The 230,686-nt window shown below is 54.1% G+C and carries 192 protein-coding genes, 5 tRNA genes and 1 pseudogene (2 of these 198 cut by a window edge); 103 read left to right on the top strand and 95 right to left on the bottom strand.

Translation table 11 applies throughout. The features are described 5' to 3' along the window. Positions 1 to 4 carry the 5' end (the start) of a peptidylprolyl isomerase gene (locus GN112_RS11410; protein ID WP_269434971.1) on the bottom strand. Its footprint begins 1,877 nt before the window's first position, so only the first 4 of its 1,881 coding nucleotides appear in the window; its start codon is at positions 2 to 4; its stop codon lies off the left edge, out of view. 325 nt (positions 5 to 329) lie between these two features. Here GN112_RS11410 and GN112_RS11405 point away from each other — a divergent pair. The 5 genes from GN112_RS11405 to GN112_RS11385 all read left to right on the top strand — a co-directional run bounded on the left by GN112_RS11405 (position 330) and on the right by GN112_RS11385 (position 5,289). Next, positions 330 to 405, top strand: a tRNA-Ala gene (locus GN112_RS11405). 127 nt (positions 406 to 532) lie between these two features. Then, a complete protein-coding gene (locus GN112_RS11400) occupies positions 533 to 1,852 on the top strand; it encodes a tetratricopeptide repeat protein (RefSeq protein WP_155310331.1) in 1,320 nt (439 codons plus the stop codon). A gap of 160 nt (positions 1,853 to 2,012) precedes the next feature. Beyond that, positions 2,013 to 3,224 (top strand): hypothetical protein, encoded by a 1,212-nt coding sequence (locus GN112_RS11395; protein ID WP_155310330.1) that lies wholly within the window; start codon positions 2,013 to 2,015, stop codon positions 3,222 to 3,224. Between the two features lie 95 nt (positions 3,225 to 3,319). Then, a complete protein-coding gene (locus GN112_RS11390; RefSeq protein ID WP_162458885.1) occupies positions 3,320 to 4,588 on the top strand; it encodes a CsgG/HfaB family protein in 1,269 nt (422 codons plus the stop codon). Then, positions 4,585 to 5,289: a CsgG/HfaB family protein gene (locus GN112_RS11385; RefSeq protein WP_155310328.1), complete on the top strand. Its 705-nt coding sequence runs from the start codon at positions 4,585 to 4,587 to the stop codon at positions 5,287 to 5,289. The genes GN112_RS11390 and GN112_RS11385 overlap by 4 nt, the downstream gene beginning before the upstream one ends. Positions 5,290 to 5,516: 227 nt before the next feature. On the opposite strand, the gene GN112_RS11380 is transcribed toward GN112_RS11385, so the two are convergent. After that, positions 5,517 to 5,744 carry a hypothetical protein gene (locus GN112_RS11380; RefSeq protein ID WP_155310327.1) on the bottom strand — a complete coding sequence of 76 codons (228 nt, stop codon included), beginning with the start codon at positions 5,742 to 5,744 and terminating at the stop codon, positions 5,517 to 5,519. A 198-nt stretch (positions 5,745 to 5,942) separates the two neighbouring features. Here GN112_RS11380 and GN112_RS11375 point away from each other — a divergent pair, with 198 nt between their 5' ends. The 4 genes from GN112_RS11375 to GN112_RS11360 are packed head-to-tail and all read left to right on the top strand — an operon-like array spanning position 5,943 to position 10,861. Beyond that, entirely contained in the window at positions 5,943 to 6,731 is a 789-nt protein-coding gene (locus GN112_RS11375; protein ID WP_155310326.1) for a FadR/GntR family transcriptional regulator, read from the top strand. A gap of 11 nt (positions 6,732 to 6,742) precedes the next feature. Then, complete coding sequence (betA, locus tag GN112_RS11370; protein ID WP_155310325.1) at positions 6,743 to 8,401, top strand: choline dehydrogenase; 1,659 nt, start codon at positions 6,743 to 6,745, stop codon at positions 8,399 to 8,401. Further along, positions 8,398 to 9,873 carry a betaine-aldehyde dehydrogenase gene (betB, locus tag GN112_RS11365; protein WP_155310324.1) on the top strand — a complete coding sequence of 492 codons (1,476 nt, stop codon included), beginning with the start codon at positions 8,398 to 8,400 and terminating at the stop codon, positions 9,871 to 9,873. Before betA ends, betB begins: the two co-directional genes overlap by 4 nt. Positions 9,874 to 9,904: 31 nt before the next feature. Continuing rightward, positions 9,905 to 10,861 (top strand): ABC transporter substrate-binding protein, encoded by a 957-nt coding sequence (locus tag GN112_RS11360; RefSeq protein ID WP_155310323.1) that lies wholly within the window; start codon positions 9,905 to 9,907, stop codon positions 10,859 to 10,861. 15 nt (positions 10,862 to 10,876) lie between these two features. Here GN112_RS11360 and GN112_RS11355 read toward each other — a convergent pair whose 3' ends face one another. The 3 genes from GN112_RS11355 to GN112_RS11345 all read right to left on the bottom strand — a co-directional run bounded on the left by GN112_RS11355 (position 10,877) and on the right by GN112_RS11345 (position 14,772). Beyond that, positions 10,877 to 11,653 (bottom strand): enoyl-CoA hydratase, encoded by a 777-nt coding sequence (locus GN112_RS11355; protein ID WP_155310322.1) that lies wholly within the window; start codon positions 11,651 to 11,653, stop codon positions 10,877 to 10,879. Positions 11,654 to 11,723: 70 nt separating this feature from the next. After that, positions 11,724 to 14,192, bottom strand: a complete 2,469-nt coding sequence (locus GN112_RS11350; RefSeq protein ID WP_155310321.1) for a response regulator — start codon at positions 14,190 to 14,192, stop codon at positions 11,724 to 11,726. Between the two features lie 4 nt (positions 14,193 to 14,196). Further along, entirely contained in the window at positions 14,197 to 14,772 is a 576-nt protein-coding gene (locus tag GN112_RS11345) for a response regulator (protein WP_155310320.1), read from the bottom strand. Positions 14,773 to 14,835: 63 nt separating this feature from the next. On the opposite strand from GN112_RS11345, the gene GN112_RS11340 reads away from it, so the two are divergent. After that, the gene (locus GN112_RS11340) at positions 14,836 to 16,272 is read left to right on the top strand and encodes an IS4 family transposase (protein WP_197743311.1); all 1,437 of its coding nucleotides are present in this window, start codon (positions 14,836 to 14,838) and stop codon (positions 16,270 to 16,272) included. 28 nt (positions 16,273 to 16,300) lie between these two features. On the opposite strand, the pseudogene GN112_RS35230 reads toward GN112_RS11340, so the two are convergent. The 4 genes and pseudogenes from GN112_RS35230 to GN112_RS11320 all read right to left on the bottom strand — a co-directional run. Beyond that, positions 16,301 to 16,453: pseudogene (locus GN112_RS35230) on the bottom strand (response regulator); the annotation flags it as partial. Then, positions 16,450 to 18,516, bottom strand: a complete 2,067-nt coding sequence (locus GN112_RS11330) for a HAMP domain-containing sensor histidine kinase (RefSeq protein ID WP_155310318.1) — start codon at positions 18,514 to 18,516, stop codon at positions 16,450 to 16,452. The pseudogene GN112_RS35230 and the gene GN112_RS11330, both read right to left, overlap by 4 nt. Before the next feature lie 9 nt (positions 18,517 to 18,525). Further along, positions 18,526 to 19,506, bottom strand: a complete 981-nt coding sequence (locus GN112_RS11325) for an ABC transporter substrate-binding protein (RefSeq protein ID WP_162458884.1) — start codon at positions 19,504 to 19,506, stop codon at positions 18,526 to 18,528. Between the two features lie 220 nt (positions 19,507 to 19,726). After that, complete coding sequence (locus GN112_RS11320) at positions 19,727 to 20,089, bottom strand: uroporphyrinogen decarboxylase family protein (protein ID WP_155310316.1); 363 nt, start codon at positions 20,087 to 20,089, stop codon at positions 19,727 to 19,729. 351 nt (positions 20,090 to 20,440) lie between these two features. Between GN112_RS11320 and GN112_RS11315 the strand changes: the two genes are divergently transcribed. The 3 genes from GN112_RS11315 (at position 20,441) to GN112_RS11305 (ending at position 22,530) form a co-directional block, all read left to right on the top strand. Then, positions 20,441 to 21,148: a LuxR C-terminal-related transcriptional regulator gene (locus GN112_RS11315; RefSeq protein WP_155310315.1), complete on the top strand. Its 708-nt coding sequence runs from the start codon at positions 20,441 to 20,443 to the stop codon at positions 21,146 to 21,148. A gap of 328 nt (positions 21,149 to 21,476) precedes the next feature. Continuing rightward, positions 21,477 to 21,878: a PilZ domain-containing protein gene (locus GN112_RS11310; RefSeq protein WP_155310314.1), complete on the top strand. Its 402-nt coding sequence runs from the start codon at positions 21,477 to 21,479 to the stop codon at positions 21,876 to 21,878. A 67-nt stretch (positions 21,879 to 21,945) separates the two neighbouring features. Next, positions 21,946 to 22,530: a VPLPA-CTERM sorting domain-containing protein gene (locus tag GN112_RS11305; RefSeq protein ID WP_162458883.1), complete on the top strand. Its 585-nt coding sequence runs from the start codon at positions 21,946 to 21,948 to the stop codon at positions 22,528 to 22,530. 209 nt (positions 22,531 to 22,739) lie between these two features. On the opposite strand, the gene GN112_RS11300 is transcribed toward GN112_RS11305, so the two are convergent. Together GN112_RS11300 and GN112_RS11295 are read right to left on the bottom strand one after the other, a co-directional pair. After that, complete coding sequence (locus tag GN112_RS11300; RefSeq protein ID WP_155310312.1) at positions 22,740 to 23,039, bottom strand: response regulator transcription factor; 300 nt, start codon at positions 23,037 to 23,039, stop codon at positions 22,740 to 22,742. A 15-nt stretch (positions 23,040 to 23,054) separates the two neighbouring features. Continuing rightward, the gene (locus tag GN112_RS11295; protein WP_155310311.1) at positions 23,055 to 23,357 is read right to left on the bottom strand and encodes a hypothetical protein; all 303 of its coding nucleotides are present in this window, start codon (positions 23,355 to 23,357) and stop codon (positions 23,055 to 23,057) included. Between the two features lie 307 nt (positions 23,358 to 23,664). Between GN112_RS11295 and GN112_RS11290 the strand changes: the two genes are divergently transcribed. Next, a complete protein-coding gene (locus GN112_RS11290) occupies positions 23,665 to 24,618 on the top strand; it encodes a sensor histidine kinase (RefSeq protein WP_155310310.1) in 954 nt (317 codons plus the stop codon). Further along, positions 24,596 to 24,883: a response regulator transcription factor gene (locus GN112_RS11285; RefSeq protein WP_162458882.1), complete on the top strand. Its 288-nt coding sequence runs from the start codon at positions 24,596 to 24,598 to the stop codon at positions 24,881 to 24,883. The genes GN112_RS11290 and GN112_RS11285 overlap by 23 nt, the downstream gene beginning before the upstream one ends. A gap of 110 nt (positions 24,884 to 24,993) precedes the next feature. Here the strand turns inward: GN112_RS11285 and GN112_RS11280 are convergent, their stop codons facing one another. The 3 genes from GN112_RS11280 to GN112_RS11270 all read right to left on the bottom strand — a co-directional run bounded on the left by GN112_RS11280 (position 24,994) and on the right by GN112_RS11270 (position 27,147). Beyond that, entirely contained in the window at positions 24,994 to 25,230 is a 237-nt protein-coding gene (locus tag GN112_RS11280) for a hypothetical protein (protein WP_155310308.1), read from the bottom strand. A gap of 65 nt (positions 25,231 to 25,295) precedes the next feature. Then, on the bottom strand, positions 25,296 to 25,631 hold the full coding sequence (locus tag GN112_RS11275) for a hypothetical protein (RefSeq protein ID WP_155310307.1): 336 nt from the start codon (positions 25,629 to 25,631) through the stop codon (positions 25,296 to 25,298). A gap of 241 nt (positions 25,632 to 25,872) precedes the next feature. Next, a complete protein-coding gene (locus tag GN112_RS11270) occupies positions 25,873 to 27,147 on the bottom strand; it encodes a glycerophosphodiester phosphodiesterase family protein (RefSeq protein WP_155310306.1) in 1,275 nt (424 codons plus the stop codon). A 1,071-nt stretch (positions 27,148 to 28,218) separates the two neighbouring features. On the opposite strand from GN112_RS11270, the gene GN112_RS11265 reads away from it, so the two are divergent. Further along, entirely contained in the window at positions 28,219 to 30,351 is a 2,133-nt protein-coding gene (locus GN112_RS11265; protein ID WP_155310305.1) for a TonB-dependent receptor, FCYXU motif-type, read from the top strand. 222 nt (positions 30,352 to 30,573) lie between these two features. On the opposite strand, the gene GN112_RS11260 is transcribed toward GN112_RS11265, so the two are convergent. The 13 genes from GN112_RS11260 to GN112_RS11200 all read right to left on the bottom strand — a co-directional run bounded on the left by GN112_RS11260 (position 30,574) and on the right by GN112_RS11200 (position 45,069). Beyond that, positions 30,574 to 31,317 (bottom strand): ABC transporter ATP-binding protein, encoded by a 744-nt coding sequence (locus tag GN112_RS11260; RefSeq protein WP_197743310.1) that lies wholly within the window; start codon positions 31,315 to 31,317, stop codon positions 30,574 to 30,576. Positions 31,318 to 31,361: 44 nt separating this feature from the next. Then, entirely contained in the window at positions 31,362 to 32,426 is a 1,065-nt protein-coding gene (locus tag GN112_RS11255) for a FecCD family ABC transporter permease (protein WP_155310304.1), read from the bottom strand. Next, the gene (locus tag GN112_RS11250) at positions 32,402 to 33,502 is read right to left on the bottom strand and encodes an ABC transporter substrate-binding protein (RefSeq protein ID WP_162458881.1); all 1,101 of its coding nucleotides are present in this window, start codon (positions 33,500 to 33,502) and stop codon (positions 32,402 to 32,404) included. The genes GN112_RS11255 and GN112_RS11250 overlap by 25 nt, the downstream gene beginning before the upstream one ends. A gap of 23 nt (positions 33,503 to 33,525) precedes the next feature. Continuing rightward, positions 33,526 to 33,696 (bottom strand): hypothetical protein, encoded by a 171-nt coding sequence (locus tag GN112_RS11245; RefSeq protein WP_176603539.1) that lies wholly within the window; start codon positions 33,694 to 33,696, stop codon positions 33,526 to 33,528. A 189-nt stretch (positions 33,697 to 33,885) separates the two neighbouring features. Next, the gene (locus GN112_RS11240) at positions 33,886 to 36,054 is read right to left on the bottom strand and encodes a TonB-dependent receptor, FCYXU motif-type (RefSeq protein WP_162458880.1); all 2,169 of its coding nucleotides are present in this window, start codon (positions 36,052 to 36,054) and stop codon (positions 33,886 to 33,888) included. Between the two features lie 233 nt (positions 36,055 to 36,287). Then, positions 36,288 to 37,271: a helix-turn-helix domain-containing protein gene (locus GN112_RS11235; protein ID WP_162458879.1), complete on the bottom strand. Its 984-nt coding sequence runs from the start codon at positions 37,269 to 37,271 to the stop codon at positions 36,288 to 36,290. Between the two features lie 210 nt (positions 37,272 to 37,481). Next, the gene (locus GN112_RS11230) at positions 37,482 to 37,685 is read right to left on the bottom strand and encodes a hypothetical protein (RefSeq protein WP_155310300.1); all 204 of its coding nucleotides are present in this window, start codon (positions 37,683 to 37,685) and stop codon (positions 37,482 to 37,484) included. Next, a complete protein-coding gene (locus tag GN112_RS11225; protein WP_155310299.1) occupies positions 37,654 to 38,316 on the bottom strand; it encodes a class I SAM-dependent methyltransferase in 663 nt (220 codons plus the stop codon). The genes GN112_RS11230 and GN112_RS11225 overlap by 32 nt, the downstream gene beginning before the upstream one ends. Positions 38,317 to 38,332: 16 nt before the next feature. Next, complete coding sequence (gene tsaA / locus GN112_RS11220; RefSeq protein ID WP_197743309.1) at positions 38,333 to 39,610, bottom strand: tRNA (N6-threonylcarbamoyladenosine(37)-N6)-methyltransferase TrmO; 1,278 nt, start codon at positions 39,608 to 39,610, stop codon at positions 38,333 to 38,335. A 130-nt stretch (positions 39,611 to 39,740) separates the two neighbouring features. Next, positions 39,741 to 41,024 carry a hypothetical protein gene (locus tag GN112_RS11215; RefSeq protein ID WP_155310298.1) on the bottom strand — a complete coding sequence of 428 codons (1,284 nt, stop codon included), beginning with the start codon at positions 41,022 to 41,024 and terminating at the stop codon, positions 39,741 to 39,743. Continuing rightward, positions 41,021 to 41,848: an outer membrane lipoprotein-sorting protein gene (locus GN112_RS11210; RefSeq protein WP_155310297.1), complete on the bottom strand. Its 828-nt coding sequence runs from the start codon at positions 41,846 to 41,848 to the stop codon at positions 41,021 to 41,023. The genes GN112_RS11215 and GN112_RS11210 overlap by 4 nt, the downstream gene beginning before the upstream one ends. 20 nt (positions 41,849 to 41,868) lie before the next feature. Continuing rightward, positions 41,869 to 44,538 carry an efflux RND transporter permease subunit gene (locus GN112_RS11205; protein ID WP_155310296.1) on the bottom strand — a complete coding sequence of 890 codons (2,670 nt, stop codon included), beginning with the start codon at positions 44,536 to 44,538 and terminating at the stop codon, positions 41,869 to 41,871. Between the two features lie 54 nt (positions 44,539 to 44,592). Further along, the gene (locus GN112_RS11200) at positions 44,593 to 45,069 is read right to left on the bottom strand and encodes a MarR family winged helix-turn-helix transcriptional regulator (RefSeq protein WP_155310295.1); all 477 of its coding nucleotides are present in this window, start codon (positions 45,067 to 45,069) and stop codon (positions 44,593 to 44,595) included. 419 nt (positions 45,070 to 45,488) lie between these two features. Between GN112_RS11200 and GN112_RS11195 the strand changes: the two genes are divergently transcribed. After that, entirely contained in the window at positions 45,489 to 46,811 is a 1,323-nt protein-coding gene (locus tag GN112_RS11195; RefSeq protein ID WP_155310294.1) for a radical SAM protein, read from the top strand. A 388-nt stretch (positions 46,812 to 47,199) separates the two neighbouring features. Further along, positions 47,200 to 49,641, top strand: coding sequence for a glycosyltransferase (locus GN112_RS11190; protein ID WP_155310293.1), 2,442 nt, complete (start codon positions 47,200 to 47,202; stop codon positions 49,639 to 49,641). 7 nt (positions 49,642 to 49,648) lie between these two features. Here the strand turns inward: GN112_RS11190 and GN112_RS11185 are convergent, their stop codons facing one another. Beyond that, positions 49,649 to 50,452, bottom strand: coding sequence for an endonuclease/exonuclease/phosphatase family protein (locus GN112_RS11185; RefSeq protein ID WP_155310292.1), 804 nt, complete (start codon positions 50,450 to 50,452; stop codon positions 49,649 to 49,651). Between the two features lie 33 nt (positions 50,453 to 50,485). Then, positions 50,486 to 51,427 (bottom strand): AEC family transporter, encoded by a 942-nt coding sequence (locus tag GN112_RS11180; protein ID WP_155310291.1) that lies wholly within the window; start codon positions 51,425 to 51,427, stop codon positions 50,486 to 50,488. Between the two features lie 72 nt (positions 51,428 to 51,499). Between GN112_RS11180 and GN112_RS11175 the strand changes: the two genes are divergently transcribed. The 8 genes from GN112_RS11175 to GN112_RS11140 all read left to right on the top strand — a co-directional run bounded on the left by GN112_RS11175 (position 51,500) and on the right by GN112_RS11140 (position 63,413). Further along, positions 51,500 to 53,032, top strand: a complete 1,533-nt coding sequence (locus GN112_RS11175) for an SDR family oxidoreductase (RefSeq protein ID WP_155310290.1) — start codon at positions 51,500 to 51,502, stop codon at positions 53,030 to 53,032. A 354-nt stretch (positions 53,033 to 53,386) separates the two neighbouring features. Next, the gene (locus GN112_RS11170; protein ID WP_162458878.1) at positions 53,387 to 54,421 is read left to right on the top strand and encodes an ABC transporter substrate-binding protein; all 1,035 of its coding nucleotides are present in this window, start codon (positions 53,387 to 53,389) and stop codon (positions 54,419 to 54,421) included. A gap of 2 nt (positions 54,422 to 54,423) precedes the next feature. Continuing rightward, a complete protein-coding gene (locus tag GN112_RS11165) occupies positions 54,424 to 56,901 on the top strand; it encodes a hybrid sensor histidine kinase/response regulator (RefSeq protein WP_155310288.1) in 2,478 nt (825 codons plus the stop codon). Between the two features lie 466 nt (positions 56,902 to 57,367). Continuing rightward, a complete protein-coding gene (locus GN112_RS11160) occupies positions 57,368 to 58,414 on the top strand; it encodes a radical SAM protein (protein ID WP_155310287.1) in 1,047 nt (348 codons plus the stop codon). 96 nt (positions 58,415 to 58,510) lie between these two features. Continuing rightward, a complete protein-coding gene (locus GN112_RS11155) occupies positions 58,511 to 60,436 on the top strand; it encodes a GAF domain-containing sensor histidine kinase (protein WP_155310286.1) in 1,926 nt (641 codons plus the stop codon). Between the two features lie 110 nt (positions 60,437 to 60,546). After that, positions 60,547 to 61,401, top strand: coding sequence for a sensor histidine kinase (locus tag GN112_RS11150; protein ID WP_162458877.1), 855 nt, complete (start codon positions 60,547 to 60,549; stop codon positions 61,399 to 61,401). Positions 61,402 to 61,522: 121 nt separating this feature from the next. After that, complete coding sequence (locus tag GN112_RS11145; protein WP_155310284.1) at positions 61,523 to 62,080, top strand: response regulator; 558 nt, start codon at positions 61,523 to 61,525, stop codon at positions 62,078 to 62,080. A 1,015-nt stretch (positions 62,081 to 63,095) separates the two neighbouring features. Continuing rightward, positions 63,096 to 63,413: a hypothetical protein gene (locus GN112_RS11140; protein WP_155310283.1), complete on the top strand. Its 318-nt coding sequence runs from the start codon at positions 63,096 to 63,098 to the stop codon at positions 63,411 to 63,413. 131 nt (positions 63,414 to 63,544) lie between these two features. Here the strand turns inward: GN112_RS11140 and trmB are convergent, their stop codons facing one another. Next, entirely contained in the window at positions 63,545 to 64,219 is a 675-nt protein-coding gene (gene trmB, locus GN112_RS11135) for a tRNA (guanosine(46)-N7)-methyltransferase TrmB (RefSeq protein ID WP_155310282.1), read from the bottom strand. Between the two features lie 127 nt (positions 64,220 to 64,346). On the opposite strand from trmB, the gene GN112_RS11130 reads away from it, so the two are divergent. The 3 genes from GN112_RS11130 (at position 64,347) to GN112_RS11120 (ending at position 68,050) form a co-directional block, all read left to right on the top strand. Then, positions 64,347 to 64,946, top strand: a complete 600-nt coding sequence (locus GN112_RS11130; protein WP_155310281.1) for an NUDIX hydrolase — start codon at positions 64,347 to 64,349, stop codon at positions 64,944 to 64,946. A gap of 526 nt (positions 64,947 to 65,472) precedes the next feature. Then, positions 65,473 to 67,542, top strand: coding sequence for a molybdopterin-containing oxidoreductase family protein (locus GN112_RS11125; protein WP_155310280.1), 2,070 nt, complete (start codon positions 65,473 to 65,475; stop codon positions 67,540 to 67,542). Positions 67,543 to 67,642: 100 nt separating this feature from the next. Beyond that, positions 67,643 to 68,050, top strand: a complete 408-nt coding sequence (locus GN112_RS11120; RefSeq protein ID WP_155310279.1) for an AbrB/MazE/SpoVT family DNA-binding domain-containing protein — start codon at positions 67,643 to 67,645, stop codon at positions 68,048 to 68,050. Between the two features lie 215 nt (positions 68,051 to 68,265). Here the strand turns inward: GN112_RS11120 and GN112_RS11115 are convergent, their stop codons facing one another. From GN112_RS11115 to phnD, 8 genes are all read right to left on the bottom strand, one after another. After that, positions 68,266 to 70,314 carry a methyl-accepting chemotaxis protein gene (locus tag GN112_RS11115; RefSeq protein WP_155310278.1) on the bottom strand — a complete coding sequence of 683 codons (2,049 nt, stop codon included), beginning with the start codon at positions 70,312 to 70,314 and terminating at the stop codon, positions 68,266 to 68,268. Positions 70,315 to 70,916: 602 nt separating this feature from the next. Beyond that, positions 70,917 to 72,371 carry a sigma-54-dependent transcriptional regulator gene (locus tag GN112_RS11110; protein WP_231716992.1) on the bottom strand — a complete coding sequence of 485 codons (1,455 nt, stop codon included), beginning with the start codon at positions 72,369 to 72,371 and terminating at the stop codon, positions 70,917 to 70,919. After that, positions 72,349 to 75,582 carry a PAS domain S-box protein gene (locus tag GN112_RS11105; RefSeq protein ID WP_155310277.1) on the bottom strand — a complete coding sequence of 1,078 codons (3,234 nt, stop codon included), beginning with the start codon at positions 75,580 to 75,582 and terminating at the stop codon, positions 72,349 to 72,351. Before GN112_RS11105 ends, GN112_RS11110 begins: the two co-directional genes overlap by 23 nt. 42 nt (positions 75,583 to 75,624) lie before the next feature. Continuing rightward, positions 75,625 to 77,214, bottom strand: coding sequence for a methyl-accepting chemotaxis protein (locus tag GN112_RS11100; RefSeq protein WP_155310276.1), 1,590 nt, complete (start codon positions 77,212 to 77,214; stop codon positions 75,625 to 75,627). 54 nt (positions 77,215 to 77,268) lie between these two features. Further along, entirely contained in the window at positions 77,269 to 77,652 is a 384-nt protein-coding gene (locus tag GN112_RS11095) for a hypothetical protein (RefSeq protein ID WP_155310275.1), read from the bottom strand. A gap of 257 nt (positions 77,653 to 77,909) precedes the next feature. Further along, a complete protein-coding gene (locus GN112_RS11090) occupies positions 77,910 to 79,307 on the bottom strand; it encodes a sigma-54-dependent transcriptional regulator (protein WP_155310274.1) in 1,398 nt (465 codons plus the stop codon). 16 nt (positions 79,308 to 79,323) lie between these two features. After that, positions 79,324 to 81,405 (bottom strand): PAS domain-containing sensor histidine kinase, encoded by a 2,082-nt coding sequence (locus GN112_RS11085; RefSeq protein ID WP_162458876.1) that lies wholly within the window; start codon positions 81,403 to 81,405, stop codon positions 79,324 to 79,326. 149 nt (positions 81,406 to 81,554) lie between these two features. Beyond that, the gene (phnD, locus tag GN112_RS11080; RefSeq protein WP_269434970.1) at positions 81,555 to 82,304 is read right to left on the bottom strand and encodes a phosphate/phosphite/phosphonate ABC transporter substrate-binding protein; all 750 of its coding nucleotides are present in this window, start codon (positions 82,302 to 82,304) and stop codon (positions 81,555 to 81,557) included. Between the two features lie 184 nt (positions 82,305 to 82,488). On the opposite strand from phnD, the gene GN112_RS11075 reads away from it, so the two are divergent. Then, the gene (locus GN112_RS11075) at positions 82,489 to 83,754 is read left to right on the top strand and encodes an IS4 family transposase (protein ID WP_155309288.1); all 1,266 of its coding nucleotides are present in this window, start codon (positions 82,489 to 82,491) and stop codon (positions 83,752 to 83,754) included. A gap of 347 nt (positions 83,755 to 84,101) precedes the next feature. On the opposite strand, the gene GN112_RS11070 is transcribed toward GN112_RS11075, so the two are convergent. Then, positions 84,102 to 86,915: an Hsp70 family protein gene (locus GN112_RS11070; RefSeq protein WP_155310271.1), complete on the bottom strand. Its 2,814-nt coding sequence runs from the start codon at positions 86,913 to 86,915 to the stop codon at positions 84,102 to 84,104. Positions 86,916 to 86,951: 36 nt separating this feature from the next. Next, positions 86,952 to 88,769: an Hsp70 family protein gene (locus GN112_RS11065; protein WP_155310270.1), complete on the bottom strand. Its 1,818-nt coding sequence runs from the start codon at positions 88,767 to 88,769 to the stop codon at positions 86,952 to 86,954. 457 nt (positions 88,770 to 89,226) lie between these two features. Here GN112_RS11065 and GN112_RS11060 point away from each other — a divergent pair, with 457 nt between their 5' ends. Both GN112_RS11060 and GN112_RS11055 read left to right on the top strand, forming a co-directional pair. Further along, positions 89,227 to 90,468: a CinA family nicotinamide mononucleotide deamidase-related protein gene (locus GN112_RS11060; protein WP_155310269.1), complete on the top strand. Its 1,242-nt coding sequence runs from the start codon at positions 89,227 to 89,229 to the stop codon at positions 90,466 to 90,468. Beyond that, the gene (locus tag GN112_RS11055; protein ID WP_155310268.1) at positions 90,465 to 91,907 is read left to right on the top strand and encodes a mannose-1-phosphate guanylyltransferase/mannose-6-phosphate isomerase; all 1,443 of its coding nucleotides are present in this window, start codon (positions 90,465 to 90,467) and stop codon (positions 91,905 to 91,907) included. The genes GN112_RS11060 and GN112_RS11055 overlap by 4 nt, the downstream gene beginning before the upstream one ends. Before the next feature lie 307 nt (positions 91,908 to 92,214). Here the strand turns inward: GN112_RS11055 and GN112_RS11050 are convergent, their stop codons facing one another. Next, positions 92,215 to 93,177 carry a nucleotide-binding protein gene (locus GN112_RS11050; protein ID WP_155310267.1) on the bottom strand — a complete coding sequence of 321 codons (963 nt, stop codon included), beginning with the start codon at positions 93,175 to 93,177 and terminating at the stop codon, positions 92,215 to 92,217. Positions 93,178 to 93,557: 380 nt separating this feature from the next. On the opposite strand from GN112_RS11050, the gene GN112_RS11045 reads away from it, so the two are divergent. After that, the gene (locus GN112_RS11045) at positions 93,558 to 93,782 is read left to right on the top strand and encodes a hypothetical protein (protein WP_155310266.1); all 225 of its coding nucleotides are present in this window, start codon (positions 93,558 to 93,560) and stop codon (positions 93,780 to 93,782) included. Between the two features lie 45 nt (positions 93,783 to 93,827). On the opposite strand, the gene GN112_RS11040 is transcribed toward GN112_RS11045, so the two are convergent. Beyond that, positions 93,828 to 95,213 (bottom strand): FAD-dependent oxidoreductase, encoded by a 1,386-nt coding sequence (locus GN112_RS11040; protein ID WP_155310265.1) that lies wholly within the window; start codon positions 95,211 to 95,213, stop codon positions 93,828 to 93,830. A 259-nt stretch (positions 95,214 to 95,472) separates the two neighbouring features. Between GN112_RS11040 and GN112_RS11035 the strand changes: the two genes are divergently transcribed. Next, positions 95,473 to 96,843, top strand: coding sequence for a sigma-54 interaction domain-containing protein (locus tag GN112_RS11035; RefSeq protein ID WP_155310264.1), 1,371 nt, complete (start codon positions 95,473 to 95,475; stop codon positions 96,841 to 96,843). A 154-nt stretch (positions 96,844 to 96,997) separates the two neighbouring features. Here GN112_RS11035 and GN112_RS11030 read toward each other — a convergent pair whose 3' ends face one another. After that, positions 96,998 to 98,557, bottom strand: coding sequence for a sigma-54 interaction domain-containing protein (locus tag GN112_RS11030; RefSeq protein WP_155310263.1), 1,560 nt, complete (start codon positions 98,555 to 98,557; stop codon positions 96,998 to 97,000). A gap of 332 nt (positions 98,558 to 98,889) precedes the next feature. On the opposite strand from GN112_RS11030, the gene GN112_RS11025 reads away from it, so the two are divergent. Next, complete coding sequence (locus GN112_RS11025; protein WP_155310262.1) at positions 98,890 to 99,678, top strand: hypothetical protein; 789 nt, start codon at positions 98,890 to 98,892, stop codon at positions 99,676 to 99,678. 83 nt (positions 99,679 to 99,761) lie between these two features. On the opposite strand, the gene dtd is transcribed toward GN112_RS11025, so the two are convergent. The 8 genes from dtd to GN112_RS10985 form a co-directional block, all read right to left on the bottom strand. Beyond that, on the bottom strand, positions 99,762 to 100,202 hold the full coding sequence (dtd, locus tag GN112_RS11020) for a D-aminoacyl-tRNA deacylase (protein ID WP_155310261.1): 441 nt from the start codon (positions 100,200 to 100,202) through the stop codon (positions 99,762 to 99,764). Between the two features lie 12 nt (positions 100,203 to 100,214). Next, a complete protein-coding gene (locus GN112_RS11015) occupies positions 100,215 to 102,506 on the bottom strand; it encodes a Tex family protein (RefSeq protein WP_331457521.1) in 2,292 nt (763 codons plus the stop codon). A gap of 56 nt (positions 102,507 to 102,562) precedes the next feature. Further along, a complete protein-coding gene (gene topA / locus GN112_RS11010; protein WP_155310260.1) occupies positions 102,563 to 104,854 on the bottom strand; it encodes a type I DNA topoisomerase in 2,292 nt (763 codons plus the stop codon). Continuing rightward, positions 104,847 to 106,010, bottom strand: coding sequence for a DNA-processing protein DprA (gene dprA, locus GN112_RS11005; RefSeq protein WP_155310259.1), 1,164 nt, complete (start codon positions 106,008 to 106,010; stop codon positions 104,847 to 104,849). Before dprA ends, topA begins: the two co-directional genes overlap by 8 nt. Continuing rightward, positions 106,011 to 107,045, bottom strand: coding sequence for a protein translocase subunit SecF (gene secF, locus GN112_RS11000; protein WP_155310258.1), 1,035 nt, complete (start codon positions 107,043 to 107,045; stop codon positions 106,011 to 106,013). 55 nt (positions 107,046 to 107,100) lie between these two features. After that, a complete protein-coding gene (gene secD / locus GN112_RS10995) occupies positions 107,101 to 108,651 on the bottom strand; it encodes a protein translocase subunit SecD (RefSeq protein WP_331457520.1) in 1,551 nt (516 codons plus the stop codon). A gap of 174 nt (positions 108,652 to 108,825) precedes the next feature. Continuing rightward, positions 108,826 to 109,188, bottom strand: coding sequence for a preprotein translocase subunit YajC (gene yajC / locus GN112_RS10990; protein ID WP_155310256.1), 363 nt, complete (start codon positions 109,186 to 109,188; stop codon positions 108,826 to 108,828). A 149-nt stretch (positions 109,189 to 109,337) separates the two neighbouring features. Further along, on the bottom strand, positions 109,338 to 110,837 hold the full coding sequence (locus GN112_RS10985; RefSeq protein WP_155310255.1) for an Rne/Rng family ribonuclease: 1,500 nt from the start codon (positions 110,835 to 110,837) through the stop codon (positions 109,338 to 109,340). 344 nt (positions 110,838 to 111,181) lie between these two features. Between GN112_RS10985 and leuS the strand changes: the two genes are divergently transcribed. Both leuS and lptE read left to right on the top strand, forming a co-directional pair. Continuing rightward, positions 111,182 to 113,779, top strand: coding sequence for a leucine--tRNA ligase (leuS, locus tag GN112_RS10980; RefSeq protein WP_155310254.1), 2,598 nt, complete (start codon positions 111,182 to 111,184; stop codon positions 113,777 to 113,779). Positions 113,780 to 113,795: 16 nt separating this feature from the next. After that, a complete protein-coding gene (gene lptE, locus GN112_RS10975) occupies positions 113,796 to 114,311 on the top strand; it encodes an LPS assembly lipoprotein LptE (RefSeq protein ID WP_162458875.1) in 516 nt (171 codons plus the stop codon). Between the two features lie 83 nt (positions 114,312 to 114,394). Here the strand turns inward: lptE and rpsT are convergent, their stop codons facing one another. Further along, on the bottom strand, positions 114,395 to 114,658 hold the full coding sequence (gene rpsT, locus GN112_RS10970; protein WP_155310252.1) for a 30S ribosomal protein S20: 264 nt from the start codon (positions 114,656 to 114,658) through the stop codon (positions 114,395 to 114,397). 109 nt (positions 114,659 to 114,767) lie between these two features. Here rpsT and murJ point away from each other — a divergent pair, with 109 nt between their 5' ends. From murJ to GN112_RS10855, 23 genes are all read left to right on the top strand, one after another. Continuing rightward, entirely contained in the window at positions 114,768 to 116,375 is a 1,608-nt protein-coding gene (gene murJ, locus GN112_RS10965) for a murein biosynthesis integral membrane protein MurJ (RefSeq protein ID WP_155310251.1), read from the top strand. Beyond that, on the top strand, positions 116,372 to 116,671 hold the full coding sequence (locus GN112_RS10960; protein ID WP_162458874.1) for a septum formation initiator family protein: 300 nt from the start codon (positions 116,372 to 116,374) through the stop codon (positions 116,669 to 116,671). The genes murJ and GN112_RS10960 overlap by 4 nt, the downstream gene beginning before the upstream one ends. Before the next feature lies 1 nt (position 116,672). Then, positions 116,673 to 116,999 carry a tetratricopeptide repeat protein gene (locus GN112_RS10955; RefSeq protein WP_155310249.1) on the top strand — a complete coding sequence of 109 codons (327 nt, stop codon included), beginning with the start codon at positions 116,673 to 116,675 and terminating at the stop codon, positions 116,997 to 116,999. Then, positions 116,989 to 118,239, top strand: coding sequence for a bifunctional phosphopantothenoylcysteine decarboxylase/phosphopantothenate--cysteine ligase CoaBC (coaBC, locus tag GN112_RS10950; RefSeq protein ID WP_155310248.1), 1,251 nt, complete (start codon positions 116,989 to 116,991; stop codon positions 118,237 to 118,239). The genes GN112_RS10955 and coaBC overlap by 11 nt, the downstream gene beginning before the upstream one ends. Before the next feature lie 4 nt (positions 118,240 to 118,243). Further along, positions 118,244 to 119,026: a uracil-DNA glycosylase gene (locus tag GN112_RS10945; RefSeq protein WP_155310247.1), complete on the top strand. Its 783-nt coding sequence runs from the start codon at positions 118,244 to 118,246 to the stop codon at positions 119,024 to 119,026. Positions 119,027 to 119,071: 45 nt separating this feature from the next. Continuing rightward, positions 119,072 to 120,367, top strand: coding sequence for an NfeD family protein (locus tag GN112_RS10940; protein ID WP_155310246.1), 1,296 nt, complete (start codon positions 119,072 to 119,074; stop codon positions 120,365 to 120,367). Between the two features lie 10 nt (positions 120,368 to 120,377). Beyond that, positions 120,378 to 121,130, top strand: a complete 753-nt coding sequence (locus GN112_RS10935; RefSeq protein WP_155310245.1) for a slipin family protein — start codon at positions 120,378 to 120,380, stop codon at positions 121,128 to 121,130. A gap of 144 nt (positions 121,131 to 121,274) precedes the next feature. Beyond that, positions 121,275 to 121,847, top strand: coding sequence for a 5' nucleotidase, NT5C type (locus GN112_RS10930; protein WP_231714142.1), 573 nt, complete (start codon positions 121,275 to 121,277; stop codon positions 121,845 to 121,847). Then, the gene (locus tag GN112_RS10925) at positions 121,844 to 122,773 is read left to right on the top strand and encodes a tyrosine recombinase XerC (RefSeq protein ID WP_155310243.1); all 930 of its coding nucleotides are present in this window, start codon (positions 121,844 to 121,846) and stop codon (positions 122,771 to 122,773) included. The genes GN112_RS10930 and GN112_RS10925 overlap by 4 nt, the downstream gene beginning before the upstream one ends. Before the next feature lie 32 nt (positions 122,774 to 122,805). After that, entirely contained in the window at positions 122,806 to 123,375 is a 570-nt protein-coding gene (gene hslV, locus GN112_RS10920) for an ATP-dependent protease subunit HslV (protein WP_155310242.1), read from the top strand. Next, positions 123,368 to 124,735: an ATP-dependent protease ATPase subunit HslU gene (gene hslU / locus GN112_RS10915; RefSeq protein WP_155310241.1), complete on the top strand. Its 1,368-nt coding sequence runs from the start codon at positions 123,368 to 123,370 to the stop codon at positions 124,733 to 124,735. Before hslV ends, hslU begins: the two co-directional genes overlap by 8 nt. A 109-nt stretch (positions 124,736 to 124,844) precedes the next feature. Next, a complete protein-coding gene (argB, locus tag GN112_RS10910; RefSeq protein WP_155310240.1) occupies positions 124,845 to 125,741 on the top strand; it encodes an acetylglutamate kinase in 897 nt (298 codons plus the stop codon). Positions 125,742 to 125,826: 85 nt separating this feature from the next. Further along, complete coding sequence (locus GN112_RS10905; protein ID WP_155310239.1) at positions 125,827 to 127,011, top strand: acetylornithine transaminase; 1,185 nt, start codon at positions 125,827 to 125,829, stop codon at positions 127,009 to 127,011. A gap of 26 nt (positions 127,012 to 127,037) precedes the next feature. Further along, the gene (locus GN112_RS10900; RefSeq protein ID WP_155310238.1) at positions 127,038 to 128,246 is read left to right on the top strand and encodes an argininosuccinate synthase; all 1,209 of its coding nucleotides are present in this window, start codon (positions 127,038 to 127,040) and stop codon (positions 128,244 to 128,246) included. A gap of 8 nt (positions 128,247 to 128,254) precedes the next feature. Further along, a complete protein-coding gene (gene argH, locus GN112_RS10895) occupies positions 128,255 to 129,646 on the top strand; it encodes an argininosuccinate lyase (RefSeq protein WP_155310237.1) in 1,392 nt (463 codons plus the stop codon). A 3-nt stretch (positions 129,647 to 129,649) separates the two neighbouring features. After that, positions 129,650 to 130,159 (top strand): LPS translocon maturation chaperone LptM, encoded by a 510-nt coding sequence (gene lptM / locus GN112_RS10890; protein ID WP_155310236.1) that lies wholly within the window; start codon positions 129,650 to 129,652, stop codon positions 130,157 to 130,159. Between the two features lie 2 nt (positions 130,160 to 130,161). After that, a complete protein-coding gene (dapF, locus tag GN112_RS10885) occupies positions 130,162 to 130,989 on the top strand; it encodes a diaminopimelate epimerase (protein ID WP_155310235.1) in 828 nt (275 codons plus the stop codon). Continuing rightward, positions 130,977 to 131,519 carry a 2-amino-4-hydroxy-6-hydroxymethyldihydropteridine diphosphokinase gene (gene folK / locus GN112_RS10880; protein ID WP_155310234.1) on the top strand — a complete coding sequence of 181 codons (543 nt, stop codon included), beginning with the start codon at positions 130,977 to 130,979 and terminating at the stop codon, positions 131,517 to 131,519. The genes dapF and folK overlap by 13 nt, the downstream gene beginning before the upstream one ends. Next, the gene (locus GN112_RS10875) at positions 131,516 to 131,776 is read left to right on the top strand and encodes a YHS domain-containing protein (RefSeq protein WP_155310233.1); all 261 of its coding nucleotides are present in this window, start codon (positions 131,516 to 131,518) and stop codon (positions 131,774 to 131,776) included. The genes folK and GN112_RS10875 overlap by 4 nt, the downstream gene beginning before the upstream one ends. A 116-nt stretch (positions 131,777 to 131,892) precedes the next feature. Further along, positions 131,893 to 132,537 carry a fructose-6-phosphate aldolase gene (fsa, locus tag GN112_RS10870; protein WP_155310232.1) on the top strand — a complete coding sequence of 215 codons (645 nt, stop codon included), beginning with the start codon at positions 131,893 to 131,895 and terminating at the stop codon, positions 132,535 to 132,537. A 65-nt stretch (positions 132,538 to 132,602) separates the two neighbouring features. Further along, positions 132,603 to 133,166, top strand: coding sequence for a CDP-diacylglycerol--glycerol-3-phosphate 3-phosphatidyltransferase (pgsA, locus tag GN112_RS10865; RefSeq protein ID WP_155310231.1), 564 nt, complete (start codon positions 132,603 to 132,605; stop codon positions 133,164 to 133,166). Positions 133,167 to 133,220: 54 nt separating this feature from the next. Beyond that, positions 133,221 to 133,295 (top strand) — tRNA-Gly (locus GN112_RS10860). 10 nt (positions 133,296 to 133,305) lie between these two features. After that, positions 133,306 to 133,380: transfer RNA gene (locus GN112_RS10855), tRNA-Cys, on the top strand. A 767-nt stretch (positions 133,381 to 134,147) separates the two neighbouring features. On the opposite strand, the gene GN112_RS10850 is transcribed toward GN112_RS10855, so the two are convergent. Next, a complete protein-coding gene (locus GN112_RS10850) occupies positions 134,148 to 135,266 on the bottom strand; it encodes an IS110 family RNA-guided transposase (RefSeq protein ID WP_155309156.1) in 1,119 nt (372 codons plus the stop codon). 2,142 nt (positions 135,267 to 137,408) lie between these two features. On the opposite strand from GN112_RS10850, the gene GN112_RS10845 reads away from it, so the two are divergent. From GN112_RS10845 to GN112_RS10835, 3 genes are all read left to right on the top strand, one after another. Further along, positions 137,409 to 137,993, top strand: coding sequence for a PIN domain-containing protein (locus GN112_RS10845; RefSeq protein ID WP_155310230.1), 585 nt, complete (start codon positions 137,409 to 137,411; stop codon positions 137,991 to 137,993). 248 nt (positions 137,994 to 138,241) lie between these two features. Continuing rightward, the gene (locus tag GN112_RS10840) at positions 138,242 to 140,236 is read left to right on the top strand and encodes a hypothetical protein (RefSeq protein ID WP_155310229.1); all 1,995 of its coding nucleotides are present in this window, start codon (positions 138,242 to 138,244) and stop codon (positions 140,234 to 140,236) included. Between the two features lie 259 nt (positions 140,237 to 140,495). Further along, on the top strand, positions 140,496 to 141,473 hold the full coding sequence (locus GN112_RS10835; RefSeq protein ID WP_155310228.1) for a hypothetical protein: 978 nt from the start codon (positions 140,496 to 140,498) through the stop codon (positions 141,471 to 141,473). A 965-nt stretch (positions 141,474 to 142,438) separates the two neighbouring features. Here GN112_RS10835 and GN112_RS10830 read toward each other — a convergent pair. Further along, entirely contained in the window at positions 142,439 to 142,828 is a 390-nt protein-coding gene (locus GN112_RS10830) for a type II toxin-antitoxin system VapC family toxin (RefSeq protein WP_155310227.1), read from the bottom strand. Continuing rightward, positions 142,825 to 143,046: a type II toxin-antitoxin system Phd/YefM family antitoxin gene (locus GN112_RS10825; protein ID WP_155310226.1), complete on the bottom strand. Its 222-nt coding sequence runs from the start codon at positions 143,044 to 143,046 to the stop codon at positions 142,825 to 142,827. Before GN112_RS10825 ends, GN112_RS10830 begins: the two co-directional genes overlap by 4 nt. A 726-nt stretch (positions 143,047 to 143,772) precedes the next feature. On the opposite strand from GN112_RS10825, the gene GN112_RS10820 reads away from it, so the two are divergent. Then, positions 143,773 to 144,429: a hypothetical protein gene (locus tag GN112_RS10820; protein WP_155310225.1), complete on the top strand. Its 657-nt coding sequence runs from the start codon at positions 143,773 to 143,775 to the stop codon at positions 144,427 to 144,429. 440 nt (positions 144,430 to 144,869) lie between these two features. Here the strand turns inward: GN112_RS10820 and GN112_RS10815 are convergent, their stop codons facing one another. The 6 genes from GN112_RS10815 to GN112_RS10790 form a co-directional block, all read right to left on the bottom strand. After that, the gene (locus tag GN112_RS10815; protein WP_162458873.1) at positions 144,870 to 148,919 is read right to left on the bottom strand and encodes a DEAD/DEAH box helicase; all 4,050 of its coding nucleotides are present in this window, start codon (positions 148,917 to 148,919) and stop codon (positions 144,870 to 144,872) included. Positions 148,920 to 150,143: 1,224 nt separating this feature from the next. After that, a complete protein-coding gene (locus tag GN112_RS10810; protein WP_155310223.1) occupies positions 150,144 to 150,770 on the bottom strand; it encodes a transposase in 627 nt (208 codons plus the stop codon). A gap of 141 nt (positions 150,771 to 150,911) precedes the next feature. Beyond that, entirely contained in the window at positions 150,912 to 153,074 is a 2,163-nt protein-coding gene (locus GN112_RS10805) for an IS701 family transposase (RefSeq protein WP_155309980.1), read from the bottom strand. A 13-nt stretch (positions 153,075 to 153,087) separates the two neighbouring features. Then, positions 153,088 to 153,477 carry an IS110 family transposase gene (locus GN112_RS10800; protein ID WP_155310222.1) on the bottom strand — a complete coding sequence of 130 codons (390 nt, stop codon included), beginning with the start codon at positions 153,475 to 153,477 and terminating at the stop codon, positions 153,088 to 153,090. A gap of 824 nt (positions 153,478 to 154,301) precedes the next feature. Beyond that, positions 154,302 to 154,691, bottom strand: a complete 390-nt coding sequence (locus GN112_RS10795; protein WP_155310221.1) for a type II toxin-antitoxin system VapC family toxin — start codon at positions 154,689 to 154,691, stop codon at positions 154,302 to 154,304. Then, positions 154,688 to 154,909: a type II toxin-antitoxin system Phd/YefM family antitoxin gene (locus GN112_RS10790; protein ID WP_155310220.1), complete on the bottom strand. Its 222-nt coding sequence runs from the start codon at positions 154,907 to 154,909 to the stop codon at positions 154,688 to 154,690. The genes GN112_RS10795 and GN112_RS10790 overlap by 4 nt, the downstream gene beginning before the upstream one ends. Before the next feature lie 252 nt (positions 154,910 to 155,161). Between GN112_RS10790 and GN112_RS10785 the strand changes: the two genes are divergently transcribed. The 3 genes from GN112_RS10785 to GN112_RS10775 all read left to right on the top strand — a co-directional run bounded on the left by GN112_RS10785 (position 155,162) and on the right by GN112_RS10775 (position 158,011). Beyond that, positions 155,162 to 156,031, top strand: a complete 870-nt coding sequence (locus GN112_RS10785; RefSeq protein WP_162458872.1) for a Druantia anti-phage system protein DruA — start codon at positions 155,162 to 155,164, stop codon at positions 156,029 to 156,031. 3 nt (positions 156,032 to 156,034) lie between these two features. After that, positions 156,035 to 157,561, top strand: coding sequence for a transposase family protein (locus GN112_RS10780; protein ID WP_155310218.1), 1,527 nt, complete (start codon positions 156,035 to 156,037; stop codon positions 157,559 to 157,561). Positions 157,562 to 157,774: 213 nt separating this feature from the next. Continuing rightward, on the top strand, positions 157,775 to 158,011 hold the full coding sequence (locus GN112_RS10775; RefSeq protein WP_197743307.1) for a hypothetical protein: 237 nt from the start codon (positions 157,775 to 157,777) through the stop codon (positions 158,009 to 158,011). A gap of 6 nt (positions 158,012 to 158,017) precedes the next feature. On the opposite strand, the gene GN112_RS10770 is transcribed toward GN112_RS10775, so the two are convergent. From GN112_RS10770 to GN112_RS10755, 4 genes are all read right to left on the bottom strand, one after another. After that, entirely contained in the window at positions 158,018 to 158,320 is a 303-nt protein-coding gene (locus GN112_RS10770) for a metallophosphoesterase family protein (protein WP_155310217.1), read from the bottom strand. Between the two features lie 12 nt (positions 158,321 to 158,332). Next, positions 158,333 to 158,767 (bottom strand): metallophosphoesterase, encoded by a 435-nt coding sequence (locus tag GN112_RS10765; protein ID WP_155310216.1) that lies wholly within the window; start codon positions 158,765 to 158,767, stop codon positions 158,333 to 158,335. A gap of 85 nt (positions 158,768 to 158,852) precedes the next feature. Beyond that, a complete protein-coding gene (locus tag GN112_RS10760) occupies positions 158,853 to 159,125 on the bottom strand; it encodes a type II toxin-antitoxin system RelE family toxin (RefSeq protein WP_155310215.1) in 273 nt (90 codons plus the stop codon). Continuing rightward, the gene (locus tag GN112_RS10755; RefSeq protein ID WP_162458871.1) at positions 159,125 to 159,364 is read right to left on the bottom strand and encodes a type II toxin-antitoxin system Phd/YefM family antitoxin; all 240 of its coding nucleotides are present in this window, start codon (positions 159,362 to 159,364) and stop codon (positions 159,125 to 159,127) included. Before GN112_RS10755 ends, GN112_RS10760 begins: the two co-directional genes overlap by 1 nt. Before the next feature lie 266 nt (positions 159,365 to 159,630). Here GN112_RS10755 and GN112_RS10750 point away from each other — a divergent pair, with 266 nt between their 5' ends. Further along, entirely contained in the window at positions 159,631 to 159,831 is a 201-nt protein-coding gene (locus GN112_RS10750; protein ID WP_331457518.1) for a helix-turn-helix domain-containing protein, read from the top strand. A 297-nt stretch (positions 159,832 to 160,128) separates the two neighbouring features. On the opposite strand, the gene GN112_RS10745 is transcribed toward GN112_RS10750, so the two are convergent. Further along, entirely contained in the window at positions 160,129 to 163,437 is a 3,309-nt protein-coding gene (locus GN112_RS10745) for a DEAD/DEAH box helicase (RefSeq protein WP_155310212.1), read from the bottom strand. 107 nt (positions 163,438 to 163,544) lie between these two features. Here GN112_RS10745 and GN112_RS10740 point away from each other — a divergent pair, with 107 nt between their 5' ends. The 3 genes from GN112_RS10740 to GN112_RS10730 all read left to right on the top strand — a co-directional run bounded on the left by GN112_RS10740 (position 163,545) and on the right by GN112_RS10730 (position 167,427). After that, on the top strand, positions 163,545 to 164,810 hold the full coding sequence (locus GN112_RS10740; protein WP_155309288.1) for an IS4 family transposase: 1,266 nt from the start codon (positions 163,545 to 163,547) through the stop codon (positions 164,808 to 164,810). 452 nt (positions 164,811 to 165,262) lie between these two features. Continuing rightward, positions 165,263 to 166,132 (top strand): hypothetical protein, encoded by an 870-nt coding sequence (locus GN112_RS10735; RefSeq protein WP_155310211.1) that lies wholly within the window; start codon positions 165,263 to 165,265, stop codon positions 166,130 to 166,132. Then, on the top strand, positions 166,090 to 167,427 hold the full coding sequence (locus GN112_RS10730) for a DDE-type integrase/transposase/recombinase (protein ID WP_162458870.1): 1,338 nt from the start codon (positions 166,090 to 166,092) through the stop codon (positions 167,425 to 167,427). The genes GN112_RS10735 and GN112_RS10730 overlap by 43 nt, the downstream gene beginning before the upstream one ends. Here the strand turns inward: GN112_RS10730 and GN112_RS34305 are convergent. Next, positions 167,379 to 168,593: a hypothetical protein gene (locus GN112_RS34305; protein WP_231716959.1), complete on the bottom strand. Its 1,215-nt coding sequence runs from the start codon at positions 168,591 to 168,593 to the stop codon at positions 167,379 to 167,381. The genes GN112_RS10730 and GN112_RS34305 overlap by 49 nt on opposite strands. A gap of 59 nt (positions 168,594 to 168,652) precedes the next feature. After that, positions 168,653 to 168,877: a hypothetical protein gene (locus tag GN112_RS10720; RefSeq protein ID WP_155309687.1), complete on the bottom strand. Its 225-nt coding sequence runs from the start codon at positions 168,875 to 168,877 to the stop codon at positions 168,653 to 168,655. Between the two features lie 184 nt (positions 168,878 to 169,061). Between GN112_RS10720 and GN112_RS10715 the strand changes: the two genes are divergently transcribed. The 3 genes from GN112_RS10715 to GN112_RS10705 are packed head-to-tail and all read left to right on the top strand — an operon-like array spanning position 169,062 to position 170,567. Next, a complete protein-coding gene (locus GN112_RS10715; protein WP_155310209.1) occupies positions 169,062 to 169,364 on the top strand; it encodes a hypothetical protein in 303 nt (100 codons plus the stop codon). Then, positions 169,361 to 170,095: an ATP-binding protein gene (locus GN112_RS10710; protein ID WP_155310208.1), complete on the top strand. Its 735-nt coding sequence runs from the start codon at positions 169,361 to 169,363 to the stop codon at positions 170,093 to 170,095. Before GN112_RS10715 ends, GN112_RS10710 begins: the two co-directional genes overlap by 4 nt. A gap of 13 nt (positions 170,096 to 170,108) precedes the next feature. After that, entirely contained in the window at positions 170,109 to 170,567 is a 459-nt protein-coding gene (locus tag GN112_RS10705) for a hypothetical protein (protein ID WP_155310207.1), read from the top strand. 200 nt (positions 170,568 to 170,767) lie between these two features. Here GN112_RS10705 and GN112_RS10700 read toward each other — a convergent pair whose 3' ends face one another. Beyond that, positions 170,768 to 171,727: a hypothetical protein gene (locus tag GN112_RS10700; RefSeq protein WP_155310206.1), complete on the bottom strand. Its 960-nt coding sequence runs from the start codon at positions 171,725 to 171,727 to the stop codon at positions 170,768 to 170,770. A 381-nt stretch (positions 171,728 to 172,108) separates the two neighbouring features. On the opposite strand from GN112_RS10700, the gene GN112_RS10695 reads away from it, so the two are divergent. The 4 genes from GN112_RS10695 (at position 172,109) to GN112_RS10680 (ending at position 174,255) form a co-directional block, all read left to right on the top strand. After that, positions 172,109 to 172,414: a hypothetical protein gene (locus GN112_RS10695; RefSeq protein ID WP_197743306.1), complete on the top strand. Its 306-nt coding sequence runs from the start codon at positions 172,109 to 172,111 to the stop codon at positions 172,412 to 172,414. 203 nt (positions 172,415 to 172,617) lie between these two features. After that, the gene (locus GN112_RS10690) at positions 172,618 to 173,145 is read left to right on the top strand and encodes a hypothetical protein (RefSeq protein ID WP_155310205.1); all 528 of its coding nucleotides are present in this window, start codon (positions 172,618 to 172,620) and stop codon (positions 173,143 to 173,145) included. Beyond that, positions 173,132 to 173,839 carry a hypothetical protein gene (locus GN112_RS10685; RefSeq protein WP_155310204.1) on the top strand — a complete coding sequence of 236 codons (708 nt, stop codon included), beginning with the start codon at positions 173,132 to 173,134 and terminating at the stop codon, positions 173,837 to 173,839. The genes GN112_RS10690 and GN112_RS10685 overlap by 14 nt, the downstream gene beginning before the upstream one ends. A 104-nt stretch (positions 173,840 to 173,943) precedes the next feature. Next, positions 173,944 to 174,255: a helix-turn-helix domain-containing protein gene (locus GN112_RS10680; protein WP_155310203.1), complete on the top strand. Its 312-nt coding sequence runs from the start codon at positions 173,944 to 173,946 to the stop codon at positions 174,253 to 174,255. Positions 174,256 to 174,317: 62 nt separating this feature from the next. Here GN112_RS10680 and GN112_RS10675 read toward each other — a convergent pair whose 3' ends face one another. Beyond that, entirely contained in the window at positions 174,318 to 175,067 is a 750-nt protein-coding gene (locus GN112_RS10675; protein WP_155310202.1) for a metallophosphoesterase, read from the bottom strand. 676 nt (positions 175,068 to 175,743) lie between these two features. Between GN112_RS10675 and GN112_RS10670 the strand changes: the two genes are divergently transcribed. From GN112_RS10670 to gltX, 4 genes are all read left to right on the top strand, one after another. Further along, positions 175,744 to 176,697 carry a hypothetical protein gene (locus GN112_RS10670; RefSeq protein WP_155310201.1) on the top strand — a complete coding sequence of 318 codons (954 nt, stop codon included), beginning with the start codon at positions 175,744 to 175,746 and terminating at the stop codon, positions 176,695 to 176,697. Next, positions 176,658 to 177,947, top strand: coding sequence for a metallophosphoesterase family protein (locus tag GN112_RS10665; protein WP_197743305.1), 1,290 nt, complete (start codon positions 176,658 to 176,660; stop codon positions 177,945 to 177,947). Before GN112_RS10670 ends, GN112_RS10665 begins: the two co-directional genes overlap by 40 nt. Then, on the top strand, positions 177,944 to 181,468 hold the full coding sequence (locus GN112_RS10660; RefSeq protein ID WP_155310200.1) for a YhaN family protein: 3,525 nt from the start codon (positions 177,944 to 177,946) through the stop codon (positions 181,466 to 181,468). The genes GN112_RS10665 and GN112_RS10660 overlap by 4 nt, the downstream gene beginning before the upstream one ends. Before the next feature lie 307 nt (positions 181,469 to 181,775). Further along, entirely contained in the window at positions 181,776 to 183,254 is a 1,479-nt protein-coding gene (gltX, locus tag GN112_RS10655) for a glutamate--tRNA ligase (protein WP_155310199.1), read from the top strand. A 15-nt stretch (positions 183,255 to 183,269) separates the two neighbouring features. Here the strand turns inward: gltX and GN112_RS10650 are convergent, their stop codons facing one another. From GN112_RS10650 to GN112_RS10640, 3 genes are all read right to left on the bottom strand, one after another. Then, a complete protein-coding gene (locus GN112_RS10650; protein ID WP_155310198.1) occupies positions 183,270 to 185,462 on the bottom strand; it encodes a CHASE2 domain-containing protein in 2,193 nt (730 codons plus the stop codon). 136 nt (positions 185,463 to 185,598) lie between these two features. Next, a complete protein-coding gene (locus GN112_RS10645) occupies positions 185,599 to 186,261 on the bottom strand; it encodes an SHOCT domain-containing protein (RefSeq protein ID WP_155310197.1) in 663 nt (220 codons plus the stop codon). Between the two features lie 31 nt (positions 186,262 to 186,292). Further along, positions 186,293 to 186,775 carry an adenosine-specific kinase gene (locus GN112_RS10640; protein WP_155310196.1) on the bottom strand — a complete coding sequence of 161 codons (483 nt, stop codon included), beginning with the start codon at positions 186,773 to 186,775 and terminating at the stop codon, positions 186,293 to 186,295. Positions 186,776 to 187,429: 654 nt separating this feature from the next. Between GN112_RS10640 and GN112_RS10635 the strand changes: the two genes are divergently transcribed. Beyond that, positions 187,430 to 187,903 carry a hypothetical protein gene (locus GN112_RS10635; RefSeq protein WP_155310195.1) on the top strand — a complete coding sequence of 158 codons (474 nt, stop codon included), beginning with the start codon at positions 187,430 to 187,432 and terminating at the stop codon, positions 187,901 to 187,903. Positions 187,904 to 188,197: 294 nt separating this feature from the next. Here GN112_RS10635 and hisA read toward each other — a convergent pair whose 3' ends face one another. After that, a complete protein-coding gene (gene hisA / locus GN112_RS10630) occupies positions 188,198 to 188,986 on the bottom strand; it encodes a phosphoribosylformimino-5-aminoimidazole carboxamide ribotide isomerase (protein ID WP_155310194.1) in 789 nt (262 codons plus the stop codon). 25 nt (positions 188,987 to 189,011) lie between these two features. Next, a complete protein-coding gene (locus GN112_RS10625; protein ID WP_155310193.1) occupies positions 189,012 to 191,162 on the bottom strand; it encodes a putative bifunctional diguanylate cyclase/phosphodiesterase in 2,151 nt (716 codons plus the stop codon). Positions 191,163 to 191,388: 226 nt separating this feature from the next. Between GN112_RS10625 and rsmG the strand changes: the two genes are divergently transcribed. The 3 genes from rsmG to pepF all read left to right on the top strand — a co-directional run bounded on the left by rsmG (position 191,389) and on the right by pepF (position 195,161). After that, positions 191,389 to 192,117, top strand: coding sequence for a 16S rRNA (guanine(527)-N(7))-methyltransferase RsmG (rsmG, locus tag GN112_RS10620; RefSeq protein ID WP_155310192.1), 729 nt, complete (start codon positions 191,389 to 191,391; stop codon positions 192,115 to 192,117). 35 nt (positions 192,118 to 192,152) lie between these two features. After that, a complete protein-coding gene (locus GN112_RS10615) occupies positions 192,153 to 193,247 on the top strand; it encodes an ADP-ribosylglycohydrolase family protein (protein WP_231716990.1) in 1,095 nt (364 codons plus the stop codon). An 84-nt stretch (positions 193,248 to 193,331) separates the two neighbouring features. Then, entirely contained in the window at positions 193,332 to 195,161 is a 1,830-nt protein-coding gene (gene pepF / locus GN112_RS10610) for an oligoendopeptidase F (protein WP_155310191.1), read from the top strand. A 328-nt stretch (positions 195,162 to 195,489) separates the two neighbouring features. Here the strand turns inward: pepF and GN112_RS10605 are convergent, their stop codons facing one another. From GN112_RS10605 to GN112_RS10580, 6 genes are all read right to left on the bottom strand, one after another. Further along, positions 195,490 to 195,870: a hypothetical protein gene (locus GN112_RS10605; protein WP_155310190.1), complete on the bottom strand. Its 381-nt coding sequence runs from the start codon at positions 195,868 to 195,870 to the stop codon at positions 195,490 to 195,492. Positions 195,871 to 195,874: 4 nt separating this feature from the next. Then, positions 195,875 to 196,177, bottom strand: a complete 303-nt coding sequence (locus tag GN112_RS10600; RefSeq protein ID WP_155310189.1) for a TRL domain-containing protein — start codon at positions 196,175 to 196,177, stop codon at positions 195,875 to 195,877. A 12-nt stretch (positions 196,178 to 196,189) separates the two neighbouring features. Beyond that, positions 196,190 to 197,842, bottom strand: coding sequence for a phosphoglucomutase (alpha-D-glucose-1,6-bisphosphate-dependent) (gene pgm / locus GN112_RS10595; protein ID WP_155310188.1), 1,653 nt, complete (start codon positions 197,840 to 197,842; stop codon positions 196,190 to 196,192). Positions 197,843 to 197,958: 116 nt separating this feature from the next. Continuing rightward, a complete protein-coding gene (locus GN112_RS10590) occupies positions 197,959 to 198,615 on the bottom strand; it encodes a TPM domain-containing protein (RefSeq protein WP_155310187.1) in 657 nt (218 codons plus the stop codon). A gap of 81 nt (positions 198,616 to 198,696) precedes the next feature. Beyond that, on the bottom strand, positions 198,697 to 199,617 hold the full coding sequence (locus GN112_RS10585) for a TPM domain-containing protein (RefSeq protein ID WP_231716989.1): 921 nt from the start codon (positions 199,615 to 199,617) through the stop codon (positions 198,697 to 198,699). Between the two features lies 1 nt (position 199,618). Further along, positions 199,619 to 200,209 carry a LemA family protein gene (locus GN112_RS10580; RefSeq protein ID WP_155310186.1) on the bottom strand — a complete coding sequence of 197 codons (591 nt, stop codon included), beginning with the start codon at positions 200,207 to 200,209 and terminating at the stop codon, positions 199,619 to 199,621. Between the two features lie 278 nt (positions 200,210 to 200,487). On the opposite strand from GN112_RS10580, the gene GN112_RS10575 reads away from it, so the two are divergent. From GN112_RS10575 to GN112_RS10555, 5 genes are all read left to right on the top strand, one after another. After that, a complete protein-coding gene (locus GN112_RS10575) occupies positions 200,488 to 201,468 on the top strand; it encodes a CoA transferase subunit A (protein WP_231716988.1) in 981 nt (326 codons plus the stop codon). 14 nt (positions 201,469 to 201,482) lie between these two features. Continuing rightward, positions 201,483 to 202,244, top strand: a complete 762-nt coding sequence (locus GN112_RS10570) for a CoA-transferase subunit beta (RefSeq protein ID WP_155310185.1) — start codon at positions 201,483 to 201,485, stop codon at positions 202,242 to 202,244. Between the two features lie 294 nt (positions 202,245 to 202,538). Continuing rightward, on the top strand, positions 202,539 to 205,214 hold the full coding sequence (locus tag GN112_RS10565) for a molybdopterin-dependent oxidoreductase (RefSeq protein ID WP_155310184.1): 2,676 nt from the start codon (positions 202,539 to 202,541) through the stop codon (positions 205,212 to 205,214). Between the two features lie 9 nt (positions 205,215 to 205,223). Beyond that, complete coding sequence (locus tag GN112_RS10560; protein WP_155310183.1) at positions 205,224 to 205,580, top strand: TusE/DsrC/DsvC family sulfur relay protein; 357 nt, start codon at positions 205,224 to 205,226, stop codon at positions 205,578 to 205,580. A gap of 124 nt (positions 205,581 to 205,704) precedes the next feature. After that, a complete protein-coding gene (locus tag GN112_RS10555; protein ID WP_155310182.1) occupies positions 205,705 to 206,847 on the top strand; it encodes an aminotransferase class V-fold PLP-dependent enzyme in 1,143 nt (380 codons plus the stop codon). 11 nt (positions 206,848 to 206,858) lie between these two features. On the opposite strand, the gene GN112_RS10550 is transcribed toward GN112_RS10555, so the two are convergent. Continuing rightward, positions 206,859 to 207,314 (bottom strand): DUF3795 domain-containing protein, encoded by a 456-nt coding sequence (locus GN112_RS10550; protein ID WP_155310181.1) that lies wholly within the window; start codon positions 207,312 to 207,314, stop codon positions 206,859 to 206,861. 177 nt (positions 207,315 to 207,491) lie between these two features. On the opposite strand from GN112_RS10550, the gene GN112_RS10545 reads away from it, so the two are divergent. The 3 genes from GN112_RS10545 to GN112_RS10535 all read left to right on the top strand — a co-directional run bounded on the left by GN112_RS10545 (position 207,492) and on the right by GN112_RS10535 (position 212,022). Continuing rightward, the gene (locus GN112_RS10545; protein WP_231716987.1) at positions 207,492 to 208,502 is read left to right on the top strand and encodes a GlxA family transcriptional regulator; all 1,011 of its coding nucleotides are present in this window, start codon (positions 207,492 to 207,494) and stop codon (positions 208,500 to 208,502) included. A 185-nt stretch (positions 208,503 to 208,687) separates the two neighbouring features. After that, a complete protein-coding gene (locus tag GN112_RS10540; RefSeq protein WP_155310180.1) occupies positions 208,688 to 210,121 on the top strand; it encodes a hypothetical protein in 1,434 nt (477 codons plus the stop codon). Positions 210,122 to 210,207: 86 nt separating this feature from the next. Next, positions 210,208 to 212,022 (top strand): GspE/PulE family protein, encoded by a 1,815-nt coding sequence (locus GN112_RS10535; RefSeq protein WP_231716986.1) that lies wholly within the window; start codon positions 210,208 to 210,210, stop codon positions 212,020 to 212,022. A gap of 84 nt (positions 212,023 to 212,106) precedes the next feature. Here GN112_RS10535 and GN112_RS10530 read toward each other — a convergent pair whose 3' ends face one another. The 5 genes from GN112_RS10530 to GN112_RS10510 form a co-directional block, all read right to left on the bottom strand. After that, entirely contained in the window at positions 212,107 to 213,123 is a 1,017-nt protein-coding gene (locus tag GN112_RS10530; protein ID WP_162458869.1) for a LysM peptidoglycan-binding domain-containing protein, read from the bottom strand. Positions 213,124 to 213,418: 295 nt separating this feature from the next. Further along, a complete protein-coding gene (gene groL / locus GN112_RS10525) occupies positions 213,419 to 215,080 on the bottom strand; it encodes a chaperonin GroEL (RefSeq protein WP_155310178.1) in 1,662 nt (553 codons plus the stop codon). A 42-nt stretch (positions 215,081 to 215,122) separates the two neighbouring features. Further along, entirely contained in the window at positions 215,123 to 215,410 is a 288-nt protein-coding gene (gene groES / locus GN112_RS10520) for a co-chaperone GroES (protein ID WP_155310177.1), read from the bottom strand. Between the two features lie 291 nt (positions 215,411 to 215,701). Next, a complete protein-coding gene (locus GN112_RS10515; protein ID WP_155310176.1) occupies positions 215,702 to 215,983 on the bottom strand; it encodes an FmdB family zinc ribbon protein in 282 nt (93 codons plus the stop codon). 111 nt (positions 215,984 to 216,094) lie between these two features. Continuing rightward, positions 216,095 to 216,646: a hypothetical protein gene (locus GN112_RS10510; RefSeq protein WP_176603538.1), complete on the bottom strand. Its 552-nt coding sequence runs from the start codon at positions 216,644 to 216,646 to the stop codon at positions 216,095 to 216,097. A 222-nt stretch (positions 216,647 to 216,868) separates the two neighbouring features. On the opposite strand from GN112_RS10510, the gene GN112_RS10505 reads away from it, so the two are divergent. Then, positions 216,869 to 216,967 (top strand): 30S ribosomal protein bS22, encoded by a 99-nt coding sequence (locus tag GN112_RS10505; RefSeq protein ID WP_073474648.1) that lies wholly within the window; start codon positions 216,869 to 216,871, stop codon positions 216,965 to 216,967. A gap of 89 nt (positions 216,968 to 217,056) precedes the next feature. On the opposite strand, the gene hflC is transcribed toward GN112_RS10505, so the two are convergent. Together hflC and hflK are read right to left on the bottom strand one after the other, a co-directional pair. After that, entirely contained in the window at positions 217,057 to 218,025 is a 969-nt protein-coding gene (gene hflC, locus GN112_RS10500; protein WP_155310175.1) for a protease modulator HflC, read from the bottom strand. Next, complete coding sequence (gene hflK / locus GN112_RS10495) at positions 218,022 to 219,053, bottom strand: FtsH protease activity modulator HflK (RefSeq protein ID WP_155310174.1); 1,032 nt, start codon at positions 219,051 to 219,053, stop codon at positions 218,022 to 218,024. Before hflK ends, hflC begins: the two co-directional genes overlap by 4 nt. 424 nt (positions 219,054 to 219,477) lie before the next feature. On the opposite strand from hflK, the gene GN112_RS10490 reads away from it, so the two are divergent. Both GN112_RS10490 and GN112_RS10485 read left to right on the top strand, forming a co-directional pair. Beyond that, the gene (locus tag GN112_RS10490) at positions 219,478 to 219,795 is read left to right on the top strand and encodes a DciA family protein (protein ID WP_155310173.1); all 318 of its coding nucleotides are present in this window, start codon (positions 219,478 to 219,480) and stop codon (positions 219,793 to 219,795) included. 13 nt (positions 219,796 to 219,808) lie between these two features. After that, a complete protein-coding gene (locus GN112_RS10485) occupies positions 219,809 to 220,531 on the top strand; it encodes a tRNA1(Val) (adenine(37)-N6)-methyltransferase (protein WP_155310172.1) in 723 nt (240 codons plus the stop codon). A 17-nt stretch (positions 220,532 to 220,548) separates the two neighbouring features. On the opposite strand, the gene GN112_RS10480 is transcribed toward GN112_RS10485, so the two are convergent. Beyond that, on the bottom strand, positions 220,549 to 221,877 hold the full coding sequence (locus GN112_RS10480) for a DUF1015 domain-containing protein (protein WP_155310171.1): 1,329 nt from the start codon (positions 221,875 to 221,877) through the stop codon (positions 220,549 to 220,551). Positions 221,878 to 222,103: 226 nt separating this feature from the next. Here GN112_RS10480 and GN112_RS10475 point away from each other — a divergent pair. The 6 genes from GN112_RS10475 (at position 222,104) to GN112_RS10450 (ending at position 225,769) form a co-directional block, all read left to right on the top strand. Further along, a tRNA-Ser gene (locus GN112_RS10475) sits at positions 222,104 to 222,193 on the top strand. 294 nt (positions 222,194 to 222,487) lie between these two features. Next, positions 222,488 to 222,581, top strand: a tRNA-Ser gene (locus tag GN112_RS10470). A 156-nt stretch (positions 222,582 to 222,737) separates the two neighbouring features. Beyond that, positions 222,738 to 224,432: a DNA polymerase III subunit gamma/tau gene (gene dnaX, locus GN112_RS10465; protein WP_155310170.1), complete on the top strand. Its 1,695-nt coding sequence runs from the start codon at positions 222,738 to 222,740 to the stop codon at positions 224,430 to 224,432. A 12-nt stretch (positions 224,433 to 224,444) separates the two neighbouring features. After that, positions 224,445 to 224,756, top strand: coding sequence for a YbaB/EbfC family nucleoid-associated protein (locus GN112_RS10460; protein WP_155310169.1), 312 nt, complete (start codon positions 224,445 to 224,447; stop codon positions 224,754 to 224,756). A gap of 19 nt (positions 224,757 to 224,775) precedes the next feature. Next, complete coding sequence (gene recR / locus GN112_RS10455; RefSeq protein WP_155310168.1) at positions 224,776 to 225,375, top strand: recombination mediator RecR; 600 nt, start codon at positions 224,776 to 224,778, stop codon at positions 225,373 to 225,375. After that, positions 225,365 to 225,769 (top strand): YkgJ family cysteine cluster protein, encoded by a 405-nt coding sequence (locus tag GN112_RS10450; RefSeq protein WP_155310167.1) that lies wholly within the window; start codon positions 225,365 to 225,367, stop codon positions 225,767 to 225,769. The genes recR and GN112_RS10450 overlap by 11 nt, the downstream gene beginning before the upstream one ends. Before the next feature lie 61 nt (positions 225,770 to 225,830). On the opposite strand, the gene GN112_RS10445 is transcribed toward GN112_RS10450, so the two are convergent. The 5 genes from GN112_RS10445 to GN112_RS10425 all read right to left on the bottom strand — a co-directional run. Continuing rightward, positions 225,831 to 226,106: a hypothetical protein gene (locus GN112_RS10445; RefSeq protein ID WP_155310166.1), complete on the bottom strand. Its 276-nt coding sequence runs from the start codon at positions 226,104 to 226,106 to the stop codon at positions 225,831 to 225,833. Positions 226,107 to 226,126: 20 nt separating this feature from the next. Further along, complete coding sequence (locus tag GN112_RS10440) at positions 226,127 to 226,954, bottom strand: universal stress protein (RefSeq protein WP_155310165.1); 828 nt, start codon at positions 226,952 to 226,954, stop codon at positions 226,127 to 226,129. Positions 226,955 to 227,018: 64 nt separating this feature from the next. Next, the gene (locus GN112_RS10435) at positions 227,019 to 228,731 is read right to left on the bottom strand and encodes a chloride channel protein (RefSeq protein ID WP_155310164.1); all 1,713 of its coding nucleotides are present in this window, start codon (positions 228,729 to 228,731) and stop codon (positions 227,019 to 227,021) included. 148 nt (positions 228,732 to 228,879) lie between these two features. Beyond that, complete coding sequence (locus tag GN112_RS10430) at positions 228,880 to 229,560, bottom strand: PTS sugar transporter subunit IIA (RefSeq protein WP_155310163.1); 681 nt, start codon at positions 229,558 to 229,560, stop codon at positions 228,880 to 228,882. Between the two features lie 70 nt (positions 229,561 to 229,630). After that, a protein-coding gene (locus GN112_RS10425) for a mechanosensitive ion channel family protein (RefSeq protein ID WP_155310162.1) crosses the window boundary here: on the bottom strand, positions 229,631 to 230,686 show its 3' portion. Its footprint extends 69 nt past the window's final position; only the last 1,056 of its 1,125 coding nucleotides appear in the window; its start codon lies beyond the right edge, outside the window; the stop codon is at positions 229,631 to 229,633.

Raw genomic sequence — 230,686 nt, 5'->3', positions numbered from 1 at the left:
GCATTACATTGAGCATTAACGACCTCTTCTTTTAATTTCACCACCGGATGCAGGCCAGCATCCGGTGGTGTTGATTGTTTTGGTTTCAGAAATAGGCATCGCCAAACGTGTCAGCCTCCCGCCGTTCATCTTGAAGGCGGGTTTGAGCATCGTCCGGAATTGCCAGAATATCTCGTCAATTCAAACAATTGACAATAATTGCTGACGCGCCTTTTGTCAACCTGTTTCAGCGATACAGGCAGGGTCCCGTAAAAAACGGTTCGGACAGCTAAACTGAAAAATTGCGTTGACAGGCAAGAACGATTTTGTTAGGTTGCGTTTTCGATTTCGGGGCTGTAGCTCAGCTGGGAGAGCGCATGACTGGCAGTCATGAGGCCAGGGGTTCGAGCCCCCTCAGCTCCACCAAAAATTTGTAAAAATGAAAAAGGGTTGGCCGCTTCAGTGGTCGACCCTTTTTCTATTGCGGAATTGCTGGGTTTGGATTTAGGATCTCGTATCTCTCACTAAAAACAATAGCCACCCATCGACGCACATGAAAAACGAATGCGAACACCTTCTCAAACAAGCGGCATTGGCCCACCAGGAAGGCCGGCTGACCGATGCGGAAAAAGCCTATCTGGAAATATTGAACGAAAGGCCGGATTCGGGGTTGGTGCTGAACGCACTGGGAACGGTTTTTTTGGATCGGTCCCAACCGGATAAGGCAAAAAAGGTTTTTGAAAAAGCAGCCAACTTAAAGCCGCCTTCTCTATCGGCATGCTATAATCTCGGTCGGATCAAGCAGATGGAGGGAGACGATAAGGGGGCCATCAACATTTACAGGGCCATCGTTGAGCAGCAGCCCAAATTTGGTTTGGCATGGAACAATATGGGGGTGGCTTACCGGGAAACCGGAGATGTGGAGGAAGCCATTTCCTGTTTTCGAAGGGCGGTGGCATTTGCTTCTGACATGGCGGAGGCTTGGAACAACCTGGGGGTGGCACAAGATGAGTTGCATATGATTGAAAACGCCTCCCGGTCATACCAAAAGGCGATTGAGATACAGCCCGATTATGCGTCCGCCCACTTCAATCTCGGGGTTTCTTTACAAAAACTTGGGCAACTCAAAGCAGCCGAGAACCACTACAACACCGTGCTGGAGATCAGGCCGGACGATGAGGCGGCCAAATTTATGCTCCAGAGTCTGGGGACATCGACTCCCCCCGATGCTGCCCCGGCGCAGCATGTACGCCGGATTTTTGATCAGTGTGCCGGAACGTTTGAAACGATTCTGGTAAACGATCTGGAATACAAGACCCCTGAACTTCTGTTTCATCTGGTGAGCCCACATCTGAAGCAGGATCTGACGGTTCTGGATCTTGGCTGCGGTACCGGTTTGGGATCACAATTCTACCGGCCATATGCAAGATTCCTTGTCGGTGTCGATGTGTCGTCCAAAATGCTCCAAAAGGCTTCGGAGAAAAATATCTACGACGGGCTCATCGTCTTTGACATCCTTCAGGATTGGACGTTTTCTCAACCATTCGATCTCATTTACAGCTCTGACGTATTTGTCTATTTCGGAAATCTGGATCCGGTCATCCGATCGGTATCATCCCACCTCGTTCACGGAGGGATGATTGCCTTTTCGGTGGAAGAATTGGCAGACAACAGCACAGGGTATCAGCTGTTTCCCAGCGGACGCTACGCCCATTCCCACCGGTATGTCAGGGACTGCCTGAAACATCACGGATTGATCCCCGTTGAGGAGACCGACGCCGTTATCCGGAAGCAGTCCGGGGATGAGGTCAAAGGGTTATTGCTTGTGGCAGAAAAGGGGCCGAAATCGCCTAAAAAGGCATTTCGTGTGTAAAAAGCGATGCGCCCACGCAGATCGGGCTTGAACATTGCCCATGGATAATTTAGCCTGAATATTGTAGAATTAATTGTTACATCTTTCCCTGCAATGTAATATAGTGGTGTTTATACCCATACTACAAATACTACAAAAAGGATCGGCACAGGAGGCTTCCATGAAAAAAACATGTACCCGTCTTGTCGTCTGTTCGCTGTTAACACTTTTGGTTTTACCGAGCATTGGTTTTGCCGGGGATGATTTTTTCGATGTGCTCTCCTGGGCCATAGAAGGTTCGGGAGCCGATAAAAGCATCGACGCGGGATTATACGGCGCCCTGGCAACCCTGGCGTGGAATGACGAAAACCAGAACGGTGATATGGATGGAGACGAGACGTTGACCGATATAATCCGCATTTACGACCGGGACGGCAACCTCGTGATTGAATCAAACATGGAACTCGTCCAGAACAGGGACGACATCGAAGAGTGGGCCCTGGAAAATTTCGATCTCATCCTCAGCGCCATTTTTCCGGGCGGGCTCAATATGAGTACCGGGGACACTGCGGACAGCATCATGCTCGGGATATCCTTTGGAGACAAGCTCTCCAAAGCCAGTCCGGCCAGAAAAGAATCCGCCGAGGCTGCCAGCATCAACAATGAATTCAAAGGGGTCCTGGAATATGTAAGCCTGTCCGTAAATGATGAAGATGGCGATGCCACCTCGATTTTACTCGGCTACAGCCACGAATATGACGGTGGGGCAGAACTGGGCATCCTTTTGCCGTACCGATATACCACCATGGACGATGCCATCGACTCCGAATCCCACTTTGCCGGGCTGAGTATTTCGGGCAAGTACCCGATTAAAAAATGGGACAGCATGGTCTGGGATGCCGGTGTTGAGGTCTTTGGTTCAGCCTACTACCTCACCTCGGATGCCATCGAGCACGCCGGAAACCTTCAATACGGTGCCGGTGCCTTTTCGACATTTACGAAAACATTCAGTTTCGCCACCGTCAGTGTGGGGGTGGATTACCGGATCTCGGAAATAGAGGTTCGCGAAAGCTGGATCGATACGGACAATCAATTTGTCGAAAAGTTCATCGATTACCTAAACGATTTGGATTCGATCAAAACCCTGACCTACGGTTGCAACATCGGCGTGCCGCTGTTCGCTGATGCCGCCGCGGTCAATCTTGAGATCATCCGTTCGGATTTCAGCAGCGACGATATTCCCGACGACCGGGATTCGCAAACCACGGCAGGGCTTTCCTTTTCCTATTATCCGTCGGATACATTCGAACTCAACGTGGGGGTAAGAGAGACTTACGAAATTGAAGATATTGACCTGGTCAGTGTTTATATCGGATCCGTGTACCGATTCTAGATAGGGCATTGGAACGGATGCAAAGCGCACCACACACAAAAAAGAACACGGATCCCATTTTATCCGGTTTCAGGCTCGCCTGGACGATCGCAATCATGATCGCGCTTTTTCTCAACCCGACCGATCTTGAGGCGGCGCCGTCTTCAACGGCCATGCAAAGCGATGCGGGAAACGATGTCGATCAACGAATCGCCATCTATCCGTTTGTCACCGACAGCGCTGAAAAACTGCCCCATTCCGATTTTCTCCCCGAATGGATCAGCCAGAGCCTGGCCGAGTACCTTTCCGAAGCAAAGACCATCCAGATCCTGGAACGCCGGAAACTCGATGCCCTGCTGAGCGAGTTGCGTCTCGGCACCAGCGATCTGGTGCATGAGGACACCCGGCTCCGCTTAGGACGCCTTTTGGGGGTTGACTACTTTGTTTTCGGCAGTTACGTGCCGGTCGGCGACCAACTCCTCATTTCCGCCCACCTGGTCAGCACGGCCAGCGGCGTGGTGGTGAAGGCCGCCGACGGCCAGGGGGCATTTCTGAAGGTCAAAGCGATCGTCCAGCGCCTGTCCGCCAAGCTTCTCGACGGCCTGGGGCATCGCGTGCAGGCGGAAACGCTGCGCCAGGCCGGATCGATGCCGGGGCCTGAAATCAGAACGCTTTACGATAAGGGGCTTGAGCAGGAACATCGCGGCCAGACAGAGGCCGCGCTGGACTATTATCGGCAAATTCTCGCTATAGAGCCGGACCAGCCGTGGGCCCGAGAAGCCGTCCAGCGTCTGGCCGCAACGGGTGAAAGGGCCGGAACCGGATACAGCCACTGCCCAGGCGGAAAAAGGCGGAGCTTCATCGTTTTGGCTATTGAGAACGAGGTCGACGATGCCGCGTGGAAGAACCGGCTCATTGCCGTGGGATTGATCAACCTGATCCATGAAGAGCTGTTCGCCACCGGCTGTTATCTGCCGGTCGACACGGACGACGAGACCCGGCAGCTGATTCAGGACCTGGTCATTGACAGATGGTCCGATGAGAAACGGTCGACGTCGCCTGCCATGCAGCCGCCATCCGTCGCCCCCCGGACCGATACACAAGTTCGCTTGGTCGTCAAATCTTTCGGCAAGAGCCGTTCCAAGCTCATGCTTGGCCTGTTTTCCAAAGGCAAGGTGACCGTGACGGTCGGCGTCGAGCTGTCGGTGAGACAAAATGACGGCACCACGATCAGCGCCGAAGGTTCGGGAAAAGGCGTGACCCGCTCGAAAAGCGTCGGCTTTACCATCCGCGATGACAAGGTGCACTTTGACGAATCGTCGGTCGGCATCGCTGTCCATGAAGCGATTAAGGCGGCGGTAGGCAATCTGATGGAGCAATCGTGAAAAGAGAGTCAACGGCCCGCGTTGGTGACCAATCCCCGATCCAGTGGCTATTCATCCTTGCAACGATCGCCGTCACACTGGGATGCGCATCCACCACCGTCGACCAGCGCCCCGTGTTAACTGATGACAGCGGAAATGCCCGTGCCGTTTACTCAGCGGATACAAAACCGGTGACGGCCGTTCTTCCCCTGGTGCTGGGCCTGGGGCCCGAAGCGGTGAAGCAATATCCCCAACTGGTCGAAAAATCCGTGGGCATGGGGGTCTATCAGCTGGTCCTGAGTGCCGTCACCGAATCCAATCGGTTCAGCGTGGTCGAAGTCCGTCCGGAGAATATCGATGCCATTCTCCAGGAACGCTGGCTTCAGCAATCCGGGCTCATGTCCGACGGGCAAGCTGCCGTGGAGGCCCGGCAACGGGGGGCCGCTCAGGTGATCTATGGCCGGATTTATGACTATGCGGAAACGGTATCGGAAAAAATTGTCGGTCTCCAGGCCCGGCACACCAAAAAAATGGTGGTTGGGATCCAGCTCATCTGCACCGATGCCTCCTCTTTTCGTCAGATCGGCATCGGCACCGCCGTCGGCTATGGCGACAGCATCCTTGGGGCAACCCGCTCGGCCGTGCTTCTGGCTAGGGAGAAGATGCTCAGACGACTGTTTGTCGCCGACCCTGCCGATCGCCAGCCCTCCGGATCCGACTGAGTCCGCTTGCCTGTTTGTCTCGGATTCTTCCTCCCAGAATTGATTTTGAATCGATTCTGAATCGATTCTGAAACTCCCCAACTATTTTTAATTACACATTCGCATGTCTACGTTCCATTTCTTTTCGATAGCGATCCCGATAGCGATTTCGATCATAGTAACGATCCGTGCGTGATCGCAAACCCATCGCCCCGATTCAATCAATGCCAAATGTAAGGCGATTTCTGTCAAAGAATATACCCGCCTGCTTGTCTTTTCATCCGTCTTCTGCGTTGGGCGTTTCCACACATAGCCCCACTATGCGTAAAAAAGCCCGCCTTGAATACGAATGAAAAATCCTTCGCATCCAAGTATATTCTTATCCGCCAATCGCCTAAAAATCCAAATGTCAATTGAAGGATCGGATCGGTTATAAATGGATAGCATGCCACCATTTGGCATTTTTCATTGGACATTTGATATCCTTAACCAGTCGCTACCGGATAAAAAACGCAACAAAAAATTAAATGCGGTTACCCAGTTTCCCACCTCTGATCGCCTTGACAACCGATCAATGGCATGGCAATAATGGTCGTACCATTAAGGCTTAACTTTACCTATTTTAGGTAAAACTTCTTATAAGTTTGGTTGATATTTATTAAAAGGTACTACCAATGGCTAAGGAAATATTTCCCCGAAGCCCTTTCATGCCCGTGCAGAGCGGTCGGGCCAGCGAGGACATCGCCCTGAACCTGGAGGCCGCCATCTTGGACGGCCGCCTCAAACCCGGCGGGCGCCTGCCCAGCGAGCGGGACATGCAGGTCCAGTTTGGGACCGGTCGGGGGGTGGTGCGCGAGGCGATCAAAATATTGAAGCAGAAGGGCCTGCTCGAGGTGCGTAAGGGCGTTAAGGGAGGGGCCTATGTGCGCCAGCTGGAGATGGCCAATGTTTCCGAGTCTCTGGCCCTTTTTCTCAAACAGCACCCGGTGGAACCGGAAAAATTGATCGAATTTCGCGAGAGCATGGACCGGACCATCACCGTCCTGGCCATTTCCCGCGGCACCCGGGACGAAAAAGAAGCCCTGCTGGCGGCGGTGCTGCGGTTCGAGGCGCTGATGCGTAAGCCGGACCCCGATCTGACCGCGGCCAGCGAACTGGACCGCGAACTGAACCTCATGCTGGCGCGCATGGCCCGAAGCCCTCTGTTCGAATGGGTCATGCACGCCCTGCAGATGGGATTCAGTTCCCACGACTATGCCCTGTACGAAAATCCGGCGTACCGGGAACAGGCGGCCGCCAACTGGCGTGATACGGCTCGCGCCATTGCCGAGCAGGAACCCATGCGCGCCCTTTCCTGCATCGGTCAACACTATGGAATGCTGAGAACGTGCGTGGCAGAACAAAACAAGCCCGTGCCGGCAGTGCCGTTCCCTTCAGGCACAGATGCCGGCAACAGCCCTTAAAGGAGATTACCATGAAACCCTACGATTTTATTATCGTTGGCGGCGGTTCGGCCGGATCCGTTCTGGCCAACCGCCTGAGCACCAACCCCAAACACCGTGTCCTGGTCCTGGAAGCCGGCCGGCCGGATCATCGCCTGGATTTCCGAATCCACATGCCGGCGGCCCTGACCTACCCGCTGGCCGGCAAAACATACAACTGGTGGTACGAATCGGATCCCGAACCGTTCATGCAGGGCCGCAGGATCTATCAGCCGCGGGGCAAGGTTCTGGGCGGATCCAGCTGTATCAACGGCATGATTTACATTCGCGGTAACGCCCAGGACTATGAGAAGTGGGCCCGGGAGGAGGGTCTCGAAAACTGGTCTTACGCCCATTGCCTGCCCTACTTCAAGCGCTTCGAGTGCCGCATGGTCGGTGCCGATGCCTACCAGGGGGCGGCAGGACCGCTCTACCTGACCACGCCCGAGTGCGAAAATCCCCTTTTCGACGCGTTTTTCATGGCTGTCCGGCAGGCCGGCTATCCGCTCACCAGGGACGTCAACGGATTCCAGCAGGAGGGATTCGGCCGGTTCGACCGCACCACCTACCGTGGCCGCCGCTGGAACGCGGCCAGGGCCTATGTGCATCCGGTGAAACGCCGCGGCAACCTGACCGTCAAATGCCATACCCTGGTCAGCCGCATTCTGTTCGAGGGTAAGCGTGCCGTGGGGGTTGAATACAGGAAGGGCAAAAAGGTGCACCGCGTCTACGGGGCCGAGATCGTCTGCTGTGGCGGAGCCATCAACTCGCCGCAGTTGTTGCAGCTTTCCGGGGTGGGCAAGGCCGAGGATCTGTCGGCACTGGGGATCAACGTGATCCAGGATCTGCCCGGGGTGGGCCGGAACCTGCAGGATCATCTCGAACTGTACGTGCAGTATGCCTGCAAGAAACCGGTGAGCATGTATCCCGCGCTGAAGTGGTACAATCAGCCGTGGATAGGAGCAAAGTGGCTGTTCGGCCGCACCGGTGAGGCGGCCACCAACCATTTCGAGGCCGGCGGATTCATCCGCGGCAACGACCAGGTGGCCTATCCCAACATCCAGTTTCACTTTCTGCCTATTGCCATCCGTTACGACGGATCGTCACCCCGCCAGGGTCACGGCTACCAGGTGCATATCGGCCCCATGAACACCGATGTGCGCGGGCGGGTGAAGATCACCTCTGCCGATCCGACGGCCTATCCCAGCATCCGTTTCAACTACCTCTCCACGGAGCAGGAGCGCCGCGAGTGGGTGGAAGCCATCCGCCGTGCCCGGGAGATCATGACCCAGCCGGCCTTTGACGAATTCCGCGGGGCGGAACTGGCGCCGGGCGAGGGGGTCGAGAGCGATGACGAGATCCTCGATTTCGTGGCCCGCGAGGGCGAGTCGGCCTACCATCCCAGCTGCACCTGCGCCATGGGCACCCACGCCGAGGCCGTGACCGATCCCCAGCTGCGCGTCCAGGGTGTGGAAAACCTCAGGGTGGTAGACGCCTCGATCATGCCTTATGTAACCAACGGCAATATCTACTCTCCGGTGATGATGATCGCCGAAAAGGCGGCCGACCTGATTTTGGGCAACACGCCCCTGGCACCGGAGCCCCTGCCTTACTACCGCCATGAGCAGGTCGGGGAGGAGGCTGCCGCATGATCCGCAAACCGATGTACATCGACGGCAGTTGGCAACCGGCCCGGTCGGGGGCGCAACGGGAAATCATCAACCCCTTTGACGGCTCGATCATTGCCCAGGTGGCCGAGGGGGCACGCGAGGACGCCATCGACGCCATTGCGGCTGCCCGGCGCGCCTTTGACAGCGGCCCGTGGCCCGGCACACCGGCAGTGGAACGGGCCCGGCTGCTTTTTCGGCTGGCCGACCTGGTGGACCGCGAAAAAGAGGACCTGGCCCGCCTGGAGAGCCTGGATACGGGCAAGACCGTGATCGAAAGCCGCTGGGACATGGACGACATCGCCGGGATTTTCCGCTATTTCGCCGGCCTGGCTGACAAGGACGGCGGCGAGGTGATCGCCTCGCCCCACCCGGATACCAGCAGCCGGCTGGTCCGCGAGCCCGTGGGGGTGTGCGGCCAGATTTCGCCCTGGAACTACCCGTTGTTGCAGGCCTCCTGGAAGATGGCGCCGGCCCTGGCCGCCGGCTGCACGATCGTGATCAAGCCCAGCGAGATTACGCCCCTGACCACGATCCGGATCACTGAGTTGGCCGAGGAAGCGGGTTTTCCTCCCGGGGTGGTCAACACGGTGCTGGGACCGGGCGCCGAGGTGGGTGCCGAACTGTCCGAGAACCATGCTGTGGACCTGATCTCCTTTACCGGCGGTATCGCCACGGGCAAGACCATCATGCGCGCCGCTGCCGGCAACGTCAAAAAGGTGGCCCTGGAGCTGGGCGGCAAGAATCCCAACATCGTCTTTGACGATGCCGACCTGGATCTGGCCGTGGACCATGCCCTCAACGGGGTGTTTTTCCATGCCGGCCAGATCTGCTCGGCCGGCGCACGGGTGATGGTCCAGGCGGGCATTCACGACCGCTTCGTAAAGGCCCTTACCGCGCGCATGCAGCGCATTGTGCTGGGCAGCGGATTTGCCGACGGCGTTCAGATGGGTCCGCTCATTTCGGCGGAGCATCTGGCCAAAGTGGCCGGCTATGTGACCATCGCCCGGGAGGAGGGGGCCCGCCTGGTTCTCGGCGGTGACCGACCCGATGACCCGGCGCTGCAAAACGGTTTCTTTTACCTGCCGACCCTGTTTACCGGTTGCACCAACGACATGCGTATCGTTCAGGAGGAGGTCTTCGGACCGGTGATCAGCGTGGAGCGCTTCGACAGCGAGGAAGAAGCCGTGGCCCGTGCTAACAGCACCGTTTACGGGCTCTCGGCGGGGTTCTGGACCCGCGATCCGGATCGTATGGCCCGTGTTTCCCGGGCGCTGCGCTTCGGAACGGTCTGGATCAACGACTTCAATGTCTACTTCGTCCAGGCCCCCTGGGGGGGCTACCGCCAGTCCGGCCTGGGCCGGGAGCTGGGACGCATGGGCCTTGACGAATACACCGAGGTCAAGCACATTTACCAGAACCATGCCCCGCAGCCGCTGGGCTGGTTTGGAAAATAACGACGATCAACCCCAACCAAAAGGAGATATAATGTTAAACGACCATTTCAAGCGAATCCTTTTCACCCTTACCCTGGCCATCGTATTGCCGATGTTCGCCACCGCTGCCCCTGCCGCCGGGAAAATCCGCATCGCCAGTGTCGCCTGGACCGGCGTGACGGTCAAAAGCGAGCTGGCGGCATCCGTCCTGGAGAGTCTCGGTTACACGGCCGAAAACACGGTTTACTCCGTTCCCTTTGTCTACGCGGCCCTTTCCAGCGATGCGGCGGATCTCTTTTTCGGCAACTGGATGCCCTCCATGGCCACGGTGGCCGACAAATTCTTCAAAAAAGGGTCGGTGGTCAAATATGTGGCCAACATGCCCGGCGCCAAGTACACCCTGGCCGTGCCCACCTATTGTGCCGAGGAAGGACTGAAGGATTTTGCGGACATCGTCAAATTCGGCGACAAGCTCGACTGGAAGATTCACGGCATCGAAGCGGGCAACGACGGTAACCTGATCATCCGTGACATGATCGAGAAGAATATGTTCGGACTGGGCAGATTCAAAATCCTGCCTTCCAGCGAGGTGGCCATGCTGGCCGAGGTGCAGTCGCGGGTCAAACAGAAACGCTGTATTGTCTTTCTGGGCTGGTCGCCCCACAGCATGAACGAGCGCATCGACATGACTTACCTGACCGGCAGCACCGATGCGACCTTCGGCCCCAACGACGGCACGGCCACGGTCTGGACCAACATCCGCAAAGGCTTCGATCAGGAACAGCCCAATGTGGCCGTGCTGGTCAGGAACATGACCTTTCCCATCGCTATGATGAACCAGATCATGACCAACATGTATGCGAACAAAGGCCTCAAACCGCGTGAAGCCGGGCTTACATGGCTCAAGGCCCATCCGGATACCTATAAAAGCTGGCTGACGGGCGTTACCACGGCTGATGGAAAGGATTCGGTAACGGCGTTTGAGGCCTATCTGGAAAACATTAAATAAGCTTTTCCTCGGCGGTTACCGGTTTTTCCACTCCGGCGTCCGTTTTTCCAGAAACGCCTTGATGCCGGTTTGGGCGTCTTCGGCCATGTTGTTCATCACGATGGTGTGTTTGGCATAGTGCAGGGCCTGGGCATCGGTCATGTCGGCCTGGGCATAGAGCCCCTGCTTGCCGATAGAAAGGGCGAAGCCGCTGGCCCCGGCGATCTGGCGGGCCAGGTCGCGGGTGGTCGCTTCCAGCTCTGCCAGCGGTACGACGCGATTGACCAGGCCGAGAGCCTTGGCCTCGGCCGCCGGAAACTCACGGCCAGTGACGAGCATTTCCATGGCGGCCTTGCGGCCGATGGCGCGCGTGATGGCCACCATGGGTGTGGTGCAGAAAAGGCCGATCCGGACGCCGGGGGTGGAGAACCGCGCGCCTTCCTCGGCAACGATCAGGTCGCACCAGGCGGCCAGCTGACAGCCGGCGGCCGTGGCGATGCCCTGCACCTGGGCGATGACCACCTGGGGAATGTCGTGAATGCGTATCATCATGCGGGTGCATTGGTCAAAGATGGATTTGTATGCCTTGACACCGGCATCGACCATTTCTGCCAGGTAGTGACCGGCGCAAAAGTGGTTTCCCGCCGCCCTGATGATCAGGACCTTCAGGGTGTCATCCTCTGCTACCTGGTCAAGCAGTTGCAGGATTTCCTTGATCATCTGTTTGGAAAGCGCGTTGATTTTGCCGGCGTTGTTCAGGGTCAGGGTTCCGACGGCTGCTTCGCGGTCGAAGGTGATTTCGGAGTAATCCATGGCAGATTCCTTATCAGAATGACGGTTGCCAGAAAGCAGGCGGGCAACAGGATGCTGAGAATTTTTTCGGTCATCGAACGATTCCCTGATCGTTGATGGTTCTGTGGACGGCCTTCAGCAGGGTGGCCACCTCATAGGGCTTGTCCACAAATCCGCAGGCCCCGGCCGCCATCGCCTTCTCTCTGGCGTCATCGGTGGCATAGCCGCTGGCGATCAGCACCGTCACGCCCGTATTCATTCCGACGAGCTTTTCGAGGCACCGCTGGCCCCCCATCCCCGGCATAAACATGTCGAGAACCACAAGCGATATCTGCGGCATCATTCTTTCGTAAAGGGCCAACGCGGTTTCACCGTCCGCCGCCGTGACGACCTTGTATCCGTATCGGCTCAGCATCTGTTCACCAAGGTCGCGGATAGCCGGCTCGTCATCGACGAGCAGAATCGTCTCGTGACCGCAAAAGGAAATCGTTGCCGGCCCGTCTCCCGGTTCTTCTCCGACGATACCTTCGATGGCCGGGAGATAGATGTTGAATGTCGTCCCGGAATCCACCTTGCTGTCGCAGGTGATGTGTCCGCAATGGTTCTTGACGATGCCGTAGACCATTGCCAGCCCCAAGCCGGTGCCCTTTCCGCTTCCTTTGGTGGTGTAAAACGGCTCGAACATGTGATCGGCGATTTCCCTGTCCATTCCGTGGCCGGTGTCGGAGACGGAAAACATCACGTAAGCGCCCGGATGGGCATCGAGATGGGTTCGGCAAAATGCCTCCGACAAGACGACATTGTCGGTCCGGATCGTGATCTTGCCACCATCGTTCATGGAATCCCTGGCGTTGATGGCAAGGTTCACCAGAACTTGCTCCATCTGTGTCGGGTCCGCGTTGACGATGTTCAGGGCATCGCATAACGCCAGTTCGATATCGATCATCTTGGGTATGGTCCGATCGAGCAGTTTTCTCACTTGAACGATTTCATGGTTGAGATCCACGGGTCGCAGCCGGCTCTCCACCTTACGGCTGTACGTCAGCAGCTGCCGGGTCAACTCCGCTGCCCGCATGCCCGCTTTTTCGATCCCTTTCAGGCTGGCAAATGCGGGGTCCTCCTTTTTGATGTTGAACAGCAGTACCTGGGTATAGCCGAGGATGGCTTGGAGCAGATTATTGAAATCATGGGCAATACCTCCGGCAAGGGTGCCGATCGCCTCCATTTTTTGGGCCTGCTGCAGTTGTGACTGAAGCTGTATCCGCTTTGTGATGTCGACAAAGCTCTCAACAATGTGCTTCCTGCCACCGAGCATGACACGGTTTGCGGTTCTCAGGATCGGGACTTCCCCGCCACCCGTCTTTCGTACGATCCGCTCGGTGGAAACGCTGTCCAAACCAGGTTCGGGGATGGCGGATGCGGCCTTTGGGTCAGGCCGGACATATGCCTCGTGCGCGGCCCCCACAAGCTCCTCTTTGGAAACGCCGATCATGTTCAGGGCGGCCGAGTTGGCATCGGTGATCCGGTGGGTTGCCTCATCGATGACCAGGATCCCGGTATTTACCGAATCCATGATCGCATTCAACCGCTCCTTGCTCTCGTGGAGCGCTTCGAGCGCCTTGGCGGCGCGCAAGGTTTCACTGCTGTACGAGGCCAGAATCGAACCCAGTTCTTTATCCTGCAGGGTAAACGGCGGGGGCACTTTATTATGCAGGGAGATGATGCCGACGATTTCACCCTTTTCCTCCGTAAGTGGAAAAACCAGCAGGGATCCGTCCCGGTATCCCTGCCAGCTGCTCCCGGTCACGTCTTGCTCTTCGCGGATATCACTGACCACCACCGGCTTTCCGCTTCGTATGGCCTTCTCGAAAACGGAACCCGCTCGAAGGGGAAAAGCAATGCTGGATGGTGTATGATCCGGGTCCAGGGAGTGTACGAGCACCAGTCCATCCTCATCGCGAAGAAACAGGCTCCCGCCGTCGGCGGCCATGTTTTGGGCAAACTCCTTCAGCAGCAGCGGACCGATTTCCTCCATGCAGCTGCAGGCCGCAAACCCCTGGGTGGCCGCCACAATCTGCCGGAGCCGGTTGTTGATCTTCTCCAGTTCCCGGTTCTGGTTCCGAAGGGCTTGCTCGACGGCGGTTTTCTCGTTTTCCAATTGTATTTTCTCGAAAGCGCGGTTCAGGGTGGCAAACAGTTCGTCGGGTGCCAGGGGTTTTTTCAGATAATCGTAGGCCCCCTCCTGCAGGGCCCGAATGGCCGTGTCCGTGTCCGCATAAGCCGTCATCATCACACAAACGACGGTCGGTCGGATGCGTTTGAGCTTGGCAATCAGGTTGATGCCGTTGGCGCGCCCCAAACGAATGTCCAAAAGGACCACCTGGGCATCGAAATACCTGATGGTGTCGCAGGCCTCCTCTTGGGAGTGCGCCTTGGCCACGATGTAATCCCGGGTTTCGAGGATGTCCTCGAGACTGAGTACAAAGTCCTTTTCATCGTCCACGATCAGGAGCTTGCGTGTTTGCTCCTGCCCGCTGCGGGCGCTGTTGTCGGCATTCATGATATCATCCCTTTTTCCGCATCGCCAGGTGTTCGACCGCTTTCAGCAGTTCCGCAGGATCGAATGGTTTTCTCAACACGCCGCTGACGGATAGGCTCCTGAGCTTCTCTATCGTTCCCGTCTCCTCATCCATGAATGCCGTGCTGATGATCGTCGGAACGACACGACCGGCTCTTTTCAACTCCAGGTAAGTCTCCAGGCCGTTGAGCACGGGCATCCGAAGATCCAGGATCAGCACGTCGATCCCGTTGGATAAGATACGCTCCACCGCTTCCCGGCCGTTGGTTGCCACAAAGACACGGTATCCATTGCCTGTCAGCAGCTCGTGGATGCTGGCGACAAAATCCGGGTCGTCGTCGGCGATCACGATGCCGTGAGGCTGGTTTTTTTCGATCATCGACAGCAACGCCTTCATGTCCAGCGGTTTGTGGAGTACGCCCCAGGCCCCGTTTTCCACCGCCCTGTCAAGGAGTTGCTCCACACTGTAGCCGGTCATCATCACCACCCTGGCATCGGGCTTGATTTTCCGGATCTCCATGAAGCTTTCGACACCGTTTTTTCCGGGCAGCTTCACGTCCATGAAGGCAGCCCTTTCAAGGTAGCACTAAAAGACCATTCATAACTGGATGAACTTATTAAATAAATGCTGGACAAACCCACCCCCAAAATATACAGTAAAAAAGAAAAACTGTATTATTTGGGAGGTGACATCATGTTGAGTCCTGTTTTTACGCCGTTCATCAAGAATTCTCCGATTTCTGTCATGGCTCGTGGTTTGATGGAGAAGGTACTGAATCCTGAGCAATTGGACGAATGGTTCGAGAACACCGCTAAAGAACAATACACAAGGGACCTTTTGTTTTCGACGCTTTTTTACCTGATGAGCCAGGTCGTTCAGGGAAGCCAGCGATCAATTCACGCAGCCTTCCAGGCTTCAAAAGAGGATATTGCCGTTTCAGTTACCTCAATCTACAATAAGTTGAACGGCATGGAACCAAGTACATCGGCAGCTTTGGTCCGATATGCCGCCGAGCAGGTGGAACCTATTATTCAAAGATTGTTGGGTAAACAAAACTCCCCTTTGCCTGGCAAACGAATCAAACTGCTTGATGGCAACTGTATCGAAAAGAGCCATCACCGAATCAAAGAGTTGCGGTCCATAGCCTCAGGTCCTCTTCCGGGGAAATCATTGGTTGTGTACGATTCGATGTTGCACCTGCCCATCGATGTGTTTCCTTGCGAAGACGGCCATGCGCAAGAACGCTCATTATTGAAAACGGTGCTTGAAACTATTGTTGCCGATGATGTTTGGGTTGCCGATCGCAATTTCTGCGTGGTTGAATTCACCTGCGGCATCGATAAGCGGGATGCGTGGTTCATTATCCGTGAGCATGGGAATTATCCTCTCGAGCTAATTGGAAAGGAAAAATATATCGGCAAAATCGAAACAGGAACCGTATACGAGCAACCCATCCGGGTTCGTGATGAAGCTGGCGAAGAGCACGCCTTCAGGCGGATTCGCGTGAAGCTGAAGGGTGAAACCCGTGATGGTGATACCGAGATTTTCATCATCACGAATCTATCAAAGAGCGCAGCAAACGCTAAAACAGTTGCCCGGTTGTATCGGGATCGATGGACCATCGAAACGGCCTTTCAGCGTCTCGCTGAATATTTAAACTCTGAAATTAATGCATTGGGCTATCCTCGTGCCGCTCTTTTCGGTTTTTGCGTTGCTCTGGTCGCCTATATCAGCATGTCCGTTGTAAAAGCAGCACTGGGCAGTGTTCACGGTGTCGATTTCATAGAACGGAACGTATCTGGTTATTACATCGCCAATGAAATCGAAGGCGTCTACCAAGGGATGATGATCGTTATCGAAAGCGACCATTGGGTCGTTTTTAGAGACATGCCAGAAAGTGATCTGGTTCGGTTGCTTGAAGAATTAGCTGGCAACGTAAAATTATCAAAGTACCAGAAGCATCCTCGAGGTCCCAAAAAGCCCAAACCGAAGCGGGTTGCGATGAAAAACAAGCCACATGTTTCAACCGCGAAAATACTCGCTGAGAGAAAGAAGTCATAGTACTACCTTGAAAGGGCTGGTCCATGAAGGCAATGTCGAAATCTTGTTCGCGGAACCTGCGGATCGCCCCTTCCCCGCTGTGCACCGTATCGACCTGGTATCCCCTGTCGTCCAGCACCATGGCGAGGCTTTCGGCGAAGTCCCGGTCATCGTCTACGATCAATACGGTAACATTATTCATTTTACTATAGTATCATCAATTGGGTTGGTCGCCGGCCTTTGCTTCGCTACCGGCAGCCACAAGACCACTTCCGTTCCTTTGCCCGACTCGCTCTCGATCTCGACGCCTCCGTCGTGCTCCGCCATGATATCCTCGACGATGGAGAGCCCCAGGCCGACACCGATGCTTTTTGTACTGAAAAGCGGTTCGAAGATCTTCTCCCGTATGTCATCGGAAATGCCTGGTCCGGTGTCGGCCACCCCAATCTCGATCCGCTCTCCGGCAATTGTCGTCCGTACCGTCAGCCCCATCTCCGTCCCCCCCTTCTCCTCAAGGGCCTGGAGCGCATTGGCGATCACATTGACGACGGCGCGACGAAGATATTCGGTATCCACGGGAACGGAGACGCCGGTATCCAACGCAAGCTTGTATTCGATCTCCTCCGGTATGGTTTGCTCTGCCAACAGATGTTCCAACCAGGAATCGATCTTGACGGGCCGCTTTTTCAAATTCTTCTGACGCGTGAAATCCAGCAGCTCCGTAATGATCCTGTCGCAACGCAGGATATTGCGTTCCGCCAGCAGCAGCGCCCGATCGACCCGCTTTTTCTCGTTTCGCTCGATGTTTTCACTCAGGGAGAAAATAGACGTTCGAACCGTCCCCAAAGGATTCCGGATCTCATGGGCAACGGTGGCCGTCAGCTGACCCAGGGCCGCCAACCGTTCCTTGCGCACGAGTTCTTTCTGGGCATCCCTAAGTTCCTTGGTTCTTGATGCCACCATCTCCTCCAACCGCTCCGAGTATTCCTTAAGCGCTTTGCGGCTCCTTCTCTTTTCCGTTACATCCCGGAAGATCAAAACCACGCCCAGAACATTGCCCTTGTCGTCCCTGATCGGCGCACCGCTGTCATCGATGGGGATTTTTACCCCGTTCTTGGAAATCAGGATCGTGTGATTGGCCAGCCCGACAACGATTCCCCGGCGGAGTACCTTTTCAACCGGACTCTCGACCCGTATCCCCGTCTCTTCGTTGACAATATTGAATATCTCCTGCGAATCCCTTCCGTAAGCCTCTGATCGCGTCCAGCCCGTCAACTGTTCGGCAACCGGGTTCATGAGCGTCACTTCTCCTGCGACCCCCGTGGCAATCACGGCATCGCCGATGCTGCTGAGGGTGACCGAAAGCCTTTCCTCACTCTCCCTCAACGAGGCCTCCGTCCGCTTTCGCAAAACGAGCTCGCGCCTCAATTGTTCGGCCGTTTGCACCAGCTCTGCGGTGCGTTCTGCCACGCGCCGTTCCAATTCATTATTGGCCTGCTGGATTTCTTCTTTCTGAATGCGCAAGCGCTCTTCGCGTTCGGCCACCGCGCCGGCCATGAAATTGAAAGAAAAGGCCAGGTCTCCGATCTCGTCCTGCCGCTTGTGCGCCACCCTTGCCTCCCAGTTGCCGTCGGTCAACTGCTTCGTGGCCACCGAAAGGGCGCCGACGGGCCGGATGATCAGCTGGTTGACAACAACGCCCAAGCACAGGCCCAGCAGGGCAACGAAGGCAATCGTGGCCAGGGAAATGACGAGGGCCCGTTGACGCATGCGGGCGTTGAAGGGGGCGAGGTCCATGACGATGACGATCGACCCGATCACATCGCTTCGGTACCGGGCCAGATAGGCCTCGCCATGCAACGGCTGAATCACGACCAGCTTGTCGGCCTCGACCGACACATGCCTTCTTTCCTCTTCAATCACCCGGGCGAGCAGCGGATGGGCCATCGATTCTCCGACGCGTCCTTGCCGGTTGTGGACAAGGTAACGCCCCTTGCGGTCGGTGATACCGACCTCCTCGACCAGCTCGATGGTGGCAGTCTGCTCGACGACCCGTCGCAATGAATAGTCGTCCTCGTGTATGGTCAGCACTTCAAAGGCATATCCGATTTCGTCGGCCAGCGCGTTGGCTTTGGCCGTCACGTTTTCGTACTGGATACGAAAATCGGCTTTCAGGTTCGCGTAGATCCCCGCCGCCAGAAAAACAATCGCGACGGAGCTGATGTACAGGATGATCTTGTTGCGCAACGAGGTCGTCTTCAGCATGAAAAGTCCCTACCTGAGGTTGTTGACGAATCCACCGTCCATCAAACCGGCGATATCGGGAACCGTTTTGATCATGCTTTTTTCAAAAAGAAAATCGGTGAGGTTGCGGCCCACGTCGAATAATTCGCCGTCCTGCATCGTCCCGAATGCGGCCTTGTTGGTCTCTATATCGATATAGCGGATGCCCTCGACATGAGCGGTAAATTCTTCGACGCTCTCGCCTTCGGCCTGCGCCATGATCGCATATGCCTCGCCAGGATGCGCCTTCATGAACTTAACGGCGTCGAAGTAGGCGGCCACAACTTTCTGTACATCGTCCGGTCGACGAGAAATCATGTCGTCGCTCATCACCATGGTAGTGACGATGGTTTTCGGGTAGTCCCGGCTCGTAATGATCACCCGGCCGCCGCCATCCTTTGCCGCGCTGGTCAGATATGGCTCCCAGGTGACACCGGCATCGATTTTTCCTTTGATGAAGGCGCCTTTTATCTCCCATGCGGGAATACTGGCAATGACGATGTCCTCCTCCTTCAGTCCCGCCGTATCCAGCGCCTTCACCAAGGAGAAGTGGCTTACCGTACCGATTTCCACTCCGACTTTTTTCCCCTTGAGATCACTGACCGTGTCGATCCCCTTGCGGGCCACGATTCCATCCCCACCGAAAGAGTAATCCGTGAACAACACGACCTTCATCTTTCGTCCCGCCGCATACAATCGGATAGCATCGTCGAAAGTCTGCATGTCGGCGTCTACCTTGGCTTCGCGAAAGGCCTCGATGGAATCCTTGTATGCCGAAAAGCGGACCATTTCCACATCCACGCCTCTTTTTTCATAGAACCCTTTCCGTGCGGCCAGTTCGGCCGGTTCCACGCCGGCCCAGGTCGAAATGCCGATCCGGATCGGCTCTTCAGGCTGGCTGCACGCCATCAAGCAACAAAAAAAAAGCAGGCCCAGAATCATACCCGGCACTGCAGTTTCTTTACATTTCATTTCGATCTCCCTGCGGTTGGTCCCCTTCAGCGTCATCCATTGGTTTGCCGGACTGGCGACGCACCACGGATAATTATAAAAGAAACGGTTCAAAGATTAAAAAAAAGGAAATCAACGATCGGAACTTATTTTATAAACTGAATATATGCCAAAATTACGATAGGTTGTCAAGAAACAATGGCGCAGCATGGTGTGCCTGCCGGGAAAGGGGGGGGCGGGTTTATGGGGCTGCCGTTAAGCGAAAATCGGTGTTTAAGGAAACAACCCAATTGTCCAATGTCACCGTGGGTAGCTTTATCCGGTTCAACGAGGCGTTGGGCTTGAGGCGCTCAATGATCTGCTCGGCATAACGGATTTCATAGTCGGTCAAACACTCGATCAGTTCATGCATACATTCCGGTTCTTCATACAGGCCCATCATAGCACCTTCCATGCCCATGAGATAATGGGTCATCTCAAAAGTTCCGGAGGAGAAGAAGACGGCCACATACTGGTCATCACGGTCCACGGCCTTGGCCATGATGTCCGCGAAAACCTTGAGGCGCTGCTCTTCGCTCTTGGGGGTGCCCGTGTCGTCGCACAACAGCGCCGCGCATTCCCATTTGGTGTCGGCGTGAGCCGGTACAAAAAGATGATGATCAGCAACCCCGTGCCGATGAATAACGCCGGAACCAGGGCAATCCCGGTTTTGATTCCATGAATGAGTTCAGGGGGGGGCGGACGATCTGCATGAGCATTTCGCCAATGGGCATCTTGTCGTTGGCTTCAGCGGCGGCATGCGCCTTGGATGGTATAGCATTCAAGATATGGCTAATACAATTCTAGCAATCATGTATTAGTTGTATCGAACGTTTTGCATTTTTTCGGGTTGCCATTCCTGAGCAGGGAATCGACCCTTTTTACAGCAATCCGCGAACCCTAACGAAAGCGTGCCATGTCGCCCAGGATTGTACCCAGTCGATTTGAAGAGGAACCGCCGCTCTTCGAACCGAGAGCAGAATGTTTTCAGATCGGATTGGTGAGCCATAACTTATTTCAGAACAAACTGCTTCAGGCCATGTTGGCGGCCGAACTGGGCGGGGCGCATCAGGTTGCTGAGGTTGCCATTCGGGACAGGGCGGTTATTGTCGAGCGGCCGTCGTGGGACTTGGTTTTATGGGACGGGTATGGCCTGAACCTCGAAGAGATGAACGTCAAACTGCGCCTGGGCGATGCTCCCGATCCCATCGAGCAGGCCATGGCTCTGTTCAATGTTGATCCCGATGTCGGTACCGCTTTCGAACGACGCGTGATCGAGCGGTGCATTCGAGGTATTTTCTACCTCGACGAACCGCTGGACCGATTCATAAAAGGCGTAAAGGCGATTTTGCAGGGCGAGCTCTGGTTTTCCCGCAAAATAACCTCCAAAATTCTCATGGACATCCATTATCGACGCGCCGGCATTGCGGCGGCCGAAGCCATGCTCACCGCCCGCGAAAAGGAAATACTGATTGCCATCGCCTCCGGTGCCAGCAACAGCAGCATCGCCGAAGAGTGCTTTATCAGCCCCAACACCGTTAAAACCCACCTGTACAACATCTACAAAAAAATCGGAGTAAAGAACCGTCTGGAAGCCACCTTGTGGGTGGCCCGCTACCTGTAACTGACAGCCGGTTTGGTTCCCACCAGAGAATACACGACCATCTCTTAGCTTTCCTAACCCTTTCCTAATACTTTCGCTTCGGAAAACTCATAATTTCCTTATACGAATGCCCCGATCCAATTCATGCGACATTCATACTGCAAGCGGATACCCCCTCCGGGAAAAGTGTGATTGATTGGTGCTATCGTCGGAACCGTTTCCGACACCATCTGGAGGCCCTTTGCTGACTTGCCCGGAGCAAGCATCAGAAAGCCCGCTGAGGCTGCATGCGCAGTTTTTCGCGGGTTTTTTTATTGACGATCGGTCAAATGCTGACAGGAAGCATACCATGGAAGAACGCCGGCAAATGCGACGATTCACACTGCGACTCCCTTGCCTGATTTATGACGGGAACGACACCTGTGTCGACCTGTTGTTCGAAGCCCGGACTGCCAATGTCTGCACCGGCGGCGCACTGCTGGAGACCGATCAGCGGTTGCCGGTGGGTATGCCGGTTCATGTTAACCTGCTGATTCGCCGCAATCGGCCGGCTGAAGCGATCGACGCGGGTGGCTGCGTCAGTTTGAACGGCCGGGTGGTTCGTGAGGACGACGCCGGACTGGGCGTGGCCTTCAGCGAAAAATACCGGATCATGCGCACATCCGACCTGTTTGGACGATGCAAAGCGGTTGCCCACTGGTTAAGGCAAATGGAAAACGGGGGAAAGGCATTTCTCTCGCTTGTTCAATGACGGATATGAAGGATTCACCGCAAACAATCAATTGGATGGTCACAAAAAAAGAAAAAGGAGAATGGTCATGAAAGCAATTACCGCAACATTATTAACCCTCTTTTTATTGATGCCGGTCGGATCTGTCCAGGCGTACATGGTCAGTTCACCGCAAAAGGATGGCATTTTCCAGTCCTCCATGGATCGATTCGGCAAAGGCATTAATTCAGGCGACTGGAAGGGCGGAAAAGAATCCTCGCATACTCCAGCGTGGTTTTCGGACGATGCCGGGGCGTTTGCCGAAATGGGCTACGGCCCTTGGGCGCGAGGTGGGTCTTGGAATGGGGCGACCTTGGGCGCGGGAAACGCAGGCTTCCATGACGGCTGGTGGAACAGCCCGTCCAGCTTCTTTGCCGTTGCCTTTTGGCAGTCTGGTATCGCTGACGCGCTAGACGATTTCGATTGGGATGGTCTGGAAAACATGGACGCCCTCTTGATAATCGTTTGGGGGGTATCGACGCTCGCTGACTTCGACTTGGAGTCTCTGCAGGCGGTTTTCTGGTGGCCGTTGGAGACCACGCCCGGTTCCCATGTTCCCCTGCCGGGAGCCGTGTGGCTACTTGGCTCGGGACTTTTTGGACTTGTGGGCCTTAGGAAAAAAAGAAGGCTGTGATTGAAATCACCGGTGGGTGGAAGCGATTCAAGGCTCTGCGTCGTCGGACCGCTTCTTTTCCCGCTCCCAAGCTTGTTGTACTGGCGACATCCGAGGACGACGGTTGTTTATGATAACGCCCGCGAAGAAAGAAACAGAAATCCGGACCATCGATGATGATGGTCCGGATTGGGTGTCCTGAAGCGGCCGCAGAAGAAGACAGTCTGACCCTATGTGCGATATAATTCTCTTTTGATTGCTTTGCCAATTAAAGATATGGTAAACGGCTTTTTAATGAATTGTCCAGCACCAATCCGTAATACTTTTTTTACATCTTCAGTTTCAGCAAATCCACTGGATACGATTGCTTTTTGATTAGGCTTGAGTTCTATAATTTTTTCGTAAGTCTGCCGTCCATTTATACCAGGGTCCATTATCATATCGGAACTGAGACAACCTATTAAAAAATAGTAAGCAGCTACAAAGGCTCCACATAATCCAACAAGTTCAAAGAAACTCTCAAAGTTCATTAGCTAATTTTATTTTTATTCGTTGAATGCAAAGCCTTGCACCAGATGGCCAAAAGAACGCCACTTACCCCACTGCACAAGTGCTGCAGGAAATTGAATCCAGGCTCCCAAAAAAGTTCTTCTAAAGAGAATCCCCAGCTCGCAAAAAGAATTGCAAAACTCGACAAAAGGATTCTTGAATAGGGAATTTTTTTTAGGATAGGCCATTGAAAAATTATAAATGCCATTACACAACAGCTTATAATAAAAGAAATTAATTCTCTCTCTTCCATAATCAATATATACTACCCTATCGGCCTTGATCATCGTTTCGGCCAATGGCTATGGTGTTGCTCCTCGCTCCCATGCTCTGCGTGGGAGCGCAATGTAGGTTCCCACGCAGAGCATGGGAACCAGGTGGCCTTTCCGGCCGAAACGATGATCAAGGCCTACCCTATCAATAAACTGAACGCAAATATTTACAAGCAGCAGTTGAACGAATCACAAAGAGTTGTTAATACAAAGTTATCAAAGGTTTTATCAACAGCTTATTGGTGCATCTGTTGCCGAGCTATAGAGTAAAAAGCATTTTTAACAAAAATCTAACACAAGTTGCGTTTAGATACTGCGATAATGAGTAAGACCAATGATTAACCAAAACAAAAACGCATCAATCGGGCTGCAACATCAATCGGAGCTTATAGGTAAAACCGACCTTCAGTTACCCTGGAAAAACGATGAAACCAGATATTCCCATGAAAATGACCGCCGGGTCATGGAAACGGGTGTTGCGGATTTCCATGTAATCGAACCGAAGGTGACACCAGATGGCGGGCACAGGTACATTGATGTCAGTCGTATCCCTTTGTATGACGATGCGGATCGTGTCGTGGACCTATTGGTAACTTATGAGGATGTCACCGAAAAAGTACTGGGTAAACAGGAAAAGGCTGAACTGGAGGCGCAACTGCGGAAGGCCGAGAAGATGGAAGCCATTGGCACCCTTGCCGGCGGGGTCGCTCATGATCTGAACAACATCCTTTCCGGTGTCGTCAGCTATCCCCAGATGCTGCTTCTCGACCTATCCGAAGAAGACCCATTCTATAAGCCGCTGCAGAATATTAGAAAGACAGGAGAACGCGCTGCCGCCGTCGTCCATGACCTGTTGAGCTTGGCTAGAAGGGCGGTGGAAAACATGGAGTCGGTTGAATTAAAGCAGGTCATCGATGACTACTTTCACAGTCCGGAATTTGCCAAATTGCAGTCCAACCATTCGCACGTACGGGTATCGCATCGTATCGCCTCGCCAGAGGTGAAGATTATAGGCGCCAAGCATCAGCTGTCCAAAGTCATAATGAATCTGATCAGCAACGCCATGGAAGCAACGGCTACACCTAATAAGGTCACCCTGCATTTACGCTTTGACAGCCTTTCGACAACTCACTCGGGTTATGAAGAAATTCCACCAAGCGACTACGCTGTAATCGACGTTGCTGACAGCGGGACAGGGATCAACGCAACGGACCTGGGGCACATTTTCGAACCATTTTACACCAAGAAAAAAATTGGGATACACTGTGACCGTGGCAAGAAGTGGTGAAGAAGCGTTACAGTTGGCTGGCAAAGATTCGTTTGATGTCGTCCTGCTGGACATGATCATGGACCCTGGAATCGATGGCTTGGAGACGTATCAGCAAATACTGGGCATCAACCCTCAACAAAAGGCAATCATTGTCAGCGGATATTCGGAAACCCGGCGGGTCCAGGAGGCATTGCGTTTGGGCGCTGAGGAGTACATTAAAAAGCCTTACTCGATGAAGAACATCGGTGTGGCCATTAGTAAGGTTTTACGCCAGAGTCACTAAAGCAGCAATCTTTTCACCCGCCCAGCGTAACAGGCATGATCAATCGCTTTCATCAACCTATCCCAAACCATACAGACCACCATTGCTGATCTGGATGAAGGGTGACATGCTTATTCCGATTTAACGAAAGCTTGGTTCAATGCGATGCCGTATTCGATTTCTGAAAATCCAGGGCAACAAGTGCGGAGATCCTTGAGCAAATAGTTCCAAGTCATTTGCCATCCAACTTTTTGCAACTCAACCAATGTTCCGTTTTGATACCCTTCAGCTATGAGGACAGCATGATTCTCAAGATCTTGTTTGGCTTTTTCCCTGTCAGTGGCGTGTATTTTTGATGGTATGCTCATTTTTCGGAACCCTCACCATTTGTTTCTCTTATCAGGCAGATAACCAGCTTGCAGCAACAGAAGGGTCATGCTGTTTTTTGGATATCCTCCAATTTTGTTACCGGTTTTGGTAATAGCAGAACCGTTGGTGCTGGTTCGGTCTGCCCCCAATATTTCATGTAAAGGTTGTAGATTATTTTTGTTTTTCGACGAGGCTTGACGGCGTAACGGTGATAGTTGATCAGGTCTTTCAGCTGACGCGAATAATTTTGATATTGTTCGACTTTAGCTTTCTTTCGCTTTTTTAGAACAATTCGGTCGGATTTGGTGGCTTCTTGGTTGGCCAGGTAAATAATTTCTTGTGGTTCTTTTTCTTTTACGGCTTTTACGAACTCTTCAATGCTGCAGTTCTTGGATATCATCGGAGCCCCCTTTTCATCTGAATCGTTTAACCATATCAACGTGGTGGGATTGTCAGAAGATTTCCTGGGCATCCTACTATAAAAATACTAAGTTAGAATTGTTAGCGTAGTGTTAGAATTATGTTAGGATAATCATTTTCTATTAGTATGCTGTTACTTCATCGAACTTGGAATAAAAAAGGCAGGGCCTGTGCCGGCCCTGCCTTTTTTGCCCAAAACCAGTTGTGCTTGCAGCGATTGTTTATTTCAACCCCATGCAGTTGGAGTAAAAGGTAACGGTCGCTGGCCAATCGGAAAAAATGCCCAAAATGCCGACATCCTTGGCCAGCACATCGAGCACCTCATACATATCGCCGTCATTGTCGATATTTTCGGTGACGGACTGGTAATACCAGCCACCCCCGTCTTTCAACAGACCGGAACGTTCGAGCGTCCAGGTGATGATATCAAGGCCGGCGGCTTTGGCTGCTTCGGCATAGGTCGAAGGCACGATATTTCCAGAACCGTCAATCTTGAGCAGCATATAGATGGGAGGGGCGATGATGTTCACGCCCTGTGCTACCAATTCCTCCATACTCGGGTTCCAAGTCGCCGGGTCGGTATAATCGAAATCAGAAAGGTCATAACGACCATCCAGATAAACGGCCTGATTGCCGAATCGGGGTTCATGATTGATCCAATAAAGCACATCCTCAAGGTCGAACGACTGGGCGTAGACATTTTTAGGATTGACACCAGCCGCTTTGTACTCGTCGATCATCTGCTGGGCATAGGCCTCCTGGGTGTAGTCGCCATCATAAGGCATTTCCACACTTGGGCTTTTAAGCTCTGGCGTCATCTTCACACCGAGTTTTTTGAACAATTCGATGCTCTCGGCATGGGTCATGACGGTGCCGCAGGTGGCGTAGAGATCCGTACGATAATTTGCGGTACCGCCCAGATATTCCTCAACGGTGGTCGCATCGGGATTGGATGCGTCCATTTTGCCGCAAAGGGATTTAAACTCCTCCAGGGTGATATCGCTGGTACAGCATTTGATGTCTGCAGCGTTGGTGAGGTTGCCATCAGCGTCAAACTCTGGAGGAACACTACACTTTTGGGCTAAATCGGTATCCACAATGTTGGTGGTGGTGTGCAGGTCGCACTGGGAATGCCGGCAGACAAGCTCACGATCACTGGTGAATGTCACATCGCACTCCAGGATACCTGCCCCCATGCGGGCCGCCGCCTCATACGATTCCTTGGTGTGTTCGGGAAATTGAAGCGCGGCACCACGGTGACCGATGGAAAAATCGGTCCTTTGAAAGGGGCCGTCGGTGCACTGTTGAAGCGCCTCTTTTAAAACACTGTCGTCCATGTCCTCAACCAGATAAGAGGGTCTGGGACCAAGTTGAGCTTTATTTTTCTTCTTCCCCCATTCGTTACTGTGCTGTCCAGCGGTGGCCATGGAAACACTTAAAACCATACTGACAAGCAATGCGCCAACGATTTTACCTCTCCTCCATGCCTTTTTCATTAATCTCCTCCTTTTTTTCATTTTTTTCAGGTTGACGAAAACTGATTAATTTCCTTCCTGTATTGATTGAGCTCAATACAATGAGAAAAGCGTTTATCCAAAATATGCCTTGTTTGGAGTGCGATTGTTCTTCCCACAAGATAAGAAGTCGGTCAAGTTAGGTTTTTGTTAAGCTTGGGCTTTTATAGCTCCGCTGACTTCCATTTTACCAATGTTTCCGTAAATTTAAATTTCATGGCCAGGGATTCAGGAGCCGTGATCAGGCTGGTTCCTATTAAAACGAGAACCAGGGATAGTAAGGATCGCATTACTCTTTTTATTTTTCTCACTTATTTTTCCATTTAAATGCACAACGGTTAAACGTTTGCTGAACAATTTGATTTAATGGAACGAGTATTTTCAGAAGACTCGGTCCCGAAAGAACTTCAAAGGGTCCTTTTTTTTGAATACTATAGACCCTACATACTTCCGGTCCTTTATGGTTTGTTCGTCGGGTTGGCATAGATAGCTTGTGTATAGTCAGTACTGTTGTTTGGATAAGATTCTTGACATTTAAAAACACAGCGTATAAGAGTAAATGCTCTTAAACTTGTAGCTGAAGCTGCGAATTTTTAACGGTACAACGATTGAGACAGGCGCGATCACAATTGGGCCCACGGCAGGGCCGGAAATAACTAAGGATCGGGGATGAAATTAATTGGACGTAATTGCGCCGGGCTTGTGTTCGTCTTCAAGGCGCATCAACGGTTGCATACTGGGAGTATGTGGCCGTTGATGCAACGCGGAAGACGGGCGCAAGAACAAGCAATTTTGTTCAATTAATAAAATTCCCGATCCTAAGCATCAAAATCCAAGCCAGGAAGGCCTTCGCTCGCATTGCAATGCAGCACCTTCGTGGCTTTTTTTCGGTTCATCCAATAATTTAAAATATCAATAATATCGAAGCCGGGAAGACTTCAATGGGAGGCGGTAGATTCTCCTGATGAAATTTTTCCGGCTTTTTTATGCGCCGCAACCGCCCGTCAAGAGGAAGACCAAATCAAAATGAGAAGGGAAAGGGAGGAGACTCTGATGAAGAAATTGATGATCGTTTTGGTATTTTTTATACTTGCGACGTTTTGGCTGCAACTGTTTGGCGCCGTGCAGGTCTTTTCACAGGAAACGCAGACCGAGTCTTCCCAGGAAACGCGGGCCGAATCGCTCGGAGAGATTACGGTCAAGGCTCAGCGGGTGGACATCAACCCCAACAAGACAGAGGTATTCGTCGAGGATTACACCATCGCAAGTGAGCCCACCAATGTATTCGACCTATTGAAAGACAGGGCGATGATCGATTTTAGGGGGCAAAGCGATCTGGTGCCGGAACCGGACACGTTTCAGATGCGGGGGTTCGAATCCCGCCAGTTTTTGATGGCCGTCGACGGGCTGGTTATCCAGAAAACAGGCGGATGGTGGGGGGACCACTATCTGGACTATACCACGGTCCCGCTTTCCACCGTGGATAGCATCGAATTTATTTACGGCCCCCATTCCGCGCTATACGACGGCAAGGCATTCGGCGGCGTTATCAATCTAAAGACGAAGAAACCGGAAATTTACGAGAAACCGACAGTCAACGGCAACGTTTCGGTCAACTTCAGGAGTTACAATACCCAGAGCCAGACGGTCAACGTTCAAGGCGGCGTGGACAGGTTCAGTATGAATGTCGGCTATGAAAGATACCGAACGGACGGCTATTTGAGAAATAACGCCGCCGAAATCGAATCCGTGAATGGAGGTTTGAGCTACAGGCTTCCGTCGGAGGGGTTCATAAAGGTGTCCGCGACATACAGCGACCTGATGCGCGAGATCCCCTCGGCCAACGACCCGGACAGGGACGATTATGACAGTTCCTATCCCGACGTACTGGCAGACGACGTTTCCACTCGCTGGCAAGACCCTGACGACGACTGTAGAAGAGACTACGATGGCCATTCCATCCGCTTAGATTTCGACCAGCCCAGCCAATGGGGAACCTGGATCATTGGTGCGTACTACACGGACGAGGGCCAGCACTACCATCGCAATGGCTACGATTACAACAGCTATGACACCAACTATGTGTCATATGGCGGATTGGCCAAAAACGAATTCGAGATTTTCGACACCCACAAAATCGTGATCGGCATGGATACGGCGCACCTGTACCAGAAGTACACGGAGCAGATCGTTGAAACCTGGGCGGGATATGTCCAGGACCGGTGGGCCATCTTGCCAAGCCTGACCTGGACTGTCGGGCTGCGCTACGAAGACATCGACATATGGTGGGATAACTGGAATGATCCGTCCTCCTCAGACCCGGACGGCTCGTACAAGGACCCATCGCATCCGTCGAAGCAGGTTAAACGCAACTATACCGAGCTGGTGCCCAAGTCTTTTCTGACCTATCAATTGGACAGCTGGGCACGGTGGCTCAGGGATACGTCCTTGTCCTTGGGGGTCAGCAAAATATGGACGCCCCGGGACTACTGCGAGGTGTGCAGCTGGGGCTCGGGCGTGGAAGTCGACCCGACCCATGGCGTCGGCTACGATTTAGTGATCAACAGAAGGATTTGGAAGAACATCTTTTTCAATATTGACTTTTCCCACTACGATTTCAGGGATTACGGGATATGGGCCGACGCGTCCACGGATTACTTCAAGGAGTCCATCTGGGGCCGCCGGATGATCGAGTTGGAAAAAGTTTACAAGGAAGGCATCGACTTGGAAATCAACGGCAACCTGTACGAGGATTTGTATTTTTACGTAAGCTACTCCTACAACAAATGGAGCTACGAAGGCCCCCACAACGGTGGTCCCGAGGAGTGGGCGGACGAGAGCTTGAGCGATCGGGCCAAACATCGTTTCAACGCAGGACTCCGATTCAACCTGTTCGAAAGAACCATGCTGCTTTTGGACTACAAATACCAGGATGATCAGGTTCAGCAGGTCATTGATATCGTGGACGACGATCCCAGCAACCTGGAAGTTCGTGATGTCGCGCTCGATAGCTATCACGTGTTCGATTTCGCCATTGAGCAAAGGCTGTTCGACAACTGGCATGGCGTCAAGGTTGCCAAGCTGAAACTGTATGTCAACAACCTGTTCGACGAGGAATACTCCAACGACAGGGGGTATCCCATGACCGACAGGACGTTTGGGGCGGCGATGAGCGTCAGGTTTTAGGCGTATGACGATGCAACCCCAATGTTGCATAAACCGGTGTACCAGATATTGGGACGAACCGGACGACTGAGCCCTGCTGCCGGCTGAAACCGGTGGCGAGAACAAAGTCGGGGATGATTTTATCCCCGGCTTTTGATGGTTCCATGTTCCGTATGGGAGCGTCAATGGCTTTCATCTGCCCGGGTCTTGGTTCCCGCACTGGAGTGTGGGAACCAAAGCATCTCACTTTCGAGGTTGGACGTTTGATGTAAGTGGCTTGAGAGGTATGATATGCGGCTTGTTGCGGATGCTGCCGACTTCAACCGCCACACGATAAACCGATGCGATGGTTTTGGGCGTCAGGGCGGTCACCGGGTCCCCCGCGGCGACGATCTTACCGTTTTCCAACATGATGACTTTATCCGCATATCTTGCGGCCAGATTGAGGTCATGCATGGTGATGATGGCCGACAGGGAGTTGGTTTTAACCAAATACCTCAGCAAATCCATGACTTCGAGCTGATGGCGGATATCGAGATTGCTGGTGGGTTCGTCAAGCAGGAGAACTTCGGCTTCCTGGGCAATGGCCCTGGCGATGGTCGCTTTCTGTTGCTGCCCGCCGCTAATGGCGCCGAAATCCTTCATCGCGAGATCTTCGATGCCCATCCACGCGAGGGCCTTGAAGGCCTTCTCAAGATCCTTGTTGCCGGTATGCCCGTTGCCATGGGGATAGCGGCCCAAAAAGACCATGTCGATGACTTTGAAGGGGAAGATCTCGCCAGTGGTTTGCGGCACATAGGCCATTAGCCGGGCAATCGTCTTGCGGCGCAGGCCATGGATCGGCTTGCCGTTCAGTTCGATGCAGCCCTTTTGCGGTCGTAGCAGTCCGTCGATGCACTTGAGCAAAGTGGATTTGCCGGCACCGTTGGGCCCTAGCAAGGCCAGAATCTGTCCGGGCAAGACATCGAAGGTAATCCGGTCAAGCACCGGCCGGTCTCCATAGAAAAAGACCAAATCGTTGACTTTCAGTTCTACCGCCAGAGCTCGCTCCTGTTTTTCATGATCAAATAAAGGAAAAGGGGAACCCCCATGAATGCGGTCATGATCCCGATGGGGATGACCGTGGGGGGGATGATATTCATTGCCACCAGGTCCGATGCACTGAGCAGCAAAGCACCGACAAGGCCCGCCGCCGGTACGACGAACCGGTTGTCGCCGCCTAAAATCATCCTCGCCATATGCGGTGCGACCAGCCCGATAAAACCGATCGCCCCGGTAAAGCAGATGGTGATGGCCGTTAAAATCGATGCCGCCATCAGAATCAGGAGCCTGGCCCGCCTGACATTGGCACCCAGGCTTACGGCCACATCGTCGCCCGTATTCATCACGTTGAGATCCCGTGTTTTCAGCAGCAAATAGGGAATACAAAGCAACATCACCGGCAACATGAAGCGCAAACTGCTCCAGGTCGATTTGCCAAGACTGCCCACCATCCAGAAAACCACCTCGGTCACGGCCCATGAATCGGCGAAATACTGCATCACCGTGGTGCCGGCACCGAAAAGATAGGATAGGGCAATGCCTGCCAGTACCATGTTTCCCGGGGTGGCCCCCTTGTAGCGGGACATGCCCAGAATAAGCATGGCGGTGAGCAGAGAAAAGACAAAGGCGTTGATGACCACGAAAAATACGCCGCCACCCAGCCCCTTGCCGAAAATAATGGCCAGGGCCGCCCCGAATCCGGCACCGGCCGATATGCCCAGGGTGAACGGGCTGGCCAATGGGTTGCGCAAGACCGGCTGCATCACCGCGCCGGCAATGGCGAGGTTGAACCCAGCGGCAAGCCCCATGAGCAGCCGGGGCAGTCGCATATACCAGATCGCCCTTATGGCGAGTTCACCCGGCGTCGAAAAATAGTCCGGAAAAAAACGGTTGAGCAGCGTGGCGTACACCTCGGGAATCGAAAGGGTCAGCGGCCCTCGGGTGATGGAAAAGGTCCCCAGCAGACCGATGGCGGCCATGAGCGAGAAAACGAACAGTCGCTTTCTGCCGACATGGCGTCGATATTGGGTCAGGATGTGGGGATCGGTTTCCATCGGTGCAGTTCGCTGCCATCGAGAAAATCCGAATAGAGTCCGTCCATCCCGTAAAAACGCTTCAATATTTCATTGCCCTCTTTTTCGACGTCGAGATCACGGTACAGATCCGGATAGAAGAGTTTGGCCAGGTAGTAGATTTCACATAGGCCCATGGCAGGGTCCCAGCCTTTCATGAAACTCCGCGAGTAGTATATCTGCTTGTTCTTCACGGCGGAAACCGTTTGCAGGGCCGGGTCGGAAAGGATCGTTTCGATTCTCACGCCGACCTTTTTTCGGGTCCACCACTGCAGCAAGATGATATCGGGGTTCCACACCGCCAGCTGCTCTTTGGTGATATCATAGATTTCGTAAGGCCTGGCCCCGGCTTGCAGGGCCACGTTCAGTCCTCCGGCCAGATCGATGGGATCATAGGGGGCAATCGTTTTCGGAGCATCCTGAACCGGCCACCCCCAAAAAAATACCTTCGCGCGCTTTTTTTCATCAAGGCAGGAGCGCATACGGACAATTGTCTCGACCTTGCCTTTTGCATACGTGACCAACGCCTCCGCCCGCCGTTGTTTACCCATGATTTCTGCAACCAATCTGAGCATTTTGAAATCAAGGCACCCCGAAGCGTCGATGCAGGCAACCGGCAGGCCGGTTTGTTCCTCGATAATATCGGCAAGTTCCGTATAGGACGCATAGGCCAGGATCAGATCCGGTTCAAGGGACCGTATGAATTCGACATTCGGTTCACGACAGGTTCCCACGCTCAATACACTTTTTAATTGCGGTGCCACCTTGGGCGGCAGGAACCAACACCCGAGGGCGCTGCCCTCTTCTCCGTACATGAAATTTTTAACACTGTCGTTGACGCCCACAAGCCTGTCCGCGACCTGCAGCTCGACCATGGTGCGGGTACCGTCCAAAAGGGCCAGATCCACCACCTTTGCGACCCTCTCCGGTATCCGTACCTCCCTTCCCGCACAATCCGTAATCGTTCTTCGATTGACGTCTTGCTTTGCAGGGGCGGGTTGATCCGAACATCCGGCCGCCAGAATGAGAACAAGCAAAAGCACCCCCGCGGTAATCATTCTCGTTTCGCCCCGTATCAACCTCATTTAACTATAAAGGTCAAACTGGCGCTATTAAACACATGCTCGGCTTTGCCGTACAACTCCCTAAGGGGGCCGTCCTCGGTGACGTTTTCCTTGTGATTGACGCTGATCAACCACTGCCCGCTGCTCTGTACACGAAACTGTGCGCGGCCGCCCATGATGTAAGACATTGTTGTTTCCTTTTAATGGATTTTTTAACAACTTCAAACAGCTTCTTAGAGCCTGTTTGAGAAGTCTGGATCAGGCCCGATAACAAGGCGGAAAGTGGGTCGAAAGCGGAGCATATATGTAATATGTGACCATTTTGGGCCACTTTCCAACACCGGTAGCGGGCCTTAGACGGACTTCTCAATCTGGTTCTAAAAATAAACATCCAGCGCCGCTCCATAGGTGCGATCCGTGGCCGGATACCCGCTGAGATTTTCATAGTTTTCATCGAGCAGATTGTTGATATAGACCTTCAACGTGGCATTTTCCAAGAAACCCCATTTTTTAAACAGGGTTTGCCTGACCGCCAGATCAAACACATGATAGGCGTCCATGGGTATTTCCGAGAACTCCCATTCATCCGGGGCGACCTCTTCCGCCTTTTGAACCACCTGTTCGTCCTGGTATTTATAATCGAGGAGCAGCGTGGTATTTTCGAACAAACGATAGCGCAGGCCGGCGTTGACCCTGTTCTTGGCAATATCGTCGACGGCGTCTTCCCCTGCCAGTTCTCCCCCTTTGTTTTCGAATTTCTGATAGGCATATCCCAGATAAAAACTGAGATCGTCCATGAGATGACCGCTGAGCTGGACTTCGACGCCGTGGCGGACGATCTTTTCGAGATTGATAACGTAATCCTTGTATTCCATACCAGGCGTGACCGAATTCCCGCCGCCGGGCGTGTATTTAGAGAAGTTTCCGTTCCAGGCGAGATAATCCTCGATTTCATAATAGGCGTAATTGACCTTGAGCTGAATATCGTTGACCAGCCGCCGGGAGAGCACCACATCGTAGCCGATGCCATGCTCGGGTTCGGTCCATGGTCCAACCGGTCTTCCCCCGTAATTGAAATCCCCGAAGTTGGTCGGCGCACGCCAAATCCGGCTGACGCCGACCGAAACGGAGGTATCCCGCAGCCCGGCGGCCAAATCGTCCAAGTCATAGGTGATAAAAGATTTGGGCAGCCAGTCGTCGAAATTTCTCTCGATCCATCGCGGTTGTCCGGTGATCAGGAAAGCACCGGTGCTTGAGGAAAGGTTGTTCGTCCAGGTGTCGGCGTGCTCGTAGCGCAAGCCGGCGGTAAGGGTCAAACGTGGAATGATCCGCCAGCGGTGCTGGGCGAAGCCCGACCGGGTTTCCACACGTTTTTTTTCGTCGAAGGCAGCAGGTGAGCCCTGCTTGGTGTCGAAGCTGTCGAGAAACTGCTGAACCTCGGCGCCGATGACGGTTTCATGGGCATCCGAAAACCGGATCGTATCCTGCAACTTTACGCCCCGCGTATACCAGGTGGACTCCCAACCGCCATCGTAAATAATTCCCGAGGCGTCCTTACGTAGAGTCGTTCGCTTCCACTCTTCCTCGCTGTAATAGGCATTCAGATCCCACTCTCCCAGTGGTGAGGGTTGAAGATAATTCAAGCGGAAGGCGGTGGCCGTTCCATCGTATTCGGGCGACTGCCATTCGAAATAGGAAGATTCGCTCACCGTTGGATAACCCCCGTCATCATCCCCCAAGGCGGCGTCATTGTTCACCGGGATTTCCCGGTCCCCTTGGCTATGGTTGACGGTCAACGTGATATAACCGGTTGAAGGCAGCAGGTAACCGATATGCCCGAAAGTCGAATCGATGTCCGCCTCGGAATGTCTCAGGTAACCGTCGGTGCTGTATCTCTGATACCCCGCATCGTAAACGAAATCATCGATGCCGCCCCTTGCGGTGATGCTGTGATTCTGGGTGTTGTAGGATTTATAGCCGGTGGAGACATGGACCTGTGGTTTGATGGTGTCATACCTTTCAGGCGTTCGGGTGACCAAATTGATCACCCCGCCGATGCTTTGTGCCGGATACAATGCCGAGTGCGGTCCGGGAAGGATCTCGACTTCCTCGATCAAAAAGGTCGGCAGCAACGAATAATCCACCACATGATAGCTCTGGCGTCCGCCGGCTTTGTGAATGTTAGACCCGTCGATAGCGGTAACGAAGCGGTTACTGCCAAAGCCCCGCATCCAGAAGGCATCCTCACCATCGATGATATCGCCGGGAACCAGATCGGACGCCCCCCTGAAATCCATGATCGGCTGATCCTTGAGGATATCCCCGATGTTCTGCATGGTTCCGACGGTTTCGTAGGTATCCACGTCTATAGTTGTCTTTTGCGGTGTCTGGCTGATTTCAGGAAGGATTCTTTGCTCGCTGACCACCACATCGTCGAGTTTGTGGGTCGACGATTCTTCCGCCAATGCCGTACCCACAAAAATTAACCCGAACAACCACAATAGCAATATTCTCATTCCGTTCCGCTGCTTCCAACGCCATTGCATGTTAATGCTCCTCCGTTTCCAAAGAAAAAGCCATGACGGCAATTCACCTATCCGGAGAGAAGCCTTCATGGCTTTGCTTGGTCGCCTTCATGATTATGGGAATGGTACCGGCTTTTCATTCGATGGCTTCAGCCATCTGTTCGTCACATGTCTTCATATAACGAAACAGATTGCCTGTCTTTTGCGGCATGCATTTTCTTTATTGCGCGCTGCACAATGTTGCGGTGTTGAATTTACCGGCGGAAGGTATTCGGGGGCGTACCGTAATGTTTGCGAAAAGCGGTGGTGAAATTGGCCTGGCTGTTGTAACCCACGGTAAACGCGATTTCCGACAGGCTCAGGTCTGAATCGTTGAGCAATGACAGGGCCTTGGAGAGCCTCGCGTTGCGCAGCAGGTTGAATGCGGTATCTCCATACAGAACTTTGAAACCGTGGTTGAGTTTGTTGCGGTTGAGTCCCACGATGCGGCTCAAATCGACCAGACTGGGTGGATGATCGAGCCGGGTCAACAGGATATAATATGCCTCATGGATTCGGTCGATATCCCGGCTCCTCAAGGCCGATGGCGCAGCGCTTTCCCGTTGTCGCCATTCCGCCATTTTAAGCGCCACCAGTTCGAGGGCTTTGGCCTCGAAAAAAAGCCTGCGAATCTCTCCCGTATAGGGGCATTGGAGAATCTGCTTGATAACCTGAAAGGTATCGGTACCGAAACGGGACTGCTGGAAAACCGGCTTGGCTGTTGATGAACCACCAGGGCTTTTATCCAAGTGTTGGAGGCACCACGGCAGGGAAGGAAACAACGTTTTAAAGGCTGATACGCTGAAATGCAGTGAAATACCCACAACCCGCCGATCGGGGAAGATATCAATGGTTCCGTTCGTCTGCGGTAGATAGGCCAGGACTCCGTCTCCGGGGACGCGTTCTGCCACTGTCGGAGGCCCTAAGCCATTGTGCATGGTGCAACGAATTCGCTCGCAAAGGGTATAACTGAAACTGATCGGAGCCTTGTCTATCTCATAATCCATATGGATTTGCCGCCCCTGAGAATAATTGGCAAGCATCAACCGGACACCTGACCTGACGCGGATATTCTCGCAACACAGGGTTGGATGGCAATCACTGTCGTCGATATCCAGCTCTTCCGGTGAAAAGTTGCTTGCTCCCGAAGCCAGCAGTGCTGAATCTCCTCCATTGGGCTTGACATTGATGCGTCGCATTATTTTTCCAGTTTTACCACGTAAAAATATGGATGTGATGTCAGCTTTTTTCATTGGAGCCTCCACTTCACTTTGTATGCATGATATCCATTAGCCGGCCGATGGTGGTTTGGTTGGTCCGGGCCAGGTCGGCCAGGGACTGAACGACGATATCGTTCCGGTTGAGTTGGTCGATCGATTTCTGCGGTTTTAAATCGAAATTGCATTCTTTTACCGTTTCGTGCCTTTTCTTCCCCTTCCACTAAGCTCGCATTTGGTGAAATCCACTTTTTTCCCGCATCCGGGGCAATGATGTTCTTTGTTGAATTCGTCCGAGAAGATTTCTATCTGATTGCCGCAGTTCGGGCACTGGCAGATGAACGCGTCCAACTCCCTGAAAAGTTCAAATCCGGGGCAATGCTGTGGTGTCGTCATGTCTTTCTCCTTTCGTATTTTTTTTAGCAGAAGCAAACTGAATCATGTAATTGTATCCCAAATCAATGTAGCCGATCTTTCTGAAGCCACAAGAGACCACCACCGCTTCAACCTCATCGGGAGCATTTCTCATGTGCTTGGGCGGTCCGAAAGACTGCTCCTCTTTTTTACACTCGACAATAGCCAGACAACCTCCGGGTTTGAGCATTCTGAATACTTCGGAAAAAATGGATGGCCCCATTTTTCTTAAATTGAAAATATGAAGCACCGTGGCAATAAATACGACATCCACACTGCTGTCCAGAATCGGTAATGGGGCGCAAATATCAGCTTTCAGGGCCACAATATTGCTCAGCTCCAGGGATTTTGCGACTTTCGCCAGGCTGTCGATCAGATGTTGCCATTTGTCGAAGGCATACACTTTACCGCCGGGACCGACAATCTTCGCCGCCTCGACAGTGTAATCGCCGGCACCACAGCCCAAATCGACGAAAACGTGTCCAGCTTTTAGCGGCAAGTGCCCCAATACCATTTTGGGCTCGTGCAACCATGCGCTACTGGGGCCGCGCCCATTGTGCCCTTTTCCGCCGTTATACTTACGATGGCAATCGTTTCTATGTTCAGGACTCATTGTCTTCTTTTGTCAGCTAACCGTTTTTGGGAACAATCCCCCCGCCTTCGACCTGAAAATATGGTTTTTCCGCGCAGGTCAGGCATGTTCCGTTTGGTGCGGCTTTTGTCGCCATGAGCTGTTCGCCGCATTTTCGGCAGATAATGCTGTCAACAATCGGCGCGTACCCGGGCAAATCAACGCGAACCCTCTCGGCTGAAAAAACATTCTCAAAATCCTGTTTGATGAGGGTAAAGGCGGCTTCCCGGGCTGTATCCTTGAATCGTTTCTCATCTTCTTTGGTATGAACCCTGTTCTTGATCACCTTCTCCATGAGCGGATAGAACGCCGGAACCAGGCGCCCGATGACTTCACGAAAATCGGGGCGGGCACAAACACGCACGCCCATATCGTCTCCTCTGATGGCCAAGGTCACGGCATGCTTGCCCAGATCGCGATAGATCAATGCATTGTTGCCCAGGGTACACCCCGATACCGCCTGCACGCCATCGGCAAAGCAGGCATTGATTTCAACGATGGCCATGAGATTTTCCAATCCATCGGAACACGTCACGGCATCGCCGAGCAGGCTGAACCCATACATGGACGCCATGATGCCAAGCGCGCTGCCCGGACAATAATGGCCGTGGATCTCTGCCGTTTTTACCAGGCAGCGCCTCAGATCCCGTTCTTCCATGGCCTCAATGAAACTCGCCCTGGGATTTTGTTCCAGGCGATCATGCTGGTTGACTTCTTCCATGAGTCGCCGCATCCATTCGGGCATCGACACCGCTTCCCGTGGATACCAACTGTTTACATAGGGCTTGATATCGATCACCGGGCTTCCGTCGATTGCGTCGAGACCGGAAACCTTGAGGATATTGCCCTTTCTTTCGCGTAGCCGAACGACGCAGGCAAGCACCGGATTGGGCCGGGCCGGGCTGCAAGTGCAAAAAAGACCGACCTCGGGGATTTCTTTTCTGCCCATGGGGTGCACCCGTTTCAGGGCGCGTCCTTGCTCGTTCACTTTATGCGCCCAGTACAAGACGAGAAGATGGGAGTACGCTTCGATGCCCTTGAGTGCATCGCCCCAGTCTGCAGCGACAATAATGGTTGATATGCGTTGGTCCAATTTGCGTACTTCTTCGCGCACCTTCTCCAAGCTTTTATGCATGTCGAGGCCTTCGTCTCCGGCAACCAGAAACGGCTTTTCGATCTCGTTCCTGATGATTCCCACGGGGCGAATTTCCGGAGAAAACATGGTTTCGTCCGGAGAACCGGTGTTTTTTCCGGTAGTTTCTTTAAATGTGCTCATCTTCCAATTCCTTTCTTCTATTACTTAGCGCCTGTCATACATGGTCCACGCTTCTGCCCGGGAATCCACACCCGGTCAGATGAAAGCCATTGACGCTCCCACGCGGAGCGTGGGAGCGAGACGTTGACGCCTACAAGCTGTACCGGACCGCCACATAGACATTCGTATTGTTTTCAAACTGACCAAAAAAGGTATGATCCGCTTCTCCAATGAAAATGTTGGCGCCGGTTTCCAGAACAATACTGTCGGTGACATCGTAGCTGATCCTGGGGCGCAGATAGGTGTCTTCATCGCTGGGGGAGTAATAGCCGGACAGCGACAGCTCAAGGGTCTGGTTCATCAGTAGCTGGGTGATTTGCAAAGTAATGACATGCCTGAACTCGTCCCGGGCCGGGATGCCGGACAGGCTCTCCTCATAAGCTCCATAATCCAGCAGTTGTTCCACGTAATATTGAAGGCTGGCGTTCAGATCCATGGCCAGGTCACGCGTATAGCCTACGACATAGCGCATTTCCGAGTTATCGATCAGCGGATCACCGCCGCCGGAAGCCTCGGCCGAATCGTAATAGGCCAGTTCCAGATTTCCGATCCCTCCGGCCACCTGCCCACGGATACTCGCGCCATAAACGTTAAGTTCGGGGAAGATGGCCGTACCGGACACGGTTTGGCCGCCGGGCTGTTTCCAGAAGCCCCAATATCCATATACCGCTAGTTCGTAATTGCTGATATTGCGGTAGAGACGTGCGGCCAATTCATCATCCTCGAACCAGCGATCGGGCCGGTCGGCATGGATGATGTCGTCCCGTCCGGCATGGCCGGCCGCGGCTGAATTCCAATAGGAGATATACTCACCGGTGATATAGCGGTCGGCATCGAACTGTGGGGTGTACACCAGGTCGAGGTTGGCCAGCTCGGTGAAAAGGCTGATCTTCGCGGCATCCGAGGGCGCCTTCAGGTACTCGCTGTCCCGCCCGATGAAATAGGACTGCCAATCCTTGGGAAAGAGGTCGTTGAGGAAAACCAGATCACCCGTACCCCAGGTCAGAACCTGACGGCCGATCTTGAGATCCAAGAAACCGGACGGGCGCGAGAAAACCCAAGCCTCGCGGACATCGCCCTCGCCTTTCTCGGTGACGCCGTCGGCCCACACGTCTCCCTTGAATTTGAACTCCGCCCAATCCGTGTAAGTGAACAGATCCGCCTGCAGCCTGACCTCCATCACCGAAATGTCCTTGGCCTCGGGATCGTCACTTGTCCGGGTTCCGCCGCGCATCTCTATAAATCCATGCACGTCCACCGGTCCGAAAAAATCCGGCCAGACCTTCCCCTTCCCCTCGGCCCCATGGGCGGGAGCCACGGTCTGCATCAGCGAAAAAAGCAGTATCAGGCAGCCTGTCTTGAAGATTCGTATCATCGCATGACATCCCTTGGCGGTCTTCTCAGGTAACGTTCGGAAAAAATATCGTCGCGGATGCCGACATTGTAGCGAACATCGGAAACGGTCATTTTCGTCGTACTTCCACTTTCCAGATTTTTGGCCACGGAAATGGTGACGGTCGGATAGATGACCGGCCGGCCGTTTTGCTTGGCTTTAATGGCATCCACCTGCAACGATTCGATCACCCGGTAAGCCCGGCCGTCATTCTTAAAAAATTCGATTTTCATCGGCAAAAAATTCTTTTTGTCGATATGGGCGATGTAGTGGGCAAACTCCACAGTGTCGGGTTTTTTCGGCGTATTTTTAATCACATAATATTCCTCGGTGGTCCCTACCAGTTCATGGAAATCGTCTTTTGGGCTGCGACCGGAAATATCTTCGTATAGAAAGTCCGAGCCCACAAAACTTGTCCGTTTATCGCTTGCGGCAATCCGTTTGACCAGATCCAGACTCGGCATATAGAGCCACCGATCGTCGTCCTCTTCGAGATCGGCATGCTTATGCACCATGAACGTCATTTTGCGTACGTCGGCAGGTGCCTGAAAAAACGTGTAGTACTTCTGATTCCGATCCAGGTTGTCATCGTTTTTACGAAGACTGCGGAATGCTCTTTTGCGCATTCGCCCCTGTTTGTCAGTGATCGTCAAAGACACCTTCGATTTGGTGTCCGCACCCTGGTAAAGGGCCATGTGGTTGGCTTTATGGATGATTTCATCGGATGTCGGCGTTGCCGTTTGCGCCATGGCCGAACTGGTGGCCAACAACAACCCTGCCAATGGAATTAAAAAACATCGTTTCATGCGAGGTCTCCCTTTTTTTATTATTTATGAGAAGTATCGAGGACGGCAGTACTAGCCGCTTTCGTTTCCGGTTTTTTAAAAAACCAATTTTCAAAGGCCGTCAAGGTTGACGGGAGAACCAGCAGGGTAACGATCCCGGAAAGGGTCATGATGGCGAACAGCATGATGCCCATGGTTTTATAAGGGACAATCGGCCCGATCAAAAGCGGCAGAAAACCGATGGCGATGACCAGCACGTTACGGCTGATTGCCCGGGCCGGTTCGCCGAACAGGTGCCCATTGGTTTGTTCCCACGAACCGGTGGTGTTGTGGTAAACGCGCCCGCGCTGCAAGAAATGGATGGCAAAATCCACCGCCATGCCCAGTGCCAGGACTCCCAGGACGGCAACCGGCAAATCGTAATCCTTACCGGAGATGCCGATAATGCCGTAAATTGTCAAGATCGTGATGGTCAGCGGCACCATGCAAAGCAGGCCCCAGCGTAATGAACGGAACAAAAAAACCATCATGACGAAAACCACGGCAAAGCTTCCGATAAATGAGCGCAGCATGGCGGGAGTCAGCTTCTCCTGCAGCACCAGGTTGATATAATGCAGCCCGGCCCAACGATGGGTTACGTTGAACGGCGCGGGATTTTCTTCTATATAGGCATCGACTGCCTCGACAGCAGATTTCATGGCGCTGCTGTCCCCGCTTTTCAATTGCATCCAAAGATTGGCCTGCATGAAGTCCGGCGTAACCATGTGCCACAGGTCACCAGGCCGATGCCCCTGCTGGAATTGCAAGTAACATTCGGCGATGCCCTGCAGCGTATCCGGGATACGGTAGTTCTCCGGCTTGCCGTCAATCATCTCTTGATTGATTTTGCGCACCACATCCACCACGGAAGTGGTTTTCCCCACCAGCCCGGTTGCCTCCATATGTTTTTGCAGTCCGGCCATGTAGGCCAGCATCTCTGGACGCTTGAAGGCCTTCAATTTTTCTTTTTCCACACCGATGGTTGTGTGAAGCTCGTCGTAGGCATAAAAATCCTCATCGGAAGCCGTTTGAGCGCGTCGGTCCACCTCCTTTGCCATGGTGTCCAGGAAATCCTTTTTGGATTGGATATGACCGGCCTGTTCCGATGCATACCGAACGATCCCTCTGGCCAGGGCGGGTGCATTGTTGAATTCCGTTTGAATGCTTTCGGCATATTTCATCAGGCCCGAGGAGAACCTTTCGATCATATCGGGAGTAAAACTGTCCGCTTTGGGTGACTGCAATATCAGATAGGCCGTATAGGTGCCTTCCAAATGACGGTTCAGGGCAATATCGGCCTTGCGAATGGGATGGGTGTCGACGAACCGCTTGGCATAGTTGTCATTGACATGGATTTGCGTGGTTCCCCAAATGGCCACGCCCAGCAGGATGACGAACACACCCAAAAGTCCCTTGGGATGATTAAACGTCATCCGGCCGGTGGCCCGCAGTACTTTGGTCAACAGGCCTTCCTTTTCTTTTTGCATGGCGGACATACCGAAATTGATCAACTTGCGTTTGGGAATCATCATGATATAGGCCGGCACAAAAATAACCGTATACAGCCAGGCGATCATGACCCCGGTGCTGAGAAAAGCACCGAAGATTTGGGCCGGTGGAATGGGCGCAAAAACCAGGGAAGCGAAGCCGGCCGCGGTGGTCAACGAGGTATAGAGAATCGGCACGTACAGCTCGTCCATCACGGCACGTATCGTCTCTTTACGCCCCTTTTCATCGGTGTAGACATCGAAGAATTCCGACAAAATATGAATGGCGCAGACCGTGCCGATACACATTAAGAAAATCGGAATCATCGAACTTAAGATGTGAACCTGAAAGCCGAGGGCGATCATCAGCCCCATGGTGGACAGAACCGAAAACATAGCGATGATCATGGGGAGGATGACCAACCGCCATTTCCGGAAAAACAGTCCCAGCAAGGCGAAAATAACCGCCATAGCCATCGGCGTGCCAATGCCCATCTGGGAAAACATCTCCACGCCGATGGCGACTTCCGCCACCGGCACCCCGGCGATATGATAGGTTTCCTTCCCGCCCAACGAATCGATCTTCTTGCTTAGTTCTTCATTGATGCGGTAACTCAAGTGCTTGTCGGTCAGGGGCAGGTAAATACAGATCACCTTGCCGTCTTCGGAAAACATCCGCCCTTTAAGCATGGGATTGGAATAGGCCTTGTCCCGAATGGTCCGGGCGGCCTCCCTGGTTTCCGGTGGCTTGGACATGAGCCATTCGAATCTGATTTCTCCGGGCCCGCCCTGGTGCATGTGATCAACCAATGACGGTCCGACCATATCCACCTCGATAACACCGGAGACGTTACCGGGATTGCTTTCATCCGGCCAGCGGAGGGTTTTGGCAAATTGGGTTAGTTCGTGGACATGCCGCAAGGTTTCCGGGTTGAAAACTCCGTCGGGGTCGTGCTCGTTGACAACACCGACCACAACGGTTTCACTGAGCATAAATTCTTTTTTGGACAAATTGTGAAACACACGCTGCGGATCGTTTTTGGGAATCATGTTTTCGGGATCCGTGTCCACCTGAATCCATGGGAAAAAAAGACTCATCGAAACGGTGAACAAAACCATGACCAGCGTCGCCAGTCGATAATGATTGATTGAGAAATCAATTAATGTGGTTTTTAGCGTTTTCATCTCCACTCCTTGCGATATTATAGTTAAGTAACTTAACTATAAGGCAAAAAAAAATTAGCTTTGGGAATGCCGGGAAAGACGTTGTTGCATTACCCCGCCCAGCGTCTCCAATAAAACCGACAACGTGGCGATCTGTGAGATGGGAAAAGCGCTCAAGCTGTCCACCAATTTGGCGAAATCCTTGCCGTGGAAGTGTTCATGGGCATGGAAGGCACACCACCCCAACTCCGTCAACGAGAGTTCAAACTCCTTGTTGCTGTGGGCTGCGGGCTTTTTGATTAAAAAGCCTCTTTTTTCCAGTTTTGCGATCATCTGAGACGCCGCGCTTTTGGTGATCCCGAAATGGTCGGCCACCTGGGTGACGCTGATGTTTTCACCTTCGCCAATGGCTTGAATGGTATGCGCCTCACGGGTGGAGACCATAACCTCCTCACTAACGGGAATCGGCATGGCTTCGATACGCGCGTACAGGTGGGTAATGCGCAGCAGTTCACGAATGGTGGACGCAATCAGGTCTTTTTTGGTTTCCATGGTTTAATGGTAAAGGTGCTTAACAATTGTGTCAAGCAAAAAAGTAGAAGCCGCTTTATTTAGTGTCCATCCAGAAATAGGGAAATTGGGTCGAGATCGAGGCGCGCGAAAAATTTTACCGCAGGCATATGGTTGATATTCCGAGGATAAAATTTTTCGCGGAACATGGATGTCGGGAAAATTGGCCATTTCTGGATGGGCACTATTTATCCAACCGGGAAATAAAACTCAAACACAAGGCTAACACGGAGCAAACATTCGGTGGGCTATAGCATTCAAGATAATGTTTTCGGGCTATGTTATCGGTCGTCGGGGTAGGGTTTATACAGCTTTCTCCCTCTGGCCTTGCCAAAAACATTATCTTAAATACTATGATTGGGCAAAACGGCAATCTTTATAAATAAAGGGGAAACGCCAGCATGAACGCCATCCTCCGATCCATCCTGAACAATCGCATTCCCGGCCAGTTGGTGATCCAGATTACCGACCGCTGCAATGCACGCTGTCCCCAGTGCGGTATGCGGACCACGAATGCGTTCAGCCGCTCGACCCTTGACACCGATACCATAAAACGGCTGATCGATGCCGCCGCCGTCCGGGGGGTGCAGGCCATCTCCTTTACCGGCGGTGAACCGCTTCTGGATATGGATCGACTGGTGGCGTTGATCCGCCATGCCGGTGATGCCGGCATTCCCTATATCCGTACCGGCACCAACGGGTTTATCTTCCGGCACCCCGATCGGGCCGATTTCGCGGACCGGGTGAACCGGATCGTCGAGCAGTTGGCCGATACACCATTGCGAAATTTCTGGATCAGCCTCGATTCGGCCGTGGATGCGGTGCATGAATCCATGCGCGGGTTTCCCGGGGCGGTGGCCGGTATCGAAAAGGCCCTGCCCATTTTCCACCGGGCTGGCATTTACCCGGCGGTCAACCTGGGCATCAACCGCAATGTGGGCGGCCGCGCCACCCGCGAATTGAAGCCCGCCGCCAGCCCTTTGGACGAAGCCTATCTGGAGATTTTTTACCATCGCTATTCCCGCGCCTTTGAGCGCTTTTACCAGCGGGCTGTGGATCTCGGGTTTACCATGGCCAACGCCTGCTATCCCATGAGTATTGACGTGCCGGAATGTGAGCAAGGCCTTAGTGCGGTGTATGCGGCCACCACCGTCGCCGATATCGTCCGCTTCACGCCGGGTGAGAAACGGATGTTGTTCAAGGCCCTGGCCGGAGCCATCCGGCGCTTTCGCGGGAAAATCAGAATTTTCTCGCCCTTGTGCGCCTTGGAATCCCTGGTTCGCCAATACAGCGCTGACCGTGGACCGAGACCTTACGGCTGCCGCGGGGGGATCGACTTCTTCTTCGTCAATGCCGCCGATGGCCACGCCTATCCCTGCGGCTACCGGGGTAACGAAGACCATGGCTGGTTGTGGGAGCTGGACTGGTCAAGACTGCACCCGCCGCGCGAGAAGGATGCCTGCCGGCAGTGCGACTGGGAGTGCTTCCGTGACCCATCCGAACTGATGGGGCCGCTTCTGGAAGTTTTCGCCAACCCGGCAGGGTTGATCCGTCGCCTGGTGAAATCGCCCCGTGCCTTTGGTGCATGGGCAGATGACCTGCGCTACTACCGTGCCTGCGGTTTTTTCAACGGCCGCCAGGCACCGATCGATGCCAGATTGAAGCATTTCACACCAAGGGTGGAAGGTCGTACCCGGTTTGTTCCCGTTCAAACCGCTTCTTAGAGCCTGTTTGAGAAGTCTGGATCAGGCCCGATAACAAGGCGGAACGTGGCTCGAAAGCGGAGCATATAGGTAATATGTGAGCATTTTGAGACACTTTCCAACGCCGTTAGCGGGCCTTAGACGGATTTATCAAACAGGCTCTTAACCAAAAACTATCCATTTCTTAACCTTTCCTTAATACAGGCGTGAGAATAAGACCACAAACGATAGCATTCAAGATAATGTTTTTGGGTTGCGTTATCGGTCGAAAGCGGTATGGATTATACAGCTTCCTCCCTCTGGCCTTGCCAAAAACGTTATCTTGAATACTAGAGAAGTCGGGCGGTCCCCGGGCTGCGCCGGGGAACGGCATGCTGCAGGAAAAAAGGATGCATAGAAAGGAAACGCCATGCAGATCGATTTACACGTCCACTCCAAGCACTCCAAAAGACCGTCCCAGTGGATTCTGAAAAAAATCGGCTGTCCGGAAAGTTTTACCGAGCCCCTCGAAATTTACGAGCTCGCCCGGCGGCGGGGCATGACCCACGTGACCATCAGCGATCACAACAGCATTGACGGCGCCCTTGAAATCGCCCATCTGCCGAACACTTTCGTCAGTGAAGAGGTGACCACTTACTTCCCCGACGACGGGTGCAAGCTGCATGTGCTGGCCCTGGACATCACCGAGGCCCAGCATCGCGAAATTCAACGGCTGCGCCAGAATATTTTCGATCTGACCACTTATTTCTACCAGGAACAGATCTTCAACATCATCGCCCACCCGCTGTATGCGGTCAACGATCGCCTGACCATCGACCATTTTGAACAACTGCTGCTGCTTTTCAGAAATTTCGAACTCAACGGGGCGCGCAACAACCGCGAAAACCTGAGCCTGAAAAGCATCCTCAACCAGCTTACGCCAGCCGACATCGAGCGGCTGGCCGACCGGTACACGCTCACCCCGCTTTTTGCCAGACCGCACCAGAAAAGGCTTTTCGGCGGGTCGGACGACCACAGCGCGCTCAATGTCGCCCGAACCTTTACCGAATTTATCGACGCTCCCCATGAGGTTACTTCGCTGGCGGCGATCCGGGACTGCCGCGTGGCCGTGCATGGTTTGGCGCCCACCCCCCAGACCATGGCCCACAATCTTTACGGCATCGCCTGGCAGTTTTTCCGGCGCAAGTTCGACCTGGGACGTTACACCGGCAAGGATCCCCTGGTCCGCTTTCTGGACAGCTCGCTTTCCCCCGAACCGGCTCCCGAGCCGGGTATGCTCTCAAAGGTCTATTTTTTCCTCAGCGCGCGTAAGAACAAACGTCTCAAGCATCCCCTGTCGGATTCACTGGCCACCCTCCTGCGGCACGAAACCCAGCGGTTGATCCTGGAGAACCCGGATCTGATGGCCGATGCCGGCGAAGACGAGACCATTGAATCCCGTGAGCAACGCTGGTTCGCCTTCGTCAATCGTCTTTCCAACCGGGTGATGGTCCATTTCGGTAACCATCTTCTGGATCATCTCTCCGGTGCCAATGTATTCAATATTTTTCACACCATCGGCTCGGCAGGCGGGCTCTACACCCTGATGGCGCCCTATTTCGTTGCTTTTTCCCAGTTTACCATGGGCCGCGACCTGGGTACCCAGATCGCCGACCGCTTTGCCGGAAACGCCGGGCAGAGAAATCCGGCGCCCGGTGATGACGTGCACGTGGCCCATTTTACGGACACCTTTTACGAAGTCAACGGGGTGGCCCTGACCCTGCAGCAGCAGGTTCATCTGGCCGCTGCCACCAACCGGCAGTATACCCTGATCACCTGCGACGATCAGGACCGCTTCCCGGAAAAGGGCGTGGTCCGTTTCAAACCCGTCGGTACTTACGACTTGCCCGAGTACGAGCAACAGAAGATTTTTTATCCACCCCTTCTGGAGATTTTGGAATACTGCCACCGGCAGGGTTTCAATCATATCCATACGGCCACGCCGGGACCGATTGGCCTTGCTGCCCTGGCCATTTCGCGTTTCCTGCGGCTGCCCATCTCCGGCATATATCACACGGCCATCCCCCAGTATGTGCAGATCCTCACCGGAAGCGGGTTCATGGAAGAGCTGGCCTGGAAGTTCGTGCTTTGGTACTACGATCAGATGGATTTGATCTACGCTCCCTCCCGGAGCACCTGCGATGAGCTGGTGGCCAAGGGAATCAATGCCGAAAAGATCCGGGTTTATCCGCGGGGCATTGATACGGTGCGTTTCCATCCGGCCAAACGCAACGGTTTTTACAGCCGCTGGGACGGCGTTTCGGATACGGCCAAACTCCTCTACGTGGGACGGGTGTCCAAAGAGAAAAACCTCCATCTTCTGGCCGAGGCCTTCCGGCCGCTGGTGCAACGGTTTTCTCAGATCACGCTGACGATTGTCGGCGATGGTCCCTACCTGGAGGAGATGAAACGCGAGACCGCCGGACTGCCCTGTATCTATACCGGGCGGCTGGAAGGAGAAGATTTGTGCGAGGCATACGCCTCAAGCGATATTTTCGTTTTTCCCAGCACGACCGATACTTTCGGCAATGTGGTGCTGGAAGCTCAGGCCTCAGGGCTGCCCGTGATCGTTACGGATCAGGGCGGGCCGGCCGAGAATATCCTGCCCGAAGAAACGGGGCTGGTGGTCCAGTCCGATTGCGCCGATTCCCTCTTTGATGCCATGGCATTGCTGCTTACCGATTCCAATCGGTGCCACCGCATGGGCCGGGCCGCCCGGAAGTATATGGAGAGCCGCTCCTTCGAGACGGCCTTCGACAAAACCTGGGAACTGTTCGGCATGGTTAACGCACAGAAACAGGCCCTGGCCTGATGATCGATCAATCCCGGTCGCGATCAATCCTGAAACTCGCTACGAAGGGCAGGTGGTCGGACACGGTTTCGCGGAACCGCTCCCGGCCGATATCCATACACCAGTGCATGGGAAAGATCCGCAGGCTCCCGCGAATATATTCGGTGCTGTAGGTTCGGCTGATGGCGAACCCGTCCAGCAGGTTGGCCCGACCGGCTTCCAGAATGTGGGAGAAGCGATCGGGAAGATCCCAGGACGAGACGAAATCCATCAGGTCGTCGCCGCCGAGGTGGTGAAAATTGCTCACGTCCTGGCCGGGGATCATGTTGAAATCCCCGGCCAGCAGGATGTCATCCCGGCTGGCTTGGCGACGTTCGCGGATAAACGCACCGATGGTCTTGGCCTGGTCGTCGCGGATCTTCTGACTGGCGGCCGATCGCCCGGATTTTAAATGGACGACGACCAACATGAAGTCGAAGCGGCCGACGCGTAGGTCCACGATGAAGGCCTTGCGTCGGCGGCTGTCGCCCAGGTCCGAACCCTCCAAAAGACGCGGGTTTTCAGCGGTGATGCCCTCCTTGTACAGCACCCCGATATGCAGGTCGTCGGCCTGCGGAACAATGGCCGCCCCATAGCTGACACCCTTGTCGGCCAGTCCCTGTCTGAGGGTCTCCAAGGCTGAGAGCGGATTTACTTCCACCAGGGCGATGACTTCCGCATCCAACAGGGCCAACCCTTCCACCTGACGATTGAGACGCGCTTCGGGAATCCCGCCATAACCGGCCAGGTTCCATGCAGCGATTTTTGCTGTGGTGTGACCAAAATCAGGCATCTGTTCCTCCTTCGTCGTTTATGTTGATTTGGATTATCCTGCCGCTAGTGCAATCCAATGCACCAGCATCAGCCACAGGCTGAAGGTGGCCGCAGAGAAAAGCGTACTCGCAGAAATGGTCGCCACGGCGAACTCGGGATCGCCTTGCATCTCCCTGGCCATGACGAACGTCACCGTGGCGCTGGGGGAGGCCAGCAGAATCAGGCCGGGGAGGAACTCGTCGGCGGTGAGACCGAGTTTCAGATAGAGCAGCAAGCCGATGGCGGGAAGAACGACCAGTTTGATCAGCACGGCGCCAATGGCCGGTCGGAAATGCCGCCGCATGCCCCGGATCGAAAGGGATGCCCCGATCAGCAGTAGGGCCATGGGCGGGGCCATGCCGCCCAGCATCTCCAGGCTACGCTGCAGCACGATGGGGACGGGGATCTGAAAAAAGGCGAAGAGGATTCCGGTCATGGCCGAGAGAATGATCGGGTTGCCGGAAAGCTTGAGCAGAATGTCTATCGTGCCGGATCGCGAGCCCCTGGGAGCCGCCTGCGTCTGGAGAAACCAGACCGAGAGCACGTTTTGCAGAATCATTACGAACCCGGCAATGATGCTGGCCTTGACCAGCCCGGACTGTCCCAGGAGATAAAAGGCCAGCGGCAGGCCGATGTGCCCCTGGTTGCCATGGGCGGCACTCTGGATGAAGGTTCCGGCCCGGGCCCCGGCCATCCTGTCTAGGTGGGAGACACCCCAGGCCATGAGGTAGGCGCTGGTCACTGCTGCCAGGGTGAGCAGCAGACCGGCGGTGTTGAAATGCTGACGAATGGTGCCCTTGGAGATCGCGCAGAAGATCATGGCCGGAATGGCCAGGTAATAGACCAGACGGTTGGCCGGAGGCAGAAATTCCATAGGAATGAAGCCTCTTCTGCGCGCCAGCCAACCGATGGCAACCACAATGAAGATGGGAACGATGGTGGTAATGATGCCCATATTTACAAATACCTCCCTGTTTTCTATACTTTCTCAATGGTAGCCCCTTATTCTATGGAAAGGCCTCCTGTCATGCAACCCGATTTAAAACAGCCCGTTTTTGTCACCGGCGGCACCGGCTATGTGGGCGGGCGCCTGATTCCCCGCCTTCTGGGCGCCGGGTATCGGGTGCGTGCCATGGTTCGTTCGCCGCAACGACTGTCCTGCCGACCCTGGGGGCAGCACCCGCATCTGGAGATTGCCGCCGGCAATGCGCTGGACCGGAACGCTTTTGTGCACGCGAGCGAAGGCTGCGGAGAGGCTTTTTATCTGATTCACTCCATGAACGCCCACAAGGGGCGCTATGCCGACGCAGACCGGCAGGCGGCGGAGAATATGGTTGCCGCCGCCGAACAGAATGGGTTGACGCGGATTATCTATTTGGGCGGACTGGGCGATCAGGATCACGAAGCCCTGAGCCCGCACCTAAGGTCGCGCCACTCGGTGGCGCGAATTTTTCAGGCCGGCCAGATTCCCGTCACCAACCTGCGGGCGGCCATGATCCTGGGGTCGGGCAGCGCCTCCTTCGAGATGCTGCGTTACCTGGTGGATCGCCTGCCGGTGATGATTACGCCCCGCTGGGTGCATACGCCCTGCCAGCCCATTGCCATTGGCAATGTGCTCGATTATCTGGAAGGGTGCCTGCGGGTACCGGAGAGCGCCGGCCAGACCTTCGACATCGGTGGGCCGGATGTTCTCACTTACCGGGATCTGATCCGGATTTATGCCCGGGAGGCCGGTTTGCGCCCACGCATCATTATCCCCGTGCCGGTACTGACCCCATGGCTGAGTGCCAAATGGATCCATCTGGTGACACCGGTACCGGCTTCCATTGCCCAGCCCTTGACCGAAGGACTCTGTGTTCCAGTGGTTTGCCGCGACTCGCGCATCAGGCAGATCGTGCCCGTCGAACTGGTGGACGCCGGCAAGGCGATCCGCACGGCGTTGGAACGGGTTCGCCAGGAGCAGGTAAAGACCTGTTGGTTCGACGGCGGTGGCCGCCTGCCGCCCGAGTGGACCACCTGCGGGGATGCCGACTATGCCGGCGGGACGGTCCTGGGAGGGGCGCATCGCATTGTCCTTGCGGGGGATGCCGAAGCGGTATGGCGGACGGTGTCGGCCATCGGCGGCGGGAACGGCTGGTACTTTGCCCATGGCCTCTGGCGGCTGCGGGGAATGCTGGACCGGCTGGCGGGCGGCCCGGGCCTGCGCCGGGGAAGACGGCATCCCACTGACCTGCGGGTTGGGGACGGCCTCGATTTCTGGCGGGTGATTGCCTTGGAAGCGCCCCGGCGGCTGTTGCTCCTGGCGGAGATGAAGGCGCCGGGCGATGCCCTGCTGGAATTTCTCATTACTCCCCGCGGGAACGGCCGGGTGGAACTGAAAATGGTTTCACGCTTTCTTCCTCGCGGACTTCTTGGGATTCTCTACTGGTACGCCCTCCTGCCTACCCATCAGTGGCTGTTCGAAGGCCTTCTTCGGTCGGTGGCCGCCAGAACCGGGCTCGCCGTTGACAGCGGGCCCGAGAAAGCGGCGATGTCGGCGATGTTGGAATGCCGATGGTGAGGTTGCGGGAGTTGCGTGCAGCCTCCTCTATCCGTTTTTTGTATCTCCATCCCGTTGGGCAAATTATTGTGAGATGAGACTTGCCAAAAAAATTTGCGTCTTTATTTTTTTATCAATATGCCAATAACAACATGACAACCTGAATGCGTTTCTTTTTTTTGCCGGCGCCCTAAGCTCTGAAAAAATCAGGGATTGTTGGCCTTTTGTACATCAGCAGCAACCTTTTCATACGGGGATCATATGCGCCAAATCAAACAATCCAGCCCGTCACGGATAACGTGGATGTTTTTGTGTATTGTGGCGTTATGCCTCGCTACGGTTTCTTGTCAATCCCGAGACGCTGGGTTAACCGTCTTGCGCATCGGACACGCTCCCCACGATCATCACTCCCCACTTTTCATCGCAGCGCTCAACCCTTCGTATTTCAAGGAAAATGGAGGAATCTATCTTCAGGAAGTTGTCTTCCGCAAGGAATACCGGCTGATATCCCATGGCAAACTCATTGCCGATGTAATTATTGATTCGGTTACCGGTGGAAAAGAATTGATCCGAAAACTTCACGAGGAATATTTTGATATTTCATTTGGCGGTGTTCCGGCCATTCTTCATTTTATCGATCAGGGTGCGGATTTAAAGATACTCTCTCCTGTAATGGCCGAAGGTGCAGGGTTTGCTGTCCGAGCCGATCTTCCCTTTGATGACTGGGATGGGTTTTTACAATACGTCCGTTGCCAGGACCGCCCTTTCCGGGTGGGGTATAAAATGGCTGTTTCGGTCCAAAATATAATTTTTGAGAAAGCCTTGCAAACATCCAAAATATCCTTTGGACGCAGTCTGGATGAACGGGATGTCCAGGTGCAGCTTTTAAACTTATATGGCGCGAAGAACTTGCCTTCCGCTCTAAGCAACGGCTTAATCGACGGATTTGTTGTCATGCAGCCCTATCTGGCCCAGGCAAAAAGAGATACGAAGCTTAAAATCGTTGCCATGTTGAGTGAATTGCCGCCAAACGGAAACTGGAAAGGTCACCCCTGTTGTGCCTTGGCGGCAAATAGCGTCTATTTGAATACCCATCCGGAGGAAAGCACCGCATTGCTGGCGCTGCTCATGAGAGCCAACCGGTACATCCGGGAATACCCGTCCCAGAGCGCCCTTCAGATTTCAAAATGGCTGGGGACCTCGCCGGACGTCGAGGCCGATGCGCTCGGGACGATCCGGTTTGGCGTTGATTTCGACGATGACTGGAACCGGGGCGTTCATCACTGGATCCAGACCATGATCGACTCGGGCGATCTGAAGGACCGGGTGAAACGAATGTTTGAAACCGATCAGACTATGAGTCAGATCTATGCAAAAGACATTTACGACAGAGCCAAAAGGACCATGTAACCATGACCCTGTCTTTATCCAAAAAGGTCCTGTTGCTGTTTTCGTCCCTGACGGCCATAACGCTGCTGCTGGGGGTTACCGCTTTTTCGGGGTTAAAAAAATATTCAAATTACCTTGTCCTCGTCACAGTCATCAAAGATTTCCAGTTGAGCACCGAGAGACTGAAGGCAGAACAGATACAATGGTTCCATTCAGACACGGGCGCGAAGGTTGAGCCGTTTCGGGAGAAGATAGAAAAGAGCAAGACGCTGGGGGTAAAAATTCTCTCCATGACGGGCGGGATCGACCAAAAACAATATGCACGGCTTTTGAAATTGCCGTTGTACCTGGATTACTATCAAACGGCGGGCGTCGAACTGCTGAAAAGGCTCTCGGCGGACCATGAGATGCTGAACGATAACATCGCCCTGATGAAGAATATGCAGGACGGGTGCCGGCAGTTGCCGAACGGGGTTGGGAAATGTATTGATCTGTCCAACCTGGTCCTGGCATTCCAGAACCGGATCTATCACAACCGGAATTTATCTGCATTGCCCGAATTAAAGGAAATCCGGCAGGCTGTTCAGGACTTGGGTGACAGCCACGCCGTCCTGGAAACGTTGGATCAGTACATCGGCAACCTGGAAAAGAACTATCAGAATTATCTGGCCATCCAGGATCGAAGAACGTTTCTCAGAAAAACGGCGGATCATTTTTTTGAAGTGACCGACGATGTCCTATCCACGATTTCTGAAAAGAACCGTAATAGCTCCGACCTGCTTCTCTATCTCATTGTTTTCATGGGGGGCGCCGCATTCGGGATGAACCTGCTCTTTTGGGGGTTGGCCCAGAAATACTTCGACCGGTTTATCCAAACCCAGAAAAAAGCAATTCAGGCCGTTAAGGAGGGAAAATACCCATTCGATCTGCCCAGACCATCGGATGATGAAATTGGTGAACTGACCAGCGCCATGAATGCACTGTCCTACAGCTTGGCGGAAAGCGAAAATAGATATCTGACCATAATGGCCTCCATGAAGTCCCCGTCCTATATCTGTTCCCCGGAGATGACCATCGAATATATGAATCCGGCCATGATTGACATGGTGGGCAGAGATGCCACTGGCGAAAGATGCTATGAGGCGATTCACGGATTGAAAACAAAATGTTCCTGGTGCATGCACGATAAAATCCAGAGCCGAATTTCGGCGGAAAAAGAGATCTTCAGCCCTCAACAGGGGAAGACCTATAAAATAATCAGTTCTCCTTTGATTCATAAAGACGGTACGATATCCAAAATGATCGTCTATGATGACATTACCCACTTAAAGGAGATGGATGCCCGCCTCGCCCAAGCCCAAAAAATGGAATCCATCGGTAATCTGGCCGGCGGCATCGCCCATGACTTCAACAACCTATTATTTCCCATCGTCGGCATGGCTGAATTGCTTCTGGAAGACCTTCCTCCTGGAAGCGCCGAACATGAAAAAATCGAAGAAATCTATAAAGCCGGCAAAAGAGGGAGCGAACTGGTTAATCAGATATTCACTTTCAGCCGACAATCCGAGCAGAAGAAGATACCGATTCATCTGCAGCAGATCCTGAGGGAGGTGATGAAGCTGACCCGCTCTACGATTCCATCGAATATCCAGATCACCCAGGATATCCAACAAGACTGTCCGATGGTTCTGGCCCACCCCACCCAAATTCATCAGGTGGCCATGAACCTGATTACAAATGCCTACCATGCCGTTGAACGGAAAAGCGGGAAAATTGATGTGCGTTTGACAGAGACTCGCATAGAAGCCGGCGAACTGCCCGACAGTATCCTTGCGCCGGGCAGATATGCACTGCTGTCCGTTTCCGACACCGGGGATGGAATCAACCCTGCCATCATCGATAAAATATTCGATCCCTATTTTACCACCAAGGAGCAGGGTAAGGGAACCGGGCTCGGGCTTGCGGTGGTTTTCGGGATCCTGAAAGAGCATTTGGGGGATATCAAGGTTTACAGTAAATGGGGTAACGGAACGACCTTCAATGTCTACCTGCCAATCATCGCAAAATCCGAGAAAGCAGAGATAATTGAACAAAAAGACGTTTGTTCAAACGGGAATGAGAGAATTCTATTGGTTGACGACGAAACGTCAATTGTCAGGCTTGAAAAGCAGATGCTTGAACGCCTTGGCTATACGGTGACAACTTTCACAAGCAGTGCCGAGGCCCTGGAGGCGTTCCGTACCAATCCCCGCCTTTTCGATCTGGTCGTTTCGGATATGACCATGCCCAAAATGACCGGAGACCAGCTGGCCCGTAAGCTTACCGCGCTCAGACCGGATATCCCCATCATCATCTGCACCGGATTCAGTGAGCGAATCAATCAGGAAAACGTTACCGCTTTCGGAGTCAAAGGACTTTTAATGAAACCCATTGTCAAATCCGAGATGGCAAAAATGGTCCGGACGGTTCTGGATAAAGCCAGCCAAGGTGGCTGTCCATAGAAAAGGGATTGCATACCAGTCAGGCCACATAACCGTTCTTGTTGTCATCAACCAGCGCCAGAGGCCCGATCGCCCCTGGCGCTTGAATCAACGATCAATGTGGTAAGTCAACATACGAAATTTAAAAAGGTTGCAAACACACGGGAACGCTCCCTTTGATGGCTTGATCGCATCATCCATGACGCATGCTGCTATCCACCGATGCTTAATTCCAGCCGACGTTGTCGCGCCTTCCATCTCCTGAGGCCATGTGGTCTTCCATTCTTTACCTGTAAAAACCTCAAATTTATCAGCTTTTATCGTTGCCCGGTGGCGTGTGGGTTGCCGGTGGTGGACAATACCCCCCTTTATGTGTGATTATTGCTGACATTGAACCGTTGCCGATGTCCGGGTGTTCCCCCGAAAAACGATCTTCCGGCCCAAGTGTGCCTGCAAGGGTGGCCGGATCAAGGAGAAAGATGCGAAGATGACAAAATCCGTTGCTGATAGATACGACTTCGAGACCGGTATTTACCGACCGCCCAGCGAGGGCGGCAGCAACTCCCTGCTGGTCCGCCTGACCCGTAACTGTCCATGGAACCGCTGTACGTTCTGCGGCATGTACAAAACCGAGAAATTTCAGGTGCGGTCGGTTGCTGAAATAAAAAAGGATATCGATGCCATGGCGGCCCTGCGCGACGATATGGCGGCCCTTTCCGGGCGGTCGGGGCAACCCGGGGAGGTATCCCACCAGGGCGCCGTGGCCCTCATCGGGAAATACCCGGAGTTGAATTACCACCAGGGGTTTGCCATGCTTTACCACTGGCTGCTCTCCGGCGCAAAGACCGTTTTTTTGCAGGACGCCAATAGCCTGATCATGAAAACCGACCAGCTGGTGGACGTGTTGACCTATCTGCGCCGGACCTTTCCCTCCATTGTAAGGATCACCTCCTACGCACGTTCCAAGACCCTGATGCAGAAGCCCATCGGGGAACTCCAGGCCATCCGTCAGGCCGGTCTGGACCGAGTACATGTGGGCCTGGAGAGCGGCGACGACACGGTGTTGGAAAAAATTCGTAAGGGCGCCACGGCCGAAGTCCATATCAAGGGTGGGCGCAAGGCCCTGGACGCCGGGTTCCAGCTCTCCGAATACTGGATGCCCGGCCTCGGCGGCAAGGCCCTGTGGCAGACCCATGCCACCAACACGGCCCGCGTGCTCAGCGAGATCGATCCGCATTATATCCGCTCGCGTCCGTTTCGCCCCTGGGACGGCACCCCCATGGCCCGGGAGATGGCCGAACAATCCTTCGAGATGTTGACTGCCGAGGAGCAACTCCGGGAACTGCGGCTCACCATGGAAACGCTGTCGGTTACCGGTCGGGTCTGCTTTGATCATGCCGGCAACTACTGGCGGGACCGAAAGGGGCGGCTTCTGTTTTCGCACAGCTATGAAGGCTACAAATTCCCCGAAGAGAAAAAAGCGGTTTTGGATCGGATCGAGGAGGGGCTGAAAAGGCCCTCTGAGTTCCGATGAGAAGAAAAACCGACAGGCAGTGCCTTTTTGTTCGTCCATATCTTAAACACGGTTAACGCTTGACAGGGTGAGTTGTTTTTATCAATCTGAAACCAGATGACCGCTACCCCTCCAAAAACCGGCCTTTCAACGATCTGCACCGACGGTCTGGACGAATCCCGGGCCGAAGATCGCTATCGTGACATTCTCGAGTTCCTGCCCGACCCGGTTTTCGTCGGCAATCCGGACAGTACGGTCACCTACCTCAATCCGGCGTTCGAAAAAACCTTTGGCTGGTCCTTGAGCGACCTTGAAGGTCGGCGCATCCCTTTTGTCCCGGACAGTGAACTGGCTGCCACCCGGGCCGGCGTGAAAAAGCTGTTTACGGAAAACGTGCTTCACGACTACGAGACGCGCCGGCTGACCCGCGACGGGCGGATCCTGGACGTCCTGGTGGACGGGGCTGTTTTTTTTGACAGTCGTGGTGGGTTGGTGGGCCAGGTGGTTACCTTGCGCGACATCACCGCCCGCAAACGGGCCGAAGAGACGAACCAGATGCTGGTGCGTATCGCCAGCGCCCTGTACCGGTTTCCACAGCTGGAGAGCATGATCGAGTATATTACCGGTCAGGTCCAGGAACTGGTTCGGGTGGCCGGCGCCATGGTGATCCTGGTGGACGAACGCACCCAGGAGTTCTACATCCCGGTGGCTTCGTATGCCGACAACCGTATCGGCAGCCGCATGAAGGGGATCCGCTTTCCCGTGGACAAAGGCGTGGCCGGCCACGTCTACCGTACCGGTGAACCCATGATCGTTCATGATACGACCAAAAGCGCCCACTTCTACGATCAGGTGGACAGGGATGCGGTCTACCGCCACCGGAATATGCTGGATGTCCCCATGCACCTTCAGGATCGTGTCATCGGGGTCCTTTGTGCGGTGAACAAACAGGAGGGACGCTTTGATCAGGGCGATGTGGATCTTCTGGGTGCCGTGGCCAACCTGGTTGCCCTGCCCATCGAAAACGCCCGTATCAATGAGGAGCTGAAGCGGTCCTATGAGAATGTACGCAGCCTTAATCGTGCCAAGGAACAGGTGATCCACCACCTTGCCCACGAGCTGAAAACCCCGTTATCGGTGCTCTCCGCCTCCCTTGAAATTTTGGTCAAACGCCTCCCCGATGGGTACGACCGACTGGTGGACCGGGGCATGGAGCGAATGCAGCGCAACCTTCGGCGGCTTCTGGACATGCAGTATGAGATCGCGGACATGCTCCGCGATAAGAATTACAGCGCCCACGGCATGCTCTCCTTCCTACTGGCCGCCAGCAGCGACATGTTGACCGCCCTGATCGAATCGGCCCCTTTGGGCAGCAAGTCGCCGGAAGTGATTCAGATGACCATTGACCGGGAGTTCGGCCGGGCGGACGACCCCTGCGCAGAGGTCGTTCTGAACCGGATGGTGGCCGTCTGCCTGGAAAACCTGAAGCCCAGCTTTCTCCATCGTCGGGTTCGCCTGAAGACCCGTCTGGAACCGGTGGATCCGGTGCTGATTCCCATTGAGGTGATGGAAAAAATCGTGGAGGGGCTGGTGAAAAACGCCATTGAAAACACACCCGACCAGGGGCGGGTAACCGTGATGGTGAAAAGTGGCGACGCCGGCCCGGTGTTTACCGTGAAAGACAGTGGGGTGGGCATCACGGCAGAAAAGCAGCGCCTGATCTTCAATCACTACTTTGCCACCGGTGACAGCATGACCTATGCGTCCCGTCGGCCGTACGATTTCAATGCCGGCGGCAGGGGCTTTGACCTGCTCAGAATCACCATTTTCGCCGAGCGCTACGGGTTTGAGACTCGGATGCGGTCCCGGCGCTGCCGGTTTATTCCGTCGGACAGCGATGTGTGCCCGGGAGCCATCGACCGTTGTGCCCACTGCCGCAGTCCGGCGGACTGTGATGCCTCGGGCGGGACCACCATGACAATTTTATTCCGGCGCTCAGCAGGCAGAGGCGAGGGCCAGACGATGGATTGTGTTCAGATATAGTGTTTAAGCCAATGTTTTTGGCAAGGCCAGAGGGAGGAAGCTGTATAAGCCATACCGCGACGACCGATAACGCAGCCCAAAAACATTATCTTGAATGCTATATGAGCCGGATGCTGCTGCCGTGCGCCAAAAAGAGCCAGATCCAGATGAAGAACCCACCCTCAGAAAAAAAAATCAATGCCCCCGAGATGGCCGGCGACCGTTTTTTTGACGGCATCGACGTGGAGTTTATCATCCATGAGTTGAAGGATCCCATCTCCGTCATTGAAACCGCACTGCGGATGCTGCTGGAACGTAGGGAGAAATATGGCCCGCTGACCGCCAAACAGGAAAAGACACTCGTGCGGGCCCTGCGCAGTTCTAAAAAGGCCCGCGGTCTGATGGCCGATCTTCTTGAAGTCGGACGCGCCGATGCGGGCTGCCTTCAGTGCTGCCGTTTCAATGCCCTGGCGGCAATCGATCAGGCCCTGGCCGAGGCACTGGAGACAACCGAACCGCATCTCTGGGAAACGCTGGGAACGACTGGTGAGAAACGGTTGGGTGCCGCTACGCTCGATGACCATGGTATCGCCGTTGTCTGTTCCGCCAGCGCCAGTGACCTCGAATTGCTCCAGGATGAAAACAAGTTCCGGCAGATCGTGGGCAACCTGATTAAAAATGCCCTGCAGTACCGCCGCCGCCGTCTCGATATCACCCTGGGCTGCTACGATGGCCGCATCGTTCTCGAGGTGGCCGACGACGGTCCAGGGGTAGAGAAGGAGAATCATGAGTTGATTTTCAAATGCTACACCCGGGTCAACGCCTGCAGCTTGTCATCCCGCAGCAGCCATGGGCTGGGATTGGCCGGTGCGCGGGTGATGGCCCGCCGTCTGGGTGGGGACATCACGCTGAAGGCCGGCCGGAGCACGGGGGCCACCTTCTGTCTGTCGCTGCCCATGGTTCTTGAACTGCCCTTGGCCCCCTGATCCCCACGCCGGCGGGGATGATGGTGCCGGCCATCGCGACCATCATGTCGCTTTGCGAGATGTGAACCTGAATCGAAGCCGTAACCCATTTACCGGATCAACCGACTGTAAAGGAAAAAACATGACCGCCAACCCATCGTACCTTTCCGGAAAACGCATCTTGGCCGTGGATGACGAAGCCGACATCCTCGAAACCATCGTCGATATTCTCGATATGGCTGACGTGGACAGCGCCCGCGACTACCAGACCGCTTCGGAGAAGATCAACACCGGCCGGTATGATTTGGCCATCCTGGACATCATGGGGGTGAACGGCCTGGTTCTGTTGGAAGAGGCCGTGGCCAAAGGCATTCCCACGGTGATGCTGACCGCCCATGCGATCAGCCCGGAAACCCTCATGGCCTCCATCCGCAAAGGGGCCATCTCCTACCTGCCCAAAGAGACCCTCATCGAACTGGACGACCTGCTGGAATCCCTGCTAGCGGCCCAGGCCGAGGGCAAGCCGCCCTGGAAACTGCTTTTCGATCGGCTGGGTGATTATTTTGACGAGCGCTTTGGTCCCGACTGGAAAGCCAGGGAGGAAACCTTCTGGTCCGACTTTTCACGCAACTGGCAGGTCGGCCGGGGAATTCAGGCCCGCCTGAAAAGCGATCCGCGGCTTCTGGACAAAGGCGTGTAAGCCTGCCGGAATGCCTGTGTCCAGCGGCGACGGACACCATCCGGTGACGGATGAAATCGATTCAAATGGGACAGGATTTCACCATTTGTCATTTGTCATTGGGCCTTTGACATTCAAAGGCGTTGCGTTCGGGTGGGGGCAACGGTATGCAAATCCCCTATCTTACCAGGGCAATCGCATTTAACTCAGGTTTATCGAAATCGAAGTCGAAATCGACGATGTATATTGGAATCACTGGTTGACAAAAGGGCAATAGACGGTTCCCAGTTTTTTTTCGATTTCGATTTCGATAGCGATCCCGATTTCGATTTGGATCATAGTAACGATCCGTAGCGATCACCCTGTAAAACACATCACATACCAAGGTTACATGCGATTGCCCTGCCTGGCTGACCGGTACCCCTTGACATTCTCCAAGGCTATAGTAAACTGAAAACATAAACGCGTTCAAACGATCCAATTTGCTTCCTGCCGTGCATCTTGCCTGTCTGCGCGCACATGCGCCTCGTACAACCGACATCCGTGGTATTTAGGATCGGGAATTTTATTAATTAAACGAAATTGCTTGTTCTTGCGCCCGTCTTCCGCGTTGCATCAACGGCCACATACTCCCGGTATGCAACCGTTGATGCGCCTTGAAGACGAACACAAGCCCGGCGCAATTACGTTCAATTAATTTCATCCCCGATCCTTACTCCCCATTTCGTGATCGATCGATAGTGCTGCCCGGCGGTTTCCATTCTTGCGCAACGTGATTCAACGCACTGTTATCGTGGTCAATGGCCTTTTATGTCGGCAGTACTCGCAGACCCGGCGAGCCGGGGATTCTGCCTGCCCGATGCGATGGCGCGTCAGCTGCCCGTCATCCATTGCTGTTTCGTCCCCGTGCCTGCGGGTACCTGTCCGATATTGCGAAGCGGCTTCAACCGGTTCGAACCCTAAACCGGCATCTCCGGTAACGCCCGGTTGAGGTGGCTTCCATATAAACAGGAACCCTGAACCAAGGAGGTGTACCATGAAAGCAGGCGTCTTTTTTACCGGGACCGGTCCGATTCTGATTCTGACCACCTATGGCGAACTGAACGATCCGATGCTGGTGAACAAACTGGAACAGAAAGGGATCAGGAAATTCATTGCCTATGAAATCCCCGAAGCGCTGGTCAAAGATAAGTACGGCCTTCAATTCAACATCATCATGGGCGATCTGAAACAGACCGACGATCTGCGCGTACTGGACTATGACGGCCACCATGTATTTTACAATTTTTCCCTGGCCGAACTGGGCGCGCCCGTCTATCACGAAAAGGAGGACACCGTACTGAAGGTGATCTAACCATGCGCTTCATTCAACGGTTCCATGCGGACCAGCGACCCGCTCGATACCGGTCACAATTTCTGCCATTGCCTGATCCTTCCCCATCCCAGCACCATCACGGCTGACGGATGAGCATCCCTGTTCATCCGTCAGGTAACTCCCATACCGCTCAATTCGAATGCCATATATTTAATCGTTTCTCCCCTTGCGCGAGCGGCATACTCGAAAGCGGAAACCACCTCACGGGCACCGATACCACCATCATCCGTTTTGTGGAGATTGTCCGCGGCCACCACCACGTGTCCTCCCCACCGGGCGACCGATTCATGCGTATAATCGAAAAGCAGATGGCTGTCTGTTTTCAGGTTTACCTTGCCGCCGGGGACGAGCAGGGCTGCATACGTGTCCAGAAATCGGGGGGCGGATAGCCTCAGGTGGCTGGTACGGGGCTTCGGATGGGGATCCGGAAAGGTCAGCCAGATTTCATGGATCGACTGGTTGGCAAAAAACGCTGCAAGGCACTCAATCGGGGCCCGCAGAAACTGGACATTGTCAAGCCCCTTTGCCATGGCCGTCTCGGCGCCGACACAGATCCGATGGCTTTTGCGGTCCACGCCCACACAAAGGGCGTCCGGATTGGCGGCGGCGAAGGCAAGGCTGTGCTCGCCTTTTCCGCAACCCAGTTCCAATACCCTTTTCATGCCATCATAACGGTTTTCATTCCATGGATAGGGGCCAGATGATATGGTGGCGCCCGATTCCGTAATGGTTACGTTGGGCAGGGTTTTGACGCGCCGATGTTTTTGACGTTTATTTTTGGGCATGCAATGATGGCCTTTTTTTGTCAGCAGCGATACTGAGCAGTTGATGATTCGATGAGGATGCCGAAGATACTAAAAATATATCGACAATGAAACCATCAACATTCAGGCGGTCTGTTCAGGGAGCAAAATGAAAATTATCGATTCGACGGTTGTCAACAAAAGCAAATTTGTAAACGTGGTTGCGGTGAGGTATGAGGACCAGCGGGGCAACCTGAAGAACTGGTACATGGTCAGCCGGGGCGAGCAGCCCAAATGCATTAGCGGCAACGTCGGACACCCGGATGCGGTGATTATCGTGCCGTACCATCGGCAGGAAAACAAACTGGTGGTGATCAAGGAGTTCCGTATTCCCGTGGGGGGCTATCAGTACGGCTTTCCCGCCGGGCTGCTTGACCCGGGTGAAGATCTGGCGGCTGCCGCAGGCCGGGAACTGTATGAGGAAACCGGGCTGGACCTGGTGCGCGTCTACCGCCACAGCCCGGCCATTTTTTCTTCGGCGGGCATTACGGACGAAGCCATTTCCGTCGCCTTTGCCGAGGTTGGGGGAACGCCCGATACATGCCGCAACGAGGATTCGGAGGATATCGAAGTCTTTATGATGGATCGAGATGCGGTACGGAATCTGCTGCAGCGTAGCGGTATTGTTTTCGGCGCACGGGCCTGGCTGGTCATGGACGCTTTTGTCAGCATGGGAAAAGGATATTTAACCGGGGAAGGAGGCCTTTAAAGGGCCGAGCGCAGTGGCCTGGTTGACGAAAAACCGACGCTGCCAACCGTTCTTTCATGCTCAGGCTGAGTTCGGGGTGGTCACCGATGGAGGAATCCGCACCAAAAGCGGTTGACATGGCCGCAATGGGTGATCAGATTATTTGGCAGGTGGAAATCAACCAACATTCCATCTTTTATCCTCCTTGAAGCCGGGATCTGCCCCAATGGGTCCCGGCTTCACTCCAATGCCGGGCCCGTTGTCCCCCATGGCACGCCATCTTCTTAAATCGTATGGTGCTCTTTTTATGCAACTATAGGGATAAATCTGTCATGACTACCAAACAGCAGTTAATCGGTTGGCTTCTTTTTGTCATCTGCGCTTTTTTCTTCATCGCGGCAAGCATTAAAAACCGGGATCTTTTGACTTTGATCGGCAGTATCATTTTTTTGGTTTCCTGCCTGTTTTTTCTTATTCCCTTGATTAAAAAAGAGTAGATAAGGCTGGCGGAAAGAAATAATTCCACCATCCTGAAGGAGTATAAAATATGGCTTTGTGGAAGCGTTCGGTGTGTACCAAGGATTGTCCCGATACCTGCGGTCTTCTGGTGCGGGTCGAAGACGGGCGGATCACGGTCGTCAAGGGCGATCCCGATCATCCGATCACCCGGGGATTCATCTGCAGGAAGGCCAAATACTTCCCCGAGCATGTCCACCATGCCGAACGGATTATCACCCCGCTCAAACGGACCGGACCCAAAGGCTCCGGGCAGTTCTCACCGATTTCCTGGGATGCGGCTCTGGACGAGATTGCCGGCCGGATGACGGCAGTGGTGGATCGGTATGGGCCGCAGGCGATCCTGCCATACTACTACGCCGGCCACATGGGAATGATCCATCGCCATGCGGGCCATGCCCTTTTTCACTGCCTGGGCGCCAGCCGGATGATCCCGACCATATGCGGCCCGGCAGCCAGCGCCGGATTCGAGGCCAGCCTGGGCCGCGGCCCGTCCACGGCCATCAGCGCATCGGTGAATTCCGATTTCATCGTTGTCTGGGGGTCCAACACACTGACCACGAACCTGCATGCCTGGCCGTTTTTTCAGCAGGCCCGCAAGAAAGGTGCCCGGCTGACCGTCATCGATCCCTATCGCACCGAAACGGCCCGGCGCGCCGACGTCCACTTGATGATCCGGCCGGGAACCGATGCGGCGCTTGCCTTGGCCGTGATGAACGTGCTCATCGCCGAAGGTCTGATCGATCACGACTTCATCGAGAAGCGCACCGTCGGCTTCGACCCTTTTTCCCGGCGGGCAGCCGAGTATCCACCGGAGCGGGCGGCCGATATCTGCGGGATCGATGCCGAAGCGATCCGGTCACTGGCCCTTGGCTACGGGCGGGCAAACGCCCCTTACATCCGAACCGGCTGGGGGCCGGCAAGGCAGTTGGGCGGTGCCATGGCCATGCGCACCATCGCCCTTTTACCGGCCCTGGTGGGCGCCTTCACCCGGCCCGGCGCCGGCATTACCCGCTCCCTGGGGGGCGCCCCCGCCAACCTCACCTTCCTCACCCGGCCCGACCTTTGCCCGGCAGCTACCCGGAAGGTCAACATGGTCCATCTGGGCAGGGCCTTGACCGAACTGGATGGGCCGCCGATCAAATACCTTCACGTCTATCTTTCGAATCCGGCGGCCGTTGCGCCCCAGTCGCAAATGGTGATGACCGGACTGGCTCGGGAGGACCTCTTCGTTTCGGTTCAGGAGATGTTCATGACCGACACGGCGCGCATGGCAGATATTATCCTCCCCGGGGCGAGTTTTTTTGAAGTCAAGGACCTCTACCGAGCCTATGGCCATAACTGTATCCAGCTGGCCGAGCCGGTCATTCCGCCGGTGGGAGAGAGCCGGTCGACCCTGGCGATCTTCCAGGCCCTGGCCCGGCGCATGGGATTTGCGGACGATGTTTTTTCGATGACCGAGGATCAATGCGTGGAGCGGCTGTTTCAGGATCCGTCGCCATACATGGCCGGTGTGGACCTGGATCGACTGCGCCACGGCCGGGCCGCCTGTCTCAACATTCCCGACAGCCCCTTTGCCGACCGGTTCAATACCCCTTCGGGCAAGGTCGAATTTTTCTCCCGGCAGTGGGCTGAGATGGGGCTCGACCCCCTGCCCGACGGCCGCCCGATGACCGATCCCGACGCCGGAGAACGCTTTCCGTTGGCCTTCATCACGCCGCCGCACCGCCTTTTTCTCAACTCGGCCTTCAACGAGATCGACGCGTTGAGGCAGGCCGCCGGACCGCCGACTGTCCTGATCCATCCCGATACCGCCGCCGCCAGAACGATCACCGATGAGCAGACGGTACGCGTGTTTAACGATCGGGGGGACTGTCATCTGACTGCCCGGGTGACCGATGATACCCGGCCCGGGCTGCTGGTCGCTGAGGGGATCCACTGGCCCATGCATCATGAGGGCGGCCGGGGGGCCAACCAGCTCACCGGTCAGCGGCTCACCGATGCGGGCCAGACCTGCGCCTTTCACGCCAGCCGGGTCGAGGTGGCGCCGGTTTGTAATGATTGCCTGAATATAATGAAAAATCATCAACCGGAATATTGAAAGTGAAGCCGGGATGATTAAGGTTGTAGCGGGGAAAAGATTCTTCCCGCGAAGTATTCTCATAAAAGCTTTTACCAATCGATTTTGAAGAGGAATTACTATGGCACGAAAAAAACTGGTGGAGCACAATGCCCTGGTTCAGGCGATCGAAATGGGCACACCACAATCCGAGATAATGGAAAGGTTCGGTTTTAAAACCGTGCCCGCCTTAAAAACGGCGTATTACAATGGGCTGGTAGCCTTGGGAAAGATTGAAGATGTGAGTACCAAGCGCAAAAAAAAGAACGTTGATACGAAAATACGTGTCAACGGCAGAGGAAGCCTGGTCATTCCCAAAAATCTGGTCGATCATTTGGGGATCGATCCAGAGGATATTTTTGAGGTTGTGAAAAACAGTACTGGGTTGGAACTGAGGAAAGCTGAAAAACCGCCGAAGACCATCCTCAGAAAACATGTCCCGCCTCCTATGCACCGAAAAGCATCAAATTATTCCCGCCTGTCGAATTAGGCGATTTCTGTCAAAGAATATCCCATCTTGCTTGTCTTTGTGCCCGTCTACCACGTTGCCGCCACAGGCACATATTCTCGATATGCACCGGTGGCGGCGCCTTGTAGACGACCACTAATCCGGCGCGATCTGGGGGAATTATTTCTTTCCGCCAGCCCTAAATGTGGCCGTAGCGGGAACCTGATTTGAAATGTCCCCGCTACTTCAGCCTGTTATTACACCTTGAACTGATCCACCATCTGTTTGAGGCTCTCGGAAAGTTTGGAAAGTTCCTGGGCACTCAGGTTGACTTGGCTGCTGCTGGTGGACATTTCATTCATGGAGACACTGACACCGGTGATGTCTTCTGAAATTTCACCGGACACCGAAGTACTTTGGTTGACGTTTTCGTTAACCTCCTGGATTCCCTGGGACGCCTGGGCTACATTGGAGGCAATTTCTTTAGTGGCTGCCGATTGCTGCTCGACGGCGGTGGCAATATTGGCGACCACCCGATTAACATCGGTGATTACCTGGGTGATTTCGGCGATCTGCCCCACGGTCATGGAAGTGGTCCCTTGAATCCCTTCGATTTCTTCCTTGATGTTCTGGGTGGCTGCGGCGGTCTGTTTGGCCAGTTCCTTGATTTCGTTGGCCACCACGGCGAAGCCTTTACCCGCTTCACCGGCACGGGCCGCCTCGATGGTGGCATTCAGGGCCAGCAGATTGACCTGCTCGGAAATGTCGGTAATCGACTCGATAACCTTGCCGATGGATTTGGCCGCCGTGCCCAATTGGTCCATGTTGGCCGACGCGCTCGTCGCCTTGGACGCGGCCTCGTCGGAAATGGCTCGGGCTTTTTCGGCGTTCTGGGCGATTTCTCCGATGGTGGATGACATCTCTTCAGATGCCGTGGCCACCATGTTGGTGTTTGTCGCGGACTGCTCCATAGCGGCGGCCATGTTGTTCATGTTGGCGTTCATCTCTTCTGCCGCAGCAGAAACAGTGTTGGATTTGTCCGATACATTGGTGATGCCCTGAGTCATCTGTTCGGATATAGCGGAAAGCTCGGTGGAAGAGGAAGAAAGCGTCTCGACCCCCCCGGCGATATCTTTGATGATGCCCTGCAGTTTGTCGATGAACAGATTGAACAATCTGGCCAGTTCTCCGACTTCATCCTTGCCGCTAACCTCAAGGCGCATGGTCAGATCCCCTTCACCCTCGGCGATGTCTTTAAGGCCGGCAACGGCTGCATTGATGGGTTTGGTAATGCCGCGGGAAATGAAAAAAGCCATTAACGTTCCCACGACTAACGCCACGATAAGTCCCGTAATCATGATGGTGGAAGCTCTGGAGAGGTCGCTATTTGCCATGGTAGCGATTTCCAATGTTTCGCTGATGCCAGAATTAGATGTATTCTGGGCACTTGCCAGGACCTTATCTGCGACTACCGTGAGGCGTTTGTCAAGATCTTCTCGGGCAAGCCAATCTCTCAGGAAGAGATTCATGGTTTCCTTATATTGGGCCGCTGCCTGACGTGTATCTTCAATTTGCCGGAGGTTAACCTCCTGGCGAGTAATCGCCGCCAGTTGTTCAAGTTTACTCTCAATCACCCCAAAATTGGTAATTGTCGTTTTTAGAAGCTCTGGATCGCGCGTGGCTTGTGACTTGAGATTCCCGATTCGCGCCGCGTTTCCGATATTGATAATATCGTTGACCAGGGCGATTTTAAGAAGCCGTTCTGAAAGTTTTCCCGGAAGCGCTCCGCTCGAGAATTCATTCTTCATGGCCTTGTTCTGCGAGGCTAAAAAATCGGTGCACTGCTTCATGTAGGTGGATGCTACGACACCCATTTTATCATGCAAATCGGACAGTCTTGTATTGGTCTCTACCGTCTCCTGGGCCAAGCGCTCGTACTCGGCGACTCTTTTTTGGGCTTCGGGAATTGCGGCTTTGAGTTTGACCAAGTTAGGCGAACGATCCGCCAGCGTCTTGATAGCTTCGAGGCGTTTCTTTACTTCTGCCAGTCTTTTTTTCCCTTCCTGAAGAAAGTCTGACTCTGCGGTATAGGTGTACCCGCGCATGGCAAACATGGTCAGAAGGGAATTGCGTTCAAGTTCGTTTGCTATTTCAACCTCTGGGGCGAATTCTTTGGCCAGCTGGTTGGACTCCGTGCCAACCCGGTTCATGTTCCATACCGCCGTGGCGCCTAGTGCCATGGCGATGAGAATCAGCAATCCGAACCCCAATCCTATTTTGGTACCTAATTTCATGTTGTTGAACATTGCACGCTCCTTGTACTTAGTTTAAGCAATCAGTCTGAAAGAAAAACGACTATGCAAATAACGTTAATCGGTTTGATTGCATTTGAATTCGCATTTTTGGATCACCGTTTTCAGTACGGAAACGACATCATCAAACGCATTGTCTTTATAACTGATGATGGTAGTCAGCTTATGCGAATTGTTTTCGCTTCCATAAACTAAAGTTTACGGAAATCATATTCCATGCCAACACAATCGCTCTTTTAAAAATAATATTAGCTGTTTTTACAAATAGATAAATGCTGATTTCTTGCAGTACAAAAAGGTCCCCTCATTGTAGTCCGATAAAATTGGAAAAGTGGCTGGTAGACGCCACTAATCGTCCTTTTTTTTCGGACTGACGACTCAAAGGGTCGCTCTGGCAATCAGTGATACTGAAATACGACGTATTTGATTTTTGGCAAACAAGACTCTGATGAAGGAACTTTTGATGTATAGCATTCAAGATAATGTTTTGGGGCTGCGTTATCGGTCGTCGTAGTATACCAATACGACTTCCTCCCTCTGGCCTTGCCAAAAACATTATCTTAAATACTATAGGTGTGGATTGAGAAGCCTGGGAATCAGAGAGATAGTTCGTGATGTTTTAAAAGCTCATAGAATCTGGAGCGCGATAAACCGGAAATTTCAAGAGCCTTTTCGAGGTTGTGCTGCGTATCATCGAGAAGCATCTGAAGGTATTTTTTTTCAGCTTTTAAAGACGCCTTTTTACGAAACACCTTGAAAGTGCTTAGCTGAGAGTCGGAAATTTCATTTTTGGAGGATTCGGTTTCTTTCCAGGTCTCTGCATTTATTGTCCTTTTCAAGACCTCCCGAATGGAACTGAGCCGAATATTGGGCGGGAGATGGCGAGAATACAGTGTGGGTTCCGGCCCTGCATTGGATATAGCGGTTTCTAATACGTTGATTAGCTCTCTTATATTGCCCGGCCAAGAGTATTGTTTCAGATTGTCCGTAAAGCAGGGGGAAAAACCTTTGTTATCAATGCCCAGCCGCTCACAAATCTTGGGCAGGTAGTGGGTGGTCAGTAAAATGGCATCATTGTCGCGTTTCCGCAGAGGTGGCAAGGTTATGTTGATCGTCCGGAGGCGGTATAGCATGTCATTTCGAAATTCACCCCTTGCCACCATCTGATCTAAGTCGCAGTTAGTCGCTGCAATTAAACGGAAATTGCTGGAGCATTCAGTTCGACCGCCAACAGGCCGGTATTTCCGTTCTTGTAATACACGTAAAAACACTTTCTGGATCGTCAGCGGCATTTCACCCACTTCGTCTAAAAAGAGTGTGCCGCCATCAGCTTGGGAGATCAATCCATCCCGTGCCTTGTCAGCACCTGTGTAAACCCCTTTCTCATGACCGAAAAGCAGACTTTCCACTAGCGTTTCTGGTAGGGCAGCACAATCGACGATGACCAGACTCTTATGCGACCTACGGCTGTTCTCATGGATCGCACGGGCAAAGATTTCTTTACCAGTTCCGGTCTCTCCGGATATCAGCACATTGGCATCCCCGGTAGCGGCATTGGCAAGCTGGTCATAACATGCCTTCAGTGATCTACTTTCCCCGATGAGGCCCTCCAGGTTTAAAGCCACCGGGGTTTGACGGGATTGGGTTTTCTCTTTTCTGTATTCGAGAACCCGTTTTAACGAAAGCATAATCCTCTGCGGCGATCCTGTTTTTTGGATATAATCCCAGGCACCATTATTAAATGCCATCTCAGCGCCATCCAGTTCGCCAAATCCGGTCATGATAATCACTTCCGGTGAGGATGGGGCCTGCTGAATTTTGGAGACGATGTCAAGCCCACAGCCATCAGGCAGCTGCACATCCAACAGGACCACGTCATAATTACCCTGCGAAACAGCCTGAAGTCCATCGAACAGGGTTGATTTCCATTCGGCATGACACCCCATGCGATAAATCAGCACACACAGCGTGTCGTAAACGGATTTGTCATCATCGATCAATAGAATTTTATTCATGATGGCACTCAAATTATATCTTTCCATCTTTTTCATCTAGTACCCTACGAATCGTTTTGGCCATCTCGGATTTCATTACTGGTTTCATCAAGATTCCCCGAATTGTCCGTTTTGATACGGTTTCTTTTTTTATCCGGTCACTAAAACCGGTGCATATAATGATGGGTATGTTTGCATCGATTGAATTTATTTCTTCTGCCAGCTCTTCCCCAGTGAGATTGGGCATCGCCATATCGGTAAGTACTAAATCAAATCTTTCGGGATTCATTCTGAACGCCTCCAATGCCTCCAGACCACATGATCGTGTTTCGACATGATAGCCAAGACGTTCCAGCAACTGCTTTTCAATTTGCATTACCGCTGGTTCATCGTCCACTAACAAAATGCGTTCATTTCCTCTGGATATAGTATCTGCAACGTTTTCGGGAAGCTCATTTTGGCCATCCTCCAGTATGGGGATGAATAAATTGAATGTCGTACCGCTGTCGATTTCGCTTTGGACGTCGATGACGCCACCGGCGTCTTTTACAATGCCGTAAACCACCGAAAGACCCAATCCAGTACCTTTTCCCTGCTTTTTGGTTGTATAAAAGGGTTCAAATATTTTTTCTATCAAAGATGGGGGAATACCATATCCTGTATCTTTTACCGTGATCATTGCATACTTACCGTCGGGAAGTGATGGATGTTTCAAATCGTTGTTCTTTGATTCATACTCGATTAAACCGAGGAAAATAGAGCCACCTTTTTCTTCAACGGCATGGTAAGCATTGGTGATCAGATTCATGGCAACCTGATGCAATTGACTGGCATCCATCAAGACCATTGGGCAGTCGGCCTGGATATTCTGGGTAATCTTTATATTGGCCGGAATCGTCGACCTTGATAATTTTATGATTTCCTTCAGAACACTTTGTACTCGTATCGGAATTTTTTTCTGAGCCACTTGGCGGCTGAAAGATAAAATTTGCTTGACCAGGTCACTGGCACGTATCCCCGCTTTGTAAATCTGCTCTATATGTTCTCGATCCATACTTCCCGGTGGAAGATCCTCCAACATAATTTCCGATAGACCTAAAATTGGAAATAAAAGATTATTAAAGTCATGGGCGATACCACTGGAAAGAGTTCCAATTGCCTCCATTTTTTGTGCCTGTACCAATCTTTTTTGCAGCTCTATCTCTTCAGTGATATCGCGTTTAACCGCAACGAAATTAATAATTCGGCCGCTCTCGTCCATTACTGGTGATATGGACGTTTTTTCAGAATAAAAAGTACCGTTCTTGCGCTTGTTGATGAGCTGGCCCTTCCATGTTTTCCCTTTTGTTATCGTTTCCCAGAGTTTTGTGTAACAGGCAGGACTCTGTTCACCGCTTTTCAGTATTCGAGGGTTTTCCCCTAAGGCTTCCTCTCTGGAATAACCGGTAACACGTTCGAAGGCCGCATTGACGTAAACCATGTGACCGACAATATCGGTGATCACAATCATCTCGTCGGATTGTTCGATTGCAGCATATAGGTGCTGCAGTTCTGTCCTTTTCTGTTTTCTCTGAGTGATGTCACGCAATATGACATGGATATATATTGTTTTGTCCATGGTAAAAGGCGCCGCCATGACATCAACGTCTACGACGCGGCCATCCAATCGCACAATCTGTTCTTCCATAAGGGGAACCGATTTTTGTTTTTTTCTAAGGTGGCGAATGCGTTCTCGAATCAGTTCATGATAATCTGCGTGAAACAGTTCGTACACCGTCTTACCGATTAATTCGTTGGCTGATTCCGCACCAAACAATTGCTCGCAGGTATGGTTGACTAAAGTGACACGGTCATTGTGATTAACAAGAATAGCATTCGGTGAGTGCATGATGATATTTCGATACCGGTTTTCGCTCTGTAACAGTGCCATCTCTGCCTGCTTTCGCTCGGTAATGTCATGAATGATGGCGTGAAGCAGTTCCTTTCCTTTTACTCGGATCTTGCTGCTGAAAATTTCCACATCACGGATTGAACCATCGGCCAGACGATGGCAAAATTCAAATTGTATCTGGGACAGCCTCCTTGCTCTTTTGAACTCTGCCGCCAGCGTTTTGGATGGAGCCGTGTCGATTTGGTCAATGGTCATATGCATCAACTGCTCGCGCGACCATCCATAAAACTTTTCGGCGGCACAATTAGCAGCTATAATTTTTTTTGTATCAGGATCGGTAATCAATTTGACCGCTGCATGGTCCTTGAACAATTTTCGAAAAAGCGCTTCATTCTGGCGGAGTTCTTCGACTTGTCGGTAATTTTCGGTCACATCCCGAAATACCATCACGACGCCTTTTGTATTGCCCTTTGCATCGCAAACCGGTGCGGCACTGTCGGCAATCTGGTATTCAGTACCGTTGCGGGAGATAAGCACCGTGTGGTTGGCCAAACCGACCAATATTTTTTTGGCAAGAACTTGGTTCACGGGGTTTTCGGCCGGTAAATGCGTTTTCGCATTCACAATATTGAAAATTTCGGTCAACTGCCTGTTTTTGGCATCGTTAAAGGACCAGCCGGTAAGCTTCTCGGCCATGGGATTCATGATCTGAATTTTTCCCTCGATATCCGTTGATATGACTGCATCACCAATTGACTGCAGGGTGATGTTCAGATTTTGTGTGGCCTCCTGCAACTGTTTTATAAGGCGAACGGTTAACACTTGATCAGCGAGGATTTTTCCGGTCAGTATCGTTGCCAGTGGAGAAAGTAGCATAACGGGCAAAGCGATACTCCTGAAGACGCTACCTACCTGGTCCGGTGGCAAGGTGATCGTCATGGCCAGCATGGCAGTATGGACAGCCAGTCCAAAAAGGTAGAGCTGTATAGCAGACGGCGTTTGATGATCGAGACTGAACCGCGATCGGGCGATCAACCCGATCACCGAAGATGACAGAATCATCAAGATGCCCATGATGATTCCAGCCCCCCCGATGATGAATCGACAGATGACCGTCATAACAACAGAAATCAGCACCGCCCAAGGTCCATAAAAAAGTGAACATAAACTCAAGACCACGGATCTTCCATCCAAAATAATACCCGGTTCTAAAACCACAGGGTGAAGCATTCCGATAATGGCAACGGCGCCAAACAGAAAGCCTTGCAGTGGAGGGCCGTACCGGGTGTGTTGCGGATACCGTTTTTCAATAAATCCCGAGATGACACTCAACGCTACCAACAAGGTTAGATTGAGGACCCATTCAAGATAACTCATGACTTGCCACCGCCGACATTTTTTTTCCCTCTTGCCAATTCACTATATTTTGAAATTAATCACGATGTTATTGAGTGCCGATGCTCGTTGCTTGAGATCGTCGGCACTGACTTTAACCTGGTCGCTGCTATTGGCTATTTTGCTGGAGCTTTGATTGACCACTGCAATGTCCTGTGTAATTCCGGCGGCTACCGTGGAACTCTGGTTGACGTTCTCGTTAACCTCCTGGATGCCCTGGGATGCCTGGGCGATATTGTTGGCGATTTCCTGAGTGGCGGTGGACTGTTCTTCCACGGCCGTAGCTATGGTGCCTACGATGTCGTTGACATTGTTTATCACCTCGGTAATCTCGGTGATGCCTTGTACAGTGCTGTCAGTACTGCCCTGGATGTTTTCGATTTTTTCCTTGATTTCCAATGTGGCTTCACTGGTCTGCTTGGCCAGTTCCTTGATCTCATTAGCCACCACTGCGAAGCCTTTGCCAGCCTCGCCAGCCCGGGCAGCCTCAATAGTGGCGTTGAGGGCCAGCAGGTCGACCTGCTCGGAAATCTCGGTGATGGTTTCTACCACTTTGCCGATGTCCAAGGCAGCCTGGCCCAGGTCATCCATCTTATTGGACGTCTCGCCGGCCTTATACACGGCTCGGTCGGAAATTGTCCGGGCCTTTTCGGCGTTCTGGGCGATTTCATTGATGGTGGCGGTCATCTCCTCGGCAGCGGTGGCCACTATGGAAGTGTTGGTGGAGGACTGCTCCATAGCCGCGGCTACGTTGTTGAGATTGGCGCTCATCTCTTCGGCCGAGGTCGCGACGTTGTCGGCCCGGGCGGAAGTTTCTCCTGCGCCCTTGGTCATTATGCTGGCGATTTCGGCCAACTCTTTGGAGGAACGATTCACATGCACCGTATTGTCAGCAATCTTTTGAATAATGCCCTGAAGTTTTTCCATGAAAGCATTGAACCATGAGGCCAGTTCACCTAATTCATCTTTTGCCCGTTCATCCAACCGTTTGGTCAGATCTCCTTCCCCCTGTGCGATATCTTTTAGACCGGTAACTGCAGCTTTTATTGGCTTGATGATACTCGAATTAGTAAAAAAGAATGACGATATAAGAATGATCACAATAGTTGGTGCCAGAAATGCGACCGAACGGAAAAGCATGTTTTTAAGAGGTTCGGCAAGAGTATCACTTTCAAAGTTTGATGCTACAATGATCCAGTCCATAGGAGCATAGTACTCAAAGTATGCAACTTTGTATGTTTTTGTTTTGGGTGACAGATATCGGTGATATCCGGTTTTCATCTTGGCAATATGGGCAATAAACGGCTTGTTACCCCAATTTTTACCTTGCGCTTTCTTGTGAATTACCAAGTTCCCCTTTGTATCGATAATAAACAAAAAACCGGTTCGTCCAATTGAAGCTTCTTCATTCAATAATTTTGATAGGTTATCAACAGTTATAGAATTATGTGTTTCTATAAACGCTTTTGTTGATTTGGCTAAATCATGCAGATTCATCTTGGTGATGTTCTGTATTTCTTTAGTTGCAACTACCCTGTCAATCAAGATGATGGAGGTCGAGCAGATGAGCAGTGACCCGATAATTAATAATGCAAGTTTCGTTTTGATCTTCATGGTTCTCTCCCGTATTTCTATAATAGCAGTTGCCTCTTTATCGACAGCGCATTGTTACCTTGTTGACGCATCAATTGCTTTTAGACGTTTTTCAATCATGGCGGCAATTATGGATAGATCTTCTTTGTAATAAGTTAATAAACCCGGATATAATTGTCGACAACGCATCAATAGTCGGTCATCGATATTTTCGGTGGCAATGATAAGAAAGAGGCCGTCTAGAATATCGCTAAAACTTTCGATTTTAATCGCATCTGCAATACTGTTGAGATAGATCACCACAATGGGATAATTGATCCGGTAATTAAGCAGTGCTTTCAGAAACGAACCCGTATCCTGTGTGACGCACACCGGTTGATTCACTATGATTGAGGTAAGTGTCTCTTGCAATTTTTCGGCAAAATCAGTTGCTGCTGTTTTATGAAACAGGATTTTCATTTCTTCCTCTTAGGCAAACCTTAAACCAATGACGGTAAAAAATTTTTAGCTAAAGAAAAGCAAGTTTTGTGCCAGTTATTGAGGAAGGGGGTGAGGAATTTTTATTGTAGTGTTATTCAGATATGTTGTGGCTATGGAAGAAAATAACGAACCGTTTTTATAGACCCCACAGTCCAGGTTTCTGGATCGGTTTTGTCCGAATCCTTGGACGCGTCCAAAAATCTGGATAGCGATTTCGTTATCCCCGATCCTAAGCCTCAGGTGGATCGGTTTATGTTGTATTTTTTAAGGCGGGCATACAAGCCAGAGCGTGACAGGCCGGAAATCCGGCAGGCGGATGGAATGTTCGCTTCCGTGCGGGCCATGAGGGAGTGAAGATAGCGCCTCTCGGTTTCTTCGAGGGCATCTTTAAGAGGAGGCAGGTCTACCCTTTGTACAGCCCTTTCCCCCCCTGCACCTATCGGAGTTACAGCGTTACCGATTGTCCGACGCTTGAGGCTGACACGAATGTTTACTGGCAGGTGCATGGGGATCAGCACGTTATGACCCTGAGCATTGGCGAGAGCTACGTCGATGGCATTGACAAGTTCGCGGACGTTACCGGGCCATGAATAGGCCTGCAGGCTATGCATGAATTCCGGGGAAACCCCTTTGGTGATCATTCCGCTGCGTTTGCAGAAGATTGATATGTAGTGAAGGGCCAGTTTTTCGATGTCCGTTTTTCTCTCATGGAGGGGCGGAAGCTGAATGACCGCCGCCTTGAGCCTAAAGAATAGGTCCTTGCGAAAAGAACCCTCCTGCACCATGGATTCCAGGTCCCGGTTGGTGGCCGCCACCAACCGGAAATCGCTTTTTAATTCTTGGCTGCTGCCGATCGGCCGGAAGCGGCGTTCCTGTAATACCCTCAAAAACGCTCTCTGGATCGCAATAGGCAGTTCTCCAACCTCGTCCATGAAAAGCGTCCCCTTGTTCGCCTGCAGAATCATACCGTCGCGAGCGTGGTCCGCACCGGTAAATGAGCCTTTGCGATGTCCGAAAAGCAGACTTTCCACCAGTTTGTCAGGAAGGGCGGCGCAGTCAAGCACCACAAAGGGGCCTGACGAGCGGTTGCTGTTGGCATGAATGGCTCTGGCAAAAAGTTCCTTGCCCGTACCTGTTTCTCCGGTAATCAGAACTGGAGTGTCCGTACAGGCGCTTTGGGCGACATTTTCCAGGCATGCTTCCATCAAGGGTGCATTTCCCACAATGGCATCCCTTTTTAGCATGGTTTTTGGTTGGCAAGTTGTTTTTGCCTGGTGAAACTCCAACGATCGGGTAACCTGAAGAGTGATTTCGCGCATGGAAATCGGCTTTTCTATATAATCCCAGGCACCTGTTTTTATCGATAGCTCCGCGCTGTCCGGATCTCCCTCTCCGGTAATGATAATGATTTCGGGTTGCGGTTTAATGGCCCTGAACTGAGGCAGGGCTTCGATGCCGCTGCCGTCGGGCAGGCGTACATCCAGGATTACTAGATCGAATGCGATTTCATTTGCCGCCGCAATACCATCGGACAAAGTATGGGCGCTGGAAACTTCATGCCCCAAAGTGAGTAGTTTACGACACACCATTTCACACAACATCTGGTCGTCGTCTATAATAAGTATGTTCGTCACGGTTTCTATCCAGGTTTCAGCGTTGGTCCAACACCCGGCGCACGGCTTCAGAAAGGTCCCTACTGGTTACCGGTTTCATGATATATTCCCGGACTCCAATTTTTTTTGCATGGGCTTCGTCCATCACGTGGCTAAAGCCTGTGCAGAGTATAATAGGAATATTCGGTCGCAGCTCCAAAATCTTCATCGCCAACTGATCTCCGGTCATCAAAGGCATGGTCTGGTCAGTGATGACTAGGTCGAAGCGGTCGGGATCCTTTGAGAACAGATGCAGTGCCTCTCGGCCGCTCGAAACCGTCATAACCGTATAGCCGAGTCGTTTCAGTATCTGTTGCAAGGTACTGGCAATTGCTTTCTCATCGTCAACCGCAAGAATCCGTTCGTTGCCTGTCGGCAAAGGCCCTGCGGCTTCGGCCCCGCCCTCCTTGGCCTCGACGAGCAGAGGCAAATATACGCTAAAGGTAGTGCCTTCGTCCAGTTGGCTGGCGGCATGGATGGCTCCCTCATGCTCTTTGACAATTCCGTGAACCACAGACAATCCCAAACCAGTGCCTTCTTCCTTGGGCTTGGTGGTAAAGAACGGATCGAAAATCTGTTTCAACACGCTTGCCGGCATTCCCGGACCGATATCTGTAACAGTGAGTGCCACATAGGGTCTTGGTGTCAGATCCGCCTGTATCAGGGGGGCGATCTGATCGTAGTCGACCGCTGAAAGAGCCACCTCCAACGATCCCCCGCTGTTACGCATGGCATAGCCTGCGTTGACGCACAAATTCATCAAGACCTGATGGATCTGGATGGGATTCCCCGATATCGTGCAATTATCTGCAGAGATATGGTGACGGATTTCGATGTTGGCAGGCAGTGAGGCGCGCATCAGTTTCAACACCTCTTTCACGATGGGCGAAAGGATGATGGGCTTTTTTTCGAATTGTGTCTGCCGACTGAAAGCCAGAATTTGTTTCACTAGATCTTTGGCCCGCAGACCCGCCTTCAAGACATTTTCCAGGCTGTCCCTGGCGGGGGTATCCGCCGACAGATCGTCATCCAAAGCGATCTCTGTATACCCGATGACAGCTGATAAAATATTGTTGAAGTCATGGGCGATGCCACCTGCCAATGTGCCGATAGCTTCCAGTTTTTGAGATTGAATTAGTTGTTCCTTAAGAGCGTGCTTTTCTATTTCAACGTACTTGCGTTCAGTGATATCTCTTGCAACAGTAAGGATAAAAGGTTCTTCGTGCTGAAAAACTATGTTGGCATTGATTTCAACTGGAAAAGTTTCTCCTGATTTCTTAATATGAACAGCTTCAAAAATAAGATGTTTTGTTTCACTTAATTCCAAGCGATTGATATTATGTTCAAATTCTTCGTAGCACGACTCATCGGTTATATCATGCATAGAAAGAAATAATAGCTCCTCACGGGTATATCCATATCTTTCACAAGATATTTTATTGATTTCAACAAATGGCGCCAAACTTTTTTCTTTAAATGGTTGGATAAAAATTGCATCGTTGATTGAATCAAAGAATACCCTAAACCTTTCGGATTGTGCAAGGACCTCCTCTTCTGCATTTTCGCGCTGTTGAATTTCGTTAATGAGTTCTATATTTTTATTTGATAATTCCTGTGTGCGTTGTTTTACTTTGTCGTCTAATTCATTATTGACAGCTGCTAATTTTTCCTCTGCTTTTAATCTTCTATCAATTTCCTTTTCCAATGGTTTAATTGTTAGAAACCTGAAAATAATCCATAATCCGCCGCTTAAAGCACTTAAAATAAGGATCGAGCTAACGATCAATATTTTTTTGATTTCGGCGATTATTTTCTCGATTCCAGAGCAGTCTTTAGTGATATATAATGTTAGGATGTGTCTGTTCAAATGGAAGACTTTTTTAGAAACGGAAATATGTAATGAACTAGTAGCGTCGCGATTATAACTCGAAAAGATATGTCCTTTAGGATTTTTTGCATAAAATTTTAGTACAAGATTGTTGCTTATCGCCCAATTTATAATAAACTGGTCTACAATTTGAAAGTCCTCTTTTAATAAAGGTTCCACCATAAGTGATGCAGCAACGTCCAGTTCCAACATTGTATTCCTTCTAAAATTTTGCATGTATTCAACACGCTGAAATTTCAATATGAAATAGTTCGTAATTAGAAGAAAAGAGAGAATAAGGAATGTCATACCAATCATAGCATTCCTATATGCTCCAATCATTTTTAAGTGTTTATTTTTTTTCATTTCTTAATATCAGTTTTTAACAGTTCTCTCAAGGGATCATAATCTCGATCGGAAACGGGGACTAAATCTGTTGCACATAATTTAATTGATTTTAATATAAATGCACCATTTTGGCTATTCTTAATGCCAATGAAGTGTTGACGTATATTTTCAATTAATGTTTTTGGAAAGTCTGAACGTGCAACAAATAGATGCTCTGATATAGGAGGACTCTTTGCCAGTATTTTTATTCCTTTTTCTTTAAATTCATTAAAAACTTCTTCCTTTACCCCCCCTGCGTCATAATACCCACCTAAAACTGCCAAGGCCACATTATGGTGAGAATTTAAAAAATCATACTTATTAAAAGAATCTATCGTGATACCAGCTTTTAGAAGCATGTTCTTTGGAACTATATAACTCATTGTTGAATTTCGATCTCCAAAGGCAAAACTTTTACCTTTAAGGTCGTTTAAAGAATTTATGTTAGAATCACTACGGGTGATAATTACACCGTAAAAGCAGGAAGTGTTGTCTATCTCAAGTTTTGCTATAAGTGGTTTTGTGCCGTATTTATCTTTTAAACAAATATAGCTCATCGGACCTAAGAATGCGATATCTGCTTTGTTTTGTCCAACATAATCAATATGATCTTGGTAGCTTTTCTGTATATGTATCGATACTGGGATGTTAAGTTTTTCACTGAGATACTTTGTCAATGGGGTGAACCGATTTAAAATTTCAGTAGCAGGAATATAAGGGTGGATCCATATAGAAAGATGCTCATAAGATAAAACTCTATGGGGACATAAAAAAAATGTTAAAAATCAATACCGTTCGGCATACATATTGCCGTAACATCTTGTTATTAAAATAAAAAATAGCGCTGGACAAAAAGATCGCTTTGTGTTTTAATCATGGTGGGTACAATTAATTAACCAGGAGGTCTCCATGAGCGAACACATCGACAAAAATGTTTTTCAAACAATTCTATCACCGGTGCTACCATTGATTGAGGTTACTCAAAATAGTCTCCATAATGATTTGGACACTTACAAGCTTTCATTATCATCGTTCACCACAAATTTGCTTTTTGGAATAATAACCAGAATTAAAAGCGTTGGACAAATCGTCACTGAGATCAAAACATCACCAACTGCTAAGGCATTAGGATTGGTCGTCGCATCGAAGTCTATGTATAATGAAGCGTTTAATCGTTATCCCCCAGAAATATTTAAAGATATATTCCATCAGTTGGTAAAAGAATTGGATTTGCATAAAATTCCGGAAATCAGTCATCTTGGAAAAATGCTAATTGTAGATGGTTCGCTTTTTCCGGCCATTTCCAATATGGCATGGGCTTGTTACAAGAAAACCGCTAATGCGATCAAAATGCATTTATCTTTTGAACTCAACCGAATGATTCCAACCGAATTTATCAGTACGGAAGGTAACTTTTCCGAAAAAGAATTTGTTAAGCAAATTCTTCGCGAAGGCATTACATATGTCTGTGATCGAGGCTATATCGCTTTCAATCTGTTCAAGCAGATATCCGACAGCAATGCATTTTTTATTATTCGCGGAAAGTCGAATATGACGTACACTGTAAAAGAGTGTCTCACTGCCACCGTACCGGATACATTCTTGAAATTTTTCAGTGACATCACAGATTCAAATATAATATTCAATAGCGATGAAAACAAAGCAAGTTATCGTATTGTTAGCTTTACGGCTATGGGCGAAAACTACATTTTGATCACAAACAGAAATGATTTGACAACTTACGAAATTATAATGCTTTACGCTTACAGGTGGCAAGTGGAACTTTTTTTTCGCTTCATAAAAAGAACCTTCAAGGGAATTCACTTAATGAGCCAATCTCCTCATGGCGTACAGATACAATTCTACTTGTATATGATTGCTTATCTATTGTTATTATCATTCAAACAAGATACGGAAATAATAAGCAGAGAAAATGAAAAAGATGAGCATGAATCTGAAGAAAATAATAAGAACGAAACCTTGCTAACTTCATCTTCATGCTCCAATTCAAATGCAAAAAGACCATATGTTTGCGGGTTAGTAACTCTTCTTGGAGAAAAATTAAAACAGTTTTATAAAATTGGTCTTCACTGGTTATTAGCAGTAAAAAATAATTTGTTAGAAATATTTGATGTGAATATCGCCAAAGTTATTGCTCAATACTCTTATCAATGACTGTGCCGAACAGTATTGGTTAAAAATATAAATGAGAAGATAATCTTTCGCATCAACATGCCTTTCTGAATGTATATTTTGAACGTAAGCTTTCAGTGAACCCATAAAATGAGCACAGCGAGCTTTTTTAAGAATTCTGACCTCAAGAGTTCCCATATTATCGACCTGCTGAATTATAGGTATATCGCCAATCAATAATTAACATGTAACGATACATTGTAGCAAGATTGGTAATTACTTGGACTTCGAATGACCGGAAACCTAATCAGGACAAAGACTGGATGGTTAAGGGGAGGGGACATGATGTGGTGTGCCGGTGCGATGGAGGGCCACTGAAGGGCCCACCGCTATTGGCTTTCGTGAAAAAGCAGCCCTGCAGGCAGGGATTCTCCGAACACGGCCTGTTCCTCCTGTTGCTCCATGGGAATGACATCCTCGAGAAATCGCCGCGCATCGTTGCCATCGCCGCCGTCCGGCAACCAGTCGATGATGCGCCGGATCACATCCGGGCCAAGGTCACGGGTGCGGTCGCCGGTCTTGCGCGCCATGCGCACCAGGGCACCGACGAGCATCTTCGATGCATCCCAGTTTTTTCCCAAGAGGGCGTCGATCCACATGCTTACCGTTTGGGCCGGGATCACTCGGTCCACCGGTCCGTAAAGCAACTCACGGGCGCCCAGGCGCGACAGGGCCCACACCAGCTGATGCCTAGCTGCTCCGGTCTGCATCTGGCTCAGCAGTATCCGGCCCCATTTGACCTTGTCTTTGACGTAAAGCCGTTCCAGGTTGCCCACGGCCATCCACAGTTCCAGCTGCTGTTGCAGGGGAAGTTTGATTTTGCCGTTTTTCCCCGGCTGCCGCAGGGTACCCAGTGCCTGGCTCAACTGGCGCTGCTGGCCGGGGTTGAGGCCGCCGGCGATCCGGCGCCACATAATCCACCATTCCGATTTGACCTGGGCCTGTTTGGGGTGCACGGCCCCCGGGTTGAAAAGCCGCCAGACCTGTTTGACGCGCTGTTCGTCCATGGCGTCGCCGAATCCGGGCCGCAGGCAGAAGCCGAGCAGGTTCATCCAGCGGGCTTCGTGGACAGCCGAACGGGATCGGGCGGCCGTCTGGGAGAGGATCGTGTCGCTCAGTTCCCGAATGAAGGATAGCGGCCAATCGTCCCTGGGCAGGTCGGCAATGCCGCAGATCCGTTTGACCAGCCCGTTCAGCGGCTCCTGGGCGGAATTCTGGAAGGCGTGAATGATCGCTTCCCGGGCCTCTTGCACCAGGGCCTGGTCCAGAACCGTCTGTTCCCGGACATCTGCCACACCAGCGGTATCGCGCAGCTGGAACTGCAGTTGCCAGCGGTGCTGGCTGGTTTCCGACCGGCACCAGAGGGAGAGGGTGCCCAGTTCCGTATAGTGGCCTTCTATGCGTACCGGAATCTTTGTCTTAAGCCCTTTTTTTCCATACTGGATGACGGTCTGCAGGGGGGGCAGGGCCGTCAGCGAATCGTCCACGCCGATCACATTGCCGGTGGCATCGCCGCTGCGATAGCTGGAGCTGAACAGCTCGAACTGAACCGGCTGGTTGGCCAGCACCATGAACGTACGTTTGCTTAGATCGATGGGGGATCCCTCTTCAAGGCCCCGTTCGATCAGGCAGATGGCCTCTTTACTGGACGGTGCGGCCGTTTGCTCCGTTCGGCCGACACCCAGGTAGTAGGCGCGCGGGCTGCCGCTGCCCACGCGGACGCCGCGCCCGATCTTGACCAGGCCGTAATAGGTGGCACCCAGGGCCACGGCCGTGTCGTGGTTGGGGTTCTCCAAAATGTATGGCCGTTTGGCACCGTTGCCGCCGAACGCGTGCACGAGATTGTCGACAATGCGATTCTGGATGATCTCGGGCTTGAGAGCGCCGCCGTTGAACAGAACCCGATCGGGCAGGGGAACCGGCTTGCCCACGGCCTCGGCCACGTCCGTTGCATGCTGCATGAGAAACCGGTGCAGGTGACGGGTGATGGCCGGCTCTGATTCGTAGGGCAGCCCGAACTCGGTGATGGCCGCACGATGGGCTTTGGGTGGCACCTCGGCAGGATCGGTCAAAGGGAAGAATCCTTCCAGAACGATCGCTTCCACCGCTTCCCGGTCCAGGTCGGCGGCCAGGGTGCCGCCGATCAGGCGGCTGCCGGTGCCGGTCAGGGTCACCCGATGCCCCTCGGCCTGGCCGGAGAGAATGCGCTCCTTGGCCTGGCGGCACTGGTGGCACAGGGCCTTCCAGCGGTCCGTATCCAAACCGCCGGCCGATCCGTGCCAGTGCGCTTCCACCTTTCGGGCCAGAGCCAGGTCCACGTTGTCGCCGCCCAGGATCAGGTGGTCGCCGACGGCGATGCGTTCGAAGCGTGGGCTGCCGCCATCCACGGCGTTCAGGGTGATCAGGGTCAGGTCGGTGGTGCCGCCGCCCACGTCACAGATCAGGATCAGTTCGCCGGGCTGAACCACCGTCTGCCAGTCGTCTTCATGGCGCATGAGCCAGCTGTAAAAGGCGGCCAGGGGCTCTTCCAGCAGGATGACGTCCTTTAACCCCGCCATGCCCGCCGCTTCCAGGGTCAGCTCGCGGGCCACCTCGTCAAAGGATGCCGGCACCGTCAGGATGACCTGCTGATTTTCCAGGAAGTGTTCTTCCTCATCGCCCCAGGCGTGGTTCCAGGCATTGCGCAGATGGGTCAGGTAGGCGGCGCTGGCCTCCACCGGCGACACCTTGGCCACCTCCTGGGGTGCGCCCCAGGGGAGAATCCGCCCATGGCGGTCCACCTTGCCGTGGCAGAGCCAGCTTTTGGCCGAGGAGACCAACCGGGCAGGCACCTGGGCGCCGTGGTCGCGGGCCAGTGCACCCGCAAAACGGTCCTCGGCGGTCGGCCACGGGTGCCGGATGGATGCAGGGTCAATGTCATAGGGACCGGGCAGGTAGAGAAACGACGGCAGCACCGGAATCCGGCTGAATTCCCCCAGCCCGGTCAATTGGGGCACGTCGAAAATCCCGATGCGGGTGTGCGCATCGGTTGCGGCGTCCGGGTTGACGTAGGCGATGGCCGAGTTGGTGGTTCCCAGGTCGATGCCGATGACCGAGGTCGTCGGCCCGTCGACCCAGGCGTCTTCAGCTGGTGAACTTGGCATGGATGGCATGGGAAACAATCAACATTACGATGGTTTTTAATGCTCGCGGACGTTGAACTCCAGCCGCCAGCGGCGCTCGTCAACGGTGGAGACGCACCACAACTCCAGGGTGCCCACTTCGGTGACGGTAAGCTCCAGGGTGACGGGAATGGCCTGGCCGTTCTCGCCCTCGAGAGTGGTTTCCAGGGTGGTGATGGGGTCGATCTCGCCTGTCCAGTCTTCAACCACAGTGCCGATGGGATCATCGGTGCGCGTGGTCGATCCGAGGAAATCAAATGTTGCCGACTCGCCCACCAGCAGCACGAATTCACGGTCCGAAATGGCTGTCGTGGTGCCTTCCTCAGTGCCGAAAGGGGCCACGCACAGGGCCTTGGTCGGTGCCGGCATGCCGGGGACCGCCGGCATGGACGCGGCAATGCCGATATAGTAGGAACGACCCAGACCGCCGCGGATGCGGATGCCCTTGCCCTCCCGGGCCAGGCCGTAGCAGGCGGCGCCCCGGGCCACGGCCAGGTCGAAATCGCGGGTCGGCAGCGCGTTGATCGATCCTTCCGCTGACCAGCCGCCGAGCACCGAGAGAATATGCTCGCGAAGCAGGCCGGCCTTCATCACCCCGCCGTTGAACAACACGGCCGTGGGGACGGCCAGTTGGCCGTCGATGGGGTGCCGGGCCAGAAACGCAGCCAGATGGCGGGTGATGCCCGGATCGGCCTCGAAGGCCAGCCCGAACTCGCGGATGCCGGCGCGCTGGGCCGCTGCCGGCCGGTCCTCACGACCGCAGGCCGGGAAAAAACCGTCCCTGAGGATCGATTCGATGGTCTCGCGGGTCAGTTCGGTTTTTATTGTGCCCCCGATCAGGCTGCTGCCGCGACCCAGGATTGTGACCGGTTGCGACTGAATGGCTGCATCGGAAAGGATTTGCTCCTTGGCCCGGCGGCAGCTGTGCCACAGGCCGTTCATCTGCCATGAATCCAGACGGGTGCCGGACTCGGCCAGCTGACGCGCCAGGGCATAGGCCAGGGCCAAGTCCATGTTGTCACCGCCCACCAGCAGGTGGTTGCCCACGGCCACCCGCTCCAGCACCAGGTCGCCATCTTCATCGCCGACCTGGATCAGGCTGAAGTCGCTGGTGCCGCCGCCCACGTCGCATACCAGAATCAGGTCGCCGGCGGTGACCGCGTCACGCCAGCCGCCTTCGGTGGCCGCCAGCCAGGCGTAAAAGGCAGCCTGGGGTTCCTCCAGCAGGGTAATGTTGGCCAGGCCGGCCAGATCGGCGGCGGCCACGGTAAGCTCCCGGGCCACGGCGTCGAAGGAAGCCGGCACGGTGAGGTAGATTTTCTGGTTTTCAAAGCGCAACCGTTCGTCCGGATCGGTGGCAGAACCGGCCATCAGGTGGTTCCAGGCATCGCGGATGTGCCGCAGAATCGCTGCCGAGGCCGCCACCGGAGAGAGCTTGCTCTCCGCCGGGATGCCGCTTTTGTCGGCGGTGTTGTCCCACGGCAGGATGGGGGCGTTGCGGTCGACAAAGGTATTGCACAGCCACGACTTGGACGACGCGATCAGCCGCTGGGGAATTTCTTCCCCGCGCCGGCGGGCGTATTCGCCGGTGGCCTGGGGCGGTGACGGATTCCACGGCAGGGCCAGGGCATCCGGAGCGGTGTCCATGCCATCGGTCACCAGTACAAAAGAGGGCAGTGCCGGCCTCGATTCGACCACTCCGGAGTCGACCAGTTGGGGAATTTCCAGGACGCGGATGGGGGCTTTTTCAATATCGTCGGCATCCGCTTCGGTATAGGCCACGATGCTGTTGGTGGTCCCCAGATCGAGGCCGATGATGTAAACCGGATCGTTCATATTCGTTTTCCTCAATCGATGAGATGACAATGTTGCCGTTCGTTCGGTTTGAACGCGCCAAGAGATTCTCCACGGGCGGCTATTTACCACAGTGGACGGGGGTGTTCAGGCGCCGGTGGGCGTTGTTGCCAACCGCCACTATTGTATTCAAGAAAACGTTTTTGGCAAGGCCGGAGGGAGGAAGCCGTATGGTAATCCTGCGACGACCGATAACGCAGCCCAAAAACATTATCTTGAATAGCTATATCGGCTCACAGATCTAACACAGACTCTATCGTTGTGGCAAGCGTGGACGGACGACAGGCAGGAAAGCCGCATTTGAATTGGAATTCGGTTGATGGCGTTATCGGCGCTCCTCGTTTTCGGATTGTTTCGTTGACACCCGCCGGCTGTAACCGTTATTGTCAACCATTCAATTCCTTTGAAGAAACATGAACTGCAGCGGGAGAGTGAAGCCATGAAAGCGGAAATTCTGGCAACCGGCGACGAGATCCGTTCCGGTGCTCTGGTGGACAGCAACTCGGCGTTTATCGCCGAACGCCTGGAGGCGTATGGCGTTGAGGTGGTGCGTCATACCAGTGTGGGTGACGATCTGGAAAATTTGACCGCGGCCCTGGTGGAGATCGGTGGCCGGGCGGATGTGGCCGTGGTGACCGGCGGGCTCGGCCCGACCGTTGACGACCGTTCGGCCGAGGCGGCGGCCCGGGCCGCCGGTGTGGAACTGGAATTTAACGAAACCGCCTGGAAAACGGTGGAAAGTTTTTTCAAGACGTTCCACCGGCGCATGACCCCATCCAACCGCAAACAGGCACAATTGCCGGATGGCTGCAGTGTGCTGGACAATCCCGTGGGCACGGCGCCGGGTTTTGCAATGACCATCGGTCGCTGCCGGTTTTTTTTCATGCCTGGCGTGCCCTACGAGATGAAGCGCATGCTGGACGGGCAGGTGATTCCCGAGTTGATCCGCCTGCAGGGCGACGCGGCCATGCACAGCAGGGTGGAGACGATCACCACCTTCGGTCTGCCCGAGTCCCAGGTCGGTGAGATAATGGCCGGGGTGGAGGAGGCGTTTCCGGGATTGACCCTCGGACTGCGCTCCAATTTTCCCCAGATTCAGGTCAAACTATACGGTCGGGGTCCCGATTCAACCCAATTGGCAAAGCGGCTCGACGAGGCCGTCCGGTGGGCTGCCGTGCGCCTGGGGACGGCGGTGATTTCAGAGCATGGGGAATCCATGCAGGCCGCCGTCGGTCGCCTGCTGATCGAGAAAGAGGCCACCCTGGCCGTGGCGGAAAGCTGCACGGGCGGTCTGATCGCCGACTGGCTGACCAACGTGGCCGGCAGCTCAAACTATTTTCTCTTTTCCGGGGTGACTTACAGCAATCGGGCCAAGATTGACGTTCTGGGCGTAAGTCCTGAGACCATCGACCGTTATGGCGCGGTGAGCGAGCAGACTGCCCGGGAGATGGCCGAGGGCGCCCGGCGGGTGGCCGGTGCCACATACGGCCTGGCCACTTCCGGTATTGCCGGGCCCGACGGCGGAACGGATGAGAAACCGGTGGGCACGGTCTGCGTCGGCTTTGCCGGACCGGACGGTGCCCGGAGCCGACGGCTGAACTTCTCCTTTGGCAAGCGGTTGATGAACAAGAAGATCTTCGCCATGGCGGCGCTGGATCTGTTGCGCAAGGAGATCAAATGAATCCGATTCTTCCCGTTATTCTCGCCGGTGGCAGCGGCACCCGGCTCTGGCCCCTTTCCCGGGCCCTTTATCCCAAGCAGCTGATCAATCTGGTGGACCGGCAGACCATGCTGCAGAATACCCTCCAGCGGCTGAACGGGCTGGATGCGGCCATCGATCCCATGGTGATCTGCAACGACGAGTACCGTTTCATGGTGGCGGAACAGTTGCGCCAGATCCATGTTCATCCCAGCGCCATTATCCTCGAACCGGTGGGGCGCAACACGGCGCCGGCCCTGGCCGTGGCCGCATTGTGGGCCATGCGAAACGGGGATGACCCGGTATTGCTGGTGCTGCCGGCAGATCACCACATCCAGTCGGCCGATCATTTTCAAAGGGCCCTGACCACCGGTTACGACCATGCCCGGTCCGGCCGGTTGATCACTTTCGGCATCGTCCCCAGAAGTCCCGAGACCGGTTACGGCTACATTAAAATGGGACCACCCCTTTCCAGGGATGATAATCCCGGAACGGCGGTGGCCATCGATGCCTTCGTGGAGAAACCGGACCTGGAAACCGCCCGTGGCTATGTGGATTCAAAGGCGTACTGCTGGAACAGCGGCATGTTCATGTTCTCCGCCTCAAAGGCCCTGGCAGCCCTGGAAACCTTTGTTCCGGAGATTGTCGCGGCCTGTCGCGCGGCCATTGACAAGGGCACTGCCGACCTGGATTTCTTTCGCCTGGACCGGGATGCCTTTTCCAAAAGCCCCAGCGACTCCATCGACTATGCGGTGATGGAGCGGACCGAAAACGGAGCCATGGTACCCATGTCCGCCGGATGGAACGACCTGGGCTCCTGGGAAGCGCTGTGGCAGGTGGGAGAAAAGGATGCGGCCGACAATGTGGTCAAGGGCGATGTGGTGCTCCACGATGTTAGCGACTCCTATCTGCATGCCGAAAGCCGGCTGCTCGCCGCCGTGGGGCTAAAGGATCACATCGTCGTGGAGACCAGCGATGCGGTGATGATCTCACCCCGCGACCGGGTCCAGGACGTCAAGGGGCTGGTGGACCGCTTGAAAATGCGCAACCGTGAAGAGACCCGCACCCACAAACGCATCTACCGTCCCTGGGGAACGGTGGACCAGCTGGTCTCCGGCAACCGCTTCCAGGTCAACCGGCTGACGGTCAAGTCCGGTGGCGCGCTTTCCCTGCAGCGGCATTACAACCGCTCCGAGCATTGGATCGTCGTGCGCGGAACCGCCCTGGTGACCCGGGATGGTGAGCAGTTTGTCCTCAAGGAGGACAGTTCGACCTACATCGAAGCGGGTATCGCCCATCGCCTGGAAAATCCGGGCAAAATCCCCCTGGAAGTGGTTGAGGTGCAGACGGGCGCCTATATCGGCGAGGACGACATCATTCGTCTGGAAGACCTTTATGGCCGGCATCGCCAAAAGAACTAAAGCATCGCCGTGCCCACCGGATCGTCACCGTGGAGATGGCCCACGCCTTCAACCTCCGGGTTTCAACCCAGGCCTGCCCGCTGTACAGCGCCCAAGGCCATGACGCCGACGCCCGCCACTGCAAGTACTGCGGGGCAGCGCTGTAAGAATCTCATTCCTGACGGATTCGTAAGACGCCCGAGATCAAGGCTTGCGAATCCTGAGAATACCGCTATCGCGGGTGCCGTAGGCAGTGTACTGAGCGTACTCCGCAGTGACGAAGGATACGCGTAACGCCGATATCGGGCTTCTTACGAATCCGTTAACCTCAGGCCATTTCCATCTTCAGCACAATCCGCCGCAAAGCCTTGGCAAAACTGCCCTCGGGATTTTTGGCCACACTGGGAATCAGTTCCTTGGCGCTTCGCTGGATCTCTTTTTCAAAGGGGACACAACCGAAATAATTCAGGTCGACGGAGAGCATCTTGCGAGAAATTTTCTGCAGGCGGGCGACCAGTTCGTCGGCCTGCTCCTGCTCGTCGAACATGGTTACCACCACCCCCGGCCGGAAGCCGTCGAGCAGCCCCTTGACGATGCCGTGATAGATCGGTTTCTCCTCTTCCAGGCGGTCCATCAGGGCTTGGATGTGGCTGCCGTTGCCGGTCGTATGGGGGAAGATGTGGTCCTTGATCAGCTGATCCACTGTTGCGTCGCGGTAGTCGTAATAGTTGGATTCGGCACCGAACAGACGGGTAAGCTTGCGGTGCAGGGAGGTTTTGATGAACCCGTAGGCGTCCATGTACGAGGCCGGATCGCAGGTGGTCAGCACGAATCCTTGGTCGGCGGTAAGGTAAAAATCGAGGATGTTGTAGGTGGTGTCGCCCCCCAGGTCCAGAATCACATAGTCGGCATCGATGGTTTTCAGGGCGCGCAGCAATTTCAGCTTGCGGGAAAAATGGATGTTGGCCGCCCCCAGTTTTCCGCCCCCGCCGCCCATGAGCAGCGGGCCGTACTTGGTGGGCGTTCCGATCTCATTGATGTCGGAGACGGTGCCGTCCAGGAAATCATCGATACGGCAGGTCAGACTCCACACCCCCATGTAAAGGTTCAGGTTGGCACCCCCGAGATCCAGATCAACCACCACGGTCCGCTTGCCCAAACGGGAGAGGAATACCCCCAGATTGGCCACGAACAGGCTTTTGCCGATGCCTCCCTTGGCACCGCCGACGGCGATGATTTTACCCGGGCGGGCGGTTTTTGTCGGTGATGTGGTTTTGCTTTCCTGGGGCATGGTTCCCGTCAGTCCGATCGATATGCAATGGTCGGCGCACGGGTGCTGCGCCGCTACACCTGTCTCTTGAAAGCAATATCGGACGAGGTGCCGGGAACTTTACATGCTCGGCTCGTAATTGTGATCGAGAAATCGTCAGTTATCGGTTATGCACCAACAGTTCCATGGCCTTGCCTCTTTTTAATGATCTCTCCCGCCATGGCTCATGACTGGTGGTTGACCAAAACCGGACAGGGTTACGATATTTCAATGGCGCACCTTACAACGGACAGGGCAATCGCATGTCAACCAAATATCGGGAACCGTTGCCGCAGGCAAGGTCAGCTCCTACAGCAAATGCAGTGAATTGATTAAGTTACAGGACGCTGTAGGAGCGGTCCATGACCGCGAGAAAAGAAATCAAGCTACATGCGATTGCCCTGTTACAACGGACGGCATTTGAAAAGGCGCTTGCCAATGGCCGCGCCAGAGGAACTCCGGTCATCAGGCCAATGGCCGAACCGGAGCTCCTGGTCCCCGCGAAAGCGCCTTTCCGGACTTGCATTTATTCGGTCCGGAAAACCTGGTCCTTTGGGCCAGGCCAGAGATTGATAGCTCTGCCGTAAAGCTGTCGCGAGAATCCAGGAGCCAGCCATTCAGAGTCCGGATTCTTACTGTTGGGACGGCCGGTTGTCACTCATCTTGACCGACGCATTTTCGGCGGCCAGCATTACGTGATACCCTAGAGGGGACGCCGTCAGGAGAGGATGCGTGGCATACTGCATGGTGGCCAGTTCTTCGGCCGTGAGCCCGCCCTGGATTGCAGCGGCGACGATGTTGACCATATCCGCGGTGGATTCTCCCCCCCGCACGTGCCCGCCAATGATTTTGCCGGTGTCCCTGCTAAACAGGAGTTTGGCCTTCATGTTGGCGACGCAGCCCGGCAGGCTGCCGGGATGGCGGTTGGGGAAGACCGCCTCACCGACCACATAGGGGATGTCGGCGGCATCGGCGGCTTTGGTGGTCAGGCCCGCGGCTCCGATGGAGCTATTGCCCACCGTTGTTCCGAAAGCCCCTACGGCCCCCATGCACTTGCGAAGGGGGTGATAGAGGTTGCTGGCCGCGATCATGCCCTCGCTTGCGGCCACCGAGGCCAGACGAATGCCCGTGGGCTGACCGTCGAAGAAGGAAAACTTGGCGGCGCAGTCGCCGGCGGCGAAAATATCCGGGTCATCGGTGCGCATGTAAGCGTCCACTTTAATGCCCATGCGAGGATCGGCTTCCAGACCGATCTGCCGGGCCAGATCGATATTGGGCGTAACACCGATACCGACGACAACGGCGTCTGCCGGAATCGTCTCCCCTGATGCCAGTTGAACACCGGTGACCTTGCCATTGCCCTGGATCGCCTGAACCTGGGCGTTGGTCATGACATTGATGCCCATCTCGGATAGTTCCCTTTCGGCATCAATACAGAATTCCTGTTCGCAGGCCATCATCAGGCAGTTGGGCAACATCTCGATCAGGCTGATGTTGACCGGTTCGTCATGGCTGCCGGCCTGCGCCATTTTGGCGATCTGTTCGGCCATTTCCACCCCGATGAAGCCGCCGCCGATAACGACCACATGGCGGGAGGATTCCAGGGCTTTCTGGATATTTTGGAGGTATTCGGGTTCTTTTTTGATGCCGAAGACATTGCCGGTTTGCATTCCGGGGATGGGGGGCATCGCCGGGTAGGATCCGGTGGCCAGGATCAATTTGTCGTAGGCAATGCGGGTGCCGTCGGCCAGGTCGGCGGTCTTGTTTCCCCGATCAATCGATTCCACAGCCAGCGTGTTCAGCTGGAGGCCCTGTTTGATAAAGCCTTCGTCCGGCATATTGTTTTTTTCAACCGCCTTCAATGTGCCGTAGATGTATGGAATCCCGCAAGGCACCGGCGTTTTGCTGGCCTTGCGCATAATCGTTACCTTTTTTTCCGGATAGCGCCGTTTAACGGTCAATCCGGCCATAAGACCGGCAGCAGAGCCACCTACAATCAATACATCCGTTTTTTCCATGTGAATTTTCCTTCCTGTTTTAGACTTGTTTCCATTATTCATTACGGTTTGTGCGCCTGTATCATGTCTGTTATATCTATCAATAATGGTGCCAGGAAACCCGACGGGCCACAAAGGGGCCCAATACCTGTCAATATTTCAGGAATAACGGGCTAGGGGAATATGGGAAGCGTTTCTTGACGGGTTGCCAAGTCGTTCAAACAGGTGTAAAAGACGTTAAAAAAATTTTAACGGATGTTAAGTTTTAACGGGGGCCCGCATGCGAGAAGAGGATCTGAATTTTCATTGGAAGACCGTTGTTAATACGATCCGGGACGGTATCATGATCGTCGACCGAATGGGGCAAATTATTTCGGTCAACCGTGCGTTCGAGACGATCACCGGCTACCGCCGCTCGGAAGCCATCGGCCAGAGTTGTCAGTTGCTGCATTGCGATATCTGTCAAGCGGCGCATGACCCCGAGGACCGAAGTTGGTGTAACTTGTTTCGCACCGGCCGCATCGACGCCAACCGCTGCACGTTGATACGCAAGGACCGCCGCCCGGTCCACGTCATTAAAAATGCTTCGCTTCTCCATGGGGCCACGGGCAAGGTTATCGGTGCCGTGGAAACCTTGACCGATGTAACCGAACTGGTACGACGTGAAGATCAGATACAGGCCTTCCGCCAGGAGCTGCATCAAGAAGACGGTTTCAGCGGCATCCTGGGGGCGTCGCCCGCGATCAGCCGGGTTTTCGAACTGGTGCGTAACGCCGCACGGTCGGACGCACCGGTCATCATCCTGGGGGAGAGCGGTACCGGCAAGGAACTGGTGGCCCGCGCCATCCACGACGTGGGCATCCGGAAAGCCAAACCTTTCGTCAAGGTCAACTGTGCCGCCCTGAATGAGTCCCTTTTGGAAAGCGAACTGTTCGGCCATGTCAAGGGCGCCTTCACCGGCGCGTTCCGGGATCGCGAAGGGCGATTCGAAGCGGCCCACCACGGGGAAATTTTTATCGACGAAATCGGCGACCTGCCACCCCACATTCAGGTCAAGCTGCTACGCGTGCTCGAGGAAAAAGTGGTCGAACGGGTAGGGTCCAATCAACCGATGCCCATCGACGTGCGGATTATTTCCGCGACCCATCGGAATCTCGACGCCATGGTCGCCGAAGGTGCCTTTCGTAAGGACCTGTTCTACCGTATCAACGTTATCCCGATCTGGGTCCCCCCATTGAGGGAGCGGCTCGAAGATATCCCCCTGCTGGCCGAGAGCTTTCTCAAAGGGATCGGTTTGAAAACCGGCAAAACCATCCCTGCCGTCAGCCCCGAGGCCATGGCACTCTTGGCGAACTACCCCTGGCCCGGAAATGTACGCGAACTGAAAAGTGCTTTCGAATACGCCTGCGTGACCTGCCATGAAAACCGCTTGGAATACTACCATTTCCCACCCAATATCGTGGGGCAGGGATCGATATCCGCCCCGAGACACGAGCCGGGGCAGAGCCGGGAAGAGACCCAACGCCGGCAGTTAATCACCGCGCTGCAGCAAACCGGCGGCAATCGGACGGCTGCGGCCAAGATTTTGGGGGTTACCCGCGTGACGGTCTGGAACCGGATGAAACGCTTTGGTATTCAGCTACCTTTATGAAAAAAAGTGGCTCGAAAGCGGAGCATATAGGTAATATGTGAGCATTTTGAGACACTTTCCAACGCCGTTAGCGGGCCTTAGACGGATTTATCAAACAGGCTCTGAGATACTCTCAATCTATCTGCAGTCAATCCAAATTTGGGACAAGGTAAAGCTAATTTTCTGTTGATTTTCTTCTTTTTCCGAACGCGATGCCATGTTTGCGCATGCGATGCCTGAGTGTACTGGGGTTTACGCCTAAACGGCCGGCAGCTCCATTTGGGCCATTGATTCTGTTGTTACACAACAAGAGAACCTTTTCGATATGATTCCGCATCACTTCATCCAGGGTTAGCACGTCTTGTTCGAGATTGGGGCATAGAGGCTGGCCTTGCCGATGCGGCCTGCTGATATCATCAAAAATGAGTCTCCCATTGGGAGCACCAGCTAAAGCGTGCATGAGCGCCCTCTCAATTGAATTCTCCAACTCCCTCACATTCCCAGGCCAATCATGTTTTATTAGTTTTTCCATTTGAATCGGCGAGATCGTCGGATGAGTTCGAATTCTCATCTCGCGGCACTTTTTTTGGACGAAGTGCTTGACCAGAGCCGGGATATCGGCTTTTCGATGTCGCAGCGGCGGGATCGTTATGGGAAACACGTTGAGGCGGAACCACAAATCTTCTCTGAAGGATTTTTCAAGGACCATCTGCTGCAGGTCCCTGTGTGTGGCGGAAATGATACGAATATCCACCTTGATTGGGTCCCTGCCTCCAACCCGCTCAATGGTTCTGTCCTGAATGACGCGTAAAAGCCGTGTTTGTGCAGAAAGGGGAAGATCGCCAATTTCGTCGAGAAAGACCGTGCCACCATGAGCCCTTTCAAACCGTCCTCGGCGTGTTGTTCCGGCGCCAGTGTAAGACCCCTTTTCATGACCGAAGAGTTCGCTGTCAATCAGGTTTTCGGGTAACGCGCCACAATTGACTTTTATTAGTGGACCGCTGTGCCGCAGCGAAGAATAGTGAATTGCATTGGCGATGACCTCCTTGCCCACACCGGTCTCGCCCAAGAGCAACACATGGCTATCCAATGGGGCCACTTGGCGAACCATTTCCATGATGGGTTTTAATCCATACTCTTCACCAATGACTTCGGCTCCTGAAATCTGGCGTAACTCGCTGGCCAAGTAGCGGTAGTCATCGGATAGCTTCTTCTGTAGGCGCAGGACTTCCTGGTGCTTTAAGATGTTTGCAATGGCAATGGAAAAAGGATCGTGTAAGAGTTCCAGCAAGCGAGCGTGTTCTTTGCGAAACAAGTCTCGTCCCCGCGCTGAAATCACAAGTTCACCGAAACTTTTTCCGGCTATTTTCAGGTGTAGCAACAAAAAGCAAAGGGGATGCTGTTTGGCTTCCAATTCAACCTGTTTTGCAACTGGTTGCATTTCCGACCGGTTAATCATGCTAACCACCGGGCCATAACGACCTGTTTCAACAAATAGTGCGGCTTCTTTGGATAACTTGGCCGGATAACGCAATGGCGTTTCGGGATAGATACTTGCAGAAGCAATATTGCGAAGCATCCGGTTTTCCGGCTCGTATGTATTTAAATCCAGGCTTTCAGCGGGCATGAAGTTCTCAATATACTTGCGGATATCTGCCAGCATGGTTTTTGCGTTAAGGGTACCGCAGATTCGTTTGGACGCTTGGTGGAAGAACTCCATATCATTAATGGTCACAGCTCCCCTCCCCATATCTGTCGCATGTGACATAAAATCGGAAAAATATCATATATGACAAAAATTTTTGGCGTAAATGATAAAACTTGTCAATTATTTTTCTAACCCATTTGTATTAATAGTAAATATTTTTTGGCACGCATCTCGCTGGATGTATGCCCAACAATAGAGACGTAGTGGAAAATGTATCGCACGTCCAGGTTTGCGACACACACACACACACACACACCCAGTGTGTGAGCGTGGACGTTCCCATCGCAACGTGCGCCACGCTGGGCATACATCCATATCGAATCGGTAGGCACAAAAGGGGAATCACGGAGGCAATCTACATGGGCAAATATTTTGTATGGTTTCTGGCCATTACCGTTTTAGCGCTTTTTGTTTTTAAAGAGATTGGGAGCGCTGAGGATCAAGCGAGACAGTTTTGGTGGTCTAACATTTCTTATCAATATGACATAGAAAGAGAATTTGTCACATTGACGCCTGAATTTGAAACCAACAATTTGCCATTTGACTTGGAGCTTTATGGGTTCATTGATTTTACGGGTGACCATGGTCACGATGAAACCCATCTGAAAAACCATTGCGGAAGTTTCGACCTATTCAAGCCTTTGAACACATTTGGTATTGCCGAGGATAACGTTGTCCTGCATATGTTTGATGTGGCCATGGAATATAATATAGATTCCTTTACGGATGATCGCTGTTATTTCGGCTTCCGTTGGCGAGGTGCCAGAACTTTTGGAGGTATGAGCAAGTTTCTTAATAGAATCCATGCAACTTTTGACATTACCGTCTATCTGGCTCGCACGGATGGTCGGCAAGGACATAACTGGTGGATGATTTCTCCTTACCTAAAAATTCCATTTAGTATCGGGCGGGTAAACTGCTTTTCCAGTACATGGTGTGACATAGACGTCGATAACCCATTGAATGAATACCGCCATGATAGCGTTTCAGGACAAAGCATGCTCGGAGTCAATATTTGGGAACAACTATATGCCTTTTGCGAGGTTAAATATGAGGATTTTCAGGTACCTTTTGATGATGCCTTCGGGATAGGTTTTGGCCTCATGTGGCAGTGGTACTTTGAGAAGCCAGAATCTTTAACAAGATAGCGCTGCTATTGACGCTTCTCGCGCCTTGTGCGCCGGGCGCCTCGGCAAACTCGGTGCGTCACCGTATTTACGAACAGGACCACTTAGCGGCTCTGCACCAGCAGGGTGACCGGACCGTCGTTTTCGATGGTTACCTGCATCATGGCGCCGAAGCGGCCGGTGGCGACATCGACCCCCAGCGCGCGTACCCGGTCGACAAAGGCGCGGTAGAGGGGTCTGGCCCGTTTCGGCTCGGCGGCATGGACAAAGGAGGGGCGCCGGCCTTTGCGGCAGTCTCCCAAAAGGGTGAACTGGGAGACCACCAGCATCCCACCGCCCGTGTCGATCAGCGAGCGGTTCATTTTGCCGGCATCGTCTTCGAAGATGCGCAGATTGGCGATTTTGGGTGCCAGGTAGTTGACGTCCGTCTCGTCGTCGCCGTTGGCCACACCGAGAAGCACGTTGAGGCCCGGTCCAATGGATCCCACCAGCGATCCGTCCACCGTGACGTTGCTTCGGGTAACCCGTTGTACCACCGCGATCATGATCGGCTCCGTTTATCGCCGGTTCGCATTTTTAAAGGCCTCGGCAAAGGGGTTGTTAAACGGCTTGGGGCCGGCTGGCTTGCCGCTGCCCTTTCCCCGGGGGGCGCGATCGGCCGGTCGCTTTTTGCCGGCCGGCGCCGCTTTTTTCTTGGGCGCCGGCTTTTCACCCGGTCGGCTGCGCATGGAAAGCGAGATACGCTTGCGCGGCAGGTCCACCTCCAGCACGCTGACGGTGACTTTCTGCTGCACGCTGACCACGTCGGCCGGGTTTTTGACGAACCGGTCGCAAAGCTCGCTGATGTGCACCAGGCCGTCCTGATGCACGCCCACATCCACAAAGGCGCCGAAATTGGTCACATTGGTGACGATGCCGGGCAGCTTCATGCCCGGCTGGAGATCCTGGATGGTGGCAACGTTTTCGTCAAAGGCGAAATGTTCGAAGGGCTCGCGCGGGTCCCGGCCCGGTTTGGCCAGCTCCTCCAGGATGTCGGTAAGGGTCGGCAGGCCCACGCTGTCGGTCACGTAGCGTTTCAGGTCGATTTTTTTACGCAGGCCGGCGTCGTTGATCAGATCGGCCACCGTACAGCCCAGATCGTCGGCCATGCGCTGGACCACGGCGTAGCTTTCCGGATGGACCGCACTGGCATCCAGCGGGTTGTCGCCGTTTTTAACGCGCAGGAAGCCGGCGCACTGTTCGAAGGCCTTGGGTCCCAGCCGCTTGACTTTTTTCAGGGTGTCGCGGCTGGCGAAGGCGCCGTTTTCGTCTCTATAGGCGACGATGTTTTTGGCCAACTTCGGTCCCAGGCCGGAAACGTAGGTGAGCAGCTGGACACTGGCCTGGTTGACCGCCACCCCCACGCCGTTGACGCAACTGACCACCACGTCGTCCAGGGCGCTCTTGAGGGCGAACTGATCCACATCGTGCTGGTACTGGCCCACGCCGATGGATTTGGCGTCGATCTTGACCAGTTCCGAAAGCGGATCCATCAGGCGGCGGCCGATGGAGACCGCCCCGCGCACGGTCAGATCATAGTCGGGGAACTCCTGGCGAGCGATTTCCGAGGCCGAGTAGATCGAGGCGCCGCTCTCGTTGACCATGATCACCGGCAGGGTTTTGGCATCGATGGTTTTTTCCACAAAGGCCTGGGTTTCCCGGCCGGCCGTGCCGTTGCCCACGGCCACGGCCTCGATCGCGAATTTTTGGCACAGATTCCGGACGGTCTGGGCGGCGGCCTCGGCCTGACGCTCCGATCCGTGGGGATAGATGGTGTCGTTGTGCAGCAGTTTGCCCTGGCGGTCCAGGCAGACGATCTTGCAACCGGTGCGATAGCCCGGGTCGATGCCCATCACCCGTTTGGCCCCCAGGGGCGAGGCGAGCAGCAATTGGCGCAGGTTGTCGGCAAAAACGCGGATCGCTTCGGCATCGGCGTGCTCCTTGAGGCTTACGCGCACCTCGGTCTCCATGGATCGGGAGAGCAGGCGTTTGTAGGCATCCTGGGCCGCCAGGCGTACCTGCCCGGAATCAGGGCCGTCGCCCTTGATGAAAAGCGTTTCCAGGATGGCGATGGCCGGCTCGGCCTCGGGGGCGATGGAGAGGCTCAGGATATCTTCCTTCTCACCGCGGCGCATGGCCAGGATGCGGTGGGAGGGGGCCGTGGACACCGGTTCCGACCATTCGAAATAGTCCTTGTACTTGGCGCCCTCGGTTTCCTTTCCGGCAACCACCTGACTGCGAATCACTGCCTTTTCAAAGAAAAGATCGCGCACCCGGGAGCGGGCCTGCTGATCCTCGTTGATGGTTTCGGCAATGATATCACGGGCACCGGCCAGGGCATCCTCGATTGTCGCGACATCTTTTTCCGCATCCACATAGTCCGCGGCCAGGGCTTCCGGATCGCTGCCGGCCTGTTCGAAAATGGCAGTGGCCAGCGGTTCCAGCCCCTTTTCGCGGGCGATGGTGGCGCGGGTGCGGCGTTTGGGCCGGTAGGGCAGGTAGATGTCCTCCAGTTCGGTCATGGTCCCGGCGGCCAGGACCTGATCCTTGAGTTCGTCGGTCAGATGGCCGTGCTGCTCCAGGGAGCCGAGGATCGTCTCCCGGCGGCTGTCCAGATCCTGCAACTGGGTCAATCGGTCACGGATGGTGGCCACGGCCACCTCGTCCAGGCTGCCGGTGGCCTCCTTGCGGTAGCGGGAAATGAAGGGCACAGTGGCCCCGTCTGCGAGCAATTGCGCCACGGCGTCGATCCGTGCCGCCTCCAGGTTCATCTCGGCGCTGATCGTGCCGATGTGGGAACGATTTGTCACTGGTCACCTACGTGGGTTGGTTTAAAATCTATCAACGCCAACGGCCTTGCGGCGGATTATTTGCCATCGCCTTCACCCGCTGGCTCCTTGTGCTTGCATTCCCGGTTGGGGCAGACGATCATGGTGCCGTCCCGCTTGGTGGTCTTTTCGACCATGTAGGCGTTGCCGCAGGCGGGACAGGCCTTGGCCACCGGCTTGTCCCAGCTGGCGAAACTGCACTCCGGGTATCGGTTGCAGCCGTAAAAAATCTTGCCCCGCTTGGACGATTTTTCCACGATTTCGCCGTCGCAACCCGGCTGTGGGCAGGGCACGCCGGTGGCTTTGGCGCTGCCGCCGCCGTTGAGCGACTGGGTGTGTTTGCATTCCGGATACCCGCTGCAGGCCAGAAAGTCGCCGTAGCGCCCGCGTTTGATCACCATGGGCTTGCCGCATTTGTCGCACACCTTGTCCGTAGCTTCGCTCTGAACCGGTGCCACCGGGGCGATAACGCCTTTTTCATCCCGCTCGTAATCACTGGAGTAGGTACACTCCGGATAACCGGAGCAGGCCAGAAAATGGCCGTTCTTGCCCATTTTGATGCGCAAGGGGTTTTTCTTGCACAGGGGACAGGTCAGGCCCGTGGGCATGCCCACACCCTTGACGCTGAGCATGCCTTCAACAGCTTCGGCCAGTTTTTTGCTGAAGGGGCCGTAAAACTGGTTGAGGATGGCCAGGGATTCCACCTCGGCCTGTTCCACGCGGTCCAGGTCGTTTTCCATGCGGGCGGTGAACTCCACATCGAGAATCTCCGGGAAGCTGGCGATCAGCAGATCGTTGACGATGAAGCCTAGCTCGGTGGGCCGGAAATAGCCCTTAAGCAGTTCCACATAGCCCTTGTCACGAATGGTGGAGAGAATGGCGGCATAGGTGCTCGGCCGGCCGATGCCGTTCTCCTCCAGTTCCTTGACCAGCGAGGCTTCCGAAAAACGGGGCGGCGGCTGGGTGAAGTGCTGTTTGGGCACGATGCCCAGTGGCGTCAGGACCGATTTTTCCTCGAGTTCGGGTAGGGTCTGGCTGCCCTTGCTGCGTTCGGCGTCATCATCGGCGCTCTGGTAGACGGCCAGGAACCCGGCAAACTTCACCGAAGAACCGCTGGCGGTAAAGGTGTAGTCGCCGGCGACGATGGAGAGGGTCTTCTGGTCGATCAGGGCCTGGGCCATCTGCGAGGCCATGAAACGTTGCCAGATCATGGTGTACAGGGCCATCTGGTCCTTGGACAGGTAAGGTTTCAGCTTTTCCGGCGTATGGTAGACCGAGGTGGGCCGGATGGCCTCGTGGGCATCCTGGGCCTTGTTCTTGTTCTTGAAAAAACGCGGTTTTCCGTTGGAATAATTCGGTCCGAACCGCTCGGTGATGAGCTGAAGGGCTTCCTGGGCGGCCTCGTCGGCGATGCGCGTGGAGTCGGTTCGCATATAGGTGATCAGGCCGACCGGCTCACCAGGTCCCAGATCGATCCCTTCGTAGAGCTGCTGGGCGATCATCATGGCCTTTTTGGCCGAAAATCGCAGTTTGCGGATCGCCTCCTGCTGCAGTTTGCTGGTGATGAACGGGGGCAGGGGGTTGCGCCGGGTGGTGCGTTTGACGATTTTGTCCAGTACAAACGGGGCATTTTCCAGATCCCGCAAGATCGCCGTGGCGGCGGCTTCGTCGGGAATTTCGATTTTTTTGCCGTTCTTGCGGGCCAGTTTGGCGTCAAAGGCGGGCGGCTGGCTGCCCTTCAGGCTGGCCGTGATCGACCAGTATTCGACCGGCTCGAAGGCCTGGATGGCCCGTTCGCGATCACAGATGATGCGCACGGACACCGACTGCACCCGGCCGGCGCTGAGGCCGCCCTTGACCTTGCGCCACAACAGCGGCGAGATCTGGTAGCCCACCAGGCGGTCCAGGATGCGGCGAGCCTGCTGGGCCTCGTATTTGTGGCGGTCCAGATCCTGGGCCGCCTGCATCGATTCGAGAATGGCCTTTTTGGTCAGTTCGTGAAACAGCACCCGGTGAAACCGGCGGCCTTTCTTTTTGAGCACCTCGGCCGTATGCCAGGCAATGGCTTCCCCTTCCCGGTCCGGGTCAGGGGCCAGATAGATATCCGTGGTGTCCCCGGCAGCGGACTTCAACTGGCTGAGGACCTTGGATTTTCCGGGAATGGTGCGATATTGGGGGGTGAAATCCTTCTCGATATCAATCCCCAGGTTTTTGCTGGGAAGATCCTTGATATGCCCGACGGTGGCGGCGACGTTGTAGTCGTTGCCCAGATACTTTTTAATGGTTCGGACTTTCGTGGGTGACTCTACGATCACCAGGGGTTTACTCACTGCTTACCTCTTGGTTGTTGTTGCGTGTTTTTCCGGGCCGCCAGCGGATGCCGGGCACCCGGCAGAAACGGTTGCCGGGTGTCTGATGGGCCGCCCCCTTGATTTCCAGTTGAAGCAGCAGGCCGGAGAGGCGCCCTACCGGCAGGGCCAGCTTGCGGGCCAGGTCATCGATATGCACCGGCTCGGCGTCGAGCTTATCCATAACCATGGCCTCCTCGTTCGTCAACTCCACACACGGTGCTGCCGCCGTCGACGGGGTGGCCGGTGCGGAATGCCCGAGATGGCTAAACTCGTCCATAATATCCCCGGCGTGAACCACCAGTTTGGCGCCCTGTTTGATCAGGCTGTGGGTGCCCACACTCTTAAACGAATGCACGTTACCGGGAACGGCGAAGACGTCCCGGTTCTGTTCGGCGGCCAGGCGCGCGGTGATCAGGGAGCCGCTGCGTCCGGTGGCCTCCACCACCACCGTACCATGGCTCATCCCGCTGATGATCCGGTTGCGGGCGGGAAAATGGTGGGCATCGGGACCGCTGTGCAGAGCGAATTCGCTGATCACGGCACCGTTTTCGGCGATGCGGTGGAACAGCCGTTCGTTTTCTTGCGGATAGATCCGCGCCAGACCGGTTCCCAGCACGGCAATGGTGTTCCCACCGGCGGCAATGGCACCGTTGTGGGCGGCGGTGTCCACCCCCCGGGCCATTCCGCTGACGATGCAGACCTGTTGCCGGGCCAGATCCATGGCCAGACGGCGGGTGGTGGCGATTCCGTAATCCGTGGCGTTGCGCGATCCGACCATGGCGATGTTCAGCCCGCCTTCCCGCAGGGTGCCGTAAACGTAAAGAAAAGGTGGCGGATCGGGGATCTGGCGTAACAGCGGGGGGTATCCGGCGTCCGTCAGGGTCACGATCCGGTAGCTCTTTTGGCGGACGGACGCCAACTCGCGTTCAATCGCATCCGAGACCGCATCGGGTGTTCGGTGGCGGACAATGCTGGCGGCCAGGCGGGGGGACACCCCTTGAACCGCCGTAAGGGCTGCCGGTTCGGCGTTCAAAACATCCTGAGGAGAACCGAAGTGCTCCACCAGCCGCCGATACAGCAGATTGCCAACCCCGGGGACGCTTTTGAGGGCGAACCAGGGCCGCAGCTCCGACATCTATTTTCTCCGGTTCTGCCAGGCCAGCAGAATCGGACTGGCCACATAAACAGATGAATAGGTTCCGACCATCACGCCGACCAGCAGTGCGAAGGAGAAATCGTGGATAATACCGCCTCCCAGGACAAACAGGGCGATCACCACGATCAAGGTGGTACCCGAAGTGAGAATGGTGCGGCTCAGGGTCTCGTTCACGCTCTTGTTCAAGATCGTCATCATCGGCTCTTTGTGATATTTACGCAGGTTTTCACGAATCCGGTCGAAGACGATGATCGTGTCGTTCAGGGAGTAGCCGATGATGGTCAGCAGTGCGGCCACGATGGGCAGGGTGAACTCCTTGTCGAAAATCGAAAACACCCCCACGGTGATCGTCACGTCATGAATCAGTGCCACGATGGCGCCCATGGCATATTTGAATTCGAAAAACCAGAAAACGACCAGTGAGACGATCAGGGCGGCCAGCATGAGAAAGGGAATCGACACGTTGAACAGCGAGAGCAGGTAGACCGCGGCCATGATGGCGGCAGCCACGATGGCGCTTTTGCCCCATTTCATTTCAAAGCGTCCCGAAATATAGACGGTGATGAAGAGCAGTGAGTAGAACATGGCAAAGAGCGCTTTTTCGCGCAGATCCTTGCCCACCTGGGGACCGACCATCTCCACGCGTCGAGTCTCGGCGTCCACGCCGGTGGATGCCTTGAGGCCCGTCTCGATTCTCTCGGCCAACCCCTCCACGGCGGTGGTGGCGGTGTCGGTGCGAATGAGATATTCGTGGTCGGCCGCATGACCGAACTGCTGCACGGCCGAAGCGGTCATGTCAATAGTTTCCAGGCCGCTCTTGATGCGGTCGATGGTGACCGCTTTCGCAAACTTCACCTGGACCAGGGTGCCGCCGGCAAAGTCGATACCGTAGCGGGGCCCCTGGTTCACGATCAGGGTGACGATGCTGACGGCGATCAACAGCAGGGAGATGGTGAAGGCGATTTTGCGTTTGCCGACAAAGTCGATATTGATACCGGGTTTGATAAACTGCATGAATCGGTTCCTCGATGGTGGTTTTGCGCATCCGGACGGTTCGGGACACCTGGCGTTAAATGCTGATGGTGCGAATTTTCCGATGGATCAGAACATAATCGAATACGGCGCGGGTGAGCACCAGGGCGGTGAACAGGCTGGCCACCACACCCAGGCTCAGGGTGACGGCAAAGCCCTTGACCGGCCCGGTCCCGAACTGAAACAGCACCAATGCTGCGATCAATGTGGTGACATTGGCATCCAGAATGGTCAGTGTGGCCCGGTCGTAGCCGGCATCGACAGCGGCCCGGGGCGTTTTGCCCAGGCCCATTTCCTCTCGGATGCGCTCAAAAATCAGTACGTTGGCATCCACCGCCATGCCGATCGTCAGAATGATGCCGGCGATGCCGGGCAGGGTCAGGGTGGCACCGAAGATGGCCAGGCCGCCGGCAATGAGCAAAATGTTGAGGATCAGGGCGAAATCGGCGATCAGCCCGGACGCTTTGTAGTAGACGGCCATGAACAGCACCACCAGAATGCCGCCCACACACATGGAGAGCAGCCCCATGCGAATGGAGTCGGTTCCCAGAGAGGGCCCCACGGTACGCTCTTCCAGGATCTGGACCGGCGCGGGCAGGGCGCCGGCACGCAGCACGATGGCCAGGTCGCGGGCTTCGTTGGTGGTGAAACTGCCGGTGATGCGGGCTTCACCGCCGGCGATTTTTTCCTGGATCACCGGTGCGGAGTAGACATTGCCGTCCAGTACGATGGCCAGCCGCTTTTTGACATTCTCCGCCGTGATGCGCTCGAAGAGGCGGGCCCCTTTTTTGTCGAAGGTGATCGAGACGTAGGGTTCGTTGTACTGGCTGTCGATCTGTACCCTGGCATCGGTCAGGTAGGCGCCGGTCAGGGCCGTGCGTTTTTTCACCAGGAACGGGATTTTCTGAGTCCGGCGGGTGGCCGGATCTTCCTTGGTTTCGTAAAGGATCTCGCTGGAGGCGGGAACGTTCCCGTCCAGGGCAGACTGGACATCGTGGGTCTCGTCAACCAGTTTGAACTCCAGCAGGGCCGTTTTCCCGATCAAATCCTTGGCCCGCTGGGTATCCTTGATGCCCGGCAGCTGGACCAGGATGCGTTGTTCGCCCTGGATGCGGATGTCCGGCTCACTGACCCCGAACTGGTCGATCCGGTTGCGGATGGTCTCCAGGGCCTGGGCGACCGCCAGTTGGCGGATGCGTTCGATCTCCTTGTCGGGCAGGTCGAGCACGATATCCAGAACTCCGTCCTTGACCGTCCGATCGGCCACCCGGACGTCGCGGAACTCCTTGTCCAGCAGGTCGTCGAAACTGGCGATATTGGTCTCATCGGGCACTTTGACGGCAATTTTGATGCCTTCCACCCGTTCGAAAGCGAGGGTGCGGATGTGCTCTTTGCGGAGCATGTCGCGCATCTCCTGGGCCAGCCGTTCGACGGTGTTCTCTACCGCCTTGTCGGCTTCCACTTCCAGTACCAGGTGCATGCCGCCTTGCAGATCTAACCCCAGGTTTATTTTCTTATGGGGCCAAATACCGGGCCGGAAGGTCGGTATCACATAAATCACGGCGGCCAGGATTACCGCGGCAATCACGATGAGTCTCCACGAAAGATTCTTCAACGTTGTTTCCTTTCAATATCCACACGCCAAAGCCCCAGCTGCCGATTCAATCCGCTGCGGACAGCAGGACGGCCTGCGAATCGACGCGGGGAAAGATTCCGGTGACAATGGGGCTTTTTAAATTGAAAAAGGGAGAGCGGTTGGAGTTCAAGCGTTGCCGTTGTCGGCTTTCTTGTCCTTTTTGGTGGCTGCCTGGGGCGAGCCGGTCTGGACCAGTGCGGAGACGCTGCCCCGGTTCACCTTGACGCGCACCTTCTCGGCGATTTCCACGGTCAGGGCGTTTTCGGCAACACCGGTAATCCGGCCGTGCAGGCCGCCGGATGTGACGATGCGGTCACCGGTTTTGAGATTGTCGATCATCTGCCGGTGCTCCTTGGTTTTTTTCTGTTGGGGGCGAATCAGCAGAAAGTAAAAAATGACAAACATGAGGATCAGGGGAACGAACGATGCGAACCCTCCTGATGCTCCTCCACCAGCAGCTCCCTGTCCCATTGCAAAAGCGATATTCATCGGTATCAAAACCTCCTCATAGGATATTTCAGACCCGTACCGGAAAATCGGTTTCGGGTTTGATTGGCGATCGTCGAAAGTGGCGCAGATATACTGTAAATCACCCGTCCCGTCAAATGGTTCTTGGGAAGGGCGGCGTTGGTCACATCTTATGCCTGTGCGGGCGGATTCTCGACGGCCTTGGTCTTTTTATCGTAGGTGACCTCCACCTGCCCGGGGATCAGATCGTCCCGGGCGACAATGGTGATGATCACGTCCCGTTTGGATTCCAGATCATTCAGTTCCTTGCGTTTGCGGTTGAGCAGGTAGTTGGCCACCGCTGCGGGAAGCCGGGCGGAGACCTGGCGGACATCCTCTTTCAGGGTGTCGAGCTTGAGTTTGCGCAGAAAGCTCAGTCCCAGGGATTCCGCCGACGGTACCTGCCCCTTGCCGCCGCAGTGGGTGCAGGTCTGCATGCTACCGAAATCGATGGAGGGGCGCAACCGCTGGCGGGAGAGCTCCAGCAGGCCGAATTTGGAAATTTTCCCGATTTTAACCCTGGCGCGGTCCTGTTTCATGGCGGTGCGCAGGGCCTTTTCCACCTGGTTGCGGTGCTTCTGCTCGCGCATGTCAATGAAGTCGATCACGATCAATCCCCCCAAATCGCGGATGCGCAGCTGACGGGCGATTTCCGCCGCCGCTTCGAGGTCGGTCATCAGGGCGGTCTCTTCGATGTTTTTTTTCTGGGTTCCTTTACCGGAATTGACGTCAATGGCAACCAGAGCCTCGGTACGTTCAAGGACCACCGAACCGCCCGATTTGAGCGTGACCCGGTTGTTGAAAATGGTGGCGATCTGATCTTCCAGCTGGAAACGGGTGAAGATCGGTTTGTCGGATTTGTGCAGCTTGACGATGCCGGTCTGTTTGGGGGAGATGATTTTGACGAAGTTCTTGACTTCCTGGTGAACCGCTTCATCGTCGATCAGGATCTCTTTGATGTCCGGGGTGAAGTGGTCCCGAATGGAGCGTACGGCCAGGTTGCGGTCCTTGTAGAGCGCGGACGGCGCAGGGGCGTTGACCGCCATGCTGGTGATGTTGTTCCACAGGCGCAGCAGGTACTGGACATCCTTGGACAGCATGGTCTTGGTACACCCCATGCCGGCGGTGCGGATAATGATGCCGAACCCTTCGGGCAGATTGAGTTTGTCCACGATCTCTTTGAGCCGTTTGCGTTCGGTTTCGTCCTCGATTTTGCGGGAAATGCCGCGGCTGCTGCTTCCCGGCATCAGCACGGCGTAACGGCCCGGCAGGGAGATGAAGGTGGTCAGCATGGCCCCTTTTTTCATGATCGGGTCCTTGGTCACCTGGACCACCAGCTCCTGGCCGCGGCGGACCAGGTTCTGGATGCTGTTGCCGGTTGCCGGTGGATCCTGGAAATAGTCGCTGTGGATTTCCTGCTTCTGCAGAAATCCGTGTCGCTCGGCCCCAAAGTCCACGAAGACCGCCTGAAGGCTGGGTTCGATGCGGGTGATCACGCCTTTGTAGACGCTGCTGTGCAGGATTTCCCGGGCCGCGCTTTCGATGTGAAATTCTTCCAGGCGGCTCTCCTTGACGATGGCGAGGCGAACTTCTTCGGGGTCGACTGCATTGATGAGAATTTTGCTGGTCATTCGCTACTGGTTGGTATCCTGTTAAAGGTTGCGGGTTATTAAATTTGCTTGAATAATCAATTGTTATGGGCAAGTCAACGGAATTTTGGACAATTCCGAAAAAAGCACCGCGATTCCGCCCGGTTTAGGCAGGCGGAGGCCGCAGGGCGATTGCATTTGGACGTATTCTGATCGGAAACCCACCGCCCCGATTCAATCAATGCCAAATGGTAAATATAAATAGTTAAATGCGATTGCCCTGGCGGGGCCCGGAACGGCTCTTGATCTTTACCCGGCTTTATGGCATGACGAGGACTCTTGAAACCAGCAAAATCGACAATGTTCGCAAGAAGATAGGAAGATTCATGGATTCACGCTATCAACCCCAGGCAATTGAAACCAAATGGCAGGACCGCTGGCAGGCCGACCAGTTGTTCAAGGTGAATGAGGCCTTGGGCCGCGAAAAATACTACCTGCTGGAAATGTTTCCCTACCCGTCCGGCAAGATCCACATGGGGCATGTGAGAAATTACACCATCGGCGACGTGGTGGCCCGCTACAAACGCATGCGCGGATTCAATGTGCTGCACCCCATGGGCTGGGACGCCTTCGGCATGCCGGCGGAGAACGCCGCCATTGCCAATCGCACCCATCCGGCCCAATGGACCTATGAAAACATCGCCACCATGCGGGCCCAGCTCAAACGCATGGGCTTTTCCTACGACTGGGATCGCGAACTGGCCACCTGCCGGCCGGAATACTACCGCTGGGAACAGTGGCTCTTTCTTCAAATGGTCGAGCGGGGCATGGCCTACCGCAAGGAGTCCTATGTCAACTGGTGTGAGCCGTGCCAGACCGTGCTGGCCAACGAACAGGTCGAGGCCGGCATGTGCTGGCGCTGCGGCAAACCGGTGCGCCAGAAAAAATTGTGGCAGTGGTTTTTCAAGATCACCGATTTTGCCGAAGATCTCCTGGTGCACTGCGACCTTCTGCCCGGCTGGCCTGACAAGGTCACCACCATGCAGCGCAACTGGATCGGGAAAAGCGTCGGTGCCGAAATCCGCTTTGGCGTGGAAAACAGCGACGCGATCATCAGTGTTTTCACCACCCGTCCGGACACGGTGTTCGGGGCCACCTTCATGTGCCTGGCGCCGGAGCACCCCCTGGTGCCGGAACTGGCCGCGGGAACCGCCCAGGAAGCGGCGGTGGCGGCGTTTGTCGAGCGCATTTCCCTGCAGGACCGTTCCTCCAAGGCCATCGAGAGCTACGAAAAGGAAGGGGTCTTTACCGGCGCATACTGCATCAACCCCATGAACGGACGGCGCATGCCGGTCTACACGGCCAACTTCGCCCTCATGGAATACGGTACCGGTGCGGTCATGTCGGTGCCGGCCCACGATCAGCGTGACTTCGATTTCGCCCGCAAATACGACCTGCCCGTCATCGTCGTGGTCAGCCCGCCGGGCGAAACCCTGGACGGGGCCACCATGGAGGCGGCCTACACCGCCGATGGCACCATGGTCAACTCAGGCGACTTCAATGGTCAGGGCAACCGCGAGGCCATTGAGGCCATCACCGGGTACATGGATAAAAACGGAATCGGTAAGAAGACGGTCAGTTTTCGCCTGCGCGACTGGGGAATCTCCCGCCAGCGCTACTGGGGCGCGCCGATTCCCATGATTCACTGCCCCGACTGCGGCATCGTTCCGGTGCCCGAGGCGGACCTGCCCATCGTGCTGCCCGAGGAGGCCGACCTGCTGGAGGGCGGCCGGTCGCCCCTGGCCGGTCTGGAGTCGTTCGCCAGGACCCGCTGCCCGAAATGCGGGCGCGAGGACGCCCGCCGGGAGACCGACACCATGGATACCTTTGTGGAGTCTTCCTGGTATTTCGAACGCTACTGCAGCCCGCGCTGTGAAACGGGCATGTTCGATCCGGCGGCCGTGGACTACTGGATGCCGGTGGATCAGTATATCGGCGGGGTGGAGCACGCCATCTTGCACCTGCTCTACTCGCGCTATTTCACCCGCGTGCTGGAAACCCTGGGACTGGTCCACTTCAAGGAGCCGTTTACGCGCCTGTTGACCCAGGGCATGGTGTGCAAGGAGACCACGGCCTGCCCCGAGCACGGTTTTCTTTTTCCCGAACAGGTGATCGATGGCGACGGTTCGGACCGCACCTGCAGCCAGTGCGGCAAAGCGGTGACCGTCGGCCGGGTCGAGAAGATGTCCAAATCGAAAAAGAACGTCATCGATCCCAATGTGTTGCTCGACCAGTACGGCGCCGACACCACCCGGCTGTTTTGCCTGTTCGCCGCACCGCCCGAACGGGATCTGGAGTGGAGCGAACAGGGCGTCGAGGGTAGTTTCCGCTTTCTGCAGCGCGTCTGGCGTCTGGCCGACCGCTGGCTGCCGCTGGTTGACGGCGCTGCCGGAAGATCCGCCGATCCCAAATCCCTGGACGGCCCGTTCAAGGAGCTCTACCGCAAGACCCACGAAACCGTCAAACGGGTGACCCAGGATATCGAAGAGCGCTTCCACTTCAACACGGTGATCAGCGCCGTCATGGAGCTGGTCAATGCCATGCAGGCTGTGGATGATGCGGCCCACCTGGACGAGGCGTCCAAGGCAACCATGGGCTTCGCCCTGGAAACCACCGTCCTGCTGCTCGCCCCCATCGTTCCCCATTTCTGCGACGAACTGTGGGAGGCCATGGGGCATGAGGGCAGCGTGCTGCTGTGCGCGTGGCCGACCTTTGATGAGGCGGCAACGGTCAAGGATGAAATCGAGATCGTGATCCAGGTCAACGGCAAACTGCGCAGCCGCTTTTCGGCCGCCCTGGATGCCGACCCGGAAACACTCAAGCAGACGGCCCTGGCCGATGAGCGGATCGCAGCGTTTATCGGCGGAAAACCGGTTAAGAAGGTCATTGCGGTGAAAAACAAACTGGTGAATGTTGTTGTTTAACTTATTGGAACTATTTATGAAAAACAGGTGGAAGCAAATCCTGGCAGCCGCATGCGTGGTGGTGTTGACCGCATGCGGCTATCATTTCTCCGGTGGCGGCAGCTTTCCGGGCGGGGTGTCGCGGATATTCATCACCATGCTGGAAAACCGATCGTCCGAAAGCGGTGTGGAGAGCATCTTTACCAATGATTTGATTTACGAGTTCACCCGTAAGCGAGAGGCGGCGATCGCTAAGAACAAGGCCTCGGCCGATGCGATTCTGTCCGGCACGATCAGTCTGTCCACCACCACGATTTCCCGTTCCAGCGTCTCCACCGCTGTAGAAAAACGGGTGGTCGGCACGCTGAACCTTCGCCTGGTCACGCCCGACGGGCGGACCTTTTGGTCTTCGGGCAGTCTGTCTGAGCAACAGGCCTATACGGTGGAGAAAGAAAATGAAACGGCAACGGATCAGAACGAGTCTGAGGCCATTGCCGAAGTTTCGGAAAAACTGGCTGAAGCCGCCTTCAGCCTGATGACGGATAATTTCTGATGGTGCTGCGGCCGGACCACCGAAATACAAACGGCAACGCGTCGGCGCTGCCGTTGGATCAAGACGGTCGTCGCCGGCCCGGATCAGGCCTGCTGGGCGTTGATCATTTTGGTCAGGCGGGAAATCTTGCGGGCGGCGGTCTTTTTGTGCAGGACGCCTTTTTTGGCTGCTTTGTCGATATCGGATTTGGCCGCGTTGAGGCGCTCAATGCTGTTTTCCGCGTTTTCGGCCACAGCGAGGCGCACATCTTTGACAGCGTTTTTTACCCGGGTCTGAACGGCCTTGTTCCGCAGGCGCCGCCGGTTGTTCTGAACGGCGCGTTTCAATGCTGATTTATGGTTTGCCACCTTCTGTTACTCCTTTCGGAAATTAATTGGAAAATACAAAACTTCCTGATAGCCAAAAAACTTGGGTAAGTCAAGGTTTTTTGTGTGATTCATTGATGGGCGGGAACTCATGAATTCGGATCCGTCTAACCCGGCCGGCAGGGAAAACCGCAGGGTCACCCGTGCTGCCGGGGTCGTTGGTGCCGCCACCCTGCTCAGTCGCGTTTTCGGTTATGTGCGCGACATGGTGGTGGCTTCCTTTTTTGGGGCCGGAATGGCAGCGGATGCCTTCATCGCGGCTTTCCGGATCCCCAATCTGCTGCGCCGGCTTTTCGGCGAGGGCTCGCTGAGTATCGCCTTTGTTCCGGTATTTACCGATGTGATGGTCAACGGTGACCGTGAGGAGGGGATCCGCCTGGCGATCAGCGCCATGAAACTCCTCTTCCTCGTGCTGCTGGGAGTGACCCTGGTCGGCGTCGTTGCCGCCCCCTGGATCATCCGCGTGGTGGCCCCCGGTTTTTCCCATCTTCCGGAGAAGATGGCCCTGACCGTGACCCTGACGCGCTTGATGTTTCCGTATGTGATCTTTATCGGGCTGGTAGCCCTGTGCATGGGGATCCTGAACGTCCTGGGCCATTTTGCCGCCCCCGCGGTGGCGCCCGTGCTGCTCAACCTGGCCATGATCGGTGCCATCGCCGCCGTCTCGCGCTTTTCCGATTCGGAAACCGTGCGCGTGCTGGGACTGGCCGGCGGGGTTCTTTTGGGCGGGGCTCTGCAGTTGGCCCTGCAACTGCCTTTCCTGGTGCGACACGGGGTGCGCTTCTGGCGTCGATCAGGATTGTGGCACCCGGCCATGAGGCGTGTCGGCCTGCTCATGCTGCCCACCATTTTCGGCGCGGCGGTCTATCAGATCAACATCCTGGTGGGAACGCTCTTGGCCTCCCTGCTGCCCGAAGGCAGTGTCTCCTACCTTTATTATGCCGATCGCCTGGTTCAGTTTCCGCTGGGAATTTTTGCTCAGGCCGCGGCCACGGCCGTTCTGCCCAGTTTGTCGCGACAGGCGGCCGGCGGCGACCATGCCGGCATGGGCGATACCTTCGGGCACGCCATCAGCCTGGTGTTGTTCATTACCATCCCGGCCATGGTGGGGCTGATTGTCCTGCGGTACCCCATTGTGGTACTTTTGTTCAAGCGCGGGGCCTTCGACGCCTGGACCGCGCGATTGACCTCCGATGCCCTTTTGTACTATTGTCTGGGGTTGTGGGCCTTTTCTGCCGTACGGATCGTGGTATCCACCTTCTACGCAATGCAGGATACCCGTACGCCGGTCAAAACGGCCACGATCTCCATTGCCGCCAATATCCTTCTGGGCATGGCCCTCATGGGGCCCATGAAGCACTGCGGACTGGCGTTGGCCACATCGCTCGCTTCCATGATCAATCTGGTTCTGCTGGTCTATGTGCTGCGGCAACGGATGGGGGCCATCCGCTGGCGGCGGATCGGGGTCAGTACCCTCAAAACCCTGGCCGCTTCGGCCATGATGGCAGGCGTTGCCGTGTGGGTGTGCCGGGCCGTCGCCCCGGATGCGGGCAGCGCCGGTGTAATCCGCCTGTTGGTGGCCATCGGCGCGGCCATTGGTGGCGGCGTTGCCGTTTTTGCCGCTGCCGCCTGGCTGTTTAAAATTGCCGAATGGCAAAAGGTGGCCGGATTGGTGAAAAGGAGCCTGACGCGATCATGAGCCTGGGGTTCAAATGTGTGGTTGGCGCTGCGGCCCTGGTACTGGTCAATCTGCTGTTGTGGATCGTTTTCGGCGACAAGGGGCGGGTCGAACTGTCGCGACTCAGGGCGCGTGAAGCGGCAATGGCGGCGGAAAACGAGACTCTTGCCGCAGAGAATGTCGATCTGTACCATACCATCGGCCGCCTGAAAAACGATCCGGTTTACATTGAACGGGTGGCGCGGGATGAGTTGGGCATGATCGGCAAAAATGACCTGATTATCATCCGTTCCGATATGGCTGGGCGGGAGAAGTAAAATGACAGCGGAAGAAAACAACCCCTTTTATACGAGCACCATGGCCCGTATTCATGCCGGCCAGGGGCGATATGCCGAAGCGGTCCGCATTTATCGCCATCTGCTGGCCGGGAATCCCGACCGAAGCGACCTCCGGGAGGCCCTGGCAGCGGTGCTGGAGAAAATCCCGCCGGTTCCGGCCGACTGGCCGGCGGCGGCGTCCACCATCCGACAGTGGGTTCACCTGCTGTTCCAACAGCAGACGCTCCGGCGGCTGCAACGCATCCGGATCCCAATCGTGACCAAAGAGGAAGAGACAGCGGTGGCTGTTCAACCCGATGAAAAATAGCCTTCTGAAAAACAAAAATATTGTTCTGGGGGTCTGCGGCGGAATCGCGGCCTACAAAAGTGTGGAACTGCTCCGGCGGCTGGTGAAACTGGGGGCCCGCGTGCGGGTGATCATGACCGGCAGTGCCGCCCGCTTCGTGGGACCCACGACCTTTGCCGTGCTTTCGGAAAACCCGGTCTGCCTGGATCTTTTCGCCGAAACGGACGATGCCGCCATCCAGCATATCGCCTGGGCGGATGCGGCCCAGGCCGTGGTTGTGGCGCCGGCCACGGCCAACATGGTCGCCAAGATGGCCGGCGGTATCGCCGATGACGCCCTGAGCACCTTCATGCTTGCCGTCACCTGCCCGGTGATGATCTGCCCCTCGATGAATTCCAACATGTTCGAGCACCCGGCCACTCAGCGCAACCTGGAACAGCTGGCGGCCGACGGCTGCCGGATCCTGGCGCCCGGTGTCGGCGAACTGGCCTGCAAGACCAGCGGTCCGGGACGGCTGCCCGAGCCCGAGGAGATCGTCGATCGGCTGATCAGCTATCTGACGCCCGACGACCTGGCCGGCAAACGGGTGCTGGTGACCGCCGGCCCCACCCGTGAGGCCATCGACCCGGTACGCTTTATCAGCAATCCCTCATCCGGGAAGATGGGCTACGCCATTGCCCGCGCCGCCGAAAACCGCGGTGCCGACGTCACCCTGGTGAGCGGACCGGTGGCCCTGGCCCCGCCGCTCAATGTGGAGATGGTGCCGGTGGTCAGTGTCGACCAGATGGCCGAGGCGGTGTTCGCGCGCATGGACCAGGCCGATGTGATCATCAAGGTGGCCGCGGTTTCCGATTACCGGCCGGTGGTCAGTGAAGCCCACAAGGTTAAAAAGGGCGACGGGGATATTCAACTGGCCCTGACGCGCACCACGGACATCCTCAAGACCCTCGGGCAGCGCAAACGGGCCGGCCAGATCCTGGTGGGCTTTGCCGCCGAGACCCGCGACATGGAGACCTATGCGATGCAAAAGGTGGCCGCCAAAAACCTGGATATGATCGCCGCCAATTTGATCGGGCCGCCCGACTCGGGCTTTGCCGCCGACACCAATCGCATGACGCTTTTTTTCGCCGACGGCCGCAAGGCTTCTTTGGATGTGATGGACAAGGCCGCCGTGGCGCACCGCATCCTCGATGAGGTGGCCTTGATGATTCGCGTCGGCGGGAACGTCTCTGATCCTGCAGCCGCGCCACAGGAAAATTGATCCCATGGATGCCAACCCCCGCCCGTTGCGTCGACCGGCCTCTGTGGTGCAACTCCTCAGGCAGGTGCGCAGCAGCCTGGTGTACCTGAAAGCGAGCGGCTGCACCGGGTTCGATTGCTCAGCCGAGGGGCTGGCGACCCTGGCCCGGCTGGGGATACCGCAAAGGGACGCGCAAACAGGAACGCTTCCCCCAGCGGACCAAGAGACGCCGACAGAGGCGGACGTCGTGGCAACAGTGCCCGAAACCCTGGACGCCATTCGCGCCGATCTGGGCACGTGCACCCGCTGCCCCCTGAGCCGGGGCCGTTCCCACATCGTTTTCGGCGAAGGGGACCCCAGGGCCCGCCTGGTTTTCGTGGGCGAGGGACCCGGCTTTGAAGAGGATCGGTGCGGGCACCCCTTTGTCGGCCCGGCCGGGCAGCTGCTGACCAAAATTATCGCCGCCATGAAGCTCTCCCGCGAGACGGTCTATATCGCCAACATCGTCAAGTGCCGGCCGCCCGGAAACCGCAACCCGGAACCGGATGAGATCCGCTGCTGCCTGCCCTTTCTCAAGCGCCAACTGGCGGCCATCGGGCCGCAGGCGATCTGTACCCTGGGCGGTGTGGCCGCCCAGACCCTTCTGGAATCCAAAACGCCCATCTCCCGCCTGCGGGGACGGTTCCATGAATTCATGGGCATCCCGTTGATGCCGACTTTTCATCCGGCATTTTTGCTGCGTAATCCGAACAAAAAACGCGAGGTATGGGAAGACGTGCAGAAGATCATGAAAAAGCTGACCACCTGACGTCCGACCGGCCTTGCGCCCCTTTTCCTGCCACCAGGGGGTGTTATGCGCCAACGATTGATTGCCGTTTTTCTGGTTTGCACCGTGCTTGGCCTGATCCCGTTCGCTTCGGCCCGGTCCGACGGTCCGCCGGTCTATCTGGTGACCTTGAGCGGTGCCGTCACCCCGGCCACGGCCGATTTCATGGCCGATGCCATCGATCAGGCCGGCGAGGCGGGCGCCGGCTGCCTTGTGATCCTGCTGGATACGCCCGGTGGGCTGGTGGAATCCACGCGCCAGATGGTCATGGCCATTTACGACAGCCGCGTGCCGGTAGTGGTCTACGTGGCCCCTTCGGGGGCCCGGGCGGCCTCGGCCGGGGTGATGATCACCATGGCGGCCGACGTGGCGGCCATGGCGCCGGGTACCCACATCGGTGCGGCCCACCCGGTGAACGCCGGCGGCAAGGACATCGGCGAGACCATGGCCGAGAAGGTGACCAACGATACCGTGGCGTTTATCAAAAGCATTGCCGAACGGCGCGGCCGCAATGTCAAGTGGGCCGAGGAGGCGGTGCGCGAGAGCGTATCGGTCACCGAAAGCGAGGCTTTGGATAAAAAGATCATCGATCTGGTGGCCCGCGATCTCGATGACCTGCTTGCCCAAATCAACGGCCGCGAGCTTTCCGGCAGAACGCCGATTGCCGTCGATCCCGACCAGCGGGTCTGGATCGCCGAATCCCTGAGGGTCCGCATCCTCAAGGCCCTCAGCGATCCCAATATCGCCTATATTCTGATGATGATCGGCCTGGCCGGCCTCTACTTCGAGCTTTCCCATCCGGGGGTGGTTCTGCCGGGGGTCATCGGCAGTATTGCCCTGGTGCTGGCTTTTTACGCCTTCCAGACCCTGCCGGTCAACGTGGCCGGGGTGCTGTTGATTGTGCTGGCGTTGATCTTTTTCATTCTGGAGATGAAAATTGCCAGTTACGGCCTGCTCAGCGTGGCCGGCATCGTCAGCCTGCTGATCGGTTCGGTGATGCTGTTCGATCGCACGGACGGGCAGATGGGGGTTTCCTGGCAGGTGATCATTCCCACCCTGGCGCTGGTGGGCGGTTTTTTCGTGGCCGTGGCCGCCCTGGTGTTCCGCGCCCATACCCGCCAGCCCATGACCGGTGGCCTGGGGCTGATCGGTAAGATCGCCGTCGTAAAGACGCCGCTTTCGCCCACCGGCCGGGTCCAGATCCACGGAGAATTGTGGTTTGCCCGCTGCCCGGACCCTGTCGCGGCCGGTGCCAGGGTCCGGGTGATCGCCATGGACGGGCTCACCCTGGAGGTGGAACCCATCAACGAAGAATCGCATTAAAGGAGGATCCATGATTCCCTACATCGGTGTCGTCGTACTGGTCGTCTTTTTCCTGGCCACTGCCCTGCGGATCCTCAACGAGTACGAGCGGGGCGTGATTTTCCGCCTGGGACGGGTCATCCAGGCCAAGGGGCCGGGACTGATCATCCTGATTCCCATTGTGGATAAGATGGTCAAGGTGAGCATGCGCCTGGTGGCCATGGATGTGGATCCCCAGGACGTGATTACCCTGGATAATGTGTCGGTCAAGGTCAATGCCGTGATCTACTTCCGGGTGATCGAGCCCATCAAGGCCATCGTGGAGGTGGAAAATTACGGCTATGCCATTTCCCAGCTGGCCCAGACGACCCTGCGCAGCGTGTGCGGCCAGGCGGAACTGGACGAGCTCCTATCGGCCCGTGAAAAGATCAATGCCCAGCTTCAGGAGATCCTGGATACGCACACCGATCCCTGGGGCATCAAAGTGGCCACGGTGGAACTCAAGCACATCGACCTGCCCCAGGAGATGCAGCGCGCCATGGCCAAACAGGCCGAGGCCGAACGGGAACGGCGGGCCAAGGTGATCAACGCCGAGGGCGAATTCCAGGCCGCCGACCGGCTGGCCGCCGCCGCCGAGATCATCGACGCCCATCCCACCGCCATCCAGCTGCGCTACCTGCAGACCATGCGTGAAATGTCCGCTGAGAACAACACCACGACGGTGTTCCCGCTGCCCATCGATCTGTTCCGTCCGTTTTTGAAGGGGTTGCGCAAGGACGAATAAGCCTTGCATTTTCAAATATCGATATTGACATGCCCGTCCGGTTGGGATTACTTAAACAACTTTTTGTTAGGCGATTGGCGGGTATATTCTTTGACAGAAACCGCCTTAATGCCCGCTCACGGGCGGAAGGACAGTGATACTCTGATGATCGATCCCGCAGCCCTGGCGTTTGATATTGACGGGGTGATTGCCGATACCATGCACCTTTTTCTGGATATCCTCAGGGACCACTACGATGTTCACACGGTGCGTTACGAGGAGATCACCTGCTACCACTTGGACGAGTGCCTGGATCTGGACGAAGCATTGCTGACGGAAGCCACGGACCGGATTCTCGACGGCCGCTACCGGGCGACGCTGGCGCCCATTCCCGGTGCCGGGCAGGTGTTGCGGCGGATTGCCGCGGCCACCGGCCGCGTACTGATGGTAACCGCCCGCCCGGATGGGGAACTGATCGAGGGGTGGATGCGCGGGCTGCTCGACGGGCAACACCACCGGGCGCGGATCGTGGCCACCGGTTCTTTTGAAGCCAAGATCGACGTGCTGCATGAAAACCGGATCCAATGGTTCGTGGAGGATCGCCTGGAGACCTGCCATCTGCTCAAGTCCTCCGGCATCGAACCGGTGGTGTTCCGTCAGCCGTGGAACCAGGATCGCCACGATTACCTTGAAGTCGACTCCTGGCCGGCCCTGGAAAGGCAGATCGCGTTTCCATGAGCGCAACGCTGCTGAAACCGCAGATCGACCTTTTTCTGGAATCCCTGGCCTCGGAAAAGGGCTACTCCGCACACACGATCCGGGCCTACCGCCAGGACCTGGTCGAGTTTGCCGCCTATGCGGCCCGGGCACTGCCGTCGGTGGCGGAAAAGGGGCTGGAGACCCTGACCGTGGGGCATATCGATGCGCTGACGATCCGCGGTTACCTGGGGTTTTTGCACCGGCGTAACGAAAAATCGACCATTGCCCGCAAGCTCTCGGCCCTGCGCTCTTTTTTCCGCCATCTGGTCCGGCACCGGGTGGCCGACGAAGATCCCACGGCCACCCTATTGACGCCCAAGCAGAGCCGGCCGGTGCCGTCCTATCTCTCCGTGGATGACATGTTCCGGCTGCTGGATCAGACCGCCGACGATACGGTCCTGGGGTTGCGCAACCGGGCCCTTTTCGAAACCCTCTACGGTTCGGGGATCCGGGTGTCGGAGCTGACCGGCCTGAACGTGTTCGATGTGGATGCCGCATCCGGGTGTGTGCGGGTGTCGGGCAAGGGCGGGCGCGAACGGATCGTTCCCGTGGGCCAAAAGGCCCTGGACCGGATCCAGGCCTATCGCGACCGGCTCTACCGGCGGACCGGTATCGACACGGCCAGCGACGGTCCGCTCTTTCTCAATAAAAACAAGGGGCGGCTGAGTTCGCGTTCCGTGGGCCGCATCCTGGAAACCCTGATCCGGCGCTGCAGCCTGGCGGTGCCCATTTCGCCCCACGGCATCCGTCACAGCTTCGCCACCCATATGCTCGATGCCGGCGCCGACTTGCGCACGGTTCAGGAACTGCTCGGTCACAAAAGCCTGTCGACCACCCAGAAATACACCCACGTAAGCATCGACCGGCTGATGGCGGCCTACGACCAGGCCCATCCCCGGCGATAGGATGGGGCCAGAAAGGAATTCCCGATTCATCCATGGACAGGTATCCGCAAGACCATCCGCTCCGATTTCACGGCACCACCATCCTGGCCATCCGCGGCAAGGATCGTGTGGTGATGGCCGGCGACGGCCAGGTGACCCTCAACAACACGGTGGTCAAACACCATGCCCGCAAGGTGCGGCGGATTTACAAGGAGCGCATCCTGGTGGGTTTTGCCGGTGCCACGGCCGACGCCCTGACCCTCACCGAGAAACTGGAGCAGAAGCTGGAGCGGTACAACGGCAACCTGACCCGCTCGGCCGTGGAATTGGCCCGGGACTGGCGGGCGGATAAGTACCTGCGCCGCCTGGAGGCGCTGATGATCGCCGTGGACGGCACGGCCATGCTGCTCATTTCGGGCAACGGGGATGTCATCGAACCGGACCAGGGGGTCGTGGCCATCGGCTCGGGCGGAGTGGCCGCCCAGGCGGCGGCAACGGCGCTGCTGGCCGAAACCGAGCTGGATGAACGCCGGATTGTCGAGACCTCCATGAAGATCGCCGCATCCCTGTGTGTCTACACCAACGACCAGATTACCATTGACGAGCTGTTGATTCATGAATGACCTGAAACCGGGCGACATCGTCGCCGAACTGGACAAATACATCATCGGGCAGCACGCGGCCAAACGGTCGGTGGCCATCGCCCTGCGCAACCGCTGGCGCCGCCGACAGGTGCCCGACGACCTCAGGGACGAGATCGCCCCCAAAAACATCATTCTCATCGGTCCCACGGGCGTGGGCAAAACCGAGATCGCCCGGCGCCTCTCCCGGCTCAGCGACTCGCCGTTTTTCAAGGTCGAAGCCTCCAAGTTCACCGAGGTGGGCTACGTGGGCCGGGACGTGGAATCCATGGTGCGCGACTTGACCGAACTGACGGTTAATGCCGTCCGCGCCAGGGCCCAGGAAGCGGTCCGCGAGAAGGCCGGCCGCATTGCCGAAGAGCGCATGCTGGACCTGCTGCTGCCCAAGGCGGATCCGCCGCGTGCTGAAAACAGCGGCGAGGGTGGCCTGGAGGTGGTCGGTGCGCCGCCCGAAAATGGTCATTCCACCCGCGAAAAACTGCGCAAGATGCTTAAGGCCGGCAAGCTGGACAACCGTTATGTGGACCTGGACGTGGCCGATCGCAGCATGCCCATGGTCGAGATTTTCTCCAATGTCGGCATGGAGGAGATGGGCATCAACTTCAAGGACATGCTCGGTCCGCTGATGCCCAAGAACACCCGGCGCCGCAAGGTCAAGGTGCCCGAGGCGCTCAAGATCATGAGTGCCGAGGAGGCTCAGAACCTGGTGGACATGGAGGCGGTTGTCCAGGATGCCGTGGAACGTGTGGAGCAGGCCGGCATTATTTTCCTGGACGAGATCGACAAGATCGCCGGGGGCGGCGGCAAGGGGCACGGCCCGGATGTTTCCCGGGAGGGGGTACAGCGGGATCTGTTGCCCATCGTGGAAGGCTCCACGGTGACCACCAAGTACGGCCCGGTCAAAACCGACCACATTCTGTTCATCGCCTCGGGCGCTTTCCACACGATCAAGCCATCCGACCTGATTCCGGAACTGCAGGGCCGCTTTCCCATCCGGGTGACCCTGGACTCCCTGGGCCGCGAGGAATTCGTGCGCATCCTTACCGAACCCCAGAATGCGCTGTTGCTGCAGTACATGGCCCTGCTCAAAACCGAAGGCGTGGAACTGGTCTTTTCCGACGAGGCCGTGGAGAAGATCGCCGAGATCGCCGAGGAGGTCAACACGCGCACGGAAAATATCGGTGCCCGGCGCCTGCATACCCTCATGGAACGGCTGCTGGAGGATATTCTTTTCGACGCGCCGGATCTTGAGACCACGCAGATGACCATCGACGGGGCCTATGTGGTTGAAAAACTCAAGGCCATCAAGGACGATGAAGATCTGAGCCGGTACATTCTCTAATTTTGAATGGTGAATTTTGAATTTTAAATTACTGCTGGGTTTTTGAATCGGGAAACATCCGTCATTCAGCATTAAAAATTCATAATTATCAATTATCACAGGAATTCTTATGCCATCAACCATCCCTGCTCCCAATTCGACCGTGGCCGACATCCTCATCGAGGCCCTGCCCTACATCCGGAAATTTTCCGGCATGACCGTGGTGGTCAAGTACGGTGGGCACGCCATGGTGGACGAGCAGCTGAAAACCGATTTCGCCCGTGACATCACCCTGCTCAAGTTCATCGGCCTCAATCCGGTGGTGGTCCACGGCGGCGGCCCCCAGATCAACCGCGTGCTCGACCAGATGGGCATCCGTCCCCAGTTCGTGCGCGGTATGCGGCTCACCGACGGCCCGACCATGGATGTGGTCGAGATGGTGCTGGGCGGCAAGGTCAACAAGGGCATCGTGGCCCAGATCAACCAGGAGGGCGGCAGGGCCGTCGGGCTCAGCGGCAAGGACGGCGGACTCATCCAGGCCCGCAAGATGCACATCGTTCATCAGAGCGATGCGGGCAGCCCGCCGGAGATCATCGATCCGGGGATGGTGGGGGAGGTGACCCGCATCAACCCGGCGATCATCCATACGCTGTCGGAAAAAGGATTCATTCCCATCATCGCCCCGGTGGGTGCCGGCAGCGAGGGCGAGACCTACAACATCAACGCGGACCTGGTGGCCAGCCATATGGCCATGGCCCTTTCCGCCGGGCGCCTGATCCTGCTCACCGATGTGGACGGGGTGATGGACGCCGCCGGCCAGCTGATTTCTTCCATTGATGCGGATACGATTCGAAGCATGATCGCCGACGGCAGTATTTCCGGGGGGATGATTCCCAAGATCGAATACGCCCTGGCGGCCATCAAGAGCGGGGTACCGAAGGTGCCCATCATCAACGGCAAACGCCGTCATGCCATTTTGCTGGAACTGTTTACCGACCGGGGAATCGGAACGGAAGTCACAGAATAAAACAGGTGTTTAGGCGGAAGGTATTTAGACTGAAGGGCTAAAGGAATCCTATCCTTCACCACCGACTTTTTTTCGGAGAAGAAGAATGACAGAATCAATCATGCACACCGCCGATCGGGTGATTGCGGCGACCTACAAACGCTTTCCCATCGTTTTGCAGCGCGGCAAGGGCTGCAGCGTCTGGGATACCCAGGGGCGTCAGTACACGGATTTCGTTGCCGGCATCGCCGTGTGCAACCTGGGCCATGCCCACCCGCGCATTGCCGATACCATCGCCCGCCAGGCCAGGGAACTGGTGCATGTTTCCAACCTTTACTACACCATCCCGCAGACCGAACTGGCCCGCCTGCTGGTGGAAAACAGCTTTGCCGACCGCGTGTTTTTCGGCAACTCCGGGGCCGAGGCCAACGAGGCGGCCATCAAGCTGGCCCGCAAGTATGCCAAGGATCAGGGCCGGCCGGAACGCTACCGCATCGTTTGCATGGAAAAATCCTTTCATGGCCGAACCATGGCGACCCTGGCGGCCACCGGCCAGGATAAGATCAGAAAAGGGTTCGATCCGGTGCTGCAGGGGTTTTCGTTTGTGCCCTTCAACGACATCGACGCACTGGCGGCGGCCATCGACGACCACACCTGTGCCGTCCTGCTCGAGCCGATCCAGGGGGAGGGCGGCATCCACCCGCCGGCGCCCAATTACCTGCAGCAGGTCCGGCAGCTCTGCGACGAGCGGGGCGTGCTGATGATTCTGGATGAGATCCAGACCGGCATGGGGCGCACCGGCAAACTGTTTGCCCACGAGCACTTCGGGGCCGTTCCCGATATCATGACCCTGGCCAAGGCCCTGGCCAACGGGCTGCCCATCGGAGCCATGCTGGCCACGGAGACGGTGGCCGCCAGCTTCGGTGCCGGCGCCCACGCCTCCACCTTCGGCGGCACCCCGCTGGTGACCGCGGCAGCCCTGGAAACCCTGACGATTCTGCTTGAAGACAAGGTGATTGAGCGCGCCGCCGATACCGGCGATTATTTCAAAAACGCCCTCAAACAGCTCAAGCAGCGGCACGGTTGTGTGATTGATGTGCGCGGGCAGGGGCTGCTGCTGGGCCTGCAGCTGGACAGGCCGGCCGACGAACTGCTTCCCATGCTCATGGAAAAAGGGTTTCTGGTCAATTGCGTGCAAGGTGACACCTTGCGTTTCGCGCCGCCCCTGATTATAGAGAAGAATGAAATCGATGCGCTGATCCGCTGCCTGGATGAGCTGCTGACACGCTAAAAAGGTAATTTTCAAGGAGAACGACTGTGGCAGAAAAAATAAACAAAGTGGTGCTGGCCTATTCCGGCGGCCTGGATACATCGGTGATCTTGAGATGGCTGATCGAGACCTACGACTGCGAGGTAGTGACCTTCTCGGCCGACATCGGGCAGACCGACTCCCTGGCCAACGTGGAAGCCAACGCCATGAAAACCGGCGCTGTCAAGGCTTACGTGGATGACCTGAAAGAGGAGTTCGTGCGGGACTACGTCTTTCCGGCCTTCCGGGCCAACGTGATCTACGAGGGGCAGTATCTGCTGGGCACCTCCATCGCCCGCCCCCTGATCGCCAAACGGCAGATGGAGATCGCCGCTATCGAGGGGGCCGACGCGGTCAGCCATGGCGCCACCGGCAAGGGCAACGACCAGGTGCGCTTCGAGCTGGGCTACTATGCCATCAAACCGGATATCAAGATCGTGGCCCCCTGGCGGGAATGGGACCTCAACTCGCGCACGGCCCTGATGGCGTTTGCCGAAAAGCACGGCATCAAGGTGCCCACCACCCATGCCAAACCGTACAGCACCGATGGCAACCTGCTGCACATCAGTTACGAAGGCGGTATCCTGGAAGATCCCTGGGCCGGCCCGCCGGACGACATCTTTGAACTGACCGTGTCGCCCAAGGACGCGCCGGACACTCCCGAGACCGTTGAAATCACCTTTGAAGCCGGCGACCCGGTGGCCATCAACGGCACCGTGCTCTCCCCGGCCAAGCTGCTGGCCGAACTCAACCGGCTGGGCGGCAAGCACGGCATCGGCCGCGTGGATATCGTGGAAAACCGCTTTGTGGGCATGAAGTCCCGCGGCGTATACGAAACGCCCGGGGGCACCATTTTGCGTCTGGCGCACATGGGTATGGAATCGATCACCATGGACCGGGAGGTGATGCACCTGCGCGATTCCATGATTCCGCGCTACGCCGAACTGATCTACAACGGTTTCTGGTTCTCGCCGGAGATGGAGATCCTGCAGGGGATGATCGACAGCACCCAGAAAAATGTCTCCGGTGTGGTACGCCTGGAACTGTACAAGGGCAACTGCATCCTTCGGGGCCGCAAGTCCGACCACTCCCTTTACAGCGAAGCCCACGCCACCTTCGAGGACGATGACGTATACAGCCAGGCCGACGCCGAGGGCTTTATCCGTCTCAACGCCCTGAGGCTGCGCATCCGCAAACTCATGCAGCAGAAAGGGTAGGGCGGGCCATGGCGGAGAAACCCTGGGACGGACGGTTTTCGGAAAAGACCGACAAAAGCGTGGAGGCGTTTACCGCCTCCATCGCCTATGACCGGCGGCTCTACCCCTATGACATTGCCGGCAGCATCGCCCACTGCCGCATGCTGGCCAAGGTCGGCGTGATCACCGACGAGGAGGCGTCCCAGCTGGTCGAAGGACTGGGCACGATCAAGCGCGAGCTGGACCATGGCAAGTTCGTTTTCGACGACAGCCTGGAAGACATCCACATGCACATCGAGGCGCGCCTGCTGCAGGTGGCCGGCAAGGTGGCCCAGAAGCTGCACACGGCCCGCAGCCGCAACGATCAGGTGGCCCTGGACGTGCGCATGTATCTGCGCGAGGAGACCCGTCAGACGATCGATTTGCTCAAGGGCCTGAGAACGGTGCTGGTCGATCTGGCCGAGGCCCATGCGGACGTGGTCATGCCCGGGTACACCCATACCCAGCGGGCCCAGCCCGTGCTTTTCGCCCATCACATGCTGGCCTACTACGAGATGTTTTTCCGGGACCAGCAGCGTTTTAACGAATGCCTGACGCGCATCAACGTCATGCCCCTGGGGGCCGCCGCCCTGGCGGGAACGACCTATCCCATCGATCGGACCTACACCGCCGAGCTGCTCGATTTTCCAGCGGTCAGCGCCAACAGCATGGATGCGGTTTCGGACCGTGATTTCGTCCTGGAATTTCTCTCGGCAGCCAGCATCTGCATGGTTCATCTCAGCCGGCTGTCCGAAGAGCTGGTGCTCTGGTCCACCTCCGAGTTCGGCTTCATCACCCTGTCCGATGCCTTTGCCACGGGCAGCAGCATCATGCCCCAGAAGAAGAACCCGGATATCCCCGAGATCGTGCGCGGCAAGACCGGCCGCGTGGTCGGCGCCCTGATGGCCCTGATCACCCTCATGAAGAGCCTGCCGATGGCGTACAACCGGGACATGCAGGAAGACAAGGAACCGCTCTTCGACGCCGTGGACACGCTCAAGGCGTGCCTTTCGATCAACGCCCAGATGCTTCCCCGGATCACCGTCAACCGGGATACCATGCGCCGGGCCGCCTCAATGGGTTTTCTCAACGCCACGGACATGGCCGACTATCTGGTAGGGCAGGGCATGCCCTTCAGAAAGGCCCATGACTGCGTGGGCAAGGCCGTGGCCTTTGCCCTGGAAAAGGGCAAGGAGCTGGACCAGCTGACCCTGGACGAGCTCAAGCCGTTCTCCCAGCTGATCAAACCCGATCTCTTCGATCACCTGACCCTGGAGCACATGATCGATCGCCGGCAGAGCCTCGGCGGTACGGCCACCGACAATGTGCGCCAGGCCCTGGCCGAGGCCCGCAAAGTCCTGGCTGCCGGGGAGGCGGCGTAACCGGTGGCCAGGCAATCGGACACCCGGCGGTTGACCCCGGTGACGGTGCGCCGTTTTATCGGTGGACCGGTGCGGCCATGGCTGTGGCTTCTGCTGGTGCTCGTTCTTGCCGGGTGCGGCGTCAAGGGACCGCCGGTCCCGCCGGAGCGGCCCCTTCCGCCAACGGTGCTCGATCTGACTTACCGGCTGACGGATCAACGCGTGGTTCTGGCCTGGCAGTTGGCGGCGCCGCTTTCAAAGACGGCTGCCGGCGGGTCGGCTTTTGTGGTTTTGCGGTCGCGCAACCGGCTGGACCAGCCGTTTTGCGAGACCTGTCCGCTGGTGTTTGAACGGGTGGCCGTGATCCCCTACGTGGACGCCCCGGAGAACCGTTTTTCCACCGAACTGGCTCTGGACCCGGGTTATGACTACCGGTTCAAGGTTCATCTGGAAACCGGACCGGCGGCCGGCAACGACTCGAATCTGGTGCGGTTCGACGTTCCCGTTTCGGCCATGCCGGCGGCAGAGGAGTGACCATGGACCCGATCCCTTTTTTCAAGATGAGCGGCAGCGGCAACGATTTCATCATCATTGACAACCGGGAATTCCGGGTCCCCGAGGCGCGCCTGGACGAGCTGGTCGTCGGGGCCTGCCGCCGGAAGATGGCCGTGGGCGCGGACGGGGTGATCCTGATCGAATCCTCGGATCGGGTCGATTTCAAGTGGCGCTTTTTCAATGCCGACGGTTCCGTGGCCGAAATGTGCGGCAACGGTGCCCGCTGTGCTGCCCGTTTCGCCTTCCTGCACGGCATCGCCGGTCGGCAGATGGCCTTCGACACCCTGGCGGGGACCATCGAGGCCGATGTGGGCCCCCGCCTGGTGAAGCTGCGCATGACCGATCCCTTTGACCTGAAAACCGGCATCGAGCTGGATCTGGACGAAACCCGGGTTGGGGTCGGCAGCGTCAACACCGGGGTGCCCCATGCGGTGATGATGGTGGATGATATTGAAACCGTGGATGTGATCGCCACCGGCCGGCAGATCCGCCGGCATGTCTATTTTGCACCGGCGGGCACCAACGCCAACTTCGTGGCCGTGGATCCGGCCGGGCGGATTCTCATCCGTACCTACGAACGCGGTGTGGAAGACGAGACCCTGGCCTGCGGCACGGGCAACGTGGCGGCCGCCCTGGTGCTGGCCCGCGAACGGGGGTTGGCATCGCCGGTGACCCTGACCACCCGCAGCGGCAGCGATCTGATCGTGCATTTCCGTTCCCGGGGAGACGGTTTCGGGGATGTTTTCCTGGAAGGCGATGCGCGGGTGATCTATCGCGGGGAGTTGTGGGAGGAAGCATGGCAGCGCTGATCCCGGCGCACACGGTGCTTATCTCCGTGGGATCGAACCTGGGAGACAAGCTGGACAACTGCCTGCAGGGGATTACGGCCCTCACCAAAGGGGGCCTGGCGCGCCTGGAAGGGGTGTCACGGTTCTACCGCACCTCGCCGGTGGACTATACCGACCAGGACTGGTTCGTCAACGCAGCGGTGAAAATTACCACGAATCTGGCGCCGCCGGACCTGCTGCGGCATCTGTTGGCCATCCAGCAGCAGATGGGCCGCAAAAGCGGCGGCATCCGTTTCGGTCCGCGGGTCCTGGACCTGGATATCCTCCTGATCGGCGATCGGGTGATGCGGTCTCCGGACCTGGAAATCCCCCATCCGCGCATGCACAAAAGGGCCTTTGTCTTGCAGCCCATCTGTGATATAGACCCAGCGGTCATTCATCCGGTATTGGGGCGCTCCGTTGCCGATCTTTTAAATGCGCTGGACGATGCCGACCAGCAGATCGTCCCGCTGGCGCATCAACCCATGCTGACAAAAGGCGGGTTGTCGTGAAACTGCTTTTTCTGATCCTTATTGTCTACCTGGCCTACCGGGCCGGCAAATCGTGGCTCAAGCGGAACCTCCAGGTGCCCGGCCAGGGAAATGCCGCCGGGGGTGCGATCGATGACGTGATGGTTCAGGATCCGGTTTGCGGCATCCATTTTCCGCGGCGCGAAGGCGTGGAATTGCGGTACGACGGGCAGGTTTACCTGTTCTGTTCGGCCGAATGCCGGGACAAGTTCCTGGCGGACCGGGGAAAAAAGACCTGACGTTGATTGACTTCCCGAAATGCTCAACGGGAAGTACTGTTTTGTACTGCCATGCTCCACGGTTCGGGCTGAAACGCCGCTGCGTGGAATTGCCAATTCTCGGAAGGAAAATTACCATGAAATTCTTTATCGATACTGCCAATGTTGAAGAAATCCGTGAGGCCAACGCCATGGGCATGGTCGACGGGGTGACCACCAATCCGTCCCTGATCGCCAAAGAGGGCCGCGTGTTCGAAGAGGTGATCAAGGAGATCTGCGAGATCGTGGATGGCCCCATCAGCGCCGAGGTGATCAGCCTGGATGCCGAGGGCATGGTCAGCGAGGCCCGCGAACTGGCCAAAATCCATAAGAACATCGTCATCAAGATCCCCATGACCGTTGACGGGCTCAAGGCGACCCGGCAGCTCAGCCAGGAAAACATCAGAACCAACGTGACCCTGGTTTTCTCCCCCCTGCAGGCCCTGATGGCGGCCAAGGCCGGCGCATCCTATGTGAGCCCCTTTGTGGGACGCCTGGACGACCTTTCCCAGGACGGCATGCAGCTAGTGGAGCAGATCGCCGAGATTTTCAGCAATTACGCCTATGAAACAGAGATCATCGTGGCTAGCATCCGCAATCCGCTGCATGTGCTCGATTCCGCCCTGGCCGGGGCGGACATCGCCACGATTCCCTTCAACGTGCTCAGCAAGCTGGCCGCCCATCCGCTGACCGACAAAGGCATCCAGTCTTTTCTGGCGGATTGGGAAAAAGCAAAAAAATAAAACGGTTTTCTTTTCCGAATAACCCAACGGGCCAACGGGCGAATCCATCTCCGGGGTGACACCAAATGGAAAAAGCGCGCATCAGATCACTTCTCACCCATCCGAATACTTTGACGCTGTTCCGGATCGCCTCGGTGCCAGTTATTGTGATACTGCTGCTAATGCCCAATCGGTTTACCGCCCTGGTGGCCGGCCTGATCTTCAGCGCTGCCGCGATTACCGATTACTTCGACGGTTATCTGGCCAGACGCTACGGACTGGTGTCCAATCTGGGCAAGGTGATGGATCCGGTGGCCGACAAACTGCTGGTCTCCAGCTCGCTGATCATGCTCAGTTCCCTGGGCTGGATGCCGGCCTGGATCGCCTGTATCATCATCGGCCGTGAACTGGCCGTTACCGGGCTGCGCAACATCATTGCCCAGAACAAACAGGATGTCTCCGCTTCCAGCCTGGGAAAGTACAAAACCGGGTTTCAGATCGCGGCCATCATCCCGTTGACCTTTCACTACCCGGCCCTGGGATTCGATTTCCAGGCCATCGGTATGGTCTTTCTTTGGGGGGCCCTGGTGTTCACCCTCTGGTCCGGAGCGGATTACTTCCTGCGGTTCAGGAAATTACTCAGGGGATGAAAAAAATAGGTTGACATGGAAGCGCATATTTTGTAGGTATGCGTTTCTAACTGAGCGGGAATAACTCAGTGGTAGAGTGCGACCTTGCCAAGGTCGAAGTCGCGGGTTCAAATCCCGTTTCCCGCTCCATTTTTTTTTAGGCGGCATAGCCAAGTGGTAAGGCAGAGGTCTGCAAAACCTCCATTCTCCGGTTCAAATCCGGATGCCGCCTCCATCATCTGCTTAAAATAATTGGACCCCATTTTCGAAGCACCGCAGGGCAACTGCGGTGCTTCAGTTTTTCCGCCAATCGCCATAGTGCCTGCGCAAATTACCCCAACCCCAAATTCCCCTGCCAAGGTTCCTCTCCAAAGGATTGACTGGTTCAGAATCCACAGGGGTGTCACCTATCGTGACAGCCATACGATCCCCCAATCGGCATAATCGACACGAAACGTAACACCAGCGATCCTCCCAAAAACCTGATATGGTTGAACACTTGTCAAGAGAAAAACCTATCCATACCCAAAAAACTTGGGCCAATAATTTTCATCGAGCGTTTGGATAGAGGCGGGGTCTGCAATAACGACGGTAGAGCACTCTGATATTCGCGGGTTGGATACCGCCTGACTAGGCTTCGTCGTGGAGCTGCCTCGGTCTAAAGACGGGAGTTTCGGCCTGAAGGCCTATTCCGATAGCTTTTTCGAGGGTTCTCCAAACCGCGACCGCGCCCCTATCCAAAAGCTCGATGGCTATATTTGTTCTTTGATAAAGCCGATCCTTTCTTGAGCATTTTTAAAATCAATAAGTTCTTTTTCTATTTGCATCATCGATTATAGAGAAGTACTTATCCAGCTTCTTGAGCCGGAGCAACAGTCGCGCTTCTCTCGCCGTCGCTAATTCCCACCCAGCGTGGAAAGTCAGGGCTGTCAAGGCTGCGACCTTAGGGAGCACCCTTTAGGGCTTGGCCTTGATAGGCCTGGGTTTCCACGCTATAACAAATCATCTTTCAGCGGCCACGATTGGAACAGCCCGGGCAATGGCCCAGATGAAACCGGCCAACTCGCGTGCAATCGCGGTGATGACCACGTTATGGTTTTTGCCCTTTGCAATCAACCTGCGGTAGCGGTGGCATAGTCGTAGCTGTGCATTCCAGGCAATATCCAAAACATCGTCCGGCAAGCCTTCCTGGCGTTTACGGATCGCCTTACTTTTCCGGGCCGGCATACGATAGGCCTGAGCCGATTCGATCAACGTCCTGCGGGCATGGGTATTGCCGGTTTTGGTAATGGGGCCTTTTTTGATGGTGCCACCGCTTGAATGCTCCGATGGGATCAGACCCAAATAGGCCATCAGCTGTGCCGGCGTATCGAAACGGCTCAGATCCCCCAGTTCAGCGACGACGGTCACCGCGCTGAGCAAAGAAATCCCCCTGAGCGCTTGCAGAGCCTCGATAACCGGAAGCAGTCGACTGGTTTGGCAACATTGCTCAATCGCTTTTTCGATGCGCTTAACGCGGGCCTCATGGTCTTCCATGGCGTCCAGGTATTCGGTAAGGGCAATATGCTGGGCAGGATGCTGCATTTTCAGCTCCGCCAGCCAATTTAAATGAGCTTTACCCCATTTGCTTTTACCTGGATAACTGATTCCTTGTCGCAATAAAAAGGCATTGATCTGTTGTTTGACTTTGCGGAGCGATATTTGGATGTCTTTTCGTGCACGTACCAGGTCACGAAGCGCTTCATCGGCCTGATCGGGGACATACACCGGCGTCAGTTCTCCGGAACGGTGGAGCGTCGCCAGGTGGGTTGCATCACGGCGATCATTCTTAACCCGATCACCTGTTTTTTTGGGGATCAACGCTGGAGCAACGACAACGCAATCGATCCCCTTGCTTGTTAAATGCCTATAGATCGGATATCCGCACGGACCTGCTTCGTAAACACAATGCAATTCGGCGTTTTGTGAAATCAGTTTTCGCATGACGTTATCAATCTGCCCCAGGTCGTTGCTGATTTTTCCATACACTCGAACGTTTCCGTCACGTCCTTCATCGGCGATAGCAATGGTAATCGAATCTTTGTGGACATCTAAACCAACATACTTTACTATCTTGTTCATGGCCTGCCTCCTTGATTTTGGCTCTGTAGTTAGGTTTTTTACGGACCGCTCACTATAACCCACGTTTTCAAGGTTTGGCAGGCCTTTTTATTGCCGTCTTGGTTAACGTTCAACCATATTGTCTAACCGGTTTAATTTAAATAAGAAATATTATTGGCATCGATTGTATGACATTTGCATGGCCTATTTTTCCGCCGCCTAAAAAATAAACATTATTTGGAAACAGGTGAAGATTCAGAGGATTGACACACGTAGGAGCGGGCCAAGCCCGCGAAACAATGCGGTCACTCTGGCGCTAAAGATAAGGAGGGGGACTTCTGTACCCCTTGCTCCCATGCTCTGCATGGGAGGGAGCGCAAGTTGCTTATTACCTGATCATGTTTGGTTCCCACGCTGGAGCGAGGGAACCAGGCAAAAAATAAGCATTTATTGGAAACCGGTGAAAAGCCAGACGATTGGCACACGTAGGAGCGGGCCATGCCCGCGAAAAAAAGTGGTCATCCTGGCGCCAAAGATAAGGAGGGGACTTCTGTTCCCCTCGCTCCCATGCTCTGCATGGGAGCGCAAGTTGCTTAGTACTTGATCAGGCGGGGTTCCCACGCTGGAGCGAAGGAACCAGGTAACAGGAGCTTTATTGAGTACCGTATAAACATTACGATTGACACACGTAAGAGCGGGCCATGCCCGCGAAAAAAAGTGGTCATCCTGGCGTCAAAGACAAGGAAGGGGACTTCTGCTTAATTTATAGCAAGCTAAAAAAGCGTTTCTTCTCAATCGCATCGGATAAACAGCCTGTTTTATCGATAATACAATTGGACTGGTCTGAGCTGTGAAAGATAGATCTATAGCGGAACACAATACACGAATCGTTACGCCGGATGCAGGCGTATTGGATACAGCATGAAGCTGTCTTCCAATGCGGTTGTGATCCGGCGTTTTGATTGCAGTTAATTAAACCCCTGGCTTTGCCCGGGCGACCCGAAAAGGTTCGGACCGTTCCGGCGGGACGTCAAACAAACAAAGGCACTTTTTTAAGCATCGAACCTCAAACGCTGGATGGCAAGATTCACTTCGCCCATCATCCGAAGAAATAATCTCTCGCAGAGTCGCAGAGCTCACAGAGAGGAACAACAGATTGTATGGGCTTCGCCCAAAAGGCCAAAACGGATCCATGGCTTTCATTTGATTTCCTTCCCGGAAATCAAGCATCCTCTGCGTCTCTGTGCCCTCAAGCGAAGCGGGCGAGAGAAAAAATAGTTTTCAGCCCTTTGATGGGGCTTTATCAAACCATCCCCTCTGCGGGTGGTAGGTGATTGTAGTTAACTAAAAACGCTGGATGGCAAGATTCACTTCGCCCGTTATTCGAAGAAATAATCTCTCGCAGAGTCGCAGAGCTCACAGAGAGGAACAGTAGATTGTATGGGCTTCGCCCAAAAGGCCAAAACGGCCCCATGAACATGGCTTTCGTTTGATTTCCTTTTCGGAAATCAAGCATCCTCTGCGTCTCTGTGCCCTCAAGCGAAGCGGGCGAGAGAAAAAATGATTTTCAGCAGCCCCCCTTTGAGGGAGGCTTTATCAAACCACCCGCTCTGCAGGTGGTAGGTGATTGCAGTTAACTAAAAACGCTGGATGGCAAGATTCACTTCGCCCTGTCATCCGAAAAAAGAATCTCTCGCAGAGTCGCAGAGCTCACAGAGAGGAACAACAAATTGGGCATTGGTCATCGTTTCGGCTATACAGCAATTTAGAAAGCAACAGGAGACACCTGGTTCCCACGCTCTGCGTGGGAACCCATATTCCAGTAGGGATTATCACGGTGCTCCAACGCAGAGCGTGGGAGCGAGACGACATATGTGGCCGAAACGATGATCAAGGCCACAAATTGCATGGGCTTCGCCCAAAAGGCCAAAACGGCCCCATGCCATGGCTTTGATTTGATTTCCCTCTCGGAAATCAAGCATCCTCTGCGTCTCTGTGCCCTCAAGCGAAGCGGGCGAGAGAAAAAATAGTTTTCAGTTCCTTTGATGAGGCTTCATCAATGCAGGTGGTAGGTGATTACAGTATATGAGAAAACCGCTTGCACGGAGAACGCTGGGTGACCGGCGTTCCTGCCGTTAAAGCGATAATGATAAGGAAAATGGAATGATCTGGGCATTTGTCGATTATGAAAATGTTGGTTCCCTTGAAGCCATCAATCTCTCCGACTATGAGAAGGTGTTCGTTTTTTGTGGTCCCAGGAACACCAAGGTTAAATTTGGAACGTTGCCATCTCCCGATATTTGTAGAATCGAATTAATCGGTGTTTCCACAATGGGAAATAATAATCTTGATTTCCATTTGGCGTTTTATTTAGGGCGATTGCATGAGATTGCCGATAAAACAATTACCTTCCATATCATAAGCAACGATTCCGGATTCAATGGTCTGGTCAATCATTTGAAGAGAATCGGACGTAAGTGCAAAAAAGTAGGGACCCAACCATCTGGACCGGTTAAGAACTGCGAGTCTTCATCATTGAGCGACCCTGCATCAATCGTATTGTCCAAGCTCAAACAAATTGATGGCAGGAAACGGCCGCGAAAACGCACAAAGTTTATCAATTGGATCAAGTCACAGTGCCCGGGTTTTTCAAGTTCTGCAACCCCTGAAGATGTCTGTAAAGAACTGGTCATGGCTCAGCTGGTGCAGGAATCAGGCACTAACATTACTTATAGGCTTGGGCGATGAATATGCAGTGCGGTGAACAACAGCCGGGCGTTGTTACTGCGGTGGTCCAAAAAAAGGGATGGGAAAAGTTCTGAGTTAGCCAGAATTGAAAAGGGCTGATCATGAATAAAAAGGATACCAATGAACCAATGGACGTCCCCGAATTTCTCGCAGTGGATGTTATTTCGGATAGTAGCTTTTTGCTGTTCCCTGATTTTTATAGGCAAATTGTGTAGAAATTTAATGCATTGTAATAATAGGCGAATATAATGGAAAATAGACTTCTTCAGACTTTGGCTCTATTAAAAATGAATTGGGAATCCCCACAGCGAAAAGACTATATTGACATATTTATTCCATTTATAATCGAGTGCATTAAAGATTGTAATCCAATCGAACCGATTAACTCTCAAAATGTTCAAGGTCTTTTAAATAAAAAGTTTTCCATTAGTTTTCCGGAAAAAATAATCATAACTCTTTTGAATAGAGCAAAAAAAAAGAAATTACTTAAATCGGAACACAATGCATTATTTAAAGATAACGAAAAATTAGTAAAGTATAAAGCGAATAAATATTTTCAACAAAATCAAGAAAAGCTTATTTCTAGATATGAGATTTTGTTAGAGAAACTAATTGAGTTTGCAAAGGAAAAATATGGTAAGATATGGAATGAAAATTATGCTGAGAGAACTTTATTTTCCTATTTAGATATAAATGGTGTAACAATTCTTAGCACATTAACATCAGGTGTCCCTTTAAAACAAGTAATTGGAAAAAAGAGAAGATCAGATAAAGATTTATATATAGTTGCAAAGTTTATACTAAATGCTGAGCATGAAAATACAGCCGAGTTCAGTTATTTTGAATCTATTGTGCAAGGACACATCTTAGCAAGCTCTATGTACCTACCTGATATTAGCACCGCCAACAAAAAGCTCAAGGATACAGCTTTCTTTTTTGACACACCATTTATTATTTTTTCTTTAGGATATGCTGGACCAGAAAGAGAAGTTGCCTGTAAAGAACTTTTAAAATTGCTATATGATAGCAACGGTGGATTGTACTGTTTTGAACACACATTGGTAGAAATTGAAGGAATATTGCATGCATGTTCTATTGCATTGGATCCTACAAGACCGGAAGCAATTTTTGGATTTGCTGCTGAATATTTTTTATCAAATAATTTTACAGAAACCGATGTGATGGAATTAAAGAATACACTGAGGAAAGATATTCAAAATAGATTAGCTATACAAATCGTTGAAAAGCCTGAATATTGTGATTACTCAATAAATGAAGAGTATTTAAGTGATGAACTTCTAAGGCAAGTAAAATACTCCAATCCAAGAGCACTACAAATGGATGTAGATTCAGTATCCGCCATAATAAGATTAAGAAAGGGAAAACTGACAGATAAAATTGAAGACTGTAAGGCAATATTTATCACAACAAATTATGGTTTGGCCAGATCAGTAAGATCTTTTTTTGAATATAATGGATTTGAAAACTGTAGTGTTCCGCCTTGTATTACTGATCATAGATTGACTGCCCATTTATGGCTAAAGATGCCAAATAAGGCACCATCATTACCAAAAAAAAGGATAATTGCTGATTGCTATGCTGCTATACAACCAAGTGATAATTTTTGGAAAAAATATTTTGAACAGATTGAAAAGTTAAGAAGCAGAAAAAGCATCACTGAAGAACAATATCTGTTGCTAAGATACGATATCGGTGTGAGGAGAAATTTGGCTGAATTAAGCCAAGGGAATGAGGATCTTATAGATGATGAATCTTGGCAAGCCGGTACAGTTACACAGTTAATCAAGAATGCAGAAAAAATTATAGAGAATAATATTAAAAATGAATACGAGACGAAAACTAAAAAGTTACAAGAATATTCTTTGAAATTAAAGACTAAAAATATTCAATTTGATGAACAAATTAGAAAAAATGAAATTGATAGGTTGAAAAGACAACAAAAAATCGATCGTACTTCGCACTTAATAGCCTCACGCATTACTTTTTCTGTTAAAGTAATATTTTTTGTAATAATTGCAATTGGAGCTATTTATAGTTTTTATAAATCAAATGTAATAATTGCTAGTTTAGTGCCTGCATATTTTGTCGGTATCTCACTCTGTTTTCTATTATTGTTAACACTGTTGAACTTATATTTTGGTATTACGGTAAGTCAAATATGCCAGACTATTGAATCGAAAATATTTAGGAAGGTTGAAGCAAAACTTTATCAGCTTTTTTGATTTACAATGGGGGAGCTATGGACATATATTGGCTTAAGGATGAAATTATAGAAGTGCAAAATTCTCAATTATAAATCAGTTCAATTGTCATTTTAGGATAAAAAATCGAAAAAAGATATATTTTTAAAACTTTAAATGTTCCCGATTAAAGTATAGCTGTTCCAGTGATCGAGTTCTTGTTGTGTAAACCTATTTATATATTGTTGGTTCTGTTGCGAAGCACCGTTCATATTGAGGATTTTAATTATGGGGGAAGTTAATGAGCGTTATCAGTGCATCAATAATCTCAAATGAAATAAATTTTTTTAGCAAAAGCAAAAAATATTGCGATGAATCTGTCTCAAGAAACTTGCGCGACTTTATTTGCCACCATCAAGGCGAATTTATTCAATACACTTTTCTTGCTGGTGAGTATCATAAAGAAATGAAGTACGCGTTCGGTAATGAACAAAAAGATCGCAGTGAAATAGAAGAGAAACATGATCAACTAGTAGAATACCTAAACGAACAAATTGGAAGTATTGTCTCCTCTTCATTCAATTTAATGCAAAAATTTTTTGCTGGTCGCCATATTAAGTCTCCTCGTATTTGTATTAAAGCAAATTTTGATCCAAGAGAAAAACTTGTAATTGGATTATTTCGAGAAAAAAAAGTTGGATATAATTCTGATTGTTCAGTCTCCGAGAATAAAGGTTTCAACTCTGTGAAAGAGAATGGTCGTTATTACTTGTGCCAAAATATCCCTGTAGAAACCCAAAAAGGGGAATACTACAACCCGAGATTGATCAAAGAAGCTGTAGATAATTATCGGCCCACAGGCAAAATCAAACGTTTTTTTCAAACGAAAAATAATGTTTTTATTGATGAAAAATGGATAAATTGTTGGCAAAGGTCATCGTCAGAAGATGGGAAGACAATTAAGCCACATTATAGAAGTTGTTACAAATCAACACTTGTTATTCCATTAACACTTTGGAATAATATCCTTAATAAAAAATTTCTTAAGAAATTTAACCTAGACGATGTGAATAGGACAATTTTTGGGTATTTGTGCTTTGATCATATCAAAGCCAATTATTTTAATCCCATATTGGATGTTGATATGGGGTATGTTTTTGCCGATATATTATCCTTGTATTTGCTAATTAGATTTATATTTGTAAATCAATCGGCAACATATGAATTGGTCAAACAATTTCTTAACAATGATCCGTATCGTTCTAAAATAAATTTATAAATACTGTTGCAAAATAAGTAGAAAATGTTTAAAGTTCTTATAACAAGAGCCGATAATGTATTAAAGCTCTCTTTTGGAGGATAAAAGGAATGCCGACAAGTAAAATGCAAAGACAAGACATACCAACATCAAATAACAACACTTTGTATTACGTTGATCGATCATTTGTCAGATTTGCACAGAAATTTGATCCTAGTGAGAATTATTGTAGACAATCTACGCAAGATAATTGCTCAACAACAGTAAACATTATAAATAACAGTAGCGAGAATACTCAGAGCTCTTCTTAATAACAATTACATCCTTTTTTAGCTTCGGTAAAAGCTTCTTGGAAATTTCCTCAATAAGTACGGGAGGTATACCCGGGACGTCTTTAAATATCTAAATAATAGGGCGGGGCTTAAGGACGCTAATTCGATTATTGTGTTGTCCTGGATAGATTAACGGCCGCACCTACCAGGGCAACCAGCCGGAAGTTGCGGCCAATGAACAAATATCGCCAAAAGAAAATGACGGCGAACGGGGAAGAATAATTCCATTTCCTATCTGTGTTCCGAAAATGTGATCCACCACAGCTCAATTCTGTTCCACGAACAACGACAAATAATTTTAAGCGACCTGGAGGCAATATGCTCGCAAGGGTTAGGAATTCTTGTCAGACCAAGTGAACCAATTGTAAATACAGAATAAAGATGATAAAAACAACCCTGATAGCGGCTTAGAGACACTTTTTGCCCGGCAAAAAAATGCTTTTAAGCAATTTGAGCCGTATTGAATGGGGAGTATTGGGGACGTTCGTCGGATTTCCGGTTTACAATTTTGGGGGAGTATTGGGGACGTTCGTCGGATTTCCGGTTTACAATTTTGGATCTGCGGGATTACGTCCATTGGTTTATTGGTTTGAATAAGGAAAAATTAATCATCTTTTCAATATATCAATAGAATGACCCTCGTCCTTCCTATGATCAACCGTTCACGCCAAAAATATCAATCGGGAAGCTGGTCATCGCCTTGTCAACACTAGCCAAAGCCATTTTTTCTATCTTTGATTGAGCTGCCAGCATGCGATCAAAAGGATCTCTGTGAACGTTTTTCCAGCTGCCAGCCAGCTGGGCATGCTCGGGTGTGATCGCCAACGGCTGAAATCCTGCCTTGAATATCCATTCAGGAACATTTTCGGCAACTTTAGAAGCGTCAGGCAGCTTACCCAATCGGTATTTCGTGGCAATTTCCCAAACAGACGCGGCACTGATATAAATAGGGTTTTTGACGTCTGCAATGTGTGATTCGATTTGCCTTGGCAGCTTTGGGTCATCGAAAAGCCACCAGAGAAAGATATGTGTGTCTAATATCATTCCCAATGTTGAAGCTCTTCTTCCGGCAATGGTTCAAAAAAAGCGTCTGATACAGATCCATCGACAATACCTGGTGTTCGCCGGGAAACGGGCTCTAGGGGCACCAGCTTGGCGAAAGGCTTTCCTGATTTGGCAATAATAATCTCTTCACCGGCATTTACCCGGAGCAACAATTTTGAAAAGTGGGTTTTCGCATAGTGAATATTGACTGTTTCCATACGGCACCTCACAAACTTAGTCTATTTTTGTTAGTCTAATTTGCGTTTGCTGGAATGTCAATGCGCTTATCTAAAATGATGGTCAAATCCGTGATGGGCACTGGGGTCGCACCAAATTGGGCACTGGGGTCGCACCAAATTAACCATTTGACATAAATAGATAAATGGTGAAAAAATAACCTCTGAAAACGTCTTAGGCGATCACTTTTGGGGGTAAAAAACCTATTTTAAGCGAATCTGAGCGATGGCACGCGCTTATCGACATTTTATACCGGAACATATTTGGCGTATCACCCAACGATGCCATAAGAGAGATTTCCTTTTAAAATTTGCCAAAGATCGCAACCGCTGGATCGAACTCCTTTACGAGAAACCATAGAAAACTACGGAAATGAAGATGATAATCCGCAAAAGATGGACGAGGTTAAAATATCTTGGGGCAATACTTTCCCTTGGATTTTCCAGTCAGGATCTTAAAATGGCGTTTTTGAGGTCAAAACAGGCCATCTAAGCAATAATAATTGATATGAAAATCATATTATTGCAAATAATTACAAGGCCATAATTTAGCGCGACCCCAGGGTGCACCACTCCGACCGGGCGGGCCATGGCATTTCTTTTGAACGATTTTAATCTATGGAATTGGTCAATCTTTTTTAATTTCCGTTTGCCTCCCGCCCGGTCAGTGAGGCAAGCATTAGAGCCTATACCAAATGGAGAAAAAGCATGTCTGCGTACTACAATAATTTATTCCGAGCTGACCCTTTTAGGTTCATAAATACGTACTCAGTAGATATTAAGGGGTGGTTTGAAGGGTTAATGCGGCACGGCGACGGTATGAGCCGGGCTCTAGTGCAGGCAGCAAACGCAGCGGGTGTTTGCCGTTTAGACTTTGATCCCGTTGGAGGATTTTTTGGATTTGGAGTAAATACTGTTCAAGTTCAAATGATTCCGCAAGGGGGCATTGACGCATATTGGGTACCTTATCACGCTGGGCACGGTTTGCCCGGCTTTACAGATGTGCTAAGACTAAACCCTCCCTCTAAGTTCGTCTTTACTGCTGGAATGAATGGTTGTGCGTTTGTGGTGACAGACTCGCCTAAAGGAGCTGCATACATGCGCGTTTACCATAATCAACATCCAAATGTCGATAGTATTTGGAATGATATTCACAATGTTGGAATGCCAGTAATTTCTTACTCTGGATTTGAAGACTACGGTGGAGGCGCATTGCCTAATGGAATGAACCCGGTAGCGTTTAATTTCCTTTATTATCGCAATGGAACCTGGAATTACGTTTTTCAACCGCAAGCGTTCAATGCATTGAGCAAAAATCCGGCTCGACGGCTGATAGGGCAGTCATCAATGCGATCAGTTTTTTAACACCTAAGATATACTGGATAATGAGGCAGACTATTTCTCATTTCAAAACCATCGGGCTTCGGGCATGGGGTCCACTCTTTTTCGCAGTCATGCACATGTCGTGAATCGAGAGAATCAGATCCGCCCGTGTGATCTCTGGATTGAGGGATGGGCCACGCCAACCAGCTGTAATAATGAAAAAAAGTTGAAAAAGCATGCCTATTTGGGGCCTATATCGCGATTTTTACCACAAAAAATCGCGATATAGGGAGCCTGCGTTTCCCGGAGTTCAACTGCGCCACCATCTGAGTAAGGCCGGCGACCTTTCGCCATAGCGCCCATGGCGGATCTTATGCGATCGATAAAGGAGCTACTGCCCACGGCAACGCTTTCCGTCCAACGGCTTTCCCTTTTGGTGTCAATCTTTTCCAAAGCGGCGTTAACCCATTTTCAGTACTCCTTTACTCCTGGATTAAAGCCAGGAGTTCTTCGGCAGAAATTTTCCCACTTAAATCGCTCCCCGTGAGTAGACTATCCGCAAGTTTGCGTTTCCGGCGATGCATTTGTACAATTTTCTCTTCCACCGTCCCTTTGGTAATCAGGCGATAAATGGTCACCGGACGTTGCTGACCAATCCGATGGGCACGATCCGATGCCTGATCCTCCACCGCCGGGTTCCACCATGGGTCCATGTGAATCACATAATCCGCTGCAGTGAGGGTCAGCCCCACGCCCCCGGCTTTAAGACTGATCAGGAACACGTCCCCCTCCCCGGATTGAAAGCCGTGGATGGCCTTTTGTCGCTGGGTAGCCGGCGTACTGCCGTCCAGGTACTGGTATTTTATGTTGGATTCATCCAGATGGTTTCGGACAAGGGCTAAATGCCCCACAAACTGGCTGAAGACAAGCGCTTTGTGTCCACTGGTGATGAGTTCTCCCAGAATTTCAGAAAAGACCGCTAGTTTACTGCTGGCAATGGAGATCTCTTTGTTGACGAGTTCACTATGACAACACGCCTGACGCAATTTTGTGATCTCCGCCAGTATCTTGAGGTGCCTTTGGCCGCCATGGCTCTCATCATCATTGGAGAGGCGCTCCAGCGCTTGTTGACGCAAGGCCTCGTAAAACGCCGTTTCCTCTTTGCTCAAATCGATATCCAGCACAATCTCTGTGCGGGAGGGCAGCTCTTCCAAGACCTGGGCTTTGGTCCGACGCAGGATGAACGGCTGGATCAGTCGCTTGAGATCCTTTCTTGCCCGGGCATCCCCCTTTTTTTCAATGGGGACGGCAAAGGTCTCGTAGAACTGCCCCAGGGATCCTAAGAGTCCGGGATTGATAAACTGAAACAGATTCCACAGCTCACCCAAGTGATTTTCAATGGGTGTTCCGGTGAGAACCACCTTGAATGCAGCCGTTAGCTTCATGACGGATCGGGATCTCTGGGTGGCGAAATTTTTTATTGCCTGGGCTTCATCCAACACCACCATCTGCCAAGAGATCGCCGACATCATGGCAGCCACCTTTTTTTGCTGCATCAGGCCGTAACTGCAGATCAGCACATCAAAATTTCCGGCATCTTCCAGAATTTTTTTCCGTTTGCTTCCGCCAAATAAAATAAGGTTCAGACTCGGAGCAAAGCGATTGGCTTCGGCAACCCAGTTTGCACAAACCGAAGTGGGGGCGATCACCAGTGACGGGCCTTTCGGGGCATACTTGATGAGCATGGCCAGGGTCTGCATGGTTTTACCAATTCCCATGTCATCGGCCAGGCAAGCCCCCACGCCCCAGTCCGACAGACAGTTCATCCAATTGATCCCCTCCAACTGGTAATCGCGCAGCTCGGCATTCAGGGTGGATGGGGCCGCCAGCAGTGGATCGGTCTGAGTTTGAAGTTTGGCTATGTGAGCTTTCCATTCCTTGTTGGAGCTTACCGAGCCGACTTCCTGGAAAAATCCCTCCAGGGCCAAAGCAGCCAGGGGGTGAAACTTTACTCCGTTTCCATCTCTGAAGGAGTATCTGTCGAGGGCCTGGAGTCGGTTACGAAAGACTTCGGTTAATTCAACGAATTGACCCGGCTTGATCTCCAGGAATCGGGAGTTGCTTTTTTCAAGATATTCCAAAAGCATACCCATCTCCAGGGTGAGGCGCTCATCCACCACCACCTGTCCGGTCATGGCAAACCAATCTTCTCCCCCTTTGATGTTGAGTCGGCAGTTGTCGAAGGAAATGTTTCCTACCAACTCAAAGGGTTTGCCCTCGGGCCATTCAAGCATAACCCCCTCTTTTTCTACTTGAACCCCTAATTCCTGTATCAACTCCAGGGAATCCGCCACGTCTGGAAAGTGCCATTCTCCTTGATTCTCTTCAGCAGCAGCAAGGGTTGGAGTGCCGCTCAGCAACCGGGCTGCCAACGCGTTTTCGGCATCAAGATCTCTTGTCGTTTTCATCTGGACGCCATTCACGCGGGCGAGAACATTTTTTCCCTTGCTGCCGGGGGGATAAGAGGGCCCCTCTTCACCCAGGGGACGAACAACCATGGAGAGTTTCAGCCCCTCTCCCAGGGGAGAGAGCTGAATATGGAGGGTTGAATCGGCTTCTACCTCTGAAACACGTTCACTCCCACTTCCCCCTTCGATATCCGAATGAATGGTGATATCCCCTGCCAGCGCATCCATCACCTGCACAATTTTATCCTTCGCGGATGCCGGAAATGTGGCCTCCTGTCCCAGGATATCGGCAATGGCCTGATATTTTGCGTCCAGAGACACCAACTTGATTCGCGTCGAAGTCTCTTGTACCACCACATGGTCTGCCTTAAAATGACGTCGGGGCCTGGGAGACAAAACAAGGGCAAATTGCCCTTTGCCCTGGGTTGAAATCGTGAGTTCAGGCTTTCCATGAACCAACTCCAACCGGGTGGTTCCATCGCTTGAAAAGAGTAAGGGATGGCCAACGACATCGGGCAGATAGGCATCATCGAAAACATATTCCACCTTGGTGTACCACCCATCTCTGTAACTATTGGCATAGATATGCCCACAAATTTTTTTGTCCTGCTCCGTCAGGTAGGGAAATTTTCTTATCTCATCGCACAACCGTTTCAAGGCAATCGGACGCCCTTTTGTCCAAACGCCTTTGGCATTTCGCTTTTGCTCCCTGGGGCTGATGCCGCACTCTCCGTTATCCACGTAATCAAGGAACCAGGCCATGCGTTGATCGTAATCGCTTTCCTGCTTTTTCGCACGTTGTTTTCCAGGGGATGTTTTTTTGTTCAAGGCGAGCAGCGCATTCAGGGTGTGCTCCCAGACATTACTCTCACTGGTGAGCTCGACCAGACAGGACGGATGCTTGCTTTTGCCGGTTTTGGATCCGGACTTTGACAAACGTTGGATCAGGGTCTCCAGTTCTCCGGCAAACCAGACGTATTGATTATCTTTTGCAAGTTTATGAAGTTGTTTTATGTCTTCAAGCTTTCTTTTTGCTTCTTCCCTGTCCACCCAGTAGTAAGCAAACAAGGTGAAAAAATCGGGGGTCAAATCTGAGGAATGATGCCATGAACTAATCCAAACGCTGTGACGAAGAATACTATCCGCCCCCCTGGAGTTACCTTGCAGATAATCCAAAAGCTCCCCCAATAAGTCACCTATTTTTTCAAAGCCGTATTCTCGATCCATTCTCATTGCCAGACAAGCTCTTGCCCGGGAAAAGGTCTCATCACTGCCCTCTTTAATCAGGGCCAGGATATAAAAAAAACCCATGAACTGGCTGAAAAAGACTTTCTTTTTCCCTTTTGTTCTTTTTTTCAGAAGATCCAGTGCTTTTTCATACAATGTGATGGATTTTGCATTCGCCCCATTACAAAATGCCATCCATCCCTGTAGACACATACTGTTCTCAAGGTGCTCGCTTTTCTCACCATATTTTTTAAGCCAGGCATCCAGACGCTTTTGTTGACCGGTGAGCATCCATTTTTCCAATACCGCCGCCTCAAGGTCTGATTCACATTTTTCAGACCCCTCCATGACAAGGGATTCCAGGTAATCGGCATAGGAATCGTTCCGCTTCCAACGTGCTATTTTATTAAGATAAGGCTCTTCCAGAAAGCTTGTATGGATATCCGGCGGCAACAATCGAAACCAGTCCGGGTCAAAGGGGCGACAGCAGATCCGTTCCCACACGATGGGAAGTGGCTCTTTGTCTAAAACAACCCGGTTTTTGAATTTTTCATAAAGCGCAGTGGCTTGGTCCACCTTTTCCCGATAAAAGAGAATCCGCATTCCAGCCGTCACTTGATCCATTGACAGAGATGGTACCTGTGCCAACCCCTCTTCAGTCAGATTCAGTGTGTGTTGAAGGGTCTCGGCCAGGGCTGTGAATGTCTTTTCTGCAACGAGGTGCCTTGTCAAGACTTCAATGTAATCTCGGTTGATCACAAGGACACTGCGGCTTTTTCCATGTAATATATCTGTTTCCAGAAGGACATCCAGCGAACCGCGAAGCAGCTTTGACATGGAGTTTCTCGTCCCAGAATCAAAGCGTTTACCGTCTTTTGTCTTGATGTCTAGGGCGACAAGACAGGCACGTAACTGGGTCTGATTCAACCTGCCATAGGCGATGGAAAGAATCTGTAGAATCTTTTTTTCGAGAAAAGGCAATGCATGATATTTTTCCATAAAAATTTGATTTTCTGTCGACATGGGCTATTTTTCTGTTCTGTTATTTTAACGACAACCAAGACAACTTCGTACGTGTTCACGGGGTTAAAATTCCCAATGCGCTGAAACTGCTGGACCCGTATACCTTTATTCGTGGTAGTTTGCCAGGCGTTATTCATTTGGGGGATTTCAGGGACATCCTTGGTTTATCGGATTAACAGATAACCTCATCTGAAAGTTTAAACCCTTGCTCTTCGACAATCCGCAGGCCCCTCGGGTAGTCGGGGACATTCCATTGGTTTATTGGTTTGAAATAGGGTGCGTTGGTCGGTCGGTGGTAAAATCGATATACTGCCGGCGTGAAAAGCCCAGGATGTACGAGAAACACAGCACCTTCTGCCGAGCAATGATTTTGTCGATCGATTGTCCCGTATCATGACGGGCAGCGAGACGCTTTGTTATGCATGGGCGCTGATCCCCAATCCATATCTGCTTTTGCGAACCGGGGGAGTATTGGGGACGTTCGTCGGATTTCCGGTTTATGCGGGATGCCCGGGACGTCTTTAAATATCTAAATAATAGGGCGCGGCTTAAGGACGCTAATTCGATTATTGTGTTGTCCTGGATGGTTAGGGAATTTTGTCGCCCATTAAAGTGCGGGTCACCCATTAAAGTGCGCCCATTAAAGTGCGGGTCAAGTAAAAAAACACCCTCCCGTACGAAAAAAACAGGCTTTTTTCGCTTGGCCAATATAATGCTGTTTAAACGACGTTTTCGCTGTTTTTCCTTCTTCCGCGCCCGTAGCTTCAATTTGGTCGGTTAGATCGATTGTGGTCGATCCGCACCAGTCACCCATCGGGATCAAGATAGTCTATGCCATCCCTGGCTCAAAGAGCCCCAGAAGACCTTCGGTACCATGCCGATTCCAAATGATGTTTCACAGACCAGTGGCTTGGAGCCAACCCTATAGTGGTTCACGGCATGGGCGGACGAATCGAAAACAAGCAGGATACGGCAGCACCAATCAGACCATATGGATTGTACCAGACCCCAGTCGTGGGTTACTGCCGTACCCAAATCTTACCCAAACAACAACGATGGATCGTAAGTTGTTTGATCTCTCATGATAAAATACGATGCTTTACTCAGTTTATTGGCAAGGGCCTTGATCGCCACCGTGTAGTTTTTCTCAGCCGTTTTGCGCTCGACAAACTTCCGTGCCCGAGGGCAACTTCTCTTGTTGTGATTAGCGGCTTCCACATAAGCCCAGGACAGATAGCGATTGCCGTTCTTACGATTGTTATTGCCTTTCTTTTTGCCGTTTGACGTGCTTTGTGCCTTTACGCAGCGGCAATACGATGAGTAGTTCCCAACAGTCTCAAATCGCCCGATATCTCCAACCTCAAGCATTATTGTCATTGCCAAAATTCTTCCAATTCCTGGGATGGATAATAACTTCTGATAAGCTTTGTCTAATTCTACTATGCCTTCTACTTCCGCTTCAATATCCTTGATTTGTTTTTCGAGAAAACGGATCGTTTCTATTTGGTGACGGGCGGTGGATACCAAATGTGGGCAATCGAACATTTGATTGATGAAATCATCGCGAAATCGAGCTATGGCACTTGCGCTTTGCTCCACCCCTTTATTACGGGCAATCATGCTTTGCAAACTGAGAATCTGAGTTGTTCGTTGTTTTACGAACATTATTCTCCTTCGAAATAGATCCCTTATTGGGCGTAACACTACAGCGAAACATTGATGTTATGAGAGTTGGCCAACATGATCCGTTTTTTCCTGTGTGACGTATACGAAATCAAATTACGGCGCAGGTGATATTGAACAATTTCATACATCCCCTCGGAACTCAGCGACCTGAGAGGAAGTACTACAGATAGTATTTTGCGAACCAAGGGAACCGTCAACAACGGAGTTTTTTTTAAAGCGCAATCTCATCCGCAGCATAAAGTGCAAGGCCAAGAATACGAAGGTCATGTGCCGATGCCAGGCGGTCCAGGAACGGTGTTCGTAGCAATCCATGCCAACCTGACTTTTGCCTTCCTGAAAGCACTGTTCAATTGGCCAGCGCATAGTAGAAGCTTTCACCATTTCGGAACGAGAAATTTTTTTGGGAGCATTGGAAATGGCGTATCTGATTTTACCATCGTCGTTTTGTCGAAAGAAAAGCCATTGTTGATCACCTGCCGGCAATCCGTCGCGAGACATATAAACGCGAATGCGAGCCACCTTGGCGATGATGGGTCCCTTGGCACCCTCGGCAACAACGACCGTCTTCCAGGACAGGCGACCGGACTTAGCGATTTCGGATACGGTTCTCGGCTTGGGTTGACCTGGTAATACTTTCTCTTTGGTGGGATGACGGCCATGCCCTTTATATGGCGGGATGCCCACTTTTGGCTTTTTTGTGAAAACCTGGGTATTGGACTTGATTGCGGCAAAGTAAAGCAGATCCTTGGGCAAGGCGTTTAAAAATTCTATGTCACTGCCAAAGGCGGCATCGGCGCCGACCCACTTTGCAGGGTAGTATTTCGCTGCGACAATCTCATTGATTAGTCTTAAGGCAATCTGCTGCTTGGTTTCAAAAACGAGATCTTCGGGGACCATGTTGAACCGGCGTCGCTTTTCCTGCTCGGGAGAAAACCAGCTTTCCGGCATATACAACTGGCAATTGAGCAGGCCATATCCCTTATCGCTTGAGTAGCCAATAAAGACACCGGATTGGCAGTTCTCTGTTTTTCCCAACGGACCACAATACTGCCGAGCCACACCGACCGATTCTTTGCCTTTTTTGGGAAAATCGCTGGGATCGACGGTAATCATTCCATCGGGGGCGGCGATCAACGGCGCCAACATTTCCTGATGAACTCGCAGCATGGTGTCATGGTCCCAACGACCGTTCTTCATGAACATCTGCAGGGAGCGGACAGATTTTTGATCGAGAAATTCAAGCGCGATCGGTTCCACGGATTTGGCTTCGGCATTGCTCATGAGTCCGGAAAAATAGGCTAATCCCAGACGGTGATGTTCGGAGCGTCCGTAAGCATCATGAAAGCATTGATGAAAATCGACGAGCTCTTTTGCAATCGTTTCGAGATCAAAGGGATCGAGATTCAAATCGGCAGTAAGTTGCGGATGCCATCGACAATGTTCTAAAAGCATGACCAACGCCTCCACTTTGGTTTGGGTGGAAGGGCGATCACACGAAAGGGCGGGCTGTTGTCGGCAATCGATAATTTGTCTGAAGTTCGGGTCTAAAACATAAAGGTAAACCTCCTTTGGGTTGCCATGATAGCGATATCCTTTGCCTTGTTTGGTACTGCCCTGCGTAGGCCCAATGTGCTGCCAGTTGGCGGCTTTATAGCAGGTGCCTGCAAAGTAGCGGTTGTCGACAAACGTTTCCAGAAGCAGGAGTCGATGACTGAAATGGCGTAGCCAATCCGCAGGCAACCGCGCGATATTGAGGGCCAAAACATGCGATGCCAGATTATGTAACTGAACCCAGGGCAGGATCAAAAAACGGCTGTTGGCTGCCAGTTGGTGCAGATGCTGTTTTCGTTGCTCCGGAGACCAACCGATAAAACGATCTCTTGCGGACAGTTTCAATGCCGGCGCGCTCCACGACAAACCAGCGACAGGACGGTCTTTTAAAAAAGCCAAGTACTTGAGCCGATGTCCCAGAAGCCGCCGATATCCTAAATAGTGGTGCTGACGGACCCATCGATCCCACAATGGTTCCCAGTCCGAACCACTGACGGGTACAACTTTGGCCGGGCCAAAATCCTTTATGGTTCCGGCTATTGCATCGGTGTTGAACGTAGGCGGAACCGGCGGCAAAATATCATTTTGTTTTTGAGCTATTTGCATAGCGGCAATGGTGTTGTTAACGGTAAAACGCGACTCCACGGCAGCGGAAAGAACCGCTTTCAAGCCGACGAACGAACAATGTGCAACGCCGTAGCTTCGATTGATCGCCCTGTTAATTGGAAGCATACATGCTTTTGATTTAATTGTCTACAGCTATCTTGCGCTGTAGTGGTAATGACTTGGGGTAAATGTAGCCTTGTGGCAGGATGCCAAGCCTGAGCAAATGCGCAAGCCAAAACGCATCATATTTGTCATCCCTGTTTTTCAAACCCTTGTATTGCTGGATGGCCGCCGGGTTGGCCAAATGGACCTTGTACCCTTGCTCCAGCAACCCATCTACCAGCCAATACCAGTTATAGGTGGATTCAACGACAACCCCTTGAAGGCTTTTTTTGTACCTTTTAAGCACCTTAACAATTTCTTTGAGATTGTTGTCATGACGACGACTGTGGAGCTTTTCGTCATTTTGGTCGATTACCCCGACAAAACTGTTACTTGAATGAAGATCGATTCCAGCGTATGTTTTCATATGGCACCTCCTAATTTGGTTGATATGATACCCAATTATTCCACAGCGATGGTCGCTATGGAAGGGAGGTGCCTTTCTTACTAGCGGCCAGCAGAGAACCATCATGTATTGAGGCAAAAAATCTGTAACAGTTATACGGTGTTCATGATGGTTCTCTGCTGGCCGCAATCGCACTTTAATGATTATCAGACCAAGTGAACCAATTGTAAATACAGAATAAAGATGATAAAAACAACCTTGATAGCGGCTTAGAGTCACTTTTTGCCCGGCAAAAAAATGCTTTTAAGCAATTTGAGCCGTATTGAATGGATAGCAAGCCTCAAGGATGCCCGAGGATGCCCGGGACGTCTTTAAATATCTAAATAATAGGGTGGGGCTTAAGGACGCTAATTCGATTATTGTGTTGTCCTGGATAGATTAACGGCCGAACCCACCAGGGCAACCAGCCAGAAGTTGCGGCCAATGAACAAATATCGCCAAAAGAAAATGACGGCGAACGGGGAAGAATAATTCCATTTCCTATCTGTGTTCCGAAAATGTGATCCACCACAGCTCAATTCTGTTCCACGAACCACGAAAAATAATTTTAAGCGACCTGGAGGCAATATGCTCGCAAGGGTTACAGATGTAAGGAAATCAAAGGAGCGCCTGAAGGGGATCCTGCTCGGGATCGCAATTGATGGGGAGTATTGGGGACGTTCGTCGGATTTGCGGTTTACAATTTTGGATCTGCGGGATTACGTCCATTGGTTTATTGGTTTGAATAAGGAAAAATTAATCATCTTTTCAATATATCAATAGAATGTCCCTGTTCCTTCCCATGCTCAACCGTTCACGCCAAAAATATCAATCGGGAAGCTGGTCATCGCCTTGTCAACACTAACCAAAGATATCTTTTCTATCTTTGATTGAGCTGCCAGCATGCGATCAAAAGGATCTCTGTGAGCGCTTTTCCATCTGCCAGCCAGCTGGGCATGCTCGGGTGTGATCGCCAACGGCTGAAATCCCGCCTTAAATATCCATTCAGGTACATTTTCGGCAACTTTAGAAGCGTCAGGCAACTTACCCAATCGGTATTTCGTGGCAATTTCCCAAACAGAAGCGGCACTGATGTAAATAGGATTTTTGACGTCTGCAATGTGTGATTCGATTTGTCTTGGCAGCTTTGGGTCATCGAAAAGCCACCAGAGAAAGATATGTGTGTCTAATATCATTCCCAATGTTGAAGCTCTTCTTCCGGCAATGGTTCAAAAAAAGCGTCTGATACAGATCCATCGACAATACCTGGTGTTCGCCGGGAAACGGGCGCTAGAGGCACCAGTTTGGCGAAAGGCTTTCCTGATTTGGCAATAATAATCTCTTCACCGGCATTTACCCGGAGCAACAATTTTGAAAAGTGGGTTTTCGCATAGTGAATATTAACTGTTTCCATACGGCATCTCACAAACTTAGTCTATTTTCGTTAGTCTACTTTGTGCTTGCTGGAATGTCAATGCGCTTATCTAAAATGCAGCACTGACGCATAACTATTTAAACCCACTGATACCAGCGAGATAGACAGACATCAAAAAAAGTTTGTCTCAAAATAGCTATAGACAAGCGATCGGGCTTTTGGTAGAGGTAGCATAGGATGTTTGTAAGCACGCATCCTAGTCGTGACGCTACACTTGAAAAGGAGGTCGCTTTGATAGTCCAGTGTGGACGGCAGATTGAGAGTGAGGAGCTTGCGCAAATTCGCGAAACCGTTGAGACATTTTGGCGGTTGAGTCAGTGGGAGTTGGCCCAAACGGTATGTGAGCATTTGGGCTGGCACACCGCTTCCGGCGGCAATAAAGTGGACGCCTGCCTGAAGTTGCTCAAGCGTTTGGAAGCGCAAGGGCGCATACGATTGCCCGCTAAACGCGATAGCGGCCGCAAAAGCGGCAAGCAGCCGATAGCATCCCATCGGATCCAGCCTCAAGAGCCAGTCGTGGGCAAGCTTTCGGATATCGGGCCGATCCGGCTCAGGGTCGTACAAGGCAAAGCAGATAAGGCGCTTTTTAATGAATACCTGAGCCGTTACCACTACTTGGGGGACAAGAAGCCATTTGGATGTTATTTGCGCTATTTTGTCGAAGGCGCAGGCACGCTATTGGGGTGTATGCTGTTTTCAGGAGCGGCCAAAGCGCTAATCAAGAGAGATCAATGGATCGGCTGGAGCACCAACGAGCGACTGCGGAACCTGGGATTTGTTGTCAACAATGGGCGGTATTTGATTTTTCCGTGGGTAAAGGTCAGGTACTTGGCAAGCTGCGCATTGGGCAAGGCGATCAGGGAGTTGGGGCGGCACTGGCAGGAGCGCTGGGGCTATCGGCCGGTTTTGCTGGAAACCTTTGTCGATCCGCACTATTTCGATGGGACGTGCTACCGGGCGGCCAATTTTAGGTATCTTGGCATGACCCGCGGAATGGGGCTTATTCGACAGGGTCAAAGCTACGCCACCAGTCCGAAAAAGATCTTTGTTTATCCGCTGGCGGATAATTTTCGGCAAGTGTTATGTTCAGGGGAGGGCTGACGGATGAAAAAAACCAGCCGCAGACCCAGTCGTGAGCAGATCAAAGCCCAAATCAAACAGCGCAAACATGCACAGAAAAAATTGCGTCAGGATGAAAAGGCCAAGGGCTTTAAGGCGCCATCACATGCCACGATTTCAAACGGCAAGTGTAAATACGAAAGCATTGAGCAGGAGTACACTGCCCGCAATGAGGCGGTTGCCGAGAAAATAGGGATCTTTCGGGCCAAGATGCCTGTGCTGCTTAAGCAACTGTCCAAAATCGAGGACCCGAGAAATCCTAAAAAGATCAAGCACAATCTGTCGACCCTGATGATCTATGGGATACTGATGTTTGTTTTTCAGATGAGCTCTAGTCGCGAGGCCAACCGGGAGATGTCCCGGCCGCTGTTTTGGCAGAATCTGCAGTTTTTCTTCCCAGAGCTTGAAAGTTTGCCCCATCATGACACGCTCAAACGGTTACTGGCGGTGATCGACGTCAATCAAATCGAACAGTTGCATCTTGAGTTGATCCGGCAATTGATCCGGAAAAAGAAATTTCGGCGCTATTTGATTGACGAGTGCTATCCGATCGCGATCGATGGCACCGGCAAATTTAAGCGTGACTGGATTTGGGCCGAGGAGTGTTTGCAGCGCACCGTTACGCAAGCGGATGGGGAGCACCTTCAATACCATGTCTATATTTTAGAGGCCAATCTGGCGTTTCGCGATGGCATGACTATTCCGTTGATGAGTGAAATGTTAAGCTACACCGAAGGCGACACCGCCAATGATAAACAGGACTGCGAGCTTAAAGCCTTTTACCGATTGGCCCAACGCCTGAAGTCGGCCTTTCCGGCGCTGAAAATCATGGTGTTAATCGATGGGCTTTACGCCAAGGGTCCCGTGGTAGAGGTTTGCCGCAAAAATAAATGGCAGTTCATGATCGTCCTGAAAGACAAATCCCTTCCCAGCGTGATGAGTGAATTTGAAGCGCTTGCGGCACTTGAGATAAAAAATCGTTTCCGCCAGGGATGGGGCAACAGAAAACAGGTGTTCAAATGGGTAAACAGTATCGACTATCGGTTTGGTCCGAACGATAAAAAAAGCCAAATCCTGCACGTCGTCGAATGCCAAGAGCGCTGGCAACAGGTTAACCCGCAAACCGGGCAATTGGAGGACAAAAGCAGCCGACACGTGTGGCTGTCCAGCAAACCGTTGAACCGGTTTAATCTTCACGAACGGTGCAATCTGGGCGCACGCGCGCGCTGGGGCATCGAAACCGGTATCCTGGTTGAAAAACATCATGGATATCGCTATGAGCACTGCTTTTCGTATAACTGGAATGTCATGAAGGGATATCACTATTTAATGCGTCTGGGCCATATGTTCAACGTTTTGGCTCGCTATTCGGAACGGCTGGCCAAGGTCGTCAAAGATACCGGCGTGCGAGGCCTTATTCGCTTTATTCGCGAGACCATAGCCAACCCCTGGTTGGATTATGAATGGCTGGAAATTCGTCTGGCCGCCCCTTTTCAGCTTCGGTTGGTGTAGCAGTAGCCGTACCAAAACAAAGCGAAACAGCCTCTCAAGCCTGGAAGAGATGGGAGTCCACGGTCAGACATAATTGAGATTATGTCATGACAATTGTCTGAGGAGCAAATCTTGGTCATAAAAGTGTGAAGACGTTAGCCGGGTGATGAAAAGTGGGGCCCTAATCGTGACCAACCCCTGATTCTTTTTATTCATGCGTCAGAGCTGTCTAAAATGATGGTCAAATCCGCTATGGATAAAGAAACCAGTATGCAAAGACAAGCCCGAATCGATGCGCCAGGAGCGCTGCACCACATTATTTGCCGCGGGGTCGAGCGGTGGAAAATCTTTCTGAATGATTCCGACCGCAATGATTTTGTTGATCGATTGTCCCGCATCATGACGGGCAGCGAAACGCTTTGTTACGCATGGGCGCTGATCCCCATTTCTGCCCGTCCCCACAGCTCCTGAGCCGGATCATACTTCAATCGTCATCCCTTCTTTGAATTCCGGGTTATCCGCGCTTGGCACATATCCTCTTGGATTGCAGATGATCCTGGTTTTTCCGATTTTGTAGTCGAAGCTGTCGTGGGTGTGGCCGTGGATCCAGAGTTTTGGTTGGTGTTTCTGGATGAGGCCTTCCATGTTGGATGCGAACGCCGAGGAGAGGGCGTGGCCGCGGAACCGTTCAGGAATAGACTTGATGGACGGGCAAGCGTGCGTCACGACGACTGAGCGCTCCGAGTCACCTGATTCCAGGAATTCACGGAGTTTCTCCACTGACCGTTTGTGCTAGGCAACGGTGTCGATCGGCCGGAGCCTCCCATACGTCTTGCTGTTGCGGATCAGCCGATAATCGTTCATTCGGTCGCCGGCAACAGCCATCGCGACGCCAGGGTCTCCGAGCAACGCCATGTCGGTCCACAGCGTACAGCCAAAAAAACGGAAACCTCCAATCTCAAACATGTCGTTCTCGAGGACCCACACGTTGGTGCCTTCCACCTCTTTCTTCATTTCGTCGATCAGTCCCGGAAACTTGTCGCGATAAAACTCGTGGTTACCGAGAACATAGATCACCGGGATTTTGATTCCCTGGTCGAGCACCCACCGCAGCCCCCGGATCCCGACGTGAGTGTCGCCAGCCAAAACAACGACATCAGCGTCAACGTCGGGAACACTGAAGTCGCCGAATTCGACGTGCAGATCAGACAAAACGTGCAGATTCATTTAGTCGCCTTTCCCCCATTTACCTACGGCGATGATCTCAAACTGGCCAAACCAGTGGATCTTATAGCAAACGCATATCGCTTTTCTAACCCCCTCTTTTAAAGCGTTTGTAAACCTCGCTGTCATTGCGCTTTCCAATCACGCAAATTTTCACCGTATCGCCATTAACGCGGTAGATAATCCGGTATTCACCGATGTCTACCCGCAGGTATTCCGGATAGCCGACCAGTTGGTTGGCGTCATGGGGTTCGGGCAGCTTCCGCAAACGGAAAATGGTCGTGACGATTTGCCGGAATTGCTTGGCCGGCAGCTTCTGCAAAAATTTACCCGCCGTTTTGGTAAAATCGAGTTTATACATCAGGCGGTCCGTTTCAACAGGTTATCGGTTTCCGCCTCGCCCAGGTAGCCGCCGGCTTCAGCCTGCTTAGCCTGTTGCGCCCAATACGCATCTTCCAGCGCCATCAATCGGTTGTACTCGTCGATCGACAGCAGGACGGACTTTTCCCGGCCTGATTTCTTGATGATCACCGGGTTGCGCTCGGCTTCATCCAGATATTGGCCCAATTTTCTTTTAAACTCCGTTGCGGTGACGTCCATGATCATGTTCCTTTCGACAAATATTCAAAATGATCGATTTGACTATTTTGTGTCTTTTGGACGTTTTCTGTCAAGCTTTCTTTATGTCCGATAAGCGGAGTCGGGGGATATTTGGGGACGCCAATTCGATTATTGGTTTGTATGATAGGGGCACCCGTCCATAAGCAAATAAGGTCTTTTATGGTTTATATACGCTGCAAAACATTCTTGACAAATCGACGGATGTTCATTATCCGTGGTTCATATAAAGGTCATAAAAGTGCTTCATGGCCTATATACGAACCAAGGGTCAAACGATGCCAAAATCCATCCCACGCACTTATTCACGCTATAGCCGCGACGCGGTTACACTGCTTGGTGCCTTAATCCGAGAAGCACGCAAGGAGCGAAAGCTTACTGCCCAGGAATTGGCCGATCGCGCCGGTATTTCCAGGAGCATGCTGGAGGGGATTGAGGGAGGGGATTGAGGGACGGGCCACGCCAACCAGCTGTAATAATGAAAAAAAAGTTGAAAAAGCATGCCTATTTGGGGCCTATATCGCGATTTTTACCACCAAAAATCGCGATATAGGGAGCCTGCGTTTCCCGGAGTTCAACTGCGCCACCATCTGAGTAAGGCCGGCGACCTTTCGCCATAGCGCCCATGGCGGATCTTATGCGATCGATAAAGGAGCTACTGCCCACGGCAACGCTTTCCATCCAACGGCTTTCCCTTTTGGTGTCAATCTTTTCCAAAGCGGCGTTAACCCATTTTCAGTACTCCTTTACTCCTGGATTAAAGCCAGGAGTTCTTCGGCAGAAATTTTCCCACTTAAATCGCTCCCCGTGAGTAGACTATCCGCAAGTTTGCGTTTCCGGCGATGCATTTGTACAATTTTCTCTTCCACCGTCCCTTTGGTAATCAGGCGATAAATGGTCACCGGACGTTGCTGACCAATCCGATGGGCACGATCCGATGCCTGATCCTCCACCGCCGGGTTCCACCATGGGTCCATGTGAATCACATAATCCGCTGCAGTGAGGGTCAGCCCCACGCCCCCGGCTTTAAGACTGATCAGGAACACGTCCCCCTCCCCGGATTGAAAGCCGTGGATGGCCTTTTGTCGCTGGGTAGCCGGCGTACTGCCGTCCAGGTACTGGTATTTTATGTTGGATTCATCCAGATGGTTTCGGACAAGGGCTAAATGCCCCACAAACTGGCTGAAGACAAGCGCTTTGTGTCCACTGGTGATGAGTTCTCCCAGAATTTCAGAAAAGACCGCTAGTTTACTGCTGGCAATGGAGATCTCTTTGTTGACGAGTTCACTATGACAACACGCCTGACGCAATTTTGTGATCTCCGCCAGTATCTTGAGGTGCCTTTGGCCGCCATGGCTCTCATCATCATTGGAGAGGCGCTCCAGCGCTTGTTGACGCAAGGCCTCGTAAAACGCCGTTTCCTCTTTGCTCAAATCGATATCCAGCACAATCTCTGTGCGGGAGGGCAGCTCTTCCAAGACCTGGGCTTTGGTCCGACGCAGGATGAACGGCTGGATCAGTCGCTTGAGATCCTTTCTTGCCCGGGCATCCCCCTTTTTTTCAATGGGGACGGCAAAGGTCTCGTAGAACTGCCCCAGGGATCCTAAGAGTCCGGGATTGATAAACTGAAACAGATTCCACAGCTCACCCAAGTGATTTTCAATGGGTGTTCCGGTGAGAACCACCTTGAATGCAGCCGTTAGCTTCATGACGGATCGGGATCTCTGGGTGGCGAAATTTTTTATTGCCTGGGCTTCATCCAACACCACCATCTGCCAAGAGATCGCCGACATCATGGCAGCCACCTTTTTTTGCTGCATCAGGCCGTAACTGCAGATCAGCACATCAAAATTTCCGGCATCTTCCAGAATTTTTTTCCGTTTGCTTCCGCCAAATAAAATAAGGTTCAGACTCGGAGCAAAGCGATTGGCTTCGGCAACCCAGTTTGCACAAACCGAAGTGGGGGCGATCACCAGTGACGGGCCTTTCGGGGCATACTTGATGAGCATGGCCAGGGTCTGCATGGTTTTACCAATTCCCATGTCATCGGCCAGGCAAGCCCCCACGCCCCAGTCCGACAGACAGTTCATCCAATTGATCCCCTCCAACTGGTAATCGCGCAGCTCGGCATTCAGGGTGGATGGGGCCGCCAGCAGTGGATCGGTCTGAGTTTGAAGTTTGGCTATGTGAGCTTTCCATTCCTTGTTGGAGCTTACCGAGCCGACTTCCTGGAAAAATCCCTCCAGGGCCAAAGCAGCCAGGGGGTGAAACTTTACTCCGTTTCCATCTCTGAAGGAGTATCTGTCGAGGGCCTGGAGTCGGTTACGAAAGACTTCGGTTAATTCAACGAATTGACCCGGCTTGATCTCCAGGAATCGGGAGTTGCTTTTTTCAAGATATTCCAAAAGCATACCCATCTCCAGGGTGAGGCGCTCATCCACCACCACCTGTCCGGTCATGGCAAACCAATCTTCTCCCCCTTTGATGTTGAGTCGGCAGTTGTCGAAGGAAATGTTTCCTACCAACTCAAAGGGTTTGCCCTCGGGCCATTCAAGCATAACCCCCTCTTTTTCTACTTGAACCCCTAATTCCTGTATCAACTCCAGGGAATCCGCCACGTCTGGAAAGTGCCATTCTCCTTGATTCTCTTCAGCAGCAGCAAGGGTTGGAGTGCCGCTCAGCAACCGGGCTGCCAACGCGTTTTCGGCTTCAAGATCTCTTGTCGTTTTCATCTGGACGCCATTCACGCGGGCGAGGACATTTTTTCCCTTGCTGCCGGGGGGATAAGAGGGCCCCTCTTCACCCAGGGGACGAACGACCATGGAGAGTTTCAGCCCCTCTCCCAGGGGAGAGAGCTGAATATGGAGGGTTGAATCGGCTTCTACCTCTGAAACACGTTCACTCCCACTTCCCCCTTCGATATCCGAATGAATGGTGATATCCCCTGCCAGCGCATCCATCACCTGCACAATTTTATCCTTCGCGGATGCCGGAAATGTGGCCTCCTGTCCCAGGATATCGGCAATGGCCTGATATTTTGCGTCCAGAGACACCAACTTGATTCGCGTCGAAGTCTTGTGTACCACCACATGGTCTGCCTTAAAATGACGTCGGGGCCTGGGAGACAAAACAAGGGCAAATTGCCCTTTGCCCTGGGTTGAAATCGTGAGTTCAGGCTTTCCATGAACCAACTCCAACCGGGTGGTTCCATCGCTTGAAAAGAGTAAGGGATGGCCAACGACATCGGGCAGATAGGCATCATCGAAAACATATTCCACCTTGGTGTACCACCCATCTTTGTAACTATTGGCATGGATATGCCCACAAATTTTTTTGTCCTGCTCCGTCAGGTAGGGAAATTTTCTTATCTCATCGCACAACCGTTTCAAGGCAATCGGACGCCCTTTTGTCCAAACGCCTTTGGCATTTCGCTTTTGCTCCCTGGGGCTGATGCCGCACTCTCCGTTATCCACGTAATCAAGGAACCAGGCCATGCGTTGATCGTAATCGTTTTCCTGCTTTTTCGCACGTCGTTTTCCAGGGGATGTTTTTTTGTTCAAGGCGAGCAGCGCATTCAGGGTGTGCTCCCAGACATTGCTCTCACTGGTGAGCTCGACCAGACAGGACGGATGCTTGCTTTTGCCGGTTTTGGATCCGGACTTTGACAAACGTTGGATCAGGGTCTCCAGTTCTCCGGCAAACCAGACGTATTGATTATCTTTTGCAAGTTTATGAAGTTGTTTTATGTCTTCAAGCTTTCTTTTTGCTTCTTCCCTGTCCACCCAGTAGTAAGCAAACAAGGTGAAAAAATCGGGGATCAAATCTGAGGAATGATGCCATGAACTAATCCAAACGCTGTGACGAAGAATACTATCCGCCCCCCTGGAGTTACCTTGCAGATAATCCAAAAGCCCCCCCAATAAGTCACCTATTTTTTCAAAGCCGTATTCTCGATCCATTCTCATTGCCAGACAAGCTCTTGCCCGGGAAAAGGTCTCATCACTGCCCTCTTTAATCAGGGCCAGGATATAAAAAAAACCAATACCGTTCGGCATACATATTGCCGTAACATCTTGTTATTAAAATAAAAAATAGCGCTGGACAAAAAGATCGCTTTGTGTTTTAATCATGGTGGGTACAATTAATTAACCAGGAGGTCTCCATGAGCGAACACATCGACAAAAATGTTTTTCAAACAATTCTATCACCGGTGCTACCATTGATTGAGGTTACTCAAAATAGTCTCCATAATGATTTGGACACTTACAAGCTTTCATTATCATCGTTCACCACAAATTTGCTTTTTGGAATAATAACCAGAATTAAAAGCGTTGGACAAATCGTCACTGAGATCAAAACATCACCAACTGCTAAGGCATTAGGATTGGTCGTCGCATCGAAGTCTATGTATAATGAAGCGTTTAATCGTTATCCCCCAGAAATATTTAAAGATATATTCCATCAGTTGGTAAAAGAATTGGATTTGCATAAAATTCCGGAAATCAGTCATCTTGGAAAAATGCTAATTGTAGATGGTTCGCTTTTTCCGGCCATTTCCAATATGGCATGGGCTTGTTACAAGAAAACCGCTAATGCGATCAAAATGCATTTATCTTTTGAACTCAACCGAATGATTCCAACCGAATTTATCAGTACGGAAGGTAACTTTTCCGAAAAAGAATTTGTTAAGCAAATTCTTCGCGAAGGCATTACATATGTCTGTGATCGAGGCTATATCGCTTTCAATCTGTTCAAGCAGATATCCGACAGCAATGCATTTTTTATTATTCGCGGAAAGTCGAATATGACGTACACTGTAAAAGAGTGTCTCACTGCCACCGTACCGGATACATTCTTGAAATTTTTCAGTGACATCACAGATTCAAATATAATATTCAATAGCGATGAAAACAAAGCAAGTTATCGTATTGTTAGCTTTACGGCTATGGGCGAAAACTACATTTTGATCACAAACAGAAATGATTTGACAACTTACGAAATTATAATGCTTTACGCTTACAGGTGGCAAGTGGAACTTTTTTTTCGCTTCATAAAAAGAACCTTCAAGGGAATTCACTTAATGAGCCAATCTCCTCATGGCGTACAGATACAATTCTACTTGTATATGATTGCTTATCTATTGTTATTATCATTCAAACAAGATACGGAAATAATAAGCAGAGAAAATGAAAAAGATGAGCATGAATCTGAAGAAAATAATAAGAACGAAACCTTGCTAACTTCATCTTCATGCTCCAATTCAAATGCAAAAAGACCATATGTTTGCGGGTTAGTAACTCTTCTTGGAGAAAAATTAAAACAGTTTTATAAAATTGGTCTTCACTGGTTATTAGCAGTAAAAAATAATTTGTTAGAAATATTTGATGTGAATATCGCCAAAGTTATTGCTCAATACTCTTATCAATGACTGTGCCGAACAGTATTGAAAAAAAACCCATGAACTGGCTGTCGTAGCTCACGAACTCAGAGACTCGCATCTCACGGACTCAGAGACTCAGAGCTCACTGACTCAGAGGCCCACGGACTCAGAGACTCAAAGCCCACTAACCCACTGACTCATTTTCAATTGTAGAAAAAAATATAGAACAAATAATCACGGCTCAGTCCTCCTCACCTCACTCACTCCGAACCTCCCATCACATACCTTGGCAATCGCATGTCCGCCCCCTTCAATTTTCATTCAGAGAGTTATCAAAAACAAAATCCGGTGCTCAGCATTTTTCACTGAAGCACCAGTTCATTTGTTCACCCGTAGAAAAAGGGTATTATACAGGGAGTTACAAACCGATTAGGAGGCGGGCTACAGAATTCGTCGATAAGGATGAAGGGGGCATTGGCCTGCCCCCTTCGGCAACCAAGATGGAGGCACCCATCCCGATCACCATAGCAATTACCAATGCTACTTACATTTGCCTTTATTCGCAAGGACTTCTTGACGATTATCTGGCCGAGACGATCTGTCCAAAATGTTCTGTCGATTGCGCCTGCCAGCAACCACCGCCATCACTTGAATTGACCAGATCCACCGTTTGTCGGACCTCCTACAAACTTGAAAAGGATCAAGAGGGTATCGATACGGTGGTCAAGGATATGGCCCAGATTGTTCTGGTTAGATGCCCCATATGTAAAAGCCGGTTCCGGTTGCTCCCGGCGGATATTCTTCCCTACAAACTTTACTCACTACCGGTTATCGAGCGTTCGGTAAGCCTATACAATCGAGGAGACATGGCATTGCGCCAAGTGGTTTGGAATCATTTTTACGGTGATCAAACCCCTGGGCACACGACACTTCACGCATGGACAGAAGGTTTGGGTGCTTGGTGGCTGGGCAGGCCGATGGGGGAAACGACCTTTTCCATACCGGCCACTCGGATCCAGGCGGAGTTGGAAATCCGTTACCCACAAATGTGTTCATTGCATGGTCAACCGGTTTGGATCAACCCGCATCGTTACCGCAGCCAGGGGCGCCGGGAACGTCTTGAAGCCTGCAAAAAATTTGAATTTGTCGGTTCGCTGATCGCGTCCGAAAATCCGCCAAACTTCGTTGAACTCGACTGTCTCATCGTCAGTTGGGGCAATTCGTTCGGCCTTGGCTTTAAAACCGGCATTCGCTGCACGGCGGCTGAACACATCGATTTTAAAAATATGCTAGCATGGGGCCAAATTCTTCCAGAGGAGCCCTTGTCATGTCCGATTCATGGGAGATCGCCGCCTGGCGGTTCGAAATGATCAGTCCACTTGTGGACGACAAACTGACCGAAGCGGAAAAACGGCGCATTCTTAGCGATCGTACGCGGAAGTCTGTTCAATGGCCGTGTTCGTCCCCAAAAAGGCCCATCGGCAGAAGCACACTGTTCCGGTGGATGAAAGATTACCGCGAAAAAGGCTTTTTGGGGCTGATGCCCAAGGTCAGAAAAGACAAGGGGCTGGCCCGCACCGACCGCAGTGAACAGGTGAACTACGCCCTGGGGCTTTTGTACGAAGAGCCCGGGCGCTCTTTGACCCAGCTGATGATTTACCTCGAATTGGAGTTCGGTGAGCTGTCCATGAGTCGCTCGACCCTGAGCCGTGATCTTCGCGCACACCCGGCATTTTTGGGCATTTTGCAACGCCGAAAGGCAGCAGGCAAAAAGCTGCGGGACCTGTACGAGACAGATCAGCCACACGAGATCTGGCAGATGGACGCCAAAGGCCCGTTTTCGGTAATGTTGACCGACGGCCAAACGATCCGGGTCCATGTGCTGTCGATCCTCGATGATTTTAGCCGATACATTCTGGCCGCCATCATCGCACAGGCTGAAAATATCCAAGCCGCCGTCAGGGTCTTTCGCCTGGCCGCATCCAAGTGGGGGATTGCCCTTCGCATGCAGTTTGACCGCGCCTCGGCTTATGACTCCGAAGTCTTCCGCACCGGCCTTGCCTTTTTGGGGGTTCATCGAAACTGGGTAAAATCCCGCAACCCAGAGGCACAAGGGAAAATCGAAGCTTATCACAGATCCCTGAAAAGATGGTTCGTCAAAGAGCTGCCAAACCAGGAAGTGGTCGATATCCATCATCTGGAGGCTCTGCTTCAGGCGACGATCGCTTTGGTCTACAACCGGCACCACCATCGTGAAATCAAGATGACCCCGGAACAAGCCCTGGCCCGACGCCTCTCAACACGGCGCGTCGGTGCCGAACAACTTGCCCAGGCATTTAAAATCGCCGTCCAGGCCAAAAGCCACCCGAAAACCGGCCAGGTGAATCTACCCAACGGCCTTTTCCGTGTGCCGACCCGCTTTGCAGGAAAAGAATGTGATTTTCGCTACGATCCGGTCAACACAGACCAAGCCTTGCTGATCATCGATGATGCGCACCAGATCCCGCTTGAACCCTTCACCAAAAAGCACCCCTTCGATTTTCAAAAGACAGAGGAAAAACGGGGCACCGGACAGCTGCAAAAACTTTCGAGCTGTGCGGACGATATCTTAAATGGTCAAGCCGCTAAGCTAAATTTTACTTCCTTATTTCTGAACCAATTGTGATATTCATCGTTAATTTTCAAAGTTGTGATGATAGCCAGATTGAGGGATCCTTTCTTCGCCCAACTCATTCCATTCTTCTTTTGGCGATTTGAAACAACGAGGTCGTTCATCTTTTCACCCACATTACTCGAGTTCCGAAGATTTAGCCGTTTGCGCATATCATAGTTGGGAATGGAGGATATATTCCGGCCCAAATAGTCAATGAGCTTTTGAATATGATTATCATCCTTAATTTCGGATGCCGGGATGTTTTCAAGATATGAGATGGCTTTGTTTGTAAGACCGTGCCATAATAACGGCATAACCGCGCGAAGCGTTTCATTTCTGAGCTTTCTGCCTTTCATCCCCATGCTCAATTCTTCTTTGAACTTCTTGCATAGATGAAACCAATCAAGAACAATTTGCATATTCTTGTGCCACCCAAATTGCTTGACGATGGCATCATTTAGCGCCTTATGGCCGTCGGTAAAAATCTGAAGACGTTTGCCGAATAGAGAATTCGACAAAAGAAATGCGATTAGCAACCACAAGCATGATTTGGTGCCATCAGCGGCCAATACGTATTTTAGGCCTCCATGTTCAATGTGGCATACGGTATCATGTACATATTTTCGCTTATGCTCCGTGACTTGTGGGCTTTCTCGTGTATCCTTTTGCCTTTTGGGGGTTACGTCGTCTATGCTTATGTTGACCGTTTGACTGGGTTCTTCGTAAATGACGGGATTATTCAACAATTCAATCGGATTATAGTCGAAAGATCCTTTAGAAAGGGCCTTTTGAACTTCAGCCATGGGAATTGATATCGGTTCTCCACCCCTGGGAATATCTGGGTTGAAACAACATCCGTCAGCGCTGAAGTTGCCATGATTCAAATCATCGGCCTTTTGCTTTAAATGGTCGATCAATTCCCTACCTTCTTTCTGGGTCTGATCATGCAACGTGCGATGTGGCGTACCGCCTTCTATTTGGTGCCGTATGAAGTTGAGCCATTTTGATGTTTTCCGAAAGGATCCTTCCGTATTACCCATTATCATGGCCCGTTCCTTAAAGCCCGTGGTCAAATAAAACTGATTCGGTCCTAATGGGGCAAATATAGACTGACTACTGTCAAACCGAACGCCATTTTTATCAAATGCGAAGTGGGTTTCAAACGCAAAACGCCCCACGGCGCCATCCACCAGATATGGGCGTTCATTTACCCCAATTTGATTAGCCCCACTGAAAATCAGGACTTTTTTTTAGACACCTTTTCCATGTGTCGTGCTATGGCGTCTCTTATTGCAGGGTATGCCGTATTTAAAACTGCTATTTCGCAGTCGTCTATATTTTCACCGGCATCAGCGTTTATGGTGTATTGATAACATCCATCTTCCAGTTCAATGGGCTTATCGTCCGCTTCCTCATCACATTCAACCAAGTTAACCATAACTTCGATTTTGTATTTGCTCATTGGTAGCCTCCGTCTCGAAATTTGAGATAGTAATCTACCAAAACATCGCATATATCTTTATATCTGTCCAGTTAATTCTGACATATTTTCAACGAGTTATTTTTGTTTAGAGCCCTTTGCACCATATATAGGCTTGGCATTGTAACCTTTGGGGTCCACCGCCGTCCGCACAGCTCGAAAACTTTTGGATGTCTGGCAGGGTCACTGCCGACCCAATGCCCAGCCCGGCTTCGGTTTGCCGGAAGTGTTTCGTGAGTTAAGCCGGCTGCTGCAGCGCCCCGTCCCCATCGACCAACGCGAAGCCGCGGCCATCGAAGCCTTTTATCGACAAAACGGCCCCTTGCCCGCACAGCCGTTTCACCAAGCGATCGACAAAACCGCCGACGCCCTTGGACCCAACCGTGCCCTGAAAACCTATCTGCAATACCTGGAAAGGCTTGTAAAGGCACAGGCAAATAAACCCGATCCCCAGGAGGACTCTCTATGAACCCATCGTCCTACTTTGTCTTTGACGACTTTGCACGGGCGCTTGAAAACCTTGAAAACGCCTTTCGAAACGAAAACGACCGTTATCTCATGTTAACCGGTGAGACCGGTGTCGGCAAAACCTGGCTGTGCCGGCAGCTGAACACCGTCCTGGACCGCTGCAGGCATCGCGTGCTGTATTTTTCTCACGCTCGTCATCTGAGTGCAACCGCCCTGGTCCGCGTGCTGGCCACCTGGATGAGGCTGCCCACCCGACGTTCTCACAGCGAAACGCTCCAGGGCCTGATATCCGCGCTTGGCGAACAACCCCACCAGTTACTGATATGGTTCGACGAAGCACACGAATTGGCCGATGAAACCCTGCTGGAGGCAAAGGCGCTGGCCGAAAGCAATCTTGACGACAGCTGCCCGGTACGCATCCTGCTGATCGGTATGCCTTTGCTGCGGGACAAAGTTCAGGCCATTGCCCCTTTGTGGCGACGTATCGTGGTTAGGGAAGAGTTGACCGGTTTGACATTCGATGAACTGCCTCCTTTTATCGAATATCACTTCGGCCCCGAAAATTTGCAGCGCATCTGTCAGCAGGGGATGCATATCCTGTTTGAACGCGCCAGAGGCATCCCGGGCCTGGTTGTCCCTATGCTCAAAAAAATCTTGGCCGAAAGCAAACCGGACGGCCCCATCGATCCCTTTACCCTCGACGACATCCTCCAACGCTGGGAACTGACATGAAAGGAGATATGCCATGAACCCGCAGCAAGCCGAAATCCTGCGTGACATCGTACAGCGCATGATGGCACGCTACATCACCGTCAAACCTCTGGGCATCGATCTGGGTGACAAAAGAAAACTGATCCCAGCGCTTGACTGCCGGATCCTTGATTACGGCGCCGCCAGAACGCTCTACCGGAACCGACGCCCTGTCTGCCGATCTCTGGATGCCGTCAAACCCATCAATGATCAGGAAAAACTCTGCCAGAAATGTATCGATAGAGAACCATGTACCGGCCAGGTGCGCTTGGATCTGTTGTTCGACAACACCCCTTACAGACTCCTGATCGCCTACACTTCCGCTAAAAACTTCCTGATCTACACCGGTAAACTCGTTGAAAAAAAACTTGAAATTCGATCCATCAATACCAAGATCGTCGTTGTTAACAGAGGCTCATGGGGTGAGTTGCGCTTCTGCCTTGCTAATATGTAGAGGAAAAATATACTGACTTCTTGTTGTAAGTCGGTTTTTTACGGTAGTTGCTTTTTGCATAGTTGGCGAAACGCCATCCACGCGGTAGGCTGTATCATCTGGTCATTTGAATCCGTCTTTATTATGGTCGATATGATATATGCTAACGTGACGATATCGAATGCTACCTGGATGGTCTCATGAAACGTGGGATGACAGTCTCAAAAAACGTGGCACACGACAAACTGGCTGAAAAAGACTTTCTTTTTCCCTTTTGTTCTTTTTTTCAGAAGATCCAGTGCTTTTTCATACAATGTGATGGATTTTGCATTCGCCCCATTACAAAATGCCATCCATCCCTGTAGACACATACTGTTCTCAAGGTGCTCGCTTTTCTCACCATATTTTTTAAGCCAGGCATCCAGACGCTTTTGTTGACCGGTGAGCATCCATTTTTCCAATACCGCCGCCTCAAGGTTTGATTCACATTTTTCAGACCCCTCCATGACAAGGGATTCCAGGTAATCGGTATAGGAATCGTTCCGCTTCCAACGTGCTATTTTATTAAGATAAGGCTCTTCCAGAAAGCTTGTATGGATATCCGGCGGCAACAATCGAAACCAGTCCGGGTCAAAGGGGCGACAGCAGATCCGTTCCCACACGATGGGAAGTGGCTCTTTGTCTAAAACAACCCGGTTTTTGAATTTTTCATAAAGCGCAGTGGCTTGGTCCACCTTTTCCCGATAAAAGAGAATCCGCATTCCAGCCGTCACTTGATCCATTGACAGAGATGGTACCTGTGCCAATCCCTCTTCAGTCAGATTCAGTGTGTGTTGAAGGGTCTCGGCCAGGGCTGTGAATGTCTTTTCTGCAACGAGGTGCCTTGTCAAGACTTCAATGTAATCTCGGTTGATCACAAGGACACTGCGGCTTTTTCCATGTAATATATCTGTTTCCAGAAGGACATCCAGCGAACCGCGAAGCAGCTTTGACATGGCGTTTCTCGTCCCAGAATCAAAGCGTTTACCGTCTTTTGTCTTGATGTCTAGGGCGACAAAACAGGCACGTAACTGGGTCTGATTCAACCTGCCATAGGCGATGGAAAGAATCTGTAGAATCTTTTTTTCGAGAAAAGGCAATGCATGATATTTTTCCATAAAAATTTGATTTTCTGTCGACATGGGCTATTTTTCCCTTCTGTTATTTTAACGACAACCAAGACAACTTCGTACGTGTTCACGGGGTTAAAATTCCCAATGCGCTAAAACTGCTGGACCCGTATACCTTTATTCGTGGTAGTTTGCCAGGCGTTATTCATTTGGGGGATTTCAGGGACATCCTTGGTTTATCGGATTAACAGATAACCTCATCTGAAAGTTTAAACCCTTGCTCTTCGACAATCCGCAGGCCCCTCGGGTAGTCGGGGACATTCCATTGGTTTATTGGTTTGAAATAGGGTACGTTGGTCGGTCGGTGGTAAAATCGATATACTGCCGGCGTGAAAAGCTCAGGATGTACGAGAAACACAGCACCTTCATTTTGTCGATCGAGTGTCCCGTATCATGACGGGCAGCGAGACGCTTTGTTATGCATGGGCGCTGATCCCCAATCCATATCTGCTTTTGCGAACCGGGAATCTCTCGATTGCCACGGTCATGCGCCGGTTGCTGACCGGATACGCGGTGAGTTTCAACCACCGCCACCGTCGGCATGGTCGATTGTTTCAAAACCGGTATAAATCCATATTGTGCCAGGAAGATCCCTATCTGCTGGAAGAAGAATGGGAATGGATGGGACCACCGTTGGAAAGCGAATGGGAGTCGGGCAATCGACCATCAGCCGCGCTGTTACCCGTGGAGAGAAGCTGATGGCCGAATTGGAGATTTCTTTCCCTTAAACCATGCAATGCATAATTTTCTCCCGTTCCCACAGCCCCTGAGCAGGATCATACTTCAATCGTCATCCCTTCCTTGAATTCCGGGTTGTCCGCGCTTGGCACATATCCTCTTGACATGACTTTGATCTTAGTCCATTCTTTATTCGCGAATAGCGAATGAAGAATGGAGGCGTGGTGATACTAAAACCCCAGGATGTATTGATTTTGGCAAAACTGGTCGTAATAGGTGGGAATGAGTGGTCCTATGGACGTATGGCAACTACGTTGTGGATGAGTCCGTCCGAAGTTCATGCAGGTGTTAAGCGGCTAATTAAGGCGCACTTGGCATCTGCCCAGCGAGATTGCATCACACCGAATGCACGAAGCATGGAATCGTTCCTATTTTATGGACTGCCTTATGTATTTGTTCCTGACCTGGGAGAAATCACCCGAGGTATGCCCACAGGCTATGCAGGACCGGTGTTATCAACCTTTTTCGAGGTCGGCGATGATTTGCCCCCGGTGTGGCCGGACCCGGATGGCGAGGTTCGGGGCCAATCGTTCTCACCGTTATACAAATCCGTTCCAAAGGCGGCACGTGAAGACTACAAGCTGTATGAATTGCTGAGCCTGATCGATGCTATCCGCGGTGGGCGGGCGCGGGAGCGCCAGATAGCATGTGATGAAATAAAAAAGTGGATGAATTCGAATGCCGGATCCTAACAACCCCAATCTGCTGATGCTTGAGATGGCGGCCGAAAAACTAGGACCGCTGGTTGATGTTGTGGTTTTTCTCGGCGGTTGTGCGACAGGTTTGTTGATCACCGATCCGGCTGCGCCTCCCCTGAGAGTCACCAGAGATGTCGACGTGATTGTGGAGGTCGCCTCACTGTCCAGTTATCATCGCTTCAGCAGTAAGCTTCGGAAGCGGGGCTTTGTTGAAGATTCAAGTCCAGGTGCGCCAATATGCCGCTGGCTTTCCAGAAGCCTTGTCCTCGATGTCATGCCAACCGATCCCGATCTTCTCGGGTTTGGTAATCAATGGTTTGAGAGGGCGTTTAAAACCGCCCAGCGGACTGCTTTACCCTCGGGAATGATTATCAAAGTGTTGCCGGCACCCTACTTTATAGCGACAAAAATCGAAGCGTTCGCTAACCGCGGCGCCGGTGATTTCCTTTTAAGCAAAGACGTTGAAGACGTGGTCGCTGTCATAGATGGCAGGTTGGAACTTGCTATGGAAGTAAATAGTGCTGAACCTGATTTAATGCATCATATTGCAAAAAATCTAACAAAATGGATGGAACATACCGATTTTATAGACGCATTACCGGGCCTAATGCCACCTGATTCAGCAAGCCAAGCTCGAGTGTCAACAATTGTCAATCGTATCGAGAAAATCGCAAAGAGAGAAAAATAGGTTGTATAGATGAGAGGAGACCAGCTTTCCAGACAGTGGCGTATATTAAGGCGGCTTGAGGTCAGCAAAAGGGGAGGCGACCGGAGCTGACTGGCGGCGGCCTTTTGCGCAGCGCCGGCGGCTGGGGCGTGCTCAAACACGCGCGTCGGATGAAGGCGCATCTCAAGGGCGATGAGCGGATATTGGGTGACAGTGATTTTGTCATGCAGGTTCTTGAATCGGCCCAGGAGCACCCACCGGGCAAGCATCCCCATCGGGTGAAGGCGCGGAGCGTTGCGGCCTACCTGGCCGTCAGAAGAATGGGAATGGACGGGACCACCGTTGGAAAGCGAATGGGAGTGGGGCAATCGACCATCAGCCGCGCTGTTACCCGTGGTGAGAAGCTGATGGCCGAACTGGAGATTTCTTTCCCTTAAACCATGCAACGCATAATTTCATGCACGGCCCCACAGCCCCATCTTTTAGCCCCTGAGCCGGATCATACTTCAATCGTCATCCCTTCCTTGAATTCCGGGTTGTCCGCGCTTGGCACATATCCTCTTGGATTGCAGATGATCCTGGTTTTTCCGATTTTGTAGTCGAAGCTGTCGTGGGTGTGGCCGTGGATCCAGAGTTTTGGTTGGTGTTTCTGGATGAGGCCTTCCATGTTGGATGCGAACGCCGAGGAGAGGGCGTGGCCGCGGAACCGTTCAGGAATAGACTTGATGGACGGGCAATCGTGCGTCACGACGACTGAGCGCTCAGGGTCACCTGATTCCAGGAATTCACGGAGTTTCTCCACTGACCGTTTGTGCCAGGCAACGGTGTCGATCGGCCGGAGCCTCCCATACGTCTTGCTGTTGCGGATCAGCCGATAATCGTTCATTCGGTCGCCGGCAACAGCCATCGCGACGCCAGGGTCTCCGAGCAACGCCATGTCGGTCCACAGCGTACAGCCAAAAAAACGGAAACCTCCAATTTCAAACATGTCGTTCTCAAGGACCCACACGTTGGTGCCTTCCACCTCTTTCTTCATTTCGTCGATCAGTCCCGGAAACTTGTCGCGATAAAACTCGTGGTTACCGAGAACATAGATCACCGGGATCTTGATTCCCTGGTCGAGCACCCACCGCAGCCCCCGGATCCCGACGTGAGTGTCGCCAGCCAAAACAACAACGTCAGCGCCAACGTCGGGAACACTAAAGTCGCCGAACTCGACGTGCAGATCAGACAAAACGTGCAGATTCATTGAGTCGCCTTTCCCGTATTTACCTACGGCGATGATTTCAAACAGGCTCTTAGGCGATTTCTGTCAAAGAATATACCCGCCTGCTTGTCTTTTCATCCGTCTTCTGCGTTGGGCGTTTCCACACATAGCCCCACTATGCATAAAAAAGCCCGCCTTGAATACGAATGAAAATCCTGCGCATCCTGGTATATTCTTTTCCGGCAACCTTACAGCAAACGCATATCGCTTTTCTATCCCCCTCTTTTAAAGCGAACATTATATAGTATTCAAGATAATGTTTTTGGGCTGCGTTATCGGTCGTCGCGGTATGACTTATACAGCTTCCTCCCTCTGGCCTTGCCAAAAACATTATCTTAAACACTATAGCATTCAGGATCGCCCAAGATACCGTGGAGCGCCATGAGGTTTCAAGCCATTGAAATTAAGTTGTCAACTGTAGTATGGGATTGATCTAAGCGCTTTATGAATAGGACCAAACCGATGACGCAAAAACCCGATGTTGATGCACTCCTGAAACGGATAAAAGAGCTCGAAGACAAGAAATTTACCAGGTTTTGTTGAACTTGTATGGTAATGCCTGGCAAGCCATGCTCAATGGTGGTGAAATCTATCTTCGGACGCAAGCGGTCGATCTCGATGCCGCGTTTTGCAAACCTTTACAGGATGGGGGTTCGCAATGAATTTTTCCAATCCCATACGCAAACACTTTGTCTACAAAAGTGCGTTGAAAAAACGACGAGGGCGGATAGCGAATGAAAGTTTAACTGTAATCGATCGCATGATCGAAACATTTGGAAACAAAATTCCCTATTTGGCAAGCTATCGCAGTGAATTGGTCCCGTTGGTTCACCGTACCGATCGTTATTTGGGCAAGCTGATCGATTTGATTCCCGGTCCCGTGGTATTCGATCCGGATCGCTGGGATCGTGATCCCGTGATCCATTCGATTTTTGAATCCGGAAAACGGACGCGCGAATTACTCTCCGGAAGCAAGGCATTAACGCAATTTTTTAAAAATTCGGCGGCCAATGTCGGCTTTGCATTGTTCACCACAGAAAAACAAGAAAAATCGGTATTCGTGTCAGAAAAAGAGGGAGAAATTTTTCGGCGGGATGTTTTAAGAAAGGCCATTTTTTTTGAAAAGCATCAAATTGCCGCGCCCAGCGACAATTTGGCGGAAACTCAAAAGCAATTCCGATATCAATTGTTTTCCGATCTGTTCGCCATGGCTGCTGAAACAATATCCGCGCTTAAGCAATCCAGGGCGCAACTTGAGGTGCAACGTGATGAAGCAGTGGCAAAAATGGCCTTGTATGCCGATGGAAGCGATACGAGAAAAACGTTTGATGCATTGCATCAGGAGGTCGAAGGCAAAATCAAATCGATTGACAAATCGCTTAAGTCTCCAAAGGATTATGTGACGTACGTACAAAATTTACTCCAGAAACCGGAACGTCAGCTGTCCGCCAGACCGGTTTCGTTTAAGCTGAGCAAAATGGGCATTCTGTTGGACAACGCTTCTGCTGAAGCGGCCAACGAATTCTCGCTGGCTGAATTTGAAATCGGCAACGGGAAAAAGCGGATGGCAACGTGGATTCGCGTGGACCGGTCATTCTTAATTTCAAAATGAAATTCATCCACACCGCCGACATCCATCTGGACAGCCCCCTGCACCGCCTGGAAGCCTATGACGGTGCGCCCGTGGAAGAGATCCGCCAGGCCTCCCGGCGGGCTCTGGAAAATCTCATCAACCTGGCCCTGGATGAAGCCGTCGATTTTGTTTTGATCGCCGGCGACCTTTTTGACGGGGACTGGCGGGACTACAACACCGGGCTCTATTTCACAAGCCGGATGCGGCGGCTGAACGAGGCCGGCATTTTCGTGTTCATTGTCCAGGGCAACCACGACGCTGCCGGTCAGATGACCCGCAGCCTGCCGGTGCCGCCCAACGTCCACATTTTTTCGAGCGCCAGGCCCGAAACCCGGATGATCGATGCGCTGAAGGTCGCCGTTCACGGCCAGAGTTTTGCCCGGGCCGCAGTTATGGAAAACCTGGCCGCCGGTTATCCGGCGCCGGTTGCCGGGCATGTCAACATCGGCTTGCTGCACACCAGCCTGACCGGCAGGCCGGGACATGAGAATTACGCCCCCTGCGCACTGGAAGACCTTGTTAACAAGGGCTACGATTACTGGGCATTGGGGCATGTGCATCAGGCGGAGATCGTTACCCATGATCCGCCGGTGGTCTTCCCCGGGTGCGTCCAGGGCCGGCATGCCCGCGAGGGCGGAGAAAAAGGGTGTATGCTGGTGGTCATGGAAGAGGGGGCGGCGCCGTTGATCCATCACCAGACCATCGATGTGATTCGCTGGACGCGTACGGTCGTCGACCTGACGGGCGCCAACACGATCGATGAGGTCCTTGACCGCTTCCGGGAGGAATTTGAAAAGACGGTCGCGCGCAACGATCCGCTGCCGGTGATTGCCCGCATCGAGCTGGCGGGCCGAACCGAACTGCACACGCGCATCCTGGCGGATATGGAGTACATCAAACAGGCGCTGCGCTCGACGGCGGCAGTGGCGTTCGGCGATCGCGCCTGGATCGAGAAAATCCAGGTCAATACGCGGCCGGTCAGGGGCAGGGTTCCGGATAGCGGGCCGATCAACGAGTTGAACCTATTGGTCGAACGGCTGTCTTCCAGTCCGGACGATCTTCAGGCCCTGGGCGATGAACTGGCACCGCTGTTTCAAAAACTGCCTGCCGATTACCGTCAGAATGCGGCCTCTTTTCGGCCAGATGACCCGGAGGCCATGGCCCGTCTGCTGGCCCAGGCCCATGCCCTCCTGGTGCAGCGGCTGAGAAAGGCATCCGGGGCCACATGAGAATCGACACCATCCGTTTGGACGCCTACGGTCCCTTTACCGGCGCAACCATCGATCTTTCCGCGAAGGCGATAGACTTTCACCTGATTTTCGGACCCAACGAAGCCGGGAAAAGTTCCACCCTGCGCGCCCTGCGTCACATGCTTTTTGGTATCCCCGTACGCACCGGGGATAACTTTCTGCATGCCTATCCCCATCTTCGCATCGGTGCCCGGCTGGTACGCAGTGACGGTGAGGCGCTTGAATTTGTGCGGCGCAAGGGGCAGTCAAAAACCCTGCGTGGTGCGGATGACGAAACCGTGCTGGACGACGATTCATTGGCTGTGTTTCTCGGCGGAGTCACCCAGGAGTTGTTCGAGCAGATGTTTGCCATCGGTCACGACGATCTGATCCGGGGCGGGGAGGAGATCATTGCCGGCAGGGGTCGCATCGGTGAGGCCCTGTTTGCCGCCGGTGCCGGTTTGATCCGGCTGCAGCATGTTCAGCAGGAGCTGGAACAGGCCTGCGGGGCCCTGTTCAAGCCCAGCGGGTCGACGCCGGCGATCAACCAGACCATCGCCGCCCTCAAGGCGGTGAGAAAAACGCAGAAGGAGAGCCTGCTGCCGGCCAAGACGTGGCAGGACCACGATCAATACCTGAGCCAGGCCCGGCAACGCATGGCGCAGGTCCAGACCGCCCTGGCCGACGACAAGCAGCAATTGTCCCGCCTGAAGCGAATCCAGGAGGCCCTACCGCTGATTGCCCGCAAAAAGGAGCTGGATGGTGAATGGGGGCAGCTTGCCGGGGTGCCCGACCTGGCGGACGGCTTTGGTGAGCAGCGCCGCGATGCGGAAAGAGAACTTGGCGTGGCTACCCGCGATCGGGCACAGTCACGGGCGCGCATGGAAGAGTTCGGCCGGCAGATGGCGGCGCTGAATGTGCCCGAGGCCATGTTGGCCCGGTCCGCGTCCATCGAAGCCCTGCAGCACGAACTGGGCAGTTATCGAAAGGCCCGGAAGGACCGGCCCGGGCTGCAGGGACGCATGCGGACCCTCGAAACGCAGGCTGCCGAGATCCTCTCCTCAGTCAGGACGGCGCTTTCCGGCGAGTCGGCAGCGTTGGCTGACCTGCCGCCTTCCATCGTCGGCGAAATTCAGAACCTGGGGGCCCGTTTCGAGCGCCTCAGCGCCAAACTGGAGTCGGCAACCGGCGTACACCGCAAACTCAAGGCGCGGCTGGCGCGCTCGCTCGACCAGCGCCAATGCATGCCCATGCCGGACGATGTCAGCGGGATCGAAACCGTACTCCAGGATGCCCTGAATGCCGGCCCCGCAGAGACGCTGAGGGTTGACCTTCGGCAATCGATCGACGCGCTCGCCGGCGACCTAAAGCGCCGACTGGCGCGGCAGACGCTGTGGCAAGGGGATCTGGAGGATGTTGATGCCCTGCCGTTGCCCTCGGGGGCGACCATTGACCGCTTCGACCAGCAGCTGACCGCCGCTTCCCGGCGGATCGAAAAGGCGCGGGAGACCCGGCAGAACATCCGGGATGAGATTGAAGCCGCCCAGATGGAACTACGTTCCATCGACATCGTCGATACGGTGCCCACCGATCAGGATTTGACGGCCGCCCGCGCCACCCGCGACCAGGGGTGGGGACTGGTCCGGCGCTGCCTTGACGGCCACCCGGCGTCTGCAGACGAAACAGCGGCTTTCTGTCGCCGGTGCGATGATGCCAATGGTTTGCCCGATGCATTCGAGACGACCATGGCCCGGGCGGATCACATCGCCGACCGGTTGCGGCGTGAGGCGGACCAGGTGAGCCGCAAAGGACTTCTCGAGGCGCGCCGCGGGCAGTTGGACGGCGCCCTCGGCGATGCTGAATCGGAATTGGTTGCCGCTGAGACGGCAGCGGCCGCTGCCGGCGCCGCTTGGCAAAAACTGTGGGCCTCAATGGGGATAATCCCCTTGTCCGTGGCTGAAATGCGCGCCTGGATGCAGGGTATGGCCTCCCTTTTCGAAAAACTGGCCACCTACCGTGCCGACCACATCCGGTGCAGTAAAATGACAGCCGAACTGGCGGCCCTGAAAACCCGGTTGCACAAGTGCCTTGCCGCTGCCGGTGTGCCTGTTGACGCGGCCGCCGACCTGCCGGCCTTGATCCGGGCGGCGCAGGTTCACGTCCAGGTTCAGCAGGTGCGGGCGCAGCGCAACGCGGCGGCTGACCAGGAGATTTCTCACCTGCAGGGGGAAACGGCTGATGCGGCTGCCGAAGTGGAGGCGCTGAATGCGTCCCTTTCCCACTGGCGGGATGGGTGGCAGAAGAATGTCCGCAAAATCGGTCTGGATGCCGACGCCAGTCCCACGGCGGCACTGGCGGTGATTGACAGCCTTCGCGAGGCGCGGACAAAGTCCGCTGACGCCGAGGTGCTGCAAAAGCGCATCGACGGTATCGACCGGGACTCGGCGACCTTTGCGCAGAGCGTGGCGCGGATGGTCGCCGATCTTGCACCGGACCTGACAGGCGCCCCTTGCGACGGGGCCGCGGAACAGCTCTATTCCCGCCTGACCGCAGCCCGCACGAATGCGTCCCGGCGGCAAAGCTTTGCCGAACAACTGGAAAACGCCAGAAAAGGGGAGGCGGATGCCAAACAGCGCATCGGACAATGCCAGGCCCTGCTCGATACGTTGTGCCGGGAAGCCGGGTGCGAGAAAGCGGAGGCACTGGCCGAGACGGAACAGCGCGCCCGGCGGCGCAGGGACCTGTTTCACGCACGGGCGGACCTGGACGATCAGCTGCGTCGCTTGAGCGCCGGAGCCACGGTGGACCAGTTTACTGCCGAAGCCATGGCCGTGGATGCCGACAGCATCGGTACCGAATTGGAAAAATGGACCGACCGGATCGAGACGCTGGAACAGGAGCGTTCCCAGCTGGACCAGACCATCGGCATTGAGACGGCCGAACTGGAACGTATGGACGGCAGTGCCGCGGCTGCTGATCATGCCGAATCGGCCCAGCGGCTGCTGGCCCGCCTGGAGGCGGATGTGGAGCAGTTTTCCCGATTGAAAATCGCCGGTCTGATCCTGGCCCGCACGGTCGAACAATATCGCGACAAACACCAGGGGCCATTGATCGCCCGGGCCAGTGAGCTCTTCACCCAAATGACCCTGGGCGCGTTCGACCGCCTGCGCGCCGACTACGACGAAAAGGGCAACCCGATTCTGGTGGGTATCCGTGCCGCGACCGCTGCCCCGGTCAATGTGGACGGGATGAGCGACGGTACCGCAGACCAGCTCTACCTGGCCCTGCGGCTGGCCAGCCTCGAGCAATACCTGGAAAACAACGAGCCGCTGCCGTTTATCGTCGACGACATCCTGCTGCGCTTCGACGACGACCGAGCCCTGGCCACGCTGAAGATACTGGCCGATCTGTCGACCAAAACCCAGGTGCTCTTTTTTACCCATCACCGGCACCTGGTCAACCTGGCCAAACGGTCAACCATCCTTGGGGGCGCATTCAATTGCCTTGCGCTGGCGGAGTAAAGGAAAATCGGAGCGTGTAAACCATACACCCAACGGCGGCTCCGTTCGTCCAGGCACTGGAGCAGGACAATCGCATGTAGATTGATTTCTTTTTTCGCGGTCATGGACCGCTCCTACAGCTTCCTGTAAATGCGCCAATTCACAGCTTTTGCTGCAGGAGCTGACCTTGCCTGCGACAACGGTTCCCGATATTTGGTTTGCATGCAATTGCCCTGGACACTGGAGGCAGTGCCCTTGAACGGTTTTCCCAGAAACGGTATAGAAGCTCTCCAGACGATATGAACCTCTCATTGGAAAGGAGTCCAGCATGGAAGCGGTACGCGTTCGGTTTCCCCCCAGCCCCACCGGCTATCTGCATATCGGCGGCGCCCGCACGGCGCTTTTGAACTGGCTGTTTGCCCGTAAACATGGCGGCAAGCTGGTTCTCCGGATCGAGGACACCGATGCCGAACGCTCCACCCAGGCCTCCATCGATGGCATTCTCGACGGCCTGACCTGGCTCGGCCTGGACTGGGACGAGGGCCCCTATTTCCAGACCCAATTCAAGGCGGATCACGCCCGGGCCGCCGAGCGGCTGCTCGAAAGCGGAAAGGCCTACAAATGCTTCTGTACCCGGGAGACCCTCGAGGCCAAGCGGGAGCAGGCACTGGCCAACAAACAGGCTGTGGGCTACGACGGCACCTGCCGTCATCTTTCCGCAAGCGAAGTGGCGGCGCGCGAGGCCGATGGCCTGCCTTCGGTGATCCGTTTCAAGGTGCCCGAGCGTACGGGAAAGATCGGATACGACGACCGGGTGCTCGGCCGCATCGAGCGGGCCTATGCCGATATCGAGGACTTTGTCATCGTCCGGTCCAACGGCGAGCCCCTCTACCTGCTCTGTAACGTGGTCGACGACATCCGTGACCGGATTTCTCACGTTATCCGTGGCCAGGACCACATGACCAACACCGTTCGCCAACTGCTTCTTTATGAGGCCCTGGGCGCCCGGCCGCCGGTGTTCGCCCACATGCCGCTGACCCTGGACCTGAAAAAACGCAAGATTTCCAAACGCCACCACGGCGAAGTCGTTTCCGTTCAGTTCTACCGGGAAAGGGGTTTCCTGCCCTGGGCGCTGTGCAACTTCCTGGTGCTTCTGGGGTGGAATCCGGGCACCGACCAGGAGATCTTCTCACGGGAGGAGCTGATCCAAGCCTTCACCCTGGAGCGCATCGGCCGGGTGAACTCGGTGTTCAATTACCGGGCCGGGGATCCCAAGTTTTTTACCGATCCCAAGCTGATCGCGATCAACGAGACGTACTTGCGCAGCACCGCGATCGAGACCATCGGGAACCTGGTGAAACCGGAACTGGAATCCGCCGGACTCTGGCATGAGGATTACGCCGGCGCCCGTCGGGAGTGGTATCTGGAGACCCTGGACCTGATCCGTGACCGCTTCCACACCCTCAAGGATTTCGCGACCCTCGGCAGGGCCTATTTTGCCGACGATTATGCCATCGATGAAAAACCGTTGAAAAAGAATCTTCTCAAACATCCGGAACTGAAGATCTGGCTGCCGCAATTGGCCGATCGTTTCGCGGCCCTGGATGCGTTCACCCTGGCGACCACGGAGCAGGCGACCCGGGCGTTTGCCGAGGAGCTCGGCGTCAAGCCGGGAGTGTTGATCAACGGCATGCGCACCGTGCTGACCGGCCAGCTGGCCGGCCCCGGCATGTTCGATATCCTGATGGCCCTGGGACGGGAGACCGTGGTACGACGGCTGAGCAGCGTCGATCGGCGGTATTCCTAGGCCTGCTGCCATGGCCTATTTGCTGTTCAGAACAAAAACGGGATCCCAGTTTTCACCGGGCGGCCGGGCGGCAAACTCCCTGCAGCGCTGTGTGTAGATCCGGTAAAGCTGAAGATCCCGATGGTCCTGGCGAAGTCCTGCCAGGGCGGCCAGCGCTGCCGCAAACTGTCCTTTTTTGTACAGGTCCAGTGCCGAATCCCATTTTGCCAGTTCTTTTGCCGACGGCCCCTCGGCATGGTCCCGGCAAACCGTGTAGACGGTCACCGGCGCCTGTTTGCCCTTGACCCGTACCGTATCGACTTCCTGGAAGACAAACCCCGTGCCACAGGCCCGGCGGACCGATTCGCTGACCAGCAGTGAGAGTCCGTAGGTTTTGGTCAGCGCTTCCAGCCGGGAGGCCAGGTTTACGTTGTCGCCAATGACCGTGTAGTCGAAAAGATCCTCGGAGCCCATGTTGCCCACGCGGACCAGGCCGCTGTGGATGCCGATCCCCACCCCCAAAGTGATGCCGAAGTCCTGCTTGAAACTTACGTTCAGGCGTTTCATCTCGTCGAGCATGTCAAGGGCGGTGCCGACGGCTGCGGCCTGGTGTACCGGAACGTCCAGCGGGGCGTTCCAGAAGGCCATGATGGCGTCGCCGATAAACTTGTCCATGGTGCCGCCGCTATTGATGATCGATCGTGTCATGGGGGTGAAACAGGTCCTCAGGAGTTCACTCACCTGCTTGGGCGCCAGCCGCTCACTCAGGTCGGTGAACCCGCGCAGGTCGCAGAAAAGAACGGAAACGTCCTTTTCCTGACCGTCGAGGGAGAGCTCTCGCCGCGATTTGACCAGTTCGTCGACGACGGTACCGGATACATACCGGGAGAAGGCAGTATAAAAGAAACGTTTTTCGGACTCTTCACGCCAGAATTTTAACACGGTCAGAAGAACGAAACAGACACCCAGGGTAATCAGTGGCCATAGGGGAGAGACAAATATACCGGTGTTTCGAAAGCAGAGGATCGATCCCCCCCATACCATCCCCCCGCCCAGGATGACGCCCACGACGCTCCACCGGGCCCGTGACCAAAGCAGCCAAACGATGGTAATGACGCCGGATAGCCAAACGATGATGAATTCCATGCCGGTTACCCAGCCCGGGCGGCTGATAAAATCACCCAGCAGCAGATTGTCCAGAACCGTGGCGTGAACCTCCACCCCGGGTGAAGCGGCGTTGAACGGTGTGGCGCGGTAGTCCTTGAGGCCGGCGGCCGTGGCGCCGATGAAAACGACTTTTCCGTTGAAAATGCCTTCCGGAAGGTTGTCTTCCAATACATCCGATGCTGAATAATAGGGAAATACCCGTGATGCACTCCGGTAGTGGATGAGAAGATTGCCCCGGGAATCCACGGGCACTGTGGTCGGCCCGATACGCAGGGCCTCGAGGCCGTGGGGATCGACTTTCAAAGCCAGATTGTCGATCCCGGTGGTCCGCATGAAAACTGCCAGGGCCAGGTTGGGGTATATGGCGTCCTTCCATTTCATTACCAGGGGAACTTTACGGTAGATGCCGTCCGAATCAACGGCAATGTTGATGAACCCCGAGGCGCCGGCCGCTTCGGCCAGCACCGGAATGTTGCACACCACGCTGGTTGGATTGAACATCAGCGGGATGCCTTGGGGCGTACCGGCCCGGGCAACGATGGCTGTGCTCACGGGATGGATCCGGCAGTCGCTGCCCAGGTCATCGGCGCCTTCGGCAAAAAACTTGTAACTCAAAACGAACGGACCGGCGGCCAGACGATTGGCCAGAACCTGGTCATAGTCCATCAGCGCATCCGGCAGGCCGGTAAAGTCGACCGCGATGGAGAGATCATTGCGCAGATTTTTCTGGATTTCCCGGGGAGAGGTGCGGTCTGGTTCGGCAAAAATGATATCCACACCCACCACGTCGGCTCCCAGTCGGCGAATTTTCTCCAACAGAATGGCCACCCGATAGCGCGGCCAGGGCCACTGGCCGAACCGGGCCAGACTCTGCTCATCCAGATCCACGATCACCGGCACCCCGGAGGTATTGGGCCGCGTGGTGAGTGCCAGAATACTGTCGTAAACCTTCTGGTTCAACGCAGTGAGAAAATGGGGCTGAACCATATAAACACCGGCCATCACCACAGTGACTGCCACGCCTATGAGAACTTCCCGCCAGCGTCCGTTATTCAGGCGCACAAGCGGACCTCGCGTTTCCTGATTCTGCTGCCGGATCTTCTACTTGGGATGCCTTGAATGAGGCGGTCATCAGCGGACCGTGACTTCAACCCGCCGATTTTTCGGTTCGGGTACTTCTTCCAATGGGTTCCTTTCGTCATTTGGCGTGATCGTTTTCAACTGCCTTGGGTACGTCCGACGATTCAATCAACATGGTTTTGAGCAGATTGAATTCGTCGTCATCAATGTCGCCGGAGCGTTTGAGTTCGGCCAGGCGGTCCAACTGGTCAAGGATACCGGCAGCGCCGGTCCGGCCGGTTTCCTGGGGCAGCAGGGCCTGCTCTGAATGCGGCAGGGCCAGGGGGGCGTCGGACGGAGGCTGCCCGCAAGAGAAACGCAGCATGCCGCTGAAAATGGAAATTTCGAACGGTTTGCCCATCAGAAGATTGCGGCGCGCCGTTTCACCGGCCAAGGTCCCGTCTCTTTGAATCCGCCACCACAGTTTTTTCAGTCCCCGATACGTGAACCAGGCCAGGGCAACGGCGCCCACGCATCCGCCGGCAATGATCAGGTAGCGCAGATCCAGGGCACCTTTGATGAGAATTACCACAAAAGTGCCCAGCAGGGGGATGCCGAACAGGGCGATGATAAGGATGTAAAAAATGCCGATGCTGGAGGCGAAATAAAACTGCCTGCGCCAGTAACTGTCTTTTGGATCCACGACGTGATGCTCCCCTGGATGGCGTTCGATCAACCCGACGGGGACGGATTGTTTTTCCCGCCGGGTCATCAATATATCAGCAGCTCTGGCGGTTTGCAACAACGCCCATCCTGAAGTCGAGGGCCACCGTCTACATTTTGTAGCCGATGGTCCGCAGGAATGACTTGCGCGTGGTGATGTCGGCGTCTGCTTCAATCCCCTTGGATGCAAACCCATCGACAACCCCCAATATTCCACGGCCCTGGGCTGTCTCGGCGATAATCACTTCCACCGGATTGGCCGTTGCGCAGAAGATGCGACACACTTCGGGTACATTTTTAACCGTGTTGAGGATGTTGATCGGAAACATGTCCCGCATGAAGATGATAAAGCTGTGCCCGGCGCTCAAATTGAGTGCATTTTTCTGCGCCAGGGCGACCAGTTCATCATCCGTCCCGGCATGGCGCACCAGACAGACATCGGACGCTTCACAGAAGGCGATGCCGAACTTGGCGCCCGGGACGGTCGTGACAATGGCTTCGTAAAGATCCTCGACGGTTTTGATAAAATGGGAATGCCCCAGGATGAAATTGAGAAGTTCGGGATTGTCAATCTGAACGGTTTTCAGTTCCATGGGATCGTCTCCTTGTTGGTATAAGGGGATATAAAAGGGCGATGCGGCCAGACCCGGATCGCCCGTGCCCGCACAGGCGATAATTTATTTCAAACCGGGCGGTTTATCAAGGGTTCAGAACCGGGTGCCCACCGCCCCCGATTCAATCAATGTCAAATGCAAAAATCCAAATGTCAATTGAAGGATCGGATCGATTTTTAAATAGACAGAATACCACCAGTTGTCATTTGTAATTGGACATTTGACATTCTTAAGCCGTCGCTACCGGAGAAAAAGAGCAACAAGAAGTGAAATGCGGTTAACCCTGACCGGGCGCCGCATGGGTCCGTGAATCCGATGGTCGGGGGCCGGATCTGCCGATCATGCCGATTTCTTCACGTTGCCGTGTGCAAAAAATGCAACCGGGGATTTCCCATTGAATCCGAAAAATAAAAATATCCTTTAAATACGCTAAGATAACATTTGGTATCGAACTTGCTCAACTACTTGATGAAATATCTGTGCCGGTCCTGTGATCGGAGGGCGCGATCCCCGCAGACTGTCTTGCGGCAGGCCAATCGCTTTACCCCGAAAGGCGTTGGGGATCGACGCCATGCATCCGCGACAAGCAGGCGTTGCGGGATCATTTTATTTTCATGAAAAGAGGAGGATGTTATGAAGCTATCAAAACCGTTGATCGTTGCTGGCTTGGCCGCTATGTTGGCGGTGGCTTGTTCCGAAAAGAGCCCCACCACCACGGGGCAGGCCGATCAACCACAAGGCGAATCGCCGGCGCAAGTGGCGTCCCAGCAAGAAACCATCCCGGAAACCACGCCGGATGTCGCTCAGCAGACGGGCGGCGAGACCGTTCAGGCTACTGCGGAGGCGATTCAGGAAACAGCCCTGTCGGTGGCGGAAACGGCCAAGGAAACCTTGGCATCCGCGACTGCGGAACCGACCGAGATTGACGGGACCCTGATGCAGACCGAAAAAGGGGTGGCCATTGTTTCGGATCAATTCGCCTACCTGCTCTCAAATGATAATGACCTTGCCGACCTGGTCGGTCAGAAGGTGAAAATCACCGGTACGATTGCCGAGACCGAGGTGGGAGAGGTTCTCCAGGTCATGTCGGTCACGCCGGTAGACTAAACCCCGGTGTTTCACCATTGGGGTAAACTTTTGATGATTTGACCCCGTGATTGATCCGGCTCCCCGGTACGCGTTCCGGGGAGCCGTTTGTTTTAGGGGGGCATACGTTCCGGATGCCGGATCAAGTCCGGCATGACGAGCCAGCCGCTTTTTGCGAATTCATCAAGAGATAGTATTCAAGATAATGTTTTTGGGCTGCGTTATCGGTCTTCGCGGTAATCATTATACAGCTTCCTCCCTCTGGCCTTGCCAAAAACATTATCTTAAACACTATAGAATCCCCCCTGCCGACGATCAGATATCCACTTGATCCGGACGGTCGGATGGCCCGTACCGTTTTGCCAGCTCGGCATAGCGCAGTCCGTGGCCACCGAAGATGTCCAGGGCGCTGCCCACCGTAAAATCGATGTTGCCGCTACCCAGCGATTCGATCCGGTCGATATCGGCCTGGCTGGCGATGCCGCCGGCATAGGTGACCGGCAATCCTTGCCATCCCCCCAGGTAGGCCACCAGATCGGTTTCGATGCCGGCGCAACGACCCTCCACATCGACGGCATGGATAAGAAATTCGTCGCAGCAGGCGGCCAGGCGGTCCATCAGGGCGTAGGTCACAGCCTCGCTGGTAAAGGTCTGCCATCGGTCGGTGGCCACCAGATAGGCATTGTCCCGCCGACGGCAGCTCAAATCGAGTACCAGCCGGGTTTTACCGATTTTGTGGGTCAGCTGCCTGAGTCGCTCCATATGAATGCGGCCGTCATGAAACACCCAGGAGGTGACGATCACATGGCTGGCACCGGCATCCAGCCAGTCAGCGGCGTTGTCGATATTGACGCCCCCGCCGATTTGCAGGCCTCCAGGCCAGCCGGCCAGAGCGGCTCGGGCCGCCTCGGCGTTGCCCGGGCCCAGCTGAATCACATGGCCGCCGGTAAGATGGTCCCGGCGATAGCGGTCGGCAAACCAGGCAGCCGGTTTTTCGGCCTGAAAGTTGGTTTGCGGATGGCCGGCCGCGTCGTCGGAGAGGGTGGCACCGACGATCTGCTTGACCATGCCGGCGTGAAGATCGATACAGGGACGAAAGCGCATACCAGTTACTCCAGGTTGAAACAGGTCAGGGCGCCGGGACATCGGACCCCTGGCCGGTGTTTTTTGCCTGACCGGAAGATTCCCGGTGCTTCTGCCGTTCCAGCAGATCCGCGAACTGCTCGGCCGGCAGGGGGCGGGCAAAAAGATACCCCTGCATGGTGTCGCAGCCGCAGCGGATCAGAAATTCCATCTGCGCCTGGGTTTCGACCCCTTCGGCCACGGCATCGATATTCAGGTTGCGGGCCATGGAAATGATGGTTTTGACGATTTCCTGGTCGCCTTTGCTTTTCATCAGATCGGAAACAAACGAACGGTCGATTTTCAGGGCATCGATGGGAAAACGCTTCAGGTAACTCAGCGATGAATAGCCCGTGCCGAAATCATCGATGGAGAAACGGACGCCTCTGGAACGCAGATGCTGCATCTTGGCAATACACGCTTCCGGGTTTTGGATCATGCTGCTTTCGGTAACCTCCAGGTTGAGGCATGCCGGTGGCAGGCCGCTTTCATCGATGGCTTGGAGTACCGTCTGCTCAAAATCAGATTCCTGCAGCTGGCGGGCCGAGATATTGACGGAGACGAATGGCGTATCGAAACCCATGTCGTGCCAGGCCCTGACCTGGTTGCAGGCGGTGGCCAGGACCCACCGGCCCACCGGCACGATGATACCGGTATCTTCGGTGATGCGAATAAAATCCGCCGGCAGAATCAGCCCCAGTTCGGGGTGATGCCAGCGGATCAGCGCCTCCATACCCACGATGCGGCTGGCCCGGTCCACAAACGGCTGGTAGTAAAGCAGCAGTTCGTTGTTGCCGATGGCTTTTCTCAGGTGGCTCTCCATCTGCATGCGATGCAGCGCCTGGCGGTTCATCTCTTCGGTAAAAAAACGGTAGTTCCCACCGCCGTTTTCTTTGGCGGCATACATGGCCATATCCGCATTTTTCACCAAGCCCTCCACATCCCAGCCGTCATTGGGGAAAACGCTGATCCCGATGCTGGCAGTGGTGAAGATCTCATGGCCGTCGAAGCGGAACACCTGATTGATCGACGCCAATATTTTACGCGCCACCCGGGCGACATCGATATCCCGATTCAGGTTGGTGAGAATGACGGTGAATTCATCTCCGCCCAGCCTGAAAAGATGGTCCGTTTCCCTCAGGCACTGACCGAGTCTTTTGGCGACCGCCTTGAGCAGCAGATCTCCGGTATCGTGGCCCAGCGTGTCGTTGACCTGTTTGAATTTGTCCAGGTCCAGGAACATCAGCGCCCAGGCCCGGTCCGACCCGCGGCGGGAGGCATGCTGGAGCAGGTCGTCCAGAACCATGTAAAAGGATTTGCGGTTGGGCAGGCCGGTGAGCGTGTCGTGGTAGGCCACATAGCGCAGTTCGGCGTCTTTCCGGCGACGCTGGGTGATATCGTGGTAGATGACATAAATCGCGGGTTCGTCATTTTCCGTGACAATCGGTTTGGCCAGGATGGAGACATCGATCAGCCTGCCATCCCGGTCCATGCGCTGGGTTTCCATTTCAAACCGCTGACCGGCCAGGGCCCGTGCGGAGTAGGAAAAACTTTCGGCTTTCAACGCTTGGGGAACGATCAGCGATTCCATGCGCCGGCCGATGCACGCTTCCGGTGAATATCGGAAAAGCCGGCAGAACTCATCGTTGACCCGTATGACCCGGTCGTCCATGTCCAGGATCGCAATGGCTTCCGGACCGGCGTCAAACAACTGTTCGGCAAAGTTTTTCTGGTTGTGCAGCCTTTTTTCGGCCAGTCGGCGCTGGGTCACATCGCGGATAACGCCCAGGTATCCGTAAGCCCCTCCCCCGGGATGGTCCAACCGCATGATGGTGACCAGGGCGTGTTTGACATTTTCGCGGTGGTCGACGAAAATAATCGGGGCGTTGGGCACCAAACCGGTGTTGTCGGCCTGTTGCAGCAGATGGTCGCGGTCCGTCTGGTTGGCATAGAACGTGGTGATGTTCGATCGGCGCAGTTCGGCTTCGGCGATATTGAAAAAGACAAGGCTGGCTGGGTTGAAATCCAGTATCCGGCCGTTGGCTGCGGTGACGATGACCGCATCGGGGGATCGTTCGAACAAAATGCGATGGCGGGCCTGCACAAGCCGGTCGTCGTTGAAATCAATGTTAAAAACAGTGTGCTTGTTTTCGCTCATCTGGTTTTTCCATGGCAGCCGAACCGCGCTGCCGCCGCTTCCGGCAATACCGCATTCAAGATAATGTTTTTTGGGCTGCTTTATTACAAAAAAGGATCTGCCTTTGCAAGCGGGTTCGCTTAATGCCAACAATGGCACGATTCATGAGCATTGACAAGGTGAGAACAATTGCCTAGGGTCATTTATCGAACTTTCTGCGAACCGCCAAACCCGGAAAGGACGCCACATGGACAGCGAAACGTGGACCCCGGAACGTATCCTGCCCACCATGGAGATCGATTCCGCCGCCTGGCGACAAACCGTCATCGACGGTGCGGCTGAATTGGGCGTGACCGTGTCTGGCGGCCAGGCCCGGTCCATGGGCCGGCATGCCCGGGAGATGGTCCAGTGGAACCGGGTTTCCAATCTGACGGCCATTACCGATCCGCTGGCGGTGGCGGTCAAGCATTACGTGGATGCGCTGGCCGTGACGGCCAGCCTCGATTCGGGGCAGCGGGTGCTGGACGCCGGAACCGGCGGCGGATTTCCCGGCCTGCCGCTCAAGATCGTCAGAAGCGATCTGTCGCTGACCCTGGTGGACAGCGTGCGCAAGAAGGTCTCTTTTCTCAAGTACGCCATCGGCGCCTTGGGCCTGGGTGGCATCCGTGCCGTGCACGGCCGCCTGGAGGAACTGGGACGAATGCCGGCCTACCGCGGGCAGTTCGACCAGGTGGTGTGCCGGGCATTCGCTTCGCTGGAGGATTTCGCCCGGCTCTGCCTGCCGTTCCTGGCACCTGGCGGCTGCCTGCTGGCCATGAAAGGGCCCCAGGCCGAACACGACCACGAAATCGATGCGATCACCGATGACGGTATCCTCCTTCTTGCCGATACCCGCTTCACGATTCGGATCCACCGCTACTCCCTGCCTGTTCTGGGCGACCAGCGCCGGCTGGTGCGGCTGACGCCGATGGGCTAACGGGCGATTGGCGGCCGGCTGGCAACGATTCTGTCATGGACACCGTCGAGGCAAATGTTATGGACACCCTTTTGGACAATCCGCAACCCTCCCTGACACGGTCTTCCCGTGCCCTCGCCTGCATGCTGGGCGGCGCCATTGGCGACGCGTTGGGCGCACCCGTCGAATTTTTCAGCCTGGATGAAATCCGGCGACGTTATGGGGATTCCGGCATTTCCCGATTCGAGAAAGCCTACGGTCGTCTGGGCGCGATTACCGATGATACCCAGATGACGCTGTTCACGGCCGAAGGGCTGATCCTCTCCAATGTGCGGCGCGAATATGCCGGTGAAGACCTGGCGGTGACGGCGATCTACCATGCCTACCTGCGTTGGCTTTACACCCAGGATACCCGCAGTCAGGCGCAATTGATCCATCAACACGGCACCTGCTCGGTGATCGACGGTATTCTTACCGGCCATCGGGACCTGTTTGTTCAGCGGGCCCCGGGGCATGCCTGTCTTTCCGCGTTGCGCTCGGGAAAAATGGGAACCGTCGAACTGGCCATTAACGACAGCAAAGGGTGTGGTGGCGTGATGCGGGTGGCACCGGTCGGCCTGGCCTATGCGGATGCCGAAAAAGCGTTCCGTCTGGGATGTGCCTCTGCAGCCATTACCCATGGTCATCCCACCGGCCATTTGTGTGCCGGCCTGATGGCGGCGCTCATTTCACGGCTCGCCGGGGGGGCGACGCTGCCCGACGCGATTGCCGATGCCACCGGCATCCTCATGGACTACGACAGCCGTGAAGAATGCCTGAAAGCCGTTGCCGCGGCCGTTGAACTGAGCCACCAACAGGACCCTTCACCGGAACGGATCGAAACCCTCGGGGCGGGCTGGGTCGCCGAGGAGGCACTGGCCATGGGGATCTACGCGGCCCTGGTGGCCGGTGCCGATTTCAGGCGCGGGGTGCTCCTGGCGGTCAATCATTCCGGAGACAGCGATTCCACGGGGGCGATCGCCGGTAACATCATCGGTGCCCGATACGGGATGGACAGGATCCCGGCCGAATGGATCGCCGCGTTGGAAATGAGCGCTTTGATCCAGGAGATCGCCACCGATCTGATGGATCAGTTCGGCTTGAACGAATAACGCAGCCCAAAAACATTATCTTAAACACTGATTTATAGGATTCCGGACCTCGGAAAACGTTTAAATAGAAATGGAGTCAACGTGATGCCCAACACCAAAAAAATCCCCCTTCGTGAGGACATTCCTGCCGAAAGCCAGTGGGACCTGACGCCCTTGTTTGCTGACGATGCAGCCTGGGAGGCGCAGTTTGCGGACGTGTCCGCCCAACTCGACGGCTACGCCATTTTCCGTGGGCGCCTGTTGGAATCGCCCGAGGGGCTGGCCAAGGCCCTGGAATTTCATATGCAGATCTCCCGTGCCCTGGATAATTTGTACACCTATGCCCACCTGAAGAGTGACGAAGACAAATCCAACAGCCATTATGTGGGTATGCAGGACCGGGCCATGGGCCTTTTTACCCGCGTGTCGGAGGCCTCAAGCTTCATCGATCCGGAGATCCAGGCCCTGGACGAGGTGCGCAAGGCCGAATTTCTTTCCAGTCCGGCGCTGCAGACTTTTGGCTTTTTCCTGGAGAAGATTCTGCGCGCCAAGCCCCACACCCATGGCGAGGATATCGAGAAAATTCTGGCCATGTCCACGGAAGTGGCCAGAGCCCCCTCCCAGATTTTCAGTCAGTTGGACAATGCCGATCTGACCTTTGGGGTGATCGAGGACGAAAAGGGAGAGCGCCTGGAGTTGAGCCACGGCAATTTCATCTCTTTTTTAATGAAACCCCAGCGGGAGATCCGGCGCCAGGCCTTTGAACAGTATTACCAGACTTATCAGGCGCACCGGCACAGTATCGCTGCGGCCCTGGCCCACTCGGTAAAAAAAGATGTTTTCTATGCCCGGGTGCGCAATCACGCCTCATGCCGCAGTGCCGCCCTTTTCTTCGATAATGTACCCGAGTCGGTCTATGACAACCTGGTGGAGACGGTCAAGACCCACACGGCACCGCTGTTCGGCTACCTCGGGCTGCGGCGCCAGGCCCTGGGCGTCGAACACCTTCATTTTTACGACACCTATGTGCCCCTGGTATCGGCGGTTGACTTCCGTTTGAATTACGATCAGGCCGTCGAGATCGCCATGGCGGCACTGACCCCCCTTGGAGATGAATACACGGCTGTTTTGAAGAAAGGACTTGCCGGCGGATGGGTGGATCGGTACGAGAACAAAGGGAAGCGCAGCGGAGCCTACTCCTCGGGCAGTTACGACTCGCCGCCCTATATCCTGCTCAATTTTGAAAATGACAACATCAACAGCCTCTATACCCTGGTCCATGAAGCCGGGCACAGCATGCATTCCTATCTTTCCAAAAAACACCAGCCTTATGTGGACCACCAGTACACCATTTTTGCCGCCGAGGTGGCCTCCACATTCAACGAGGTGTTGCTCAGCCGTTACCTGCTGGATAAATACAAAACCGACGAGAAGATGGTGGCCTACATCCTCAACCGCGAAATCGACAATATCCGCGGTACCTTTTTTCGTCAGACCATGTTCGCCGAGTTCGAAGCCTCGATCCACAATGACGCGGAAGCCCAGAAGCCGCTGACCATCGATTCGCTTCGTGCCACTTACCACCGCTTGCTGGAAACCTATTTCGGCAATGCCCTGGTCATCGACCCGCAGCTTGATCTGGAATGCCTGCGCATCCCCCATTTCTACAGCGCTTTTTATGTGTACAAGTATGCCACCGGCCTGGCAGCGGCCATCGCCCTTGCCCGTCGGGTGCTGGACGGCGGCACTGCCGAGCGGGACGCCTATCTGAACTTCCTTAAGTCCGGCGGCAGCATGTTTCCCCTGGATGCCCTGAAAAAGGCGGGGGCAGACATGGCCTCGCCGGAACCCATTTTGGAGACGGTGGCCCATTTTAAAGCGCTGGTCGATCGTTTTGGCGTACAGTTATCCCCAATGTTGCATAAAAAAGATTGAGAAAAATCGCCAATTGCCATGGCCATCGTGCGGTGGGGTGATCCCTGTAATGTGTGTCTCTTACTGCATTTGGCAATAATTGTTATGTTAGGTCTTGCATAACGATGCGGCCGGTCTTATATTGAAAACGGTAAGCGACTGAACACTCCCGTTCAGTATGGCGCCAAAGGGTTGTGACCGTGTCATCAACCCTCCTCTCTTCTCCTCTCTTGGGCGGGCCCTTTTTGGGCCTGCCCTTCTTTTTTTCTGGTTTTCGGACCGCCGATTTCAATTAATTTCATCCCCGATCCTTAACGGATTGTTTTTCACCTGGCTGACGATGCGATGATTATGGTGATGTGGTTGCCGGTATGGGCTCACCGTACAAATAGACCCGGTGGGTTTTCCAGATTCCCAGGATGCTGAAGATCTCCTGGTCGGCAAAATAGAGCGGATCCACTCCGTTCCGGCGGGCCACCTCGCCGATGGCGTTGGTGCTGACGCGGGCGTAAAGGCCGAGTCCGCTGATCGGTTCCTTGATTTCGATAACCCGATCGGACGAGGGACTCTTTTTCGGTGCCGGTGTGGTGCGAAGGTCAGTGGTCAGTGGCAGACGCACGTCGGTGTACAGCAATCCGACCAACGGCCCCGTGCTGCAGGCCGACAAACAGAGTGTTAACAAAAGACCGGTGAACAGCCGCGATGCACGGTGATAAACGATGGTCGACATCGGTTCAGTCTCCATAGACCACCACCCGCCAGCGTGTGTAGAGGCCGAAAAGGATCGTGAACACCTCCTGGTCGGCGTGACGCATGGTGGTGATGCCGCCTTCGGCCGCGGCCGCAGCGTAGCTGGCATCTCCCCAGGCAAACAGCCACAGGATGCTGCGTGCCTCGGCCACACCGGTTTTCTCTCCCAGTTGGGTCTGGTCCAGATCCACGTCCAGCGGGGATTTGACATTCACGTAGGCGCATCCGGAAAGGGATAGCAGACCGGCGATTACCACCAATACCATGATTGTGCGGATCGATTTCATCAGGGTTTCTCCTTACACGCCTGCCGCCGTGAACACCGCACCGACCATGGCTTGGGCCTCCTGTTGGATGGCCTCGAGATGGGCCTGGCCTTTGAAGCTTTCGGCGTAGATCTTGTAAATTTCTTCGGTGCCTGACGGCCGGGCGGCGAACCAGCCGTTCTCGGTGACCACCTTGAGGCCGCCGATCTCGGCCTGGTTGCCCGGTGCGCGGGTGTGCTTGGCCACGATCGGCTCTCCGGCCATTTCTGTCCGGGTGATCGTTTCCGCTGACAACTTTTCCAGCACCGCCTTCTGGGCGGCTGTTGCCGGTGCGTCGATACGCGCGTAAACCGATGCGCCGAACTGCGTTTCCAGGGAACGGTAGATCTCTCCCGGATCCCTTTCTGTTTTGGCCATGATCTCGGCGGCCAGAAGATCCATGATGATGCCGTCCTTGTCCGTGGTCCACACCGAGCCGTCCATGCGCAAAAAGGATGCTCCGGCGCTCTCTTCGCCGCCAAAGCCGTATTTCCCGTCCATCAGCCCGTCCACGAACCATTTAAAGCCCACGGGAACCTCGCTGAGTTTTTTGCCCAGATGGGCCGCCACCCGGTCGATCATCGAGGTGGAGACCAGGGTCTTGCCGATGGCCGCTGTGCCTGGCCAGTCGGGCCGGTTCTGGAACAGATACCAGATGGCTACGGCCAGAAAGTGGTTGGGGTTGAGCAGGCCGGTGCTGCGGGTGACGATGCCGTGACGATCCACGTCGGTGTCGTTGCCAAAGGCCACGTCGAACCGCTCCTTGAGCCCGATCAGCCGCTGCATGGCATAGGGGGAAGAGCAGTCCATGCGGATCTTGCCGTCTTTGTCCAGGGGCATGAACCCGAAGGTGGGATCCACGACGGGATTGACGACCTCGATGGCCAGGCCGTAGCGTTCGGCAATCGGCGTCCAGTAGTCCACGGCGGCACCGCCCATGGGGTCCACGCCCAGCTTGAGCCCCGAGGCGGCGATGGCCGGCATGTCGACCACCCGTGATAAATCGATCACGTAAGGCGTGATGTAATCGTAAGTGTGGGTTGTTTCCGCCTTGAGGGCTTTTTCAACGGGCATGCGTTTGATGCCGCCGCACCCGGCCTCAAGGATGGCATTGGCCCTGTCGGCAATCTGCCGGGTGATTTCTGTCCCCGCCGGGCCTCCATGGGGTGGATTGTATTTGAATCCGCCGTCCTCGGGGGGGTTGTGGGACGGGGTGATCACCACCCCATCGGCCAGTCCGCTCTGCCTTTCCCGGTTGAAGGTCAGGATCGCGTGGGATATTACCGGTGTCGGGGTATAGCCGAGCCCCTTTTGGATCATCACCGTCACCCCGGCGGCGGCAAAGACTTCCAGGGCGGTGGCCAGGGCCGGTTCGGAAAGGGCGTGGGTGTCCATGCCCGTGAAAAGCGGCCCCGTGATCCCGCTGGATGCCCGGTACTCGCAAATGGCCTGGCTGATGGCAATGATGTGGTCCTGGTTGAAACTGTTTTTCAGGGACGATCCCCGGTGGCCGGAAGTGCCGAACACCACCCGTTGACCGGCAACTGTCGGGTCGGGGGGGTGGGTGTAAAAAGCGGAGACGAGCCGGGGAATGTTGGCGAGAACCTCCTTGGGTGCCGGTTTCCCGGCAAGGGGATGAATGGCCATGTGGGAATGCTCCTTGTTGTTTTTTGCCGGCCCGGCCCGGCATGGGGATGGTCGACGGCCAAGTGGTCGGGCCTCGGTTGATTATAAAAAACGGGGCTAACACAATTCTAACAATTTTACCCCTCCCCGACGATTAGATTCTGAAGCTCATCGGTGTCATCGGGTTTGATGGGGAAATGGGCCTGCAGCAGATCACCGATCTCCCGGATCGCATTGCAGACCGCTTCTGCCCGCTGCCCCTGGCCGATACCCTGGGTAACGCGTGCGACCAGATGCTCCCATTCCGTCTGGGGAATCTTCTCGTGAATGCCCTTGTCGGCCAGCAGCCACACCTTGTGCTCGAAAACGGAAATGAACAACAGCACCCCGTTGGCATCGCGGGTGCGGTAGAGGCCCTGACGGAAAAAGGTGGTAATGGCCGCCTCTTCGACCTCTTCATTGATTTCCTGCTGTGAGATAAACCGTCGTTTGAGGGATGGGCAGTGTTCCACGGTCCAATGCCCAATGGCAAAAAGGATGGCGAAAAGCCCGAGGAAAAACCACATGTTGTCGGTGCCGATCCACAGCCAGGAACCCAGGAAATGGGTGACCAAAAGCGCCAGCGGCAGGGCCAGGACCGTTGCGCCGAGCACACTGGCCACGGGATAGTGATAGCTCCGGGAAACGATCATGCAGACGATCTCGCCGGCGGTTTGTGTTTCCGCCCCGGCAACCGCTGCTTCAATCTGTTTCCGGTCTGCGGCCGATAAAAAACGTTCTGCCAGGTTTTTCATGGTTGCTGATGGGATCCTCTGTTGGTTCAAGATGTTGATAGGTAATGGGGCAACCCTTGGGAGGGTTTGGCCAGGGATCGGTTACCAGCCGCCGGAGGCCCCGCCGCCGCCAAAGCCACCCCCACCGCCGGAAAAGCCGCCGAATCCGCCACCGGAAGAGAATCCTCCTCCGCTGCCAAACCCGCCTCCCCAGTAACCGCCGCCACGATGGGAACGGCTGCCGAGGCCACCGGAAAGCGGCCCGCCAATCCCGGACAGGATCAGGCCGGCCAGCAGACCGACGGGAATCAGCGCCAGCAGCAAGATGGCCCCTGCGCCGAAGAAGAGCGCGCCGGCGATTGGGAAGAGAACCGCCCCGCTGGCCGCTCCCATGACCCGGTTGGCCCGCCCCAGGGCGTTGACCAGGAAGAGCAGCCCGAAAATGGCAAAAATGGGTGTCCCTTTCCGGGCCGGCGCGGTGCGGGGCTGCCGGGCCTTGTCGGCTGCTGAGAATTCTCCTTTCACCGCCTCGATCATGGCACCGACCCCCTGGGTAATACCCTGATCGAACTGTCCCGATCTGAAATAGGGGGTGATCACATTGCGGATAATGCGTCCCGACGTAAGATCGGTCAAACGTCCTTCAAGGCCGTAGCCCACTTCGATGCGAATTTTGCGTTCCTTTTTGGCGATCATCAGGATGGCCCCGTTGTCCGATCCCGCCTGGCCGATTTTCCAGGTCTCGGCCACGCGCATGGAAAAATCTTCCAGGACGTCGCCGTCAAGGGCCGGGATGGTCAGCACCACGATCTGGGTGGACTCCTGCTGCTCGAAATCGGTCAGCACCGCCTCCAGCTGCCGCTGGCTGGCGCTGGTGAGCATGCCCGCATAATCATTGACGTGGCCCTTGAGTGGGGGCACGTCCAGAGCCCACAGCGGCCCTGCGCATACCAGCAGGAGAATCAGAAGGACAAGGGCAGCACCAGTTTTCCAACGTTTGTTGTGAGTGATCATGGTTTTCATTTTACTCAAAGCTGATTTGGGGTGCCTGAGCGGATCCGGCTTCGGCCTTGAAGTATTCCTTGCGCTCCAGATGCAGCATCAGGGAGTTGGTCAGGCTGTAGGGCAGGCTCCGGATTTTCGAATTGAACGCCTCGACGGCCTGGTTGTAACGCTGACGGGCCACATTGATACGGTTTTCCGTGCCTTCGAGCTGGTTCTGCAGATCGAGAAAATTCTGGTTGGCTTTCAGGTCCGGATAACGTTCCACCACCACCATCAGCCTTGAGAGGGCCGATGATAGCCCGCCCTGGGCGTCCATCATCTGCTGCATGGCCTGGGCATTGCCCAAGTCACTGGCCGAGAGCTTGACGCTGGTTGCCTTGGCCCTGGCCTCGACCACCGCCTGCAGGGTGCCCTTTTCGTGGGCGGCGAAGCCTTTTACGGTGGCTACCAGATTGGGAATCAGGTCGGCCCGGCGCTGCAGGTTGCTTTCCACATCGGACCAGGCCCTGAATACGCCTTCCTCCATCTGCTGCAGTGCGTTATAACCACATCCGTTGGCCACCAATGTCAGTGCCAGTGCGGCCATCAACCATTTCATATACTTGAGCATGGGCGCTCCTTTTGGGTGGGGAATTTTAAAGTGAGACCATTGATCCGCATATACACGGTTGTATTGCCTTATATAGTGCGACACCAAAGCGGTTTTGACAACCCCTGGGTGGCTTTTGTGGACAGGACATCGTCAGGCTTGCCACCGGCGACGCCCTCTGATAAGGGCTTGGCAGAATTTGCCGGGGAAACGGACGTGGCCGCGTACCATGCGTGGCCCCTTTTACGGAGGACGGGTCGTTCAATCGAGAGATGGCTTCCGAGCGGAAAGGACGAGAATTGAGCAAACTGGTAAAGGACAAAGTCATGCCGCTGAAGAAGGCGGTGGGCGCCTATGTTCACGATGGCTGCCACATGGCCATCGGCGGATTTACGATCAACCGCAACCCCATGGCGGCGGTTTACACGATCATTCGTGCCGGCATCAAGGACCTGCATCTCTACGTGCACTCCAACGGCCAGGGCGTTGACGAGCTGATCGGCGCCGGCTCAGTTTCCAAGGTGGAAATCGCCTACGGCGGGTCGGGCAAGTTCGCCGCCACCTGCATCCGTTTCAGAAAGGCCATTGAGAAGGGCACCCTTCAGGTGGAGGACTACTCCAACTACCAGATGACCCTGAGGTTTCTGGCCGGAGCCATGGGGGTACCCTTTCTGCCCACGCGCTCGTCCCTGGGATCGGACATTGTCGATAAGTGGGGCTTTTCCGAAAACCTTCGCCGTTCCGATCCCAAACTGCCCAACCGCAAGCTGACCGTTCTGGACAACCCCTTCGAAGACTGGGGCAACACCGAAAAGGTCGTGCTGGTGCCGGCCATCACGCCCGATGTCACCCTTCTCCATGTGCAGCAGGCCGACCGTGCGGGAAACTGCCGTATGGACGGTCTCAGCTTTGCCGATGTGGAGCAGGCCAAGGCCTCCAGGCACCTGGTGGTCACCTGCGAAGAGCTGATGGAAGGCGATGCCCTGCACGAAAACGCCCATCACAACCAGATTCCCTTCATCCATGTGGATGCGGTGGTGCATGTGCCCTTTGGGGCCTACCCGACCGCCTGCTACCAGCATTACGACTACGATCCGGTCTATCTGAAGGCGTATGCCGTGGCGGCCAGGGACGATGAGAAGTATAAAGACTATCTGGATACCTACGTATACGGCGTGGCCGATCACCAGGCCCTGATCGAGCGCATCGGGACCGAACGGATGGAGAGCATCAAGGCCGACCCGCGCACGGGATATGCGGCCAATCTGGACAGGCGATAGATAGAAGGTAGACAATGGAATATACCCTAAGAGAAATGATGACGGTGGTTGCCGCCCGGGAGATCAAGAACGACGATATCGTCTTCTGCGGCACCGGTATTTCCATGCTGGCGGCCATGGCGGCCAAAAGCATCAATGCGCCGGACTGTGTGATTTTTTTTGAAACCGGCGCCATCGACGCCGCGCTCGAGGAGATTCCCATGGCCGTTGCCGATTCGCGCGTGATGTATCACACGGCCTCCAGCGGCGGCCTTCTGGATGCCTTTGCCACCATGCAGAATCCCACCACCGGTCAAAAGGTGATCGGCATTCTGGGTGCGGCCCAGATCGATATCTTCGGCAATCTGAACTCCACGGTGATCGGTGACTATTTCTCACCCAAGACCCGCTTTTCCGGCAGCGGAGGTGGTTGCGATGTTGCTTCCTTCGTGCCGCGCAGCATGATTTTCATGCAGCACGAAAAACGGAAATTCGTCAAAACGCTGGACTATCTGACCAGCCCGGGGCACCTGGACGGACCGGACGGCCGCCGCAAGGCCGGTCTCCCCGCGGGTGGACCGGAGCTGGTGATCACCAACATGGCCGTGATGCGCTTCGACGACACCACCAAAGAGATGTACCTGGACGGGGTGTATCCCGGCATCGAGCCTGAAGCGGTGCTGGAGCAAATGCAGTTTTCCGTGGATATCTCACGGGCGCGGGAGGTGATGCCTCCCTCGGCCGATGAACTCAACATCCTGCGGGATAAGTGCGACCCCCAACGGCTGATTTTGTAAAACCCATTGCAAGCGTTTACAGGGCACCACATCTGCTTTGTTCCCGGGCACTTGAAGTATGAATAACACGTCGGCGTGCCCGGCGCCGCGCATCTGCGGCACCCTGTAAACGCTTGCAGGGCAGTCTTTTAAAATCAATTGGTCATTTTAGCCCCGTGAACAGGTAAAACCCATTTAACCCGATTGGAGAACCCGCTTAAGGGCCAGAGCGAAAGGTTTCGATTCAACCTGGCTTATTCTCTAATCTGGGCCCGGCGTTATGTCTATTTTCCCATAAATAAGGAGACCCACTGCATGCAAAAGAAAAAAGTGCGTATTCGCATCAACGGGCAATGGCGCGAGTGGATCATCGATCCCAAAACCGCCTTGCTTGATCTGCTGCGCAACGATCTGCGTCTGACCGGTGCCAAACAGTCCTGCGACCGCAAGGGCCAGTGCGGGGCCTGCACCGTGATTGTCAACAAGAAAGCCGTCCCTTCCTGTCTGACCCGTGTGGGCGACGTCGACGGCGCCGATGTGATCACCGTGGAAGGATTGGGCACCCCGGACAATCCCCATCTGATCCAGGAGGCCTTCGTGCTCGCAGGCGCCATCCAGTGCGGATTTTGTACGCCGGGCATGATCATGAGCACCAAGGCCCTGTTGGACGCAAACAACGATCCGGACGACGCGGCCATCATGAAAGCCCTGCGCCGTAACCTGTGCCGCTGCACCGGTTACACGAAGATCATCGAGGCGGTACGCCTGGCCGGTCGCTTCCTGCGCGGCGAGACCTCGCCCGAGGCGATGCGCCCCCTTCCCACGGACAAGGCCATGGGCACCTCCCATCCCCGTCCGTCGGCCCTGGACAAGGCCTGCGGTACGGCCTATTTCTCGGCCGACTACCCGGTGCAGGACGCCCTGGAACTGGCCGTCTGGCGCAGCCAGGTGCCCCATGCACGCATCGTTTCCATCGATGCCGGCACGGCCCTTGACATGCCCGGCGTGGCCGGCGTGATGACCGCCGACGACATCAAGGGGACCAATCGCCTGAAAATCCTGGTGGCGGACCGGCCGGTGCTGTGCAAGGATACGGTGCGCTACATCGGCGATCCGGTTCTGGCTGTGGCCGCCGACACTAGGGAACATGCCGAAGCGGCCCTGGCAGCCGTCACGGTCGATCTGGAGCCGCTGCCCGTTCTGGACAGCCCGACCACGGCCATGACCGAAGGCGCCGTTCAGCTGCACCCGGATATGTCCAACCTGTGCTGGCAGCAACCCCAGATCAAGGGCAACGCCGAGGACGCGTTAGAAACGTCGGCGACGGTCATCGAGGCCCGATTCAAGACCCAGGTCAACCACCAGGCACCCCTGGAACCCGAGGTCACCGTGGCCTATTGGGAGGCTGACGAGGATGCCGAGGAACCGGACAGGCTGGTGATCATCGGCCGCAGCATCAACATCCACCTGCACCTGTCCATGCTCCAGTCGGCCCTGGGCTACGAGAACATGAAGTACATCGAGGCCTATGCCGGCGGCCAGTTCGGCATCAAGATCGATGTCATCTCCGAAGGCATCGCCGGTGCCGCGGCCATTCATTTCAAACAGGCCATCCGCTATGTCCCGAGCATCGCCGAAAGCATGCAGATGGCCTCCAAGCGGCATCCTTTCGAAATGGACGTCAAGCTCGGCGCGGACCAGGAAGGCATGCTCACCGGCTACTGCAATGACTTTGTCATGGATAACGGCGCGTACTACTCCATCGGGCATGTGGTTTGCCATCGTTCCCTGCTGATGCTCTCCGGCTCTTACAACATTCCCCATGTGCATGCCCACGCCAAAGTGGTCTACACCAACAATCCCTGGGGCAGCGCCGCCCGTGGCGCCGGGCCACCCCAGGTCACCTTCGCCCTGGAATGCGCCATGCAGATGCTGGCCGACAAGCTGGGAATGGACGCCTTCGAGTTCCGGCTGAAGAACTCGCTTCAGCCGGGCCAGAGCAAGTCCACCGGACGGGTGGTGGACATGTGGCCCTTTCCCGAGGTGATGGAAGCGGTTCGTCCCGCCTATGAGAAAGCGATCAAGGCGGCCGAACCCTACAAAGCGGGCAAGGTCCGCCGCGGAGTCGGTATCGCCACCGCGGCCTTCGGCATCGGCGGTCCGGGAGATGTTTCGGTGGCCTCCGTCGAACTGGGCGACGACGGCATCATCCATATTTACGCTGCCGCCGCCGATCCCGGGGAAGGCAACGATTCCATGCTGAGCCAGCTGACGGCCGAGTACATGAACGTTGCGCTGGACAAAATCTGCCTGCATACCCGCGATACCGACGACACCGCCGCCAGCGGGCCGGCGGCCGGCAGCCGCATCACCTACATGATCGGTGGCGCCCTGATGGCCGCCCTGACCCAGCTCAAGGCGGCCATGGAAAAATCCGGGGCCAAAAACGGTCTTGAACTGGAAGCCGCCGGTCAGCCGAGGCGGTTTCTGGGGCAAAAGAAAAATGAAGATGCCGGAACGCTGGACGAGAAAACCGGCCAGGGTCCCTCCTTCGAGTCGCAGGTGCACTGTGTGCAGATCGCCGAGGTCGAGGTAGATACCGAAACCGGCAAGGCCAGGGTCCTGAAAATGACCACGTCCGTGGACGCCGGCAAGGTGATCAACCCCCAGAACCTCACCGGGCAGCTCGAAGGCGGCATGGACATGGGTGTCGGCTATGCCCTGCGGGAAGAGTATATCGCCGGCAAGACCAAGGACTGGCTGAACTTCAAGTTCCCCACGATCAAGGAGTACTTCGAAAAGGAGATCATCGTCCTCGAAACGCCCCGGCCCAAGGGCCCGCTGGGGGCCACCGGCATCGGCGAAATGTGCATGCTGCCCACGGCACCGGCGGTGATCAACGCCATCAAGGATGCCACCGGCGTGTGGGTGACCCACCTGCCGGCCACCCCCGATAAGGTCAAGGCGGCCCTGGCCGCCAGAAACGGCTGATTGTCAAGCATGACCGACGCCGTACCCTCTGCCAAAAAGAAATTGCATCCCGTTGTCCGGACATTCGGAGGACGGGATGTCCTCTTTGACAACGAGGGATTTTTCAATGACTATGAAGATTGGGATGAGGACATCGCGGGTGTTCTGGCTTGCGAGAGCGGTATCGCGACCCTGACCGATGCCCACTGGCGGGTGATCCGTTTTTTAAGGGAATTCTATCTCGGCCACGGGCGGGCGCCGCTGAACAAACAGCTCAAGAAAGGCACGGGCATGACCCTGGTCGAGCTGGAACGTCTGTTTCCCGATGGGATTAAAAACGGTGCCCGCCGGATAGCGGGGCTGCCCAATCCCAAAAGCTGCACCTGAAAAAGACGTTATCGGGTTTCCATGCTCCGCGTGGGAACCCATATCATCCGGATAAAGAACAATCGGTGCTCCCACGCAAAGCATGGGAGCAAGAAAAAACGATTAAAAGGTGTTCTCACAACCCATGATCTACCTGGACAACGCCGCCACATCCTTCCCCAAACCGGCCGAATGCCTGCGGCGGGCTCTGGATCTCTATCTTACCTGCGGTGCGTCTCCGGGCCGCGGTGGATATGACCGGGCCGTTGAAGCCGAAGCCATGGTGCAGGCGGTGCGCGACAAAATTGCCGGCCTGTTCGGTGCCGCCAGGGGGGCCCGGGTCTGTTTTGCGGCCAATGCCACCGACGCCCTGAACACACTGATCCTCGGCCTTCTTGAGACGGGCGACCATGTGGTCACGACCCGCCTTGAGCACAATTCCGTTTTGCGGCCCCTTAACCATTTGCAACAGTCTCTGGGAATAGGGGTCGAGCATGTCCCTTTCAATAAAAGCGGGTTTGTCGAACCCGACCGGATCGACGCCTGCCTTAGGCCCGAAACCCGTGTGGTGATCGTCAACCACGCCTCCAATGTACTGGGAACGGTGCAGCCGGTGGCGGCCATCGGAGCCATCTGCAAGGCCCGCGGTATTCCCCTGGTTGTCGATGCCTCCCAAAGCGCCGGTTGTATCCCCATCCTCATGGAACAATGGGGCATCACCGGGCTGGCCTTTACCGGCCACAAATCCTTACTGGGCCCCACGGGAACCGGCGGGCTTGTCCTGGCACCGGATCTGGATTTGGCACCGTCCCGTTTCGGTGGCAGCGGCGTGGATTCCATGAACCCCTTCCAGCCCGACGAATACCCTTTCCGTCTGGAGGCCGGTACCAGCAACCTGCTCGGCATCCTCGGCCTGGGGGAGAGCATTGATTTTGTGGCCGCGCACATGGAACGCTTTCGGGAAGAGGAACGGCGGCTGACCGCCCGACTGGTGGAGGGGCTCAGGGCCGTTCCCTCCGGCCGCATCCACCTGTTTGCCGCCGATGCCATAGGCCGGCACCTGCCCGTGGTCACCTGCCGGGTCGACGGCATCGCCAGCAGCGACGTGGGCGCCATCCTGGATGGTGATTTCGAGATCGCCGTGCGTACCGGGCTGCACTGCGCACCCCTTGTGCATGCCGACCTTGGAACGGCCCCTTCCGGTGCGGTGCGTTTCAGTCTGGGACCGTTTACCACTGAGGCGGATATCGATGCGGCCATCCGGGCCATGGCCGCCATTGCCGGTTAACTTCCTTCGGCTCAGGGGTACCGGCAGCCGGTCCTGTTTTTTTCATAGTACGGTTCGATGCCATCCTTTCTGATTTTCTCATTGATGATGACCCAGGTTCGGTAGAGGGGTTTGTCAAAGTTCGTGCGCTCACAGGGAAATTCGTCGCACTGGTAGCAAAAATCAACCTGTTTTTCCTGATGGCAGGGCCGCACCCCGCAGTTTTTGAACAGCCGGCACTGCTCGTTGCGGCATCCCCGGCAGTTCTCGGACGCCAGGTGGTCGAGCATGGTCTTGAAGTCGGGATAGGCTCTAAATACGGGATCGCCCATCAGGGTCTCAAAGAATTTCGCATACGGAGCGAAATTTCCCAATTTCTCCTTGAGCCGTTGGCTGGCCCGGCGGATATCGCCATCCACATAGGCAAAACAGGATTCACAGCTCAGTCCGCAAGGTGCCAGTGCGCGCTTGATTTTTTTATGATCCATTTGGAATCCTCCTTGGGTTGAATCGTTTGGTCTGCCAGGCAGCATTCTAAAATTTGCCTGGGGAGCCGGATGGTTTGCATCATATCGGTTGCCCATGGTATGTGAAAGTGGCATAACCGACATTCTGATGGGTGATAGCGACAATGGTTTCTTTTTTTCTGCAAAGAGGAACGGGTGATGGGAGCGACGATCCGCAGGATTACCATCCTTGGCTGTTACAACGCCATGGCGACGACCCTTTTCGGTCCCATGGATATCTTCAACCAGGCGGGGCGGCTGTGGAACCGGTTGGGAAAACTCCCGCAGACCCCTTTTTTTGATGTCGTGATCGCATCGGTGGATGGAAAACCGATCCGTTGCCTGAACAACGTGCTGGTTCAGCCCCATTGCAGCATTGACGCGGTCGATTCCACGGATTTGATCATCATCGCCTCGACCACCTATATTGACAAAATTCTTGAAACCGGCCCCGGGCTGGTTCCCTGGATCCGCCGCCAGTATGCCCGGGGTGCCCATGTGGCCAGTGTCTGCACCGGCGTCTTTCTTCTGGCCGAAACCGGCCTGCTCGACGGACGATCGGCCACCCTGCATTGGGGCTTTGCCGATATGTTCCGCAAACGCTATCCCCGGGTGAATGTAAATGTTGACCGGATGTTCATCGATCAGGGGCGGTTATACTGTGCGGCCGGCGCGAACGCGGGCATGGATCTCTCCCTTTACCTGGTGGAAAAATTCTGTGGCCGGCAAACCGCCATCCAGTGTGCCAAAACCATGATTCTGGACATGGGGCGGGAGCGGCAAACCCCGTATGGGGCCTTTCTTTTAACCCGATCCCATGGCGACCCGGTCGTCACCAGCGTCCAGGAGTGGATGGAGGCCCATCACACCGAGACCATTGATTACGACCGGCTGGCGAAAAAGCACCGGATCAGCCGGCGGTCGCTGGAGCGACGCTTCAAACAGGCCACCGGACTCACCCCACTGGGCTACCTGCAGCAGTTGCGCGTCGACAGCGCCAAGCGCCTGCTGGAGGACGGCCGTTACACGGTCGCTGAAATCGTCGATCTGGTGGGCTACGCGGACATATCGTTTTTCAGAAAAATATTTGTCAAATTAACCGGGCTGCAGCCAAGGGCGTATCAGCAGCGCTTTGGCGGATACGCAGACGCGGGAAGCGGCAACGCGTAGAGATTCCTCTGGATTAGACTCAGGCGACCGGTTTGGGCCGTGCTGCCATGTGAAGCGGTCAACCCGCCTCCCCGTGTCCCTCCCGATAAAGATATTCGCTTGCACCAGACATCATGGGGGTTTTGTTTTGCAAGCCATTGCCGATAACGATATATCTATTTTAATTCGACCAGGACGGTTTGCCGATGGAGAAAGCAGTAAGGGACGAGCAGTTGTTGCTCACTGATACCCATATCGCCGATCATATCCGTGCGAATCAGGCAAAGGCTGCTGCGCTGGCGCTGGCCCAAGATACGCTGGTGCATGATCCGGCGTTGCATGATATCGCAGCCATGGCGATTTCGTGTGATTACGGGGTAATGGATGCTGACGCGCTGTTAAAACAGCTGCGGGCGATTGTCATCCTCATAGAAACCTTTAAGAACAAACCCCGCTTTCTGGAAATGCAAAGGCTGTTGATGGTATTGCTGCGCGCAGGCATTCATCGGGTCAACGGTGCGGCCATGGATGTCCTGACCCTTTGGCGGGACGCCATCCAGGTGGATATCGGCGGCAAGGTGACCATTCTCGGCAACCTTGATGACGATTTCCTGAATATTCTTTCCATGGGAAAGGAGACCCGGGAAGCCGAACGACAGCTTACGGCTATCGATCAACTGGTAAACGACGGCCACGGTGAAAAGCTTCAATCGGTTTCCGTCGCGTTCAATATTCCCTATGATGATACCGAGAAGATTCTATTCCGGATTACGACAATGTTCGATGCCAGGGGAAATTTCTCACGCCAGGCTTTCGATTCGATGGTAGATGAGCTGGCCGGTTACGGGGATCACGTTTTTGAGTTAATGTGGTGCTATTTCAAGGTGATGAAAGCGTGCACCAATCGGGTCGCTTTTCTCAATGCCTTGCAGCATCTGATCCACCGGATGAAGCGTCCGAAACATGCCCTGCGTTATTTACTGACCGATTTTTGCCGCCGGTCAGACCAGGTGATGCCTTCGGATCGCAGTGCCTTTATGCTGGCCAACATTCTCTTGCGGTCCTATAATCAGGAATTGGATGTGAACATTGAAATGACACCCGAGGACGTGCTCAATGTCCGCAAGGGGCTCGACCCGGACGTGGTTCATTACGCACAGTTTCGCGTCGATTCCATGGATGACCGCTTCTCCGCCAAAGTTCATACCATTCATGAAAATATCATTGCTCAATTAACGGCGTCCGTTCCTTTTGATCAGGCGGTAACGATACGGCAACTGCTTTTACTGGAGCGTGAGGTATTCATTTTTTTGTCGTTGATCGCTGGTCATACGGCCCGCTTCATCCTTGTTTCGGCATTGCGTGAATACGGTCATCCCCAACAAGGAGTCTATCGCTATTCGCAGGCACGCGCCTACCTGCCCATTTTTCTGCAGCACCTCAAAGTCATCATCCGGGGCGTTGGACGAGTCGGTGCGCGGGACGATGTGATTCTCCTGCGGCAGATCCACGCGTCGGAGGCGGAGTTGACGCAGTTCGATAAGTCACCTGAATATCAGCGCGCCGTGGTTCGAACCCTGGCATGGGTTGAAAAAGCCATTCACGGCATACCCGATGCCACCCATCGGCCGGTGGCATGATTTGTTTTGCACCGCTTTGCGATCCGTAACCGGCGGGCGATTCTGGGAATACATGTACGTTACAGAAGAAAAAGGGAGCCTTGGTCGTGAGCGAGCAGTTGTCATCCAAACGAATCCTTTCCGTATTGGAAAAAAGCGAATTGATTTCCTTCGCCCAGGCCCGCGATTTTTATGCCAACCGGTTTGATATGGTTCAGCAGTTCAAGCGGCGGCGCAGCAAATCCGGGGAGCCCGTGGCCGATGAGTTGCGTGACAAGCCCTTTCTGTTAATCGATGCCATCGTTTCCCTGAATCTGAAACGGCGGGGCGATCCTTCGAAGATTGTCGACGAGGATGCCATCTTTCAGGCCCTGGCAGAGAACTGGAAAATCCCTTTTGTAAAGATTGACCCACTCAAACTGGATCTCAATGTCGTTACCACCACCATTCCGATTTCCTTTGCCAAGAACCATCTGGTGCTGCCCATTGGTATCAGTCAGGGGAACTTGACCGTTGCCACGCCGAATCCGTTCAATCATGAGGTGTTCGACGACGTCAGCCGTGCCTGTCAGATGCGGGTCAGTGCGGTGGTCAGCCCCCGCACCGATATTATCAAGCTGATTGAGGAATTTTTCGGTTTCAAGCGATCCATTGCGGCGGCGGAACATCAGTTTGCCGGTCCCACCGTTGACCTGGGCAACCTCGAACGCTTCATTCACCTGAAATCCGCTGATGAATTGCCCTCCAATGACCAGCATGTGGTCAATGCCGTCAACCACCTGTTCGTTTATGCCTTCGACCAGAAGGCCAGTGATATTCACATTGAGCCCAAACGGGATGTGAGCCTGGTCAGGATGCGTATCGACGGCGTGCTGCACACGGTTTACCGGCTGCCCAAAAACGTCCATTCGGCCATTATCAGTCGCATTAAGAACCTGTCCGGACTCGATATGGCCGAAAAACGGCGACCCCAGGACGGCCGCATCAAAACCGGCAAGCAGAATGTCGAAGTGGAGATTCGCGTATCCACCGTGCCGGTGGCTTTTGGTGAGAAAGTGGTCATGCGGATCATGGATCCGGACATCCTGTTTCAGGATCTGGCAAGCCTGGGGTTCTCTTCGGTGGATATGAAGAAGTACAACCAGATTATCGCCCACCCCCATGGCTTGGTGCTGGTCTGTGGGCCCACGGGAAGCGGAAAATCCACCACCTTGTATTCTACCCTGCGGAAAATCAGCACCACCCGGGTCAATGTGACCACCATCGAAGATCCCATCGAGATGGTTCATGAAGATTTCAATCAGATTGCCGTAAAGCCCCAGTTGGGCATCACCTTTGGATCGATTATGCGCAACATCCTGCGGCAGGATCCCGACATTATCATGGTTGGTGAACTCAGGGACCTGGAGACGGCAGAAAACGCCATCCAGGCAGCGCTGACCGGTCATCTGGTGCTTTCCACCCTCCACACCAACGATGCCCCTTCCTCGATCATCCGGCTCATGGATCTGGGGGTCCCTTCTTTTCTGATCCAGGCCACGTTGCGGGGAATTCTTTCCCAGCGGCTGGTTCGCAAAATCTGCAACAACTGCAAGGAAACGATTGAAATCGACGCCTCCGCACTGCAGGCCATGGGGTTGGAAACCGGCCGGTCCGGATGCTTGTCCCTTTACCGGGGCAGGGGCTGCCAGAAGTGCCGGGAGACCGGCTATCTGGGCAGAACCACCATCCATGAGGTTCTGCCGTATTCGGAAGCGATCAAAGCCATGACGGTTCCGGACGCCGATCTGGCCGGCCTGACCGAGGCGGCCCGCAAAGAAGGTATGATTTCGTTGCGCGAGAGTGCCATAGAGAGGCTCCTGGAGGGCACGACCACCTATCAGGAAGTTCTGCGCGTGACCTCTGCAGACAATCCGAACTGACGAAGGAAAAAAGCTGGTGGAGGGGGGGCTGGCGGCCGGCTCCGTTCCATCGGTGACGCGGAACCGGCCGTCAGTGACAGTGATTTAGTGGATGGGGGTGCGGAAATGTTCTCCCCGCCGGATGTTGTTGCTGGCATTGGTGATCACCACGGTCGAGGTGGTCGCTTCCGTGTGCAGAACCATAAAGGCGCCAAGATCGACCGGCGGCAGGGCCGCTCCACTGTCCAGCTTCTGTTGCCTGTAGATGCTGTACTGCTGGCCGACCTCGATATGGTCAGACCGGCCTTTGTCGATAAAGGCCAGGACATAATCACCGGTCAATGTGGAGTGTTCCTCGGAGATGACAATCTGACCCTCGATTCCCGGCGTACTCGGCTTGAGTTCGATTTTGGCGCTTTTCTGTACATAGGGCATCAGCAGATCATCAACGCGCATGGTCCGGAAGGATTTGATTACTGTTGCCGTTACCAGATCCGGTTTTTTCTGAGTCACTTCAACGATGCCCAGAAGGTAATGCTGGGTTCCGATCGTATCCGTCGAATTCCGCGCATCCGTAGGGGCCATATACCGGAACACGGTATGCCGGCTCCCCGGGATGAGCTGATTCTGTGATGCATCTGCTGAGGGGCGGATGTAGACGATGTCCCCTTCGCTGATCAGGGTTTTTTTGCCTTCGACATCCAGCAGGGTTCCCGATGGTTCTACCGGAGGCTTGCGGATGAAGCCGACACGATTGATGGCGGAAAAGAGGAAATAGGGCGCCTCCGCTTTTGGGGCAGGGGACGGCATGCTCGGTACACTTTCAATGGCGGTGGCCTGCGTGCCTGATTTTTTGTAAAGCCGGATCCGTTCTCCTGGAAAGATCCAGTGAGGATTACTGATCTGGTCGTTTTCTTCCCATAATTCCGGCCACAGCCAAGGTGAGTCATTGAATTGCCTGGAAAGATCCCAGAGCGTATCCCCTTTTTGAATGGTGTAGTAGAATCCTGTTTCACTTTCGACGACATTGATATTGTCCGCCGCTGTTGCCGCTGAGGAAAAAAACAGCGCAAGCAGGACAAAAAAGCAAAAATCCATCATTGAATTCGTTCTGCAACTCATCAGATACCTCATGTTTAGGGTGTCGTAGATGGTTCTATAGCAATCCAGATAATGATAATGTCTTTAGGTGTTATCGGTCGAAAGCGGTATGACTTTACAGTGTCCTTCTTCTGGCCTTGCAAAAAACATGATCTTAAACCCGATATGTGAACTTTTTCATTGATTTCAGTAACCTGATTCTCAGCGTGTTGTCAAGCGTTTAGATGTCGAAGTGGCCGAACAAGAAAAGCCCCCGCACAAAAAAATCGTGTGGGGGCTTTTGTCTGTTAGCGTGTGCAGACTTGGAGCAAACGGCCTACATCATGCCGCCCATGCCGCCCATGCCACCCATGCCGCCCATACCGCCGGCACCGGCGCCAGCCATCGGGTCGGCTGCCTTGTCGTCGGGTTTCTCAGCGATCATGGCCTCGGTGGTGAGCATCAGGGATGCCACGCTGCCTGCATTTTGCAGGGCGAAACGAACCACTTTGGTGGGGTCGATGACACCGGCTTCGATCAGGTCTTCATACTCATTGGTCGCCGCATTGTAGCCCATGGCGCCTTCGGCGTTTTTAACCTTATCGATGACCACACTGCCCTCGTAACCGGCGTTGGAAGCGATCCGGCGGAGCGGTTCTTCAATGGCGCGCATAACCACTTTGACGCCCAATTTCTGGTCAGCCTTGATTTTGACCTTGTCCAGTGCGGAAAGGGTGCGCACCAGGGCGACACCGCCACCGGGCACGATACCCTCTTCAACGGCGGCACGGGTCGCGTTGAGTGCGTCTTCAACACGGGCTTTTTTCTCTTTCATCTCGGTTTCGGTGGCTGCCCCGACATTGATTACGGCAACGCCACCGATCAGTTTGGCCAGACGTTCCTGCAGTTTTTCACGATCATAATCGGAGGAAGTTTCTTCGATCTGTGCGCGGATCTGTTTGACCCGGCCTTCCAGAGCGGAGCGTGCACCGGCGCCGTCGACGATGGTGGTGTTGTCTTTGTCGATGGAGATGCGTTTGGCTTTACCCAGATCGGTAATGGTCATGCTCTCGAGTTTGATGCCCAGATCTTCGGATACCACCTGACCGCCGGTGAGAATGGCGATATCTTCGAGCATCGCTTTTCTGCGATCGCCGAAACCGGGGGCTTTGACAGCGGCAACCTGCAGGGTGCCGCGCAGTTTGTTCACGACCAGGGTGGCCAGTGCTTCACCATCCACGTCCTCGGCAATGATTACCAGGGGTTTGCCCATTTTGGCTACCTGTTCAAGAACCGGCAGCAGGTCTTTCATGTTGCTGACTTTTTTTTCATTGATGAGGATATAGGGGTCTTCCAGGGAGGCAACCATTTTCTCCGGGTCGGTGACAAAGTAGGGGGAGAGGTAACCGCGGTCGAACTGCATACCCTCGACCACATCCAGAGTGGTCTCCATCCCTTTGGCCTCTTCGACCGTGATGACGCCTTCTTTGCCGACCTTGTTCATGGCCTCGGCAATGATGTTGCCGATGGTTTCGTCGTTGTTGGCGGAGATGGTTCCGACCTGGGCAATTTCCCGCTGATCCTTGGTCGGTTTGCTCATTTTGTGAAGCTCTTTAACGGCAGTCTCGACGGCTTTGTCGATGCCCCGTTTAATGGACATGGGGTTGTTGCCGGCGGCAACGAGTTTCTGCCCCTCTTCGTAGATGGCGCGGGCAAGCACGGTTGCAGTGGTGGTTCCGTCACCGGCCATGTCGCTGGTTTTGCTGGCGACTTCCTTGACCATTTGGGCACCCATGTTCTCAAACTTATCTTCCAGTTCGATCTCTTTTGCAACGGTGACACCGTCTTTGGTAACCGTGGGAGAACCCCACGATTTATCGATGACGACGTTTCTGCCCTTGGGACCCAGGGTGACAACCACTGCATCGGCAAGCGCCTTTACGCCGTTGAGCATTGCCTCGCGGGCTTTCATATCGTACTTAATCACTTTACCAGCCATATTAAATAACCTCCCTATCTAAAACGTTTAAAGAATCAACCATTACTCAATGACGCCGAGCACGTCGTCTTCGCGCATGATCAAGTACTCTTCACCTTCAATCTTCACTTCGGTGCCTGAATATTTTCCAAACAGAATCTTATCGCCAACCTTGATTTCCAAGGCAACGCGACTCCCATCATCGCCAACTTTGCCATTGCCGACGGCGACCACTTGGCCTTCAGCCGGTTTCTCTTTGGCCGTATCCGGAATGATGATTCCACCTTTGGTCTTGGTCTCTTCCTCGACGCGCTGCACCAGAATTCGATCCTGCAATGGTCTGAGTTTCATGTTTTCATCTCTCCTTTTTCGTTTGGTACTTGTGTTGATAGCTGAAAAAAGCCAATCCATGTTATTTGAACGGAATCCGACCCAAGGGTTCCGTTGGTAGCAAAATGGTAACCAGCAAATTGAATTTGGGTCACTCGAACGCGCAAAAGATTCAATATACTAATCACATGTCATGCATTGTAAAGGATAGGTGTCGGGTTCCCGTTGAAAAAAGCGGTCTGGCACCCGCTTTTGACGCCAATTCCACAAACGCATGGTCATGGATTTATGGTTGGCATCCGTAATCGGTTCCTATTTATCGCTTTGCGCTGGCGTTGCTTTTGTATCGCCGGAGGTGCTTTTCTCATTCTTGGTTTCAGATGGCGCTGCACTTTTCCCGTTTTCAGGGGAGGATTTTTTGGAATAGTCCGTTACATACCAGCCGGTACCCTTTAAATGGAAGCTGCTCTGTGAAATCAGTTTGTTCAGTTTTCCAGAGCAATGTTTGCAAGTGGTCAGCGGGGCATCCGAAAATTTCTGAATGGCCTCTTCAATTTTCCCGCAGGCAGTGCATTGATATTCGTAGAGCGGCATGGAAAAACTCCTCCAAATGATGCAAACATTAATTATAATAGGGTGTTCAGTCGAATTGACTGCACTAATATATGTCGTCTTTCAGGGTTGTCAAGAAAAGGCAGATGAAAATCAAAGGATTGATTTCAACCCGTCGATGGGGGCGTGCCAAGTGCTGTAGAATGTCAGCACGGTATGCATGGGCGGCGCCTTCACCGCATCCAAAATATCGCGCGTAATCCCGTGAACACGGTGTTCTTCGGTGAGTTTTTCAACGTCCGTGGCGTTAAAATTCTGAATGAAGCGACTGAAGCGGACGATATGAATCAATTCGTGGGTGATCACATAAAGGGCAAAAGGGAAAAGGGTGATTTCAGGGTGTTCGTTCAGGACCTTCAATATGGCATGGTCCTGGACGCAGATTTTGTAAAGATCATAGGTGCTGGATCCTAATACACCACCATCCGGTTTGCCCTCATAGCGGATGATCTGGGCGAATGGTCCGTCGACGATTTCAGTATCATTCAGGTCGACCAGGGTTTTGACGTCGTATTTGGGATGCAGCCATTGACTGGCTGACATCTTATAATGGTTGCTGACCAACTCTTCGGCCATGGAGACCGCATTGTTAACAGCGGTCAACGCGTCAGTAGTAAATGTGGGGAGGCTGACCTTTTTTTGCATGCAATTCCTGTAGCATACCCACTTTCAGGGATCAACAGCATAATCGATGCCACGTGCAGCGTTTCGCGTAAGTAAAAATGGTTTTCGCCCGCCGGGACGGCCGATCGATACACGGTCGGGGCTCCTGGACAAGATGAAATCAAAAAAAGATGGACAAGCCCCAGGCGATGGTATAATAGACCGAATTTATCCAAATAACTTAACACGAATGGGGGTGATCTGTTGGGTAGCGTGATCAAGAAACGAAGAAAAAAGATGCGTAAGCATAAGCACAGAAAGCTGTTGGCCCGTACGCGGCATCAGCGCAGAAAGGGCAAATAATGCTACCTTCGACATTCTGTGGAGCCCAATAAAAAAGCACCGACATGGGTCTGTCGGTGCTTTTTATTGGTCGTTCGACATATTTGCCCTTACGGCGATACCGATGATTTTCCCTCGTAGCCCTTCATGTATTTGAAGATCTCGGAATCTGTCGACAGCACGAGCGAACTGTTGCGCGACAGCGCGTCATTATACACTTCGAGCGTTTTTACAAATGAATAGAACTCCGGATCGAGTCCATAGGATTCGGCGTAAAGCCGGGTTGACTCCGCATCGGCCTTGCCTTTGACCTCTTGAGCGGTACGGTAGGCTTCCGATTCGATGCGCTTCAATTCGCGTTCTTTTTCACCTAGGATCTTCTGGGCTTCGCCTTTTCCTTCGGACCTGAATTTTTGTGCGATCTGCTTCCGTTCGGCAATCATTCGATCGTATACCGATTTGCGGACTTCCTCAACATAGTTGACCCGCTTGATTTTGACTTCCACCAATTCAATTCCGAATGGGGCCAGTTTGGGCTTGGCCTGGTTCAAAATGCCGCTGTCAATTTTGTCACGACCGATGAAAACCTGAGAAAAACGGGCCGGTTTGTCATTTTGGGGCTCTTCCTGGATGCCGTCACCGAGATCCTCGAAGGTATCCAGCTCGCGATTGCTGTTGCGCACGGCTTCGATGAGACGGTTGGAAGTGATGAAGTTGCGCACCGTGGGGTCGATGATTTCATCGAGACGCTGCTGCGCCCGGTTGACGTAGCCGACGCTTTTGAAAAATGTGACCGGATCGACGATTTTCCACCGCGCAAAGGTGTTGACCCAGATATAGGTCTTGTCCCGGGTGGGAATCTGGCCTGGATCGCCGTCCCACTCCTGCAGGTTTTTAGGGAAGACCAGGGCTTTTTCGATGACCGGGATTTTGAACTTGAGCCCGGGCGTGGTTTCGGTCCGTTGAACTTTATCGAAACGGGTGACCACGACCTGTTCGGTTTCGTCCACCGTATAGGCACACACGAAGAGGAGCAGCACCAATGCACCGGCAATGGCCAGTATCGCTTTTAATTTCATTTTGATTCACCACCATTGTTTCCAAGGTTCAAAAGGGGGAGAAGATTTTTCTGATCCGCATCAACGATAAATTTGCGGCTGATTTTGGGGAGCAGTTCTTGGAGGGATTCCAGATAAAGCCGCCGTTTGGTCACATTTTGGGCCTTGGCATATTCAGTATAAAGGTCTTTGAACCGGGCCGCATCACCTTTGGCGCGGTTGATGCGATCCAGCGAATAGCCCTCGGCGGCCTTGATGGTTCTTTCCGCCTCCCCCTTGGCGGCCGGGATGGCTTTGTTGTAGTCCTCCCGGGCCTGGTAGATCATTTTCTCCTTTTCCTGGGTGGCCTGGTTGACTTCGTTGAAGGAGGGCTGGACCGGCTCGGGGACATTGGTTTTTTTCATTTCTACCGTGACGACGTTGATACCGGTTTCCGCCTTGTCCAATTCCTTCTGCAGTACCTGCAACGCCTCCACGGCGATTTCATCCCGCTTGGAGATCACTTCGTTAATGCTTCGATCGCCAACCACCAGACGCATGCTCGATTCCGACAGGTCCCGCAGCAGCCCATTGGGGTCCTTGACTTTGAACAGGTAATTGTAAGGATCCTTGATCCGGTACTGAACGATCCATGGCACGACCGCCACGTTCAGGTCGCCGGTGAGCATCAGGGAGATGCTGGCCGTATCCGATGCCGAAGTATAGCCGCCGTAGTCGTTACGATCCGACTGGAATCCGAACTCTTCTTTGTAGACCCGATCCTGGCGAACCTTGGTCACTTTTTCGATACCGAAGGGCATTTTGAAGTTGGGCCCCGGTTCGGCGATGCGGACAAACTTGCCGAAACGTTGAACCACGCCGACCGAACCGGATTCGATGGTAAAAAAGATCGAGTATCCGATCAACAAGACCAGGACGACGATGACAATCAGCACCGAACCGCCGGGTGGTTTGAATTTTTTCAACTGGTTGATCACATCGTCCATCTGCGGCGGCGGACCGCCATGTTGCTGATGCTGACGGTTCAATTTTTCCCAATCCCAGGCCATTTTTTTTCCTTGTTTAGAAGTGATCTGAAGCGCGTTGTGATTGACGCGAGTGTGATTAAGGCCCACCCTGTCGCTTGCCGGTTCGATCATCTGCCTGCTGCGGTTACTCCGCCGCTGGCTGTGGGTAGCTCCTATGACGCCGGATGGCTGGATCATATCTGCACCGGATGATGGGCAAATGTATGATAATCTAAGGTTGGCCCCTGCCTAAGTCAAGGAAAATCAATGGACAAGGCCTTGTTAATGAGTATCGACGATCCTGAATCGCCTGCCCGTGTGAGCCGCCGATGAAAGCTTGGTGTTGACTTCGCACATGACTATCCCTATAGGCCATTGACAGGCGGAATCTTGGAACCTCGCCCCGTTCAGGGCCATCACCACAGCGGGCGGTGCGTCTGTTGCCAATCAAGGAGCCAGTTTGATCATGGAGAAAAAACGCTCGTCGGCCAATGCGTTGACACCTATCGGACGGGTGCTGGAGACCATTATTGAAAGGTGCCGGTCCGACAGCAGCGGTGGGATTTTGCATCTGGTCCAGGTGTGGGATAAAACCGTGGGCCCGCCGATTTCAGACAATGCGCGGCCGTTTGCCGTCAATGGCTCGCTGCTGTTGGTGCATGTCTCCAGCTCTGTGTGGCTGCACCAGCTCCGGTTTCTTAAAACCGAGCTGATTGAAAAGCTCAACAGCGCACTTCCCGGAGGCGCGATCACGGATATCAAATTTAAAGTCGGACGACTCTAAGCCCGGTTATTCTATGGAACCCGTTACGCGCGACTCTTTTTTTGATGGCAGAATCGTTCTCCATCAACCCAAACACGGATACCGATTTTCCATTGATGCGGTGATCCTTGCGCATTTGTCGCTCCCCAAGGCCGGAGAAAAGGTACTTGACCTGGGGGCCGGTTGTGGCGTCATTCCCATTATGCTGGCCCATCGGCATGCGGCGATTCATCTTACCGCCGTTGAAATCCAGTCTGCGCTGGCCGGCTTTGCCCGCCAGAACGTGACCCTTAACCAAATGGCGGACCGGATCCGCATCGTGGAAAAGGATATGGCCAAGCTCTCACAGGGGGACGTTGACGGACCGGTCGATCTGGTGGTGAGCAACCCACCGTATCGCAAACGGGACAGCGGCAGGATCAACAGCAACGGCCAACGGGCCATGGCGCGCCATGAGCTGACGATCGATCTGCCGACGCTGCTGCATACCGCACGGCGCCTGCTGCGCAAAATGGGCCGTCTGGCGGTCATCTATCCGGCGGTGCGGTCGGTCGATCTGTTGTCGGCCATGCGCACCGAAGGGATCGAACCCAAGCGGCTGACCATGGTTCATGCGCGCGCCGCATCAGCGGCCCAGCTGGTTGTGGTGGCGGGCGTTAACGGCGGCCGGCCGGGACTAGAAGTGACCCGGCCGCTTCAGGTTTACAATGACAATGGCACCTATACCCCTGTTGTCGACGCCATGTTCAAGTGCTGATCGCATGGTGGACTCGCCTACTCGGCCAGCGTGTTCATCACCAGGCCGGATCTCACTTTCGGATAGAAATAGGTCGACTTTCGAGGCATGATCAGCCCTTTTTGAGCGACTTCCTGAACCTGCTCGATGCGGGTGGGATTGAGGATGAAGGCCGCATCAAAGTCGCCGCTGTCGATGGCCGCAAGGGCTTTGTCCGCCGTGCTGGCATAGCCGAAGCGCGTTGCGTCGTCTAACCGCTGCTGGTCGAATTCGAGGATGGTCATAAACAGCAGACGGGTCAGTACGGTGACGTCCAGCTGTTGCAATGCCGGATCGAGTTCGCCGCCGAACAGCTCTTCCATGACTCCGGATCGAAGGGTCAGGAGGTGGAACACGGAAGCGTGCCGGGTGTAGATACCGATCGGCTGGCTGGCGACCCCTTGTTCCAGATCGGCCAGAAACTGTTTCTCGACCGTTTTGCGATTGTCCGCCGCAAACGGATAGTCGGCGATGTTGAACCAGGCCCGTGAGCGGTTCAGGGCCTTTTGCATCTCCTCTGCGCCAAGCCCCTTGACCAGACGATGGGCGGGCAGGATTATCAGCCCCGGATCGCTCATGCTGCACAGGTACATCAGCACATAATTGGCCGGATGCTGGTCGTTGAAGGTGGGATCGGTCGCCTGCAGGTGTTTCTTGAAATTCAGGGACGTTTCATAACGATGGTGCCCGTCGGCGATGAAGAGGCGCTTGTCCTGCATGGCCGCCGTGACCCGGGCGTGAACCGCCGGATCTATAATTCGCCACAGCCGGTGCCGGTGGCCTTGCTCGTCGGTAAAGTCGACTGCCGGCTGGGATTTGTCGACCGCCGCTTCCAGAGTGCCCAGAATAAATCCTTCATCCGGATAAAGTGAGAAGATGGGGCAGTAGTTACAATGCGTGGCCTTGAGCAATTCGAGTCTTTCGGATTTTACTTTGGAGAAGGTCTTTTCATGGGGCAGGATGATTCTTTTTTCAAACGCTTCGATACCGACCCGGGCGATCAGGCCATAGCGCGTAACGGACGATTCGCCATGGGCGTAGGTAATTGCCTTGAGGTACAGCGCCGGCTGGTCATCCTGTTTGAGAACCCCCTGGGTCATCCATTCCCGGAAGTAGGCGGCCGACCGGGTATGGGGATTGTCCCGGGGAGTATCGGCCGGCGTACTTTGGCCCAGGATCAGGCGGATAACATTGTTGGGATGACGCTCATGAAAGGCCTGTTGTTCCCCGGGGGGAATCACGTCATAGGGCGGGGTGGTGACATCTGCGCTGTCGGTAATGATTTCCGGGTTATACAATATTCCTTTAAACGGCAATACGGTAGCCATGAATTGTCCTTTCCTTTGTTGGGTCGGCGCCGAATTGGGCTTGATACTATAAACGGACCGGTCAGTTCAAGAATAAATCAGTGGCCGGCGTTGGGGGGGCGGCATCCGATATGAATTTGAGGCTTGACAAATTGCGTTCAAAAAGGATATCGAATTTGCTTCCACACGGGTGCCTGTGAGCCCCAAGCAGCGGTGGGTGGGCGTACCAAAGTCCACTTTGTAAAACGGAAGGATGGCCGAGTGGTTGAAGGCGCTGGTCTCGAAAACCAGTGAAGTGGCAACGCTTCCGAGAGTTCGAATCTCTCTCCTTCCGCCATTACCCCTGTAAGTTCCGCTGGTCCGCCGCAATTCCCGTTGAATCCCGCTGAAACACCACTTCCCTGATAGAAACCAAACCCGCTTTTTCGGTTTTTTCGGTCATTCGGATCATGAAAAAACACCTTGATTTTTGTCGGTGGGAATGAGATACAAACCTCCGTCCGTTGGTGACGGGCAACCAGAAAATAGCGATGTTGCCGGTCACCCTTTTCCTGCTGCAGCACGTGTTTGTCAGATGGCGACGTCACTGTTAGGAAATACCAGCGGCAATTCAGTTTGGTCTGCCTTATGCGGAGAGATGTCCGAGTTGGCTGAAGGAGCACGACTGGAAATCGTGTGTGTCGTTTATAGCGGCACCGAGGGTTCGAATCCCTCTCTCTCCGCCACCATCTTGTTCCCCCGCCCCCTTTTTCCCCAACATCCGTTTTTTCAGTTTGCACTCCCATGACGCCTGACGGACGGACCCGGGAAATTGCGGCTTGCCCGCCCGTGGCGGTTGGGATACATTAGGGCAACAAACCGGTGTTCAAGGATTTTGCCAGATGGGCTATCTTGTTTTAGCGCGAAAATACAGACCCCAGACCTTCGATGCGGTGGTCGGCCAGCAGCATGTCACCCAGACCCTGAAGAACGCCATCAAGGCCGGTCGGGTGGCCCATGCGATCCTGTTTTCCGGTCCCCGGGGAACCGGAAAGACCACCATCGCACGGATTCTGGCCAAGGCCATGAATTGCGCTTCGGGTCCCACCGATACACCGTGCAACCAGTGCCGCTCCTGTACGGACATTACCGCCGGGCGCGGTGTGGACGTGTTCGAAATCGACGGTGCTTCCAACAACAGTGTCGAACAGGTCCGTGAGCTTCGCGACAACAGCCGGTACATGCCGGCCCACAGCCGTTTCAAAATCTATATCATCGATGAAGTTCACATGCTCAGCATTGCCGCCTTCAATGCGCTGCTTAAAACACTGGAGGAGCCGCCGGCGCATGTGATGTTCTTCTTTGCCACCACCGAAGCGCACAAAATCCCCATCACGATTCTTTCGCGCTGCCAGCGCCACGATCTCAAACGGATTGAATTGAATGCCGTGGTGGCCCACATGGAAGCGCTTTGCCAGCAGGAAGAGGTCGTTATCTCTTCCGGCAACCTGTGGAGTATTGCCCGCGAATCCGGCGGCAGTATGCGCGACGCACTCAGCCTTCTGGACCAGATCCTGGCCTGCAGCGACGGCGAATTGGACGATGCCTACGTGACGAACCTTCTGGGGGGCATGGACCGCAGCGTGTTTTTCGATTTTTCCGCGGCCGTCTTCGCCGGTGATCTTTCTCGCATATTGGCCGTCATCGACACGGTTTACAAAAATGGTCAGGATCTGAAGCGGTTTTATGCCGACCTGCTGATGCATTTCCGCCACCTGATGCTGGTGAAAATGAAGGTTCGATCGGAAATCCTGGTTGATTTGTCACCTGGAGAGATCGAATCCATGGCCGCTCAGGTCAAAGATGTTTCCGCCGCGCTGATCGATCAGGTATTTACTTTGTTGTTCAACGCCGAGGCCAGCATGCGGCATGCGTTTCAGCCCCGACTGGCCATGGAGATGGTCTTTTTCAAGATCCACCAGATCGTTCCGGCACTGCCCATCGATCAGCTGATTCAGCGCATGGACAGCCTTCTGAGTGATCCGCAGCTTCAGGCGGTGCCCGAGGCCGGTATCGTTGAAGCCCAATCCGCTTATGGGAGTGCGGCCGTGGCGCCACCGTCATCCGCTTCCCCGGCCCCGGCGGTGGAAAATCCCGGGTCGGTGCTGCCGGCAACCCCTGTCGGTCAGGAGGCGGCAGCCGATGAATCGCGTCCAGTTGCAACGGATGGCGGTGATGATCCGTGGGCGCAGGTCATGGCGGCCATTCGAGACGCCAAACCGTCCATCGCCGGCGCGCTTTCCCGTGCGACGCGGGTTGATGTTTCCGACAAAGCGTTCACGGTCGTTTTGCCGGATAACGGTTTTACCCTGAACCTGATCAACAAGAATCTGGAGATGATCAACGCCGTCTGCCGGGAACAGGCCGCCGGACGGGAGATCAAAATCGAGGCTGCCGGGGATTCGGCCGGCGGAAAAGAGAAAGCGGCGGCCAAACAGAAAAACAATGACATCAGACAGCAGTTGCTTAATCACCCGCTGGTGGCCGATGCTGTCGATATTTTCAGCGGGAAAATTGAAGAGATCAAAATCAGATAGGAGGAAATGCCGATGAAGGGCATGGGAAACATGATGAAGCAGGCCCAGAAACTTCAATCCAAGATGATGCGCATGCAGGAGGAACTGGCCGGCAAAACCGTTGAAACCACAGCCGGCGGTGGAATGATTACGGTGGTGGCCAATGGTTCACAGCAGATCGTCTCGATCAAGATCGAAAAGGAAGTGGTTGATCCGGATGACGTGGAAATGCTCGAGGACCTGGTCCTGGCCGCCGTCAACGATGCACTGGCCAAAGCCCAGGAGATGGTCTCCTCGGAGATGGGTAAACTTACCGGCGGGATGAAGATTCCCGGGCTCATGTAATCGGTCACCTTCGATCCCCATGGATTACTACCCTGTTTCCATCAAGAATCTGATCCGCAGCCTGGCCCGGCTGCCGGGAATCGGCCAGAAGACCGCCGAACGGCTGGCCATGCACATTCTGCAGCAGCCGGCCGATGAAGCCCATCAGCTGGCCAGAAATATCGTGGATCTGAAAAAGAAGCTGCGGCTGTGCCAGCGCTGCTTTGCGCTCAGTGACGATACCCTGTGCCGCATCTGCAACGATCCCGCCCGTGAGAACGGACTGATCTGTGTGGTGGAACAGCCGGCGGACATGGCCTCCATTGAAAAGTCCGGCGCGTTCAACGGGCGCTATCACATTCTTGGCGGGGTGCTGTCCCCCATGGACGGCATCGGTCCTGACGATATCAAAATTGCCCAGCTGGTCGATCGGGTTGAAAAAGAGGCGATCCGGGAGATCATTATAGCAACCGGAACCAACGTGGAAGGGGAATCCACCGCCGCCTACATTGCCGGCATCCTCGAACCGCTGCCGGTGACCGTTTCGCGTATCGCATCGGGCGTGCCCATGGGCGGGGATTTGAAGTATGTGGATCAGGTAACCTTGAAACGCGCCATGGAGAGCCGACATGGAATCTGACGAAACCTGCGAAGAACTGTTTTGCTGCACTTTGTGCGGTGATTGCTGCAAAGGATTTGGCGGAACCTACCTGACCGAAAGGGACATTGACGCCATCGCCCGTTTTCTTAAGATCGGCAAGGATGAACTGGTGCGCGGGTATACCCAGCGGTCGGGATCGAAACGCGTCATTGCCCAGGGCGACAATGGCTACTGCATCTTCTGGGACAAAGTCTGCACCATCCATCCGGTCAAGCCCTGGATGTGCCGGCAGTGGCCATTTATCCCCGGTGTTCTTGCGGATGTGAACAACTGGCGGGCCATGGCCGCATCCTGCCCCGGGATGAACACCGCGCTGGACGACCGGCAGATTCTTGCCTGTGTAAAGAAGAAAATGACCCCCAAACCGAAATAGCCGCCGGATAGTCGGTTTGGCGATGCATGGCGGCCGCAGAATCTTGTGGCGCCTGCCGCAATCAGCGCCAGTTTTTCTCTGCAACAATTTTGTACCTTCGGGATGTCGATCCGCCGGCATCGTCTTTTTGAATAATATTCCTTTCTTCCAGCCGGTTGAGTTCCTGCTCCAGGGAACCGATGCTGTCGTTCCACTTGTCGGTCAGTGCGTCCACGGTAACCGGGGCGCCGGCGTCTGCCACGGCGCAGCACAACAAATACAAGGATACGGTTTCGACGGCAAGATTCATGGAAAATATTTTCTGGCTCATGGTCGGTTCTATATGGTCTGCCTGCATACGGTTCTCCTTGGTTCTTTTCAGCCGGCAACCGTGTATTTGGGGCCGGCGATCAACAGGTTGTTGGAGATGGTGGATTGAATTTTCTCCATCATGCTGCCGAACATGATATCCCGGATAATTCCGTGGCCGTAGGCGCCGAGCACGACCAGCGCATCGTGGGGCACACTGAATAAATTGTCTTCGAAACGGCCTTTTTCAAAAAAGGTCCAGTCACCGAGGACATTGTTCAGCGGTACTGACAGATCCTCCTTCCGGACGATGCGCCGATAGGCATCGGCCGGCTGTTTTCCAACCTGGGTGTAAAGGTTCAGGCCGAGGCCGGTTCTATTTGCTATGCGGATGCCCAGACGCAGGGCGTTGACAGCGTTGGTCGAACCGCCGAAGAAAACGGCGACACTCTGCCAGGGCTTGTACACCGGGCTGGTAATGAGGACCGGGAAACGGGCCGATTGGATGATCCGCCGGACCCTTGGTCCGATATAGCCCAAACCGATTTTTGAAGAGAGATCGCTGATGCTCCGCGGGCAACACATGAACTCGAAACTGGTGGGAATGTCGGGGAGCGTCGACGCCGTATAGTTCTTCGGGGTGAAAAATTCAGGCCTGATCTTGACCGCTTCCAGCAGATCGGAGGCGTGGGCGATGGCCGTCTTGGGGTCCGTGAGGTAGGACGGATCCAGATCCACCTGAACCACGTCATTTTCGAAATACATCAAAAACTTGGTTGATTCAGGGATGTAAACCGTGGGGAGTACGCCCATCTTTTGGCAGAAATAGATGGACTGAAGCAGGGTTTCGCGACCCAGTGGCGTATTCCGGAATATGTGAAAGAGTTTTTGTGCCATAATTGGTCTCCTTTGTTTTTACTTCTCCACTCATCCTCCCCGCCTCAGGAGTTGTCCCGTGTGATTACGTTCGGCCGGTCTGGACCATCAGTTCTTTGCGGTAGCGATCCAGCAGTGTGGCTTTGGAAATCATCCCCTGGAAGCGCCCGTCCGACACCACCGGCATGCTGAAAAACCGGCCGTCGTCCATTTTCTGAAGGACGTCGGCCAAATCGTCGTACAAGGACGCGGTTTTTATCCGGGTATTCATCAACTGGCCGGTCAGCACGGCGTGGTGCATGGCCGAATCGAACAGGTAGGGGCGGATATCATCTAGTTGGATCATTCCAAGAAATCTGCCGTTGCGCCGGTCTTCCACGGGAAAGTAATTGCGGTGGGAGGCTTTGACAATGTCGATGAATTCGGCTAGGCGCATATCGGGATGGACACTGATGCAATCGGTCTCGAGAAGTTCCTCGATGCTCAGGTCGGTCAATACCCGGGCATCGGTTCCCGGGCGCAGCAACTGACCCTGCTCCACGAGATCTTTCAGATAGAAGGATGCCGGTTCAATATAATGGCAGAGGGTGGTGGCGATGGCCGAGACGACGATCAGCGGCAGAATGACTTCATAACCGCCGGTGATTTCGATAATCAGAAAAATACCGGTCAGCGGTGCCTGCAGAATGCCGCTGATCAGGCCGGCCATGCCGAGAAGGGCAAAGCAGCCTTCGTTGACCCAGAGAACCGACGGCCAGATCGTTGCGATCAGGCGATGAAAACTGAGGCCCACGAATGCACCGATTACCAGGCAGGGGGCGAAAATGCCGCCGGATCCGCCCCATCCCAGGGTTAGGGAGGTGACAACGATTTTCACCAGGGTAATGCCCGTGACCAGCAACAACCCGGCCGGAAAGCCGCCCTCAATGGCCGAGCGGATGGAGTGGTAACCTTCGCCGAGGACGTAGGGCAGAAAATAGCCGATGCAGCCGACCATGCTGCCGCCCATGAATGCACGTACCCATACCGGTACGGAAACGTGTGTTGACGCATGATGCAGGGTGCGCAGGACGCGGGTCAGGAGGATGGAGGCCACGGCACAGAAAATGGCCAGGCCCACGCAGGCCAGGATATCATTGAACTGGATATTGAAATCCCGGTGGGCGAAAACAATCTGGTTGCCCTTGAGCATCCGGCTGATTTCCGTGCCGGCCACGGCGGCGATGGCGATGGGGATAATGTTCATGGTGCTCCACTCGCCGAGAACCACTTCGACGGCGAAGACCATCCCTGAAATCGGGGCATTGAAGATGGCTGCAATAGCGCCGGCCGCACCACAACCCACCAGGGCAACCCGTTGGCGATCGTTAAGGGAGAAGGCCTGGGCGATGTTCGACCCGATGGCGGCACCGCTCATCACAACGGGCGCTTCGGGGCCGGCCGATCCACCGCTACCGATGGTCAGGCAGCTTGAGATCAGCCTTGAGAAACTGGATCGCAGGCGCAAAAGCCCCCCATAACGGGAGACCGCGTAAATGACTTCAGGTACGCCGTGGCCGGCGCCTTCGTTGACGATTTTATCGAGAAACAGGGACGAGAGGGCGGCACCGACACCAGGAAGGAAAACCGCCCACCAGTAAATCCGATAATGGTGCAGCCACTCGAGCATCGATTCCAGGCCGCGATTCAACAAAAGGGCCGCGATACCGCTGCAAATACCGACAATCACGGCGAAGACAATCAGCAGCAAACGGTCGTCCGATCTGAACAGGGACCAATTGCCGGGGTATTTCAGCATTTTAAAAAAACGTATCATGGGAAGCAGCTATAGCGTTTAAGATAATGTTTTTGGCAAGGCCAGAGGGAGGAAGCTGTATAACCCATACCGCGACGACCGATAACGCAGCCCAAAAACATTATCTTAAACGCTATGAAATTCATGGTGGTCAGATGTCGTCCAACTGCATTTCAGCGGATGAAACCCGGGAGAAAAGCGCTGCCGCTTCGGGCTGGGCCTTTAAAAACCGCACGAATTCCCTGTCCCGGATACAATAGGACAGCCTGGAGAGCAGATGCAGGTGGAGCTTGACTGTCGGGCTGATCAGCAGGAAGAGGACAAATACCGGCCGATCATCGATGGCGTTGAAATCAACCGGACGTTCCAGAAAACAGGTGCTGATGATTGCCTGCCCAGGCGGCTGGGAAAGCGGGTCCCGGGGATGGGGGATGGCAATCCCGTTGCCGATGCCGGTGGAGGCCAACTGCTCCCGTTCGATCAGCTTGTTGAATAGTTCTTCTCCTATGCCGGACGGGAGAACGTCCATACAAGCGACAGCCGATTTAAGGGCGCTGGTGGCATCTTGTCCGTCCACGTGATGATAGACCTTGCCCCGTTGCATGGCCGACGCCAGGGATTCAAGGGGTGCCGGGAGCAGATGGACCGGCGGCGTTTCATCCAGGGAAAAAGGCAGGTTGTGGGTGGCCGCCCATTTCTCCAGCGCGGGCTGGGCGAAAATCACATCCCTGCCGCTACGCTGAATGGGAATTCTTCCCTGGCGAATCCACCGTTCCAGCGTTGATACCGGAAGATCCAGTGCTCCGGCCACCGTTTTCATGGATAATTTCATGACTGCGTTCCGATCAGACCATTCCTGAAAATTTCAAAAACATAAAGACTATGCTGATTTGTTTAAATAATCAAGGGGCCGGCGTATCTTTTTTCGGTCGCGATGGGACTGGCGGGTGTCGGACAATGGTGATGTCCCGTTTGGGGTAGGGAATTTCAATGCCGTTTTGATCAAACACGGTCTTTACCGTGTCCGTCACATGGGAGATGGTGTCCATGCGCTTGCGGGCATCCTGAATCCATACCCGCAGCTGAAGGCCGACGGAGGAGTCGCCAAAATTTCGGACGACCACCTTGGGGGCCGGATGGGCAAGGATCCAGTCGGCCGTTTGCGCCGCCCGGATGATCAGTTGTTTGGCTTTGGCAATGTCCGCGTCATAGGCAATACCGATATTGACACGCACACGGATGGACGAAGAGAGAATGGTGTAGTTGACAATGTCCCGGGTCATGATTTCGTTGTTGGGAATAATGACCACGATATTGTCCGTGGTCTTGATCCGTGTCGCCCGCAACCCGATATCGATCACGTCCCCCCATGTGGCACTTCCGGCCGGTGCACTCCATACCTCGATGCGATCCCCGATTTCAAAGGGACGGTCGATGATCAGGAGAATCCCGGCAATGAGATTGGAGAGGGTGTCTTTGGCGGCAAAACCGACGGCGACGCCCATGACCCCGGCACCGGCAATAAACGGCATGACGTTGACACCCATGACGTCAAGGGCGATGACCACGGCCGTTGCATAGACGATGGCCCCGGAAAATTTGTTGAGCAAATCGATGACGATGTTGTCCAGGTTGGTTTCCGTGCGTGCGGCCAGGTTCTGTTCCAGATAACCCAGGACAATCAGCAGCAGGGACTTGATCGGCGTGGCGGCAATGACGATCAAGACCGCGTGGAACATTTTTTCAACGGCCGTGATGTGGAACAGCCGGATCCAGATCACCCCCACCATCCAGATCAGAACAATGCCGGTGATTTTGCGTAAAACGGCAAACAGTTCCCGTTTTACCTGAATGCGTTTCAGCAGATCGGCGTTGTTTTCCAAAAGGGTCAGGATGCGCTTGGCGATAAACCAGAAGATCGTACCGGCCAGAATCGTTAACGCGGCGCTGGCGGCACT

It is taken from the genome of Desulfosarcina ovata subsp. ovata (assembly GCF_009689005.1).
In the GTDB taxonomy this organism is placed as follows: Bacteria; Desulfobacterota; Desulfobacteria; order Desulfobacterales; family Desulfosarcinaceae; genus Desulfosarcina; species Desulfosarcina ovata.
This window is presented reverse-complemented; position numbering and strand designations above follow the sequence as displayed.

Coding starts and splice junctions, on each gene's coding strand:
- GN112_RS11400 (WP_155310331.1), top strand. CDS start 533: ATGAAAAACGAATGCGAACACCTTCTCAAACAAGCGGCATTGGCCCAC.
- GN112_RS11395 (WP_155310330.1), top strand. CDS start 2,013: ATGAAAAAAACATGTACCCGTCTTGTCGTCTGTTCGCTGTTAACACTT.
- GN112_RS11390 (WP_162458885.1), top strand. CDS start 3,320: ATGATCGCGCTTTTTCTCAACCCGACCGATCTTGAGGCGGCGCCGTCT.
- GN112_RS11380 (WP_155310327.1), bottom strand. CDS start 5,744: ATGTCCAATGAAAAATGCCAAATGGTGGCATGCTATCCATTTATAACC.
- GN112_RS11375 (WP_155310326.1), top strand. CDS start 5,943: ATGGCTAAGGAAATATTTCCCCGAAGCCCTTTCATGCCCGTGCAGAGC.
- betA (WP_155310325.1), top strand. CDS start 6,743: ATGAAACCCTACGATTTTATTATCGTTGGCGGCGGTTCGGCCGGATCC.
- betB (WP_155310324.1), top strand. CDS start 8,398: ATGATCCGCAAACCGATGTACATCGACGGCAGTTGGCAACCGGCCCGG.
- GN112_RS11360 (WP_155310323.1), top strand. CDS start 9,905: ATGTTAAACGACCATTTCAAGCGAATCCTTTTCACCCTTACCCTGGCC.
- GN112_RS11355 (WP_155310322.1), bottom strand. CDS start 11,653: ATGGATTACTCCGAAATCACCTTCGACCGCGAAGCAGCCGTCGGAACC.
- GN112_RS11350 (WP_155310321.1), bottom strand. CDS start 14,192: ATGAATGCCGACAACAGCGCCCGCAGCGGGCAGGAGCAAACACGCAAG.
- GN112_RS11345 (WP_155310320.1), bottom strand. CDS start 14,772: ATGGACGTGAAGCTGCCCGGAAAAAACGGTGTCGAAAGCTTCATGGAG.
- GN112_RS11340 (WP_197743311.1), top strand. CDS start 14,836: ATGCTGGACAAACCCACCCCCAAAATATACAGTAAAAAAGAAAAACTG.
- GN112_RS11330 (WP_155310318.1), bottom strand. CDS start 18,516: ATGCTGAAGACGACCTCGTTGCGCAACAAGATCATCCTGTACATCAGC.
- GN112_RS11325 (WP_162458884.1), bottom strand. CDS start 19,506: ATGAAATGTAAAGAAACTGCAGTGCCGGGTATGATTCTGGGCCTGCTT.
- GN112_RS11315 (WP_155310315.1), top strand. CDS start 20,441: ATGTCGCCCAGGATTGTACCCAGTCGATTTGAAGAGGAACCGCCGCTC.
- GN112_RS11310 (WP_155310314.1), top strand. CDS start 21,477: ATGGAAGAACGCCGGCAAATGCGACGATTCACACTGCGACTCCCTTGC.
- GN112_RS11305 (WP_162458883.1), top strand. CDS start 21,946: ATGAAAGCAATTACCGCAACATTATTAACCCTCTTTTTATTGATGCCG.
- GN112_RS11300 (WP_155310312.1), bottom strand. CDS start 23,039: ATGAACTTTGAGAGTTTCTTTGAACTTGTTGGATTATGTGGAGCCTTT.
- GN112_RS11290 (WP_155310310.1), top strand. CDS start 23,665: ATGATTAACCAAAACAAAAACGCATCAATCGGGCTGCAACATCAATCG.
- GN112_RS11280 (WP_155310308.1), bottom strand. CDS start 25,230: ATGAGCATACCATCAAAAATACACGCCACTGACAGGGAAAAAGCCAAA.
- GN112_RS11275 (WP_155310307.1), bottom strand. CDS start 25,631: ATGATATCCAAGAACTGCAGCATTGAAGAGTTCGTAAAAGCCGTAAAA.
- GN112_RS11270 (WP_155310306.1), bottom strand. CDS start 27,147: ATGAAAAAGGCATGGAGGAGAGGTAAAATCGTTGGCGCATTGCTTGTC.
- GN112_RS11265 (WP_155310305.1), top strand. CDS start 28,219: ATGAAGAAATTGATGATCGTTTTGGTATTTTTTATACTTGCGACGTTT.
- GN112_RS11255 (WP_155310304.1), bottom strand. CDS start 32,426: ATGGAAACCGATCCCCACATCCTGACCCAATATCGACGCCATGTCGGC.
- GN112_RS11250 (WP_162458881.1), bottom strand. CDS start 33,502: ATGATTACCGCGGGGGTGCTTTTGCTTGTTCTCATTCTGGCGGCCGGA.
- GN112_RS11245 (WP_176603539.1), bottom strand. CDS start 33,696: ATGTCTTACATCATGGGCGGCCGCGCACAGTTTCGTGTACAGAGCAGC.
- GN112_RS11240 (WP_162458880.1), bottom strand. CDS start 36,054: ATGCAATGGCGTTGGAAGCAGCGGAACGGAATGAGAATATTGCTATTG.
- GN112_RS11235 (WP_162458879.1), bottom strand. CDS start 37,271: ATGCGACGCATCAATGTCAAGCCCAATGGAGGAGATTCAGCACTGCTG.
- GN112_RS11230 (WP_155310300.1), bottom strand. CDS start 37,685: ATGACGACACCACAGCATTGCCCCGGATTTGAACTTTTCAGGGAGTTG.
- GN112_RS11225 (WP_155310299.1), bottom strand. CDS start 38,316: ATGAGTCCTGAACATAGAAACGATTGCCATCGTAAGTATAACGGCGGA.
- tsaA (WP_197743309.1), bottom strand. CDS start 39,610: ATGAGCACATTTAAAGAAACTACCGGAAAAAACACCGGTTCTCCGGAC.
- GN112_RS11215 (WP_155310298.1), bottom strand. CDS start 41,024: ATGATACGAATCTTCAAGACAGGCTGCCTGATACTGCTTTTTTCGCTG.
- GN112_RS11210 (WP_155310297.1), bottom strand. CDS start 41,848: ATGAAACGATGTTTTTTAATTCCATTGGCAGGGTTGTTGTTGGCCACC.
- GN112_RS11205 (WP_155310296.1), bottom strand. CDS start 44,538: ATGAAAACGCTAAAAACCACATTAATTGATTTCTCAATCAATCATTAT.
- GN112_RS11200 (WP_155310295.1), bottom strand. CDS start 45,069: ATGGAAACCAAAAAAGACCTGATTGCGTCCACCATTCGTGAACTGCTG.
- GN112_RS11195 (WP_155310294.1), top strand. CDS start 45,489: ATGAACGCCATCCTCCGATCCATCCTGAACAATCGCATTCCCGGCCAG.
- GN112_RS11190 (WP_155310293.1), top strand. CDS start 47,200: ATGCAGATCGATTTACACGTCCACTCCAAGCACTCCAAAAGACCGTCC.
- GN112_RS11185 (WP_155310292.1), bottom strand. CDS start 50,452: ATGCCTGATTTTGGTCACACCACAGCAAAAATCGCTGCATGGAACCTG.
- GN112_RS11180 (WP_155310291.1), bottom strand. CDS start 51,427: ATGGGCATCATTACCACCATCGTTCCCATCTTCATTGTGGTTGCCATC.
- GN112_RS11175 (WP_155310290.1), top strand. CDS start 51,500: ATGCAACCCGATTTAAAACAGCCCGTTTTTGTCACCGGCGGCACCGGC.
- GN112_RS11165 (WP_155310288.1), top strand. CDS start 54,424: ATGACCCTGTCTTTATCCAAAAAGGTCCTGTTGCTGTTTTCGTCCCTG.
- GN112_RS11160 (WP_155310287.1), top strand. CDS start 57,368: ATGACAAAATCCGTTGCTGATAGATACGACTTCGAGACCGGTATTTAC.
- GN112_RS11155 (WP_155310286.1), top strand. CDS start 58,511: ATGACCGCTACCCCTCCAAAAACCGGCCTTTCAACGATCTGCACCGAC.
- GN112_RS11150 (WP_162458877.1), top strand. CDS start 60,547: ATGCTGCTGCCGTGCGCCAAAAAGAGCCAGATCCAGATGAAGAACCCA.
- GN112_RS11145 (WP_155310284.1), top strand. CDS start 61,523: ATGACCGCCAACCCATCGTACCTTTCCGGAAAACGCATCTTGGCCGTG.
- GN112_RS11140 (WP_155310283.1), top strand. CDS start 63,096: ATGAAAGCAGGCGTCTTTTTTACCGGGACCGGTCCGATTCTGATTCTG.
- trmB (WP_155310282.1), bottom strand. CDS start 64,219: ATGCCCAAAAATAAACGTCAAAAACATCGGCGCGTCAAAACCCTGCCC.
- GN112_RS11130 (WP_155310281.1), top strand. CDS start 64,347: ATGAAAATTATCGATTCGACGGTTGTCAACAAAAGCAAATTTGTAAAC.
- GN112_RS11125 (WP_155310280.1), top strand. CDS start 65,473: ATGGCTTTGTGGAAGCGTTCGGTGTGTACCAAGGATTGTCCCGATACC.
- GN112_RS11120 (WP_155310279.1), top strand. CDS start 67,643: ATGGCACGAAAAAAACTGGTGGAGCACAATGCCCTGGTTCAGGCGATC.
- GN112_RS11115 (WP_155310278.1), bottom strand. CDS start 70,314: ATGTTCAACAACATGAAATTAGGTACCAAAATAGGATTGGGGTTCGGA.
- GN112_RS11110 (WP_231716992.1), bottom strand. CDS start 72,371: ATGAAAAAGATGGAAAGATATAATTTGAGTGCCATCATGAATAAAATT.
- GN112_RS11105 (WP_155310277.1), bottom strand. CDS start 75,582: ATGAGTTATCTTGAATGGGTCCTCAATCTAACCTTGTTGGTAGCGTTG.
- GN112_RS11100 (WP_155310276.1), bottom strand. CDS start 77,214: ATGAAGATCAAAACGAAACTTGCATTATTAATTATCGGGTCACTGCTC.
- GN112_RS11095 (WP_155310275.1), bottom strand. CDS start 77,652: ATGAAAATCCTGTTTCATAAAACAGCAGCAACTGATTTTGCCGAAAAA.
- GN112_RS11085 (WP_162458876.1), bottom strand. CDS start 81,405: ATGTTGGAACTGGACGTTGCTGCATCACTTATGGTGGAACCTTTATTA.
- GN112_RS11075 (WP_155309288.1), top strand. CDS start 82,489: ATGAGCGAACACATCGACAAAAATGTTTTTCAAACAATTCTATCACCG.
- GN112_RS11070 (WP_155310271.1), bottom strand. CDS start 86,915: ATGCCAAGTTCACCAGCTGAAGACGCCTGGGTCGACGGGCCGACGACC.
- GN112_RS11065 (WP_155310270.1), bottom strand. CDS start 88,769: ATGAACGATCCGGTTTACATCATCGGCCTCGATCTGGGGACCACCAAC.
- GN112_RS11060 (WP_155310269.1), top strand. CDS start 89,227: ATGAAAGCGGAAATTCTGGCAACCGGCGACGAGATCCGTTCCGGTGCT.
- GN112_RS11055 (WP_155310268.1), top strand. CDS start 90,465: ATGAATCCGATTCTTCCCGTTATTCTCGCCGGTGGCAGCGGCACCCGG.
- GN112_RS11050 (WP_155310267.1), bottom strand. CDS start 93,177: ATGCCCCAGGAAAGCAAAACCACATCACCGACAAAAACCGCCCGCCCG.
- GN112_RS11045 (WP_155310266.1), top strand. CDS start 93,558: ATGACCGCGAGAAAAGAAATCAAGCTACATGCGATTGCCCTGTTACAA.
- GN112_RS11040 (WP_155310265.1), bottom strand. CDS start 95,213: ATGGAAAAAACGGATGTATTGATTGTAGGTGGCTCTGCTGCCGGTCTT.
- GN112_RS11035 (WP_155310264.1), top strand. CDS start 95,473: ATGCGAGAAGAGGATCTGAATTTTCATTGGAAGACCGTTGTTAATACG.
- GN112_RS11025 (WP_155310262.1), top strand. CDS start 98,890: ATGGGCAAATATTTTGTATGGTTTCTGGCCATTACCGTTTTAGCGCTT.
- dtd (WP_155310261.1), bottom strand. CDS start 100,202: ATGATCGCGGTGGTACAACGGGTTACCCGAAGCAACGTCACGGTGGAC.
- dprA (WP_155310259.1), bottom strand. CDS start 106,010: ATGTCGGAGCTGCGGCCCTGGTTCGCCCTCAAAAGCGTCCCCGGGGTT.
- secF (WP_155310258.1), bottom strand. CDS start 107,045: ATGCAGTTTATCAAACCCGGTATCAATATCGACTTTGTCGGCAAACGC.
- yajC (WP_155310256.1), bottom strand. CDS start 109,188: ATGAATATCGCTTTTGCAATGGGACAGGGAGCTGCTGGTGGAGGAGCA.
- GN112_RS10985 (WP_155310255.1), bottom strand. CDS start 110,837: ATGACCAGCAAAATTCTCATCAATGCAGTCGACCCCGAAGAAGTTCGC.
- leuS (WP_155310254.1), top strand. CDS start 111,182: ATGGATTCACGCTATCAACCCCAGGCAATTGAAACCAAATGGCAGGAC.
- lptE (WP_162458875.1), top strand. CDS start 113,796: ATGAAAAACAGGTGGAAGCAAATCCTGGCAGCCGCATGCGTGGTGGTG.
- murJ (WP_155310251.1), top strand. CDS start 114,768: ATGAATTCGGATCCGTCTAACCCGGCCGGCAGGGAAAACCGCAGGGTC.
- GN112_RS10960 (WP_162458874.1), top strand. CDS start 116,372: ATGAGCCTGGGGTTCAAATGTGTGGTTGGCGCTGCGGCCCTGGTACTG.
- GN112_RS10955 (WP_155310249.1), top strand. CDS start 116,673: ATGACAGCGGAAGAAAACAACCCCTTTTATACGAGCACCATGGCCCGT.
- coaBC (WP_155310248.1), top strand. CDS start 116,989: ATGAAAAATAGCCTTCTGAAAAACAAAAATATTGTTCTGGGGGTCTGC.
- GN112_RS10945 (WP_155310247.1), top strand. CDS start 118,244: ATGGATGCCAACCCCCGCCCGTTGCGTCGACCGGCCTCTGTGGTGCAA.
- GN112_RS10940 (WP_155310246.1), top strand. CDS start 119,072: ATGCGCCAACGATTGATTGCCGTTTTTCTGGTTTGCACCGTGCTTGGC.
- GN112_RS10935 (WP_155310245.1), top strand. CDS start 120,378: ATGATTCCCTACATCGGTGTCGTCGTACTGGTCGTCTTTTTCCTGGCC.
- GN112_RS10930 (WP_231714142.1), top strand. CDS start 121,275: ATGATCGATCCCGCAGCCCTGGCGTTTGATATTGACGGGGTGATTGCC.
- GN112_RS10925 (WP_155310243.1), top strand. CDS start 121,844: ATGAGCGCAACGCTGCTGAAACCGCAGATCGACCTTTTTCTGGAATCC.
- hslV (WP_155310242.1), top strand. CDS start 122,806: ATGGACAGGTATCCGCAAGACCATCCGCTCCGATTTCACGGCACCACC.
- hslU (WP_155310241.1), top strand. CDS start 123,368: ATGAATGACCTGAAACCGGGCGACATCGTCGCCGAACTGGACAAATAC.
- argB (WP_155310240.1), top strand. CDS start 124,845: ATGCCATCAACCATCCCTGCTCCCAATTCGACCGTGGCCGACATCCTC.
- GN112_RS10905 (WP_155310239.1), top strand. CDS start 125,827: ATGACAGAATCAATCATGCACACCGCCGATCGGGTGATTGCGGCGACC.
- argH (WP_155310237.1), top strand. CDS start 128,255: ATGGCGGAGAAACCCTGGGACGGACGGTTTTCGGAAAAGACCGACAAA.
- dapF (WP_155310235.1), top strand. CDS start 130,162: ATGGACCCGATCCCTTTTTTCAAGATGAGCGGCAGCGGCAACGATTTC.
- folK (WP_155310234.1), top strand. CDS start 130,977: ATGGCAGCGCTGATCCCGGCGCACACGGTGCTTATCTCCGTGGGATCG.
- fsa (WP_155310232.1), top strand. CDS start 131,893: ATGAAATTCTTTATCGATACTGCCAATGTTGAAGAAATCCGTGAGGCC.
- pgsA (WP_155310231.1), top strand. CDS start 132,603: ATGGAAAAAGCGCGCATCAGATCACTTCTCACCCATCCGAATACTTTG.
- GN112_RS10850 (WP_155309156.1), bottom strand. CDS start 135,266: ATGAACAAGATAGTAAAGTATGTTGGTTTAGATGTCCACAAAGATTCG.
- GN112_RS10845 (WP_155310230.1), top strand. CDS start 137,409: ATGATCTGGGCATTTGTCGATTATGAAAATGTTGGTTCCCTTGAAGCC.
- GN112_RS10840 (WP_155310229.1), top strand. CDS start 138,242: ATGGAAAATAGACTTCTTCAGACTTTGGCTCTATTAAAAATGAATTGG.
- GN112_RS10835 (WP_155310228.1), top strand. CDS start 140,496: ATGAGCGTTATCAGTGCATCAATAATCTCAAATGAAATAAATTTTTTT.
- GN112_RS10830 (WP_155310227.1), bottom strand. CDS start 142,828: ATGATATTAGACACACATATCTTTCTCTGGTGGCTTTTCGATGACCCA.
- GN112_RS10825 (WP_155310226.1), bottom strand. CDS start 143,046: ATGGAAACAGTCAATATTCACTATGCGAAAACCCACTTTTCAAAATTG.
- GN112_RS10820 (WP_155310225.1), top strand. CDS start 143,773: ATGTCTGCGTACTACAATAATTTATTCCGAGCTGACCCTTTTAGGTTC.
- GN112_RS10815 (WP_162458873.1), bottom strand. CDS start 148,919: ATGTCAAAGCTGCTTCGCGGTTCGCTGGATGTCCTTCTGGAAACAGAT.
- GN112_RS10810 (WP_155310223.1), bottom strand. CDS start 150,770: ATGTTCGTAAAACAACGAACAACTCAGATTCTCAGTTTGCAAAGCATG.
- GN112_RS10805 (WP_155309980.1), bottom strand. CDS start 153,074: ATGCTTCCAATTAACAGGGCGATCAATCGAAGCTACGGCGTTGCACAT.
- GN112_RS10800 (WP_155310222.1), bottom strand. CDS start 153,477: ATGAAAACATACGCTGGAATCGATCTTCATTCAAGTAACAGTTTTGTC.
- GN112_RS10795 (WP_155310221.1), bottom strand. CDS start 154,691: ATGATATTAGACACACATATCTTTCTCTGGTGGCTTTTCGATGACCCA.
- GN112_RS10790 (WP_155310220.1), bottom strand. CDS start 154,909: ATGGAAACAGTTAATATTCACTATGCGAAAACCCACTTTTCAAAATTG.
- GN112_RS10780 (WP_155310218.1), top strand. CDS start 156,035: ATGAAAAAAACCAGCCGCAGACCCAGTCGTGAGCAGATCAAAGCCCAA.
- GN112_RS10775 (WP_197743307.1), top strand. CDS start 157,775: ATGATGGTCAAATCCGCTATGGATAAAGAAACCAGTATGCAAAGACAA.
- GN112_RS10765 (WP_155310216.1), bottom strand. CDS start 158,767: ATGAATCTGCACGTTTTGTCTGATCTGCACGTCGAATTCGGCGACTTC.
- GN112_RS10760 (WP_155310215.1), bottom strand. CDS start 159,125: ATGTATAAACTCGATTTTACCAAAACGGCGGGTAAATTTTTGCAGAAG.
- GN112_RS10755 (WP_162458871.1), bottom strand. CDS start 159,364: ATGGACGTCACCGCAACGGAGTTTAAAAGAAAATTGGGCCAATATCTG.
- GN112_RS10750 (WP_331457518.1), top strand. CDS start 159,631: ATGGCCTATATACGAACCAAGGGTCAAACGATGCCAAAATCCATCCCA.
- GN112_RS10745 (WP_155310212.1), bottom strand. CDS start 163,437: ATGCCGAACGGTATTGGTTTTTTTTATATCCTGGCCCTGATTAAAGAG.
- GN112_RS10740 (WP_155309288.1), top strand. CDS start 163,545: ATGAGCGAACACATCGACAAAAATGTTTTTCAAACAATTCTATCACCG.
- GN112_RS10735 (WP_155310211.1), top strand. CDS start 165,263: ATGGAGGCACCCATCCCGATCACCATAGCAATTACCAATGCTACTTAC.
- GN112_RS10730 (WP_162458870.1), top strand. CDS start 166,090: ATGTCCGATTCATGGGAGATCGCCGCCTGGCGGTTCGAAATGATCAGT.
- GN112_RS10720 (WP_155309687.1), bottom strand. CDS start 168,877: ATGAGCAAATACAAAATCGAAGTTATGGTTAACTTGGTTGAATGTGAT.
- GN112_RS10710 (WP_155310208.1), top strand. CDS start 169,361: ATGAACCCATCGTCCTACTTTGTCTTTGACGACTTTGCACGGGCGCTT.
- GN112_RS10705 (WP_155310207.1), top strand. CDS start 170,109: ATGAACCCGCAGCAAGCCGAAATCCTGCGTGACATCGTACAGCGCATG.
- GN112_RS10700 (WP_155310206.1), bottom strand. CDS start 171,727: ATGTCGACAGAAAATCAAATTTTTATGGAAAAATATCATGCATTGCCT.
- GN112_RS10695 (WP_197743306.1), top strand. CDS start 172,109: ATGACGGGCAGCGAGACGCTTTGTTATGCATGGGCGCTGATCCCCAAT.
- GN112_RS10685 (WP_155310204.1), top strand. CDS start 173,132: ATGCCGGATCCTAACAACCCCAATCTGCTGATGCTTGAGATGGCGGCC.
- GN112_RS10675 (WP_155310202.1), bottom strand. CDS start 175,067: ATGAATCTGCACGTTTTGTCTGATCTGCACGTCGAGTTCGGCGACTTT.
- GN112_RS10670 (WP_155310201.1), top strand. CDS start 175,744: ATGAATTTTTCCAATCCCATACGCAAACACTTTGTCTACAAAAGTGCG.
- GN112_RS10660 (WP_155310200.1), top strand. CDS start 177,944: ATGAGAATCGACACCATCCGTTTGGACGCCTACGGTCCCTTTACCGGC.
- gltX (WP_155310199.1), top strand. CDS start 181,776: ATGGAAGCGGTACGCGTTCGGTTTCCCCCCAGCCCCACCGGCTATCTG.
- GN112_RS10640 (WP_155310196.1), bottom strand. CDS start 186,775: ATGGAACTGAAAACCGTTCAGATTGACAATCCCGAACTTCTCAATTTC.
- GN112_RS10635 (WP_155310195.1), top strand. CDS start 187,430: ATGAAGCTATCAAAACCGTTGATCGTTGCTGGCTTGGCCGCTATGTTG.
- hisA (WP_155310194.1), bottom strand. CDS start 188,986: ATGCGCTTTCGTCCCTGTATCGATCTTCACGCCGGCATGGTCAAGCAG.
- GN112_RS10625 (WP_155310193.1), bottom strand. CDS start 191,162: ATGAGCGAAAACAAGCACACTGTTTTTAACATTGATTTCAACGACGAC.
- rsmG (WP_155310192.1), top strand. CDS start 191,389: ATGGACAGCGAAACGTGGACCCCGGAACGTATCCTGCCCACCATGGAG.
- GN112_RS10615 (WP_231716990.1), top strand. CDS start 192,153: ATGGACACCGTCGAGGCAAATGTTATGGACACCCTTTTGGACAATCCG.
- pepF (WP_155310191.1), top strand. CDS start 193,332: ATGCCCAACACCAAAAAAATCCCCCTTCGTGAGGACATTCCTGCCGAA.
- GN112_RS10605 (WP_155310190.1), bottom strand. CDS start 195,870: ATGTCGACCATCGTTTATCACCGTGCATCGCGGCTGTTCACCGGTCTT.
- GN112_RS10600 (WP_155310189.1), bottom strand. CDS start 196,177: ATGAAATCGATCCGCACAATCATGGTATTGGTGGTAATCGCCGGTCTG.
- pgm (WP_155310188.1), bottom strand. CDS start 197,842: ATGGCCATTCATCCCCTTGCCGGGAAACCGGCACCCAAGGAGGTTCTC.
- GN112_RS10590 (WP_155310187.1), bottom strand. CDS start 198,615: ATGAAAAACCTGGCAGAACGTTTTTTATCGGCCGCAGACCGGAAACAG.
- GN112_RS10585 (WP_231716989.1), bottom strand. CDS start 199,617: ATGAAAACCATGATCACTCACAACAAACGTTGGAAAACTGGTGCTGCC.
- GN112_RS10580 (WP_155310186.1), bottom strand. CDS start 200,209: ATGCTCAAGTATATGAAATGGTTGATGGCCGCACTGGCACTGACATTG.
- GN112_RS10570 (WP_155310185.1), top strand. CDS start 201,483: ATGGAATATACCCTAAGAGAAATGATGACGGTGGTTGCCGCCCGGGAG.
- GN112_RS10565 (WP_155310184.1), top strand. CDS start 202,539: ATGCAAAAGAAAAAAGTGCGTATTCGCATCAACGGGCAATGGCGCGAG.
- GN112_RS10560 (WP_155310183.1), top strand. CDS start 205,224: ATGACCGACGCCGTACCCTCTGCCAAAAAGAAATTGCATCCCGTTGTC.
- GN112_RS10555 (WP_155310182.1), top strand. CDS start 205,705: ATGATCTACCTGGACAACGCCGCCACATCCTTCCCCAAACCGGCCGAA.
- GN112_RS10550 (WP_155310181.1), bottom strand. CDS start 207,314: ATGGATCATAAAAAAATCAAGCGCGCACTGGCACCTTGCGGACTGAGC.
- GN112_RS10545 (WP_231716987.1), top strand. CDS start 207,492: ATGGGAGCGACGATCCGCAGGATTACCATCCTTGGCTGTTACAACGCC.
- GN112_RS10540 (WP_155310180.1), top strand. CDS start 208,688: ATGGAGAAAGCAGTAAGGGACGAGCAGTTGTTGCTCACTGATACCCAT.
- GN112_RS10530 (WP_162458869.1), bottom strand. CDS start 213,123: ATGAGTTGCAGAACGAATTCAATGATGGATTTTTGCTTTTTTGTCCTG.
- groL (WP_155310178.1), bottom strand. CDS start 215,080: ATGGCTGGTAAAGTGATTAAGTACGATATGAAAGCCCGCGAGGCAATG.
- groES (WP_155310177.1), bottom strand. CDS start 215,410: ATGAAACTCAGACCATTGCAGGATCGAATTCTGGTGCAGCGCGTCGAG.
- GN112_RS10515 (WP_155310176.1), bottom strand. CDS start 215,983: ATGCCGCTCTACGAATATCAATGCACTGCCTGCGGGAAAATTGAAGAG.
- GN112_RS10510 (WP_176603538.1), bottom strand. CDS start 216,646: ATGCAAAAAAAGGTCAGCCTCCCCACATTTACTACTGACGCGTTGACC.
- hflC (WP_155310175.1), bottom strand. CDS start 218,025: ATGAAATTAAAAGCGATACTGGCCATTGCCGGTGCATTGGTGCTGCTC.
- hflK (WP_155310174.1), bottom strand. CDS start 219,053: ATGGCCTGGGATTGGGAAAAATTGAACCGTCAGCATCAGCAACATGGC.
- GN112_RS10490 (WP_155310173.1), top strand. CDS start 219,478: ATGGAGAAAAAACGCTCGTCGGCCAATGCGTTGACACCTATCGGACGG.
- GN112_RS10485 (WP_155310172.1), top strand. CDS start 219,809: ATGGAACCCGTTACGCGCGACTCTTTTTTTGATGGCAGAATCGTTCTC.
- GN112_RS10480 (WP_155310171.1), bottom strand. CDS start 221,877: ATGGCTACCGTATTGCCGTTTAAAGGAATATTGTATAACCCGGAAATC.
- dnaX (WP_155310170.1), top strand. CDS start 222,738: ATGGGCTATCTTGTTTTAGCGCGAAAATACAGACCCCAGACCTTCGAT.
- GN112_RS10460 (WP_155310169.1), top strand. CDS start 224,445: ATGAAGGGCATGGGAAACATGATGAAGCAGGCCCAGAAACTTCAATCC.
- recR (WP_155310168.1), top strand. CDS start 224,776: ATGGATTACTACCCTGTTTCCATCAAGAATCTGATCCGCAGCCTGGCC.
- GN112_RS10450 (WP_155310167.1), top strand. CDS start 225,365: ATGGAATCTGACGAAACCTGCGAAGAACTGTTTTGCTGCACTTTGTGC.
- GN112_RS10445 (WP_155310166.1), bottom strand. CDS start 226,106: ATGCAGGCAGACCATATAGAACCGACCATGAGCCAGAAAATATTTTCC.
- GN112_RS10440 (WP_155310165.1), bottom strand. CDS start 226,954: ATGGCACAAAAACTCTTTCACATATTCCGGAATACGCCACTGGGTCGC.
- GN112_RS10435 (WP_155310164.1), bottom strand. CDS start 228,731: ATGCTGAAATACCCCGGCAATTGGTCCCTGTTCAGATCGGACGACCGT.
- GN112_RS10430 (WP_155310163.1), bottom strand. CDS start 229,560: ATGAAATTATCCATGAAAACGGTGGCCGGAGCACTGGATCTTCCGGTA.